Origin of the sequence: Phenylobacterium sp. J367 (genome assembly GCF_024699985.1) — a bacterium.
Classification (GTDB): Bacteria; Pseudomonadota; Alphaproteobacteria; order Caulobacterales; family Caulobacteraceae; genus Phenylobacterium.
In genome coordinates this window covers 3,059,918-3,288,444 of sequence record NZ_JAJONA010000001.1, presented here as the reverse complement: position 1 = coordinate 3,288,444, position 228,527 = coordinate 3,059,918, and the positions used below count along the sequence as shown (strand labels likewise).

Genomic DNA, 228,527 nt, shown 5'->3' with positions numbered 1-228,527 from the left:
GGCGAGCCTCAGGCCGAGCTCGGCCGCGAGTTGTTCCGTCTGCACGGAGGTCGCCACGCAGGTGACGTCCAGCTTGCGCTCGGCGAGCGCGCGGACGAACCAGGCGGCCGTGGAGCCGGTGCCCAGCCCCACCACCATGCCGCTATCGACGAGCTTCGCGGCCGCCTCGCCTGCGGCCCGCTTCTGGGCGTCGGCGTCGCTCACGTCTTCGCCTTCGCCTTCTCGGCGGACTTGCGGGCGCGGAACTCCGCCGCCCAGCCCGGCCGGTTGGTCTGGCCGCCGCGTTCCAGGGCCAGCGCGTCCGGCGGCACGTCCTGGGTGATCACCGAGCCCGAGCCGGTCATGCCGCCCGCGCCCACGGTCACGGGCGCCACCAGGGCAGTGTTCGAGCCGATGAAGGCGCCCTCGCCCACGTGCGTCTCGTATTTGAAGAAACCGTCGTAGTTGCAGAAAATCGTGCCCGCCCCGATGTTCGCGCCCGCGCCCACCGAGCCGTCGCCGAGATAGCTCAGGTGGTTGGCCTTGGCGCCCTCGCCCACCTTCACCTTCTTCACCTCGACGAAGTTGCCGATGTGGGCGTTCCGGCCGATGTCGGCGCCGGGCCTCAGGCGGGCATAGGGACCGATCAGCGCGCCTTCGCCCACCACCGCGCCCTCCAGATGGCTGAACGCCCGGATGACCGCGCCCTCGGCGACCTTCACGCCCACCCCGAACACCACGAACTGCTCGATGACGGCGCCGGGCGCGATCTCGGTGTCCCAGGAGAAGTGCACCGTCTCGGGCGCCAGCAGGGTCACGCCCTCGTCCAGGAACCGCTGTCGCTGGCGCTGCTGGAAGATGCCCTCGGCCTGGGCGAGCTGGGCGGGCGTGTCACAGCCCATCACCGCGGCCTCCGGCGCTGTGTGCGCCCGGACGAGCGCCTGCTCGTGCACGGCGATGCCGACGATGTCGGTCAGGTAGTACTCGCCCTTGACGTTCTGGTTGCCGACCTTCTCCAGCCAGCCGAACAGCCGCGCCCGGTCGGCGCACATCATGCCGGCGTTGCAGCTCTTCACCGCCTTCTCCTCGGGCGTCGCGTCGCGCGCCTCGACGATGCGGATTACATGGCCGTCGGCGCCCTTGATCACCCGGCCGTAGAGGAGCGGGTCCACCGGCTCGAAGGCCAGCATGGCGAGGTCGACGCCCTGTTCCCGCAGCGCGAACAGCGGCTCCAGGTCGCCAGCCGAGAGCAGCGGCGCGTCGGCGTAGGTGATCAGCACGTCGCCGTCGAAGTCCGCCAGCGCGTCCTTCGCCGCCAGCACCGCATGCGCGGTCCCCAGCGGCTCGGTCTGCACGGCCACGGCCGCCGCGCCCAGCCGCTTCTCGACAAGCTCGCGCACGGGCGGGCTGTGGGTCCCGACCACAACCACCACCCGCTCGCAGCCGGCGGCCTGCACGGTGTCGATCATCCGGTCGAGATGGCTTCTCCCGCCCACCTTGTGCAGCACCTTGGGGATCGGGGACTTCATGCGCGTGCCCTGGCCGGCGGCCAGGATCACAGCAGCGCGGGCAGTCATCTTCGGGCGTCTCCCAGACCGGACTCAAACGGGGCTTGCCGGCGAGCCTTAGCAAGCCTTGGCGCGAGGCGCGAGAAGCGGCTATGCCGGGCCGGCGCCAGCGGAGAGTCTCAAGCGTGAACACGTCCGGATCGTTCCCGGCTCGACGGCGCGACCATCGCCTTCGACCTCGACGGCACCCTCGTTGACACCGCTCCCGACCTGATTGGCACGCTCAACTGGCTGTTGGCCGAGGAGGGCTTGCGCCCCCTGCCCCTCGACGAGGCGCGGCCATTCATCGGCAAGGGCGCGCGCTGGCTGATCCAGCGTGGTTTCCAGGCCGCCGAGGCGGACCTCTCGGCCGACCGGCTGCCCGTCCTCTTCGACCGCTTCATCGACCGCTACAACGCCCACATCGCCGACGAGAGCCTGCCCTACCCCGGCCTGGTCCCGGCCCTGGAGGCCCTTCAGGACCGGGGGCACGCCTCGCGGTCTGCACGAACAAGCTCACCGGCCTGTCCATGTCGCTACTGGACGCGCTCGACCTCTCGAAGCATTTCGCCGCCGTGGTGGGCGCCGACGCGGCCCCCGCCGCCAAGCCCGATCCGCGCCACCTGACCGCCGCCGTGGACGCCGTCGGCGGCGACATCGGCCGCACCATCCTGGTGGGCGACGCCGCGACCGACGCCGGCGCGGCGCGCCGCCGGCGCGGGCCTGATCCTCGTCTCCTTCGGCTACACCGAAATCCCTGCCGCGGAGCTTTCCCCCGACATCCTTATCGATCACTTCGATGAGCTGCCGGCCGCCTGTTTGCGGCTTCTCGGCCCTTGCGGCGCGTAAGGCCTCGGGCTATACGCCCGCTCCTTCCCGGTTCGCCTACCCGGCGGCCGCTTCGGCGGATGCGTAGCTCAGCGGGAGAGCACCTCGTTCACACCGAGGGGGTCACAGGTTCAATCCCTGTCGCATCCACCATTTCTTTCAGGCACTTAGAATTTCAGCCAGCGGAGCCGCCCCAGTTTCCGCCCCAATAACCTGGCAGCGATGCGCCATCGGCTGCCGTCGGCTCCCTTCCAGTAAAGTCACTCGCAAGAGGTGCGCGCGGTGCGTTCGCTGCCCTTGAGCGCGCCCCCTACGTCCTCGGCATTGTCCCCTCAGATTGAAGTTGGCAGGCTGGCGCGGGGGAGCATGATGCCAAATAAGCTCTACAAATATCGCGCTTTCGGCGTTCGAGCGCTGCGTAGCTTGACCGAGGCCGAGGTCCACTATTCTCGGCCGAAGACGTTCAACGACCCGCTGGACTGCGACCCGACTTTTGCCGTGGACGTCGGTCGAGCGACCCTGGAGAAGCTCCTGTACCGGATGCTTCTGCGCCGGCTGGAGAAGAAGCAGGCTGCCGACCGAGTGGGCTACCTTCGCTATATGTCGACCGAGTACGGGGACTTCGAAACAGACAAGGATGTCGAGGCCTACCTCGTTCGGATGCTCGCGCGTGACATCAAGGACGAGCTCGACGACGAATTCTCGCAGCGCGGCGTCCTATCGTTGTCCGCCACCTGGTCCTCGGCGTTGATGTGGAGCCACTACGCCGACGAGCATCGCGGGATCTGCGTCGAGTACGACACGACTGACCAGGAGCATCCGAACCTCGGGCCCGTCAGCTATCGCGCGCCGCGGGCCGTTAAAGCGAGCGATCTTGCGCGGTGGAAAGGCTCCGACGACGCTGCGGCCAGGGATCGTGTTCTCCAGACTTATTTCTACGCGAAGTCCTCGGAGTGGAAATACGAGAAGGAGTGGCGCGACGTTCGTGACGACAATGGCGTCAAGGAGCTGCCGTTTCGGATCACCGCGATTCACTTCGGACTGCGCTGCGACCACGCGGTGATCAGCAGCATGGTGCGGCTGCTGAACGACCAGTCTCAGATCAAGCTCTACACCATTCGCCCCAAGGAAGAGACGTTCAAGCTCCGGCGATCGCGGCTGGGCGCCGAAGACATCGCGGAGATCAACGCGACTGCGATAAGCGAGCCGGGCTGGCTGATGTTTAAGGACGTGTTCTGGGAAGAGGAACTCGAGAACCTGCCAGAGACCGGCGGCGAGGCGTTGCCTGAAGTGCCGGACCCAGCCCCATGATTGCAAGGGTGCTTGCCGCTTGTGCGCCCCGGCGAGAGACTGCCGGTAGCGCCTGCCTGATTGGCTCGGCAGCGCCACGAGCCGAAGTTGGGACTCGGCCGACGAGCGGACATTCAGAGCGCTATAGCCCGTGGGCGAACAGCAGACGTTGGGAGCGCAAAGTCCTGCTGACCGCTTTTGACGCAGGACTGGATTACTCCTGTGTTCATGGTCATGTTTCCGGCTAAAGGCGAGCCGGAATTTCCACACCGGGCATTAACCAGGACTCGCGCTATCGTTGCGCGGGCATCAGAGAAAGGGAGCGCTCCGATGACGATCCGGCATATTCTCGCGCTTCTGGACTCCCATGCCGAAGGCGACGAAGAGCGCCTGATGTCGATCGCCCTGTCGATCGCTGCCACCGAAGCGCGGGCGGGCCACGCTGAGGACGCCGACGCCTTGAAGAAGGCCGTGCAGCGCCTGCGCGACGCTCGCCGTTCGACCCCGATGGCGGCTGCTCCGATACCGATGGCGCGCCCCCGCGGGGAACTGCAGACCATCGTCGAGAGCAGCTACCCCAAGACGCGCCTGTCGGCCATGGTCCTGGGGCCGGCGACGGCTGACAAGCTGTCGCGCGTCGTGCGCCAGCAGGAGGCCCGCGCCACCCTGCGCGAGCACGGCCAGACCCCAGCGAGCCATCTGCTGCTGATCGGCCCTCCCGGCACCGGTAAGACCATGACTTCGGCGGCCCTGGCCGCGGAACTGCGCCTGCCGCTCTTCACCATTAAAATGGAGAGCGTGTTTAGCCGCTATATGGGCGAAACGGCTGGCAAGCTGCGCCTTGTGTTCGATCAGGTCGCAAGCGTGCGCGGCGTCTATCTGCTCGACGAGTTCGACGCCGTCGGCGCGCGCCGCGGCGACCCGAACGACGTGGGCGAGATGCGCCGGATCCTCAATTCCGTGCTCTCCTTCATGGAAGAGCCCAACAGCACCGACAGCGTTGTCGTGGCTGCCACCAATCACGTCGAAGTCCTCGACCACGCCCTGGCGCGCCGCTTCGACGAGGTCATAGAGTACAGCCTGCCTACGGCCGACGAGGGCGTCGCGATCCTCAAGACCCGCCTGAGCAAGTTCAAGCTGGCGGCCAAGGCCCTGAGGGGCCTGCGTGAGGATCTGGGCGGCCTTAGCCAGGGCGAGATCGTGCGCGCCGCGGACTCGGCCGTGCGCGAGGCGATCTTGACGGACGGCCACACTGAGATTTCGGCCAACCATCTGGCCGCCATGCTGCGTGACCGCAAAGCGTTCCGAGAGCGCTTCCATACTGCGCCTTGAGCCAAGCTTCGCATCCGTCAATGATCGTTCCTCCCGAATCGTGCGGAACGCTCAATGGCTGGGCAAGACTTCGACGGTTACCAATCTCCACATCTGACGTTGGACGGCGTGCGCCGCGTGGCGGCATTCGCCGCTCCCAAGCGGAAGATGGATATCAAGCCGATCAAGGATAACGTTGCCCACGGTGCCGCGCTGCTCGAGCAACTGGCCGCCGCGCTGCCACACCTGCCCCTTGCCGGCGCCGACGCCCGGCTGCCCATCAGCGGACTGAAACCGGGCGTGCTGGTGAGCTTGGAGACTGAGGCGCCTAACACCGATCGCAAGGGGCCCAGCAAGATCCCACTCTCATTCGAAATGCCCGGCCAGGACGTGGTCATCCTCAGCTCGCGACGCACCGAGGGTCGCGCCGAGGAGTCGATCGTCTTCGTGCCCGATGATGCGCGGCAAGGCCTGACCCGACGGCTCGAAGAATACGGCGCGCGCGGCATGCGCAACACCCCGCCTAAGTACATTGCCGAATTTGAGAAGATCGAACGCATCGCCGCGGCCGAGACCTCAAAGCTGTTCAGCGCGGGCACGGACTTCGACGATCAAGCGCCGCGCTGGTGGGAGCTGTGGATTCGCAAGCTCGACGGCGTGCCTGGGGCGGTGATCCGCGCGGCTCAGAACGCCCGCATCGAAGTCCATCCCCAGCAGCTGTTCTTCCCCGACACGACGGTCGTGTTCATCTACGCCGCGGCCCGCCAGGTGCTGGCCTTCGCCTCGCGCGTCCCCGGCGCCATCGAGGAGGTCCGCCCCGGCCTCGGCACTATCGAGCCCTTCCTGACAATGGGCGAGGAGCGGGTCACGCAGTTCGACTTCGTCGATGAACTGGCAGGACGGATCATCCCAGCGCGCTCCGATGCGCCGACAGTCTGCGTCATGGACACCGGCGTCGCTAGCGCCCATCCCTTGCTGGTCGATGGTCTGGCCGCGGCAACCGCGGTGGACGCCGCTTGGGGCGTCGAAGACCACTACCGTCACGGCGGCCACGGCACGAGCGTGGCCAGCTTGGCGCTGCTGGGCGACCTCGAACATCCGATGAGCGATGGCCGGGTGATCGAGCTCACCCATACTGTCGAGTCGGTGAAACTGTTGCCGCCTCCGGGCTTTTCCCCGACGCCACCCCCCAGCTATGGCGTCGTTACCCAGTCCGCGGTGGGGATCATCGAGACCGAGCGGCCGAGTCCTGATCGGGCTTTCTGTTTGGCCAGCTGCCATCCCGACGCCGACTCCAGTCGGCCCAGTTCTTGAGCGGAGCAATCGACCAGATCGCCGCCGGCTCCATGGTCGGAGAGCGAGAGTTCGCTAAGGATGCCACCGAGACGCCCAAGCGCCTGGTGCTCGTCGCCGCCGGCAACGTCGTCGGTGGCTTGGCCAACGTGGTGGACGAAGGCGGGCCGATTACTGATCCGGCCCAGGCCTGGAACGCCCTGACAGTCGGCGGATATACGACCAAGATCGAACTCACCGACGAAGACCTGGCTCCGCTTCGTGGGGCCAACGAGGTCAGTCCCTACAGCACCTGCACCCGAGGCCTGCCCACCGATCTCCTACCCATCAAGCCCGAGGTGATGTTCGAAGCGGGCAATATGGCGGTCGACCCACTTGGCTTCTGCGACTGGCACCCGGCGCTTTCACTTCTGGCGGCCAGCAACGCCGTCGACACCGAACCGCTGGTCCCGTTCTGGGCGACGAGCGCGGCGGTAGGGGTCGCCGGCCACTTCGTGGGCCAGCTACAGGCTGCGCTTCCGGGTCTCTGGCCCGAGACCTACCGAGCCTTAGTCGTCCAGTCCGCCCGCTGGCCTGAACCCATCCGCCGTCGGCTGATCGGCAGGGGCAAAAGCTGGAAGACCGGATCAAAGGCCCTGGCCGATAGGCGTGCCGTCCTGCGCCAGGCGGGGTTCGGTGTCCCGCAACTCCACGCCGCGATCGCGTCGGCCAAAAACGACTTCACGATGATAGCCCAGGCCGAGATCCAGCCCTATGCAGCTGGTGCGAACGGCGGTTCGCCGGTCTACAACGCCATCCACTTCTACGACCTGCCTTGGCCCAAGACCGTCTTGGCCGACCTGAACGACAAGGCCGTGACCCTGCGGGTGACGCTCTCGTACTTTATCGAGCCGAACCTGACCGGCAAGGGCGCGACACGTCCGGAGACCTACCGCTCGTTTGGACTGCGCTTTACCCTGAAAAAGCGAGACGAGACCGAAGAGCATTTCCGCAGTCGCTTGAGCCAAATTGAGGCCGACGGCGAGCAGGAAGATGAAATGCTCGACGAAGACGAGGACGAGGATTTCCAAGGCGTCGCCGACGACGGCGAAGCCGAGGACAAGAAGAAGACCCAGACGTCAAAATGGCTCATCGGACCCGGCGCGGTCTCGGCCGGCTCGCTCCACTGTGACATCTGGCGTGGCAAGGCCTCGGACCTCATCGACCACGATGCCATCGCGGTTCATCCGGCACCGGGTTGGTGGAAGAGCCACGGCGGCAAACGCCGCTTCGGCGACAGCGGACGCTATGGCCTAGTGCTGTCGATTTCGGCCGACGGTTCCGAAGTTGACCTCTATGCCGAGGCCGCGAACGTGCTCACCACTAAGGCCGCGCTCATTGATCTGGAAACCTTGATCGGCTGAGCGCTTCACAGCGAGGACTGCGCGCGGTCCTTCGGACGGCCATCTACGGGTGTAAGCGGGCTGCCTTTACCGCAAAGCTGCCCGTAGTCAGACAGCGGACTTTCAAAGGTCAGAGAAGAGTCAGCTCCGGTCACCTTCACGGCGACCGGAACTTCCAACCTCTAAGCAGCGCGGCGGAGGCGCAGCAAATGACGCCCGCTCTCGTCGCTCTTGCGCGCGGCCGCGTTGAGGTCGAGGTGGCCGAAGAAGTGTAAGAGGGCGAGCGCACTCGTGACCTGCTCTTCGTCGACTTGAGCACCAGGATGGAAAACGAATCCGCCGGGCGCGACAGGCCTGAAGTCCATCACCTGCAGCTTGCCGAGATGAGGAAACGTTCGCCGGCTAATGGGCGCCCATGCCGAGTAGCGGCCGCTGAAGCTCTCGCAGATCAGGGCCACACCCTCCTGACGTTCAGGATGGCTGCTCGGCCGGATGCTGGGGTTCGTGGGCGCGCTCCAGGCTTCCATCGCCACCGCGACCCGATCCGCCTGCGTCACGATCGCGTACGACCTCACAAGGTTGGCGAAGACCACCTTGTCACCGTCGGACCGGATGAGCGGTGACTGAACAGTGATAACTGTGCCCTTCGTATGGATCTCGACGAACGGCGGGTCGATTGCTCCGTGGACGAGAAACGTCTGTGCGGCGGCCTGATAGATCTTGTTCAGGGCAACCTCGTCTTCGTGGTTGTTCTGCATGTTCACTCCTGTTGTGTGGCCATCATCGGCCTTGTAACAGGATCGCGAATCCACCCCCCAGAAGTCGAAATAGAAGTTTCTCTTTTCGCTCGCACATCTATTTTGGCCGTGGACCGCCCAATCCCTTATGATGGGCCTCTTCGGACGCCAAGTCTGAGCTAAATACTGCATATCGCTCAGGGGTGTGAGTTTACGGTGACCCCACCGGACAAGAGTGGCTGGGAACATGACCAGCACCTCGGGCAGAGCGGCCTAAGAGGCGGAGATAGGCGCACGCACGCTGAAGGACGGCCCCTCGGATTGCCCACGGGCAGAAGGCAAGCAAAAAGACGATGGCTCTGCTGTGATGACTTCAGCAACCATCGGCGCGCAGCGGTAGCTGAATGCCGACTGCGCGTGCTTCCGGGACTCGATCCCGGATAACCGTTTCAACTCTGAACGCATACCTCGACAGCATGCGGTTACGTTACGATCGCGGCGGCCCTTCAATGGGCGAGCGGACCACGAGTGCGTGGCGTGCCCGAGCTACCCCTGACCCTAACTGTCGCTCGACCTGGTGATGCGGAGTTGGGAGGAGGCAGCTACAGCAGGAGACAGGGAAACCGCCTGCGCCATGGAAGCATGGCTACGTTGCTCTTCAGAAGGCTGACCGATGCATGGTGAGCTGATCTTCCCCCTGCCTGGCTGCGCGAGAACTGCGTGGTCAGGCAGGGGGAAAGAAGGCGTTCACTCCTGCATGGTGCTGATCAGAAGAACCGTTTCGATGGCTTACACGAAGAGCGATGAGGTCTGGAGTACACATGCTGAGCTCGAGCAGAGCGAGCGGCAGCGAGCGGGCTGAGCGAAGCCGGTGAACCAAGCGTAGCGCAGGTTCGCCGCCGAAGGCATCTGATTGGCTGTGCAGCTGTGCATGGAGCCATGAGCACGCAAGCCCGTCACCGCCGTGGTGCATTGGTGCCAAGCGCGACAGCCACATTATCACCAGTCAGCCCTTGGCCGATTGCGACGGCGCCCGCCGGGCTTACGGATGGCAAACCTCGTTCGCCGAGAGATCGCGAACAGGCGGACCCCTTCAATCCGCCTCCTAAGCCTACCTCTTCTTCAGCCCATCAGCAGTTCTGAAGTAATCTGAAAATCTCAGCCTGAATTCCGTTGCCGCGTAGTGACTCTCAAAGCTGGCGATGCTCAGCGTGGTCGTGCCGTCGTACCGCTCCGCGCCTTGGATGAGTTGCACTGCGCCACGCTCATCCTGTTCAAAGCGACCGCAAATCTCGTCGAAAGGAACCGCCGCCCCGAAGCTCTCGAAGGTATACTCCAGCGGTGTTCTCCACATCCTTGCAGGACGAGCGAGATCTACCTGACAGACCCCCTTGGCCTGCAGCGCCGATGCGACCCTAAGCACCCCCGGGCGCCCCTTGGGCTTCCTTCTGGGCGCTAGGTGGGCGACCTCAGACCGCACTAGAGCATCGTGGATATCAACCGCTTCGCCGCGTCCGAGTTCGAAATCAAACACCGCGCCATAGAGGGCAGCCTCGACTTCATTGGTAATGACAACGATGTTTGACACGCAAATTCTCCTGAACGCGAGACTCTGTGATCTCGCGAGCCAATGTTTCAGGAGCTCTACTCGGCCAGATCTTCTGACCGGGTTCGCTATGGTCCGGCTCTGTGCCAGACAAGCTCTTGAACCCGGGTATGCCTCACCGCCGAAACGAGTCAAGCGAGGCAGATGATCTGCCCGGCGCACCACGGATGTGGCCACGCGAAGTCCGGCAATGGCGGGAATGTACGGACCACATGCCGACTCCGACAACGTCAGCGAAGCGGTTGAGCTCAAGCAGAGGGAGCGAGCTGAGCGAAGCCGGTGAACCAAGCGGAGCGCAGGTTCGCCGCCGAAGACATCCGGTGGGCTGGCGATTGGATGGCGTGCGAGGCCATCGGCAAGGAAGTGGCGATTTCGGTTCGAAATATATCGACTCGCGAATGCGGAATTCGGCACCCTGTGAGGACTGCAGAAAGCAGTTTCCAGAAAGGGAGCCAGAGAAATGGCATTCACGACCGCAATCCGCCCTCACGAAGACGCACACGACGTCATGCGAGAGGTCGAACAACATGCAGCTTTCATTGAATGGCCGAAGCGACTGATCTCTGAGGACGGGTGGACCGTTACATACAGACCACTAACTAACCCCGACACCGAAAGCCTGATCTACGATCCGTTCGAGGCTTCCGATGCAGCGGCACTGGAGGCCGCGGGCGAGAACCACATTTGGACGGAGATCGACTGGCCCGACGCATGGGGCGCCATCATGCCTGGTCGACACCGGTTCGACGCGATCGGCTACATCATCACTGAGCAGCCCTGGGCTGAGAGCGACCGCGACCTCCTCGTACTGGTGGAGGGCTGATGGGCAGTCACATCCGAGTCAGGCTGACTGATTGCATCTGGAGCCATCCGACAACCCGGGAAGACGACACGCCGGACGAACTAGAGCTCTGGTTCGGAGTGGGCGCTGGAGAAACACGCGACGACCTCGATCTGGATAACCTCATCGAGGCGTGGAGCGACGGATATGAACTCGAACGCGGGACTCGGCTGCTCCGCGCTTTTATCGCGGAGACACCGAGCCATTAAGGCGCTCCGAGATTTATCCAGCGATCTCGCGCGGTTCGGGAGAGGCGATAGCTCAGGCTGTTGCCTCTCCTTCTGGCGCGAGTAGCGCCAAGTCGGGGTGGCCACTGCTCAGTTCGCTCAGTCCCTCGTCGATCAACAGGCCCTTCGGCAATGCCTTGGTCGTCTTGGCGCCCAGCTCTTTCAGCTTCTCTGCCTGACCGACGAGATTACCCGGCCCGGTCTGAAGCTTGCCCATCGCGCCCGTGTAAGAGGCTTGGGCTTGGTTGAGGCGCCGCCCCAGCGATTGCATGTCCTCGACGAAGCCGACGAACTTCCCGTAGAGGTGGCCGGCTCGATCGGCGATCGCTTCCGCGTTCTGGTTGCGGCGCTCGACCTTCCAGACGTTCTCGATCGTCCGCAGGGCAATCATCAGGGTCGTGGGCGTGGCGATCGCGACGTTGTTCTGCACGGCGTAGCTGGTGATGTTCGGATCCTTCTGAAGCGCCGCAGCCAGGGCGCCTTCGATGGGCACGAACATGATCACGTAGTCCAGCCCTCCGGTCGTCGAGTGGTACTCCTTCGCAGCGAGCCCTTTGATGTGAGCGCGCATCGAGGCGAGGTGCCCCTCCAGGTGTAGGGCGCGCTCCTCCTCGGCCTCGGCATTGACATAGGCCTCGAAGGCCACGGTCGACACCTTGGAGTCGATAATGACGTGCTGACCGCCCGGGAGGTGGACGATCACGTCCGTCCGAAGCCGCGCCCCCTCCTCTGTGCTGTGACTGGCTTGGCGGACATACTCCTCGCCTTCCCGCAGCCCGGATTTCTCGAGGAGCGTCTCCAGGATCATCTCTCCCCACGCACCCTGCATCTGGGCGCTGCCCTTGAGGGCCCGGGTGAGATTGACCGTTTCAGTGCTCATGCGGGCGCTCTGCTCCGACAGTCCCCGGATCTGCTCAGCGAGTGTCGCGCGCTCCTTACCCGTATCCTCGTGCGCCTTCTGCAGCCCTTCCTGGAACTCCTTGAGCTTGTCGCGGAGCGGCGTGAGCAGCACGTCGAGCTGCTCCTTGTTCTGCTTGGTGAAGCTCTCGCCGTGCTTGCCCATCACGTCGTTGGCCAGCACCTGAAACTCCCTCGTCATCGTCTCTTTGGCCTCGAGAAGGATTTTCAGCTTGTCGTCGGCTTGGCGGCGTTCCTGCTGTAGGGTCTCCCGGAGCGCCGCGAGTTCAGCCTTCAGCGCACTCAGCTGGCCGGCTTCCTCGTCCAATGCCTTCCGAAGGCGCTCGATTTCAGCCGCCGATTTCACTTCATCGGCTTCCAGCCGCGACTTCGCCTCCCTAAGGGCGGAGACCTCCTGATCTGCCTTTTCCCGAGCGGCTCGTACCTCGCTGAGGTCTGCCTCCAAACTCTCTGCGCGAGCAGCCCGCTCCTTGAAGACGGCGAGCTCCGCCTCGACCCGCGCCTTTTCCGCGGCAAGCTCTGGCCCGAGGCCCGACCCCTTGCGCACCAGGAGCAACACCAAAGCCGCTGCTAGGCAAAGCGAGATTACGGCCCCCGCCGCCATCACCATCAAGACGTACGACTTATCCAACTAGAGATCTCCCGGTTTCCTCCGAGAGTAATCTGAGAACTCGGTTGAGCAACAAATACAGTTCCGCCGCCGCGCCTCGGGGCCCATTTTTCTCGACGGATTCACAAAATATGAGACGATCGGCCTCCCCCGTCAGGAGAGACCGCTGCATGAATGAGCTGAGCTCGCTATCCGGCCGACGTATTCGCGCACGAGCTTGGCAGTATGCAGATCAAGATCTTCTGGGATGGGCTACGGAGCGCCTTGTGGAACTGGACGGCCTGGCGTCGGGCGTTCTCCGCCGCCTGTTGCGTTCTTCACCTCTCGTCCGGCAGGCCATCTTCGCCGCGATTGCGCACACGATGGACCGGAATGAGCAGGAGGCGGAGCTTCTCGCGCAAGCGCTCTGCGTCGGACGGGCTCGTCATGTGCTCGACAGCGCGATCGGAGGCGTTCCTGACGGGCTGATGGGAGCCCTGGAGCGGATCGGTAGCACTCCCCTGCCCCGAGCCGACCACTACAAGGCGTTGGTGGCGCTTTTCGCGTCCCCAGAGAAGCGCGACCGGACACGTTGTCTCCAGCACTGTGGAGAGATCACGAGCCTCACCATCGATGCCGTGACTCACTTCGATCCGAAGTGGCTCCACCCCAACGTCCTCCGCGGCGCAACCAGCTTGCGCGATCTCAGTGATTTCTTGGAGGCGCTCCGCCTTCTGCAAAGTCTCCCGAATGGTCCATCAGATGAGGCTGTTCACCGCGCAATCGCGAACATGCACGGTCGCGCTCGGCTCCAGAATGTGATCGCGCGACTTATGCGCCGCTCCGCCGCCTATCCTGAACACCCGCTGGACGCGGACGCAGATTTCCGACCGCTTCGAACCGCCTCTGACCTCATCCGAGCAGGTCGCCGCTTTCGCAATTGCCTGCGCCATCATGTCCTGGGTGCGCTGACAGGCAGAACCGCCTACGCCGTCTTCAGGGAGCAGGCAGTGCTGGAGTTCCGGCGCCTTCAGACCGGCGGTTGGCTCCTCTTCGAAGTGCACGGGCCGGAGAATGACCGGGTGCCCAGAGACGTGCGAGCTGTGATCAGAGAGGCATGCGCAGCTCGGAGTCTTCCGATGATGACCGCGAGCCATGATCCCGACTGGGAGCCGCTTGTTAGGATGGCGACTGAGGGCGGAATCTACGACTGGGCCGCCTGAACGCAGCTTACCTGCGCTGACATAGAGCAACTGCTTAGAAGGCGGTTCTATCTCCTTGATATCACTATGCAGCGACTGACTATTCGCGCTGTGTTCCGGCCCTCGTTGCCCAGGGCCGCTCAGCCGCGTCTAACAGCTTCGGTTGGTGAGATCGGCGCTCGCGCGCGGCGCCGGCGAGGCGCACCGCCGACCCGGCCGGCCATCTCGGCGTGCCAGCCGGCCAGCGCCGTCTCGAGGTTGCTTTCGAATCGTAGCCCTTGTTGAGGCAGCCACCGCGGCGCGACCCGTCCGCCGCCGTCAGCGCCTGGTGAACAGACCGATCTCGCGGCAGGGCACGACGAGCTGAGCGCACGCGCCCTGGATCGCCAGACCATGGTCGTTTGAGGGCGGTTGTTCCCCGATAGGATGCAAGTCCGGGCTCACGGCCCGAAGCTGGGCCCAAGCATCGGACGGAGAACAACCATGGACGATCATGTTGGTCTAACGGGTTGGACGCCCCACTCGCGCAGCACGTCGCGTCCACCTTCTCCCGTCTTAACTGGCGGTCCCTGCACAGTCCCAGGCGTCGCCGAAAATCGGGGTGCCGGTGCAGGTTGCACGACGCCGGAGACCTCGACGAACGTCCCACGGCTCACATTGTGCGGATGCGCGACGGCCTCTTTGAGGTTCAGCACGGGCGCGAAGCATGCGTCCGACTGTTCCAGCAGCGCGCACCAGGCCGAACGAGGGCGAGTCCTGAAGAGCTTCGCAAGCTTCTCCCGAAGCTCCGGCCAAGCCTGGCGGTCGTGTTGGCGTGCGCGAAGGGCCTCGTCATGGATTTCGAGTCTTTCCAGAAGCAGCGCATAGAACTGCGGTTCGATGGCCGCGATCGAAATCCACTCGCCGTCCAGGCATTCGAACACGCCGTAGTAGTGGGCTCCGCCATCGAGACTGTTGCTGGCGCGTTCACCTTGCCAACGCCCCTCGGCCGCAAGTCCGTAGAAGACCGACATGAGCGAGGCCGCGCCGTCGCTGATGGCGGCGTCCACGACCTGCCCTTCCCCAGTGCGTTGCGCGTGATGCAGGGCTGCGAGCAAGCCCATCACGAGGTAGAGGGCGCCACCCCCGTAGTCGCCTACTAGGTTGAGCGGTGGCACTGGGTGGTCCTTGGGGCCGATCGCATGCAGAGCGCCCGAGATGGCTATGTAATTCAGATCATGACCTGCGCGTTGAGCGAGGGGTCCGCTCTGCCCCCAACCGGTCATGCGCCCATAGACCAGACGCGGGTTGAGCTTTAGCGCCACATCCGGGCCCAGCCCGACCCGTTCCATCACGCCCGGTCTGTAACCCTCCACGACCGCGTCGCACCGTTCGATGATGCGGCGGCACTGTTCGACCGCTGCGGGGTCCTTGAGATCGAGGCCCAGCGACCTCTTCCCGCGAGCCGCGATCTGCCACGGGTGCGGATCTGGCGCATCCGCCCGATCGATCCGCAAGACGTCGGCGCCGAGGTCCGACAGCAGCATGCAGGCGAAGGGACCGGGCCCCATCCCGGCGAATTCCACGATCCTGAGATCGGACAGGGGCCCATTGCGCGTCATGCTGAGCGATCCTGGACAGCGGTTCTCGCCGGTTCCGCTTGGGACAAGAGGACATGCTTCATCGACACCGTCGGGTCGGCGAGCTTCGAAGGGTCCACCCGCTCTCCGCGGAGGATGAGCCGCTTGCCAATCATGAACTCAGGGGCGGCGTTCACGGCCTCTACACAGCGCACGACGCCGCTCTTCAGGTGGAAGACGGCGAAGGACTTCGTCTCCGGCAGCCCGCGCACGATCGCCTCGTCGGCGTCGAAGTTGTAGCCAGCGATCTGGATCTTCAGGTCGTATTGGTCTGACCGCTGCCACGGACACTCCTCTGCCGGCCTGGAACTACCGAGAATGGCGGCGGTCGCCTGCTTGGCTTGTTCGAGCGCGTTGGGAACGCTCTCCAGCCGAAACCTGCGGTCATAGATGGGCATCGGTCGGCGCGTGACGTCGCCGATGGCGAAGATGTCAGGATCACTGGTGCGTGCGTCCAGGTCGACGATCACGCCGTCGTCAGTATCCAGGCCACATGCGGACGCCAACTCGTCGTTCGGCGTCGCGCCCACCCCAACCACGACCACATCGCACGGCATGCTCCGACCGTCGGCGAGCTCTAGCCCGCCTACGCGTCCAGCGGCGCCGACGAGGGCCACGACCGAGCAGCCAAACTCGAATGCAACGCCGCGAGACGTGTGTTGGGCGCGAAGAAAATGCGAGACGAGCGGACAGGCCACCCGCGCCAGCAGCCGGTCCTCCCGCTCGAAAACCGTCACATCCGCACCCAACGCGCGCGCCGAGGCGGCCACCTCAAGGCCGATGTAGCCGCCGCCGATCACGGCCACCCTCGTCCCCGGCGAGATCGCCTGCTTCAGGCCTTCCGCATCGGCCATGCTGCGCAGGCTCAACAGCCCCAGCAGATCAGCCCCCGGCGCGCGCAGCCGCCTGGCCCGAGCCCCGGTCGCCAGCACGAGGCGCTCGTAGGCCAGGGAGCCGCCGTCGGCGCACGTGATGGTCCTGGTTTCCCGATTGATCGCCTGGACCCGAGCCGACGGACGAAAGTCGATCCCGCACTCGGCGTAGAAGGTCAACGGCCTCAACGACAGGCTGTCAGCGTCGGCCTTCCCATGCAGCCACGCCTTGCTCAAGGCGGGGCGCTGATAAGGCGCTTCCGGCTCGTCCCCGAGGAGGACCACTTCTCCTGAGAACTTGAGCTGCCTCAACAACGCCGCTGCCGTGCCCCCAGCGTGGCCAGCGCCGACGATCACCACACGATCCATGTCGTTGCCTAGGAGAGTTTCGCCGAGTAGGTGCCTTGTCGGATTAGTCGCCGAGGTGCGTATTGATGGTCGCACGCAGCTGGTCCGCGACCTCGGCGTACTCCTCCACGAGCCGGCGCATGATCCGTGCGGCGGGCCGCCGCTCGTTCATGGTCCCAACGATCTGTCCCACGGCCGAACCGATAGGCTCGGCTACGCCGTGTTCCTCGATGCTTTGCATCTGCTCGTAGACAAGCGCCCGTTGATAGGGCGCCGGCAGTGGTTTGGGCGCGCCCTCAGCCTCCCACGCTTGGTTCCAAGCCGTCTTCAATTGGCGAAGCGGCTTGCCCGTCCGCGCGCGCGATCTGACGGTGTCGAAGGAGGAAGCGGCCAGCAGCTTTTCCACGGCGCGCGGATGCAAGCTGCTCTCGTTCGAGGTTAACCAGATAGACCCCGTCCAGACGCCTTCCGCGCCAAGCGCGAGCGCGGCCGCGAGTTGACGGCCAGTGCCGACCCCTCCGGCCGCGAGGACTGGAACCGGTCCCACGGCGTCGACCACCTGAGGCACGAGGACGAAAGTGGACACGTCGCCGGTGTGCCCACCGGCCTCCGTGCCCTGGGCGATCACGAATTCCGCGCCGCCGGCGACGTGGCGTCGGGCGTGCTCGGGCGCGCCGGACATGCCCCCGACGCGGATATTGTTGGCTCGCGCCGCCTCAACGATGGAAGGCGGGAGCGGGCCGAGCGCGCTGACAACCGCGGCCACCTTGTGGTTCAGTGCCACCTGCCATTGCTCGGCCGCGAGCTTCGGGCCCCACGTTCCCTTGCCGAATTCCCGACCGGCCCGGCCGCTGCGCCTCTCCGGGACACCAAACCTCTCGCCCAGCTGCGCGACGAAGCGCTTATGTGCCTCCGGAATCTCGGCCTTCAGGCTTTCCAGATCCTTCCCCTCGGACTCCGGGACGACAAGATCCACGCCATAGGGTCGGCCCTGGAGCTCTCTGTCGAGCCACGCCAGATCAGTTTCCAGGTCCTCAGGAAGCAGCGCGCTGACGCCGAAGACCCCCATGCCGCCGGCTTTCGAAACCGCGGCAACGACATCCCGACAATGGCTGAAGGCGAAGATCGGATACTCTATCCCGAACATCGACGTCATCTTGGTCTGCATTTCGGCTCACCTGAAGGGCTGGAGGGGATTCGCCCAGGCGGATCAAACAGCCTGGGTCACTTGGATCCGCGCGTGCCCAGGAGGCTGCGCGCGATCATCATCCGTTGGATCTCAGAGGTTCCCTCGCCGAGCCGTTTGACCCGAAGCTCGCGGAACCAGCGTTCAAGCGGCATCTCCTTGGACACGCCGAGCGCACCGAATATCTGGATGCAGCGGTCGACCACCCGGAACGCGGTCTCCGTCCCGAACACCTTCGCCATCGAGGCGTCCACACGGACGTCGCGCCCCAGGTCGGCATTCCAGGCGGCCTGGTAGATCAGCAGGCGCGCGGCCCGAAGCTCCATCTCGCTGTCGGCGACCATCCACTGGATCGCCTGTTTGTCGGCGAGGCGGGAACCGAACGCCTCGCGTTGCTTCGCCCATTCGATCGCCAGCTCAAGAGCGTACTGGGCGATCCCGACCGTGCCCGCCCCATAGGTGATACGCTGCTTCACGAGGAAGCTGTCGGCGAGCGCGAACCCCTGCCCTTCCTCCCCGACCAGATTCTCCGCAGGGATGACCGCATCCTCGAAGGTGAGCTCGAACGGCGAGTAGGAGGTCATCACGCCGATCGGACGTCGGGTGAAGCCCGGTGTGTCGGTGGGCACGATGAAGCAACTGATGCCGCCCCGCTCGCCCAGGTCGCCCGTGCGCGCGTAGACGATCCCCCCAGTCCGCGCGGCCCGCGTGCGTGATCCACATCTTCGAGCCGTTGAGCACGTACTGGTCGCCGCGCCTCTCGGCGCGGCACTGGATCGCTCGCGCTAGGTCCGAGCCCCCCGTCGCCTCACTCACGGCGTTGAACGGGCGAGTGTCGCTGCCCTCGACGATCGGCCGCCCATAGCGGGCCCACTGTTCGGCGGATGCTCTCAGGAGGACGCTGGGCGGGTTGCCGCCAAACGCCCCGAGCGCGGGGAAGTAAGCGCCCATGCGGCATTTGGCGGCTTCTTCGGCGACGAGGACTTGACCCAGGATACCAAGCCCCGCCCCGCCGAACTCGAGTGGCGTCTGAAGCGCCCAAAGGCCCAGGTCGCGGGCCTTCGCTTGGAGCGCCTGCAGCTGCTCCGGGGGAAGGCCGGCGGCGTCATGCTCCAGTGTGTCCTCAAGGGGACGCACTTCGGACGCCATGAAGCGGCGAACGAGGTCCTGAAGCATCCGCAGGTCTTCAGGCAGTTCCCAGGCGCCGGTCGAAAATCTAAGTTCCATGTCGCTTGGCTCCTGGAGAAGCGGCAGCTCGCCCGCCGCTTTCGGCCCGTTCAAACTAGGTCGCTCAGATTGGTCCGCTATTAAACTGTCGCGTACGCGGTGATTGAGTTTAGCTATGGAAGCGCCCGACCCTAATCAGACGAAACGGCAGCTGATTGCTCCGCAAGGCCCATAGTCGAAATGGAAGGTGTCGCCGGCGCGCGCTGCGACCGGTGCGATGAAAGAGCCGCCAAGAACGATCTCGCCCGCCTCAAGACGTTCGCCATGCAGATGAAGCCGGTTCGCCAGCCAGGCCGGACCATGGGCCGGATGGTTGAGGACCGCGGCAGCAACGCCAGACTCCTCCACGACGCCATTGCGGTAGCACACCGCCGCAATCCAGCGCAGGTCGAATTGCTCGGGCTTGAACGGCCGTCCTCCCAGGACCACGCCGGCGTTCGACGCGTTGTCGGAGATGGTGTCCATGACCTTCCGCGTGCGGCCCGTCTCAGGGTCGACGGGCTCAATGCGCTGATCGATGATTTCCACGGCGGGCGTGAGGTAGTCGGTGGCGTTCAGGACATCGAAGATCGTGCAGTTCGGACCCTCAAGCGGCGCCTTGAGCACGAACGCCAGTTCCATTTCCACCCGAGGCAGGATGAAGCAGTCGGTCGGGATGTCGCTTCCATCAGGGAAGAACATGTCATCCAAAAGCGCTCCATGATCGGGCTCATCGATGTTTGACGTCCGCTGCATCGCCTTGGACGTAAGCCCGATCTTGTGGCCTTTGAGGGTGCGACCTTCCGAGAGCTTCAGTCCGACCCATGCCCTCTGAATGCGGTAGGCATCCTCGATGGTGATGTCCGGATACTCGAGGCTGAACTGACGAATCTGCCGGCGTGAGGCCTCGGAGCCCTGCAGCTTCCGCGCCAGCTGCCCAACGACGCTTTCGTCCATCATGAGGATGCACCTGACTACACATTGAGCGGTCGGCGTGAGGCCGTTGCCCCACGCCCTAGGGAGGGATCAGAACCGCTTGGACAGCCCGACGCCGTAGGACCGAGGCCGCTCAAAAGCGCCCACGTCACCCTGCGCAGAGGTGAGGATCTGGCTGTAGACAACCTCATTGCCCAAGTTCCGCGCCCAGATGCTGAGGCGCAGGGCCTTCTCGTCAGACGACTGGGCCCACGAGACTTCACCGTTCACCATCGTGTAGGCTGGATTGGCGAGGCGGTTTTCGAAATCCCAGTAATACTTGGCGCTATAAAAGACGTTGCCCGCGATCGCAAACACACCCAGTTCGGTTTCGCGCGAGTAGTCGAAGCTCATACCCGCGGTGAACTTGGGAGACCGGAGCATGTCTTTGCCGGACGCGTCATAGTTGCTGTTCGTATTATTGCCGCAAAACGCGATTCCCGCGCGGCACGGATTCGCGGTGGTGGGCGTCCGGGGTTGAAAGATCTGCGCGCCCGGGAAACTCTGGTAGGTGGCATCCAGGTAGGTGGCGTAGCCTCTGACGCTCAACCCGTCGAGCGGCTGCGTCGTGACTTCGATCTCGGCCCCCTTGGTCTTCGACTTGGCGGCATTGAAGAGCACGACGAGACTCAGGTTCGGATCCCGCGCGGATTGTTGGATGTCGGTATAGTCGTACCAGAACACTGAGCCGTTGACCCGCAGCCAGGGCAGGGGGTCCGATTTCACGCCGAGTTCGATCGAGTCGAGCGTTTCGGGCCGCGTCATCCGCGCGGCGGGAAGCGTCGTCGCGAAGCCGTTAAACACGCCGCTTTTGAAGCCCCTGCTGTAGCTCGCGTAGACGTTGGTATCCTCGTTGAATGCATACTGCGCGACGAAGCGGTAGGTGATCTTGTCCTGAGAGCCCTTCTGCAGGGGCACCAGCACCGTCGTCGTGTTCCGCGAGCTGTACTCGCGATCCTCTTTCGTATAGCGAATACCGGCGATCAGCTTCACGTGATCGCCAAGGCGGTAGGTGCCTTCGCCAAACGCCGCCAAGGAGTCGACGTCCTGGCGCGTGTACACCGGCACGCCGCGCACGCCGTTCGTGTACGAGATCAGCGGGCGGAACTCACCACGGCCGCTGAATTGATAGCCCCCGAGGATCCATGAGAACGGCCCCTCGCTGGTCGAGAGCAGGCGCACCTCGTTGGAGATGTAGGCGTTTTCTTGGAACGTCTCGGAATTCTGGATGACCCGGCTGCTAGCGTCGTTGTCCGTTCTCGAATGCGACTCGCCTTTCTGCAAGCTTGAGGAGGTCTCGAGGGTCGCCGCAGAGAAGGCGTAGCGCGTCTGTAGCGAGAGGGACTTCGTGCGCGCACTTGCAAGAAGCAGGTTCTCCAGCCCCGTCTCCCACGGCTCGCGGCCGTATACGGGGATGGGGATGAAGGTGTTGGCGATCGTATTGCCATTCACAGGCTGATTCGAGAGCGACTGGTCGCTCACATCGAACACGCTCGCTGCCACAACCGCGCGGAACGTGTCGTTGGGCTGGAAGAGCAGCTTGCCCCTGAACGCCTCGGTTTCCCGGGCGCCCGCCCGTCCCCCGCGGACCAAATCCTTCAGATAGCCATCATCACCATATCGCTGGTAGTTGATGTCCCAGGCCAGTCCGTCCACGATTGGGCCCGTAAGATAAATACCAGCAGAATACTCCCCGAAGTTTCCCGCGCGCAGAACCGCACGCCCCGAGAAGGTCGGCTCCGGATCCGGGGTGATGATGTTCACCAGGCCGCCGGTGGCGTTCCGTCCGAACAGTGTGCCCTGGGGTCCCCGCAGGACCTCGACGCGCGAGATGTTCACGAGGTCAAAGCCAAGCGAGTTCATCGACGGCTGATAGATGCCGTCGACATAGACTGAGACGCTCGACTCATCGCCGATGTTAGCGTTCCGCGTCCCGACCCCGCGGATGTAGGGCTGGAATGCGCCGTTGGCGCGCGAGAACACCACCGATGGCATGCTCTGGGTGAGTTGCCGCGTCTCCGTTACCCCGGCCCGCTCCAGGGCGTTCCCGGTGACCGCGGAAACCGAAATTGGAACCTCCTGAAGGCTCTCTTCACGGCGTTGGGCGGTGACGACGATTTCCTCCACCGCAGCCTGTTGCTCTGCAGCCGACGCGGCGACGGGCGCGGCCGCGATCGTTGAGGTGGCCATGAGTGTCACCAGGACCTGGCGGCTCACTGTATTAAGCATTTCTCCCCCCGCGCGCGTTTGGTTTTGTCACCGGCGGACGATACCGCGATGCTGTGCGTGATTTGCAGACCTGCTCGCATGATGGACACCACCAATGCGCAATGTCTGCGATAGGCTCGCCGAATGGAGCGCCTATCCGTGCTTTTGAATGATGGTCTTGAGGGTGGAGAATTCGTAGAGCGCTTCGAAGCCCTTCTCCCTTCCATGTCCGGAGCGCTTTACACCTCCAAACGGCAGCTCCACGCCGCCGCCGGCTCCGAAGCCATTGATATAGACTTGACCGGCACGGATGCTCCGGGCGAGCCGCATCGCCCGCGCTCCGTCGCGAGTCCAGACACCCGCCAGTAGGCCGAATTCCCCAGCATTCGCGAGCCTCAGCGCGTCGGCTTCGTCCTCAAAGGGAAGGACGGCGAGAACGGGTCCAAACACCTCTTCGACGGCGAGGGGATGTTGCTCAGGAACAGGCGCAAAGAGATGCGGGGCAACGAAGTAGCCCCCTGGCGGCGCGCCGGGATGGATCTGACCCGTCGCGACCAAGGGAACGCCGCTTTCACGTGCATTGGCGATGTAGCGATCCACCCGAGCGCGCTGCTTCGCATTGATGACCGGGCCGAGCTCCAGGTCCATTTCCGGCGTGCCGGCTCGGGTCTGCGCGAACCGGTCGGCAAGCGCCTTCAGAACCCGGTCATAGGCGGCGCGCTCGATTAGCACGCGCGATCCCGCCGAGCACGTCTGTCCGGCGTTCTGGACGATGCCCGTGACGATAGCGGCCACGGCCGCTTCCAGATCGGCGTCGCCGAAGACGACGTGGGGCGACTTGCCGCCGAGTTCGAGGGTGCATCCAATGTGACGCTTGGCGGCCGCGATCTGGACAAGCTCGCCGACCTCTGGACTTCCGGTGAAGGCGATGAAGTCGATGCCCGGGTGGGCTGTCAGGGCCGCGCCCGTGGTCGCGCCTCGGCCCGGAAGCACCGCCAGGGCTCCGGTTGGGAAGCCTGCTTCCGCAGCCAGCTCGGCGATCCTCAGGATGCTGAGGCAGCCGTCTTCCGCGGGCTTCACCACCGCCGCATTGCCTGCCGCGAGCGCCGGAGCCACGGAGCGACCGAACATCTGGGCTGGGTAATTCCAGGGAATGATATGAGCCGTTACTCCGTGCGGCTCCCGTTGGGTCGCGACGAAGAAGTCGGCGAGGTAGGGGATCGTCTCGCCGTGCAGCTTGTCGGCGCCGCCCCCGTAGAACTCGAAATACCGCGCGGTGACGAGCACGTCGTTCCGCGCGAGCGAGATGGGCCTGCCAGTGTCGCGGGCCTCAATGAGCGCGAGCTCCTCCGCATGGTCCAGGATTAGAGCTGAAAGGCGCATCAGCAGGCGGCCGCGCTGGGTCGCGGTTGAACAACCCCAGGTGCCGTCCATCGCCTCCCGAGCCGTCGATACGGCTAGGTCCACGTCCTCCGACGACGCTTCAGCGATTTCCGCGAAGACGATCCCTTCCGCGGGAGCCACGACCGGCACCGTCTGTCCCGATGTCGAGGCGAACCAGCGGTTGCCGATAAACACCCCCTTCGCCGTAGGAGGCGCAGGGTTAGGCCCGGGGCTGGCTAAGCTCATTGACGTCGCCTATGTCGCATGGAGTTGAACGAGCATATTCAACTGCGGCACCCGACGTGCCAAACACGCGTGGCCGCTACCAGTCAGAAGCGGAGCCTATGGCCAAGGGAACCGGACAAGTTCGCGGCCGCCGGAGGAGACATGGACGCCTGGCAGCTCAGGAACTTCCTGATGATTGTGGAGTGCGGCTCGATAACCCGCGCCGCCGACCGACTTGGGATAGCGCAGCCGTCGCTCAGCCAACAGCTTCTACGGCTGGAGGACGAGGTCGGGGTCCCGCTCTTCCATCGAACGTCCCGCGGGGTCGCGGTCACGGATGCCGGGCGCATGTTCCAAGAGCACGCCCTCAATATACTGCACGCCATGCAGCGGGCCCGCGAAGAGGTTCGGCGCCACGAGACCGAGCCCAAGGGCGATGTCTCCTTCGCGCTCTCCGCATCCACGAGCAACCTGTTGGGCGTCCCGCTGCTCATCGCCGCCCGGCGGAAGTTCCCGCTCATCACCCTGCGACTCAGAGAGGCGATGTCGGGGGCGATACGCGGCTGGCTCGAACAACGCCGGATCGACCTGGCCATCCTCTACGATGCGGAGGTGGCGCGCCATCTCTCAGTGAAGCACATCGCCGATGAATCGCTCTTCTTCATCGGCCCGGCCGGCGAGTTCGGCCCGGTGGACGACCGAGGTGTCGCCCTTGAGCCGGTGTCACCCGACCAGGTGGCGGCCGCAACCGTCATCCTTCCCACAGTCGCACATGGCCTTCGTCGGCTCGTCGATCGTCAGACCGATGCCCAGGACTTCGACCTGAAGATCGATGTCGAGATCGATTCGCTGGTCCACATCCGCACGCTGGTGGCCCAGCGCCAGGGCCATTCCCTGCTCTCGCATGCGGCGGTGAGCGAAGACCTGACGGCGGGCCGGCTGTCGGCCGCCCGTATCCACGGGCTCGACCTGCGGCGCAGCGTGTCGCTGGTGCGCAATCCCACCCAGGAGATCTCGCAGGCTTCCGTCGAGATCGAGGATCTCGCGCTGGAGCTTATGCGCGAGATGATCGACGATGGCCGCTGGATCACCGAGGCTTCAACCCAATCGTCCTGGAATCGGATGTTCAGCGATCCTCCAGAAGAAAGCCCAGACTGACCGGATCGAACACCTCGGGCTTCTCGTAGTGGGCCCAGTGCTTGACGCCCGAGATCTCACACGTCCGCGCATTGGGAGCCAATTCGGCGATGCGGCGGCCCGTCACGAGATAGTCGGGATTGTCGTCTGGCGCGAGGATGATCAGCAGTGGCTGCTGCACGCTCCGCCAGTCGTCTTCGGAGAGGTTGTTCCGCAACCTCACCTCTTCGCGTTGAAGCACGAGGATGTTGTCCATCGCCCGCTTCATCTCGGGCTGCATATAGATCGTTTGCCGTAGTTGAATCAGATCGGGAATTCGGTCCCGCTCTTCGAATAGGATTGAGTTGAAGACCGGTTTGATGTGCTCCCATGTGGGATCGTCAACCGCCTTCGACCGCACGCCGATAGTCCGCCCCATCGTCTCCTTGTTGACGATCAGCCCAGATGACGCGAGCAACACGAGCTTCTCAACGCGCTCGGGATAGGTCACGACGAAGCGGCCGCTGATCCACGAGCCGAGCGACACGCCCATCATCGAGGCTTTTTGCACGCCCATGGCGTCCATGAACGCGCGAAGGTGCTCCACGTAGTAGGGAATTTCGTATGGCGTGTCGGGCTTGTCGCTGAAGCCGCTGCCCACAAGGTCGATGGCCAGGCAGTTGAAGTGCGCCGAATGGGACTGGAGGGTCGCGCAGAAGCATTCCCAGCTGCTTCCCGTGCCATGCAGCATGATCAGGACCGGCGCGTCGGAGGGACCTGCCTGCACGTAGCGGGTTCGGATCCCGCCCGCGTCGATCCAGTCCTGTTTGAACGCCAACTGGGTCAAATGACCCCAGATGCTGCGGTGCTCGTGATCGCTCATCGGTCGTCCTCGTTTCAGGCGGCCGAAGCGGTGATGCAGCCCATCCCGGTAATCCAGGTGGGCACCGCTTCGTAGCTCGTGTGTTGAATGGGTCCGCTCCAGGCCCCAAGCGCGGCCATCCACGCGCGGACCTCCTGGCCCCCCTACTCCGGCCTCTCGAAGCAGGTCCTCGCCGGCCAGGGCCAGGATCGGCTCCAGATCGCCGCTGCGGACATGTTCCAGAAACCAAGCGTCCCACCGCTCGTTGACCGGCCCCACGCCCCCCGCCTTGCGGCGTTCGATGGACTGTCGCTCTCGCGCGGCATTGAACTCAGCGGCTCGCGACCGCCCGTTGATCACATAATCGCGGTTGTCCGGCGATACCGACGGGTCGAAGGGCGAAACCGATGGGGGAGAATGCGAAAGCCCGCCCGATCCCACGAACACCACGCCGCCTTCACTCGTGAAGGCCCTCACGGCGGCGCCGACCGCCTTGCCGAAGTCGAAACACCGGCGAAGGCTCGGCATGGGGCCGCCTCCGCAATTGACCATGATCGGCAGGATCGACATCGGCGCTGCGCCCGCAAGGGCCGCAAACGGCTGAGTGACGCCGTGATCCACCCCCATGTTCAGGGACACGGCCGGATCGAAGCCGGAGTCCAAGACCCGCTCCGCGACAAACGCCGCAAGCTCCGGGTTCCCGGGAAGGGTGCCCTTAGGTGAGTCGTAGTCGCCGAAGCCTTGAACGGAACCTGCGCCGATGCAGAACGGCGGCATCACATCCCAGAAAAAGTTCCGAAAATGATCTGGGCCGAAGACCACGAGCGTGGTCGGCCGAAGCTCCGCGACGAGGTCGCGGGCGCGGCCCACGGCGCGGACGAAGCCGGCCCCAGGTCCCTCGTGGTCGAACAGAAGGTTCCAGGAGGGCGAGTGGGACATCGCCACGAGACCGCTCACTCTCATTGTTCCGTCTCTCCGACGATTTCGAACACCGGCGCGAAAGCGCCCGGACCCATCTCGACCGCCACAACCTTGACCCGGAGGCCTAGCTTCAGGGTCGCGGCATCCGCATTGATCAGGCCCAGCAGGCGTGGCCCCTCGTCCAGCTCGACTTGCGCGACGGCGTAAGGCGCCAGAGCGGCAAAGGCCGGACTGAATACGGCGTGCATCCATGTGAACGCATGGACACGGCCCCGGCCGCCAGAAGGCCGCCAAGCCAAATCTTCCGACCTGCACTTCCAGCAGAGCTCGCGACCCAGTTGCCAAGCGCCGCAGGTATTGCAGGCCTGCAGCTGGACCGTCCCGACGCAAAGCGCCTCGAAGAACGGGCGGCTGAGCTCGTCCGCAATCGGCAGGGGTTGGGTCACGCGGCCCTCCGCTGGCGGCTCAGGACAAGATTGGCGTGATGATCCAGTTGACCGCCTTCGTTCGTCACGAGCCCGATGTCCCGGCGGGGGCATGAGCGTTCGCCGGCGTCGCCGCGAAGCTGGATTACGGCCTCGGCCACCGGCGTCATGCCCTGAAGGTAGAACCCGGACAGGTGACCGCCTCCGGTGTTGACCGGTAGCGCGCCGCCAGGCGCGGTCGCCCCCGACCTGATGAACGCCCCCGCCTCTCCAGGATCGCAGAAGCCGTACGCTTCGAGAGCGGTCAGAGTCAGCAGGGTGAAGGCGTCGTAGAACTGGCAGAAATCGATGTCCGATAGATCGACGCCCGCCATGCGGAAGGCTGTTGCACGCGCCGCCGCGGCGCCGCTATGCAACCCCCGGTCGCCACCGGCCTGATCGAGTTCGCCTGGATGCCCTTGTCCCATCCCGAGGATGTGGATTGGCGGTCGCGCGAGGTGGGCGGCTCGGTCGGATCGCGTCACGATGACAGCGACGGCCCCGTTTACCGGCGCTGCGCAGTCATAGAGGCGCAGCGGCTCCGCGATGAACTTGGAGGCGAGGTACTGTTCCATCGTGAGAGGCTGACGGAAGGTCGCGAGCGGGTTCAGGCCGGCCCAGCCGCGCGTGGTCACCGCCACCGCGCCAAAGTCCTCAGGCGATGCGCCGTATCTGTCGATGTAGCGGCGCGTGGGCAGTGAGAAGAGCCCGGCGCCGCCGAAAAGGCCCGCTGCGTACCGGAGACTGTCGAGCCCCGCGGCGGCCTTACGCTGGGCGAACGCTTGTCGTCCAGTCCGGCCCGGGGTTAGCGGCGCATCCGCGAAGACGCAGGCGACGGCGCTCGCCATGCCATGTGACACGGCCATCGCCGCCAGCTGGATGTTCGCGATGGCGCTCGCACCTTCGGCGTAGCTCACCTGCAACAGGCGAAGGTCTCGCAGGGACAGCGTCCTCTGCAGCTCCAAGCCCAGGTCCGCCTCGGTTGCCCCTCCGCTCCTGCAGACAAGCAGCCCATCGATGGACTCGCACGGCAGCCCCGCATCCGCGGCGGCGGCGAGGACAGCTCGGGCCGCCAGGACACGTGCACTGGCGGTCGGTTCGCGCGTGATGCCCTCGAGGCCGAGACCAACGATCGTGGCGTCCAGCACGTCATCCTCTCCGGAATATGCCGGGCTTCAGATCAGGAAGGCCAGGTTGGTGATCGCTTCCGTGCTGTTCACGAGACGAACGGTCTTGGCGGCGATCTTGTACCCATCCCCCCACACGCACAAGCCGAAGTTGGGTGCGGCCAGCCCAGGTGATCATCGCGCCGCGCCGCGACTCTATCAGGATGAAGTTCGAGCGGACCGAGACATCGCCGCCGGCGCCGTCCTCCAGTTCGATATTCGAGATCACTCGGGCGAGACGCGACTGAGGCGCCTGGGAATGGCGACGCCCGGTCTTCAATTGGCGAATGCGGCTCGCCAGTCGAGACCGGTTATCGAAGATGTAGGACAGTCTTGTCGAAGGGTCCGGCTCGTCGCCGATCGGCACCCAATAGGTCGCTTCATCCGCCCACAAGGATTCCCACTCGTCATAGCGGTGTTCGTCCGCGAGCCGCGCCTCACGGTAGACAAACGCCTCGATCAGGGCGCGGCGCTCGTGGCCGCGCTCCTGTTCCTTAAGCTCTACCGACATCTCAGGCCCCTGCCCCCTCAGACATGACTTCTCGATAGTGACGCCAGAAGCCACGCTGGCTCGTTTCGTCCATCAAGCCGCCCACGCGCGTGCCGTCGGCGTTGACGTCCTCCGAGCTCAGGCCACGATTGAGGAGCAGCCACTCAGGGGCCAGATTGTTCACGCCGATCTGGGTGAGCTCCCCAATCTCCGCATCATCGGCGATCAGGAAGCCCGCTGGCCCAAGCGCGCCCTCGCAACGCCTGAGGGTGCGGGCGTTCAGCTCGTCCGCTCCCTTTAGAAAGACGGGCGTCGTGAACTGGACAGTCTCGGTGGGACTGATGGGCTGGATCACCATGATGTTCATCTCGGCGAGCGAGATGTTGGGGAAAAGCATGGCGTGCGGTGGACCCTCGAGCATCCGACGGTTGGCCTCCTCAGCGCCATAGGCTTGGCGCATCGCCGCCACGTAGTTGCCGAGCCGAGTCTCCGGGATGCCCCCCGTCCAGCGGAAGAGCTTGTCCCCGGCGACGCGGTAGTCCGTGGCGTGATCGATGTCGGTGTGTCCGTCGCCGAAATCCCGGACCCGGGTTGGCGAGGTGTCCTTCCGATCCCGGACGGTCGCAAAGGTCTCGTTGGCCGCGAGCAGGGATCCGTGGACCATTTGCGCGTGGTATCCATCCACCTGGTTCTCAACGACCATTTTCCAGTTGCAGTTGAGACGATGCTTCATCCACCCGGCGGTCAGCTGAATTTCCCCCTCGGGTGAAAGCCCGAGGAGCTGATCGAGCCACACCTTGGCTTTGCCGAGATGGGTCTCCAAGCTCACGCCGTCCGCGTAGAGGCTTCCGAAAATGAACCCGCCGTAGCGCGCCACGCGAGGAATGTGGGCCAGTCCGGCAGGCTGCAGCTGGCCGCCTTCGTAGGCCCCAGGCGAAGGCACGCCCATCAGCCTGCCATCCAAAGCGAAGGTCCAGCCATGATAGGGACAGGTGAGGCTCCGCCTGTGCCCCGCATCGCCCTGGCAGACGGCCGCGCCACGGTGCGGACACCGGTTGAACATGACCCGGTATTCTCCGGTCAGGTCATGCGAGACGATCACGGATTGTCGCCCGAGCTGCCGGACGACGAAATCGCCAGGACGTGGGATCTCGCTGTAGTGGGCCAGGAACACCCAACCGCGAGCGTAGATCTTGTCCATCTCGTCGACGAAGACGGCCTCGTCCGTATAGAGAGAACCGTGAACTCTCTCGCTCTCCACCAGCCGTCGGTAGTCGATGGAGCTGGCAGCGTTCTGGCGCGCGACACTCATGGATTTTCTTCCCGCTTATTGCGCCTGAACGGCAAGTTTCGCCGCCCAGGGCAGCCGCTCTGACCGCGCAAGCCTGGCTTGCACTTCACGCTTGTTGAGCTTGTCGGTGTTCCCCGTGGGGAGGCTCTCGAATATCTCGATGTGCTTGGGCACTTCGAACTTCGAGAGCCTGGGCCGGCAATGCTCGATCAGCTCCTCGGCGGACACCTTCGGGGTCGGATAGAGGGTGACGGCGGCGACGATCGCCTCGCCCCATTCCGGATGAGGAACCCCCACGACCACCGCCTCCCGGACGGCCGGGTGCTCCGCAAGCGCGTTCTCCACGACGATCGGATAGACGTTGAAGCCGCCCGACACGATCATGTGGTTCTTCCGATCGCCCAGGAAGATGAACCCGCGATCGTCCATGCGTCCAAAATCGCCGGTCCTGAGCCACGGGTGTCGGAGCGCCTGGGCCGTCTCGTCCGGCAGATTGAGGTAGCCCTGCATCACAGCATCGCTGCGAATCCAGACCGTACCCAACTCGCCGAAAGGCAGCACTGCGCCGTCGTCGTCGCGAACGGAAACCTCGGCGTGCGGCATGGACTTGCCCACCGATAGCAGCAGCTCGGGCTCGGCGCTCAGGGCGAGCTTGTGGCCATCGTCGTCCAAAGCTGCGATCGCGCCGGTGGATTCCGAAGCGCCATAGCGGTTGATAAACGTACATCCGAACGTGTTGTAGGCGTTTCGGATGAGCGCAGGCGTCGCCGGCATGGTGCCGTACGCGATCTGCCTGACCGAGGACACATCATGGTGTCCGCTGCGAACCTGATCGATCAGGCGGCCCAGCATGGTGGGCACCAGCGTAACTGTCGTGACGCGATGCTCTTCGACCTGGCCGAGAAAGCGGTCGGTGGAGTAATCGTCCACGACCGTCGTCATCCCGGTCACCAGGTTCATGCACATGCCGTTGATGTTGATCCCGGCAGGATTGGTCACGTAGATCCGGACGTCACTCTTCGTGTAGCCGTTGACCTGGGCGTTATGGACGACGGAGGTCAGGCAGTTCTTCTGGCTGAGGATGACCCCCTTGGGATTGCCGGTGGTACCGGATGTGTAGCCCAGCATCGCGATGTCGTCGTCGGCGAGCTCGGGGACGTGCGGCGCAGTGTCCGTGGAGGCGATCAGGGCGTCGAAATCGATCTGTTGCCGGTGGCCTGCGCCCAGGCCGACAATGATGCGCCCTTCCGCGATCAGTTCTTCGTAGTGGTCCTTCAGGGCCTCTTCGCAGGACGCTTCGACGATGATGACGCGCGCATTGCAGTCGCGAATGGTGTGGAGCTTTTCCCGGAGTGAGTAGCGCCAGTTGACGCCCGCGCGAATGAAGCCAGCCTTCAGGCACGCAAACCAATGCTCCGCGAGTTCGACGCGGTTGTGCGACAGGATCGCCGTCGTGTCGCCCTTCCGGATCCCAAGGGCCTGTAGGGCGGCCGCAAGGCGGTCGGAGCGGACATCCATCTCGCGCCAGGTGCGCGCCACGCGCGGATCCAAGAAGGCCAGGTCAGACCCAAAATTGCGCGAACAGCGCCAGATAAGATCTCGAAGAAGCATCACTCACCTAGGGCAGAGGTCCGGCTGGTCTGGAGATGGACGGCAATGCGCGCCGGCCCATCGCCCGTCCAACGAGACGACAGTTAGAACGACTTTCGAGACGACGTTAGGTTTAAGGCCTATTGCCAGCGATAGGCCGCGCCTATGCGGCTTCATCGCAACCAAGGCTGGCGAAACCTTGCGGCGATTGGTTGGCTCGTCGGCGTCCCATCCCAGGGTCTCGCCCCCGCGCAGAAAGGTGAAGTGCCGTGCAAGCCAACCCATTCAAGGCGGCCCTCAGGGCTGGACAGGCGCAAATCGGCCTGTGGCAAGCGTTGGCGTCCCCCTACACGGCTGAGATCTGCGCGGAGGCCGGCTTCGATTGGCTGCTCTTCGATGGCGAGCACGGCCCGAACGACGTCCCCTCACTGCTGTCTCAGCTGCAGGCGACATCCGGCGGGCGCGCGCATGCGGTCGCCCGCCCGCCAATTGGCGAAACCTGGATGATCAAGCAATACCTGGATCTCGGTTTCACAAGCCTTCTCATCCCGCTGGTCGAAACCGGCGCGCAAGCCGAATTGCTTGTGAGAGCCGTGCGGTATCCGCCCCAAGGTCTCCGCGGCGTTGGGACGGGGGGTGGCGCGCGCCGCCAGGTGGGGGCGTACGGCCGACTACCTCGATCATGCGGACGAAGAGATATGCCTGCTGGTTCAGGTCGAAACGACCGAGGGGCTCCGGAATCTGGACGACATCCTCGCGGTGGAGGGCGTGGATGGGGTGTTCATCGGTCCCGCGGACCTCTCCGCGGCCCTCGGCCATAGGGGCCGCCCTTCCGACCCGACCGTATTGGCCGCGATCGAGGAGGCCATCGGGCGGGTACGAGGCGCTGGCAAGGCGGCGGGCATACTGAACGCGGACAAGTCCCTGGCCCGACGGTACCTTGAGCTCGGCTGCACGTTTGTCGCGGTGGGAAGCGACGTCGGGCTGCTTGTACGGGGCTCCGATAGCCTCGCCGCCGACTTCAGGGACGAGATCGGATCCGGTTCCCCGTCCGCCTCGCCGTACTGAGCTTGGCGGCTAACGCGCCCCGGCGAGCAGCCGTTCAGCGCGCTTCGCGAGCGGCGCATCAATCATTCGGTCTCCGATCCGGACGACCGCTGCGCCCTCCGGTCGACTTCCCCACGCCTTCTGGATCAAGAGCGCGTCCGCGAGCTGCGCCTCGCTCGGCGCGAAGGTGCGGTTGACTTCCGCAACCTGGGCGGGGTGGATGCAAAGTACGCCCGTCATTCCCATGGCCTTAGCACGCTGCGCGGCGGCCATACGGCGATGGCGGATCGAAGGTTGCGATCGACGCGGGCGCACCGATCGAGGCCAGACCGCGCGCCGCCGCCGTGAGCGCGAGCATCCGACAGGGTAGGTCAAGGGCCTCGGGGCCGGGCTCCACCCCAAGCGCCAATGTGAAGTCCTCCACACCAAGCGCAAGCCCCACCACCCCCGGCACGTCCGCGATTCGTGAGATGTGCTCCAAGGCGCGGGGCGACTCAATCAGCGCAATCAAACCGATCGCGCCGCCTGGCAGGCCTCGCTCCGTCTCCTTGCACCTAATCGACGCCACGAGCCCCGCGACGCTGTCCGCGTTATCCACCTTGGGCGCGACTATGCTTGTCAATCCGGGCTGGACAGCGGCCGAGAGGTCCGCGTGAAGGTCCGAAGGCGAACCGTCGATCCTGACCGAAACGGTCTGCGCCTTGTTGGCCAGCTCGCCGATCAGGCGCGGCAAGGCGGCCCGCGCGGCCGCCTTGCCCTGCCGAGCCGCCCCATCTTCGAGATCCAAGATCAGACAGTCGGCGCCGCGCGTGTGGGCCTTCCGTACCCGCCCTTCCTCCGTCGCCGGGACGAAGAGATAGGATCGAATGTCTCTCATACGGCGCTGACCTGCGCGGTCATGCAGGCCGTGCCGGACGCGTCGAGCGCCGTCAGTCTGGCCATGCCTGCATCGCCCTGGACATCGAGGCGTACGGGGCGGTCGACATACAGAGGCCGCTGCGCCCGGAACGAGAATCGGGCTGGTTGGCCGGCCGTCCGCTGAAGCCAGGCGTCCATCAGCAAAGTCGCTGCAAGCGGTCCGTGGACCACGAGGTCCGGATAGCCCTCCCGCTCGATCGCGTAGCGACGGTCGTAATGAATCCTATGGGCGTTGAACGTGAGGGCGGAAAAGCGAAAGAGCATCACGGCGTCCGGCACGACGACCCGATCGCCGCCGGCAGATTCCACGCTCGGCCACTGAGGCGCCGCAGGGTGGACCGGCGATGTCGCGTTTATCGGTCGATACACAAGGTCCTGCTCCTCTTCCAGTGCAAGCGCGCCGTTGGAGAGGACCACATGCCTGAGGGTCACGAACACCAGGGGGCCAGACGCGCCGTCCTTACGAGCCACGTTAACGACCTCGGATCGGCGGGACATCTTCGCACCAAGTGGGATGTCCTCGTGGAAACGGACGCGGCTGCCAGCCCACATACGCCGGGGAAAGAGGCTGCTGGGGATCAGGCCGCCGGGCTTTGGATGGCCATCTTCCCCGAGTTCCGACTGGCGGGCCTGCGGGGGGAAATATAGCCAGTGCGCCAGCGGCGGCATGACGTTCGACCGCCAGGGCGCGCCGTCATGGTCCAACAGCGCCGCCAAGCCGCGAATTGCCGAGGCATTGGCGATGTCCTCGGCAGCTTCCGTGCGGCCAAGCCATGAGGCGGTCACATCCTCGGTCACTGGGAAAACTCAAGGCGAAGCGCGTCGCCGTGGGCGTTCAGGGCGGGAGAGGTCGCCGCCGGCGGAACAGGGTCTCCCTTCCAGCGTGCGGCCGAAGCCGGCAGGGCGACGGGACCGCTCGGCGATAGCGCCTCGGTACGGCGGAGTTGGGGATGACGCGAAAGTTCCGCGACGCCATTGACCGAGCCGAAAGCGATGTTCCCCTTCTTGAACCGCGCAATCAGCTCCTCAGCCGTCAGGCAGTTCAGCACCGCTGCGATCTCGGAATCCAGCGCCGTTCGATTGGCGCAGCGCGCACTGTTGGTCGCGAAACGGGGATCCTTCGCCAGATCGGCCTTCGCCAGAACATTGTCGCAGAAGGCCAGCCACTCCCGTTCATTCTGGACGGCGAGGACGACTTCCTTGCCGTCGCCCGCGCTGTAGGCGCCGTACGGCGCGATGCTAGGGTGGTGCATTCCCGAGCGGCCCGGTGCGCGGCCACCATAGTCATGGTGCAGGAGTGGAACGGTCATCCATTCGGTGAGCCCATCGAAGAGCGAGACCGACACCCCGCTGCCGCTGCCCGTTCTCTGCCGTTCGTACAGCGCTTGGAGAATGGCGGCGTGCGCATTCATTCCGCAGCAAATGTCGGCGACAGAGACGCCGACACGGGATGGGCCCTCGACAGTTCCCGTTATGGCGGCGAGGCCGGCTTCGCACTGGACGAGGAAATCGTAAGCCTTCATCTCGGTCCACGGGCCGTCTTCACCGTAGCCGGAGATGTCGCACGTGATGAGCCGAGGGTGACGCGCTCGTAGGTCGTCGGATCCGAACCCCGCGCGCGCCGCCGCTCCGGGCGCGAGGTTCTGCACGAAGACGTCCGCCGCGGCGATCATCCGGGAAAGCAGTTGGGCGTCCTCGTCGTTCTTGACGTCGAGCGCGATGGACTCCTTGCCGCGGTTCAGCCACACGAAGTAGGCGCTTTCGCCGTGCACGACGTGATCGTAGCTCCGGGCAAAGTCGCCCTCAGCCCGCTCGACCTTGATCACCCGGGCGCCGGCTTCAGCGAGTTTCGCCGTGCAGAGCGGCGCGGCCACGGCCTGCTCTAAAGCGACCACGAGCACACCATCGAGCGAGGCTGGCATCAGAAGGACTTCGGTTGGCCGAGCACGTGGGTGGCCACGTGGCTCAGGATGAGGTTCGTGGAGATGGGCGCCACTTGGTAGAGGCGGGTCTCGCGAAACTTGCGTTCGATGTCGTACTCCTCGGCGAAGCCGAAGCCGCCGTGGGTCTGCAGGGCGACGTCGGCGGCAAACCAGGAGGCTTCGGAGGCTGTGAGCTTGGCCATGTTGGCTTCGGTCCCGCAGGGCTCGCCGGCCTCGAAGAGGCTGGCGGCGTGGTCGACCATCAGGCTCGCCGAGGTCATCTGCACATGGGCGCGGGCCAGCGGGAACTGCACGCCTTGGTTCTCGCCGATAGGCCGGCCGAACACCCTCCGGTCCTTGGCGTACTGGCTGGCCCGATCGATGAAGAAGCGCGCATCGCCCACGCATTCGGCGGCGATCAGGATGCGCTCGGCGTTCATGCCGTCGAGGATATAGCGGAAGCCCTTCCCTTCCTCGCCGATCAGGTTGGCGGCGGGGACGACGAGGTCCTCGAAGAAGAGCTCTGTCGTGGCGTGGTTGAGCATGGTGCGGACCGGCCGGACGGTTAGACCGTTATCCACCGCTTCGCGCAGGTCGACCAGCAGCACGCTCATGCCCGCCGAGGTCTTGGCCTTATCGCGGGGCGAGGTCCGGCACAGCAGCACCATCAGGTCCGAATGCTCGGCCCGGCTGATCCAGATCTTTCGGCCCGAGACGACATAGGCATCCCCTACCTTCTTCGCGAAAGTCGTGATGCGGGTGGTGTCGGTGCCAGCGTCGGGCTCGGTGACCCCGAAGGCCTGGAGGCGCAGCTCGCCGCTGGCGACCTTCGGCAGATAGGCCTGCTTCTGGGCCTCGCTGCCATGCTTCAGGAGCGTGCCCATGGTGTACATCTGTGCATGGCAGGCCGCGCCGTTGCAGCCGGAGCGGTGGATCTCCTCCAGCACCGCTACCGCGGCGCGCAGCCCGAGGCCCGAGCCGCCGTACGCCTCCGGGATTAGTACCGACAGGAAGCCGCCCTCGGTCAGGGCGTCCACGAACGCCTTCGGATAGGCCCGCTCGCGGTCCAGCTCGCGCCAGTACGAGCCGGGGAAGCGGCCGCAAAGTTTCCGGACAGCGTCGCGGATGTCCTGGAATTCAGGCTCTGCATCGTACGCCATGGCGAGACCTCCTGCGCCGCCGCAAGAAAAGGCGCGGCCCCGTGGTGAGTAGGGATTTGGAGAGAGCCGGTCTAACGGGGAGTGCGACGATCAGCGATTGCCCAGGGCTATGACGTTCGGGCCTGCGCCGAGCTCACGTTCGGCGTGACGACAGCCGCTTCCCAGCGTCGGCGGCCGCGCTGGCCGGGGCGGCCTTCGCACCTGCCGCTTCATGCCTTGCATTCAACGAGAGCCAGAACCGCGGCTTGATGTTCCAGGCGAGGATCATCGCCACGACAGGAAGGACAGCGAACAAGACGTAGGCCGTCGTGTAGGCGTTGGTCATGTCGTAGAGCCGGCCCATCAGCCACGGCCCCGTCGCGAACCCCAGGCTGGAGGCGCCCGTAAACAGGCCCATAAGGGTGCCGAGATTCTGAGTGCTCCCGAAGACGTGCTTTGGCATCACCCCTGTATCCAGGAGGATGGCGGCATGGCCGACCGCTCGGAAGAGCACGAATGCGCCCAGGACGACGGGGCTGCCCAAGGCCAAGGACAGCAACGCGCCGATCGTCAACGTGGCGTAGAGGCCTGCCAGGCCCTTGTTCGATTTGCTGTCCAGAATGTTGCCGACGAGGACCCTAGCGCCCACTCCGATTAGGCCCATCGCACTGATCGCTATCGCGATGGTGGCGTTCGGAAGGTCAAGATCGCGCAGGATCAGGACTTGGTGTTGGGTGAACGCGGTATCCACCAGCGCGGCCAGGAATCCCGCTGACGCGATCAGCCAGAAGTTTCCATCCCGCACGATGTCACGCAGAGTTGCCTGGTCTTGGTTGATGGTCGGCGACGGGCTGCTGACGCTTTGCGCCGCAACTTGCGCGGAACGGCGGCGGTCGGAGCTGGCGGCCAGGAGCAGAAGGGGAATGGCAAGCAGCCAGACCGGCACCGACATCACCGCAAACCCCATTCGCCAACCAAAATGGGAGATGGCGAAAGTCGCGACAATTGGCACGATTGTAGCGCCGATCCCAGTGCCCAGCAGGGCCACACCCATGGCCGTGCCTTGCGAGCGGTGGAAGCTCTTTGCCACGAGGATCTTGACGGAGACCATGCCCCCGCCGGCTGCCAAGCCCAGCCCGATGCCTGACAGGTAATAAGCTGTCAAATCCACGGTCCAGAGGAAGCTCAATAGGGCCGCGCCAGCGATGAGCATGTAAGACAAAAGCGAACGCCAGATCCCGATGCGATCGACCATCATCCCGCCGAGCACGGCAGCCAGCGAGGTCGCTAGGTACTTGGCCGACGCCAAGATCGAGGCCTGCTCACGGGTCCAGCCGAATTCGTCGATCACCTCGGGATAGAGGAAAGGCAGCGCGAAGGCCCCGACGCTAAGGCCGAACAGCAGACAGCTGAACGCCGCCGCGAGCAGGACCCAATTCTCTTTCAGCTCTTCGCGGAAGGCCTTATCAAGCTTCAGCATCTTCGCTCCCGATCCTGTCGCGGAAGGCCCGACCCGAGCCACCCGCAGGCAGCATGAAGCAGAGCGTCGCCACCGCGCGTCGGGCAACCACTTTCGACCGTTGAGAGCAATCGGCTTCCCCTATCGCCGCAGCGCTCAAGCGTCGATGGGCGCCGTCCCGATGATGGCCTCGCGCTCCAGGGCCTCGATTTCGACGTCCGACAGTCCGAGGCTGCGCAGGATCTCCTCGTTATGTTCGCCCAGCAACGGACACGGCGCGCGATGCGACCGGGTTGGCCCCCCGCGAAAAGCGTACCGGCCAGCCGGGGTAGGTGTCGGGACCGACGACCGAATGGTCGACAACCTCGAAATATCCTCGCCCCGCGAGATAGCGGTTCGTCAGGAAATCCTCGGCTTGCTCCACTAATGCGCAGGGCACATCCGCGGCTTGGAAGATTTGCAGTTTCGAGGCGGCGGTATCGTCCGCAATCCAAGTCGCGAGATGCCTGTCAAGCTGATCGTGGGCGGCTTTGCGCGCCTCGAGGGTGTCGAGATGCGCCGCCCAGGCTGGCTCGCCCAAGGCCTTGACCAAATTTCGCCAGCCCTCGTCGTCAGTCACGGATAGTGCGATCCATCGGCCGTCTGCGGCGCAGTAAACGCCTTGTGGCGCCGCGTTCGCCGCTCGGTTCCCCGTGCGCAACATGATCTCTTCCGTGAGCGAGTTGCGGATGACCGGCTCCGGGGCGACGCAGACGCCAACTTCAATCTGGGGAACCTCTACCAGTTGCCCCATCCCGAAAAGCCGGCGGTGCTCCAGCGCGGCCATGGTGACCAGGGCGGCGTGGACGCCAACCGTCGGGTCGAGGAATCCGCCCGCGGTCTGGGGGGGCAAATCCGCGAAGCCGGTAAGGGTGGAATGGCCAGCGAACTGGGCGAACGACGGGCCAAAGCCTACCTGATCGCGTCTCGGACCATCGACTCCGAAGCCCGGCATTCTCACCATCACGAGCCGCGGGTTCACCTTGGAAACATGTTCCCAATCGAAGCCGAGGCGGCCGATCACCGAGGCGGCGAAGTTTTCCAGAAGGACATCGGCGGTACGTAGCAGTCCCTCGAGGATCTCGCGCCCGCGGCGCGAATCCAGGTTCAGGGTCAGCCCGCGCTGATTGAGGTTGGTGCCGCGATAGCGTCCGCGTTCGTACCACTGAGGCCCGAGGCTCGGTGCGACCATGTTGTAGCGCCATCCGTCCGGTCGCTGGATCGCCTCCACCTTAATGACGTCCGCCCCCCATCGCGCCAAGGTAGGACGCCAGGCTCGCGCCGGCCCAGTAGGTCCCAAGCGACACCACTCGGACACCTTCCAGCGGCAGACCTCCCGATACGTCCACATCGATGGGGGAACGGCGCCGATCCCAACCAAGACCGTCGAGTGAGGCGCTTGCGGAGCCACGTGCGGAGCAAGGCCGCGTTATTCGCGCCGGCGTCCGCGATAGCCGCCACGGGAAGCCAGGATGTTCGAACGCAGCGTCATGGCTGGCGTCCCTTGCGAAGAAGGGTCTCGCCTGCCAGTGCGGGTCCGTGCGGATCGATGCCCCGTCGTGCAGCGGTACGGCTGGCACCCGCAGGGCCTGGAGCGCCTCGACGACCTCGATGATCCCGCGCTCCGACGTCCACGCCGCCACGCGGTCCTCGAAGGTTTGCCGATCGGCGCCGCCCTGCCGCAGTTCCTCTCGGAGCTCAACGAACTCGTCCGCGCCGACAAGCCGACATAAGCGCCGCCATTGTTCAGAATTGACCACGTTTATCCCGACCCAGCCGTCACGACACGGCTTGGTGCCCAGTAGCGTCGCTCTGGAAGTGCCTCGCCCAAGCTGAGCGAGCACGGACGCGGTCAAGGTCGGGAAGCACAAGGCCCCGTGCGCACACTCCAGAAGCGAGACATCGGCATCGACGCCCCTTCCGATGCGGCGCGCGGTGAGCAAGGCGGTGAGCGCGGCGGCGGCGACCCAACCGCCGGCGATGTATTCGTGCAGCCGCCCGCCCACCTGGGCGGGCGTCGGAACGCCCTCCCGCGCTTCGATCCAACCTGCAATCGCCTGCAAGAGGAAACCGTTCGGTGGATCCTCGGCGAACATCTGACCGAAGGCCGACAACCGGGCCACCACGAGCGCGGGATTGGCCGCTCTGAGCGTGTCCGGCGCCAGTCCCAGACGCTCCAACGTTCCCGCGCCAAGGTCTTCGATCAGGATGTCGACGCCGGCGACGAGCTCCAGCAGGCTCGACCTGAGCGCCTCCTCCCCTATGCACACCACTCGCTTATTGGCGTTCAGATGCACGAACAGCGCGCCGACCTCTTCACCGTCCGTCGCCGTGACAAGCGGCGCTTCCTTGCGTAACGGGTCCCCTGGGCTGATTTCGACCTTGACGACATCGGCACCCAGATCGGCGAGGAGACGGGATGCGTACGGAGCGGCGATGCCGCTTCCGAGCTCAAGAACCCGAACGTGCGCAAGCGCCCCGGCGGTTGGTTTAGCTTCCGCGTCCAAGTCAGGCGTCCAACAATGCGTTCGTGTCGGCCCGCGCCCGAACGGCCAGCAAACTGCCCAGACGGGCAAGGTGCCATTGGCTCGCGCCATTCGCGATCGCCTGATGCCGGGCGGCGGTCATGTAGCGGGCCAGCGGGTAATCCAGCAGCAATCCCATCCCACCATGCAGGTGGTTGGCCACCGCGAGGACGCGGGTGATGGCCTCCGACGCCCAGAACTTCGCGATCGATGCCTCGCGCTGCGCCGTCAGTCCGGCGCCCTGTCGCCAGGCCGCCTGAAGGGTCGCCAGCTTGGCTCCCTCGACATCGATGAACGCATCCGCGGCATGCATCGCCACAGCCTGGAAGGACGATAACGGTCGGCCGAACTGGAGGCGCTGGCTAGTGTAGGAGGCAGTCAGCCGCAGGGCGGCGTCGCCCAGGCCGACAAGAGTCGCGGCGCCGCCAACGAGCACCCGTTCCCACAGCCAAGCTCGGGCGTCTGGCGCCCCGGCGCCCGCTATTACCACGTCGGTGTGCGGGACGACCATGTCCCGCACCTCCAGCCGCGCTTCTGGAGCGCCGCTTGTGGTCGCCAGCGGTTGAACTGTGCAGCCGGCGGCCCTCGGTGACATCACGAAGAGAAGTCCGCCGCCTTCGGTCTCCGCGAACGCCAGCACGTCTTCCGCTTCGGCGCCAAAGGGCACGAAACTAAGCGCGCCGTCCAAGACCCAGTCGTTCCCTCGGCGCGCGGCCGCCAGTCCCGTCGGTCCGTCACCGCCATGACCATCGCCGACGCAAACGGTGACGATGCGTTGACCGGCGAGCCAGGATTGCAGACGCTCGGAGTTGATATGTGACCCCGCGTAGCGGTCGACGGCAGCGGCGGCCAGCATCGACTGCATGATCGGGGCGCGGGCGGCGGCCCGTCCCGCCGCTTCGAGCACCAGGCAGACCTCGACCATCCCGCCCCCTGACCGCCCGCCTCGGGTGAGACGCCGCAGGCGAGAAGTCCGGTCGATCCAAGGTCAGCCAACAGGGCGCGGTCGGGCCACTCACCACCCATCGATCCTGGCGTCGGGGCGCGCGAAGCCAGCACCTTCTCGGCGAGGTCGCGAATGGCGACTTGCAGTTCGGTCAGTTCAAAATCCACTGTCCTCGCCCCTTGCGCTCATTGCTCTCTGTGAATTCACCTCGACGCGCGTGCCATCCCAAGCGCCCGCGTCGCGATCATCTCTCGTTGGATGTCGTTGTTGCCGCCCCCGAAGGTGCCAACTACCACGGCGCGATAGGCATGTTCGAGCCGCCCGCTCAGCACCGCTCCGGGCGATCCCTCCACCAGGCAACCCGCACATCCGACCACCTCAAGCATCAACTTGCAGACCTCGATGAGGGTCTCAGTCCCGAACACGTTCGCGGCCGAAGCGTCGCCAGGCGCCGGTTCCTGGCCGGGTCCAGACCGGGAAACCATGCGCCAGTTGAAAAGGGTCATGACCTGCAGGCGCGCGTCCACCCTTGCTAAGGTCAATTGAACCCAAGGCAGATCGATGAGGACGCCGCCGCCGGGCGCGGGGGCCTGCGCACACCATCGCCTGACGTCCGCAGCCAGTTCGACGGCCCAGCCGCCTGCGGCCGCCAGCACGACACGTTCCTGGTTCAGCTGTCTGGTGATGAGCTCCCAGCCTGCGTTTTCCGGCCCAATGCGGTTCGCAGCCGGAACCACGACGTCGTCAAAGAACGTCGCCACCGTGCCGCGCGTAGTGTTGGTGCGCGTACCCCCTTCGGCAGCTGTCGGGAAAGGCGACCAGGTGAACCCCGGCGTCGTGGTGGGGACAATGAAGATGGACAGGCCCCTGTGCTTCGGCGCCATAGGGTCGGTTCGCGCCGCGAGCCATATGAAGTCGGCGGCATCGCCTCCCGATGTGAAGATCTTGCGCCCGTTGATCACGTAGGTCTCGCCGTCGCGGACGGCCGCAGTCTTTAGTGACGCGAGATCGGTGCCGGCGTCCGGTTCGGTATAGCCGACGGCATAGTCGGCATCACCGGAGAGGATCGGCGGCAGGTGCCGCTGCTTCTGCTCCGGCGTGCCATAGCGCATGATCGTGGGCCCGACCGTGTTCAGCGCCAGCATTGGCAGGGGAACGCCGGCTCGCTTGGCCTCATCGAAGAACACGAACTGTTCGGCCGCCGATCGCCCCTGACCGCCGAATTCCTCGGGCCAACCTATGCCGAGCCAACCGTCGGTGCCGATCCGCCTGACGATTTCGCGCGCGCGCCCCGCACGCAGCGACTCCACGTCGCCGGTTGGCAGCTCTGCGAGAAGATCTCGGAAGTAGGCCTTGAGCTCAGAACTGAGCGCTTCAAGCTCCGGTGTGTAGGCGATATGCACCAAGCGCCTCCGAGCAGACCTATTCGTCCGATGACCCGTCGGCGGGTGGCGACCGACGACCACTCTGCGACTAGGCGCCTTTGGACGCGCACGCCAGCTTCAATGGGATATGGCCGGGATAGGACGCCGCAATGGCGGCGAGCCGGAATCGGGCATGCCGCGCGGGTGGTGCCGAGCGATATTGCGGTCGCCCAGAAGCAACGGTACCCATGTCTGATCCTGCCCAATTCCCCGGTGCCTCAAGCTGCGACACCTTCGAAAGCGTCCTCAACAGTCGATACAGTTGCCGCGCATTTCGGCCCGAGCCGCTCGAGCGCGCCCTGATTGAACGCATTCTTTCGCTCGCGCAGCGCACGCCGTCTTGGTGCAATGCGCAGCCCTGGCAGGTCGCGATTACCTCAGGCGCTGGCACGGAACGCTTGAGAGAAGGCTTCCTTGAAGGCGCAGGGGGCGCGCGACGAAGCGACCTACCCTTTCCGGAGACGTACGTCGGGGTCTACAAGGAACGCCGACGCGCCTGCGGCCTCCAGCTGTACGAAAGCGTGGGGGTAGGCGGCGATCGGCAAGCTTCCGCTAAGCAGTCCCTCGAGAACTACCGCCTGTTCGGCGCGCCGCACCTGGCTGTGGTGACGACTGACCGCAGTCTCGGCGTCTACGGCGTTTTGGATTGCGGCGCCTACGTGACGACCTTCTTGCTGGCGGCGCGCAGCCTGGGCGTGGCCGCCATCGCTCAGGCCGCCCTCGTTTCCCAAAGCGACTTCCTGCGCAGGGCGCTTCGATTGCAGGATGATCGTGTTCTCGTCTGCGGCATCTCCTTCGGTCTCGAGGAAGAGACGCATCCGGCGAATGCCTTCCGGACTCCCCGCGAAGAGATCGCGAATGTCGTCCAATGGATGGACGCCTGAAGCTTCGCGTCACCATGACTTGGACACACGAAGTCGCCGTGACGACGGCCTACAAATCTGCCGCCGCTGACGACGTGTCGCACAAATCCTAAGTTCTGCGACAGCAGGGCACACATTATATACTAGACGGCATCGGTCGTCGCAAAAGTCGGTCGCGATAACGCGTGACAACGCGACAACTTATGCGACTCTATTCTGATGTTGATCGGTTACGCGAGGGTCTCGACGGAAGACCAGCACCTTCACATGCAGCGCTCCATCCTGACGGCCGCCGGCTGCACGCGGATTTTCGAGGAGAAGATCTCCGGAGCTTCGCGAGCCCGACCGGAGCTTGAACGGATGCTCGATCATCTCAGACCCGAAGACGTTGTTGTCGTCGGCCGACTGGACAGACTCGCCCGCTCGACTCGCGACCTGCTCGACATTGCGGATCGGCTGCAGCGTGCGAGCGCTGGGCTGAGGTCACTGGCCGAACCTTGGGCCGACACCACCTCCCCCGCAGGCCGGATGATCCTGACCGTCTTTGCGGGGATCGCGGAGTTCGAGCGCAGCTTGATCCTGGAAAGAACCAGCAGCGGCCGGCGGGCGGCTCGGGATCGCGGTGTTCAGTTTGGACGGCCTAAGGCGATCGGCGACGCGCAATGGGCACACTTCGAGCAGCAGATCCGAAGCGGCGCCATGTCCGCCAAGGACGCTGCTGCTCTTCTTGGTGTGAACCGTGCGACGGTGTATCGCCGGCTCGGAGCGGGTTGATCGCTAGGGCAACGAGGCGAGTTGAGCGGCCGACTCCAGATGTTCCTCGTCCAGGAGCACGGAGAGTTCCTGAACGTCCGGCGCAGGGCCGTTCCGGAGCGAGTACGGACCGGTGACGATCGCGAGTTCGCCCAGTTGAGGCGGAGTGCGGTGGAGCGAGCTGCGAAGTGCGGCGAGTCCCCGCAAGAGCGCATCATTCACGCTCAAATGTGAACTCGGGTCACTGTAGACGATCTCCTCGGCCCGATCACGAAGCTCAACCCGGTAGAAATATTGGCCCGCGAGGCTCTTCCGCGGTCGCTGAAGCCAAAGCGGCATCCCGAACACTTGATCCCAGGCCTTTTCGTACGTGGCCCCCGCATCAGCAGGGAGAGACATCAAGCCGTCCCGCCTCGTCCAGCGCCCAGCTTGTCGTATGGCCGGCGCCACGAAGTGGAGCTCCGCATGGCCGAAGCAGGAAAACTCGCGATTGAGCGACTCCATGAACTGTTGAGCCGGCGCACCTCGCGTGTCGAAGACCACTTTGTTCTGGCCGGACAGGAACCGCAGGCTCGTGATGCCCCAACGACGACGCCAATCGCCGGCCATCATGTGGCTGAGCGGCTGGCTTGGGACGACGAACTGCTCAAAGGAGCCGAGATCCTGCGCTTTCTTAGGGGCTGCGAGGCTCGCGAACTGCTCGTAGGTAAGCCGTTTGGTCCATTCGGAGGGCTGGCTGATGACCTCTGAGCCAACACTCGAGGATGACACTCCCCTGCCTTTGACCCAAGCTGTTCGGCGGTTGAGGACAAAGTACCCGCTGACCATCTCCATGCTCCGAACGGAGATCCGCAAGGGCCGATTGACGCCGGCAGAGGTCGCCGGGAAGTTCTTCGTCACGCCCGCTCAGATCCGAGAGCTGTTCAACCCATGCCCCGCCGCGCCAAAGGCCCCCCGCCTCTACCTCAAGCAGCGCGAGGGCCGCGAAGCCGTCTGGATCATCCGAGACGGTCAATATGAGCGTAGCACAAGCTGCGGCGCTGACTGCGCTGGACAGGCTGAGGTCGAGCTCGCGAACTACATCCTCAGCAAGACCACCCGAGCCGCCGTCGAGGACGCGCGCCGCAACAGTGACCCCTCTAAGGTCGGCCTCGCGGAAGTCATAGCGCTGTACCTGGACGAGCGCGCCCCAAAGCGCGCGACCGACAAGGCGACAACCGCGGGCTTCTTCTCCCACCTGCTGGCCTGGTGGGGCGACAAGACTATTGCCGACGTGAAGCGCTCCACCTGCCACGCCTACATCAACCACCGAACGTCCATGCCGGACGCGCGCTACAAGGACCCTGCGACGGCGCCCCGCGTCTCGGAGCAGACCGCCGCGCGCGAGCTGGACGACCTGTCGGCCGCGATCGGCTACTGGAACGGCGAGGACACCCTCATCAGCCGGCCGAAGATCAGCAAGCCCGAGAAGCCGGAAAGCCCGCGTGAGGCGCTGACGCGCTCCGAGGCTGCTGCGCTACTTAAGGCGGCGCTGGGCTATCGGAAGACTGACAAGGGTTGGGTGAAACTCAGCGGGTCCGCCAGGGCCAACCGCGCGCACCTGCGCCGCTTCATCCTAATCGGCCTCTACACCGGCACCCGGCATAGCGCGATCCGCGCCCTGCTGTGGGAGGAGAGCCTACATCAGGCCTGGGTCGATCTGGACAAGGGGATGATCTACCGGCGCGGGCGCGGCGAGCGCGAGACGACGAAGCGTCGGCCGGTCGTTAAGCTGCCGCCTCGCCTGCTGGCCCATATGCGGCGCTGGCGCGAGATGGACGCGGCGGATGAGCCGCGGCCGGTCACCGTGCTGCATCATGGCGGGCGACCGCTGGCCGGGAAAATACGCACGGGCTTCGAGGGCTGCGTGCGCGATGCGGGCCTCTCGCCAGAGGTCACGCCCCACTGGATGCGCCACTCGGCGGCGACGTGGCTCATGGAAGGCGGGGCCGATATGTGGACGGCGGCGGCCTACCTCGGGATGACCGTCGCGACGCTTGAGAAGCATTACGGCCATCACAGGCCGGATCACCAGGCCGGGGCTGTGCGGGCGATTGGAGGGAAGCGGTGACCTACGCGGTGTTCTGTGACGACCGGAAGCGCACGGTCACGTTCCACTCGACCATCATTTGTCGCGGGCTCGGGCGCGCTGAGCCGCATCAGGCAGGAGGTCCCCGGGGAGTGCGCCGTTTCGAGCGGGAGGAGGAAGCTGAGGCATTCGCCGAACGGTCGCGGGCAGCCTACCGCATCTCCGCTATTCGGCGCTGCAAGGTGTGCTGCTGACGCGCCCCAGAAATGCCCCAGGAACGGTCGGAATCCGCGTGAACAAAAGGTGCCAATCTGGGGCGGGATGACCCCGCTCCCCGAGGGAAGGACCGTGAATGCTCTTCGTTCACACCGAGGGGGTCACAGGTTCAATCCCTGTCGCATCCACCATTCCTCCCCCACCAACGCCGGCGCCTCCCGTGCGCCTCGCGGCCCTAGCTCAGCCGGGGCGGTGAAACCGATGCCGGATCCTTTCCAGGAAGCTCTGGCCCGCCACCGCGCCGGCGATCTGGTCGGCGCCGAACGGGCCTATCGCGCCGCGCTCGCCGCCGGGCCGAACGTCAACGCCCTCGGCAACCTCGGCCTCCTGCTGTGGCGCACCGGCCGCCTCGAGGAGGCGGAGGCGACGCTGCGCGCGGCCGCCGAGGCCGCGCCCGAGATGGCGGCGCTGCACTACAACCTGGGGCGCTTCCTCCACAGCGTCGAGCGTTTCCCGGAGGCCGAAGCCCGGCTGCGCGAGGCGATCCGTCTCGACCCCGGCCTGCCAAACGCGCGGCTGGATCTGGGCAACCTCCAGCTCGCGATGGGCCAGCTCTCCGAAGGCTGGGCGCTGTTCGAGGAGCGGCCGGAACGGCGGAACAGCCCCGCCCGGCAGCTCCCCTTCCCGGAATGGCGGGGCGAGGACCTGGCCGGCAAGCGGCTCCTCGTCTGGCGGGAACAGGGTCTGGGGGATCAGATCTTCGCCGCCCGGTTCCTCCAGGGCACCGGCGCCGCCTCGGTCACGCTCGCCACCCTGCCGTCATTGAGCAGACTCCTGGCGCCGCTGGTCGACGACGTCATGCTCGCCGTGGGCGATGTCTTCTTCGGCCAGCATGACTACTGGGCGCTGCCCCTGTCGCTGCCGCGCTGGGCCGCCGCCGCCCAGGCCCCCTACCTCCACGGCTCGCCCCGCCGGTCCGGGCGCATCGGCGTCGTGTGGCGCGGAAATCCGCGTCCCGATCCCGGCCGATCCCTCGACCCGGCGCAGGCCGCGCGTCTGCTGGCGCTCCCCGGGGCGATCTGCCTTCACCCGGAGGATACCGGCGCCCGGGATCTGCAGGACACCGCCGACCTGATCGCCGGACTGGATGTCGTCGTGACCATCGACACCTCGGTCGCCCACCTGGCCGGCGCCATGGGCAAGCGGACGATCGTCCTCCTGCAGCGCTACTGCTCCGACTGGCGGTGGACGCTGGACTGGTATCCGTCGGTCGAGATCATCAAGCAGCCGACGCCGGGGGACTGGGCGGCCGTCGTGGACGCGGTGGCCGCCCGGCTCGGCTGAGCGCCGACGGGCGGCCACCGCGTCCGTCTACATCCTCCAGACCAGCGTGACGCCGTACGTCTTCGGCGGCGCATAGGGGACCAGCACCTGACGGTAGGGCGCGAACGCCGTCACGTAGGTCGCCACGAGCTCGTCCGTCAGGTTCTTGCCCCAGGCCGCCACCTGCCAGCGCTTGTCGGGCGAAGTCAGCGAAACGCGCGCGTCCACATTGATGTATCCCTCCTGTTTCTGCGTCGGGATGTTCGAGGCCTCGAAGTACATGTGCGCCTGGTTGGTGTAATCGACGCGCCCCAGGACGCCCCACTCCGCGATGTCGAAGCTATACTGGGCGCCGAGGTGAAGCTTGTCCTTGGGCGAGCGCGGCAGGTCGTTCCCCGTGAAGTTGGCCGTGGCGCCATTGGCGAAGCTGGTGAACTTGGCGTCCAGATAGCCGTAGGCGGCCTCCAGTTGCAGGCCGGCGAGCGGGCGGGCGATCAATTCCACCTCGACCCCGTCGATCTCCGCGGTCGCAGCATTGCCGACGACCACACAGCACAGGGGCACCAGTTGCGAGACCTGCAGGTCCTCGTAATCAGTATGGAAGACCGATAGGTTCACCTGCAGGCGCTTGTCCAGCCATTGCGTCTTGGCGCCGCCCTCATAGCTCCAGGCGTACTCGGGATCGTACGGCGTTGACTGGCTGGAGGCCGTGCCGGCGATGCCCTGGAAGCCGCCGCTCTTGAAGCCGCGCGTGGCCGACGCATAGATCAGCGCGTCCGGCGTCACCTGCCAATCCACCGCGAACCGCGGTGTCAGGGCGCTCCAGTCCTCCTTCGCCCGCACGTCGTAGTCGCCGCCGAGCGGCGGCGGCATGCCGGGGCCGGACACCTTGCGGCCGATGAAGTGGCCTGACTTCTCCTCCCAGGTCTGGCGCAGGCCGGCGGTCACCGTCAGTTCGTCGGTCACGCTGAAGCTCGCCTGTCCGAACAGCGCGAAGCTCTTGGCCAGCACGTCCTGCGGATAGGTGGCGACGCCCGTCTGGGCCGGCGCCGGGAAGTCCTGGCGCAGATCCTCGATCCGGAAGTTGTCCTCGCGGAGATAATAGGCTCCGACCTGTCCCCGCAGGCGCCCGTCCATGGCGTCGAAGGCCAGCCGCAGCTCCTGACTGAACTGGTCGTTCTTCTCGTGGTCCGTCTGGGTGGACTCGATCTGATTCGGCGGATTCACCGGGTTGGAGAAGAAGGGAATGCGGACGTTGGTCGTCACCGCGCGATAGCCTGTGATGGACGTCAACGTCCCCAGCGCCGTCGTCCAGTTCACCTCGCCCCGGTAGGTCTGCAGCCAGCGGCGCGTGTAGCCGTCGGTGTAGGCGTTCATGATGCGAGGGTCGGGGTTGACGCCGACACAATGGACGCCGCCCCGGAGGGTGGGGTCGCAGATGTTGTCACGCGGGTTGCCGCGCTGGTCCTGCTCGGTGAAATCAGCCGCCAGGACGATGTCGAGATCGTCGCTCGGCAGGAAGCGCAGCGCCAGGGCCGCGGTGCGCAGATCCTGGTCGTTCACATCGTGACCGGTGGTCTCGTTGAACTCGTAGCCGTCGCGGAACTTCAGCGAACCACCGGCCGAAAGATAGACACTGTCACTCAGCGGCACGTTGCCCCGGACGCTGAGGGTGCGGCGGTCGAAATTGCCCAGTCCGCCCTCAACCCGCAGGCGGGTGTCATTCGACGGCTTTCGGCTGACGTACTGGATCAGGCCGCCCACGGCGTTCTTGCCGAACAGCGTGCCCTGGGGACCGCGCAGGACTTCCACGCGCTCGAGGTCCATCGCATCGACGTCGGGCGTGCCGCCGCGGCCGGCGTAGACGCCGTCGACGAAGACGACCACCGAGGCGTCGCCGCCCGCGTTCTGACTGATGCCGTAGGCCGAGCCGATGCCGCGGATCGCGAAGTTCGGCTGGATCGGATCCACCTGGCCGGCGCTGAAGCCCGGGGTGCGGATGGCGATGTCCTGCAGGGTCTCGATCGACTGCCGTTCGAGGGCGGCGCTGCCGAAGGCCGTCACCGCGATCGGAACCTGCTGAATATTCTCCTCGACCCGCTGGGCGGTGACGACGAGTTCGGAAACCTCCGCATCCTGAGCTGCGGACGGGCTGGCCAGAGCCATGGCCAGGGCCGCCCATGAGACGCCGCCAATGAGATGTCGCACCATTCAAGCCTCCCCTTGCTCCCCGTCTCGCTCGCGGGGCGTTCCGGATAGGCTACACGATATTCCATAGATTGCTAAGCATTCTGCTCGGCCGCCTCCACGGCGCGGGCGAAGGGTTTGAGGCCGGCGCTCAGGATGATCGCCGAGATCGGCAGGGCGACCGCGGTGACGATGGCCAGTCCATAGCGGAGGGCCTCCGGGCGGCCGAAGATGAGCTCGGTCACCAGGGCGATCGCGGTCGGACCAAGGCCCAGGCCAATGAGGTTGGCGACGAGGAAGTAGAGCGCGACCATCCGGGCCCTCAGGCGGTTCGGCGTGATCATCTGAAGGGCGGGCGCCTGCGACGCCGCCGTGGATCGTGCCGACCAGCATCGCCACGACCATCATCCACAGCGCCAGCCCCGCCGTGGGCGCGAGCGCCATTCCAACGAAGAGCGGCAGGAGCAGGATGGCGTTGAGGCGGATCACCCGAAGGTGGGCGTCCTTGAACCCGCGGCGGTAGAGGCGGTCGGCCAGCCAGCCGCCGATCAGCAGGCCCGCCGCGCCGCAGGTGGCGGTCGCCACGCCGAACCAGAGCCCCGCTTCAGGCACCGGCATCGCGTAGGTGCGATGCAGGAACTGCGGGATCCAGGCCATGGCGCCGTACATCACGAGCGCGATCAGTGACATGCCGCCGAAATGCGACGCGATCGCCGCGGGATGGGACCGGAGGAACGCCACGAACTCACCGCGGGCGGTCTTCGATGCGTCGCCCTGGCGCGGCGGCTCGCGCACCGTCAGCGCCACCAGAAGGGCGACGAGCAGGCCCGGCAGGCCGACCCATAGGAACGTCAGCCGCCAGGGCGCGAGCTCGCCGACGATCGGCAACGCCACCGGCGGCCCTTCGGTGACGATCTTCACGACGAGCGAGCCCGCCATCAGCGCAATGCCCGAGCCGAGCGGCACGCCGATCGAATAGACCGCCATGGCCCGCCCCAGCTTCTCCCGCGGGAAGTAGTCGCCCAGCATGGAGTACACGGCCGGGGACAGCGTCGCCTCGCCGACGCCCACGCCGATCCGGGCCAGGAAGAGGCCCACATAGCCGCGCGCCAGGGCGCATGCGGCGGTCATGAGGCTCCAGGCCGCGATGCCGGCCACGATCAGGCCGCGGCGAGGACGACGGTCGGCGACCCAACCCAGCGGTATCCCGAGCGCGCTGTAGAAGATCGCGAACGCGAACCCCATCAGGAGGCTCATCTGGGTGTCGCTGATGCCCAGGTCGGCCTTGATCGGGCCCACGAGCAGGCTGAGGATCATCCTGTCGATGAACGACAGCGTGTAAGCCAGCAGCATGACGCCCACGACATACCAGGCGTAGGCCGGAGAGGCGGGCCGCGCCGCGCTACTCAAGGCCGAAGATCCTGTAGCGGACGCCCTTGGCGGTCCGTCGGCCGGTTCCGACCGCCACCAGGGCGTTCAGCCAGCCATACCGCTCATCGGCGGTCTCGAAGGTCGGCTGGATCCGGAAGTAGTAGCTGTCTTCCGGAAGGCCTTCGACCTGCGCCGGATCGCGGAAGGCGGGCAGCACCTCCGCCGGGATCACCAGCCGCCCGCCGTATGTCACGTAGATTTGCGCGCCGTCGTGGGTCTCCCAGATCGAGCGGACGTCGATCAGCGTCAGGGCCGACCCGTCTGGGCCCGCTCCAAGTTCCGACCAGTCGCCGCCGCCCGGCAACACCTCACCTCGCAGGCGTTCGCCATCGACGGCGCCGCCGGCGATGTAGCTAACCCGACGGTTGCGGAACGGCGAGCGGCCGAGCGCCAGCGGCGCGCCGTCCTCGAGCCGGATATCGACCGTGCACAGCGGCCGCGCTCTGAGCGCACCTGTTTCCACGACTGCCTCCCGAATTTGCTTAGAACTCTACATATTCGGGGCCCCTGGGAAGCTGTCGCGTCGCCCGTTGTCCGCGTGCTCCCGCGCGACGGGCGCTTCAGCGGACCCGGATGGGCGGTTTCGGGAGCGAGGTCTCCTGGCGCGACTGAATGCTGCGGAGGTAGTGGATCATCGAGATCACCTCGTCCGGGGCGAAGCGGAATTCGGGCATCGCGGGATGGCCTGTGAGGATGCCCTCGGCCAGCGCCTCGCCGAGCGCCTCCACGTCATAGCGGAGGTGCAGGTCGCGGAAGGCGGGCGCGCCTCTGTACTTGCTCGCGTCGGTCCGACCTGTGGCGTGGCACATGCCGCAGTTGCGCTCGGCGAGCGCACGGCCCCGCTCGACTTCCTGCGCGGCGTCCGAAAGGGCCGCCGCCGGGTAGGCGACCAAGGCCAGGAGGACTCCCATCGCGAACGCGGTCCTTCGAACGGTCATCTCGGGTCTGCTCCGATACGATCGACTTGAACTGTGCCACGCCCGTCGACGGAGCCCTTGATCCAGCGCAATCGCGCCTGGCTGGCGCCCCAGGCCGATCAGGGTGCTATGCTGTCCTGATGGCTGACGACCTTCCGCTCGCGTCCCTCGCCGCCCCGGCGGTAGCGGTCGCCCTGACCGGACGCGAATGGCGGACCGACGGCTCGCGGGCCGCCGTCGAGCGCGCCGCGCCCGAGGAGACGGCGGTCGCCATCTCCTACGACGGCCGGCCCCATACCGTGCTCATGGCGACGCCCGCCGACCTGGACGACCTCGCACGGGGCTTCACCGTCACGGAGGCCATCGCCAGCGCCGACCAGATCGAGAATGTCGCCCTGGAGGTCGTCGCCGACGGCGTCCTGGCCGACGTCCGGCTGTCGCCCGGCGCCCGGCGCAAGCCCGCCCGGCCCCGCACCCTGGAAGGCCGGTCGAGCTGTGGCCTTTGCGGGGTCCAGCGGCTACAGGACGCGATCCGTCCCCTGCCCGCCGCCCCGGAAGGCTGCACGTTCCGCCCTGAAGCCGTGCAGGCCGCCACGGCCGCGCTGAGCGCAGAGCAGACGCTGGGCCGCCTCACCAGGGCCACCCATGCCGCCGCCTTCGCCGACGCCGAGGGCCGTCTCCGCCTCGTGCGCGAGGACGTCGGCCGCCACAACGCCCTCGACAAGCTGGCCGGCGGCCTCTTGGCCCGGCGGATCGACGCCGCCCAGGGGTTCGTGGTGGTCACCAGCCGCTGTTCCTTCGAGATGGTCGAGAAGGCCGTCCGCCTGGGCGCGCCGATGATCGTCGCCGTCTCCGCGCCCACGGCCCTGGCCATCAGCCGCGCCGAAGCCTCGGGCCTCACCCTCGTGGCCCTGGCCCGCGACGACGGCCATACGGTGTTCAGCCGCCCGGATCGGCTCGCGTCATGAGCCGCAAGCCGATCAAGGGCCTGCGCCCCTACGACCTGCCGGCCGGCGGCTGGGGGGCCCTCAAGGCGGTCGGCGTCGCGCTAGAGGACCAGCATGTGGTCGTCGAGGGCGCCAAGACCCTGCTGCGCGCCAACCAGCCCGAGGGCTTCGACTGCCCCCGGCTGCGCCTGGCCCGATCCCAAGCACACCTCGTCCTTCGAGTTCTGCGAGAACGGCGCGAAGGCGGTCGCCTGGGAGGCCACCCGCAACCGCGCCACGCCGGAGCTTTTCGCCGCCCACACCCTCGCCGAGCTCCGGACCTGGACCGATCACGCGCTCGAGGACGCCGGCCGCCTCACCCATCCGATGGCCTACGATCCGGCCAGCGACCGCTACCTGCCGGTGACCTGGGACGAGGCCTTCGCCCGCGCCGCCGACGGCCTGCGCCGCCTCGACCACCCGGACCAGGCCGCCTTCTACGCCTCCGGCCGGGCCTCCAACGAGGCGGCCTTCCTCTACCAGCTGCTCGGCCGCCGGTTCGGGACCAACAACTTCCCCGACTGCTCGAACATGTGCCACGAGCCGACGAGCGTTGCGCTGCCCCTGTCCATCGGCGTCGGCAAGGGCACGGTCACGCTCGACGACTTCGACGAAGCCGACCTGATCCTCAGTTTCGGCCACAACCCCGGCACCAACCATCCGCGGATGATGGCGACGCTCCGGTCCGCCGCCCGCCGCGGCGCGCCGATCCTGGTGTTCAATCCGCTGAAGGAGCGAGCCCTCGAACGCTTCGCCTCGCCGCAGGACCCGGTGGAGATGGCGACCCTGTCATCCACCCCAATCGCCTCGCGCTACTACCAGCTCCGCATCGGGGGCGACGCCGCCTTCGTCCAGGGGATGATGAAGGCGCTGGTGGCCCGCGACGACGCCGGCGAACCGGTGCTCGACCACGACTTCCTCGCCGAACACACCGCAGGCTTCGACGCGCTGGCCGCCCAGCTGCGCGCCGCCGACTGGGCCGAGCTGGAGACCGAGGCCGGCGCCGCCCGCGCCGAGATGGAGGACGCCGCCCGCCGCTATGCGGGCGCCAGCCGCGTCATCCTCTGCTACGGCATGGGGATCACCCAGCACCTGGGGTCGTCATCCACCGTCCAGCAGCTCGCCAACCTCCTCCTGCTGCGCGGCAACATCGGGCGGCCGGGCGCCGGCATCTGCCCGCTGCGCGGCCATTCCAACGTCCAGGGCGATCGCACCGTCGGCCTCTGGGAGAAGCCGTCGGAGGCCTTCCTCGCCGCCATGGACCGGGTGTTCGGCTTCGCCTCCCCGCGCGCCCACGGCCACACGGTCGTGGACTCCATCGCCGCCCTCGAGCGCGGCGAGGTGCGGTTCTTCATGGGCCTCGGCGGCAACTTCGCGGTCGCCGCGCCGGACCCCGGCCGGACGTTCGGCGCGCTGGCCCGCGCCGACATGACGGTCCATGTGGCGACCAAGCTCAACCGCACGCACCTGTTGCCGGGCCGCGAGAGCCTGCTGCTCCCTTGCCTCGGCCGCACCGAGGTGGACGTACAGGCCGGTGGCCGCCAGGCGGTGACGGTCGAGGACTCCATGTCCATGGTCCACGCCTCGAGGGGCCTGAACGCGCCGGCCTCATCCGAACTGCGCTCGGAGGTGGCCATCGTCGCCGGCATCGGCGCGGCGCTGTTCGGCGAGAAGGACCCCGTGGACTGGGCGGCGCTGACCGCCGACTACGACCGCATCCGCGACCTGATCGAGGCCGTGCTGCCCGACCTCTTCGCCGGCTACAACGAACGCATCCGCGTCCCCGGCGGCTTCCGCCTGCCGATCCCCGCCTCCGAGCGGACGTGGAAGACCGCCAGCGGCCGGGCGAACCTGATCCCGCGCACCAGCGAGAACGCCAACCCGGCCCTGCCACCCGGCGTCCTGCTGCTGACCACCGTCCGCAGCCACGACCAGTACAACACCACCATCTACGGCCAGGACGACCGCTACCGCGGCGTGTTCGGCCGCCGGGACGTGATCTTCGCCAATCCCGAGGACCTGGCCGCCCTGGGCCTTGCCGAGGGCGACCGCGTCGACGTGGAGGCCGCCTCGGGCGGCCGGTCCATACATGGCTTCATCGTCGCGCCCCGGGACATGCCGCGCGGCTGCGCGGCCGCCTACTATCCCGAGGCGAACGCCCTCGTCGGCCTCGACGACCACGACCGGGCGAGTGGCACGCCGGCCTACAAGTCGATCCCCGTCCGGCTCAGGCCCGCCCCTGGCTAGGCGGCAGGTTACCGCCGATGCGACGGTTCGCGTATTACTGACTCGCAGTTGTTGCGGTGTGGGGGGCGAGCGCGTGTCGGGTCGATCTGTGAAGTCCGGCGTGAAGCACGAGGCCGCCGAGCCCCGCGCGCCCGCGCGTCAGGCCAAGGAGAAGACGCGGACCAACGACCCCGACCGCACCAAGGCCAACATCCTCGAGGTCGCCACCCACGAGTTCTCCGAGAAGGGCCTCTCCGGCGCCCGCATCGACGAGATCGCCGAGCGCACCCGCACCTCGAAGCGGATGATCTACTACTACTTCGAGAGCAAGGAGGGCCTCTACCGGGCGGTTCTTGAGGACAGCTACCGTCGCATCCGCAACATCGAGTCGACCCTCGACCTGGAGAGCAAGCCGCCCCTGGAGGCGCTGGCCCAGCACGTGCGCTTTACCTTCGACCACCAGCTCGCCAACACCGACTTCATCCGCCTGGTGATGGTGGAGAACATCCACCACGGGGAGCACATCGCCCAGCTCTCCAAGACCCAGCAGGAGAGCATGGGGGCCATCGACACCCTGCGTGGCATCGTCGAGCGCGGCATCAAGGACGGGGTGATGCGCAAGGACCTCGATCCCATCGACCTGCACATGTCGATCAGCGCGCTCTGCTTCTTCAACGTCGCCAACCGGCACACCTTCTCAACCATCTTCAAGGTCGACATGGAGTCCCCCGCCGCGACCGCCGCGCGCCGGGAGTCGGTGACCGAGATGATCCTCCGGTTCGTGGCCGCCTAGGCGGCCCGGCCGCCGACCTCCGACCCGTGCGCTTCCAGGCGGCGGATCACCTGGGCGAAGAGGCTGGCGGGCTCCACGCCGATCGCGCGGGCGATGTGATAGAACTCCAGGGTGTCCACCCGACGCTGTCCGCATTCGATCCGCGCCACATGCGAATGGCTCTTGCCCAGCCGCTCGGCGAGATCGCGCTGGCTGACGCCGGACTTACGACGCGCCTCCAGCAGGGCCTCGCGCAACAGCCGGTACTCGTCGCTGAAAACGGGGTTGGGCCGGCGGCAGCTTAACGTCATGATCGCCTCCCAGCGGACGCCTGTTAGACGCCTGTTGGACGCCTGCGTAAAACGGACTATCCAGTTTGTCCATTCTTGCGTAACACGCCGGCGGACGTTCGGTGACTCTGAGGGAGATGCGCCTGTGAAAGTGGTGATGGCCGGCCAAGGTGCGTTTGGAATCAAGCACCTGGAAGCAATGCAGAAGATCGACGGCATCGAGGTCGTTAGCCTCGCCGGCGGCAGCCCGGACTCCACCAAGGACGTCGCCGAGCGCTTCAAGATTCCCCACTGGACGACCGATCTCGGAGAGGCGCTCGCCCAGCCCGGCGTCGACGCCGCCATCCTCGCGACCCCGACCCAGATGCACGCCGCCCAGGCGATCCAATGCCTGGAGGCCGGCAAGCACGTGCAGGTCGAGATCCCCATGGCCGACAGCCTGGCCGACGCCGAGCGCCTGGCCGCCGTCGCCGCCAAGAGCAACAAGGTGGCAATGGCCGGCCACACCCGGCGTTTCAACCCGTCCCATCAGTGGATCCACAAGAAGATCCAGGCCGGCGAGCTGAAGCTCCAGCAGATGGACGTCCAGACCTACTTTTTCCGCCGCAAGAACCTGAATGCGCTGGGCCAGCCGCGCTCCTGGACCGACCATCTGCTCTGGCACCACGCCGCCCACACGGTGGATCTCTTCGCTTACCAGGCCGGCGAGCCGATCATCGCCGCCCGCGGCATGCAGGGCCCGATGCACCCCGAGCTCGGCATCGCCATGGACATGTCGATCCAGATGAAGGTGGCCTCCGGCGCCATCTGCACCCTGTCGCTCTCCTTCAACAACGACGGGCCGCTCGGCACCTTCTTCCGCTACATCTGCGACAACGGCACCTACATCGCCCGCTACGACGACCTGGTGGACGGCAAGGAACAGCCGATCGACGTGTCGAAGGTGGACGTCTCCATGAACGGCATCGAGCTCCAGGACCGGGAGTTCTTCGCCGCGATCCGTGAGGGCCGCGAGCCCAACGCCTCGGTCGCCCAGGTGCTGCCCGCCTACCAGACCCTCGACGTCATCGAGAAGAGCCTGATCTGATGCCCCTCGTCGTCCGCAACATCCCGCGCGCCGACTCCGGCGTCATCGACGCCCTGGCCGGCTATGGCGTGGCCACGGTCCACGAGGCCCAGGGCCGCATCGGTCTCCTGGCCGCCTACATGCGCCCGATCTACCAGCCGGCGGCCATCGCCGGCTCGGCGGTGACCTGCTCGGTGGCCCCCGGCGACAACTGGACGATCCATGTGGCGGTGGAGCAGTGCAAGGCCGGCGACATCCTCGTCGTCGCCCCCACCTCCCCCTGCGAGGACGGATACTTCGGCGACCTGCTCGCCACCTCGCTGAAGGCGCGCGGCGTCCGCGGCCTGATCATCGACGCCGGCGTCCGCGACGTGGCCGTGCTCACCGAGATGGGCTTCCCCGTCTGGTCGAAGGCGATCTACGCCCAGGGGACCGTCAAGGAGACGCTCGGCGACGTGAACCTGCCGATGGTCTGCGCAAACGCCCTGATCAACCCGGGCGACGTGATCGTCGCCGACGACGACGGGGTCTGCGTGGTCCGCCGCGCCGACGCCGCCAAGGTCGCCGAGGCGGCCGCCAAGCGCGAGGCCAACGAGGGCGACAAGCGCGCCCGCTTCGAGGCCGGCGAGCTCGGCCTCGATATCTACGGCATGCGCGAGCGCCTGGCCGAGAGAGGCCTGAAGTACGTCGACGAGCCGCCGAAAGGCTGAGGCCCATGACCCAGACGGCGATCCCCTGCACGGTGATGCGCGGCGGCACCTCCAAGGGCCTCTACTTCAAGCTCTCGGACCTGCCCGAGGACATTGCGACCCGCGACGCCGTCCTGCTGGCCGCCATGGGCTCCCCCGACCCGCGCCAGATCGACGGCATGGGCGGCGCCCACCCCCTGACCAGCAAGATCGCCGTAGTCGGGCCGTCGACCCATCCCGACGCCGACGTGGACTATCTGTTCCTGCAGGCCGTGGTGGACGAGGCGCGGATCGACGCCGGCCAGAACTGCGGCAACCTGCTGGCTGGGGTCGGCCCCTTCGCCATCGAGGAGGGCCTGCTCACCCCGAAGGACGGGGTGACGAACGTCCGCATCAACATGCTGAACACCGACAGCCTGGCGGTGGCCGCGATCCAGACCCCGGGCGGCCAGGTCCGTTACGACGGCGAGGCGCGGATCGACGGCGTGCCGGGAACCGCCGCCCCCATCCCCATCGACTTCCTGGACGTGGCCGGCTCGTCGTGCGGGGCCCTGCTTCCGACCGGCGCCGCCCGCGACGTGGTCGACGGGATCGAGCTCACCGCCATCGACAACGGCATGCCCGTGGTCGTCATGCGCGCAAGCGACTTCGGCAAGACCGGCTACGAGACGCCCGAGGAGCTTGAGGCCGACGCCGAACTCAAGGCCCGCGTCGAGGCCATCCGGCTGCAGATCGGCCCGCGCATGAACCTCGGCGACGTGACCAAGAAGACGGTGCCCAAGATGTGCCTCATCGCGCCCGCCCAGCACGGCGGCGCGGTCTGCACCCGCAACTTCATCCCGCACCGGGTCCATGAGGCGATCGGCGTGTTCGGCGCCGTCAGCGTCGCCACCGCCTGCGTCCTGCCGGGCTCGGTGGCCGACGGCGTCGCGAAGATCGCCGATCCAAGCTCCATCGATGTCGAACATCCCACCGGCTTCTTCACCGTCGCCATGGAGACGGCGCTGGAAGGCGGCGAACTCAAGGTCCGCCGCGCCGCCCTGCTGCGCACCGCGCGCCGCCTGATGCGCGGTGAGGTCTATGTGCCAGCGTCGGTGTGGGACGGCTCGCGGTGATGGCGGCGGTGACCCTTGCCTTCCCCGTTCACGGGGAAGGGGGACCATCGGCCGCAGAGCCGATGGTGGAAGGGGCGACCGTGCGCGCGCCGCTTGATCTCGCCCCCTCCACCATCGTCTCTTCGCTGCGCTCGGCCGATGGTCCCCCTCCCCCGTCGTCTTCGCGACGGTGGAGGAAGGCATGAGCAACCTCACCCCCCATCGCCCTGATCGGCTTTGGCGAGGTGGGCCAGACGCTGGCTGAGGACCTCGCCGGCAAAGCGGATCTCGTGGCCTGGGACATCGCCTTCGCCGATCCGGATTCGATCCCCTCCCGCGCCCTCCCCCGCTTCCAGCTCCGCGCGGCCGAAAGCGCACTCGACGCGGTCCGCGGCGCCCATCTGGTGATCAGCGCGGTGACCGCCGCCCGCGATCTGGACGCCGCCCAGTCGGTCGCCGACGGCCTCGAGGGCGGCGCCTTCTTCCTCGACCTCAACTCCTGCTCGCCGGGCCAGAAGACGGCCTCGGCCAAGGTCATTCACGCCGGCGGCGGTCGCTACGTCGAGGCCGCGGTGATGAGCCCGATCGGGCCGAAGCGGATCGCCTCGCCCATGCTGCTCGGCGGCACGCACGCCCGGGCCTTCCTGCAGGCCGCCGACGGCCTCGGCTTCGCCGGCGCCACGGCCTATTCCGAGGTGATCGGCCAGGCCGCGGCGACCAAGCTCTGCCGCTCGGTGATGATCAAAGGCATCGAGGCCCTGCTAACCGAGTCCATGCTGGCCGCGCGCCACTACGGCGTCGAGCAGGTGGTGCTGGACAGCCTTTCCGACCTCCTGCCCCTCCCCCGACTGGAACCGCACGGCGGCCTACATGATGAGCCGCTCCCTGGAACACGGGACCCGCCGGGCGGAGGAGATGCGCGAGGCCGCCCGCACCGTCGCCGAAGCCGGCGTGCCCCCCCACCCTCAGCGACGCCATCGCAGTCCGCCAGGACTGGGCCGCCCACTACAAGGGCGCGATGTCCGACGACCTCGCCGCCATGCTCGACGCCATCAGTAAGGATCTCGCCAGGTGATCATCGACTGCCACGGCCACTACACCACCGCGCCCGCTCCCCATGACGCCTGGCGCGACGCCCAGAAGGCCGCCTTCAAGGCCGGCGGCGACATCGATCCCGCATATCCGGAGATCTCCGACGATGAGATCCGCGAGACCATCGAGAAGAACCAGCTGCGCCTGATCCGCGAGCGCGGCGCCGACTTCACCATCTTCTCCCCGCGCGCCTCCACCATGGCCCACCATGTGGGCGACGAGGCGGTCAGCCAGGCCTGGACGCGGCGCTGCAACGACCTGATCAAGCGGGTCGTCGACCTCTTCCCCGAGACCTTCGCCGGGGTCTGTCAGCTTCCCCAATCGCCGGGCGTAAGCATCGAGAACTCCATCGCCGAGCTCGAGCGCTGCGTGAACGAGTTGGGCTTCGTCGGCTGCAACCTGAACCCCGACCCGTCGGGCGGCCACTGGACTTCCGACCCGCTCACCGCGCGCTCCTGGTATCCCTTCTTCGAGAAGATGGTCGAGCTGGACGTGCCGGCCATGGTCCACGTCTCGGGCTCCTGCAACCACAACTTCCACGCCACGGGCGCGCACTACATCAACGCCGACACCACGGCCTTCATGCAGTTCCTGGAAGGCGACCTCTTCAAGGACTTCCCGACGCTGCGCTTTATCATCCCGCACGGCGGCGGCGCGGTCCCCTACCACTGGGGCCGCTACCGGGGCCTTGCCGACATGCTGAAGAAGCCGCCGCTGCGCGAGCACGTGATGAAGAACGTCTTCTTCGACACCTGCGTCTATCACCAGCCGGGCATCGACCTGCTGTTCCGGGTGATCGACCTCGACAACATCCTGTTCGGCTCTGAGATGGTCGGCGCCGTCCGCGGCATCGACCCGGAGACCGGCCACTATTTCGACGACACCAAGCGCTACGTCGACGCCTTGCCGATCTCCGACGACGACAAGCTGAAGGTCTTCGAAAAGAACGCCCGGCGCGTCTATCCGCGCCTGGACGCGATCCTGAAGGGCCAGGGCCGATGAGCGACAAGCCACAGGTCATGGATGCCGACTGGCTGGTTTGGCACCAAAGCCCGAAGAAGCCGGCCTACGTCCCGCCGCCCGGCGCGGTGGACGCCCACTGCCACGTGTTCGGTCCCGGCGCCGAGTTCCCGTTCGCGCCGGAGCGCAAGTACACGCCCTGCGACGCCTCGAAGGCCCAGCTCTTCGCTTTGCGCGACTATCTCGGCTTCAGCCGCAACGTGATCGTCCAGGCCACCTGCCACGGCAAGGACAACCGGGCCACCGTCGACGCCGTGAAGGCCTCGAACGGTCTTGCCCGCGGCGTCGCCACGGTCGGCGAGGACATCACCGAGGCCGAGCTCGCCGAACTGGACGCCGCCGGCATCCGCGGCGTGCGCTTCAACTTCCCTGCGCCGGCTGGCCGACTTCACGCCGCATGACGTGCTGCAGCGGATCGGCGCCAAGGTCGCCCCCTTTGGCTGGCACATCGTCGTCTATTTCGAGGCGCCGGACCTCGCCGAGCTGAAGCCGCTCTTCTCCTCCCTCCCGACCAAGGTGGTGGTCGACCACATGGGCCGGCCGGACGTGAAGCTCGGGACCGACCACCCGCAATGGCGCGCCTTCGTGGACTGGATGGCCGAGGACGAGGACGTCTGGTCGAAGGTCTCCTGCCCGGAGCGCCTCTCCGTCGCCGGCCCGCCCTACGACGACGTGGTCCCCTTCCAGCGCGAGATTGTCGAGACCTTCCCCGACCGCGTGCTCTGGGGCACCGACTGGCCGCACCCCAACCTGAAGGGCCATATGGTCGACGACGGCGTGCTCGTGGACCAGATCCCCAAGTTCGCCGTCACCGAGGAGCTCCGGCAGAAGCTGCTCGTGGACAACCCCATGCGTCTCTACTGGGACCGCTGAGATGACCGAGAAGCCGTATCACGACATCCCCGGCACGGTGCTGTTCGACGCCGAGCAGTCGCGCCAGGGCTTCCACCTGAACCAGTTCTGCATGTCCTTGATGAAGGCCGACAACCGCGCCGCCTTCAAGGCGGACGAGCGCGCCTACCTCGACAAGTGGCCGATGACCGAGGGCCAGAAGCAGGCCGTCCTCGACCGTGACTGGAACGGCATGATCGCCCAGGGCGGCAACATCTACTTTACGTCGAAGATAGCCGCCACCGACGGCCTCTCCTTCCAGCAGATCGCCGCGATCATGAGCGGCGTCACCCAGCCGGAATATGCCGAGATGATGCTCAAGGGCGGCCGCTCCATCGAGGGCAACCGCTCGAAGAAGGACCCGAAGTAATGGCGCGTATCACCGCCGGCGTCGCCACCAGCCATGTCCCCGCCATCGGCGCCGCCCTCGACAACGGCAAGGCGGCCGAACCCTACTGGCAGCCCGTTTTCGCCGGCTACGACGCCTCCAAGAAATGGATCGCCGAGGAGAAGCCGGACGTCGTCATCCTGGTCTACAACGACCACGCCTCGGCCTTCTCGCTGTCGCTGATCCCGACCTTCGCCATCGGCTGCGCCGAGGAGTTCAAACCGGCCGACGAAGGGTGGGGACCGCGCCCTGTGCCCACCGTGAAGGGCCATCCGGAGCTCGCCTGGCACCTGGCCGAGAGCCTGATCCTCGACGAGTTCGACATGACCATCGTCAACGAGATGGACGTCGACCACGGGCTCACCGTCCCGCTGTCGCTGATGTTCGGCCAGCCCGCGGAATGGCCGGTGAAGGTGATCCCGCTGGCGGTGAACGTGGTCCAGTACCCGCCGCCGACCGGCAACCGCTGCTACAACCTCGGCAAGGCGATCCGGAAGGCCGTCGAGAGCTTCCCGGAAGACCTGAACGTCCAGGTCTGGGGCACCGGCGGCATGAGCCACCAGCTCCAGGGCCCCCCGCGCCGGGCTGATCAACCGCGAGTTCGACAACGCCTTCCTCGACCGGCTGATCGAGGATCCCGCCGCCCAGGCGAAGGTCCCCCCACCTCGACTACGTCCGCGAGGCCGGCAGCGAGGGCATCGAGCTCGTCATGTGGCTGATCATGCGCGGCGCGCTCGCCGACAAGGTCGAGGTCGCCCACCGCTTCTACCACGTGCCGGCGTCCAACACGGCCGTCGGACACCTGGTGCTGGAGAACGCGGACTAGCTCACGTCCAGCCGGGCGAGCCGCGCCCGGCGCTCGGCGTACCGGTCCCCCAGGGCGGCGGTGCTCAGGAACGCCGCCAGGATCTGTTCGGCCGCCTCCCCGTCCGTCAGGTCGGCGCCCAGCACCAGGACGTTGGCGTCGCCGTGCTCCCGGGCGCCCCCGCCTCCTCGACGCCGTGCAGCAGGGTCGCCCGGACAAAGGGGAAGCGGTTGGCCGTGATCGCCATCATCTGCCCGCTGCCGCAGATCCCGACGGCGAAATCCGACCGGCCGGCGCGGATCTCCTCGGCCAAACGCACGGCATAATCCATGGCGTCCACCCGCTCCGCCGCTGTGTCCGTCCCGCAGTCGGTGACGCCGTAGCCGTTGGCGGCCAGCCACTCCGCCAGCCGCGCCTTGAGGGCCACGCCGCGATGGTCAGTCGCGATGGCGATCGGCTTGTCGGTCAGCTTCCGGCTCATGCCGACACCCTAATCCGCCCCTTGCACCATGCAATCGAGGTGACGCTTGGTTGCGGCTTGACCGTACCTATCTATCTGAAGACACAAAAGGAGTTCCAACATATGGCCACCGGATGGGCGCACGAAGGCGCAGTCCTGGACCAGATTCACGACACCATCACCGACGGCGTGGCGGGCGCCCGCGCACGCCTGCCGCAAGGCGAGGGCACGCTTGAGTGCGTCGAGTGCGGCGAGGACATCCCCGAGCGCCGCCGCAAGGCCCTGCCCGGCGTGACCACCTGCATCGCCTGCCAGTCCGGCCGCGACCAGCGGATCGTGCACTCCATGATCAACCGCCGCGGCAGCAAGGACAGCCAGCTGAAGTGACGGCCAGCGGAAGGCAGCCGTAGCCTTGAGGCTGGGTCTCTTGGACGCACTGGCCCAGCGACAAGCGCCGGAAACACTGCGTGGGTCGCGGTTCTGGGCTACGTCACCCGGAGAGCGCCGCAATCACCAAGTTGGGTCGCTCCATCGGTAGAAAGTGGGTGGTCTCGGGCACGACCTCCTGGCCAAGGCCGGGCTTGATCGCCTGCAATTCCTGCGGCGTCGCCCCGACGGTCGAGCCCTTCTCCGCCCGGAAGATCCGCACCGGCGCCTGGATGGCCGAAAGGGCGCCCCCGCACGTCGTGCGCCTGGGCGATGTAGTTGGAATGCTCCCCACGCCGGGACGGCGGCGAGCGTCACCGACCCGTCCGCCACGTCGCGGAAGCCGTCGGCGGCGTAGTCGGCGAGCATCTGCGGCGTCCAGGACCGGAAGGCCCCTCGCCCGGTATAGGCCTGGATCGCCTCCTCGCGGCTGCCGAAGTCGGCGCGGCGCTTCAGCGTGCCCAGGACCATCGGCGAGTCGGCCGGCTCCCCCCGTCGCCCCGGCCGGCATGATCACCGGCTCGAACAGCACGAGGTCGCGCACCCGCGCCGGCGCCTCGGCCGCCGCCAGCAGGCTGACGGTCGCGCCCATCGAATGGCCGGCGAGGGTCACGTCCCCCAGGTCGAGGACGTCCAGGAGAGCCAAGAGATCGTCCCGGGCGTCGGTCCAGTCGGCGCGTCCGGCGGGATCCGCCGGCAGCGCGGTCCTGCCGTGGCCGCGGATATCCGGCAGCAGGATCCGCCGCGTCGCCGCGACCGGGGCCAGGATGCTCAGGTAGGTGCGCGCGTTGAAGCCGTTGGCGTGGCTGAACACCAGGTCGATCGGCCGGTCCGCCGGGCCGATCTCGTAGGCTGCGATGGCGCCGCCCCGGGCGGGCAGCTCGATCCGGCGGGTGAGAACCTCAGCCAAAGGACAGCCCCACATAGTTCTCGGCCACCGTGGTCTGCCCCGCGGTCGAGCCCTTGATGTACTCGATCTCGGCGGTCTGCATGCGCCGCGCGAACGCATCCGTGTCCGGGAAGCGGTGGGTCAGGCCCGTGAACCACCACGAGAACCGTTCGGCCTTCCAGACCCGGGCCAGCGCCTTGGCCGAATAGCCGTCGACGCCCTCGCTCGAACCGGTCTTGTAGAAGTCGATCAGCGCTTCCGAGAGATAGTGCACGTCCGAGGCCGCGAGGTTCAGGCCCTTGGCGCCAGTCGGCGGCACGATGTGCGCCGCGTCGCCGGCCAGGAACAGCCGGCCCCACCGCATCGGCTCGGCCACGAAGCTGCGCAGCGGCGCGATGCTCTTTCGATGGACGGGCCGCGGGTCATGTTGGCCGCCGCCTTGGGGCCGAGCCGGATCGCCAACTCGTCCCAGATCCTGTCGTCCGGCCAGTCGTCCAGGTTCGTGTCGAGCGGCGCCTGAATGTAGTAGCGGCTCCGCGTGTTCGACCGCATCGAGGCCAGGGCGAAGCCGCGCTCGTGGTTCGAGTAGATCAGCTCGTGGTCGCAGGGCGGCACGTCGGCCAGGATGCCCAGCCAGCCGAACGGATAGACCTTCTCGTAGGTCTTCAGCACGTCCCCCGGGATCGAGGGCCGGCTCACCCCATGATAGCCGTCGCAGCCGGCGACGAAGTCGCAGTCGAGACGCTGGCCCACGCCGTCCTTGCGGTAGGTGACGAACGGCCGGTCGGTGTCGACCCCGTGCAGGGCGACGCCCTCGGCCTCGAAGACGACGGGGCAGCCACGTTCGCCGGCGGCGTCCATCAGGTCCTTGGTGACCTCGGTCTGGCCATAGACCATCACGGTCTTGCCGCCCGTCAGGCCCTTCAGGTCGATGCGGAAGGTCTCGCCGTCCACGGCCAGCGCGAAGCCGTCATGCACGAGGCCTTCCCGCCGCATCCGCTCGGCTACGCCCACCTTCTCCAGAAGATCGACGGTCACCTGCTCCAGCACGCCGGCCCGGATGCGGCCCTCGACATAGGCCCGGCTGCGCTGCTCGAGGACCACGCTCTCGATCCCGGCCACGTGCAGCAGCTGCTGCAGCAGCAGTCCTGCCGGTCCACCGCCGACAATCGCCACCTGGGTGCGCATGCTCCCGGCCTCCCTCGTTGCGCAACCTGTATGTGACACATACAATTGGCGCAAGAGGTCCATCGCTCCGCATTGCGCCGGATCAAAGCCGGTTGTATGTGTCGCATACAATTCGCCGCGGCCCTGGCGGCGACAACGAAAAGACGGTGGGAAACGTGGCCGATCGGGATTCGGACTACGGCTGGCTGGCGAGGGACGTGGTGGCGCGGCAGGCGGCCATCCGTCCGAATCGCCTGGCCGTCCACGAGCTGGCCAGCGGCCGGAAGCTCACCTTCCGCGCCCTGGAAGACACCCTGCGCCGCGCTGACGCCGTGCTGCGCGAACAGGTGTCGCCCGGCGCCCGTGTTTCCCTGCTAGCCCGCAACTCCCTGAACCACCTGGTCCTGTTCTACGGCTGCACCCGGGCCGGCGCGATCTTCCAGCCGCTGAACTGGCGCCTGACCGGCCCGGAGCTCGCGGTCCTGCTGGAGGACGCCCAGCCCGAACTGGTGATCTACGAGGCCGAGTTCGCCCGCGAGGCCGAGGTCGCGTTGAAGGCCGTCCCGGACGCCCGCACGCTCCGCATCGAGCCCGGCGCCGATCCCTTCGCCGAACTGCTGGCCGCCGCCACGCCCCGCGCACCTTCCCCGATCGCCCCGTTCGAGCCGGCGATGCTGCTCTACACCTCGGGCACCACCGGCCGGCCCAAGGGCGTGATCGTCACGCCGAAGACCGCCTTTTACGCGGCCATGAACTTCACCTACGTCGGCGAACTCACCGCCGACCACGCTCAGCTCTGCGACGTGCCGCTGTTCCACGTGGTCGGCCTATTGGCGATCCTGCACGCCACCATGCTGGCCGGCGGGACCCTGCACCTCTCCGACCGCTTCGCGCCAGCCACGACGCTGCAGCGCCTCACCGACCCGGAGCTTAGGGTCAGCCACTTCTTCTGCGTGCCGCAGATGGCCCAGGCCCTGCTGGAGGATCCCGCCTCGTCCTCCCACGACCTGACGGGCCTGCGCCTGTTCACCGGCGGCGCGCCCATGCCGCCGGAGCTGACCCTGGCCCTGATCGAGCGGGGCGTGCGGCCCTCGAACGGCTACGGCATGAGCGAGAACGGGACGATCCTCGGCGTGCCGCTCGATCCCGAGGTGGCGCGCGCCAAGGTCGGCTCCGCCGGCGTCGCCGCGCCCGCCGCCGAGATTCTGGCTGGTCGGCCCGGATGGCCGTGACGTGCCCGAAGGCGAGGTGGGCGAGGTCTGGCTGCGCGGTCCCTCGGTGACGTCGGCCTACTGGAACCAGCCCGAGGCGACCGCCAAGGCCTTCAAGGACGGCTGGTTCCGCACCGGCGACGCGGCCCGGAGGGACGCCGACGGCTTCTACTTCATCGTCGACCGCTGGAAGGACATGTACATCACCGGCGGCGAGAACGTTTACCCGGCCGAGGTCGAGCAGGTGATCGCCGCCATGGACGGCGTCGCCGACGCCGCGGTGGTCGGCGTGCCCGACCCCCGCTGGGGCGAGAGCGGCTGCGCCTATGTGGTGCTCCGACCGGGCGCGGAGCCCGACCCCGCCAAGGTGGCCGACTGGTGCGACGAGCGGCTCGCCCGTTACAAGCGCCCCAGCCACGTGCGCTTCGTCGAGGCCCTGCCCCGCACCGCCTCCGGCAAGATCCAGAAAGACATCCTCAGGCGGCAGTTCGCCGCCCAGCAGAACGAGACGGAGTCCCAGACGTGAGCTTCGACAAGGTCGAGATCCCCCTACGGCGCCTACTGGTCCACGCCCTTCGCCAAGTGGCAGGGCAGCCTGCAGCACCTGCACGCCATGAAGTTCGCCGCCTGGGTGGCCAAGAACGAGCTGGCGCGGCGCAACATCGACCCCAAGACGTTCGACACCGGCGTCTTCGGCATGACCAACAACCAGTACCAGTCGTTCTACGGCGCGCCGTGGCCGCTGTACGAGATCGGCGCAACCCACACGCCCGGCCACATGATCACCCAGGTCTGCGCCACGGGCGCGCGGGTGGTGTTCGCCGGCGCCTCCGAGATCCAGCTCGGCCTCGCCTCCCAGGCCATCGTCATCGCCGCCGACCGCTGCTCCAACGGCCCGCACATCTACTACCCGGCGCCCAAGGGCCCCGGCGGCTACGGCCAGTCCGAGGACCAGGTCACCTACAACATGATGAACGACGCCATCGGCGGGCACTCCATGCTCAAGACCGCCGAGAACGTGGCGCGCAAGTTCCAGATCTCGAAGGAAGAGAACGACGAGGTCACCCTGCGCCGGTACGAGCAGTATCAGGACGCCCTCGCCGACGATCACGCTTTCCAGAAGCGCTACATGACGCTGCCCTTCAATGTGCCCAAGCATAACTTCAAGGGCGAGGATGGCGTGATGCAGGGCGACGAGGGCGTCTTCGAGACCACCAAGGAGGGCCTCGCCAGGCTGGAAGCCGGTGATGCCGGAAGGCACCGTCACCTTCGGCAGCCAGACCCACCCGGCCGACGGCAATGTGGGCATCATCCTGACCACGCCGGAGAAGGCCCGCGAGCTTTCCAGAGATCCGTCTATCCGGGTCACGATCCGCGGCGTCGGCCAGTCGCGCGCCGACCTCGAGTACATGCCTGAGGCCCCGATCGCCGCCAGCCAGAAGGCGCTCGACCACGCCGGCGTGAAGATCGCCGACCTCGCCGCCATCAAGTCGCACAACCCCTTCGCGGTGAACGACATCGCCTTCGCCCGGGCCACCGGCGCGGACGTGATGGGTATGAACAACTACGGCTGCTCGCTGATCTGGGGCCACCCGCAGGGCCCCACGGGCCTGCGGGCGGTGGTCGAGCTGATCGAGGAGCTGGCCCTAAAGGGCGGCGGCCTCGGCCTCTTCCAAGGCTGCGCGGCCGGCGACAGCTCCATGGCGCTGGTCGTGGAAGTCTCGAGCCGCTGAGGCCTGTCAGGCGGCGGGTCGAGGCCCGCCGCCGCTCACACCTGCTGGTGGATTCTGCTGAGCGCGTTGGTCAGGGCCTTCAGCTCGGCGGCGGTGAACCGCGAGGTGAAGTGCCGCTCGTGCTCGGCGATCGCGTGGCGGGCGCGGGTCAGCATGGCCTCCCCGTCGTCCGTGAGGTTCAGCTCCTGGCGGCGGCGGTCGGCCAGCGACCGGCGGCGCACCAGCAGGTTCCGCTGCTCCAGCCGGTCGACCATGGCCATCATGGTCGCCCGGTCGGTGCCCAAAGTGCCCGCCAGGTCCACCTGGGAGACGCCCGGATTGGCCCCGATGAGCTGCAGCGTCGCGCACTGCTTCTGGGTCAGGTCGAGGTCGGCCAGGGCCGTCGTGAAGTCCCGGTACATGGCCACATGCGCCAGGCGCAGATGGAAGCCCAGCAGGTCCGGCAGGCCGTCCAGGTGAAGCTTCGGGTCCAACAGCTTGGTGTCGGGGCCGGCGTCCGGCGCGCTCACGGTCTTTGAGTCCATCTTGCGCACAGGATACCGGCCAAGGGACGCAACACAAACAGTTGTTTGCGTTGCAGCATCCGCCGGCCCCTAGGCCCGCGAGGCGTCATAACCCTCGAACGTGCCGCCCTCGTTCGCCAGCCGGACCAGCAGCGGCGACGGTTTCCAGTAGTAGTCCGACTGCTTCTGGTAGTGCTCGATCCGCGCCAGCACGGTCTTCAGGCCGAGCGTATCGGCGTAGAACATCGGCCCGCCGAGGTGACGGGGGAAGCCGTAGCCGGCGGTCCAGACCACATCGATGTCCTTGGCGCGGTAGGCGATGCCGTCCTCCAGGAGCTGGGCGCCGATGTTGATCAGCGGCAGGACGCAGCGCTCCTCGATCTCCGCGTCGGAGATTTCGCGGCGCTCGATCCCGCGGTCGGCCGCGAGCTTCCGGATCAGATCCTCGGTGGCGGGGTTCGGATAGGCGGTCCGGTCGCCCGGCTTGTAGGAATAGACCCCCTCGCCCGACTTCTGACCGAGCTTGCCCTGGGCGGTCAGGGCGTCCGAGACCACGAAGTACGGATCCGGACGGCTCTCCTTCTTGTAGAGCTCCTCGCGGACCTTAGTGCCCACGTCGACGCCGGCCATGTCGTTGACCTTGTTGGGGCCCATGGCGAAGCCGAAGGCCTCCATCACCTTGTCGATCTGCTCGGCGCTCGCGCCTTCCAGCAGGAGCTGCTCGGCTTCGCGGAAGTAGCCGTCCTGCATCATCTTGTTGCCGATGAAACCGAAGGCGTCGCCCGAGACCACGCCGATCTTCCGGAGCTTCCGGGCGATCTCCAGGCTGGTCACCAGGGTCTCGTTCGAGGTCTCGGCCCCGCGCACGATCTCCAGCAGCCGCATGATGTGGGCCGGCGAGAAGAAGTGCAGGCCGACCACCTGGGCCGGGCGCTTGGTCTCGGCGGCCAGCTCGGTGATCGATAGCGTCGAGGTGTTGGACGCCAGGATGGTGTGCGCCGGCGTCACCTGGTCCAGCTCGCGGATGATCCGCTTCTTCAGCTCGAAGTCCTCGAACACCGCCTCGATGACCACGTCGGCGTCACCGGCTGCGGAAAGCGAGGTGGCGCCCTCGATCAGGCCCATGCGCTGCTCCAGCTCGTCGGCGGTCATCCGGCCGCGCTTCACCGTCACCTCGTAGTTGGCGCGCACGACGCCGAGCCCGCGCTCCAGCGCCGCGTCGCTCACGTCGATCAGGGTGGTGGGGACGCCGGAGTTGGCCAGCGCCATGGCGATGCCGCCGCCCATGGTGCCGGCGCCGATCACGGCGGCCTTGCGGATCGGGGCGGCTTCCATCGGCGGCAGGCCCGGGATCTTGCCCACCTCCCGCTCGGCGAAGAACACGTGACGCAGGGCTTCGGACTCGCGGTCCTTCAGCGAGGCGCGGGAGAGCTCGTCCTCGCGCTTCAGGCCCTCGGCCAGCGGCAGGTCGACGGCCGCCTTGATGGCGGCGATGGTCTTTTCCTGGGTGGTCCGGCCCTTCAGCGCGCGGGCCTGGCTCTTCAGGTATTCTGCGACCTCGGCGTCGGAGAAGCCGGCGGTGTCGGTGTTGCGGTCGCCCGTCCGGCGGACCGGCGCGCCCTCGTCGGCCAGCTTCTGGGCGTAGGCCACGCCGCCGTCGCGGGGCGAGCCCTGCACCACCTCGTCGATGACGCCGAGCTCCCTGGCCCGGGCCGCGTCGATCGGGGCGCCCTGGATCATCATCTCCAGCGCCGCGCGGGCGCTCGATCAGGCGCGGCAGCCGCTGGGTGCCGCCGGCGCCCGGCACGATGCCCAGGGTGATCTCCGGCATGCCCATCCGGGCGTCGGCCACCGCGGCGCGGTAGTGGCAGGCGAGCGCGGTCTCGAGGCCGCCGCCCAGCGCCGTGCCATGCAGCACGGCGACCACCGGCTTCTTCGAGGCCTCGAGGCGGTCGAGGGTGTCGTAGTAGTTGGGCTCGGCAATGGTCCCGCCCAGCTCGTTGAGGTCCGCGCCCGACAGGAACGTCCGGCCGGCGCAGGTGAGCAGGATGACCTTGGCGTCGGCGTCGGACTCAGCCTGGTCGAGGGCCTTCCAGAGGCCCTGGCGGACGGAGACGTCGATGGCGTTCACCGGCGGCCGGTCGATGGTGACGATCCCCACATCGCCCTGGCGCTCGTAGCTCACCGTCCCAGCCATCTCGTCGCTCCCGTCGCATATTGTAAGTGATACGTATGGTTGGGTTTTCGTACCACTCGAACGTGCGGGTGTGAAGCGCGACAAACAGTTGTTTGCGCGGCGACCGGCCAGGGGCGGGGAAGCGGCCCGTCTAGCGGGTGATGTCGGAGAAGCAGGCCCCGTAGATCTTGTCGAGCAGGGCGAAGAGCTGCTGCTGTTCGTCGGGGCTCAGGGCCGCGTGGATCGCCTTCTCGTTGGCGTGCGCCTCGTCGAGCATCTTCTGCAGCGCCTTCTCGCCCGAGCGGGTCACGTAGAGCGCGTGGCGTCGCCGGTCGGCGATGGAGCGCTTGCGCTCGGCCCAGCCCAGGTCCTCGAGCGCGTCGAGGATCGCCACCACCGTCGCCTTGTCGAAGCCGATCTCGCGCGAAAGCGTGGTCTGGGAAAGGCCGGGATTGGCGGCGATCAGGGCCAGGGCGCTGAAGGAGCCCGGCTTGATCTCCTTGCGCGCGATGCGGTCGGAGAAGCCACGGGACAGGTGGTTCTGGATGCGCCGCAGCCGGAAGCCGATCACGTCGTTCAGCACGCCCAGGTCGACGTCGACGATGTCTTCGTCAGGGTTGGTCGCGGGAGCGGGACGCGGCGGCATGGTCATCTTCCGGTGTTGCACCGCGGCAGCGGGCGTTCGTTCCTTCCGCAAACGGTGGGGGGCGTCAACCTTGCGTGGTCCCCGGATCGGGGTTCGCGCCCCGCCGAGCTCACTGGAACACCACCCGATCCCCGTCCCAGTCGAACTCGGTCCGGAGCCCCGCCTTGCGGCTGATCCCGATCACATAGTCGGCCACCGCCTCGCCCTCAGGCGTCCGGCCCAGCACTTCGGGCGCGCCGCCCGGACGGATCCAGCAGGGCAGGAAGCCCGGGGGAGATCGCCCCGCCCTCGATCCGGCAATCGGCGATCATCGCGTTGCGGCTCTCGGGGGTGGAACGGATAGACCGGCAGGTACTCCGGCAGGGGCTCGAAGCCGAACAGCTCCTTGCGCTTGATCGCCCAGGCCTTGCGCGCCGGGCTGTCGTTGCCCTCCGGGGTGAGCGCCCGGGTGACGGTCACGAAGTTGCCGAGACCGTGGAACACCGGCTTGCCCGCCACCGTCTCGACGCCGCGCAGGATGTGCGCGTGGTGGCCGACCACGATGTCGGCCCCCGCCTCCACCGCCGCCCTGGCCAGCGGCCGCTCGTACATGGCGATGTGCGCCGGCGTGTGGACCACGCCCTTGTGGAACGCCGCCACCACCACATCGACCTCGCTGCGCAGCGCCGCGATGTCGGCCTGCATGGCCTCGACCGTGTCCGGATCCGAGAAGGTGTAGACCTTGGCCGGCCCACCGGGGTTGGCGCCTTGCGTCTCGTAGTGGGTGATCACCTTCACATAGGCGCAACCGGCGTTCTTCGGCCCCGCCCAGCCCTCGCGCGGACCCACGCAGTTCCAGGCCAGCACGCCGACCTTCAGCCCCTTGCGCTCGGCCACTGCCGGCGTCCGGGCCTCGGCCAGGTCACGCCCTGCGCCGACCGGCGCCACGCCCTGGGCGCGCAGCAGGGCGATGGTGTCCTCGATCCCCTCCCCGCCCCGGTCGTGGATGTGGTTGCCGGCCAGGGTGGCGACGCCGAAGCCGGCGGAGCCGAGGGCGGCGATGTTCTCGGGCGGGCTGGCCGGGGCCGGCACGTCGCCCACCGACTCGGTCCCCCGGTCGGTATGCGGGGTCTCCACATGGCCGACCAACAGGTCGGCCTGTCTGAGGGTGGCGCGCGACAGGTCGAAGAAGCTGTCGGCGTCCGGCTCGTCGAGGACGAGGTCGCCCACCAGCATGAGGCGGAAGGTCATCAGGCGGCCCCTGCGGCCGCCCGCTCGATCATCTTGCGCGCATGCGCCCCGCCGGCGTCGATGGCCAGCGTCACCAGGCGCGCGCCCGGGCGGGCGTCGATGGCCTTCTGCTGGGCCTCCAGCACCACCACGTCCTCGGCGAAGACGCCGGCCTGGGCCTGGCGCATCTGCTCGGACAGGGCCGGGTCGCCGACGCCGAACTTCCGGGCCATGCCCCAGTAGTACCAGCAGCTCGTCTCGCTCTCCGGGCTCATGAATCCGACGACCACACCCTCGACGCCCTGCGAGCGGTCGCCCTCCGGCGCGCCCGTGCCGACCGGCGCCACGCCCACCTCGATGTTCACCGCCGCCGGCAGCTCCAAACCGGCAGACCTGCCAGCGGTCCACCAGGCCTTCCTTGCCCAGGAAGGTCTTCCAGAACGGCGGCGGCTCGATGTCGCGCATCCAGCGCTCGACAATCACCTCGTCGCCCTCCAGGCGCGTCTGGATCGGCGCCAGCGTGATCTCGTGCTGGCCGATCGAGGTGGGATGGACGTAGGTCTCGTGGCTGAGGTCCATGAGGTTGTCGACCAGCAGCCGGTAGTCGCACTTCACCGGATAGACATCGCCCTCGAAGGTCCAGTCCGGGTCCTCGCAGTACCACATGTTGGGCAGCACCGCCGGGTCCGCCAGGGCCGGATCGCCGATCCAGACCCAGACGAAGCGGTAGCGTTCGACGACCGGATAGGTCCTGGTCTTCAGCCGGGGCGGCGTCTCCTGGCCGGGCATGTCCACCGCCTGGCCGTCGCAGCCCACCTTCAGCCCATGGTAGCCGCAGCGGATGCCGTCGCCTTCGACGCAGCCCAGCGACAGCGGCAGCAGGCGGTGCGGACAGGCGTCCTCCAGCGCCACCGCCGAGCCGTCCTCGCGGCGATAGACCACCACCGGTTCGCCGCAGATCGTGCGGCCCAACGGCTTGCGGCCCACTTCCTTGTCCCAGGCCGCCACGTACCAGCGATTGCGGATGAACACGGTCGTCTCCTCGCCGGGCCTCGCCCCGACATTGTAAGTCTTACATCCTATCCCGCGATCTGGCCGTCCGCTCAAGCGGGCGGGCGCACGCAGGCGAAGTTCGCCGCCTCGTCCGTCGAGCCGGTCCCCTTGTAGCGGGCCAGCAGCGGATAGGGGCACAGCGGCCGGGTCCGCACGACGCGGCCCGCCTCGAGCTTCGAGGCCACGATCTCCCGCGGCGCCTGGCCCTTCTCGACCCAGGCCTCCAGCGCGCTCAGCAGGTCGTGCCGCGGATCGGGGATCGGGGCGTCGCCGCCCGAGCCGCCGATCTGGTCGGGACCCGGCCCGCCCGCGCAGTGGAAGACCCCGGGCAGCATGTAGAGCCTGGAGAACGTCGCCGCCTTCGCCTCGCCGCCCGCCTCGGCCACCAAGTCGTCGTAGTAGCCGGTGACCATCCGGGCCGCGACCGCCCCGTCCATCCAGCCGGTGTAGAGGATCGCCTTGCCGCCGCGCCGGGCGAACGCCGAAACGTCCGGGTCGTCGGCGCGCAGCTCCGGCATGACGCGGTCGATGGCCGCCAGGTCGTCGCGCAGGTGGAAGCCCTCGCCGTTCCAGTCGCTGCGCTTGCGGATGGCGCGGCCGAAGGTCCCCAGCGCCAGCTGCGAGCGGCCCGAGTCCACGAGCACGCCGGGCAGCAGGCCCTCGTCTATCCTGCGGCCGTCCTCGTCGCGGAGCGGCGCGTAGAAGCCCTTGGCGAAGCTCACTTGCTCCGGCGTCAGGCAGGCGTCGGTCTTCTCACCCTTGCAGGTCAGATCGGCCACGTCGAAGCGGCAGCGGCGCGGGTCCTCGGCGACGCCGTCGACCACGCCGTCGAGGCCGTCGCAGGCCTGCACCCCGGCCGTCGACACCAGCCGCCAGTCGGCAGGGCTCATCAGCCCCGGCCGGCTGTCGCGCTGCAGGATCTCCCACATGCGCCGGGCGGTCATCTCGGGCGTCTTGGGTCCGCCCGCGCCGGAGATGATCCCGTCGTAGTCGGTCGGGAAGCGCTGCATCTCCTTCAGGCCCTGCCGGCCGCCGCCGGAACAGCCGATGAAGTAGGACCAGCGCGGGCGCTGGCCGTAATAGGTCTGGACCAGCGCCTTCGCCTTGACGGCCAGCAGGTGGTTGGCACGCAGCTCGTAGTTGGTCAGACGCTGGGGATCGCCCAGCATCCAGTTCACGTCGGTGTTCTTGTGGCCGGTGTCGGTGGAGGCGGCCGCGTAGCCGCGGTTCACGCCGCGCGGAAGGTCCTGGAAGTTGAAGGTTCCGGCGTCGCCGCCGACCCCCGCCCCCAGGAACTTGCCGTTCCAGGCGCCCCTGGCCGGCAGCCAGAGCTCGAAACCGATCTCCGTCTCGATCACCCCCTGCACGCGGCAGAAGGCGGCCTTCACGGGGGTCGGCGGGCGGCGGGGGGCCGCCCCCGCCTCCCCGGCCCAGGCGGTCCCGGGGCCCACCACCTCCGCGCGGGTGATCCGCACGTCGGCGGGCGCCCGGCCCGCGAGCGCCTGGCAGGCGCCGGCGTCCGGACCCGGGGCTGCCGGGGCCGGCGCCGAACCGCCAGCGGCGAGCGCGCCGGCGATCGTCAGGCCCGCCAGGCCCGCCTTTGCGAGCCGGCCGGTCACCAGCGCTTGCTGACTTCCACCGCCAGCAGCCGGCCGATCGAGGACGCGGCCTGGCTGTCCCAGGAGAAGGTGCCGTTCAGGACGATCGGCGGGGTCTCGTCGAACAGGTTGGTGGCGCTGACGCTGATGGTCACGTCCCGCGCCCAGGAAGGCCCGGTCTCCACACGGTACGATGCCGAGGCGTCGACGGTCGTCCAGCTGTCCACGCCCACGTTGGGGGGTGACGGCGGTGTTCAGGTAGCCGTCGGCGTAGTTGACGAAGACATTGGCCGCCCAGGCGTCCTTGTTCCAGGTCACCGCGCCGCGGACCCGCAGGTCCACCGGGTTGCCGAAGGTGTCGACCACGTCGACTTCCGGAACGCCCACGGCGGTCTGCCGCTTCACGTGCAGGATCTTCGAGCCGTCCACCGCCGCCCGGAACCGGCCGACGCCGGTGTCGAAGCTGTAGGCCACCGTGAAGTCGAACCCGTCCTGCTTCAGGCTGCCGAGGTTCTGGCGGCGGCCGTCGATGATGGCGTTGATGTTGGTCACCGGCTCGACCGGGTTCTGCAGGTCGGGGCTGGCCATGATCTGGGCGACCCGGGCGTTGAACGCCGCGGTGGCCGCCGCGTCCGAGGCCGGCGGACGCCGGGCGATGAAGGCGCCATAGACCGCCGCGTTGGTAAGCGCGTTGGCGGCGACCACGTCGATCCGGTCGGTGTAGTCGATGTTGTAGTAGGTGGCCGACAGCTCCAGGCCGTCGAGCATGCCGCCCGAGGGACGGTAGTCGAAGCCCAGCGTCCAGGTCTCCGCCTCCTCGGGGCCGAGGGCCGAGTTGCCGCCGTTGTAGAAGATGCCCCGGGTGGTGCCGGTCGCCGACGTCGGGTCGGTCAGGTTCTGGATGAAGTAGTTGAGGATCTGGTCGGCGCTGTCGACGAGCGACGGCGCGCGGAACGAGGTCCCCCAGCTGCCGCGGAAGGTCAGGTCCTGCACCGGCTGGTAGACGAAGCTGACCTTCGGGTTGGTGGTCTCGCCGAAGTCCGAATACTTCTCGTGGCGCACCGCGGCGTTCAGGTCGAGGCGGTGGATCCCCGGCATGGCGGTGTCTCCGCCGACCAGGGGCACGAACACCTCGCCGAACACCGCGTGGATCTTGCGGTCGTTGCGCACCAGCTTGGTGGTCTCGGCGCCGGAGGCGATCACGTTGGTGGCGAACAGCGACTGCTTGAAGGTGTTGTCGTGGTACTCGGCGCCCACGGCCGCGCGGACCTCGCCGGCCGGCAGGCTCATCAGCGGACCGTCGGCCTTGATCGAGAAGTCCTGGTTCAGCCAGGTGCCGAAGGTGTCGCGCTCGCCGTCGATGATCTCCACCAGGGCGGCGTTGTTGGAGCGGTTGAACGTCCCGTTGCCGTAGGGGTTGAAGGCGGTGGCCGGGTTGGAGCTGGCCAGCGCCGCCGTCAGGGCGGCGTTGTTCAGCACGTTCTCCCGGGCCTGGAAGCCGCGGCTCATGGACATCTGGACGTAGCCGTCGAGCTGCCAGCCGCCGCCCACGTCGAAGCCGAAGCCCGCGGCGTTCTGGATGACGTTCTCGAAGCCGTAGGAGTTGGGGTTCGCGTCGTCGACGAAGCGGTACTCGACCGTCGTATTGCCCGTGGTCCCGGCCGGACGCACGAACCAGGGGTTCGTCGCGGGGACGTTGAGGGCGAACAGCGCCGGCGGCGCGGCGAGGTCGTAGTCCTTGCGGGTGTAGAAGCCCTCGTACCAGACGTTCAGCCGGTCATCGACGTCCTGGGTCACCTTCAGGAACACGCTGTCCCGGTCCATCCAGGGCATCAGGTCGGCATAGGCCGCCTCGTCGAAGCGGTTCGGGTTGCCGGCCACGAGTTGCGAGGGCTGGACGCCGACGCCGTTGGTGTTCGGCAGCGCGTAGCGCACGCCGCCCACCACGATGTTGCCGGGCGCGGCGGTGAAGGGCCGAGCGTCCGTGCCGCCGCGGTCGCGACGGTCCTGGCTGGCGAACGACCGCTTCGAGCCCGACAGATGGCTGTTGTCGGTGTGCTCGAAGGCGAAGAACAGGCCGCCGCCGCTCCAGGTCTTGCCGAAGGTCTGGCTGAACAGGCGCTGCTCATAGCTGTCGGCCGCGCCGTAGCGGATGGTGGTCTCCGCGCCGTCGAAGGGCGCGCGGGTGATCAGGTTCACCACGCCGGCCACGGCGTCCGAGCCGTAGATGGCGGACGCGCCGTCGGTGACCACCTCGATGCGGGTCAGAGCCGCGGTCGGGATCTGGTCCATGTCGGCGATGGCCTTGATCACCCCGCCGGGCGACATACGCCGGCCATTGACCAGCAGCAGGGTCGCCTCGGGCCCGATGCCGCGCAGGTTCACCGAGCGGATCGCCGTGGAGTTGGCGGCGGCGTCCTGCGCCCCGCCGTTGAAGCTGCCCCGCGAGGGGTCGGCGCCAAGATTCAGCACCTGCGGCAGGAGCTTGGTCACCTCGCTGGCGGTCGCGACGCCGCTGGCCTTCAGTTCCTCGATGTCGACGCCGACCGTGGGCGAGCCGACGGCTGCGACGCCGCGGATGCTGGTGCCCGTGACGACGATCTCGCCGACCTCGGTGTCGTCGGCGGCCTGGGCCGAGGCCCCGGTCGCCGCGGCGAGCGCGGCGGTGATGGCGATGGCGGACACGAGTCCGCGGCGATTCCTGGCGAAATGGGCCCGCATCGGCTTTCCCTCATCTCGGCCGATTGATGGCTCGGCCTATCTTATGATTTTCAAATCGTACGCTGCACAAACTAAATCCGCAACAGCGGAAATCAGTCTGGCCGCACCGTGTTCTGCGATTTTTCCAGTCCGTCCAGGAACTCGGTCACCTTGCCCTCGACCTCGCCGCTCTCGACGCTCATGTTGTTCAGCGCCAGCCGGCAGACGGGGATGCCCGCGGCCTCCAGCGCCTCCAGAACGAAGGGATCGGCGTCGTCGATGGCGACCGCGCCGGCGCAGCCGTGCAGCCTGGCTTCCTTCACGTGCCAGGCGCCCGCCCAGGTCGGCATCCTGAGCTCGTCGCCCATGGTCACGAAGCGGGCGGCGAGGGCCCGCATGGCGTCGTGCTCGCCCTCGAACTCGCGGATGTAGCCGTCGGCGGCGAGGCCCAGGTACATGGACCAGACGAACACCGCCCCGTGGCTCTCCTCCCACTTCTGGTAGAAGCCCATGTCGCTCCAGAGGCCGCGGCCGACCCAGAGCAGGCGGATCTTCTCGTTCGGGCAGGCCGCCTCCCCCGCCGCCGCGCGCGCCTGCACCTCCTCGAAGAGCTGCCTGGCGGCGTCCCGGCCCCACTCCGATCCGCGGTGCCACTGGGGCACCATGGTGGCGGGCATGGAATCGACGATGCCGATCGGCGCGGGATGGGTCCGGGCGATCAGGTCGCGGGTCCGGCGGTAGTAGTCCTCCTGCTCGTTCACGAGGCGCATGACCTCCACGAAACCCGCCCGGTCGAACGTGCGGCCGGTGATCGCCTCGAGGCGCACGACGGCCTCTTCCAGCTCGGCCTCGAAGAGGTCCAGCCGCTCGGGCTCCAGCACCCGGGCCCAGTCGTTCGGAAGGTCGTCCCACCACGCGAGCGGCAGGTCGAGCCTGGTCTCGGCCGTGCGGTCGAAGACGAGCGGCTCGGCGCCCGTCGCGGCCTGCCAGGCCTCGTAGATCTTCGCGCCGGCGTCGCTGCCGGCGACCAGCGCCAGGACGTCCGGGGATGGCAGGCCGCCCCAGGGGGCGTCCGGCGCCTCCCCCACCAGCGCCGCGGCCAGGCCCTGGGCGCTGTAGGTCTCCGCGTCCGCCGGATAGCCCGCGGCCCTCAGCGCGGCCGCATAGGCGCGGCCATGCTGCTTGGCCCCGACGATCGAGGCCCACCATTGGTTGATGACATAGGGAATTCCGAGGGTTCGGAGGATTTCCTGCGGCGCGTCGGCATTGACGACCGCGAACGGGCCGTCCCTGGCCTGCTCCCGGACGCCGGCGAACCAGTCCCGCTGCCAGGCGCCGAATTCGGCCGTCGAGGCCAGCGACTTGCGGCTGCGGCGGCCGACGGGAGCGTCGGCTTTCGGCGCCGGCTTCACGGCCAGAGGCCTGGAGGCCGTCGGCGGGGGTTCGGCGGCGGGCGGCGCAAGCTGAGCGGCGATCTTGGCGGCATCCACCGGAGCGCCGGCGGCGGGAACGGCCAGGCGGATGACCGGAAGGCCGGCAGCCGCTTCGATGTCCCGGGCGTCCCAGGCGGCGGCTTCGTCGCCCCGGGCGTGGAGGAAGACGATGGCCTCGGCGCCGGCGGCCCTGGCCCGGCGGGCCATCGCCGCGCCACGGGCGACGCTGGCGGCCCGCGGATCGTTGGCGACGGGCGTCTCCCAGCGCTTGAGGATCGCCTCGACGGGCGGCCGCGAGAGATCGAGGTCGAGCTCCGCCCAGGCCGCGCCCCAGTCATGGTCCTCGCCCACCACCTGCAGGCCGGCCGCCTCGAGGGCGGCGTAGAGCTCGGAGGTCTCGGGCGACGAGCCCGTGACCGCCACACGACGCCCGGCCGGCGCCGCGGCCGGCGTCAGTTCGTCCAGCAGGCGGAGCGCGGCGTCGGCCGGCATCCGGCCGACCGAACGGACGAGGTCGAGCGCATCGACGCCGGAGAGCCCGCCATCGCCGCGCAGGGCGAGCATCGCGCGCAGCTGCGCCCGGACCATCTGCCATTGCTGCGCGGCCTGGCGCAGGTCGTCACCGATCGGGGCCTTTCCACCGACGTCCGCCAGCCACGCCTGGAAGGCGCCCAGGCGGGCGGCGTTGTAGCGGGCGCGGGCCTCGCCGCCGCCGGTCAGCATGTCGAGGTTGGCGACCGGGCACGGCGCGCCGCGGCCAAGGCGGCGAAGCTCGCGCAGGACGGCGAAGAGCTGCAGGTTCTCCATCGGACCACGCCCGACGACGACGGCGTCGAAGCGCCCGGCGCCGCCGAGGATCTGACCCGCCAGGGACTGCACACGGGCCGACTGGTGGACGAGGTCCGGATGGGGTGTGGCCACCGGCTCGGCGGCCAGGCGGTACGGCAGGAAGCCCGCCGCGGCGACCAGCTCCACCGGCACGGACGCCCCCACATAGGCCAGCACCCTGCCGCCGGCGGCGCGCCAGGCGGCGAGCTCGGCGTCGACGCGCGGCTGGAGGTCCATCAGATGACGCCCTGGGCCTTGAGCTCGGCGATCCTGTCCGGCGCGTAGCCGACGATGCGGCCATAGACGTCGGCGTTGTGCTCGCCGATGTGCACCGGCAGCACCGCGTCGAAGCCCGGCTTGCCGCCGGAGAAGTTGATCGGCACGCCGGCCGTGGTCAGTTCCTTGCCGCCGTGCGTCGGGTGGCTGATCGGCACGGTCTCGCGCCTGGCCAGCACGCGCGGGTCCTTCAGGCCCTCGGCCGGATGGCGCACGGGCGCGGCGGGCACGCCTTCGGCTTCCAGCCGCGCGACCGCCTCGGCGGTGGGCAGGGTCGAGGTCCAGGCCTCGATCTCGGCCTCCAGGTCGACGGCGTTGGCGACGCGACGGCCGCGGTTGGCGAACCGGTCCTCCTCGATCATCTCCGGCCGGCCCATGGCGCGGAACAGGCCCTTCGCCAGGGGATCGTGGACCGCGACGATCGCCACATAGCCGTCGGCGCACTTGAAGACCCCGAACGGCGACAGCCGCTGGACGGTCAGGCCGGTGCGCGCGCCCATGCCGGCCAGGGCCATGGCTTCCCAGTTCTCGATCGCCACGAAGGAGGTCAGCGCCCCCAGCATGGAGACGTCGACCCGCTGGCCCTCGCCGGTCACGTGGCGGCGGTTGAGCGCGGCCAGGATGCCGATCACGCCGAACACCGGGGCCAGCATGTCGGCCATGGGGATGCCGATCCGCACCGGCGGCTCGCCCTCGGCGCCCGAGGTGTACATGGCCCCCGACAGCGCCTGGACGAGCACGTCCATGGCCTTGCTGCCCTCGTCGACGCCGGCGCCGAAGCCCGAGAGCGAGCAGTAGATGATCGCCGGGTTGGCCGCCTTCGCCGCCTCGTAACCCACGCCGAGGCGGTCGGCGGTGCCAGAGGTGAAGTTCTCCACCACCACGTCGGCCTTGCGGACCAGGTCGGCGAACACCTCGCGGGCCTGCGGGTGCTTGAGGTTGAGCGAGACGCCGTGCTTGCCGCGGGCGCGGGTCAGGTGGCTGACCGAGATGTCGTCGTCGTGCTTGCGCTCGATGGTCACCCCGTCGCGGCCGACGTAGGGGCTGTTCTCCCGGGCCAGGTCGCCGCCGCGGGGTTCCTCGACCTTGATGACGGTGGCGCCCAGGCCGGCCAGCAGCAGGGTGGCGTAGGGCCCGGCCAGCGCCCGGGTCAGGTCGACGACGACGACGCCGTCCAGTGGCTTGAAGCGGGAGTCGGAAGCGTCGGTCACGGATACCTCATCAGGCGGAACTCACCCGGAAAACCGGTCCGGTCCTTATATCGTAAACTCAATCGTTTGTTCACCAAACTATTGTCGATTCAGCCGGCAGCGCGCTGCTTGCGGAGCGCCAGGGCCGAGAGCACCAGGAACACCGTCGCCACCAGGAAGCCGCAGGCCACCACCAGGAGGGCGGTTTCCAGCCCGCCCGCCGAGGCGCTGGCGCAGGCGGAGGCCAGCGGCTCGCCGGCGCCCTTCGGCGCCCGGCCGCCCGGGCAGGCGGCCTCGAACGCGCCCAGCGCCGCCGGGAACATCCGGCTCGCCGCGGAGTCCGAGACGATCCCGGCCACCAGCGGCCCGGTGGTCGAGCCCAGCACGGTCGCGCCGAACATGAAGATCGCCGACGCGGTGGCCCGCATGTGGTCGGGGGCGACGTTCTGTACCGAGGCGTAGATCGGCCCGTTCTTCAGGTTGTAGGCGACCGCCGCCGCCAGCAGGGCCGCCATGGCCATCGGCCAGCTCGGCAGCTGGAAGGCGGCCATGTAGCAGGCCCAGGTCAGGACGCCGCCGACCGCCGGAGTGATCAGGTAGGACAGCCCCCGCTTGCCGGCGTAGCGGTCGGCCACGAAGCCGCCGATGAAGGTCCCGGCCAGGCCGAACAGGCCGGACAGCCCCAGCACCCCGCCGGCCTGCGACAGCGCCATGTCGTGGCTGCGCATCAGGAAGGAGACGGTGAAGGCCGTCAGCCCCGAATAGGCCACGCCGATGAACGCCCCGCCGATGAACAGGAAGGCGAAGGTCGGGTTGGAGAACAGCTGCTTCAGGTCGGCCCAGAAGTTGCTCTTCGGCCGCTCGGCGACGGTGCGCTCGGTGCGCGGCTCCCGGACCGTGAACCAGACCAGCACGGCCAGCAGCAGGCCCGGCAGGCCGACGACGATGAAGGCCGTCCGCCAGCCGTAATGCTCGGCCACCAGGCCGCCGATGATCGGCGCCAGGATCGTGGCGATCGACGGCGCGGCCGAGACGATCGACATCACCACCCCGCGCTGGCGCATGGAAAAGTTGTCGGCCAGCAGGGAGTGGGAAACCGGGATGCAGCCCCCTCCCCCCATGCCGACGCCCACCCGGCAGAGCAGCAGGACCACATAGTTGCGCGCCAGGCCGCAGGCCGCCGTCATGATCGACCAGACGGCGATGGCTACGGCCAGCACGCGCGCCCGGTTCGCCCGCTCGGCGAGCCGCGCCACCGGGATCCCGGCCACCGAATAGAACAGTGCGAACGCCGGCCCGCTCAGCAGGCCGAGCTGCTTGTCGCTCAGCCCCAGGTCGACCTTGATCGGCTCCTGCAGGACGCCGATGACGATCCGGTCGAGGTAGTTGGACACGGTGACCAGCAGCAGCAGGCCCACCAGATAGATCTGGTACTTGCTCCACTGCAGCTTCGCCGGGCGCTCCGCCCCGCCTCGAGCCTGGGCGACCTGAGCTTCCGCCATCCCGCTTCCTCCGCACGAACAGGTTTGTTTGTCACACAAACCATTTATCCGTCAAACGCTGTATCGCACCCCGTCGGACGGAGCCTAGCGGCTGGCCGTTACGATGGGCAGCGACACCGACGACGGCTGCTGCGCGGAGTTCAGGATCGTCACCGTCGCGTCCGGCCCGGGCGTCCGGTCGCGTTCGCGGTAGTCGGCGCCGGCGACCGACACCTGGATCCGGTGTCCGGCCTTGAAGACATACGACGTCGGCAGGAAGGCGAAGGTCATCCGCACCGGCTCGCCGGCCGTCAGCGGCTGGACGTCCTCGGCCCAGCTCCGGTGCCACGGCAGGCCGAAGTTCGCATAGCGGGGCTTGGAGACCTTCCGCAGCGACGCCTTCAGCCGCGCGTCGGTCACCGGTGTCACCGTGCCGTCGGGCGCCACGTCCTCCAGATAGACGAAGAGGTTGTTGTCGCTGGCCGTGGACGCGATCCAGAGGTCGGCCACCGCGTCGCCGGTGACCTCGGTGTCGGCCTTCAGGGGCGGCGTGGCGAAGTGCGGCCCGGCATGGGCAACCGGGCACGGCGGCCGCCCGGTGAGCAGGCCGCCCGGCCTGGGCTTCGCCGTCGGGCAGTCGACGTCGTAGCGCACCTTGAACGCCGTCCGCGTCCCCTTCCCCCTCGGCGCCGCGGCCCTCCAGCCCCTTGCCCAGGAAGTAGGGCCGCGCCGTCGCGCCCGCCACCGGCCAAGTCTTCGACGAGCGCCATTCCGTCCCCGGCGCGGCGTTCACCGTGAAGTAGTGGATCGGATCCTGCGCCCTCACGCCGACGTCGGCGTCCTTTAGGTAGGTGTCGAAGAACCGGTGCATCTCGGCCAGCAGGTCGAAGTCGTCGTTCTCGCAGTGGCCCCAGGGCCCGATCAGGATGTGCCGCGGCCCCGTCAGGTTGGCGAAGGTCACCAGCCCCTGGCCGCGCAGGTCGTCGCGCCATCCGCCCTGGACGTAGACTGCCGTGCCCGACCGGTTGATCTGGGCCATGTAGCTGGCCACCGAGCCCTCGTACCAGAACCGGGTCTGGGTCGAGGCGGAGAAGCTGTCGCGGTAGGGCATCGAGGCCCAGAGCTCGCGCAGCGGCGCGGCCTTCTGGTGCTCCTCGGCGGCCTGGCGCAGCAGCACCTTGTCCTCGTCGCCCTGGACCGGCGTGGACGTCATGTCCTCGGCCACCGTCCGCGTCGGCCCGGTGCCCCAGTTGGCGAAGATCCCGCCGCGCAGGAATCCGTCGTACTTCTCCCAGGAGAAGCAGCCGGCCCAGGCGGCTTTCAGGTGCGGATTGGCCGCGGTCACCGCGTGCATGGCCGCATCGCCGGTGTTGGAGCAGCCGTAGATCCCGACCTTGCCGTTCGACCACGCCTGCGCCGCCAGCCAGTCGATCACCTCATAGGCGTCATTGGCCTCGGAACGGTCGTTGTAGCCGCGGCGGATGCCGAACGACGGCCCGTTGCCGCGCCGGGCCACCTGCACCACCACATAGCCGTGCCGCGCCAGCGCCGGCAGCGCGCGGTAGCCCTTCGGCCCCTGCCCGACCGGCCCGCCGTCGGCGCCCGCGCCCGCGATGCCCAGGGTGTGCTGCCACAGCACCGGGAACTGCCCCTCGGCCGCCTTCCCGTCCCTCGCCGGCCGGGTCACCGACACCGCCAGCCGGACCCCGTCGCGCAGGGCGACATATTCGGAGGTGGTGACCGTCCCCTCGAACGCCGCGGCCGGGGCGTAATGCCCAAAGGAGCCAGTCGGCGCTGCCTGCGCAGGCCCCGCCGCCGCCAGCGACACCGTCATCGCGAGACTGCCCGCAAACCCCGCCAGCACCTGCCGCATGAACTGCCTCCCTCCACGCTCGGACCTCTCCGGGCCGCGAAAGCGGAGGGAACATCAAATCATTCGCGTTGCAAACGGATATTGCGGCCGTGGGAGGTGTGTCGCGGTCAGTGAGGCCGGGTCCTTGCGACCTCCGCCGCCTCTGAGTCCCGGAGCCGCAGGGCTTCGCGGGCGTCCGAGACGACGATCTGCACGAACTGCAGCTTGGCCACCGCGGGCTTGGCGAGGCTGAACGGGTAGAAGTCCGGCTGGCCCATGGACCGCGCCAGCTCGTTCAGCACCACGATGACCTCCCGCCAGCCGTTCACCACCCGCAAGAAAAGGTCGGCGCGCGGGTCGTCAGGCGCGTAGGCGCATCGCGGCCGAAGCACTCGACGTCGCCCTCGACGTCGTCGGCGCTCAGGCCGAACCCCATGGCGGTGTTCACACTGTCGCCGATGTGCATGTAGTGGGCCCAGGTCTCGGCCCAGTCCTCCCAGGGATGCATGGTGGCGTAGGCGCTGATGTAGGACTGGGCCCAGTCCTTCGGCGGCCCCTGCTCATAGTTCCGCTTCAGGGCTTCGGCGTAGCTCGCGCGCTCATCGCCGAACAGCTCCCGGAAGGGCTCGAGCCATTTCCGGTTCCAGATCAGGCGGTCCCAGTAGTAGTGGCCGATCTCGTGCCGGAAATGGCCCAGCAGCGTGCGGTAGGGCTCGCGCAGGGCATGGCGAACCTTCTCGCGCACGGCGTCGTCCGCCTCCTCCACATTGAGGGTGATCAGGCCGTTCGCATGGCCCGTGAGCACCTGCGGGCCATTCGGCGATGGACGGAGAAAGTCGAACATCATCCCGCTGTCCGGATCCTCGTCGATCTTCGAGCAGATCGGCGCGCCGAGTTCGATCAACTGGGAGATCAGCCGGCGCTTGGCGGCCTCGATCCGGACCAGGTAGCGCAGGTTGTCAGGGTCGCTCAGGTCCGGGATCGCCCGGGTCAGGCGGCAGGATGCGCACCGGCCCTGCGGGCTCGCGGCCTCGACCATCCAGTTGCAGCCCGTCGGCGGCTGGCTGGCGCAGAACCGCAGGTCCCCGCCACCCCCGGCGGCCCGCCAGGTCCCGGCCCCTGGCCCGGCTCCAGCGCCGCCAGCCGATGCTCCTGCGGCAGATAGCCGAGTGTCGCCCCGCAGGCCGGACACGATGCCTCTTCGAAGTGGATCTTGTGGCCGCAGCGGCACAGGTAGTGGCGCGACATGAGCGGACTGCGAAGCAGGCTCGTCCGTTCGGCGGCCAGCCGGTGGCTGAGATTGTCCAGCAGATCGGCCATGGTCTGGCCCTCCGATCTCGGCGGCCGCCGGCGCCCTTCGCCCCGGCGCATCCGCCCCTATGCCGGCGCGGGTGAACGCTCGGGTCCCTGCCTCGCCTCGCCGGGCGGCAGGTCGATCCGGTTGATGATCTCGCGGACGCCAGGGAGCCGCCAGGCGAGCCGGCCGCACGCGTCGCGCTCGGACCAGCTTCCGGCCTCGCCCGACAGCGTCACCACGCCATGCTCGGCCGTCATGCGCAAGCCCGGCGCCTCGAAGCCTTCGCGGGCGAGCGCGGCGCGCAGCCGGGCCTCCAGCCCCTCGTCCGGACAGCCGATATCGAGGTAGTTGTGGACATCGAGCACCCCCGGCAAGGCCAGGAGCCGTCCTTCGAGGCTGCGGCTCGCCGCCTGATCGGGCGCCGACCCGCAGAGCGTCACGATTCCGCTCGCCATCTTTGCGTGAACGCGCTCGGCGAAGCCGGAACCCTCCAGCACCGCCAGCGCCGCCGGGGTCAGGGTCGCATCGTCCATCGCGGCCTCCCATGCTGCCTTCGCGCGGTGAGCATGAGCCGGGCGGCCACCCGGGGCCTTGCGCTGGATCAAGGCGCGGCGGAGCCCGCCCGCCTCATCTCCGCTGCAGCTCGCGGACGCAGGCGCGAAGCAGCTGGGCGCGGGCCGGCGTCACGTCCGAGCCCTTCAGCTCGTCCAGGGCGCCTTCCAGCGGCCAGCCCCGGTGGCGGGTCCCCAGGCTCCAGATCTCCGCCCGGACCTCGGCCTCGCTCGGCAGCACGCCGCGCCACCAGGAGACCAGGCTCAACGGCCGGGGCCCTTCGAACCCGCGGCGACGGACCCCACGGTCTGGCCGCCCGCCCCGCCCGTGACGCGGATCACCTCGGCCGGTTTCGGCTTGGGCTGCTTGGGCTTGCGGGTCTCGCGATTGCTTCTCTTCTGGCCCTTGGCCATGGCTTGCTCCTTGGCGCCGGTGACGGCGGTGCGGGCCGGGACGGCCCGGTCGTGGGCCTACTGGCCGCTGCCCAGCGGGTTCGGAGGCCGCGCGCCCGTCTGGCGGCCGTGCAGCCGCTCGCGCTCCTGGCGTAGCCGATCGAGCTCCGCCGTCAGGTCGGCGACATCGGCCTGAAGCTGGGCGTTGCGGGTCTTGAGGTAGAGGTTCTCGCGCTCCAGCGCCGCGATGTCGGCGGTCATCCCGAGCGCCCGCCGCGGCGCAGGCGCATGACCACGGGGAGACCCAGCGCGCCGAGCACGCAGAGGCCGGAAGCCAGGAAAAGCAGGGACATGACGATCTCGAAGACGCCGCGTCGCTCGCGATCTCCCGCTTCGGTGGCGGGAACACGCACGACGGCGTCCCCCCTATATGGCCCGGCCCGTCCGCGATTGTAAGGCGGGCTGCGCGCCCGGCGCATCCCGCACGCCGCCGCCCGCCCGCGGCGCCCCTGTCGCCACGGCCAAGGCTGGAACCTCGCGGACCCTCGTTCCGTTAAGCCGCCCACGTTCCCGGGGGGGACCGATGCAGAGGGACTTGGACCGAAGCGAGGACCCGAGATGAAGACGAAGATGATGAAGACCCTGGCCGGCGTGGCCGCCCTGAGCCTTTCCGCCGCGGCCCTGGCGCCGGCGGCGGCGTCCGCGCAGCCGTGGCGCGGCGGCTACGACCAGGGCGAGCGGTTCACCGGCCGCTATGACGCCCTGGAATGGCAGCTCCGACAGGCCGCCGATCAGGGCCGCATTCCGCACCGTCAGGCCGACGTCCTGCTCCGGCAGTGGCGGGTGAACCAGCCGCTGGCCTGGCGCGTGGAGACCGGTCGGGCCAGCCCCCGCGAGCGCGACCGCGTGCTGCGGACCATGGACCGCATCGAGACGGCGCTGGACCATTCCGAGCGCTACAGCCGCTACGACGACCGCTACGACCGCTGGCGGCGCTAGCGGCCGCTTAGGCTGACCGAAGAGGGGCCGGAGAGCATGAGCTCTCCGGCCCTTTCCGTTCGGCCTCAGTACTTCTTGTCGACCTCGCGGTGCATGGCGTCGGACTTCGCGTCGGCGGCGTTCTCGACAGCGTCGGCCTGCTGATTGAGCGCCTTTTCCTGGGCCTCGTTCGAGGTGGCGGCGGCCTGCCGTTCCAGGGCGTCGGCCTGGGCTTCGCCGGCGGCGTCGACGGCGTCGGCTTCGCGATGCAGGGCGTCCTCCTCCGGACCGCTGCAGGCGGCGAGCGCGGCGGCGGCGGACAGGACGACGGCGGTGACGATGGCGCGCATGGGATCTCCTTGAGCTGAACCGTGGCGGGAACGCCCAAGGCAGCGCGAAGGGTCCCGCCTATGAGAAAAGGGTCCTGAGGGGAGCGGCGCGGGTTGAAGTCTGCAGCCGGCGAGCTGCTGGGACAGCGCCGGTTGGGCCAGCCCCGCCCTGGCGGCGGCCTAGTCGTCCCGTGACCGGGACAGGAATCCCAGGGCCACGGTGGCGACAGCGGCGGCGAACAGCACCGGTCCCATGAGCGCGAACACCTGGCCGGCGCTCCAGCCGATCTGGCGCAATTCCCCGGCGATCAGCGGCCCGGCGATGGAGCCCAGGCGGCCGATGCCCACCGCCGCCCCGGCTCCGGCGGCTCGGACGTGGGGCGGATAGAGGGCGGGGGCCACGGCGTAGAGCGAATACTGCGCCCCCAGCACCAGGAAACCGGCCAGGCCCGACAGGATCAGCACCGGCGCCAGCCCGGTCGCCTGGGCCAGAGTCAGCATCACGCCGGCCAGCAGCAGGTAGCAGATGGCCAGCGGCCAGCGGAAGCCGGCGCGGTCGACCACGAAGCCCAGCATCAGGGCGCCGGCGATGCTGGTCAGGTTGAAGGCCAGCGAGGCGGCCGAGCCGTCCTGCGGCGTCAGCCCCTTGGCGATGACCAGGGACGGCAGCCAGTTGAGCATCAGGTAGAGCACGACCAGCGTCAGCATGAAGACCAGCCACAGCAGCAGGGTGCCGGGCGCGCGGCCCTCGCCGAACAGGGTCTGGCCCATGCGGCGGTCGGCCTTGGGGTCGTGGGCGGGCTTGGTCTCGGGCAGCAGGAAATGGACGACCGGGACCAGCAGGATCGGCAGCAGGCCGCCGATCAGGAAGAGGGTCCGCCAGTCGAGCTCAGGCGCGAAGCGGGCGATGAGGGCGACGGTCGCGCCGCCGGCCGGCATGCCGCAGAACATGGTGGTGACAGTCGCCGCCCGGCGGTTCGGCGCGCTGATCTCCGTGGCGATGGCGATCAGGTTCGGCATGGCGCCGCCAAACCCCAGGCCGGTCAGGATGCGGGCGACCAGCAGCATCTCGTAGGTCTGGACGTAGGCCGTGACGATGGAGAACACACCGAACGCAGCCACCGAGATCACGAGCACCGGCCGGCGGCCGATCCGGTCGGCGAACCAGCCGCCGACGAAGGCGCCGATGACGAGGCCGATCATGGCCGCGCTGGCCGCCCAGCCGACCTGGCCCGGATTCAGGCCGAGCGCCGGAGCGAGCTTCGGCGCCGAGACGCCGAACGCCTGGATGTCGTAGCCCTCGAGGGCGGCGATGAAGAAGCAGATCAGGACGATCAGCCCGGCGCTCGCCCGGCCGCCCAGCTCACGTTGCAATATCCGCCCTCCCCTCAGGCTGCCGCGGCTCAGGCGGCAATATTGTTTGAACCTATACAGTTCGCCTAACTGACGGCAATGGAAGCACCGCCGCGCGCGGCCCGGACTGTGGGCAAGTCGGGCGCCGCTGTCGAGAAAGTCGGCTGCCCCGGCGACGCTCGTCATCAGGCTTCGCTTTTGATGGCAGGCCGGCGCGAGGTGTGGCCTGATCGGGACCACATCCGCGGAGGGACGCCGTGACCAAGACCATCATGCTGATCCATGGCGCGTGGCTGAACTCGCGTAGCTGGGAGGCTTTCAAGGCGCGCTACGAGGCCCAGGGCTTCACCGTCGTCGCGCCCGACTGGCCCTACGACGACCGTCCGCCCGCGGAGCTGCGCGCCAAGCCGGACCCGCGGCTCGCCAAGACCGGCCAGCGCGAGATCATCGCCCATTTCGCCGCCGAGATCGCCAAGCTGCCGGAGGCCCCGATCCTGATCGGCCACTCGGCCGGCGGCACCTTCACCCAGCATCTGCTGGACCAAGGCCTGGGTGTGGCCGGCGTGGCCATCGACCCGGCGCCGACGCCCGGCGTGCCGCTCGGCCTCCAGGCGATCATCTCCGCCCTGCCCGTGCTCGGCGATCCGTTCAGCAACGGCAAGCTGAAGACCATGAGCCGCCCGTTCTTCAAGACCCGGTTCGCCCAGACCGCGCCGAAGGACCAGGCCGACGCCCTCTACGACCGCTACATCGTGCCCACGGCGGCGAAGGTCTACTGGGACGGGATCATCAACCCCATCAAGATCAACTGGGCCAACCCGAACCGCGCGCCGCTCCTGCTGATCGGCGGCGAGATCGACCTGATCGCCGACGCCAGCATGACGCGCGCGATCTTCAACAAGCAGAAGCGCGCCGCCAGCAGGACCGAGCTGAAGATCTATCCCGGCCGGTCACACTGGACCTGCATGGACCCGGGCTGGGAGCAGGTAGCCGACGACGCGCTGGCCTGGGCGGTGGCGAACGCGCGCGCGCCGGCCGGCGCGCCCGCCGAGAGCTAGTCCAGGGGCGCCGAGCGCTCCGTGACGCGCGCCTGCACCTTCAGGCCCTTGGCGCCGGGGAGAAGCTGGAGATCGCCGCCGAGCTGGAGCATGCGGGCCTTCATTCCGCTGACCCCGACGCCCGCGAGGATCTCGTCTGCGCTCTGGCTGGAGAGGCCGATCCCATCGTCCTCGACCTCGAGGCTGATCTCCGGACCCTGACGCCGCAGGCGCACCCAGGCCTTCCGGGCGCCCGCATGCCGGACCACGTTCATCAGAGCTTCCTGCACCACCCGGAACAGGGCGACCTGCATCGGGAAATCGATCCGCCATTGCCCGCGCGAGACGGTCACCGAGATATCCAGGCCCGTCCGGCGTCCGAAGCCGGCCGCGAACGCCCGCACCGCCCGCTCCAGGCCCTGGTCCTGCAGCGGCGGCGGGTGAAGCATGTAGGAGAAGTTGCGGATCTCGTTCTGCGCCCCGGCCACCGCCTCGCGCGCGTCCTCCAGCGCGTGGCGCGCCGGCGAGCCGGGATCCAGGCGCCGCTCGAGGGCGGTGAGGCTGAGGCGTGCGCCGGCCAGCAGCTGGGCGGTGGAGTCGTGCAGCTCCCGGCCGATCCGCCGGCGCTCCTGCATCTCGGCTCGGGCGAGCGCCGTCGCCGCCTGGGTCAGGGCCTCGGCGTGGTTGTATTCGTCGGTCAGGTCGGTGGCGACGCCGATAACCCGCTGAACCTTGCCGTCGGCGTCGCGGGTGAAGGCCCGCGCGCGGATGTTGATCCAGAGCCAGTCGCCGTCGACGCCGCGCATGCGGAACGTGGCCTTTCCGACCCGATCGTCCTCGGCCGCAGCCCGTTCGATGGCGAACTGCCGCCAGCGCTCCGCATCGTCGGGGTGGACGAGGTCGCGCACGACCGCCAGAGCCACGGGGCACCTGGGCAGGCCCAGCCGGTTGACCAGGGGGTGGCGCCCGTACCGGAGCAGCCCGTTGCCGACGTCGTGGATGTAGAGCAGGCCCCGGCTGAGCGGTCCGACCTCGGCGATGACCCCGCTCTCGCCCAGTTCGGCCAGGCCGAGGGCCTCGCCCAGCGGCGTCAGGCTCAAGATCACCTGCGGCGGCGCGGCGTCTTCCACCCGGCGCAGGTCCACAAGCATGCGGACCAGCTGGGTCCCCTTGCCGATCGCGATCCGAATCCGGAACGCCGCCTGATCGCCGAGGCAGCGTTCCACGGCGGCGAGCATCTGGTCCCCGGCCAGGGCGGTGAAAACGGCTTCGATCCTGCGCCCCTCAACCCGGCTGCGCGGCCGGTCCAGCAGGCGCAGGAAAGCGTCATTGGCCTGGAGGATCACCGGTCCGCCTTCGGCAGGAACGGCAAGCGCCAGCGCGGCCGGCGCATGGCGGAACAGGCTCTCGTAGGCTTCCATAGGCAAGAGGTCGGCGAACTCGCGCTGCGCGCACGTCATGGTGCGCCTCCCATCCCGCCGGCCGGCGCGTCGACACGACTCTCGCGCGAAGCAGCGACCCCAGACACCCACGGTAGCAATCTACACTTAAGTCCGGATTGTGGGCTCAGGTTAAACCCTGAGAACCATGTCCGGGTCGGCGCGCCAGGCGCCTCCCGCCCCGCCGGCAGGGATTTCCGACCCCTGCCCCGGTCGGGCCCGCGCCGTGCCTGGGGCGCTGACCTGATCGTGGCCCCCACCCCTCCGTGTTGAGCTTCGCCACGGAGGAAAACGATGCCCGGGTCCCCGAAGACAGCGAGCGGACGCCCGGCGGGCCCGGTGGGCGTCGCCTAGCATGGGGGCGGTCCTCGCCTTTCCCGAGCCCCGCGGCGCGGCCGCCGTCCGGCGCGGCATGGTCTGGGTCGAGGGCGGCGCCTTCGGCATGGGCGCGGACCGCCGACGCTCAGGCGGACGGCCCGGACAGCAGGTCTCCGTGGCCGGGTTCTGGATCGACCTGCATCCGGTGACGAACCGCGAGTACGCCCGCTTCGTGGACGAGACCGGCTGGCTCACCTTCGCCGAGATCGCCGACGACCACCTGCCGCCGGCGCTCATGCTGCCGCCGCAGATTGGCGTGGCCGGCTCCTTCGTGTTCGGCGGGCCCGAGGGTCAGCCGGTGGACGGCTGGCGCTACGTCCCCGGCGCGAGCTGGCGCTCGCCCGAGGGGACGGGCAGTACGCTGGCCGGGCTCTGGGACCATCCGGTGGTCCATGTGGCGTGGCTGGACGTCCAGGCCTATGCGCTCTGGGTCGGCAAGGACCTCCCCACGGAGGCCGAGTGGGAATTCGCCGCCCACGGCGGCCTGGACGGCGCGGAGCTCGCCTGGGGGGACGGCCTTGGCCCCTGCGGTCGCGCCAGGGCCAATACCTGGCAGGACCAGCTTCCCAGGGCGCGGCCCACGACCGGGCGGGACGGCCGTACAACCCCTGTCGGCGTCTATCCCGCCAATGGCTACGGCCTGCGCGACATGATCGGCAACGTCTGGGAGTGGACCAAGGACTGGTGGCCCGACGCGGGTCGCCGCAACAGCCGCGCCCTCACCCGGTGCGATCCGGAACTGGCCGACGCCGGCATCCCGCGCAAGGTGCTGAAGGGCGGCTCGCACCTCTGCGGGCCGGACCACTGCCGCTGCTGCCGCCCGGCCGCGCGCCGCGCGCATCCCATCGACATCTCGACCTCGCACGTGGGCTTCCGCTGCGTGGTCCGCCAGCCGCCCAAAGGAGATTGAGCCCATGTCGAAGTTCCTCGCCGAACTGATCGGCGCCCTGATCCTCGTGCTCTTCGGCTGCGGCGCGGCCGTCCTGGCCGGCGACACGGTCGGCCAACTCGGCATCGCGCTGGCGTTCGGTTTCGCGATCGTCGCGCTCGCCTATGGCCTGGGGCCCATCTCCGGCGGGCACGTGAACCCCGCCGTCAGCCTGGGGGTGTTCCTGGCCGGGCGGATGACCTTCGCCGAGATGCTGCTCTACTGGGCGGCCCAGTTCCTGGGCGCGCTGGCGGGCGCGGGCATCCTGGCGGCCATCGCCGGCGACACGTCCAACCTCGGACAGAACGGCTGGGGCCCGGGGTATCTCGGCGAATACAGCCTGGGCTCCGCGGCCGGCTTCGAGGTGGTGATGACCGCGCTCTTCGTCGCCGTCATCCTGGGGTCCACCGGGCCCGGCGCGGCCGCCGGCTTCGCGGGCCTGTCGATCGGACTGACGCTGGCGGCGATCCATATCGTCGGCATCCAGGTGACCGGCGTCTCGGTGAACCCGGCGCGCAGCTTCGGCCCGGCGGTGCTCGCCGGCGGCGAGGCGCTCGGCGAGCTCTGGCTGTTCATCGTCGCCCCGCTGATCGGCGCGGCGCTGGGCGCGCTCCCGTTCCGCCTGGGACTGCTCAAGGCCGCGACGCCCCCCCGAGCCCGAGCGGATCGACACCACCCTGCGGAGCGCGACCTAGAGCGAAATCCGCTTCGATAGAATCAGATTTCGCTCAGGACACTTTGAATTTGGAGCATTTTCTACGCCGAACCGGCCTCCGCTTCGGCGGAAAATGCTCTCGGCTCAGGGCCGGATCGCGTCCACGGGCCCTGGCTGCGAGCGCGGGCCGCGGCCACCGGGGAAGCGGCCCCGGGCCGCGAGCTCGCCCACGCGGACTTCCAGCGGATGCACCCCCTCGCCGGCCAGTAGCACCCGATCGGCAGCGGCGTGGCGGCGAGTTGCGTCTTCAGGAGCGCCCGGGCGTAGGCGGCCCGGCAGGCGGGACGGTTGATCACCACGGCGGCGTCGCAGGCCAGCTCCTGGTCCAGCCGGACCATCGGCGCGGCCAGGTGGAACAGCGGGTTGAACCAGAAGAGGCAGCGGCTGAGCGCCAGGAAGGCCACGGCGCGGGTGTCCTTGCGGGCGATGTGCTGGCGCTCGTGGGCGCGGATCAGCTCGCGCTCATGGGCGCTGTATGCCCCATCGTCCGGCGGCATCACGATGCGCGGCGAGATCAATCCGACCACCGCCGGCCCGGTGAGGCCGCGGCGCAGCGCCAGGGCGAACCGCGCCTGGGCGCCGGCGAACAGCGCCGCCAGCGCCAGGGCGCCGGCCGCCCACACGGCGACGAGCGCCGGGCCCGGGGCGGGCGCCGCCATCCGCGTCTCCGGCGCCTGCACGAGGAAGGCGAAGAGGGCCAGACCGCCAGCCGCCGGCGGCAGGCCCCAGAGTCCGTAGGCGGCCTGCGGCCCGATCGCCCGACGGAGCGGCAGGCGCAGCGCCATCACCGCCAGGACCGCCGCGGCGCCGGCCAGGTTCACATAGACCGCCGCCGTGACCAGGCCGGCCAGCGGATCGGGACCGAGGATCACGGCGAGCGGGCTATTCATCGTCGTCCAGCTCGTCGATCAGGCGCTTGAGGCGGTTCACCTCATCCGGCGCCAGGGGGCGATGCTTGGCGTAGTGGGCGACGAGCGGCGCGAGCTCGCCGCCGAACAGGCGGTCGAGCAGGCCCTGGCTCTCGCCCATCACATAGTCGGCCCGGCTGATCAGCGGGCGATATCGGGTCCGGCCGCCCGCCCGCTCCGAGACCAGCGCCTTCTTCTTGAGCAGGCGGTTGATCAGGGTCTTCACCGTCGCCTCGCCCCAGCTCTGGGCGGGACCGACGGTGGCCACGATCTCGTCGGCGCTGAGCGGGTCGCCCGCCCAGAGCGCTTCCATGATGTGGCTTTCCGCGGCCGAGATTCTGGTCATGGGCGCAGTCTATGCCGTTGCGCGCGCCTGGCGAGGGAGAGTCTGCACGGGCTCGGCGGCGGCGTCCTCGGCCTCCAGGCCATATACCTTGGCCTTCAGGTGGCGGTGGGCGATCACCCCGATGGCGGCGGCCAGCAGGCCCAGCATGGCCGCCAGAAGGGCCTCGGCGAAGCCGGGCGCGAGGATCGATAGCGACGGCGCCGGGCGGACGTTGGCCATGCCGATGCAGGACGCCATCAGGGTGTAGCAGGCTCCGAAGAAGCCGATCAGCGGGCCGGCCGACCCCAGGCCGGAGAGGTAGGCCAGAGCGCCCGGGAGGCTGGCCGGCCGGAGCCGGGTCGCCTGCGCCACCCAGATCGCCGCGGCGGCGAGGGCCGAGATCGCCAGCCCGGCCATCACGAGCTTCATGACGATATCGGCATCGGCAAACACGGCGGGGAAAGTCAGGCGGTCCGCCTCTGCCACCAGGGCGAACGGCGGATCGGCCGGCGCCACGGCGGTCTGGGCGGCGGCACTGGCCCCGATCAGGAAGGCGAGCGCTCCGGCGCTCCAGCTCAGGCGGCGGATCATCGGCGTCATCTCCCGTTTTATGGTTGTAGTTTTGTGAGATTACATCCGTAACACGGCCTGTCAACCGGCCAGCATCTCCAGGAGGTCGAGCGCGTTCTCGGCCGCCGCGCCCGAGGTGGTGTTGTCGAACACGCACCAGGCCTCCTGCGCCGGCGAGGCGCGGAGCTGGGCGGCCAGGGCTTCGAGATGGGTGGGGTCGTAGGCCGAGTAGTACATGCGCGGGGAGCCATGCAGCCGCCAGTACGCCAGCCCCGGCCAGCCGCCGGGCCGGGCGTCGGCCGGATGGCGCGGCGGGTCGGCGGAGACCCGGGCGACCTGCGCCGCCACCAGCAGCGCCTCGGCCCCCGCCTCGAACCAGGTCGGATGCCGCGGCTCGAGGGCGACGGGACCGTCGTACCGGGCGCGGAGCGTCTCGAGGAAGCCGGCCGCCACGGCCAGGTCGAACGCCAGACTCGGCGGCAGTTGCACGAGGATCGGGCCAAGCTTCGGGCCCAGCAGCCGCGCCTCGGCGAGGAAGGCGTGGAGCAGCTCGGCGCTGTCGGCCAGGCGGCGCTCATGGGTGATCGTCTTCGGCGCCTTCACGGCGAAGCGGAAGCCGGCCGGCGTCTCGTCCGCCCAGCGCGCCCAGGTGGAGGCCCGGTGTGCGCGGTAGAAGCTGGAGTTGATCTCGGCGGCGTCGAAGCGGCCGGCGTACCGCTGCAGCCCGCTGGCGGCGTCGGGGAAGCGGTGACGGACGGTGCGCGGCGCGGCCCAGCCGGCGGTTGCGATCCGGATTCGGCTCACGCCAGCAGCCGGCGCCGCTTCAGAAGGACGAGGGCCAGGTCGTACGGGATGGCGAGGGCTTCCCTGAGCTGCATCTTCCACCAGTAGGCGCGTCGCGTGCCGCCGCGGCCGGGGGCCAGCGGACCGGGGTCCGCGGCTATGCCCAACGCGCGGAGCATCAGGCGGATGCGAGGCAGGTGATAGCGGTCGCTGCAGACGATGCAGCGGGCTGCGCCCCTCGCCTTCAGGAAGCGCGCGACGGCGACCACGCTGTCGAGGGTGTCGAGGCTCGCCTCGTCGAGCACCAGCCGGCGACGGGCCACGCCGGCCTCGGCCAGCGCCTCGGCCATCACCGAGGCCTCCGAGGGCCCGACCTCCCCCACGCCGCCGGAACAGAACACCAGCGCCTCGGGACGCACCCGTGCGGCTTCCAGCGCATAGCCGATCCGCCGAGCGAGCGCCGGCGACGGCGTCCCGTCGGCCCGCACGGCGGCTCCGAAGATGACGATGAGGGCCGGCGACTCCACGCCGGCAGCTTGGCGCTGTTCCGGGACCGGGACTAGGTCCGCTTCTCGGTGTTCATCGGCGGCTGGTGTTCCTCGATGAGGTCGGCCCGCTCGGCCTCGCGCACCGCGCGGGTGACGTTGAGGCGGGTCAGGAGCTGGGCCTGGCCGAACTTCTTCCGCGCCGCCTCCAGCGGCGGGCGCCACGAAAGGTTCGCCAGATTGTCGGTCTCGCCGGCGAAGACGACGCGCGCGCCCTCGCTGGACACTTCGGCGATGACGTAGTTGGCCCCGGCAGGCGCGATGAAGCGATCCTCTTCCATGGCGGTGTAACGGTAGCGGGCGCCGGACTTTCCGGCGATTTCGATCTGGCGGCTCAACGCAACTCTCCAGCCTTGCGTCACTCGGATTCGCGTCAGGGCGAATCCACACCGCGACGATTAGGGGGCGCAGTGGGGCGAAAATGGGCCCGAGCTTGACTTTAAGGCATCGGAACGCAGCTGCGCCATAAGGCGTTCGGACCCCAGCGTGGCGTCTGCTAGGGTCACATCGCGTTCGCCGGCGCGACTCGCGGGTCGCGGCCGCGTCAGGGGACGCTTGGGAGCTTTGGACCGTCCACGGATGGAGAAACCCGCCGATTTCAGCCTCGAACCCGCGACGGACCGCCCGACGGTCCGCCTGAGCGGCGACTGGACGGCGAACCACATCGGCGAGGCCGGGCGTGGGCTCGCGGCCACGCTCGACGGCCTGAGCAACGTTACGATCGACCTTGCGAAGGTCCGCCGCCTGGACACCGCCGGGGCCTATGCCGTGGTCCGTGCGGCCGGCGGGCAGTTCGACCTGGAGAAGGTGAAGGCCAGGCCGGAGACCAGTCGCCTGCTGGCCCTTGTCGCCGAAGCGGTCACCCGGGAGCCCGTCGTCCGCAACGAGCCCAAGGGCTTTCACGACCTGACCATCCGCATCGGCAAGGGCGTCGTCGACCTCGGGCACGAGTTCCTCGACACCATGGGTTTCCTCGGCCACCTGCTGGTGGTGGTGGGCCGGGCATGCGTCCACCTGTTCACGGCGCCGCAACGCATCCGCTGGCCGGCCATCGTCACCCTGATGGAGCGGGCGGGCCTCGACGCCATCCCGATCGTGGCGATCACCTCGTTCTTCATCGGCGCGGTCGTCGGCCTGCTGGGCGCCAACATGCTCCGCCAGTTCGGGGCCGAGGTGTTCGCCGTCGAACTCATCGGCATCGCCGTGCTGCGCGAGTTCAACATCATCATCACCGCCGTCCTGCTGGCCGGCCGCTCGGCCTCCTCGTTCGCCGCGGAACTGGGCTCGATGAAGATGAACCAGGAGGTCGACGCCATGCGGGTGCTGGGCGTCGATCCGTTCGAGGCGCTCGTCCTGCCCAGGTTCGTCGCCATGCTGGTGACCATCCCGCTGCTGACCTTCGTGGCGACGCTGGCGGGGCTCTCCGGCGGCCTGGCGGTCACATGGTCGGTGCTCGACCTGGGCCCCGCCTTCTTCCTGCAGCGGATCGTCGACAACGTCGGCATCACCCATTTCTGGATCGCGCTCTCCAAGGCGCCCGTCATGGCGGCGGTGATCGCCGGCATCGGCTGCCGCCAGGGCCTGGAGGTCGGCGGTGACGTGGAATCGCTCGGCCGGCGGGTGACCGCGGCCGTGGTGCACGCCATCTTCGCGATCATCATGATCGATGCCGCCTTCGCCCTGCTCTACATGGAGCTCGACCTGTGAGCGACGCGGTCGACGAACGGAACCTCACGGACGAGGAGATCGTCGGCGACAGCGGCCCGGCGATCGAGGTGCGCGGCCTGATCAACGCCTTCGACGACCACGTGGTGCATGACCGAGTGGACCTCACCGTGGAGCGCGGCGAGGTGATGGGCGTGGTCGGCGGCTCGGGTGCGGGCAAGTCGGTGCTGCTGAACTCGATCATCGGCCTGCGCGAGCCGCAGGGCGGCACGATCCGCGTCTTCGGCAACGACCTGAACACCGCATCGCGCCGGCGCTGGGAAGCCATCAACCGGAGTTGGGGGGTGCTCTTCCAGCAGGGCGCGCTGTTCTCGAACCTGACGGTCAAGGAGAACGTTGCGGCTCCGATGTTCGAGCACACGAACCTGAGCCGGGCGGAGATCTACGAACTGGCCGAGCTGAAGATCGCTTTGGTGGGTTTGCGCCCCGACGCCGGCGTGCTGAAGCCGGCGGAACTCTCGGGCGGCATGCGCAAGCGGGCTGGCCTGGCCCGGGCCCTGGCGCTCGATCCGGAGCTCTTGTTCCTCGACGAACCCACCGCCGGCCTGGATCCGATCGGAGCCGCGGCGTTCGACGAACTGATCAAGGATCTGTCGGAAAGCCTGGACCTGACCGTGTTCATGATCACCCACGATCTCGATACGCTGTATGAGATCACCGACCGGGTCGCGGTGCTGGCCGACAAGAAGGTCGTCGCCAGCGCCCCGGTGCGCGAGCTGGAGACCTCGGATCATCCGTGGATCCGGGAATATTTCCTCGGCCCCCGAGGGCGCGCGGCAAGGGCCGCGGCGGCCAAGTTGACGGGGAATGGGGCGAGGACGGAGGCCTGATGGAGAAGAACGCCAACTACGCCATGGTGGGACTGTCCGCCCTGATCCTTTCGATCGGGCTGGTGATCTTCGTCATCTGGCTGGCCCGCTGGCAGTTCCGGCAGGAGAACGACCTCTACGACATCCTCTTCCAGGGCCCGGTGCGCGGCCTGAACCAAGGGGGGCGAGGTGCACTTCAACGGCATCAAGGTGGGCGAGGTCACCCGCATCGCGCTGGATCGCACGAACCCCAGCCGGGTGATCGCGCGGGCCCGCGTCACCTCCGACGTGCCCATCCGCGTCGACAGCTACGCCACCCTGGAGCCGCAGGGCATCACCGGGGTGAACTACATCCAGATCACCGCCGGCACGCCGTCCAGGCCGCTGCTCAAGGACACCGTGCCCGACGACAAGATCCCGATCCTGCGCAGCCAGCGCAGCACCCTCTCCGACCTGCTGGAAGGCGGCGGCACCGTGCTGACCCGCACCATCGAGGCGCTGGACCGGGTGAACCGGGTGCTCTCCGACCAGAACATCAAGAACTTCTCCGCCGTGGTGTCCGACGCCCAGGCGGTCTCCGCCGAGCTGCGCGAACGCAAGGCCCTGATCGCCGATGCGCAAAGCGCGCTGCAGCGGATCGACGAGGCGTCCGGCGAGCTGACGCTGGCCATCCGGGACAGCCGGACGCTGATCAATGGCGATGGCAGGCGGACGCTGGCCAACGTCGCCGACGCCGCCGAGGAGGCCAAGCAGGCCGCGACGGACGCGCGGGCGATGATCAGCTCGTTGCAGGCCCCGACCGCGGACTTCGCCACCAACGGCCTGCCGCAGATCACCGCCGCGGTGATCCAGCTGCAGAGCGCGGCGGAGAGCCTGGAACGGCTCACCAACGAGGTGCAGCGCGGCGGGGCCGGCGCGGTGCTGAAACCCAAGTCCAAAGAGCTGGAGGTGCAGCCTTGATCCGTCCGACCGCCCTCCTTCGCTTCGCGGTCATCGCCGCCCTTGGTGTGAGCCTCTCGGGCTGCCTGGGCGGCCTCCTGGGCGGCGGCAAGCCCTCCCAGCTCTACCGCTTCGGCCAGGGCCCGGTGACGGAGGCGCAGGCCCCGCCGGCCGCCGGCGCGGTCGCCGTATTCCGCGCCAACGGCGTGTTCCAGGGCGAGACGGCGGGCGACCGGCTGCTGGCGATCACCGGCGGCGAGGCGCGCTACATCGCCGAGAGCCGCTGGGTGGCCCCGGCCTCGGTGCTGTGGGACCAGGCCGTGCTGGCCGCCTTCGACGCCACGCCGGGCAAGGTGCGGCTGGTCTCGCGCGGCGAACTCTCGCGGGCCCAGTACGTGTTCAGGATGGACGTGCGGAACTTCGAGACCCGTTACGACGACGGCGAGGATGCCGCGCCGACCGTGCTGGTGCGGGTGCGCGCCGTGCTGACCCGGCCTCGGGACCGGGACTATGCCCAGGAGCGGATCTTCGAGGCCCGCGTGCCGGCCGCCAGCAACCGGGTCAGCACCATCGTCAATGCCTACGACCGCGCCGTCGGCGACGTCCTCGGCCAGGTGGTCGGCTGGCTGGAAACCGAGGCCCGGCCGGTCGCCTAGTCCAGGCCGGCGATCCGCTTGGCGGCGGTGAGCGTGTTCTGCAGCAGGACCGCCACCGTCATCAGGCCGACCCCGCCGGGCGCGGGCGTGATCCAGCCGGCCACCTGGGCCGCTTCCTTGAAGTTCACGTCGCCCACGACCTTGGTGCGCCCCGCGGCCGCCTTCACCGGATCGTCGAACGGCACGCGGTTGATGCCCACGTCGATCACCGCCGCGCCCGGCTTGATCCAGTCGCCGCGGATCATCCGCGGCCGGCCCACGGCGGCGACCAGGATGTCGGCCTGACGGCAGACGGCCTGCAGGTCCCGCGTTCTCGAGTGGGCGATCGTCACGGTGCAGTCGGCCTGCAGCAGGAGCTGGGCCATCGGCCGGCCGACCAGCACCGAGCGGCCGACCACCACCGCATTGAGGCCGGTCAGGTCGCCCACCGTCTCCCGCAGCAGGATCATCGAGCCCAGCGGCGTGCAGGGGATCAGGGCGGGCACGCCGTTGGCCAGGCGCCCGGCGTTGACCACGTGCAGGCCGTCCACGTCCTTGTCCGGGCTGATGGCCGCGATCACCGCCTGCTCGTCCAGGTGCTTCGGCAACGGCAGCTGCACCAGGATGCCGTGGATCGCCGGATCGGCGTTCAGCTCGCCCACGAGGCGCAGCAGCTCGTGCTGGCTGGCGTCGGCCGGCAGCCGGTGGGTGACGGAGTGCATGCCGACCGCCAGGGAGTGCTCGCCCTTGGAGCGGACGTAGATCTGGCTGGCCGGGTCCTCGCCCACCAGCACCACCGCCAGGCCCGGTTGCAGGCCGTAGTCGGCGCGGAGCCTGGCCACCTCGTCGGCCACGCGGGAACGGACCCGCTCGGCATGGACCTTGCCGTCGATGATCTTGGCCGCTGTCTCGGACATGGACTCTCCCGGGGATCGGCTCCCGGTTAGCCGTTCGGACGCGCCCGCTCAAGCCGCCTGAGGAAGGCGGCCACCGCCCAGGCGTGCGCCTCACGGTCCAGCACCACCAGGGCGCGCTCCGGCGGCATCCAGACGAGGGTGTGATCGTCCTCCACCTTGAGCGCCGGCGCGTCGGCGATCACCCGTCCCTCGAGGAAGCGGCCGCGGGAATTGTGCGCCCAGCCGTCGTCGTTGACGAAGAACTGGTCGGCGAGCGCGAAGGGCTCGGCGTCGACGGCAACTTCCAGCCCCGCTTCCTCGCCGCACTCGCGGACCGCGGCCTCGGCCGGGCTCTCGCCAGGATCGATCCCGCCGCCCGGCAGGTCATAAACCCGCCCGCGCCGGCGACTATCCACCCGCATCACCGCCAGCACGTCGTGGCGCAGGATCACGGCGAAGGCGGCCGGCCGGTCGGGCGTGTCCTGGCCCGGCTCGGGCGTCCCGAACTGCGGGACCGCCGCCATCAGTCTATGCCGTAGAGGTTCGGATAGGGATCGACCTTGCCGGACTCCACGTCGGCGACGGCCACGGGACGCCAGCCGACCTTGCTGCCCGCACTCGCCCGCCAACTCTCGACGGTCAGGTCACGCAGCTCCGAGGCGCCGATCGCCAGTTGCCGGGTTGCGAACTCGGGCCCGCGCGGGTCGCCCTCGGCCAGGCCGCCGGCCTTCTCCATCTCGTAGAACGGGATCACCAGCTTACCGGTGGCGAGCAGATAGTCGGCGGTCCGCTGCTCCAGCGAGCAGTCGCAGACCCGCAGCGGAGCCACTCGGGCTTCCACATCCTTCGCGTTCACCCGCGCCTTGACCATCTCACTCTCGAAGGGGCCGTGCAGGCGCGCCGTCGAGTAGCCGTTGGGGTTCGGATAGTCGCCCCAGCCGTTGTAATGGATGCTCACGTGCAGCGGCTGGCTGCCGTCGCCGACGAAGTGCGCCAGCTCGCCCATGGTCTTCAGGATCAGGCCCTCGCGGCGGATACGGTCGGCCTTGAACCAGGCGCGGTTCTTCTTCCACTTCGGGTTGGCCTCGGCCGCCTTCAGGATCCGCCAGTAGGCGAAGTCCAAGGTGAGCTGCTGGCGCCGGTCGATGATCGAGAACTGGAGGTAGCCGGCCTTCCACATGTCGATGTTGTGGGCCCTGAGCGCGGTCTCGTAGTCGGCCTTGGTCGCCTGGAACGGCAGGAAATCGGGCCCGCCCAGCACCTTGCCGTCCTCGCCCAGGTCCACGAAGTGGGCGGCGTCGCGGTCGTGGTCGTGGATCCGGCCCGCGCCCTTCGACCGGTCCGGCTCGCGGGACAGCTCGCCGAGGTCGGCGATGGCGCCCTTGCTGCGCAGGAAGGCCGGGACCTCCGTGGGCAGGGCCTTGGCGGCCGCCTCGCCCACCATCCGGTGGCCGGCGTTGCCCCAGGCGAGCGCGTGGGACGGGAGCCCGATCAGGGCGGCGACGGCGAGAGCGGAGGCGAGGCGCTGCATGGCCTCCGTTTGCGGGGTCTCCCGCCGCAACGCAAGGCCTAGGCTGGCGAGAGGTCGGTGATGTTCAGATCCTGCTCCACCCGACCGACCCAGGCCTGCACCTTCGGATAGTCGGCGAGGTCGAATCCGCCCTCGTGGGCGACGCGCGTGTAGGCCACCAGGGCCACGTCGGCGAGGGTCAGGCTGTCGCCGACGAGATAAGGGGACTGCGCCAGGCCGTCCTCGAGCCGCTGGAGCGCCGCCCTGCCGCGGGTGACGATCCGCTCCTCCAGCTCGCCGACCGGCCGGCCGAGGTAGCGCACCTGGAAGCGCGCCACGGCGACGTAGGGCTCGTGGCTGTACTGCTCCCAGAACATCCACTCCAGCATCCGGGCGCGGTCGTAGGCCTCGGCGGGGATCAGGTCGGAGCCTTCGGCGAGATGCAGGATGATCGCGTTGGACTGGGCGAGCGGCCGGCCGTCGTCGAGGATCACGGCCGGGACCTGGCCGGCCGGGTTGATGGCCAGGAACGCCGCCGTGCGGCTCTCCCCGGCCATGATGTCGGTCTCAACCCATTGATACGGTTGATTTAGCTGATCGCAGACCCATTTGACCTTCAGGCAGTTGCCGGACTTCGAGTCGCCGAACACCTTCATCCCATCCCCCGGGCTTCACCCGCCGGAGAGGCAAGAAAATCTAAACGAAGGCAAGCGATCTTAGCTCGACGACACTGTTAGCCGTTCTCACAAGCCACGCGGCCGCACCCGCCGCGGGTTGCCCCTCGGGCGGAGTCCGGCTAGGAATCCCGCCACCAGTTCAACGACGAAGGAGACGCCGTCATGCGACGCCGCCTCGCCGCCCTGGCCGCTTTCACCTCGATCGCTGTGGCCTCTAACGCGCAAGCCGCCACCTCGGATCCGGTTGGCGATCTGATTATGTCGGTCATCACGGGCAGCCTGCCGAATGCGCCGGGCTGGAACGTGAAGGCCACGCTCTACCACGCGGGCGCGAAGGGCGTGGGCGCCCTCGACTCGCTCGGCTGCAAGGTCGTCGCCATGCGCACGGTGGCCACCGACAAGACGGTGATCCCCCGCCGCAGCGTGCTGTTCATCAAGGAAACGGTCGGCCTGAAGATGCCCGACGGCAAGCTGCACGACGGCTACTGGTACGCCTCAGACGTCGGCGGCGCGATCAAGGGCAAGCGCATCGATCTCTACACCGGCAAGGGCTCGTCCTCGATGAACCCCATCAAGTCGCTGAACCTGGCGACGCTGTCGGCCGTGAAGGTTGGCGAGTTCAAGGGCTGCCCTCCGGGCTAGCCTCGGTTTATTCCTCTGGAAGCATTCACCGCATTCGTGCAGCAGCCGGTCGTCACCGGCGTTCTTGCTGTCGTGGCCGCCGCCGGCCTCGCCGCCATCCTCTGGCAGTACCGTCAGCTCCGACGCGCAGAGGGCCCCGCCGTCGTTCAGATCGCCGTGCGCATGGCCATCGCCCATGGCGTCGGCGGTCTGGCCCTGGTTGCGCTGCTGATCGCCTACACCCTCTGACGTTCGCGCCGAGGAGGCGCATCTGATCCTAAAACCTGACCTTTTCGCGCTCACCGGCGGTCCGGGAGCGGGCAAGACGGCGCTCCTGCTCGCATTGCAGGCGCGCGGCCTCGTCTGCGTGGCCGAAAGCGCGCGCGCGATCATCCGCGAGCATGGCGGCCGCCCGCCCCTGCCCTTCTTCGCCAACATGATGCTGCAGCGCGACCTCGCCCACTTCCAGGTGATCGAGGGGCCGGCCCTGTTCGACCGCACGATCGTCGACGCCTGGGCGACCTTCCCGACGCCGGAGGGCTGGGCGGCGGTCAGCGAGCACCGGTACAATCCCACGGCCTTCATCGCCCCGCCGTGGCGCGAGATCTATGTCCAGGACGCCGAGCGCGACCAGACCTGGGACGAGGCGGTGGCGAGCTACGAGCTCTGCGCGAAGGCCTACGCCGACGCCGGCTACGTCCTGCTGGAGCTTCCGAAGACTGACGTGGAGACCCGGGCCGAGTTCGTGTTGGCCCACATCGCCGATCAGGTCTCGACGAACGCCTTCTCGAGCACGAAGTCGCCCGGCGAGGCGATCGAGCCTTCGACGTAGCCCCGGTCGAGAAGCTGCTGCTTCAGGTCCGCCAGGACCGAGGGGCCGCCGCAGAGCATCACGCGATCCATCGCCGGGTCGAACGGCGGGGTCCCGAGGTCCCGGAACATCTGTCCGCTCTCGATGAGGTCGGTGATCCGGCCCCGGGTGCGGAAGTCCTCGCGCGTGACGGTCGGATAGTACTTGAGCTTGCCCCCGATCACCTCGGAGAGGATCTCGTCCTGGGCCAGCTCCTCCTCGAAGAGCTCCCGGTAGTTGAGATCCTTCACCTCGCGCACCGTGTGCGTGACGATCACCTCGTCGAAGCGCTCATAGACCTCGGGGTCGCGGGCCAGCGACAGCCAGGGCGCGAGGCCCGTGCCGGTGCCCAGCATGTAGAGCCGCTTGCCGGGCTTCAGGCCGTCCAGGACCAGGGTCCCGGTCGGCTTGCGGCCGATCAGCACCTGGTCGCCGACCTTGATGTTCTGCAGGCGGGACGTGAGCGGACCGTCCGGCACCTTGATCGAGTAGAACTCCAGTTCCTCGTGCCAGGCCGGCGAGGCAATGGAATAGGCGCGGACGAGCGGCTTGCCGTCCTCCTTCATCAATCCGACCATGACGAACTGGCCGCTGGAGAACCGGAGGCCGGGATCGCGCGTCGTCCGGAACGAGAACAGGCTCTCGGTCCAGTGCCGAACCCAGGTCACGGTCTCGACGTAGAAGGCGCCGGAGGCCTTGAGGGCCGGCGCGGCCACGGTCACATCGTTCATCGACTGGTCTAGCTCTCTAGATATCGCCGCCCATGTCGGCGACGGCGCCGGGCGCACGGGCGACATGTATGCCGCATTCCGTCTTGTCCAACCCTTTCCACCGCCCGGCGCGCGCGTCCTCGCCCTCTTCCACCGGCTGGGTGCACGGCCAGCAGCCGATCGAGGGGAAGCCTTGCGCCACCAGCGGATGGGCGGGCAGGTCGTGCTCCGCCGCATAGGCGTCGAGCTCGGCCTTGGTCCAGTTGGCCAGAGGGTTGAACTTCAACGCACCCCCGGACTCCTCGACGACCTTGAGCCGGAGCCGATCGCCGCCCTGGAAGCGCTTGCGGCCGGTGATCCAGGCCCCGAAACCGCCAAGCGCCCGGTCCAGCGGGACCACCTTGCGCACATGGCAGCAGGCGTCGGTGTCCGTCTGCCACAGCTTCGACTGCGGGTCGGCGGTGGCGAGGTCGGCGTAGTGCGGGCGGATGTCCCGGACCTCGGTCAGGCCGAGCCGCGCGGCCAGGGGATTTCCGGTAGTCCAGCGTCTGGCCGAACAGCATGCCGGTGTCGAGGAAGAGGATCGGGGTGTCCGGCTTGATCTGCGCAATCAGGTGCAGCAGCACCGCCGACTCCGCGCCGAACGAGGAGACGAGCGCCAGCTTGTCGCCGAACAGCTCCACGGCGGTCTTCAGGATTTCGACCGGGTGCGCGTCGCGCAAGCTCGCGTCGAGCCGTTCCGCCAGCGTCGGCGTGTGCGCCGCGCGTTCCAGGTCGAAGGCCATGCTCACCGTTCCCGCTCCGCGAAGGCCGGAGCGCGGCCGTCGGCCGCGCGCTGGTAGACGTGGCGATAGCGGCGGAGGGCGGCGTCCCACTCCTGGGCGTTCGAACCGTCCGCCGGCTCGAAGGCGTCGAAGCCCACGCGCAGCATGAAGCCTGCCTGCTCGCGCAGGACGTCCCCTACCGCACGCACTTCGCCCTTGAAGCCCAGCCGTTCGCGCAGCAGCCGCGCGTTGGTGTAGGCGCGGCCGTCGCGGAACTTCGGGAAGTCCAGGGCCACCAGCGAGATCCTGGGCAGGTCGTAGGCCAGCGCCTCCACCTGCTCGTCGCTGGCGAGGCGCACGCCCACCCGGCGGCCTTCCGAGATCAGCCGGTCGCCTTCCGCCTCAAAGCGGGCCAGCGACAGGATCACGCCGCCCGTCTCCAGGTCGGCGATGTCGTCGGCCACGTGGCTGAAGGCGTCCTCGGCGAGGCGCGCCCGGCCGTCCTCGATCCTAATGTACGTCGGCATAGACGGCCTCCTTGAAGGGCGCCGTGCCCGTGCGCCGGAAGGTGTCGAGGAACCGCTCGTCGCCCTGGCGCTCGCGCAGGTAGACGTCCACGAGCGTGTCCACGGCGTCCGCCACCCGGTCGTAGGGCAGCGCCGGCCCCAGGATCTGGCCGACCGTCGCGTCCTCCGCCCCGGAGCCGCCGAGCGTGAGCTGATAGAACTCCTCGCCCTTCTTATCGACGCCCAGGATGCCGATGTGGCCCACGTGGTGGTGGCCGCAGGCGTTGATGCAGCCGCTGATCTTGATCTTCAGCTCGCCCACCCGCTCGGCGCGCTCCTGGTCGCGAAACTTCTCGGCGATGTGCTGGGCGATCGGGATCGCCCGGGCGTTGGCGAGCGCGCAGTAGTCCAGCCCCGGGCAGGCGATGATGTCGCTGATCAGGTTGATGTTCGGCGTGGCCAGTCCGGCCGCGGCCAGAGCCGCATGCACGACCGGCAGGTCGTCCAGCTTCACGTGCGGCAGGACGAGGTTCTGCTCGTGGGTCACGCGCACGTCGCCCTGGCCGTAGCGCTCGGCGAGGTCGGCGACGACCTCCATCTGCTCGGCCGACGCGTCGCCGGGCGTGTCGCCGATCGCCTTCAGGCTGACGTCGACGATGGCGTAGCCGGGCTTCTTGTGCGGCTTGACGTTGTTGCGCACGAACCGGGCGAAGGCCGGGTCGGCCGCCTTGGCGGTCTCGAAGGCTTCCGAGCGGGCCGGCAGGGTCTCGAAGCTCTTCGGCGCGAACGCGCCGCGGATGCGGGCGAGCTCGGTGTCCGGCAGGTCGGTCGAGTCGCCGATCTTGGCCCACTCGGCCTCGACCTGGCGGGCGAACTCCTCCTTGCCGAGGGCGGCGACCAGGATCTTGATCCGCGCCTTGAACGCGTTGTCCCGCCGACCGTGGCGGTTGTACACGCGCAGGATAGCCTCCAGGTACGAGAACAGCCGGTTGGCCGGCAGGAACTCGCGGATCGTCGGCCCGACATAGGGCGTGCGCCCCAGGCCGCCGCCGACCATCACCTCGAAGCCCAGCGCCCCGTCGCGGGCGCGGCGCAGGACGAGGCCGATGTCGTGCACCTTGGCCGCGGTCCGGTCCTTCGGCGCGGCGGTGATCGCGATCTTGAACTTGCGCGGCAGGAACGAAAATTCGGGGTGGAAAGTCGACCACTGGCGCATGGCCTCGGCCCAGACGCGCGGGTCGTCCAGCTCCTCGGCCGTGGCGCCCGCGTAGGGGTCGGAAGTGACGTTGCGGATGCAGTTGCCGCTGGTCTGGATGGCGTGCAGGTCGACGCTCGCCAGCTGGTCCAGGATCTCCGGCGTGTCGGCCAGCTTGATCCAGTGGAACTGCAGGTTGGTGCGCGTCGTGAAGTGGCCGTAGCCCTTGTCGTAGGTCCGCGCGATCCAGGCGAGCTTGCGGAGCTGCGTCGGATTCAGCGTGCCGTAGGGGATCGCCACCCGCAGCATGTAGGCGTGGAGCTGCAGGTAGAGGCCGTTCATCAGCCGGATCGGCTTGAACTGGTCCTCGGTGATCTCGCCGGCCAGCCGCCGCGCGACCTGGCCGCGGAACTCCGCCGCCCGGTCCTCCAGCATGGCCTTGTCGATGGTGTCGTACTGGTACATCGGAGCGCCCCCTACTTGCGCTTGATCAGATTGACCCGGCCCGAGGATCGGGCCGCGCCATGGGCGTGCTGCAGGGCCTGGATGGCCGCGCCGCCCTCCTCCTGCTTGCCGTGGTTCAGGTTGGTGGGCCCGAGCGCGCGGATACGCTCCCGGAACGACACCGGCGCCCACAGCCCCTCGCTTTCCACGAGGTCGATCAGATAGGCGTCCACCACGACGGTCGGCTGGTTCTTGCCGTGAGCCTCGGCCGCGATCGCCGCCTCGTCGTCGGCGAACACCTCGGCGTCGCCGAAGCGCTCGACCCACTGGCCGCCTTTCCAGAACACCACTTCGCCGTCGCTCAGACGATTGGCCGTCAGCGCCTTCATGCGCGCGCCTCCCGGATCAGAGCTTCGACTTCGCCGCCGCCGGCCTGAGCCAGAGCCATGGCCTCGCCGACGATCAGCAGGGCCGGGCCGGAGAGCGAGGCCGCGGCCTCGGCCAGGCCCGCCAGGGTCGTCACGACCCGGCGCTCGTCGCTCCGGCTGGCGTTCTCGACGATCAGGGCCGGCGTCGCCGCCGCCCGGCCGGCGGCCATCAGGCGCGCGGCGATCGGGGCGACCATGGAGAGGCCCATGTAGATGACGACCGTGTGGTTGGCCCGGGCGAGTCCTTCCCAGTCGAGGTCGGGCTCCGCGCCCTTGGCCGCATGGCCGGTGACGAAGGTGACCGCCTGGGCCGAGCCCCTGTGGGTCAGGGGCGCGCCGGCCGAAGCGCCGGCCGCCAGCGCCGCCGTGACGCCCGGGACCACATGGCATTCGACGCCGCCTTCCCGGCAGGCTTCCAGTTCCTCACCGCCGCGGCCGAAGATGAACGGATCGCCGCCCTTCAGGCGCACGACGTTCAGGCCCTCGAGCGCGAAGGCCACGAGCATCCGGTTGATCTCGTCCTGGCTGTAGGAATGGCGGGACTTGCGCTTGGCGACCGAGATCAGGCGCGCGCCCTCGGGGGCCAGCGCCAGGATCTCGTCCGAGACCAGGCCGTCGTGGACCACCACCTCGGCCCGCTGCAGCACCTTCAGCGCCTTGATCGTCAGGAGTTCGGGGTCGCCAGGACCGGCGCCCACCAGCCACACCTCGCCCGGCCGGCGGGCCGGCCTGCCGCCCAGCACGACCAGCCGGTCGGCGCGCTTGGACCGGGCTCTGATCTTGTCGGTGGGATGCGGCATGAATTAGCTTCTCTAAACGCGCTTCGCCCTGAGTCAGAGACGGGACCCCTGGCCCGTCCCGCCTCGAGCCCGCCGATGAAAAGGGCCAATACAGCGGCGGACGCTTGCAAATAGGTGTCGGGCGGTCCAATTCGCAACGGCAAGACTTCTGTCGGGGCTGTCAGAGAATCTTATGGAACGAACGCCCGAGCGCCGCCGCCTGCCGCCCCTGAACGCGCTGCGGGCATTCGAGGCGGCGGCGCGCCACCTGAACTTCAGCCGGGCGGCGGACGAGCTCTCCGTGACGCCCGGGGCGGTCTCCCAACAGATCCAGAATCTCGAGGACTATGTGGGCGCGGCGCTCTTCAAGCGCACCCCCAAGGGCCTGCTGCTGACCGACGCCGCCCAGACGGCTCTGCCGGCCCTTCGGGAGGCCTTCGACCGCCTTGCCGAGGCGGCCAGCCTGCTCACCGCCGCGGTGGACGGCCGGCGCCTGACGATCACCGCGCCCCCCTCCTTCGCCGCCAAATGGCTGGTGCCGAGGCTCGGCGCCTTCGAGCGCGCCCATCCGCAGGTGGACGTCTGGCTCTCCGCCGGCATGGAACTCGTCGACCTCACCGCCGGCGAGGTCGACCTGGCGATCCGCTATGGCGCCGGCCGCTATCCGGGCCTGGAGGTCAAGCGCCTCGTCAGCGAGACCGTCATCCCCGTGATCAGCCCGGAGCTCCTGAAGGAGGTCCCCCTCGATACGCCGGAAGACCTCAAGAACCACATCCTGCTGCACGACGGCTCGCCGGAGATCGACGACAGCTGCCCGGACTGGCCCATGTGGCTGGCCGCCCGCGGCCTGCGCGGTATCGACGGCCACCGCGGGCCGCGGTTCAACCAGTCGAGCCTGGTGATTGAGGCCGCCGCCAACGGCCGGGGCGTGGCGCTGGCCAAGCGGACCCTCGCCCAGGCCGACCTCGACGCCGGCCGCCTGATCGCGCCGCTGCAGATCGCCACCGCCGTCGACTTCGCCTACTACCTCGTCCATCCCAAGGCGAAGGGCCGCCTGCCCCAGGTGAAGGCCTTCATCAGCTGGATCGAGGCCGAGGCCGCCGCCCACGAAGCAGCGCTGGCCGCCATCGACCACGGCGCGGGAATCTAGCTCCGCTTCGCCCGGTAGAGGCGGATCTCGGCCACCGCGTCGTCGAGCGCCGCCTTCGCGGCGGGCAGGTCCTCGGTCGCGCCGAATTCCGCCGTCTCGCACGCGTCGCCGAGCGTCCGGGCGCCGATGCCCCTCGCGGCGCCCTTGATGGTGTGCGTCACGGCGCGCCAGTCCGGGTTCGAGGAGTCAAGGCCCTCCGCCCAGCTCTCGGCCTGCTGGCAAAAGAGCGCGAGGACGTCGAGAACCACCTCCATGTCGCCAGCGGCGAAACCTTCGAGGTAAGCAAAATCAATAATTTGCGTCTGATCGCTCGCCGTCACGCAACAACTCCGCCTACACGCCTTGCCAAGCCCGCGATTTCGCGTATTTTCCGCGCCCTCGCCGCCGGCCGACCCTTGGGTCTCCGGAGCCGGGACGGGTGTATAGCTCAGTTGGTAGAGCAGCTGACTCTTAATCAGCGGGTCCAAGGTTCGAATCCTTGTACACCCACCAAACTCTTCTCTCGCTTTTCGAGCCTTGCAGGGCCCAGGACGCGGAGCGCCTTCCCGCTCCCAGCGGAGGGACGCGTTCGGATTGGCTGCGATCACCTCATGAACCTGCGCAGCGCGACGTCGCCCACGCCCGGGGGCCGAGTGTGGATGAACTGCAGGGTGCAAGCCTCCATGCGTCAGACCGTCCACCAGGTGTGGGACGCCGACAGCGGACTGACGCGACCTCGTCTGCCGCCGCGCGGGTGCGGATCAGGGGGCCGGATCGGCCCGCAGCGTGACCACCAGCCCGGTTTCGGGCCACGCCAGGTTCACGCTGGCGCCCAGCTGCCGCGCCACCTGATGGATGAGCCGTGACCCGAGGCCGCCGTCCGCGGGCGGGGTGACGGGAGGGCCGCCGGTCTCGCGCCAGGTCAGGGACATGAGGCGACCGCCGGCCTGGCTCCAGCTGATCTCCAGCCTGCCGGCCGGTTCGGAGAGCGCCCCGTGCTTCGACGCGTTGGCGGCAAGTTCGTGCAGGATCATGCACATGGGCTGCACCTGCTCGACCTCCAGCATGAGGTCGTCGCCGGAGAGGCCCACGCGGTCCAGAGACGTGACGGCCTCGACCTCGGCCTGGATCAGATCCCTGAGCCGGGCGCCCTGCCAGTTGGTGCGGGCCAGCGACGACTGCGCGCGCGCCAGGACGTCGATCCGGTCGCCGACCGCCGCCTTGAGCTGCGTCGGATCGCTCCCCTTGCTCAGGCGGAGCACGGACTGGACAACCGCGAGCACGTTGCGGGACCGGTGATCGACCTCGCGCATGAGCAGTTCGCGCGCGGCGTCGGCCGCCTTGCGCTCGCTGAGGTCCTGAACCTCGAGGATCGTGCCGACCGCGCGGGACTCCTCGTCCAGGATCGGGCTCGCGGTGAAGGCGATCGGGTAGAAGCTGCCATCCCGCCGTACGAACATCTCCTCGCCCTGCATCCGGGCGCGGTCCGGAAACGCCCGGTCGATGGGACATTCCTCGAGCGGATACGGACTTCCGTCCGGGCGCGTGTGGTGCACCATCTCGTGCAGGGTCCGGCCGGCGGTCTCGGCGAAGGTATAGCCGGTCAGCGTCTCGGCAGCGGCGTTCATGTAGGCGCACCGCTGGCGTTCATCCATCAGGAAGACGGCAACCGTCGCGTTGTCGAGAATCGCGTTCAGCCGGCGATGCGCGTCCGCCAGTTCGCCCTCGCGGCGAAGCAAGGACTCCAGCAGATCCGGTCCTTCCTCGTCCGTCGCCGGCGGCGGGTCGCGGGACGCGCGGCGCTGATCGTCGAGCTGCTCGGCGAGCCAGATCCGTTCGAGGGCGCTCGCGGCGCAGCTGCCGAGGGCGCCGAGCAACTCGACGTCGGCCGGGCTGTGCTGACGGGTATGGTCCCAGTAGGCCCCGAAGGCCGCGTAGGCGCGGCCCTCGCCGATCGGCGTCATGATCAGGCTGCGCACGAAGGTGGACCGGTAGATTTCGTGCGGGATCCGATTGTCCAGGTAGATGTCGGAGATGACCGCCGGCGCCCCGTTCAGCATCGCCCATCCCGAGACACACTCTTCCATGGGGAAGCGCCGCTCCGGCCACAGTGCGCTCCCGGCGTCGTCGGCAAGGTAGTGGCACAGGCCCTCCGCCCGCGCGACCACCGCCACGCCGCGCGCCAGGGTCAGGGTGCGCACGGCGTGGCGCAGGACCTCCAGCACCTCGCTCGTGCGCGTCGCCGCCGTGAGCTCGTGCACGGCCAGGTACAGGCGGCTGAGGGAAACCGGAGCGGCTTCGGCCGCGGGCGGGGGGTCGGTCATGGCCAGCTTTCCGGCTATTCGGCCATGGCGACAGGCGCCCCGGCCGACGTTTCGACGCCGACCGGCATGCGGAAGGAGAAGCGGGTCCGGGTCTCGTCGCTCTCGACGCTGAGCTCACCGCCGTGGGCGGCCGCGATCTGCGCGCAGATCCACAGCCCGAGCCCGAGGCCCTCCTGGCGCGGACGCACGGACGAGCGGCTGAAGGGCTGGAACAGCTTCGCGCGTGCGACCTCCGGGATCGGCTCGCCGCCGTTGACGACGGAGATCTCCAGGCGTCCGTCGACGATCCCCGCCTGGACACGGATCGGCTCGGTCGGAGACCCGTGAGTGAGCGCGTTGGCCAGCAGGTTCGACAGAAGCTGCGCCAGGCGCCGGGCGTCCGCCTCGACGCTTGCGGGAAGCCGGATGTCCGTACGGATCTCGCGATCCTGATGGGCCAGTTGCAGCTCGCGGACCACCTGCGTGAGGGCGCCCTGAAGGTCCGCGTCCGCCCTGCGGTCCACGTGGAACCCGCCGCCGAGCCGTCCGCGGGCGAGGTCCAGCAGGTTGTCGATCAGGCCCGCGATACGATCGACGCTCTCGCCCATGCCCTGCACGATCGTGTGAGCCCGGGCGTCGAGCTCCGCCTTCCGCAGCAGGTGGAGCCCACCGGCGATCGAGGCCAGCGGGTTGCGAAGATCATGACCCAGGACGGCGATGAACTGCTCCCGCAGCTCCGCCGTCTCGTGCGCCGAGACGACGGCCTGCTGGCTGATCTCGAGCCGGCGTTGCGCGGCGAGCTGTGCGCCGATGAGCTCGGCGAAGAGTTCGAACGTCTTCAGCGCCGTCGAGGCCTTGAGCGCCCGGGGCTTGGGATCGATGGCGCAGAGCGTTCCGAAGAACTCGCCCTCGTAGCGGATCGGGACCGAGATGTAGCTCTGGAAGCCGTACTGCGCCGGCGTGGCGTGGCCGCGGAACGCGGCGTCCTCGTCGACGTGGTCGATCACCACGGCGTCACCGCTCGCCCGGATTTCGTCGCAAATGGTGGTGACCACATCGAGCTCGCTCCCGGGCTCGAGCCCGAAGGCGATCTCGTCCCGCACGGCGCAGGCCACCCAGCGGTCATCCGTCACCCGCGCGACGGCCGCAAAGCCCATCCCCGTCGAACGGCAGATCACTTCCAGGAGCTTGGGAACGGCGTCGATCGACGCGATGGCCGCGACGTCAGCCTGTACATCCAGCGGCATCCGTCGCCTCACGCACTCGTTGAGACGGCAATCTGCCCGGAATGGTTGCAAGGCGCCAGTGCCGATCGGTGGGGCCAATCCGCGCGCCAACGGCTTGCCGCCCTTGCGGAAGCTCACAGCGTAGAGCGTGACCTGTGTCCCCTCGTAGCCCCACCAAACGAGGCGCGAGCAGTCGCAGCCGACCCTGGGCGGATGGTCAGCGGTGGTCACTCAAGGGGTGCATGACGTCCGGTCCTTCCGGCAACGGTAGCTGATGCGTCCGGCCACGTATTCGACCCCGAACAGCGCCGGCACGTCCTTGTGAAACGCGGCGTCGATCGCGTGGCCACAGCCGAAGGCGCGGTAGCCGCCCGCCGTTCCAAGGTCGCGAACAGGGCCCTTGCCGCCGCAGGTCGAGAGCATCGCCGAGGTCCAGTTGGCCTTCTCGAAGTTCACGTAGTTCATCTGCAGCGGGCCCTCGCACCGCCAGTTCTTGAACTGCGCTTGCGGCCCCTTCAGCTCGCAAAGCGTGACGCCCTCAGGGCGCTGCACGTATTCCACGGCGGCGCCTGTTCGGGGCGGCTGTCCCGTCCCGGTCCGGGATGGCGGCGGGCCGGAGTTCCCGGCGCCGCTCTGGCCGCTGGCCCCGCCATTCGCAACGCCGCTGGCTTGGCGGCCGCCGGCGGGGCTCGCCTTCGGCGGCTCCTCGCAGCGGAGGTTGTGCGCCCCGATCACGCGGCCGTCGAGACAGACCTGGCCCCGGCCCGCTTCCTGCCGCGCAAGCTCAGTCCGATCGGCTTGGCCGGACGGTGCGGCCACCGGCGCGGGGAGCCCGGACACCGGCGTCTGCCCGAGCACGCCCGTTCCGGCCTTGGTTTGGGCATACTGCCTGACCTGTTCGGTTACCCCGAACTGGCCGGCCAGGGCATCGTTCTCGCGAAGCCTCTCGCGCCAGAGCTGGAGCTGCTGGGCATCGCCGCGGGTCGCCGCCTCGCGCAGCTTCTGTTCTATCCCCGCACGAGCGTTGCCAAAGGCGATGGTCGCAGCCTGGCGATCCTGCGCGACCTTCGCCGTCTGCTGCCGGGTTTTCGCCTCGGCGTCCGCCGCCGCCAGCGCGGCCTGCTCACGCCGCTGGATATCGGCCTGGGCCTGGGCCCGGGCGATCGTCGCGTTCAGGCGCGCGGCCCCCTCGGCGTTCTTCCGCTCGAGCGCGGCGTTGCCGGCATTGAGGGTCTCCAGCATGTTCGGCAGGGACCCGTCCTCGCGCATCGCCGGCATCTCGGCCCCGGAGAAGCCCACAACGAGGCCTTGGAGGGCCGCGCCCCACATCTGTCGCCGGTCCGCCGCGGCCTGTTCTTCCGCCCGGCGGCGCTGCTCGGCTGCGACCTGCCGCTGGCGGACCTGCTCACGCCAAGCCAGGGTCTCCTTGGCTGTCTGCTCACGGATCACGACGCGATAGGGCAGCGGGCTCGCGGGCCCGGAGACCATCAGGTAGGTCTTGGCGCCCGCCTGGGTCGCGAAGTTGATGCCGAAGTCCTTCTTGCCATCGGCGCCGGCTGCAGAGGTGGACGGCGCCCCGAAGGCGCACTGACCCTGCATGGCGTGGACGCGCATCGGCGCGCCGTTGGGCGTCACGACGGCGATGAGGTTCCGGGCCCCAGGGTCGGCGATCTCAAGGCAGTCCTCGCGCTTGCCCCAATCGGACGTGGCGTCGCTCTCCTCCAAGATCCCGGCAAAAGCCTCTCCGATGCGGATCCTGTCGAACGTAAGCCCGGCCCCGCTTAGGCCGTTGAGCTGCTTCATCAGCGAATAGCCGCGCGCCTCGGTTCGTTGCGCGTTGAGCTTCGGCGCGGCCTTCGGGGCCTCGGCGAGCTTCAGGCCGACATCCAGGATCTGTTCACCGCGCACCAGACGCAGGCGCACGGCCTGATGCACCCTGAGCGTCTGCGCGTGCTTGAGGAACGGCCCGACCTCGGAGAAGGGCTGCCCATCCACCGCAACGATGAGGTCGCCGGTGCGAACGCCCGCCGCGGCGGCGGGCCCGCGGGGATCCACGGCGAAGACGCGCACCGCCTTGGTCCCGTCGTCCGGCGCTCCCGCCATCACACCGCTCCACCCCACAGTCCCCGGCACGCCGGCCTTGTCGACCTCGGCCCGGAGCGCAGTGCAGGTCGCCACGCTGGCCGGCGCGTCGCCCGTGCAGAGACGCTCGTACGCTGCGCGGACCTTCACCGCATCCGGCGGCTGGGCGAGCGCCGCCGCGCTCCCCCTAAGGCCAGCGTGCTCAAGATGATGGCGGCTCGCATCAGCGGCTCCTGCGGGAGGGTGGGACGTCGATCTTCACGGCGGCGCAGGGCTCGGTCCTCGCCCGCGGCGAGCCGGCGGCGCGGAGGCGCCCTTCGCGGACGCCGATGAGAAATCCTTCGGGCTTAGCGCCGGCGCCGCCGCCAGCGTGCGCTCCGCCTCGGTGAGCATGGCGGCGCAGGTCTCCACGCTCAGCTTCCGGGCGTCCGGCGCGCACAGCCGCCGGTGGAGCGCCATCACCTCGGCCTCTCGGGCCTCGGCGGCTTCCCTGGCAAGGGCCGCGTCGAGGTCGCGCTTCATGCTGGCGCAGGTCGCTGCGCCGAGCTTCTCGTCGCCCTTTCCGCACATCTGCAGGTAGGCCTTCTGCGCGGTCTCCATGGGGCCCGGCGCGTGCCCCGCCCCCAGCGGGCCCGCCCCCGCGCCGGGCGCCGGAGCGAGCCGCACGGCATTGCGGAGCATCCGTCCATTGCGCAACGCCCAAGCCTGAACCTCAAGGCCCGGCGCCTGCGTCTCGAGCCAGGCCTCCAAGGCGCCCTGGTCGCGGGCGTGCACCTGGGGACGCTTGAGGTAGGCGTCCCGGGGCCCGTCCGTTCTCACCAGGTAGATCAACAGGTCGCCGGGCTGCAGGCCGCTGGCCTCGGCGGGGCTGCCCGGGACGACCTCCGTCACCAACAGGCCCTGCGCCCCCCTTCTGGACACCCGGGTCGCCGCGGGCCGAAGAACGCGCCCCTGGCGTCGGACGCAGCCGGCGCGCCGTCCTGGCTGGCGTGCGCCGCATGTGGCGCAAGGCCGCCCAGAAGGAAGAGGAGCAGCGACAGAGCTGCAAGGGGTCGCGACCTCACCGCGAGCTCCGAGGACGAGGCGGAGCGACGTCGGCCTTCAGGGCTGCGCATGTCTCGGCGCTGACCTGCGGCGGCCCCGAGTTGCAGAGCTCCTCGTAGGCGCTCGTCAATTCGGAAGCCGGCTGCGCCTGCGCGGCGGCCCTCCTAGGCCCGGCAGGAATCGCCGCGCCAGGCGCGGAGGTCGGAGCCGCCAGCGTCCGCTTGGCTTCCGCCAGCATGGAGGCGCACGTCTCCTCGCTCAGCTTGCGGCCGGCCCCGCCGCAGAGCTGGCGATAGACGCCCATGACCTCGGCTTCGCGGGCCGCCGCCGCCTGGGCCGCCGTCGCGGCATCGAGATCGCGCCGCATGGCCCCGCAGGTGGCGGCGCTCAGCCGCTCCTGCCCCTTGCCGCACATCTGCAGATAGGCGGTGCGCGCCTCCTCCACCCCATCAGCCTGGGCCTTGGCCGCTGCGGTCTGGGTCGCCGCCCCGCCCGCGGAGCCCGGCTGGAACGTCCGGGCGCGCACGGTCGGGTCCAGCTTCCGGACGCGCAGCACGAAGGAATCCTTCTCCGGCTCCCGCGCCAGGGTCATGACTCCGGACCGCATAGTCGCCGCCGCCGGAGAAGAAACGAACGCGGCCATTGTCGCCGAGCGCCAGGGGCGCGGCCGGATCGTAGGGGGATACGCGGATCAGCTTGAAGTCAGCGCAATTTCCCACGCCGATCTCCAGGATCAGGCTCAGGTTGATCAGGTTCGAGATCTTGTTGTCCGGAGTCTGACGAAGCGAGATGTCGAACCCTTCGCCGGAGGTGGACGGCAGCATGGCGCACCGGACCGCGACCTGGCGGGCGCCCACCAGCGTCCGATCCTCGGCGGTGAAGTCGCCGCGGTACTCGATCCCCGCTTCGATCCGCTCCGTCCACGGGACAGGTGTCGAGGCCGGCGGCGGCGGATCGCCGGGCGCCGCGAGCGCCGATCCACCCGTGCCGGCGCCGATGATGAGCGCCAGTGCTACCGCCCGCCCCTGCCCGCTGAACGACATGAATCCCCGCTCGTTGGCGCGATTGTGGCGGAGGGGATCGGGCCGCGCGTCCCCAAAATGGGCTACGCAGCTTGGCGAAATGTCCCAGCCTGCGCTTCTTCTCGGCCGGCCGCCGACCGCGCGAATGCGGAGACGCGTCGCCCGCGCGCAGCTGATCAGAATCGGCCAACGCTCCGGACGCATCCGGTGAACAGTGAGGCACGGACCAACGCCATGTCTTCCGGCTGCCATACTCCGATCGGCGTGGTCGTCGTGGGCTGGGGCGCGATCGCGCGCGCGCAGCACCTTCCGGCGCTGGAGGCGTCGGCCGACTTCCAGATCGCCGGGATCGTCGACACCACCGAGACCGACGCGCCCTTCCCCATCCATCGATCGCTCGCGGCGCTGCTCGACACGGGCGCGGCGGTCGACGCCGTCTCCATCTGCACGCCGCCAGGGCCGCGCTTCGCCTGCGCGCGCGATGCTCTGGCGCGCGGCCTCCACGTCATGCTGGAGAAGCCGCCTGCGGCCACGGTCCGCGAGGCGCGACTGCTGGAGACCCTGGCCGGGGCGGCCGGACGCACCCTGTTCGCCAGCTGGCATTCGCGCGAGGCCGCCGCGGTGGACCGGGCGCGCGAATGGCTCTCCGACCGGCGCATCCGGTCCTTCCGCATCGACTGGCGGGAGGACGTCGAGAAGTGGCATCCGGGCCAGGCCTGGATCTGGCGGGCGCCGGGGATGGGCGTGTTCGACCCGGGCATCAATGCCCTGTCGATCCTCACCCACATCCTGCCGAGCGAGGTCCATGTGCGCGACGCCCGCCTCCTCGTGCCCGACGGCAAGGGAGACGCCGATCGCCGCGAAGCTGATTCTCGGCACGGCGGACGACGCTGTGGGCGAGGCGCACTTCGACTGGCGCGAGGTCGGCGCAGAGGTGTGGACCATCACCGTCGAGACCGACGCCGGGCGGCTGGCGTTGCTCGACGGCGGTGCGCGCCTCGTTCTCCCCGAGACCGCCTCCGCCGGACGCCCGGCCGTCGCGCTCGGCGGCGAGTACCCGCGGCTCTATGCGCGGTTCGCCGAACTGATCCGGGCGCGCGCCACGGAGGCGGACCTTCGCCCCCTGGAACTGGTCGCCGACGCCTTCCTGCGGAGCCGCCGGATCACGGCCGGCGATCTGCAATAGGCCACTCTGGCGGCCGTCAGTGGTTGTCGCGGGGGAGCCCGCGGGTTTCGGCGATACGCTGGAACTTCGTGGCGTCGGCGAGCGTCGCGCCGTCCTCCAGCTGGTTGACCAGGGCCCGCTGGATCTCCTGCCAGGGCGTCTGGCTGGCCGGATACGGGTAGCCCCCGGCGGCTTCCAGCTCGGCCCTTCGCGCCGCGATCTCGTCGGCGGGAATAAGCACGTCCACCCGGGCCTTGCGCAGGTCGATCCGCACCCGGTCGCCGGACTTCAGCAGCGCGAGCCCGCCGCCGGCCGCGGCTTCCGGGGAGGCGTTCAGGATCGAGGGCGACCCCGAGGTGCCCGACTGCCGCCCGTCGCCCAGGCAGGGGAAGCTGGGTGACGCCGGCGCGGATCAGGTAGTCCGGCGGCCTCATGTTCACCACCTCGGCCGCGCCCGGATAGCCGATCGGCCCGGCGCCGCGCATGAACATGACGCTGTGCTCGGTGAGGGCCAGCGACGGATCGTCGATGCGGCGGTGGTAGTCCTCGGGCCCGTCGAAGACGATCGCCACGCCCTCGAAGGCGTCCGGATCGTCCGGGTTCGAGAGGTAGCGGTCGCGGAAGTCCCGCGAGATCACCGAGGTCTTCATGATCGCTGAGTTGAAGAGGTTGCCGCGCATGACGATGAAGCCGGCGCGCTCGGCCAGCGGCCGGTCGAAGGGCCGGATCACAGCCTCGTCCTCGATCACGGCCCCGCGGTAGAGCTCGCCGATCGTCCGGCCGGTGACGGTGATGGCCGCCTCGCGGATCAGGTCCTGTTCGATGAGCTGGCCATAGACCGCAGGCACCCCGCCGGCGCGGTAGTAGTCCTCGCCCAGGTACTCGCCGGCCGGCTGGAGGTTGACCAGCAGCGGCACGTTCTCGCCATAGGCCTGCCAGTCGTCGACGGTGAGCTCGACGCCCATGTGGGCGGCCAGCGCATTGAGGTGGATCGGCGCGTTGGTGGAGCCGCCGATCGCCGAGTTCAGCACCACCGCATTGAGGAAGGCCTCGCGCGTCAGGATGGCCGAGGGCTTCAGGTCCTCCCGCACCATGTCGACGATCCGCCGGCCCGTCTCGTAGGCCATCTCCTGCCGGTCGCGGTAGGGCGCCGGGATCGCCGCCGAGCCCGGCAGGCTCATGCCGAGCGCCTCGGTCAGCGAGTTCATGGTCGTGGCCGTGCCCATGGTGTTGCAGTAGCCCGTGGACGGGGCGGAGGACGCCACCAGGCGGATGAAGCCCGCCTTGTCGATCTCGCCGGCGGCCAGCATCTCCCGCGCCCGCCAGACGATGGTGCCGGACCCGGTCCGCTGGCCCTTGTGCCAGCCGTTCAGCATCGGACCGACCGACAGGGCGATGGCGGGGATGTCGACGGTCGCAGCCGCCATCAGGCAGGCGGGCGTCGTCTTGTCGCAGCCAATGGTCAGCACCACGCCATCGATCGGGTAGCCGTAGAGGGTCTCCACCAGGCCGAGGTAGGCGAGGTTGCGGTCGAGGCCGGCGGTGGGTCGCTTGCCGGTCTCCTGGATCGGGTGGACCGGGAACTCCAGCACCACCCCGCCCGCGCTGCGGATGCCCTCGCGCACGCGCTCGGCGAGCACCAGGTGGTGGCGGTTGCAGGGCGACAGGTCCGACCCCGTCTGGGCGATGCCGATGATCGGCATCCCGGACTGCAGCTCCTCGAGCGACAGGCCGAAGTTCAGGTAGCGCTCCAGGTAGAGCGCGGTCATGTCCACGTTGTCCGGATTGTCGAACCAGGCGCGCGAGCGGAGCTTGCGTTCGGGTGTCGGGGGCGAGGTCATGGGCGTCGGGGCTCGATGTGGCTGGGGGGCGCCGGGGAGCTTCAGCAAGCCCTTCTGGAGCGCGATGAAGGCGAACAGCAGCAGGCCGATGGCGATCTTCGTCCACCAGCTCGACAGCCGGCCGTCGAAGTTGATGAACGTCAGGATCAGGCCCTGGATCAGGACGCCGATCAGGGCGCCGGCCATGGTCCCGACCCCGCCGGCGAGCAGCGCCCCGCCGATCACCACGGCGGCGATGGCGTCCAGTTCGGCGCCCACGCCGGTCAGGGGATAGGCGGCGCCGGTGTAGATCGAGGTCGCCACGCCGGCGAGCGCCGCCATGCCGCCGCTGATGGCATAGACGGAGACCGTCGTGCGCCCGACCCGGACCCCGGCCAGTTCAGCCGCCCGGGCGTCGCCGCCCACGGCGAAGACGTCCGCGCCGAAGCGGGTCATGTGCAGCAGGACGCCGCCGGCGACGAACGCGGCCAGCAGGATGAGAGCGACGAAGCCGAGGCGTCCGCCGCCGGGCAGGCGGAGCGAGAGGTCCGACAGGGTGTCGTAGAACGGATGATGCACCGGCACGGCCTCGGTCGTGAGGAGGAAGCTCACGCCGCGCGCCAGGAACATGGCCGTCAGGGTGACGATGAAGGCCGGCGCCTTCAGGTGATGGATCAGCCAGCCTATCCCGGCCCCGCCCAGCGCACCCAGCAGGACCGCAAGGGTGAAGGCGGGCAGCGGATGGAGCCCCAGCCGGGTCACCGCCAGGGCCACAAGGACGGACGACAGTCCCATCACGGCGCCGACGGACAGGTCGATGCCGCCCGAGATGACCACGAACGCCATGCCGACCGCGAGGATGCCCAGCACCGCATTGTCGGTGAGCAGGTTCGCCCCGACCCGCAGGCTCAGCATCGCCGGGTACTGGGCGGCGCAGAGGGCGTAGCCCGCCACGAAGACGATCACCGTCGCCAGCAGGGGAAGATTGCGCCGGAGGTTCACGCCGAACGCCCTCCCCGTCCGGCCGTCCGTCGCCCCAGGCGCTCGGCGAGCCAGGGCGACTGCAGGCACAGCACCACGCCCACGACGAGCGCCATGACCACCAGGTTGAACTCCGGCGGCAGGCCGGCGCGCAGGATCCCCGTCTTGATGGCCTGCAGCGCCAGGGCGCCGAGCACGGCCCGCGAGAGCGAGAACCGCCCGCCGTACAGCGAGCCGCCGCCCAGCACGACCGCGAGGATCGCATCCAGCTCCAGCCACAGGCCGACATTGTTCGCGTCCGCCGCCCGGATGTCGGCGGTGGCGATGAGGCCGGCGGTCGCGGCCAGCAGGCCCGACAGGGCGTAGACCCAGACGAGGACGCCGGCCGTGCGGACGCCGGCGAGGCGGCTGGCGCGCGCGTTGACCCCCCACCGCCTCGACGAACAGCCCAAGCGCCGTGCTGCGCGTGAGCCACAGGAGGATGGCCAGGGCCGCGAGGGCGATGACGATGGGCGCCGGCAGTCCGAGCACCGCGCCGCCGCCGATCCAGGCGAAGGCGGGATCGACGAAGGTGACGATCCGCCCCTCGGTGATCAGTTGCGCCACGCCCCGCCCGGCGACCATCAGGATCAGGGTGGCGACGATCGGCTCGATGCCCAGCGCCGTGACCAGGGAGGCCGTTCCAGAGGCCGCAGGCGAGGCCGGCGGCCAGGCCGACGGCGATGGCCATGGCCCACCCCTGGCCGGCGTTGATCGAGACGGCCGCCGCCGTGCCGGCGATGGCCATAACGGCGCCGACGGAGAGGTCGACGCCCCGCGTGGCGATCACCAGCGCCATGCCGAGCGCCAGCAGGATCGTGGGCGCGCCGCGGATCAGGATGTCGACCATCCCACCGAACAGCCGACCGTCCGTTACGCCGAGGTGGAAGAAGGCCGGCGAGACGATGCCGTTGGCGGCGACGGCGACGAGCAGCACCGCGAGCTGTGGCCACGCCTCCACGCTCCAGCGCCTGATGCTGGCGAGGGTCATGCCGCGGCGCCCGCGATGGCGGTCATCAGGTTCACGGGGCTGATCTCGTCGCCTTCCAGCACCCGTTCGACGCGGCGCTCGCGCATCACCACGACGCGGTCGGAATAGGCCGCCACCTCCTCCAGCTCGGAGGAGATCACATAGAGGCCGAGCCCCCCCGGCGCAGAGCTCCTCGAGCAGCGTCACGATCTCGGCGTGCGCGCCGACGTCGACGCCGCGTGTTGGCTCGTCGACGATCAGCAGCCGGGGTTCGATGGCGAGCCAACGGGCGAGCACCACCTTCTGCTGGTTTCCGCCGGAGAGCTGTTCGATCGGCTTGTCGGCGTCGGGCGTGCGGATATCCAGCCGCCGGATGTAGAGGTCGGCCAGCTCCTGCTGCCGCCGGCGCGGCAGAGGGCGCATCCAGCCCTGCCGGGCCTGGAGGGCGATGGCGATGTTCTCGCGGATCGACAGCGCGCCCAGGATGCCGTCGTGCTTGCGGTTCTCCGGCGTGAAGCCGACGCCCGCGCGCACCGCCTCGGGCGGGCCCCGGAAGCGCCCCTGTCGGCCGGCCAGGGTCACCTCGCCGCTGTCAGCCTTCACCGCGCCGAACATCAGGAGCGCCGTCTCGCTGCGGCCTGAGCCCAGCAGGCCGGCGACTCCCACGATCTCGCCCTGGCGGATCTCCAGGCTGAACGGTTCGACGAGGCCGCGCCGGCCCAGGTTCTCGAAGCTGGCGATGGTCTCGCCCGGCGCCGCGCGCCGGCTGCGCTCGAGGTGGGACGCGGCGAGCGTCCTGCCCAGCATCAGGGAGACCACGTCCAGGCGGGTCACCTCGCCGACGGCGCGCGCCCCGACCGTGCGGCCGTTTCGAAGCACCGTCAGCCGGTCGCAGACGGCGAAGACCTGTTCGAGGAAGTGGGTGATGAAGATCACCGCCAGCCCCTGCCCGGCCAGGCTCCGCATCACGCCGAACAGGACCTCGGTCTCCGCGGCGTCGAGGCTGGCCGTGGGTTCGTCGAGGATGAGCACCTTGGCGGAGAGATCGACGGCGCGCGCGATGGCGACGAGTTGCTGGACCGCCGTGGAATAGTCGCCGAGTGTCCGACCCACATCGATCTCGAGGCCGTAGGGCGCGAGGAGCGCACGCGCCTGCCGGTGCATTTCGCCACGCCGCACCAGACCGAAACGGGTCGGCTGCCGGCCCAGGAAGAGCACCTCGGCCACCGTCAGGTTCGCCGGCAGGTTGGCCTCCTGATAGACGGCGGCGATTCCCAGCCGGGCGGCGTCCGCCGGCCCTGCGGGACGGAGCCGTTCCCCGTCCAGCCGCACCTCGCCGGCATCGGCGGCGACCACGCCGGTCAGGACCGAGATCAGTGTCGACTTGCCGGCCCCGTTCTCGCCGAGGATCGCGTGGATCTCCCCGGCCCGCACGGTCAGGCGGACACGGTCCAACGCCTGGACGCCGGGATAGGCCTTGTCGACGTCCGTGACCTCCAGGCGGTGCGGACCGCCGTCGGCCATCAGTAGAGGTCCTTGCGCCGCGCGTACTCGGCCGCCGCCGTGTCCGGCAGGAACAGCGTCGAGGGCGTCTGGATCAGCTTCGGCGGCGCCTGCCCCGTCTTCCGGTAGGCGAGCAGGGCGTCCAGCGCCTTGGCGCCCATGTCGGGATCGAGCTCGACGGTCGCATTGGCGTCGCCGTCGGCCATGGCCTTGAAGATGTCGGGAACCGCGTCGATCGAGACCGTCAGCACGTCCTGGCCGGGATCGAGCCCCGCCTCCTTCATCGCCTGGATGGCGCCGATCATCATGTCGTCGTTGTGGGCGTAGACGGCGCAGATGTTACGGGGGCCCACAGCTTTGATGAAGCCCTCCATCACCTCCTTGCCCTTGGCGCGGGTGAACTCGCCGGACTGGGTGCGGACGATCTTCACGTTAGGCGCCTTGGCGATGGCCTGTTCGAAGCCCCGCTTGCGGTCAGCGACCAGGGTCGAACCCACGGTGCCCTGCAGTTCGACCACCGGACAGGCCTTCGTCCCGACCGCGCCCACCAGCCAGTCGCCCGCCACTGCGCCTTCCTTGGCGTTGTCGGCGCTCACTGAGGTCAGGAAGAGTTCGGGTTCGCGGGTCTGGATCTGGCGGTCGAGCAGGATCACCGGGATATCGGCGTCCTTGGCCTCGCGCAGGACGTCGTCCCAACCCGTCGACACGACCGGAGCGAGGAAGATCGCGTCGACGCCCTGCGCCACGAAGTTCCGGATCGCCTTGATCTGGTTCTCCTGCCGCTGCTGGGCGTCGTCGATCTTGAGGGTCACACCCCGCGCCTCGGCCGCCTTCTGGGCCATCCGGGTCTCGGCCGTGCGCCAGCCGGATTCCGAGCCGATCTGCGAGAACCCGACGGTGAGCGCGGCCTCGCCGGCCGGCTTGCCGCCGCCCTCCCCGCAGCTTGCCAGCATCAGGCCGAGCGCGGCCGCCGCGGCGAGTTTCACACGTCGGTTCATTTCCACCCCGGCCGTTCAGGCGCTCTAATTCGTATGACTATTTCCAAGCGCACTTTTGTGGGCCAGAAGCGATCCCGTCAACCGCTGTGGGAGATGAGGCATGTCGGTAAGGTTCGTGCAGGTGCGGGACGCGGCCGGCGCCCGCCGGCTCGCGCGGCTGGAGGCGGAGGGACCCGGCCGGGTCGTGGCGGGCGTCGCCAGCCTCTACGACCTCGCCGCCCGCGCCATGGCCACGGGCCGCTCCCTGGACGGCGCCGCCCTGGCCGCGGGCCTGGCCGAGGACCTCGATGTCGCCGCCGCCCTGGCCGAAGGGCGGGTTCTGGCGCCCATCGACCATCCGGACCCCGCGCACCTCTACCTGACCGGCACCGGCCTCACCCACCTCGGCTCGGCGGAGGGCCGGGACAAGATGCACCGCGACGCCCAGGCCGCAGAGACGCCGACCGACTCGATGCGGATGTTTCTGATGGGGGTCGAGGGCGGAAAGCCCGCCGCGGGCGAGATCGGGGTTCAGCCGGAGTGGTTCTACAAGGGCGACGGGTCGAGCGTCGTCGGGCCCGGCCAGCCCCTCACCTCCCCCGGATTCGCCCTCGACGCGGGCGAGGAGCCCGAGATCGCCGGGATCTACATCATCGCCCCGGACGGCCGTCCCCGTCGGCTGGGCTTCTGCCTGGCGAACGAGTTCTCGGACCACGTCACCGAGCGCGGCAACTACCTCTGGCTCGCCCACTCGAAACTGCGGCCCGCCGCGCTCGGTCCGGAGCTGCTGACCGGCGACCTGCCGGCCGACGTGCGCGGCGTCAGCCGCATCCGCCGGGGCAATGAGGTGGTCTGGGAGAAGCCCTTCCTGACCGGCGAGGAGAACATGAGCCACGCGCTGGCCAACCTCGAGCATCACCACTTCAAGTACGGGCTGTTCCGCCGGCCGGGCGACGTCCACGTGCACTTCTTCGGCACGGCGACCCTGTCGTTCTCGGAGGGCGTGAAGGTCCAGCCCGGCGACACCTTCGAGATCGAGGCCGAGCCTTTCCGGTTTCCGGCCCGCAACGCCCTCGCCGTGGCGGCCGACCCGGAGATCCGCGTCGAAGCGCTCTGAACCGGATCAGGGCCGGCGCTCGCCCTCGGTCCCGTAGCGCTCGTCGCCCGCTGAAATGACCGCCAGCATGGCGGTCGCTGCCCCGGGACCGTCCTTCCGCGCGATGGCGTCGACGATCGCCCCGTGGGCGTCGGCCACCTGCGCCTGCAGTTCGGCGCTGTCGACCGGAGAGGTCCGGGAGAAGCTCGCCACGAGGACAGTCTCGATCACCGCCGCCAGGGACCGCATCAGCACATTGCCGCTGGCGGCCGCGACGGCGAGGTGGAACTCGAGATCGGCGACGGCGAAGCGCTCGGCCGTCTGCCCGGGGACCCGCATCTGCGCCACGCACTCGCGCAGCTCCTCGATCTCCGAGGGCGTGGCCCGCTGGGCGGCCAGCGCCGCGGCGCTGGGCTCCACCGCCCGGCGGATCTCGACAAGCGACTGCCGGAAGGGCTCGTCGATCCCGAGATCGGCCTTCCAGGACAGCACCTCGGCGTCGAACAGATTCCAGTTCACCGGGTCCAGCACGCGCGTGCCCACCCGGGTCTTTTGAACCACCAGTCCCTTGGCGGCGAGGGTCTTCAGCGCTTCGCGCAGGATCGGGCGCGAAATCTGGAAGCGGGTGAGGAGTTCCGGCTCCGATGGCAGGTTCGCGCCCGGCGGATATCGCCCCGAGATGATCTCCGACCCCAGCGCACGCACCACCTGGCCGTGGCTCGACAGGGTACGCCGCGGCGCGAGCGGACTGAAATGCAGCGGGTGGACCTTCGGCAGGGCGTGCTTCTCCGGAGTGGGCGGCGGCCGGCGCAGCCGTCCCGGCGCCGTCATATCACAGCCCCCCACCCCGCGAACCCGCGCCCCGCCGTTCAGAAGTCGAGCTTCACGACGGTCACCGACCTCGGCGGCAGGCGCAGGCTGAGGCGGCCGCCCCGGGCCTCGGCGGAGATCCGCCGCGGGACCACGACGTCCGGCGCCTGGAAGGTGTTGTGCGCGCTGACCTCAGCCGCCGTCAGCACCTCGCCGGCCGCGGCGCGGGCCCGCCGTCCGGCCACCTGGGGCTCGACCTCGGCCGCCTCCCGCGGATTCAGGTTGGTGAGGGCCAGCCAGACCGAACCGTCCTTGGCCCGCACCGCTGCGGCGTCGAGGCCCGGGAGGACCACGTCGCCCGACCGGTACTCGCCCTTCGCGAAGTCCACCGGCAGGAAGGTCGCGTCCTGGAACGGCGTGTACATCCGGAACACGTGATAGGTCGGCGTCAGCACCATCTTGTCGCCATCCGTCAGGATCATCGCCTGCAGGACGTTGACCATCTGGGCGATGTTGGCGACCCGCACCCGGTCGGCGTGCCGGGCGAAGATGTTGATGTTCAGCGCCGCCAGGATCGCGTCGCGCAGCGAGTTCTGCTGGATCAGGAAGCCGGGGTTCGTGCCGGGCGCGGGCGCGAGCCACACGCCCCACTCGTCGACCGCCAGGAACACCTTCTTCTCCGGGTCGTACCTGTCCATGATCGCGGTGTGCTTGGCGATCCGGCCATCCATGGTCAGGGTCTCCTTCAGGAGCCTGGCGTACTCGGGCTCCCCGAACCCGGTGGAGGCGTAGGACGGGGGCCAGCCGCCGGTGGTGTAGAAGTGCAGCGACAGGCCCTCGATGCTCCACGCCCAGGTCCGGTCCTTCCAGGCCTTCATCACCTCTTCTGTGTATTCGGTCTTGTCGCCGTCCGGCCCCACCGCGATCCGCTGCATCGCGGCCTCGCCGGTCTGTGCCGTGTCGAAGTTGCGGACGTAGCGGGCATACAGCTTGAGCTGGTCGACGTAGAACTCACCGCTCATCGAGCCGCCGCAGCCCCAGTTCTCGTTGCCGATGCCGAGGAACTTCACCTTGTAAGGCTGAGGATGGCCGTTGGCCGCGCGTTCCTTCCCGAGCGCCGTCGTGGTGGGCGCGGTCATGTAGCCCAGCCAGTCGGCGGCCTCTTTCACGGTTCCGGAGCCGACGTTCACCGACACATAGGCCTCGGCGCCGATCTGGTCGGCGAAGTCCATGAACTCGTGCGTGCCGAAGGTATTGGGCTCCAGCGCATTGCCCCAGTTGGCGTTGATGCCCACCGGGCGCTGGCTGGCCGGGCCGATGCCGTCGCGCCAGTGGTACTCGTCGGCGAAGCAGCCGCCGGGCCAGCGGACGTTGGGCACCTTCAGGGCCTTCAGCGCGCCCACCACGTCGCTGCGGATGCCGCGCACGTTCGGGATCTTGGAGTCGGGACCGACCCACACGCCGTCGTAGATGCCGTAGCCCAGGTGCTCGGCGAACTGGCCGAAGATGTGACGGTCCACCACCGGGCCCGGCTTCGCCGCGTCGATGGAGATGCGGGTGGCTTGGGCGTCTGCCGCCCGAGGCGCGGCGAGCGCGAAGGCCAGCAGGCCGGCCGCCGCGATCCATGATCTTCCGTTCAAGGCATCCTCCCGATCGAACTGTCTTGTGATTTGGGCCCGCGCCTCAGGCCTTCGGCTTGAGCCAGCCGTGCATGTCCATCCAGCGGACGAAGGCGTCGAACCAGCCGGTGCTGGTCGTCGCCTTCGGGTACATGCCGAACCCGTGTCCGCCCTGTTCGTAGAGGTGGAACTCCACCGGCCGCTTCGCCGCCCGCCAGCTGTCGACCAGGCCGTAGCCGCCGCTTCCGAACAGCGGATCGTCGGCGGCCAGGGCCACGAAGAGCGGCGGCGCGTCGGGCGGGACTGTCACGGCGGAAAGCGGGCCGTAGATGTCGCCGATGAAGGCGGGCCTGGCGTCCTCGCCGACCAGCGTCGTGGCCATGGTCAGCATCGCCCCGGCCGAGAAGCCGACCATGCCGATCCGGTCGGGGTCGACGTCCCACTCGGCCGAGCGGCGGCGGATCAGGGCGAAGGCCGCGCGGGCGTCGGCGATCTGCGGCGCGAGCTCTGTCGCCATGCGGTCCGGCGCAGGACGCGGCGGGCGGGTGGCGGCCGACGAAAACATCTCGGCCATGGCGCGCTCGAAGCCCGGCAGGTCGGCCGGCGTCGGATTCAGCCGGTACTTCAGGACGAAGGCCGCCACGCCGCGGTCGGCGAGCGCGCGGGCCACGTCCCAGCCCTCGTTCTCCATGGAGAGCGTCCGGAAGCCGCCGCCCGGCGCCACCACGACCGCGGTCCCGGTGGCCTTCTTCGGGTTGGGGAGAAAGGGCGTGAGGGTCGCGACCGTTACGTTCCGCGCGAACCGGCTGCCGTACTGCTGGTGCCAGGTTTCCGGCGCGGTCGCATTGGGCAGCGGCCCGGTGCCGAGCGTGATCGCGGCCGGCTGGTCCGGTACCCGGATCGGAGTCATCCGATCGCTCTGCGCGGCGGCAGGCCGGCCTGCGAAGGCCAGGAGCAGGGCCACAAGGCCCGCGGACAATGCCTTCCGTCGGCCGATCCGTCGCGCCATTCAACCCTCCCCCAGCCCACGGTTCTGACCCGCCCGCACAAATAGTCATATTATTTGGTTATCTGCGAGTCGCCAGGCTTGATGCGCGCCCGTTGACGGAGCCGCGGGGCGGCGCGCCGCCTCGGTACGTCGGCGGCTTCGTCAGAGGTTCGATCTGAGCCCGGGCGATCAGCTCCCCGACACGGCCTTGAAGACCGCCAGTTGCGCCGCGAAGGCTCGCTGGTAGGCCGGCCGCGCCTCGCCGCGGGCGATGTAGGCTCCGAGGCGAGGATATTCCGCCAGCAGGCCGGAGGTCCCGAGCCTCTGGAGCACATGCACCATCATCAGGTCGCCGGCGCTGAACGCCCCGTCCAGCCACGGGGCGTCGCCGAGGCGGGCGGAGAGGTCCTTGAGCCGCACCCGGATGCGGTCGTCGATCGCCGGCAAGCGCTCCACAGTCCACGGCCGGTCGCGCTCCAGCAGCATGGCGGTCTGGCGCTCCAGGATCGGCGGCTCGACAGTGTTCACCGCCGCGAACATCCAGCCGATCGCCCTCGCCCGGCCCCCCGGCGTCCTCCGGCAGCAGGCCCGGATGGCGCTCGGCGATGTGCAGGATGATCGCCCCGGACTCGAAGAGGACCAGGTCGCCCTCCTCATAGGTCGGGATCTGGCCGAAGGGATGGCGCGCCAGGTGCTCCGGCTGCTTCAGGGCGGCGAAGGCGAGCAGCCGCACGTCATAAGGCTGGCCGACCTCCTCCAGAGCCCAGCGGACCCGCGTGTCCCGCGCCAGTCACTGCCCCCTGTCCGGCGAGGCTTCGAAGGCGGTGATGGTCGGCGTCATCGGCGTCTCCTTTCCACGTCCGCCGAAGGACGCCCGGCCGGCGGCGTTTCCGACAAGGGGCGCGCGCCGGCGGAAGATGCTACCTCTCGCCCACGCGCGAATAGGAGGCGGCCCCGATGGCGACGAGCACCCCGCACCGGATCTACGCAATGAGCTTCGCCAGCGTCTATCCGCTCTACGTCGCCAAGGCGGAGAAGAAGGGCCGCACCCGGTCCGAGGTCGACGAGATCATCCGCTGGCTGACCGGCTTCAGCCAGGCGGAGCTGGAGAGCCACATCGCCGCGAAGACCGACTTCGAGGGGTTCTTCGCCGCGGCCCCGCTGAACCCGGCGCGCAACCTGATCACCGGCGTGGTCTGCGGCGTCCGCGTCGAGGCCATCGAGGAGCCGCTGATGCGCGAGATCCGCTATCTCGACAAGCTCATCGACGAACTCGCCAGGGGCAAGGCGATGGCGAAGATCCTCCGGACGCCCGTGGGGGCCTGAGCCGCCTCAGGCGGGCTGCAGCGCCGCCTCGTGGGCCTTCTGCAGGCGCTCGACCTCGGCGGCCGACCCCAGCATCACCGAGACCCGCTGGTGCAGGCCGGTGGGCTTTGCATCGAGCGTGGGCCCGAAGCCGTCGTAGGACGCGCCGCCGGCCTGCTCCATGACCATCGCCATGGGGTTGGCCTCGTACATCAGGCGAAGTTTCCCGGCCCGGTCCGGCTCGCGGGCGTCCCACGGGTAGAGGAAGACCCCGCCGCGCATGGCTATCCGGTGGACGTCGGCCACCATCGAGGCGATCCAGCGCATGTTGAAGTTCTTGCCCCGGCAGCCGGTCTCGCCCGCCAGGCAGTCCTCGATGTAGGCGCGCACCGGCGGGGCCCAGTGGCGCATGTTCGAGGCGTTGATGGCGAATTCCTTTGTTTCCGCCGGGACCTGGACCTTCTCGGCGGTCTGCAGCCACTCGCCGGTCACCGGGTCCAGGGTGAAGACTGTCGTCCCATCGCCGAGCGTGAAGACCAGCGTCGTCTGCGGGCCATAGACCACATAGCCGGCGGCGACCTGGTTGCGGCCAGGCTGCAGGAAATCGGCCTCGGTGGCCTCGCGGGCCGCGTCGGCGGTCACCGGCAGGACGGAGAAGATGGTGCCGATGGAGACGTTGACATCGATGTTGCTGGAGCCGTCCAGCGGATCGAACAGCAGGAGGTAACGGGCCTCGGCGGTCACCGGGCGCACCGGATGGATGCTGTCCATCTCCTCGGAGGCCATGGCCGCCAGCGCCGGCGCCTTGGCGCAGGATTCCAGCAGGATGTCGTTGGAGATGACGTCGAGCTTCTTCTGGACCTCGCCCTGGACGTTCTCGCTCTCCAGCGCGCCCATGATCTCGTCCACCGCGCCCCGGCGGACGAGGGTGCTGATCGCGGCGCAGGCGTCCACCATGGCGTTCAGCAGTCCGGCCAGCCCCGGCTCGGCCGCGTCGGCCAGATAGGTCTGAAGCGTCACCGCCATCGTCTTCCCCCAGTACGCACGCGCGTCCGGATCCGCGCCCCTGCGCGGTCCCCGGCGATGAGCGTCAACGAGGCTTGATCGTCAAGGTTCCTGGCGGACTTGCCGCATCCACCAGGCATGGAACAGCTCAGGCGTCCGGGCCGCCGGCTTGCCGGCCGCGCCGCGCATCCCGAACCCGTGGCCGCCCTTCTGGAACCAGTGGGCCTCGGTCGGCACGCCCGCCGCCCGCAGCGATCCATACATTCTGAGCGAATTGTCCATCGGCACGCTGGCGTCGTCCGCGGCGTGGACCAGGAAGGTCGGCGGGGTCTGCCCTCTCACGCGCGTCTCCATGGAATAGGCTCGCGTCAGCGCCTCGCCGGCGTTGGCGCCCACCAGCTTCTCGCGCGATCCCGCGTGCACGATGGCCGGGTCCATGCTGATCACCGGATAGATCAGCCCGCCCGCGTCCGGCCGCGCCGACAGCATGTCGGCGGCGTCCTGCGGCGGATAGCTGGCCTCGGCGAAGCGGTTGAGGAGCTGCGCGGTTACGTGGCCACCGGCCGAGAAGCCCAGGGCCGCGACGCTGCCCTGCGTCTGGGCGCGCACGAGCCGGAGCGCCCGCTGCACGTCCTGCAGTGGGGCGTCGCGGCCGCCCGTCCAGCCGTCGGCCGGCAGGCGGTAGTAGAGGACATAGGCGGTGATCCCGCGCGCGGCGAGGAACCTCGCGAACTCGAAGCCTTCCTTGTCGACCACCACCCGGACATAGCCGCCGCCCGGCGCGATCAGGCAGGCGTGGCCGTTCGGCCGCCCGGGCCGGAAGACCGTCAGCCGGGGGTGGGTGATCGCCGTGACCGCCCGGTCCGGGGGCTGCCCCGGCCTGGCCCGGTCGAAGAGGCTCTCCACCAGCCCCTGCCCGCCCCCGCCGGGCGGCCCCTTCGGCCAGAGCGGGATCACCTCCGTCGGATCGGATTGCGCCGCCGCCACTGCGGGCGCGGCGGACAGGGCTCCGGCAAGCAGACGGCGGCGGTCGAGGTCCATGCGATCTCCTTGGCCGAATGCTACCGGTGTCATAGCCTGTGCGCCAAGGGAGCGAGCGTGATGGACCGGCGGACTCTGATCACCACGGCCGCGGCGGGCCTGATCCTGCCGTCCGTCGCCGCCCGGGCGGCGGACCACCCTGTCGCCAGGACCACCGCCGGCCGCGTGCGCGGCTACACGGACGGCGGGATCAAGGTCTTCAAAGGAATCCGCTACGGCGCCGACACCGCCCCCCGCCGCTTCCAGCCCCCCGCCCCGCCCGCGCCCTGGACCGGCGTCGCCGACGCCCTGGCCTACGGCTCCGCCTCGCCCCAGCCCGGCGCCGAGCCCGCCCAGTCCGAGGACTGCCTCTTCCTGAACGTCTGGGCGCCCGGCCTGCGCGACGGCGCCAGGCGGCCGGTGATGGTCTACTTCCACGGCGGCGCCTATTCGACCGGCTCCGGCTCCAGCCCGCTCTACGATGGGACGCGGCTCGCCCGCCGCGGCGACGTGGTGGTGGTCACCGTCAACCACCGCCTGAACGCCTTCGGCTACGCCTACCTCGCACGGCTGGGCGTCCCCGACTGGGCCGACAGCGGCAACGCCGGCCAGCTCGACCTCGTGCTGGCGCTCAGATGGGTCCGGGACAACATCGCCGAGTTCGGGGGCGACGCCTCCCGCGTCATGGTCTTCGGCCAGTCGGGCGGCGGGGCGAAGATCGCCACGCTCATGGCCATGCCGGCAGCCCAGGGCCTCTTCCACCGCGCCGCCACCATGAGCGGCCAGCAGGTGACGGCGTCCGGCCCGCTGAACGCTCACCAGCGCACCCTGGCCTGGCTCGACGCCCTGAAGCTGAAGCCGGAACAGGCCGACGCGCTGCGCACCCTGCCCGCCCAGCGCCTCGTGGAGGCCATGGGGGCCCGGGACCCGATCCTGCCCTATGGCGCGATCTACTTCGGCCCGGTGCTCGACGAGCGGAGCCTGAGGCGGCACCCCTTCTGGCCGGACGCTCCGCCGCTCGCCGCCGGCGTGCCGATGATCATCGGCAACACCCACGACGAGACCCGCGCCTTCCTGGGAAACGACGAGAGCAACTTCACCTTGGACTGGGCCGGCCTGCCGGCCCGGCTCGCCCCCAACCTGCGCGTGGACATCCAGCCCGAACTGGTGATCGCCCGCTACCGGGAGCTCTATCCGCACTACAGCCCGTCCGACGTCCTGTTCTCGGCGACCACCGCCTCACGGTCCTGGCGTGGCGCGATCATCGAGGCCGAGGCCCGCGCCCGCCAGGGCGCGCCCACCTGGGCCTATCAGCTCGACTTCCCGTCGCCCTCGCAGGGCGGGCGGCTGAAGGCCTTCCACACCCTCGACATCCCGCTGGTGTTCGACAACACGGCCGCGAAGGGGGCGCAGACGGGCGACGGGCCGGAGGCTCGCAAGGTCGCGGGCCTGATGAGCGACGCCTTCATCGCCCTCGCCCGGACGGGCGACCCGAACCACGCCGCCCTGCCCCGCTGGGAGCCCTATGGCCTGCCGAGGCGGCAGACGATGGTCTTCGACGCCGAAACCCGGCTGGTGGACGACCCCCGCGGCGCGGAGCGCGAGCTCTTCGCCAAGGTGCCGTACGTCCAGCCTGGAACCTAGACGCCGTTCGGCTGGGCCAGGTCTGCGTCGGAACGGATCAGGTCGTCGAAATAGGCGATGGTCTTCTTCAGGCCCTCGCGGAGCGGCACCTTCGGCTCCCAGCCCAGGTGTTCCTTGGCCTTGTCGATGATCGGCTGGCGCTGCATCGGGTCATCCTGCGGCAGCGGCCGGAATTCGATCTTCGACTTCGAGCCGGTGAGGTCGATGACGATCTCGGCCAGCTCGCGGATCGTGAACTCGCCGGGATTGCCGAGGTTGATGGGCCCGGTCACCTCGTCGCCGGTCGCCATGAAGCGCAGGAAGCCCTCCACAAGGTCGTCGACGTAGCAGAACGAGCGGGTCTGGTTGCCCTCGCCGTAGAGGGTGATGGACTCGCCCTTCAGCGCCTGGACCACGAAGTTCGACACCACCCGGCCGTCGTTCGGGTGCATCCGCGGGCCGTAGGTGTTGAAGATCCGCGCCACCTTGATGCGCAGGTTGTGCTGGCGGCGGTAGTCGAAGAACAGCGTCTCGGCGCAGCGCTTGCCCTCGTCGTAGCAGGAGCGGTAGCCGATCGGGTTGACGTTGCCCCAGTATTCCTCCGGCTGGGGGTGCACCGTCGGGTCGCCGTAGACCTCGCTGGTGGAGGCCTGGAAGATCTTCGCGCGACGCCGCTTGGCCAGGCCCAGCATGTTGATCGCCCCGTGCACCGAGGTCTTCGTCGTCTGCACCGGGTCGTACTGGTAGTGGATCGGCGAGGCCGGGCAGGCCAGGTTGTAGATCTCGTCGACCTCCACGAAGAGCGGGAAGGTCACGTCGTGGCGCATCAGCTCGAACCGCGGATTGGTCAGCAGGTGGGCCACGTTGCGCCGGGCGCCCGTGTAGAAGTTGTCGATGCACAGCACCTCGTGCCCCTGGTCGAGGAGCCGCTCGCAGAGGTGCGAGCCGAGGAAACCGGCGCCGCCGGTGACGAGAACGCGCTTCATTCTTCCAGTCCCCGGTCGGCGATCAGATGCTGACGCCGTTCTTGCGCAGGACGCAGATCAGGTAGCCGTTGTGCCAGTCGGTTTCCTTGCCGCTGGTCGGCGGCGTGGTGTCGTCGTCGGTCGTGCGCACCTCGATCTGGGTGCGGATCTCGAGACCGAGGTCGCGGATCGCATCCCAGGTGCCGGCGCGCACCGCAGGCCAGTTCCAGTCGTCGCAGATGAACACGAATTCGTCGGTCAGCGCATCCCAGGCGTAGGCCAGGGCGTCGTATTGGTCCTGGTAGGCGTGCGGACCGTCGAAAAGGTAGACGTTGAACTTGCCGATCGCCTTGTAATCGACCTTCCGGAAGTCCTCGAACAGCACGCTGGTGCGCGCGTTCAGGCCGCCGCAGTTGGCGAGGTTGGCGAAGAAATGCTGCACCGGGCCGCCGAACAGCGACCAGTTGTCGATCGCCGTCGCCTTGACCGTGTTGCCGAAGATCGCCGAGCAGAAGGTCGAGCCCGCCCATGAGCCGATCTCCAGGTAGCGCGGGTTGTTCACCAGGCCGATGAGGTTGTTCAGGAAATACCGGAACTTCCGGCCCGACATGCCCTCGATGTCGAGGACGTAGGGGACGAGCTTGCCCTGCTCGTTGCGGCCCTGCTCGAAGGCGAGCTGCACCGCCTCGACGAGGCTCGGCTGGGTGGCCGTCGTGATGGTGGGCTCGGGGAAGGCGATCACTTCCGCGGTGGCGGTGGCTTTCTTCATGGGTCAGTTCCTCAGGCGGCGGCGGCGGGCGCGAACGCCTGACCGGATTGTTGTGCGAGACCAGCCATGTAGCGCATCAGGTTCATGCTTCCCGCGAAGTGCAGGAAGTAGCACTTGCCCAGTTCCTTGCGCATGTGGTCGACGATGGCCGCCAGCTCCTTCGGGTCGGCGGCGGTGGTCGTGTTCGGGAAGTGGAGCGTCAGGATCTCCTGGACGATCCAGTTGAAGCGGGCGGAGATCCGGTGGACCAGCCCGCGGCGGAAGAGCTCGTGGGAGAGGTGGGGCTGTTCGTAGAGCCTGGTCAGCCCTTCCATGGCGTAGGTGTCGAGGAAGACCTGGTTGTGCAGGCGCGGCGCGAGCACCAGCACGCCGGTGTTGAGCATGGGCACCCCGGCGGGGATGCCGTCCTCCGCCATGCGGTTGCTCTCGTGCATCTCCCAGGCGCGGCCGGCCTGGTTGGGATCCACCTGCATGTTGTAGAGGCGCTCGAAATAGATGTGCTTGTCGGCCTCGGACATCTGGTCGCCGGACACGCAGACGCCCACCAGCCTGGGATCGGGGCACGACTGGGTGATGTCGGGCGCGGCCGGGGACATGACGATGTCGGCGTCGACCCAGACGATCCGGTCGTACTGGCTGGACCAGGGCTCGTTGAGGATCAGCAGCTTCTGCCAGGCCGGCGAGCGCGCCCTGCCCCGCTCCGAGGTGTCCAGGGGCGCCGGTGACGACGATGAGGTCGAAGCCGTGGCGCGCGCAGTAGGCCTCCCAGTTGGCCTGGCAGAGGGTCTGCCAGATCGCCTGGTACTCGTCGCCGATCACCAGGGAGACGATGGCCTTGCGGTGGGTGGGCTTGAAGCTGGCGCCCGGCCCCTGGACCACGAACATCAGGCCGCGCCCTTCAGGCTCGCGAGCGCCTCGCCGAAGGTGTCCTTGACCATGGTCTGACGGACCAGGTCGCGGTAGGCCGACAGCAGCTGGGTATTGTCCGAGAAGCACTCGAGATAGGCCGCGAGCTCGTCCGGGATGGTGTTGAACAGCACCGCCATGCCGGACGGCGTACGGGTGAGCAGGCGGCTCTGCAGGCCGGAGACGGCCTGGTTCTGCTTCATGCCCTCGGTCATCTTCCAGTTCACGACGTCGTGGAAGAGGTAGAAGCAGTCGTCGGACGCCACCTCGCGGCAGCCCATGAAGTCGGTGACGATGGCCTCGTTGGTGTGGACGGCGTCGATCAGGACGAAGTCGACGGGCCCGTCGAGGTGCTCGGCGCAGGACGGCTTGATCGCCTGGGGCGAGAGGCCGACCACCGCCTTGATCTTCAGCTTGTTCTCGGCGGACAGCTTGTTGGTCAGCTCGATGCCCAGCTCATAGGGGTCGATGGCGACGATCTTGGCCTTCGGGAAGGTCAGGGCGAGGGCGATCGTGCTCCAGCCGTGGGCGTTGCCGATGACCAGGATGTTCTTCGGCTTCAGGTAGTCGCGCAGGTGCTCGAGGAACATGATCTCGAACAGCGACAGGCCGGCGCAGCCGACGATGGAATTGCCGTCGAAGAAGCGCGTGAACGGCGCGTCCATCCAGTCGAACATGTGCTGGGTGGAGTGGCCGGTCAGCGGCCTCAGCCCCGCCGAATTGTAGATCTCGTGGAGCTTCGGCAGGATGGTCATCGACGGGGGCTTTCAGCGGGTCGCAATGAGTGGTGAGGGCTAGGCCGCCGCGGCGCGTTTGCGCCGTGCCGGTTCCGCCGCGAGGGGTCGTCCGTCCGCCGCAGCGGCGTGGGCTTCGGTCCAGATGAGGTGGTCGGGCGCGTTCGGACGGCGGCGGTGGGCCTGCGCCAGGCGCTCCAGGTAGAGGCCGTGGTAGTCCTCCACGGACTGCATTTCGACCGCCTCGTGGTCGAGCGAGACACCGACCTCGAGGTAGGGCTGCAGGCCGGTCAGCTTGGGCACGGGCAGACGGCCCTCGACGTAGTCGGCGCACATCTCCGCATAGAGGCCTTCCAGCTCGGCGGTCAGGCGGTCCATGTCGAAGAGGACACAGGTGTCGCGGCCGGCCTCCAGCCGCACGCGGAGCGCCGCGAGCTGGGCCGGGTCGCCCGCGAGCTCGACGGCGCGCTCCACATACTCGGCCTGGCTGTTGCAGATCAGCTCGGGCAGACCCGCGGCCGTGACCAGGCTGCCGCAGACGCGCGAGGCGAAGCTGCGGCCGGGCGCGGTCAGCACCGGCACGCCCATCCACAGCGCGTCCGACGCCGTCGTGTGGGCGCCGTAGGGCGAGGTGTCGAGGAACAGGTCGGCCAGCGGATAGCGGGCCAGGTGCTGGAAGTTGTGCAGCTTCGGCGCGAAGACCAGGCGGGACGGGGCGACCCCGTGGGCCTCCACGAAGTCGCACAGGCGCTTCTGGGTGGCGGGGATCGACTCCAGCAGCCACAGCACGCTGTTGGGGACGCGCTTCAGGATCTCCACCCAGCGCAGGACCGTCGCCTTGTTGAACTTCTGGACGCCGTTGAAGCAGCAGAACACGAAGGCGTCGTCCGGCAGGCCGAAGTCGGCGCGGTGCGGCCGGTTCTCGTCCACCCGCCGCCGCCGGTCGTTGGACTGGTAGCAGGGCAGCCGCAGGACCTTCTCCGAGTAGTACATCTCGGATTCCGGCGGGACGATGAAGTCGTCGGCGATGATGTACTGGTGGTACGGCGAGCCGGCGGTGCCGGGGAATCCCAGCCAGTTGACGATGATCGGCGCCGGACGGCGGGCGAAGAGCGCGCTGCGGGCGTCGCGGGTGTGGCCGTTGACGTCCACCAGGATGTCGATGCCGTCGGCCGCGATCTGGGCGGCGGCCTCGTCGTCGGACATCTGGCGGATGTCGCGCCAGTGCTCGATGGCGCCCTTGATCCGCTCGTGCAGCGCGCCCTGCGGCGGCACCCCGCAGTAGTAGGCGAACACCTCGACCTTGGAGCGGTCGTGCAGTTCGAACAGCTCCGCCATCAGGTAGCCGATGGCGTGGTCGCGCAGGTCGGACGAGACGTAGCCGACCCGGATGCGCCGGTTGGAGAGGTCGATCTCCACGTTGCGGCGGTCGTGCTCGCCGCCTTCCACGTCGGCCACCGCCTTCTCGACGAAGCGGGCGGCGTTGGCGAGCTGGAACAGCGGGTCGTCGGTGTAGCAGCTCACCGACAGCGGGTTGATGTTGCCCATGAGCGTCTTGCGCTCGATGTTTTCCCAGGGCGCGATCACCGGCCATTCGAGCTGGCCCAGCCGCATGGCGAAATACTGCTCCAGCACGTCCCGCTGTTCGGGGAGGATCTCGAGCGCCGCACGGAGCGCCGCCTCGGCCAGGTCCGGCCGGTTGATGTCGGAGCTGACGCGGCCGATCTGCTTCAGGGCGGTGATGACGAAGCCGACCGCCTTGCCGGTGATCGGGCCCGGTCGCTGGGCCAGCGTCCGCCAGGCCTCGATCCCCTGCTCGGGCTGACCGCCGCGCTCGAGGACGCCGCCGAGGTTGATGTAGGCCGGGGCGAAGTCGGGGGCGATGCTGATGGCCGTCTGCAGCGACGCGCAGGCGCCCGGCAGGTCGCCCATGTCGCTCTGGATCACCGCGCAGTTGAAATAGGCGACCTGGACCTGCGGGTGCTCGGCGTTGAGCTTCGCCCAGACCTGATAGACCTGGATCGCCTCGGCCGGCAGGCCGGCCTGCGTCAGTCGCGCCGCCGCGTCGATGACATCACCGATCGTCGCCTGGCCGGCGGTGATCTTCTGCATCGCGACAAGGAAAGCGTTCTCGGACATCGAGTTCTCGGGATCCCCCCGCGCGACGCACCCCCGGGGGCGAATCCACGCGTCGATTCGGCTTGGGAAATCATCGCACGCCGTTCGGCCCGGACAATCGTTCGGGAGGGCGTTTCAGGCGGATAGCGCCATCAAGCCGCACCCCGGACGGGTCCCCTCCCCGCCTGGGGCGGGAGAGGGTCTCATCCGTGGGATCAGGTGGCCTGGAGGTAGGCGTCCACCTGGCCCTGTTCGCCGGAGCCGTCGGCGTTGTCGAAGCTCTGCACCTGGGCCAGCGTGAAGGCGGCCGCCTGGGTCGTCGTCATCGAGAGGATGTTCGTCGACGTCAGGTGGTCGAGCTGGGTGGTGGTCAGCGCCGCGACCTGCGAGGTGGTCAGGGAGTCGATCTGGGTCGTCGTCAGGGCGCCGATGATGTCGGTGGTGAGCGCCGCGACCTGGGTCCCGGTCAGCGCCGACATCTGGGTGCTCGTCAGTTCCCCGAACTCCGCCACATCCAGGGCCCTCACCTGGGTCGTGGTCAGGCCCTTGATCTGGGTCTCGAACAGCGCCTGCACCTGGGTGCTGGTCAGCTGGTTGAAGTTGGTCGACCCGAGCGCCCCCACCTGGGTCGCCGTCAGCGCCTGCAACTGGGTCGAGGTGATCTCGGCCATGTCGTCGGTGGTCAGACCGCCCAGCTGGGTGGCCGTCAGGGCCTTGAGCTGGGTCGTCGTCAGGGCGCGCATTTGGGTGGTGTCGAGGGCCGACAGGTTGGTGGCCCCCAGGCCCGCGACCTGCTGCGTGCTGAGCTGGCTGATCTGGGTCGAGGTGAAGTCGGCCATGTCGGCGGTGTCGATGCCGACCAGCTGCGTGGCCGTGAGGCCCTTCAGCTGGGTCGAGTCGAGCGCCCCCACCTCGGTCGAGGTCAGGGATCCCAGATTGGTGGTCGAGAGCGCCCCCAGTTGGGTGGAGGTCAGCGCCGTCACCTGGGTCGACGTCAGCTTGTCGAAGTCCGCGGAGTCGATGGTCCGCAGCTGGGTCGAGGTCAGGCCCTTCACCTGGGTCGTGCTGAGCGAGCTCAGCTCGGCGGTGTCGAGGGCCGCAAGCGCCGTGGTCGTGAGCGAGCCGACCTGGGTGGCCGTCAGGCCCTGCAGCTGGGTGGAGGTCAGCTCACCGATGTTCGTGCTGGAGATCTTCGAGAGCTGGACGGTGGTGAGCGCGCCAAGCTGGGTCGAGGTGATCTCGGACATGTCGTCGGTAGTCAGGCCCTCCAGCTGGGTCGTCGTCAGCCCCTTGATCTGGGTGGTCGTCATCGCCTGGACCTGCGTCGTGTCGAGCGCATTCAGGTTGGACGAGCCAAGGGCGGCGATCTGGCTGGAGGACAGGGCCGCGATCTGGGTCGACGTGAAGTCGGCCATGTCGTCGGTCGCCATCCCGCCCAGCTGACTGGTGGTCAGGCCCTTCACCTGGGTCTCGGTCAGCGACCGGACCTGGGTGGAGGTCAGCTGGGTGAAGTTGGTCGAGCCCATGCCGGCCAGTTGCGTGGCGCTGAGCGCCTGCAGCTGGGTGGTCGTCAGGTCGGCCACGTCGGCGGTGTCGAGGCCCACGAGCTGGGTCGTGGTGAGACCCTTCACCTGGGTCGCGGTCAGCGCCTGCTGCTGGGTCGTCGTCAGGGCCGCCAGGTTGGTGGAGCCCATGCCGGCGACCTGGGTCGAGGACAGCTGGCTGATCTGCGTCGAGGTGAACTCGTTGATGTCGGCGGTGTCGATGCCGGCCAGCTGGGTGGTCGTCAGACCCTTCAGCTGGGTCTCGGTCAGCGCCTGCGCCTCGGTGGTGGTCAGCGAGGCGAAGTTGGTCGCCGTCAGGGCCCCGAGCTGCGTCGAGGTCAGCGCCGTCACCTGGGTCGACGTCAGCTTGTCGAAGTCGGCCGAGTCGATGGTCCGCAGCTGGGTCGCCGTGAGGCCGGCCACCTGGGTGGTGTTCAGCGAGCTGAGCTCGGCGGTGTCGAAGGCCGACAGCGCCGTGGTCGTCAGCGAGCCGACCTGCGTCGCGGTCAGGCCCTGCAGCTGGGTCGTCGTCAGCTCACCGAGGTTGGTGGTCGAGACCTTGCCGAGCTGCTGGGTGGTCAGGGCGCCGATCTGGGTGGAGGTGAGCTCCGCCATGTCGTCGGTGGTCAGCCCCTCGACCTGGGCGGTGGTCAGCCCCTTGATCTGGGTCGTGGTCAGCGCGCCCATCTGGGTCGCGTCGAGCGCCGAGAGGTTGGCCGCCCCCCATCCCGGCCACCTGGGTCGCCGTCAGGGCGGCCACCTGGGTGGAGGTGAAGTCGGCCATGTCGGCGGTGTCGATGCCCGAGAGCTGAGCCGTCGAGAGGCCCTTCACCTGGGTCTCGGTCAGCGACCGGACCTGGGTCGAGGTCAGCTGGGCGAAGTTCGTCGAGCCCATGCCGGCCAGTTGCGTGGCCGAGAGGGCCTGCAGCTGGGTGGTCGTCAGGTCGGCCACGTCGGCGGTGTCCATGCCGGCGAGCTGGGTCGTCGTCAGGGCCTTCACCTGGGTGGTGGTCAGCGCCTGCTGCTGGGTCGTGGTCAGGGCCGCCAGGTTGGTGGAGCCCATGCCCGCGACCTGGGTCGAGGACAGCTGGCTGATCTGCGTCGAGGTGAACTCGTTGATGTCGGCCGTGTCGATGCCGGCCAGCTGGGTCGCCGTCAGGCCCTTCAGCTGGGTCTCGGTCAGCGCCTGGGCTTCCGTCGTCGTCAGCGAAGCGAAGTTGGTGGTGGTGAGCGCCCCGAGTTGCGTCGAGGTCAGCGCCGTCACCTGGGTCGACGTCAGCTTGTCGAAGTCCGCCGAGTCGATGGTCCGCAGCTGGGTCGCCGTCAGGCCGGCCACCTGGGTGGTGTTCAGCGAGCTGAGCTCGGCCGTGTCGAAGGCCGACAGCGCCGTGGTCGTCAGCGAGCCGAGCTGGGTCGCGGTCAGGCCCTGCAGCTGGGTGGTGGTCAGCTCACCGAGGTTGGTGGTCGTGAGCTGCCCGAGCTGTTGGGTGGTGAGCGCGCCGATCTGGGTCGAGGTGAGCTCGGCCACGTCGTCGGTGGTCAGGTTCCCGACCTGGGCGTTGGTCAGCCCCTTGATCTGGGTCGTGGTCAGCGCGCCCATCTGGGTCGCGTCGAGCGCGTTCAGGTTGGTCGAGCCGAGCGCCGCCACCTGGGTCGCCGTCAGGGCGGCCACCTGGGTGGAGGTGAAGTCGGCCATGTCGGCGGTGTCGATACCGCCGAGCTGAACCGTCGAGAGGCCCCTCACCTGCGTCTCGGTCAGCGACCGGACCTGGGTCGAGGTCAGCTGGGCGAAGTTCGTCGAGCCCATGCCGGCCAGTTGCGTGGCGCTGAGGGCCTGCAGCTGGGTGGTCGTCAGGTCGGCCACGTCGGCGGTGTCCATGCCGGCGAGCTGGGTCGTCGTCAGGGCCTTCACCTGGGTGGTCGTCAGCGCCTGCTGCTGGGTCGTCGTCAGGGCCGCCAGGTTGGTGGAGCCCATGCCGGCGACCTGGGTCGAGGACAGCTGGCTGATCTGCGTCGAGGTGAACTCGTTGATGTCGGCCGTGTCGATGCCGGCCAGCTGGGTGGCCGTCAGGCCCTTCAGCTGGGTCTCGGTCAGCGCCTGGGCTTCCGTCGTCGTCAGCGAGGCGAAGTTGGTGGTGGTCAGGGCCCCGAGTTGCGTCGAGGTCAGCGCCGTCACCTGGGTCGACGTCAGCTTGTCGAAGTCCGCCGAGTCGATGGTCCGCAGCTGGGTCGCCGTCAGGCCGGCCACCTGGGTGGTGTTCAGCGAGCTGAGCTCGGCGGTGTCGAAGGCCGACAGCGCCGTGGTCGTCAGCGAGCCGACCTGCGTCGCGGTCAGGCCCGTGAGCTGGGTCGTCGTCAGTTCACCAAGGTTGGTGGTCGTGAGCTTGCCGAGCTGCTGGGTGGTCAGGGGCGCCGAGCTGGGTCGAGGTGATCTCGGCCATGTCGTCGGTGGTCAGCCCTTCGAGCTGCGACGTGGTCAGCCCCTTGATCTGGGTCGTGGTCAGCGCGCCCATCTGGGTCGCGTCGAGCGCGTTCAGGTTGGTCGAGCCGAGGGCCGCCACCTGGGTCGCCGACAGCGCCTGGATCTGGGTGGAGGTGAAGTCGGCCATGTCGGTCGACGCCATGCCGCCCAGCTGGGCCGTCGTCAGGCCCTTGATCTGGGTGGTGGTCAGCGACTGGACCTGGGTGGAGGTCAGCTGGCTGAAGTTCGTCGAGCCCATGCCGGCCAGTTGCGTGGCCGAGAGGGCCTGCAGCTGGGTGGTCGTCAGGTCGGCCACGTCGGCGGTGTCGATGCCGGCCAGCTGGGTCGTGGTGAGACCCTTCACCTGGGTGGTCGTCAGGGCCTGCTGCTGGGTGGTCGTCAGGGCCGCCAGGTTGGTGGAGCCCATGCCCGCGACCTGAGTCGAGGACAGCTGGCTGATCTGCGTCGAGGTGAACTCGTTGATGTCGGCCGTGTCGATGCCGGCCAGCTGGGTCGCCGTCAGGCCCTTCAGCTGGGTGGAGTCGAGCGCCTGGGCCTCCGTTGTGGTCAGCGACGACAGGTTGGTGGTCGTCAGGGCCCCGAGCTGGGTCGAGGAGAACGCCGTCACCTGGGTCGAGGTCAGCTTGTCGAAGTCGGCCGAGTCGATGGTCCGCAGCTGGGTCGCCGTCAGGCCCTTCACCTGGGTGGTGTTCAGCGAGCTGAGCTCGGCGGTGTCGAAGGCCGACAGCGCCGTGGTCGTCAGCGAGCCGACCTGCGTCGCGGTCAGGCCCTGCAGCTGGGTGGTGGTCAGTTCGGCGAGGTTCGTGGTCGAGATCTTGCCGAGCTGCGCCGTGGTCAGGGGCGCCGAGCTGGGTCGAGGTGATCTCGGCCATGTCGTCGGTGGTCAGGCCCTCGAGCTGCGAGGTGGTCAGCGCCTTCACCTGGGTGGTGGTCAGCGCGCCCATCTGGGTCGAGTTCAGGGCGGACAGGTTGGTCGAGCCCATCCCGCCAATCTGCGTCGCCGTCAGCGCCGCCACCTGGGTGGAGGTGAAGTCGGCCATGTCGGCAGTGTCGATGCCCGAGAGCTGGGTCGACGAGAGACCCTTCACCTGGGTGGTCGTCAGCGACTGGACCTGGGTCGAGGTCAGCTGGGCGAAGTTCGTCGAGCCCATGGCCGACAGCTGGGTGCCCGAAAGCGCGCCAAGCTGGGTCGTCGTCAGGTCCGCCACGTCGGCGGTGTCAAGACCCGAAAGCTGGCTCGCCGTGAGCCCTTTCATCTGGGTCGTGGTCAGCGCCTGCTGCTGGGTCGTGGTCAGGGCCGCCAGGTTGGTGGAGCCCATGCCCGCGACCTGGGTCGAGGACAGCTGGCTGATCTGCGTCGAGGTCAGCTCGTTGATGTCCGCCGTGTCGATACCGGCGAGCTGGGTGGTCGTCAGGCCCTTGAGCTGGGTCTCGGTCAGCGCCTGGGCTTCCGTCGTCGTCAGCGAGGCCAGGTTGGTGGTGGTCAGCGCCCCGAGCTGGGTCGAGGAGAACGCGCCGAGCTGGGTCGAGGTCAGCTTGTCGAAGTCGGCCGAGTCGATGGTCCGCAGCTGGGTCGCCGTCAGGCCCTTCACCTGGGTGGTGCTGAGCGAACTGAGCTGGGCGGTGTCCAGGGCGGAGAGCGTGGTCGTGGTCAGGGCGCCGATCTGCGACGTCGTCAGGCCCTGGAGTTGGGTGGTCGTCAGCTCGGCCAGGTTGGTCGAGGAGACCTTGCCGATCTGGGCCGCGGAAAGGGCGCCGACCTGGGTCGACGTCAGTTCGGCCATGTCGTCGGTGGTCAGCCCTTCGAGCTGCGACGTGGTCAGCGCCTTCACCTGGGTGGTGGTCAGGGCGCCCATCTGGGTGGAGTTCAGGGCCGACAGGTTGGTCGAGCCCATGCCCGCGACCTGCGTCGCCGACAGCGCCGCCACCTGGGTCGAGGTGAAGTCGGCCATGTCGGCCGTGTCGATACCCGAGAGCTGGGCCGCGCTCAGGCCCTTCACCTGGGTGGTCGTCAGCGCCTGGACCTGGGTCGAGGTCAGCTGGGCGAAGTTCGTCGAGCCCATCGCCGACAGCTGGGTGGCCGAGAGACCCTGCAGCTGGGTCGTCGTCAGGTCGGCCACGTCGGCGGTGTCCATCCCCAGGAGCTGGGTGGCGGTCACGCCCTTCAGCTGGGTGGTGGTCAGGGCCTGCTGCTGGGTGGTGGTCAGGGCGGCGAAGTTGGTCGAGCCCATGCCCGCGACCTGGGTCGAGGACAGCTGGCTGATCTGCGTCGAGGTGAACTCGTTGATGTCGGCCGTGTCGATGCCGGCCAGCTGGGTCGCCGTCAGGCCCTTCAGCTGGGTGGAGTCGAGCGCCTGGGCTTCCGTCGTCGTCAGCGAGGACAGGTTCGTGGTGGTCAGGGCGCCGAGCTGCGTCGAGGTGAGCGCCGTCACCTGGGTCGAGGTCAGCTTGTCGAAGTCGGCCGCGTCGATCGCCTTCAACTGGGTGGTCGTGAGGCCCTTCACCTGGGTCGTGCTGAGCGAGCTCAGCTCGGCCGTGTCGATGGCCGACAGGGTCGTGGTGGTCAGCGAGCCGAGCTGGGTCGACGTCAGGCCGGTCAGCTGGGTCGTGGTCAGCTCGGCGATGTTCTCCGAAGCGATCTTGGTCAGCTGGGCCGTCGTCAGGGCGCCGAGCTGGGTCGAGGTCAGCTCCGCGATGTCGTCGGTCGTCAGGCCCTGGAGCTGGGTGGTGGTCAGCGCCTTGATCTGCGTGGTCGTCAGGGCGCCCATCTGGGTCGAGTTCAGGGCGTTGAGGTTGGTCGAGCCCATGGCCGCGACCTGCGCCGCGCTCAGCACGGTCAGCTGGGTCGAGGTGAAGTCGGCCATGTCGGCCGTGTCCATGCTCGACAGCTGGACGGTCGTGAGGCCCTTGATCTGGGTGGTGGTCAGCGCCTGGACCTGGGTCGAGGTCAGCTGGCTGAAGTTCGTCGAGCCCATGCCGGCCAGTTGGGTCGCGGAGAGACCCTGGAGCTGGGTCGTGGTGAAGTCCGCGACGTCGGCCGTATCCATGCCGACCAGCTGGCTCGCCGTGAGGTTCTTCAGCTGGGTGGTGGTCAGCGCCTGCTGTTGCGTCGTCGTCAGGGCGGCGAAGTTGGTCGCGCCGAGGCCGGCGACCTGGGTCGCCGAGAGCTGGCTGATCTGGGTGGCGGTGAACTCGCCGACGTCGGCGGTGTCGATGCCGGCCAGCTGGGTCGCCGTCAGGCCCTTCAGCTGGGTGGAGTCGAGGAGCTGGACCTCGGTGGTGGTCAGCGAGGCGAAGTTGGTCGAGGACAGCGCGCCCAGTTGGGTCGACGACAGCGAGGCGACCTGGGTCTCCGTCAGCTTGTCGAAGTTCGCCGGGTCCAGCGTCTTCAGCTGGCTGGCCGTCAGGCCCTTGAGCTGCGTGGTGCTCAGCGAGCCGAGCTGCGCCGTGTCGAGGCTGCCGAGGGCCGTGCTGGTCAGGGCGCCGATCTGCGTCGTCGTCAGGCCCTGGAGCTGGGTGGTGGTCAACTCGACAAGGTTCGTCGTCGAGACCGCGTTGAGCTGGGCCGCCGTCAGGGCTCCGAGATGGGTCGAGGTCAGCTCGGCGACGTCGTCCGTGGTCAGGTTCTGAAGCTGGTTGAGCGTCAGGCCCTTCACCTGGGTGGTCGTCAGCGCGCCCATCTGGGTCGAGTTCAGCGCGTTGAGGTTCGTGGAGCCCATGCCGCCGATCTGCGTCGCCGTCAGCGCCGCGACCTGGGTCGAGGTGAAGTCGGCGATGTCGGCGGAATCCATGCCCGACAGCTGGGCGACGGACAGGCCCTTCACCTGGGTGGTGGTCAGCGCCTGGACCTGGGTCGAGGTCAGGGCGCCGAAATTGGTCGAGCCAAGCGCGGCGAGCTGGGTCGAGGCGAGCGATTGCAGCTGGGTCGTCGTCAGCTCGCTCATGTCGTCCGTCGACAGATTGCTGAGCTGGCTGGAGGTCAGGCCCTTCACCTGGGTGGTGGTGAGGGCGTTCATCTGGGTCGTGTCGAGCGCCGAGAAGGCGGTCGTGGTCAGGGCGCCGAGCTGGGTGGCGCTGAACGACTGGATCTGGGTCGAGGTGAACTCGGCCATGTCCGTGTCGCTCAGCGACCTCAGCTGAGTCGGAGTCAGGGCTTTGATCTGGGTGGAGCCGAGCGCCCGGATCTGGGTGCTGTCCATCGCCTGCACGCCCGTCGTCGTCAGGGCGGCGAGCTGGGTGGAGGCCAGGCCGGCGATCTGGGTGGAGGTGAACTCCTGGACGTCGCCGTCGGCGAGGCCGGCCATCTGGCTGGTCGTCAGCCCCTTCAGCTGGGTCGTCGTCAGGGCCTGGAAGGTCGCGGTGTCGAGCGAATTCAGGTTCGTCGTCGAAAGCGCGCCAAGCTGGGTCGAGCTGAAGGCCTGGACCTGGGTCGAGGTCAGCTCGCCGAAGTCATCCGACGACAGCGTCTTGAGCTGGGTGGCCGTGAGGCCGCCGATCTGGGTCGTCGTCAGCGCCTGCACCTGGCCGGTGTCCAGCGCCGCCAGGTTGGTGGTCGAAAGCTGCGACAGCTGGCTCGTCGTCAGTCCGCCCAACTGGGTGGTCGTCAGCGCCGAGAACTGCGCGGAGTCGAGGACCTTGATCTGCGAGGTGTTGAGCGCGCCGATCTGGGTCGAGGTGAACTCGCCCATGTCGTCGGTGGTGAGGCCCTTGATCTGCGAGGTGGTGAGCGCCTTGACCTGGGTCGTGGTCAGGCCCTGGATCTGGGTCGTGTCGAGCGAGGCCAGGCTCGTGGAGGAGATCGCCGCCAGCTGAGTCGTCTTCAGCGCCGTCAGGTGGGTCGTGTCGAACGCCGTGACCTGGGTGGTGGTCAGTGCGCCCATCTGGGCGGCGTTGAACACCGCCAGTTGGGTGGTGTCGAAGACCACCGCGTTCTGGAAGTAGGGGGATCTGGTCGGCCTTGAGCCCCTTGACCGTCGCCGACGAGATCGCGCCCACCTGGGTGCTGGTCAGCGCAGTGATGCCGGTCGTGCTGATCGCCCCCAACTGGGCCGATGACAGCTGGCTCATGTCCGTCGTGGACAGGCTTTGGATTGTCGCTGCCGACAGCGCCGCAATCTGCTGCGTCGAGAGGCTGGAGATACCCATTAGTCCACCTTGTGCAGTGTAGGCGCCCGGATCGGTCGGTCAGCTAAGAAAAACGAAATGCTAAGAACACAACTGGTGCTTTTCGCACCCGTTACGCACATCAGGAGTCTCTTACCAACTCGTTACACCGAGTCGTTTCTTCCGCCTCCGGCCTACCCATAGTGAGGCAGGAAGACGCAGGGAGACCCCCCGTTCTTCATGCGAAGACTTGGTTAGACTGTGGCGGGTTGTCGCACTGACAAGGTTTAGCCACATTCACCAAGCGCCCGTGCGGGCGCCAAGGCCGTGATCCTGTGGCCAAACGCGAAGATCATCAGGCATCGATATTTGGCGCGATACAGCACAGCTTCAGTGCACCGTAGGCTGACGAGCTTCGGCTGATGTCCGTGTACCGACTGAGAATCAGCGGCTTGTGTCAGAGACATCTTGCGGGGGTCGCCCAGTTCGCCTCCCGGCACTGGTTGTGACCGCACGCACGCCGTGCGCGCCGGCCGAAGAATCCGGCGTTGTTCTTCTGCGAGTATCGGAAAGTCCCACGGTGGGGAGGTCCTCGGCGATTCTGCTGGGCGCGCCGGCGCGCGACCGGCGCCCGCCGCGGTGGAGCTGGCGCTGATTGCGCCGCTTCTGCTCCTGCTGCTCTGCGGCCTGGTCGACGCCTCGCGCCTGATCCTCCAGACCCTGCAGGTCAGTGCGAGAACCGGGACGATGAAGGCCGAGGAATAGGCTGCGCGCCCGCCGGCCACGCTCACCGTGCCGATGATCACCTTCATCCTGCCACCATTGTTCGTTGTACTGATCGGACCGGCGATCATGCAGGCGCTGGGCGCCATGGCGGCCGGATGAGGCCGTGCTAGCGTCGCGGCCAGGGAGGAACTGAATGGTCCGGGTCGCAGCCTGGGCGGCTGCAGCAACGGCCGCGATCGCCGCATGGCCCGCCTTGGCCCAGCCCTATGTCCGCGCCGATTGCGCGCTGGCGCGCCCGCGGCCTTCGACAGCCCCATCCACGCCCGCTGGAACCAGCGCTTCTGGACCGGCGAGTGCAAGAGCCTCCCGTGGACCTGCATGCCCGGTGAGCCGAACTGGAATTCCGTGGTCGACCGGCTCGTGGCGAAGGCCCAGGCCGCGCAGAAGGCGGCGGTGAAGGTTCAGGCGTGCCGCCTGGGCGGCCTGATCGGGCATGAATGGTCGCGGGCCAAGCCCGTCCGGCGGATCGACACCGCCGACCTGCAGGCCTTCCTGCGCGAGGTGAACGCCGCGCCGGACGTCGGCCAGGGCCTGACGCGGGTCGAGCATCGCGTCCGCAGCAAGCTTTCGGCTCCCAGGGACTGATCGGCAAAGAAAAACCCCGCCGACCGGCAGGTCGACGGGGCTTCCAAGGCAGTGACGGGCGAACCCGTCCCCGGCCGACCTACTTCAGGTGCTTGGCCAGGTGCTTGTTCATCTCGAACATGGAGACCTTGTCCTTGCCATCGAAGACCGGCTTCAGCTTGGCGTCGGCGACGATCTCGCGCTTGTTCGCAGGATTCTGCAGGTTGTTCTTCTTGATGTAGTCCCAGATCTTGGAGACCACTTCCCCACGCGACAGCTGACCAGAACCGACCACGGCGGCCAGTTCGGAAGACGGCGTAAGCGGCTTTTGCAGGGCGTTGGTTTTCTTGGTGTCGGCCATTGGGCTCCCCCAGCTAATATTCAGGCGCCCGCCCCGACGCACGTTCGAGGGCTGAGTCGCTTTCGCTATCCTAGGCACACGCAGCGAGGCGCGCCACTCCTAGAGCGCGCCAGAGCGTCGCGCCTCGGTTGAATCATCGCATATCACGCTCGGCGGAGCGGAAGGCGTCGCGCTCGAAGGGCTCTCGCGCCTCGGGCGAGCGGCTCGTCAGGTCGTCGCCGCCCTGACGCTCGACGATATCGTAGAGGGCATGCGTCGAGGCCTCGGTGACGGGGTCGAGGCCCCGGTCACGGCTCGCATACCGGTAGGCCCCCCAGGCCAGCGCGCCGCCCAGGATCACCAGTCCGCCGACCATGTTGATGGTCATCCATCCGATGCCGGCCACGCCAGCCTCGCCCGCATCAAGCCCGTCGGAGGGATGGCCCAGCGCCTGGACGATCCCGTAGGCGGTCGTCAGCAGGAACCCCCAGAACACGGCCGCCGCCGCCCAGGCGGCCCAGAGGAAGGCCGTGACGCCCACGTCGCGGCGCCCGGCATCCCGGGAATAGGTGTCGTAACGGTCGTTGTCGGCCAGATTGGCCATGGTCGCGCCTCCAGAGCGTCCGCCGCCCGCGCGGCGTCGGAAGGGAGCAACCGTGGGCCCGCCGCGGCGGTTCCCGCTCAGGTCTTCCCGTCGAGCCGCACGGTGACCTTGGCCGAGAGGCCTGGCCGCAGGCGCTCCAGCCCGGGCTGGCCCGGATCGAAGCGAAGCCTGACGGGCACCCGCTGGACGATCTTGGTGAAGTTGCCGGTCCCCGGCTCGAACGGCAGCAGCGCGAATTCCGAGCCCGTGCCCGGCGCAAAGCTCTCCACCTGCGCCGTCAGGGTCACGCCCGGCAGGGCGTCGACCTTCACCTCGGCCGGCTGCCCCTTCAGCATCTTCGCCGTCTGGGTCTCCTTGAAGTTCGCCGTGATGTAGAGGTCGTTCAGCGGCGTCAGCACCAACAGGCGCGAGCCGGGCTGGACATAGTCGCCGAGGTTGGCCTGCCGGTCGCCGACCACCCCGGCAACAGGCGCACGGATTTCCGCGTGGGCGCGATCCTGGCCGGCCAGGTCCAGCGCCGCGGCCGCCTTGGCCCGGGCCGCCTGCGCCTGGGCGAGCGCCGCCTCGAGCTCGCCGCGGCGGCGCAGGGTGACATCGGCCTGGCTCCGGCTGACCGCCAGCGCCGCACGGCTACGGTCGGCGGCGGCCTCCGCGGCCAGGGCGTCGGCCTCCACGCGGTCGGCGTCGCGCCGGGGCGCGTAGCCCGTCTTCACCAGTACCTCGTAGCGGCGCCAGTCGGCCCGGGCGCGGACCGCCTCGGCGTCCGAGGCGCGGATGCCGGTCTCCGCCTCGCGCACGGACGCGGCGGCCAGCGCCGCCTCCGAGCCAAGGCGGGCCAGCGCCGCCTCCGCCGCGCGCACCTGCGCCTCGGCCATGGCGAGGTCGCCCTGGGCGGCCGCCACCCGGGCGGCGTATTCCTCGGGATCGATGCGGACCAGCACCTGGCCGGCGGCCACCGGCTGGTTGTCCGCCACCAGCACCTCGGCGACATGGCCGCGGATCCGTGGCGCCACCACCGTGGTGTCGGTCTTCACATAGGCGTTGTCGGTCGTGGCCGACGGCTTCGAGACCTGCAGCCAGCCGACGCCGGCCGCGGCGACCAGCACCGCCACGCCCGCCACCAGCACGCCGCGCGGCAGGCGCCGCTTCGGCTTCAGGGCCTGGGCGGCCTCGATGTGCGGCTCTGGCTTCACTTTTCGAACACCAGCAGGGTCGAGGTGGCCGTCGCATAGACCTTGCCCGCGGCGTCGGTCAGCCTGCCCTCGGCGAAGGCAGCGCGGCGGCCGAGCTGGATCACCCTTCCCTCCGCCTGGACCGGCCCGGTGTCCTTCGTGAGGGGCCGATGGTAGGCGACCTTGAGTTCCAGGGGTCGTATAGCCCTGGCCGGCCTTCAGCATGGAATGGACGGCGCAGCCCACGGCGGAGTCCAGCAGGGTGGCGGCATAGCCGCCGTGCACGGTGCCGATGGGATTGTAGACCCGCTCGTCCGGCGTTCCGCCGAACACCACCCGGCCCTCCTCCAGCTCCACCACCGTGAAGCCCAGCGTCCTGCCGATGCCGGGACCGCGCTCGGGGTGGGCTGCGTCGAAGACCGCGCGGAGCTGCTCCAGGCCGGTCATCTGGTCCTTCGGGGTGACGGCGTTCATTGCGGGGTCTCCGTGAGGCCGACGCGGGCCTTGATGCGGTTGCGGCTCTCGGCCAGCAGATCGCCGGCCAGCTTGTCGTCGGAGACCGCGCGGGCCAGCGACACCGCGCCCGCCATCTCGGCCAGCATCGAGGTCGCCAGGCCCTTGCGCTCGGCCTCGCGCCCATTGGGCAGCCAGGCGGCCAGCCGCTCGATCATCCCGTTCACGCCGGAATCGAAGGCCTTGCGCACCATCGCGCCCTGCCGCGGGAGATCCGACGCCAGCGCCGCCACCGGACAGCCGCGCTGCGGGTTGGCGCGGTGCTCCTCGGAGACATAGGCGTCGATGAAGGTGTTGAGCGCCGACGGGCCATCGAGCGTCTCGGTCATGCGCACGAAGCGCCGCCGGCTCTGCTCGAAGGCCTCGGTGACCGCCGCGGCGACCAGCGCCTCCTTGTTGGCGAAGTGGGCGTAGAAGCCGCCGTGCGTCAGGCCGACCTCGGCCATCAGCTCGGCGACGCTCACGCCGTCCGGCCCCTTGGACCTGACCATCCCGGCCGCGGCCTTCAGCACCTTCTTCCGGGTCTCTTCCTTGTGGGTGTCGCTATAGCGCATGCCGCGGCTCCGCTTTATATGACGTACATAATCCTACGACCTGGCCGACACAAGGGGCGGACCTTGACTGCAGCATCGTTCCCCGCCGCCGCGGCGCGCCCGCCTCGCCGGCCGCCCTGCCGGAAGGCCGCAAGCTTCTCATCTTCGGCCTCATGGCCTTCGGCCAGTTCATGGCGTTGCTCGACATCCAGATCGTCGCCGGCAGCCTGAACTCCATCCAGGCCGGTCTGAACGCCGGGCCCGACGAGATCGCCTGGGTGCAGACCGCCTACCTGATGGCCGAGATCGTGATGATCCCGCTGGCCGCCTTCCTCTCCCAGGCGATCTCCACCCGCTGGCTGTTCACGCTCTCCGCCGGGCTCTTCACCCTCTCCAGCCTGCTGTGCGGCCTGGCCTGGGACATCGAGTCGATGATCTTCTTCCGGGTCATCCAGGGCTTCACCGGCGGCGCCATGGTGCCCACGGTGTTCGCCACCGGCTTCGCCATGTTCGAGGGGCCGAAACGGGCGATGATCCCGGCGATCCTCGGCATGGTCTCGACGCTCGCCCCCACCCTCGGCCCAAGCGTCGGCGGCTGGGTCACGGAGGTCGCCGACTGGCGCTGGCTGTTCTTCATGAACATCGTCCCGGGCATCGCCGTCACCCTCGCCCTGCCTTTCCTCGGCAAGGTGGACGACGCCAACCCGTCCATGCTGCGCCGGATCGACTGGCTGCACGTGGCCTCGCTCGCGGTCTTCCTGGGCGGGCTGCAGTACGTGCTCGAGGAAGGCCCGCGCCACGAGTGGTTCCTGGACGAGCGGGTCGCCGTGGCCGGCTGGCTGTCGTTCGTCGCGGCGGTGGTCTTCTTCGAGCGGACCTTCTTCTCGTCCATGCCGGTGCTGAAGCTGACGCCGTTCCGGCGTCCGACCTTCGTCATGGCCTGCGTGCTGAACCTGGTGATCGGCTTCGGCCTCTACGCCGCCACCTATCTGACGCCGGTCTTCCTCGGCCGTGTGCGCGACTACACCAGCCTGCAGATCGGGGTGACCGTCTTCGTCACGGGCCTCGCCATGACCATCACCGCGCCGATCGCCGCCCGGCTCTCCACCCGGGTGGACGGCCGCTATGTGATCGCGGTGGGCTTCGCCGGTTTCGCCCTGGCGCTCTGGATGTTCTCGGGCATCACCGCCGAGTGGGGCTTCGCCGAGCTGTTCTGGCCGCAGGTGATCCGCGGCCTGGCCATCCTCCTGTGCATCGTGCCGGCGGTCGGCATGGCGCTGAACGGGGTCGCGCCGTCCGAGCTGCGGTACGCCTCGGGCCTGTTCAACCTGATGCGGAACCTCGGCGGGGCGATCGGCATCGCGGTGGTGAACACCTGGCTGCAGGACTTCACCCGCGCCCACACCCTGGCGCTCTCGTCCGCGCTCGGCGAGGCGCCGGACAAGGCCGCCGCCATGGTCCAGGGCCTGACCCAGAACGCGCTCGCCTGGACGCCCGACGCCTCCCGCGCGCTGGCGATCGCCCAGGCGCAGATGGGCCATGTCGTCGGCCGCCAGGCCGCAACGCTGGCCTTCGAGGACACCTTCCGCCTGATGGCCTGGCTGTTCCTGGCGGCCCTGCTGATCGTGCCCTTCGCCAAGCCGGCGCCCCAGACCCCGCCGCCCGAGGCCGCCGGACACTGAGGTGACAGCGTCCCGCCGCCGCGCTCTAGTCGCAGGCGGAGGAGCCGCCATGCCAGAGACGCCCGTCGCCTACGAGACGCCCGCCGAGCACGTCGCCCGGATCGTCCTGAACCGCCCGGAGGCGCGCAACGCCCAGGACACCGGCCTGCTCTACGCGCTGAACGACGCCTTCGACCGTGCGGCGCGCGACGACGCCACCAAGGTGATCATCCTGGCCGCCGTGGGCCCGCACTTCTCCTCGGGCCACGACCTCCGGGAAGGCGGCGAGATCGCCGAGCAGATGGCGCCCTTCGAGCCGGTGGGGACCTGGTGCGGCTTCGGCTGCGCGGGTGCGGAGGGCCGCATGGCCCGTGAGAAGGAGATCTACCTCGGCCTCTCCGAGCGCTGGCGCAACATCCCCAAGCCGACCATCGCCGCGGTGCAGGGCAAGTGCATCTCGGGCGGGCTGATGCTGGCCTGGCCCTGCGACCTGATCGTCGCCGCCGAGGACGCGCTCTTCTGCGACAACACCGTAGGCCTGGGCGTGGGCGGCGTGGAGTACTTCGCCCATCCCTGGGAGGTCGGGCCCCGGAAGGCCAAGGAGCTCCTGTTCACCGCCGACTGGCTGACCGCGCACGAGGCCAGGGCGCTCGGCATGGTCAATCAGGTGGTCCCCGCGGAGGAGCTTCAGGACCGCGTGCTGGACCTCGCGAAACGGATCGCCACGAAGCCGATGTTCGCGCTGAAGCTCGCCAAGGAGGCGGTGAACGCCGCGGAGGACGCGCAAGGGCGCGTCGGCGCCATGGGCACGGCGTTCGCGCTCCACCAGCTCGCCCACAGCCACAACATGCAGGTCCACGGTCGCCCCGTGGACCCGAGCGGCATCGCGCTTCCGAAGCGAGGCTAGACGCCCAGGCCGTCGCCGACCCAGCCGGTGAGGTCGAGCGGCGCACGGCGGCTCGACATCCGGGCGTGCAGCGCCTTCACCTTGCGGCTGGCGTAGTCCTCGAACATCCAGGGGAAGATCGCGTGCGTCAGGCAGGCCAGGCCCGCCGTCACGAGCTCCAGCCCGAAGCCGCCCGCGTGCACGGCGTGCTCCGTGTAGGTTTCGCCCACGGCGGTCGGGTGGTCGGTGAAGCGGTCGAGCATCTGGCCCCTCAGGAATCGGTCAGCCCGGGAATCATGCCGCCGAGCGGTGAGGAGATCATTATCTGCTTCCGCTATCTCAGACGCCCACTGTAGAATTCTGTTCTCCTTTCTAGGTGAGCAAGATGGACTTTGTTCTCGACGCCATCGACCGGCGCATCCTGCGCGAGCTGCAGGCCGACGCCACCACGCCCATCGCCGAGCTGGCGGAGCGGGCCGGCCTCTCCCAGACGCCATGCTGGAAGCGGGTGAAGCGGCTGACCGACGCCGGGATCATCACCGGCCGCGTCGCCCTGCTGGATCCGGACAAGCTCGGCCTCGGCCTGGCGGTCTTCGTCTCGGTCCGCACGAACCGCCACGACCAGGAGTGGCTCGACCTGTTCGCCGACGCGGCCTCGTCCATGCCGGAGGTGGTGGAGTTCTATCGGCTCTCCGGCGACACCGATTACCTCCCTGAAGGTGCGCGTGAAGGACATCGCCGCCTACGACGCCTTCTATCGCAAGCTGATCGCCCGCGTGCCCCTGGCCGACGTCAGCTCGGCCTTCGCCATGGAGCAGATCAAGTCGACGACGGCGCTCCCCGTCTGACCCCGCCTCCGCGGCGTTGACATACCGTCACGGCAAGCCGCCAACTTCCCAGAACAACGACAAGCACATGGGAGAAGCGGCGGTGACAGCGTGGACCTTCGCCGACGTCTGGGAAGCCATCGCCGCGGCCCAGCCGGACCGGCCGGCGCAGATCCAGGGCCCCCGCGTCCTCACCTGGGCCGACTTCGACGCCCGCGCCGACGCGCTGGCCGCCGACCTGATCGCCGCGGGCCTGGGCCGACAGGCCAAGGTCGCCGCCTTCCTGTTCAACGGCCCGGAGTACCTCGAGACCTATTTCGCGGCCTTCAAGGGCGGCTTCGCCCCGGTGAACACCAACTACCGCTACGGCCCCGAGGAGCTGGTCTACCTCTTCGACAACGCCGACGCCGAGGCGATCGTCTTCCATGCCGGCTTCGCCGAGGTCCTGGAGAGCGTCCGGCCGCGGCTGCCCAAGGTGAAGCGCTGGATCGCGGTCGCCGAGCCGGGCCATGCGGCGCCGGATTGGGCGGCCGACTATGAGGCCATCGTCGGCAAGGTCCCCGCCCAGCGGCCAGTGAAGGCGCCCTGGGGCCGCAGCGTCGACGACCTCCTGCTGCTCTACACCGGCGGCACCACCGGCATGCCCAAGGGCGTGATGTGGCGCCAGGACGACCTCTTCAACGTCATCGGCGCCGGCGGCAACGCGGCGCTCGGCCTCCTGCCCTGCGTCTCGGTGGAGGAGCTGATCGGCCGGATCACGGCGCCGGACCACCTCTTCCCGGTCAGCCTGGTCGCCTGCCCCCTGATGCACGGCACGGGCCAGTTCTCCGCCTTCATCGCCCTCAACCAGGGGGGCGCGGTGGCCACCCTGCCCTCGCGCAAGTTCGACGCCGTGGAGCTGTGGAACGAGGCCGAGCGGCTGAAGGCGACCGCCATCGTCCTGGTGGGCCTCGCCTTCTCCACCCCGATGCTGGAGGCGCTGGAGGCCAATCCCGGCCGCTGGGACCTCTCCAACATCCGCGCAATGAGCTCGTCGGGCTCCATGTGGAGCCAGGAGAACAAGCGCGGCCTGCTCAGCCACGTCACCAACGCCATCATCTACGACAGCCTGGGCTCGTCCGAGGCCGTCGGCCTGGGGGCGTCGGCCTCCGCGCCGGGCATGGAGGCCCAGACGGCGGCCTTCATGCTGGGCCCCAACTGCGCGGTGTTCACCGAGGAGGGGCGCCGCGTGGAGGCCGGCTCCGGCGAGCGCGGCATGGTGGCGGTCACGGGCTTCCTGCCGGCCGGCTACTACAAGGACCCCGAGAAGTCGGCGAAGACCTTCCGGGAGATCGAAGGGCAGCGCTGGAGCGTGCCCGGCGACTGGGCCGAGGTGAACGCCGACGGCTCCCTGAAGCTGCTCGGCCGGGGCTCGGTCTGCATCAACACCGGCGGCGAGAAGGTCTTCCCCGAGGAGGTCGAGGAGGCGCTGAAGACCCATCCCGACGTCCGCGACGCCGTCGTGGTGGGCGTCGCGGACCCCCGCTTCGGCGAGCGGATCTGCGCCGTGGTCGAGCCCGAGGGCGCGGCCGTCCCCGGCCTGCAGGAGCTGTCCGACCACGTCCGGTCGCAACTGGCCGGCTACAAGGTGCCGCGCGAACTGGTGCTCGTCGAGACCATCGGCCGGGCTCCGAACGGCAAGGTCGACTACAAGGGCGTGAAGGACCGCGCGCTCAAGGCCCTGGGCCAGCCGGTTTAGGCTCACTCGACCCGGGAAGCACCCCCCGCTGGCCTCGGGTCTTCACCCGATGCCCGCCCGCGACCCTCTTCTGAATACTTGGTTCCAAGGGGCGTGGCGGCGGCAGCCGCCGACACGCCATGGCCCCATAGCCTCGGGACGCGGAAGGCCGGCGCGCCTTCCCCGTAAAGGTGGGGTGAGAACCATGGATAGGATGATCGAAGACGTCGACGTCGTGACGGTTCCGGAGCTCGACGACCGCGAGCCGCCGCCGGGATCCGACCGCCGAGCCTTCATGGTGCGCAGCGCCATGGCGGTGGCCATCGGCGCGCTGACCGGCTGTGCGCCCCGGGACGTGTCCCAGATCTCGACGCCCGCGCCCGGCGGCAACGCGGGTCTGACGAAGCTCGACCCCAGCCTCGACGTGGTGAAGAAGTCCAAGGGTCCGGTGATGACCCTGATCGACGAGTTCTACAAGGTCGGCCCCGGCCCCTCCTCGTCCCACACCATCGGGCCGATGCGGATCACCTACGACTTCTACCAGCGGGCCGCCAAGCTGCCGGCCGAGCAGCAGAACCAGGCCGACAACCTGAAAGTCCACCTGTTCGGCAGCCTCAGCGCCACGGGCAAGGGTCACGGCACCGAGCGTGCGTGCCTGGCCGGCCTGATCGGCATGGAGCCGGCGACGACCGACCCCGCCTTCCTCGACGGGCTGGCGGCCAACCCGAACCAGACCTTCAAGGTGAAGGTGGGCAATAAGGAGATCCCGGTCTCCCTGAAGGACATCATCTACGACGCGCCGAAGGGCGACTTCCCGCACGCCAACACCATGACCTGCAAGCTGATGGCCGGCGACAAGGTGCTGCTGGAGCAGGAGTACTATTCGGTCGGCGGCGGCTTCATCGAGTGGAAGGGCTACCAGCCGCCGAAGAAGAACCCGCCCAAATATCCCTACGAGCGGATCAGCCAGGTCATCGAGTACTGCAAGAAGGACAACCTCTCCCTCGCCCAGTTCGCCCGCGCCAACGAGACGGCGATCTCCGGCAAGACCGATGCCGAGATCGACGCCTTCCTCGACAAGATCCTGGGCGCCATGGACGCGACGGTGAAGACCGGACTCGGCGCGCCGACCTCCACCCTGCCGGGACCGATCAAGCTCAAGACCAAGGCGCACGATGTCTATGAGAACGCCCAGAAGCAGGAAGGCACGGCGCGGCGCGCCATCGGCCTGGTCTCCGCCTACGCCCTGGCCGGCTCGGAGGAGAACGCCCGCGGCCACCTGGTGATCACGGCGCCGACCGGCGGCTCGGCCGGCGTCCTGCCGGCGGTGATCTACTCCCTCGGCCCAGAGGGCGCGAAGATGTCGAAGGACAAGCTCCGCGACGCCCTGCTGGCCGGAGCGATCGTCGGCTATCTCTGCAAGCACAACGCCACGCTGTCGGCCGCCGAGGGCGGCTGCCAGGCGGAGATCGGCGTGGCCTCCGCCATGGGCGCGGCGGCCATCGCCCAGGCCTATGGCGACAGCCCGCAGGTCGCGGCCAATGCGGCGGAGGGCGCCCTGGAGCACCACCTCGGCATGACTTGCGATCCAGTCGCCGGCTTCGTGCAGATCCCCTGCATCGAGCGCTGCGCCTTCGGGGCGGTCAAGGCCTGGACCGGCTACCTGATCGCCAAGAACGAGGTCCCGCTGAACCGGCGGGTGGACTTCGACTCGACGGTGGACGCCCTGGCGCTCACCGCCAAGGAGATGAACTCCAAGTACAAGGAGACGTCGGAAGGCGGCCTGGCCGTCTCCCTGACGCTCTGCTGAGGCCTCGCCGGTGTCGCGGACCGGCGAACAGCTCAGGCCCGGCACGCGCGACCGCCGTCGCGCGCGCCCCGGGCTCGGCCTCACGCTCGGCGCGTTCGGCACGCTGCTGGCGACCGGCGCCCACGCCCAGCCTGCGCCAGCCACGCCCGCCGAGCTGCAGGCCCAGGTGACGGCCCTGCAGGCGCAGCTCCGCGCCATGCAGGACCAGCAGAAGGCGCTGACCGAGAGCCTCGAGCGGCTGCAGCAGCAGATGGCCGCTCAGCCCGTGCCCACCGCGCCGCCCCCGGAGGCGCCGGCGCCGCCGCTGGTGGTCGCCACCGCGCCCGTGGCGCCGCCGCCCGACAGCTCGGTCGCCCAGCACTTGGCCGACCGCTACCAGGACGGCATCGTCATCTGGCAGACCGCCGGCGACGCCCAGGTCCCGTTCCTGTTGAAGTACAACATCAACAGCCAGGTCCGGTACCTCAACACCACCTCGGGCGACGAGACCTTCACCGACCACCTCGGCGCCGAGCGCGCGGTCAACCTGCGCAACGACATCACCGTCAACCGCACCATGTTTATCCTGGGCGGCTACATCTTCGATCCCAGGCTGCGCTACAGCACCACGGTGTGGACGTCGGCGGGGTCGAACTCCATCGTCATCGCCGGCACCATCGGCTGGAAGTTCAGCGACGCCTTCACCCTGACCGGCGGCTATACCGGCGTGCCCGGCAGCCGGTCGCTGGTGGACACCTTCCCGTTCTTCCAGTCCACCGACCGGACGATGGCCGACAACTTCTTCCGGCCGGGCTTTACCCAGGGGATCTGGGCCAAGGGCGATCTGCCCCACGACCTCCACTACCTGGCTTTCATCGGCAACGGGCTGAACACGCTCAACATCTCGGCGGCGAAGATCGACGAGAACCTGATGGCGGCCGGCAGCCTTTGGTGGGAGCCGCTCGGCGATTACGGCCCGCCCGGCAAGTCCCGCAACATGTACGATGACTACTACGCCACACCGGACCTCCGCATCCGCCTGGGCACGTCGTACACCTGGGCCCGGGAAGACCGCTTCTCTGACCTCGACCAGTCGAGCCCCGAGAACACCTCGATGCACAATTCGGACGGCGTGCTGACCTTCGCCACCGGGGCCTTCGCGCCGGGGGTGACCGTGGACAACGCCACCTACCGGATGTGGGCGATCGACGGGGGCCTGAAGAAGGCCGGGTGGTCGGTCAACGGGCAGTACTATTTCCGCTGGGTGGACGACTTCAAGGCGGACGGCCCCATCCCCATCCAGGAGATGTTCGACCACGGCTTCGAGCTGTCGGCGGCGGCCTTCATCATGCCGAAGACGCTGATGGCCTATGGCCGCGGCTCGCGGGTGTTCGGGGAGTTCCGGGACTCCTGGGAGGCGGCCGTCGGCCTGAAATGGTACGTCGTCCCCACCGAGCGCATGTGGCTGCAAGCCGAACTGATGCGGGTGGTCAACTCGCCCTACGGCGGGGTCTTCACGCCCTATACCGCGGGCCTGTCCGCGTGGGTGCCGATGGTTCAGGGCATCATCGCGTTCTGAGGCCGTGGCGGCCTAGCGCTTGCCGCGCGGCTCCTTGGAGAGCCGCGTCATCAGCAGCGCCGCGCGCTGGGCCTGGATGTCGAGGCTCTTCAGGTCCGCTGTCTCGCCCGGCGCGTGGCTGCCCTCCCCGGCCATGCCCAGGCCCACCAGGCCGTCGATGAACGCCACGAACGAGATGTCCCCCGCCCCGCGCCGCGCCGGGTCGCCCTGAGGCATCTCCGGCAGGCCGAGCGTCGCGTTGACCTCGTTGAGCTTGCGCAGGAGGGCCTTGTTGCCCTCGCTGGGCGCCATGGGCGGATAGCCGCCCTCGTCGAACCCCAGGGTGGCCTCGGCGTGCGGCAGCGGCCGGGCCACGATGGCCTTCATCTTGGCCCGGACCCGCGCCTCCTGTTCGTTGGAAAGGGTGCGGATGTCGCCCAGCGCGATCGCCTCGCCGGAGACGATGTTGGTCTTGCCGATGGCGGAGACGCCGCTGTCACCCTCGCTGGCCTTCGTCACGGCGCCGCCGGCGATCATGCCCACGTTCACCGTGGCGTTGGGCTCGGGCAGCTCCTTGCGGAACGCCTCAATGATCCGGCCAAGCTCGTAGTTCGCCCCGCAGCCCATGGTCTCGGTGCAGACGCCGGACGAGTGGCCGGACTTCGCCTTCACCCGGATCTTCCATGAGTTGGACGAGCGTCGCGCGATGGAGCCGATGTCCCGGCCGTTCTCCCGGGACAGTCCCTCGAAGTCGAGCGCCACGTCGCTGGCCCGCGCGGCGTCGATCAGGTCGCGCCGGGAGACCGAGATCGGGCTGCCGGCGTTCTCCTCGTCCCCGGTCAGGACGACGGTGATGTCGGCGTCCTTCAGCGTGCCGGCGGCCTTCATGGCCCGAAGCGCCGCCACGATGATCACGTCGCCGCCCTTCATGTCGCCGACGCCAGGCCCCTCGGCGGTGTCGCCGTCGCGCTTCCAGCCCTGGAACGGGCTGTCGGGCTCGAAGACCGTGTCCAGGTGGCCGATCAGCAGCATCCGCTTGCCGCGGCCGTTGCCCTTGTGGGTGGCGATCAGGTGGCCGGCGCGGCCGGTCTCCGCCATCGGGATCCAGCGCACCTCGAAGCCAAGTTGTTCGAACTCGGGCCGCAGCATGCGGCCCACCTCCTCGACGCCCTTCAGGTTCATCGTCCCGGAGTTGACCCGCACGAGCCGCTCCAGCAGCGCGACGTTCCGTTCATGCTCGGCCTTCACCGTGGCGATCATCTTCGCCTCGGCAGGCGTCGGCGGCGCGGCCACTGCGGGCGCAGCCGTCAGCAGCCCCGCGGCCAGGAAGAGGACGCGAAGGAACGGACGCATGGACGACTCCTGAGGGGGATCAGCTCGGCTGCTTGTCGCCGAGCGTGCGCACGAAGTCCACGAGGGCCGAGCGCGGCGGCCCCTTCGGCAGATGCGCATAGGCCTTGAGCAGTTCCAGCGCGCCCGGCTCCGCCAGCAGGGCCGCGACCTCGTCGATGGCGCCGCTCGCCGGACCGACCTCGCCGAACATCTCGGAGACCGGCGCGCCGAGCGTACGGGCGATCCGGGACAGCATCGAGGCGCTGACGCGGTTGGCGCCGCGCTCGTACTTCTGGATCTGCTGGAAGGTCACGCCGGCGGCCTCCGCCAGCGCCTGCTGCGACAGGCCACGGACCTTGCGCAGGAGACGGATGCGCGCGCCGACGGCGATATCGACAGGATCGGCAAGAGCCTCGGACTTACGGGCCATGGTTACGCTATCGTCCTCTCGTCTAGTGCGGCGGGGCGCCGTCCGAGATCAGATAGACTGCCTCGGCCACCGCCATACCCACTGCGCGACGCAACGGCCCAAGCGCCGGCGTCTCACGCTCGAGGGCGATCAGTTCCTCTTCGTAGGCCGCGAGGACATCGACGAGTTCCTGAGCGAGTTCCCTCGCACGCTCAATGTCGGTCCGGACCATAACTGGAACCACGCCCCTTCAAGCTTACAGTCGCGCTTACACGTTTCGCGGGCTGTCGCGAAGCCATAACCGCCCACAGGTAGAAACCTTACTCTCGCCCAGGTGGCGCCGTCGACCGTTACGCTTGCAACTAGACGGCCGGACTGGGCTTGGCCGCGCCGCGGCCGGCTCGGACGCCGGCGCCGTAGGCGGGGCGGGACTCCCACCGGAGCGCGTCGGCCACGATCTGGTCCAGGCTCGAGCACACCGGGCGCCAGCCCAGCAACGCTGCGGCTCTCGCCGAATCGGCCACCAGGCTCGGCGGATCGCCGGCCCGCCTCGGGCCGATGCTGTGCGGCACCGGGCGGCCCGCCGCCCGGCCGACCGCCTCGACCACCTCGCGGACGGAAGCGCCGACGCCCGTGCCGACGTTCACCGCCTCGTAGCCGCCGTCCGGCAGCGCGACCTTCAGCGCCGCCACGTGCGCGGCGGCCAGGTCGGTCACGTGGATGTAGTCGCGCAGACAGGTGCCGTCCGGCGTGTCGAAGTCGTCGCCGAAGATGGTCAGCGGCTTGCCGTCGCCCAGCGCCGCGGCGATGGCCAGCGGGATCAGATGGGTTTCCGGCTCGTGCGCCTCCCCGATCAGGCCCGAGGAGTCGGCGCCGGCGGCGTTGAAGTACCGCAGCGCCACGGCGCTCAGGCCATAGGCGCGGCACTGCGCCTGGATCAGCCATTCGCAGGCGAGCTTAGTGTCCCCGTAAGGACTGGCCGGAGCCTTGGGCGCATCCTCGGGAATGGTCTCGAGGGCGCCGCGCCCCCTGACCGTAGACCGCCGCGGACGATGAGAAGACCAGCCGCTCGACGCCCATGTCCCGCATGACCGTCAGCAAGGTGACCGTGCCGGCGACGTTGTGCTCCCAGAAGAGGTCCGGCTTCTGCACCGAGCGTCCCACTTCGATGAGGCCCGCGAAGTGGATCGCCGAGCGGATGCCGTAGGTCTCGATCGCGTCCGCCAAGCCGCTGGCGTCGCGGATGTCGCCGTGCACGAAAGCGCCCCAGCGCACCGCCTCGCGGAAGCCGGAACTCAGGCTGTCGAAGACGACCGGGAAGTACCCCTCCTCCGCCAGCGCCTTGGCCGTGTGAGCGCCGATGTAGCCGGCCCCGCCCGTCACCAGGACGGCTGGTTTCGATCCCCGATCCATGCGGTCACAATCCCCCGTCCGGTCATCCGTTCCGTCAGCTTCAGCCGGCAAACACCGGAAGCGCCAGACCTTTCACGCCCGCATCGAACGCGAAGAGGCTTCCGGCCAGCGGCTGCCGCGCCCGCGCGGCCTCGGGCAGCTCGTCCCAGGCGCTGGTGATGTAGAGCGTCGAGAGGTCCGGCCCGCCGAAGGCGCAGCTCGTCGGCTGGCTGACCGGGACCTCGATCATCCGGTTGACCCGCCCGAAGGGGTCGTAGCGCACGATCCGGCCGCCGCCCCACAGCGCGGTCCAGAGATAGCCCTCCGCATCGACGGCCGAGCCGTCCGGCGAGGCGGCCTGGCCACGGGTGTGGGCGAACTCGCGGACCTTCGACAGGTCGTCGGTCTGGTGGACGAAGATCGTCTGCAGCTTGGAATCCGCCATGTAGAGCAGCTTGCCGTCGGGACTGAACGACACGGTGTTCGGGATGTGGATGCCGGAGAGCACCTTCTTCGTCGCGAGGCCCGCGTCGGTGCGATAGACGGCGCCCGGCCGTTCGCCGCCGTTGTCGTCCATGGTGCTCCACCAGAAGCGCCCCTGCGGATCGATCTTGCCGTCGTTGGTCCGGAAGCCTTCGCCCAGGTCGTAGGCCTGCAGCATCTCCATGGTCCCGGCCCGCGGGTCGCACAGCACCAGGCCGGCGTCGCTGGCGACCAGCAGGCCGCCTTTGGCCCGGGGACGCCGGCGCTGGCCCTGACCGGCAGCTCGAACGTGCCGCGGTCGTCGGTGGCGGGCTCGAACCAGTTCAGCCGCCTGCCCTTGATGTCGAACCAGTAGAGCCGCTCCTCGGCGGCGGCCCACACGGGGCCTTCACCAAGCTGGTCCTGGGCCTGGACGACGCAACGCACGCTCAAGGAAGCTCTCCGCGACTGGCTGGCGCAGGCCTTCTAGTTCCGGCCAGGGGTTGCGGTCTACTCTGCCGCGGACGCCTCCGCGAGAGCCCGCCCGTGACCGCAACACCTTCGGACCTTCAGATCGGCGGCGCGCCGGTCGTCACGATCACCGCGGCCGACGCGCCGCCGGCCGGCCCGGCGATCCTAGACGCCACCGTCCTGCCGGGGCGCGGGATGATGCTTCTGCAGGCGAGCCTCCGCCTGCCGTCCGGCGAGATCGTCGATGCGATCCACGCTCCGGCGCCGGCCGAGGCCGCGAAGGCGCTCTCCGGTGGCGAGGACGACTTCGCGGGCAATCGGAGCTTCACCTTCGGCGGTTGCCTGCTCGCGCCGTTCGCCAATCGCATCCGCGGCCGGGCCCTGCCGGGCGCCCGCGAGATCGAATCCCTGATCGACGGCCGCCCTGTACGCCTGCTCCGCAACTGGGGCGGCAAGGCCGCTGGCGCCGAGCAGTACGCGATGCACGGCTTCCTGCTGGACGCGGAGGTTCCGTTCGAGGCGGAACCCGATCGCATCCGTGGCCACCTCGCCGCGGGCGATTTCGGCGGCCGCTGGCCCGGCCGGGTGGATCTGGACTTCGAATACCGGCTGGAGCGCGGCGGGCTCGTGCTCCGGATCGACGCCCGCAACGCCGGCGAAGGCCCCCTGCCCCTGGGCCTCGGCTGGCATCCCCTACCTGCGCCTGCCCAGCGGCCGACGCGCCCAGGCCCGCCTGCGGCTGCCGGCCGACCTGCGCGCCGAGGTTAACGACTACGACGAGGTGCTTCCCACCGGACGCCTGGCGCCCACCCGCGGGCGGCGCCTACGACTTCGGCGGCCCGGACGGCGCCGCCCTGGGCGAGCTCTACATGGACGACTGCTTCACCGGCCTGCGCCGCGAGGCGGACGAGGTCGTGACGGAAGTCCTCGATCCCGCGGCCGCGGTCGGCCTGCGGCTGCGCACCTCGTCGCCCGAGGTGAAGGCCGTTCAGGTCTTCGCGCCGGCCGACCAGGCGTTCGTCGTCGTGGAGCCGCAGTTCAATCTCGCCGAGCCCTATGCCGACATCTGGCCGCCAGGGACGGACACGGGGATGGCCCGTCTGCCGCCCGGCGGACGCCTGACGTACGAGGTCCGACTGGAGGCCTTCGCTGTAGGAACCTGAACCTCATTGGTGGATTACCGGGCCAAGCGAGGGCCCATGGAACGTGCGACCAGACGGGCCGACCCTCCGGGAACGGCCGAGATCATAAGCTTCGACAAGGCGCTGCTGGCGGCCTGTCCGCCCGACGTGCGCGACGACCTCATCACGGAAGCGTCGATGCTGGCCGACGCCTTCGCCCCCGAGGGGCGGGCCGAACAGCTCGACGCCATGGCCGATGCTCTGGAGGCGGGCGAACGCGACGCCGAGATGAGCCGGCAGCGGGCGCGCCGGCTGTCGGCCGCGCTCCGGTCGCTGGCGAAGGACTGAGCCCTACTCGGCCGCCGCGGCGCGGGACTTCTTGCGCCGGCCAGCCGCCGGCGGCTTGTCGAGAAGCTTCCGCAGCTTCGCAGCCAGCAGCGCCGTCTCGTAGGGCTTGTCGAGCAGCGGAAACTCCGCGTCCTCGATGACCGCGCCCTCTCCCACGAAGCCGGACGTGAGCAGGACGCGCAGGTCCGGGCGGATTTCGCGCGCCGTGCGCGCCAGGCTCACGCCGCTGACGCCGCCCGGCATCACCACGTCGGTGAACAACAGGTCGATCGGCGCGTCGGTGTGGATCACCTCCAGCGCTTCGGCGGCGTTGGTGGCCGAGGTCACGTGGTAGCCAAGCGCCGCCAGCATGTCCGTCGTCAGGGCCAGCACCGTGGCGTCGTCCTCGACGACCAGGATGCGCTCGTTCCCGCCCTCGATGGTCTTGACCCGCTCGGCCGGCTTCACCGGCTCCGCAGGGTTCGAGGAGGCGGGCAGCAGGAGCTGGAAGGTTGTCCCCCTGGCCGGGCGCGCTTTCCAGCCTGACCTCGCCCTCGGACTGCTGGACGAAGCCGTAGACCTGGCTGAGGCCGAGGCCCGAGCCCTTGCCGACCTCCTTGGTGGTGAAGAAGGGCTCGAAGACCCGCTCGCGGACCTCAGGCGTCATGCCGACACCGGTATCGGAGACATCGATGCCGATCTGCCCGTCCTGTCGCTGGGTGCGGATGGAGAGCGTTCCGCCGCCCGGCATGGCGTCGCGGGCGTTGACCGCGAGGTTGAGCAGCGCGGTCTCGAGCTGGGTGGGATCGACGTGGGCGCAGAGCTGCTCGCCGGCGAACGCGAGGTCCACGGTGACCGCCTCGCCCACCGCCTGGCGCAGGAGCGGCGCGAAGTCGTTGATCAGCACGTTCACGTCGACGGTCACGGGGGTCAGATGCTGGCGGCGTGAGAAGGCCAGGAGCTGCCGAGTGAGGTCTCGGCCGCGCTCGGCGGCCTGGCGGATCGCGTCGATCCGGCGCATGCGCCGGGCATCGTCCTCGACCTTGCGGGCCATCATGTCGATGTTGCCCAGCACGACGGTCAGCAGGTTGTTGAAGTCGTGGGCCACGCCGCCGGTGAGCTGGCCGACCGCCTCCATCTTGCGGGCCTGGGTGAGCTGCTCTTCCAGGCTGTGACGGTCGGTCGCGTCGAGAATGACGCCGAAGATCTCGCGCGGCTCGCCGTCGACGCTGGGGGCGATCACGCCCTGGTCGTGCAGCACCTTGTACTGGCCGTCCGCGCACAGCCACCGGAACTGGCAGGAATAGCGGCCGGTCTGGGCTGCCCGGGCGAAGGAGTCGATCACGCGGTCCAGGTCCTCGGGGTGGATCCGGCTGGTGCCGAACTCCGCCTCGTTGAGGAACCGGCGGGCCGGGAAGCCGGTGATGTCCTTCACCGACTCCGAGACGAACTGCGGCGCGTAGGGTGGCTCGATGCTGCGCGAGGTGAAGACGATCGGCATGGACTGCAGGATCGCCTCCTGCCGGGCCTCGGTGCGGCGGAGCGCGCGTTCGGTCTGGTCCTTCTCGGCCTTGACCCGCGCGTGCTCGTCCAGCAGCCACTGCTGGTAGGCCGACTGCCGCTTCACCTCCTCGGTCTTCAGGTAGAGGTCGGTGAGCACCGTCACCTTGGACTTCAGGATGAAGGGATCCACCGGCTTGAAGACCACGTCCACGGCCCCGGCCGAATACGCCTGGAAGACATGGGCCTCGTCGCGGAAGATCGCCGTCAGGAAGACGATCGGCGTGTCCTTGGTCCGCTTGCGCGACCGGATCAGCGCCGCCGTCTCGTAGCCGTCCATGCCCGGCATGTGCAGGTCGAGCAGGATGAGGGCGAACTCCTCGGTGAGCAGGCGCCTGAGCGCCTCCTCGCCCGACTTGGCGACCACCAGCTCATGACCCAGCTCCTCCAGCGCCTGGACGGCCGCGAACGCGTTCCGCTCGTCGTCGTCGACGATCAGGATGCGCGCCTTGAGCGGCTGCTCCAGGTCGGGCGGGGCCTGGGGCTCCGCCCGCCAGGTCCGGTTCAGGGCGCTGGCGGGTGAGGCTCGTGTCACGTCAGCTCGCTTGCGGCATCAGCGAAATGACCGTGTCGCTGGCCAGCTTCATGGCGTCGGCGCGCTGGATGGAGACGCGCAGCACCGACACCAGGTGGTCGATGTCCACCGGCTTCGACACGTAGTCCGAGGCGCCAGCCTGAATGCACTTCTGACGGTCTCCCTTCATCGCCTTGGCCGTCACCGCGACGATCGGCAGGTCGCTGAGGCCCGGCCGCGAGCGAATCTCGCGGATGGTCTCGTAGCCGTCCATATCGGGCATCATGATGTCCACCAGCACAACGTCCACGTCCGGCTTGGCGTCGAGCACCTCGAGCCCGGCCCGGCCGCTTTCGGCGTAGCTCAACTCGATACCGTACTCCTCGAGGGCCGAGGCCAGCGAGAAGATGTTGCGGATGTCGTCATCGATCACAACCACCTTGCGGCCGGTCAGCACCGCATCGTCGTGCTTCGACTGGCTGAGCTTCGCCTTGGCCGGAGCCGAGAGACGGTCCACCGGCTCGTGCAGCATCAGGCTGGCCTGGTCGATGAGCTGGTCGCTGGTCCGCGCGAGGCGAACGAGGCCGCCGAACACCGCGAGCCGCAGCCGGCGGTCGTCCTCGGATTCCAGCTCGGCGGGCGCATAGACCACCGCCGGGACCATCCGGCCATCCGACTGCTTGAGCTGTTCCACCAGCGCCTGGATCGGCATGGCCGCCGCCTCGATCATCAGGCCATCGGGACGGTCGGCTTCCTTCCGGGCCAGCACCTCGCCGAGGTCGGCGACGACCTCCACGTCGGTGAAGCACTGGCGGAGCGTCTCGGCCGCCTCGCCCTCCGAGCCGACCAGCACGATCCGGCGCTCCGCCTTCTCGACGAAGGTCTTCACGCCCTGCAGCGTCGACACCACGACCTCGCGCTCCACCGGCTTGTGGGTGAAGCCGAAGGCGCCCATGGAGAGGCCGAGGCCCTTCTGGTCGTCCGCCGAGATCACATGCACGGGGATGTGCCGGGTCTCAGGCGTGCGCTTCAGGAGGTCGAGCAGCGCCAGGCCGTCCATGTCGGGCAGGCCGATGTCGAGCATGATGGCGTCGGGCCCGAAGCGGCGGGCCAGCGACGGCGCCGCGGCCCCCTCGCCCGTAACCACACCCTTGAATCCGCTCTCGTGCACGAGGCTGAGCAGGATCGAGGCGAAGCGCGGATCGTCCTCGACGATCAGCACCACCGAGTCGCCCGAACGGACGCTGTCGCGGTCGTCGGCCACGGCTTCCACCGGCTCGTCCGAGAACGCCGAAGACATCAGCATCGGGCGCGGCAGCGGCATGCCCATGGAGCGCGTCGGCAGCGGCTGCTGAGCCGCCGGGCTGAAGTTCAGCGGCAGGAAGAGCGTGAAGGTCGAGCCCTTGCCGGGCTTGGATTCGACCTTCAGTTCGCCGCCGAGCAGGCGGGTGATCTCGCGGCTGATCGAGAGCCCCAGGCCCGTGCCGCCGTACTTGCGGCTGGTCGTGCCGTCGGCCTGCTGGAAGGCCTCGAAGATGATCCGCTGCTTGTCCTCGGGGATGCCGATGCCGGTGTCCTCGACCTGGAAGGCGAGCACCTGGCCGGCGGTGTTGAGGTGATCGTTGGTGGCGTTCCAGCCGCCGTTGGCGCGGCCGACCTTCAGCTTCACATGGCCCTTCTCGGTGAACTTGAAGGCGTTCGAGAGCAGGTTCTTGATGATCTGCTGCAGGCGCTTGTCGTCGGTGTACATCGAGCGCGCCAGCGCCGGGTCCAGCTCGACCTGGAAGTCGAGCTTCTTGTCCGCCGCGAGCTGCGAGAAGGTCCGGTCGACCTGGTCGCGCAGGCTGGCGAAGGACATCTCGCCGATGTCGAGCGTGACCGTGCCGGACTCGATCTTCGACAGGTCGAGGATGTCGTTGATCAGGCCGAGCAGGTCGGTGCCCGCGTCGTGGATGTTGCGGGCGAACTCCACCTGCTTGTCGGTCAGGTTGCCCTGGCCGTTGTCGGCCAGCAGCTTCGACAGGATCAGCAGCGAGTTCAGCGGCGTCCGAAGCTCGTGGCTCATATTGGCCAGGAACTCCGACTTGTACTTCGAGGTCAGAGCGAGCTGCTCGGCCTTCTCCTCGAGGGCCAGCTTCGCCTGCTCCACCTCCCGGTTCTTGGCTTCCACCTGCTGGTTCTGGACGGACAGCAGGTGCGCCTTCTCCTGCAGCTCGGCGTTGGTCTGCTGCAGTTCCTCCTGCTTGGTGCGCAGCAGCTCCTCCGACTGGCGGAGGGACGCGGCCTGCTGTTCCAGCCGGTCGTTGGTCTTCTTCAGCTCTTCCTGCTGGGCCTGCAGCTCGGAGGTCAGGAGCTGCGACTGCTTCAGCAGGCCCTCGGTCCGCATGTTGGCGGCGATGGTGTTCAGCACGATGCCGATGGATTCCATCAGCTGGTCGAGGAACTGCTGCTGGGTCTCGTTGAACTCGCCGAACGTGGCGAGCTCGATCACCGCCTTTACCTCGCCTTCGAAGAGCGCCGGCAGGACGATGATGTTGGCCGGCGGCGCTTCGCCGAGGCCCGACGAGACCTGGACGTAGTCCTTCGGAACGTTGGTCAGCAGGATGCGCGACTTCTCGTACGCGCACTGGCCGATCAGCCCCTCGCGCAGCTTGAACTGGCTGGCCAGGTGCTTGCGGTTGTTGAAGGCGTAGGAGGCCGCGAGGTTCAGGACCATCTGGCCGTCGTCGTCGCGGTCGGTGACGTAGAACACGGCGTGCTGGGCGTTGATCAGCGGCGCCAGCTCCGACAGCACCAGGTTCGACACGGTCGAGAGGTCCCGCTCGCCCTGCAGCATCCGGGTGAACCGGGCGAGGTTGGTCTTCAGCCAGTCCTGCTCGGTGTTCTTCAACGTCTGATCCTTCAGGTTCCGGATCATCTCGTTGATGTTGTTCTTCAGCTCTTCCACCTCGCCCGACGCTTCCACGGTGATCGACCGCGTCAGGTCGCCCTTGGTCACGGCGGTGGACACCTCGGCGATGGCGCGCACCTGGGTGGTCAGGTTGGCGGCCAGTTCGTTCACGTTGTCGGTCAGGTCGCGCCACAGGCCGGCCGCGCCGGGCACCCGGGCCTGGCCGCCGAGCTTGCCTTCCGAACCCACCTCGCGGGCCACGTTGGTCACCTGGTCGGCGAAGGTGGCCAGGGTTTCGATCATCCCGTTGATGGTGTCGGCGAGCGCCGCGATCTCGCCCTTGGCGTCCAGCGTCAGCTTCCGCTTCAGGTCGCCCATGGCCACCGCGGTCACGACGTCGGCGATGTTCCGCACCTGACCGGTCAGGTTGTTGGCCATCATGTTCACGTTGTCGGTGAGGTCCTTCCAGGTGCCGGCGACGCCGGGCACCTGCGCCTGACCGCCGAGCTTGCCTTCGGTACCCACTTCACGCGCCACCCGGGTCACTTCCGAGGCGAAGGAGTTCAGCTGGTCCACCATGGTGTTGATGGTGTTCTTCAGTTCGAGGATCTCGCCGCGCACGTCCACGGTGATCTTCTTGGAAAGGTCGCCCTTCGCCACCGCGGTCGTCACGTCGGCGATGTTGCGGACCTGGCCGGTCAGGTTGGCGGCCATCAGGTTCACGTTGTCGGTGAGGTCCTTCCAGGTGCCGGCGACGCCCTTCACCTGGGCCTGACCGCCCAGCTTGCCTTCCGTACCCACTTCCCGCGCCACCCGGGTCACTTCCGAGGCGAAGGAGTTCAGCTGGTCCACCATGGTGTTGATGGTGTTCTTCAGCTCGAGGATCTCGCCGCGCACGTCCACGGTGATCTTCTTGGACAGGTCGCCCATGGCCACCGCGGTGGTCACTTCGGCGATGTTCCGCACCTGGCCGGTCAGGTTGGCGGCCATGAAGTTCACGTTGTCGGTGAGGTCCTTCCAGGTGCCGGCGACGCCCTTCACCTGGGCCTGGCCGCCGAGCTTGCCTTCCGTACCCACTTCGCGCGCCACGCGGGTCACTTCCGAGGCGAAGGCGTTCAGCTGGTCCACCATGGTGTTGATGGTGTTCTTCAGCTCGAGGATCTCGCCCTTCACGTCCACGGTGATCTTCTTCGACAGGTCGCCGTTGGCCACGGCGGTCGTCACCTCGGCGATGTTCCGCACCTGGCCGGTGAGGTTGTTCGCCATCATGTTCACGTTGTCGGTGAGGTCCTTCCAGGTGCCGGCGACGCCCTTCACCTGGGCCTGGCCGCCCAGCTTGCCCTCGGTGCCCACTTCGCGGGCCACCCGGGTCACTTCCGACGAGAACGAGTTGAGCTGGTCCACCATGGTGTTGATGGTGTTCTTCAGCTCGAGGATCTCGCCGCGCACGTCCACGGTGATCTTCTTGGACAGGTCGCCCATGGCCACCGCGGTCGTCACCTCGGCGATGTTCCGCACCTGACCCGTCAGGTTGGCGGCCATCAGGTTCACGTTGTCGGTGAGGTCCTTCCAGGTGCCGCCGACGCCCTTCACGTTCGCCTGGCCGCCCAGCTTGCCTTCCGTACCCACTTCCCGCGCCACGCGGGTCACTTCGCTCGCGAAGGCGTTCAGCTGGTCCACCATGGTGTTGATGGTGTTCTTCAGCTCCAGGATCTCGCCCTTCACGTCCACGGTGATCTTCTTGGACAGGTCGCCGTTGGCCACGGCGGTCGTCACCTCGGCGATGTTCCGCACCTGACCCGTCAGGTTGGCGGCCATGAAGTTCACGTTGTCGGTCAGGTCCTTCCAGGGCGCCGGTCACGCCCTCCACTCGAGCCTGGCCGCCCAGCTTGCCCTCGGTGCCGACTTCGCGCGCCACGCGCGTCACTTCCGACGAGAAGGCGTTCAGCTGGTCCACCATGGTGTTGATGGTGTTCTTCAGCTCGAGGATCTCGCCGCGCACGTCCACGGTGATCTTCTTGAAAGGTCGCCGCGCGCCACGGCGGTGGTCACCTCGGCGATGTTACGGACCTGGCCGGTCAGGTTGGCGGCCATCAGGTTCACGTTGTCGGTGAGGTCCTTCCAGGTGCCGGCGACGCCCTTCACCTGGGCCTGGCCGCCCAGCTTGCCTTCCGTACCCACTTCGCGGGCCACCCGGGTCACTTCCGAGGCGAAGGCGTTCAGCTGGTCCACCATCGTGTTGATGGTGTTCTTCAGCTCCAGCACCTCGCCCTTCACGTCCACGGTGATCTTGCGCGAGAGGTCGCCGTTGGCCACGGCGGTGGTCACCTCGGCGATGTTCCGCACCTGGCCGGTCAGGTTCGCGGCCATGAAGTTCACGTTGTCGGTGAGGTCCTTCCAGGTGCCGGCCACGCCGCGCACCTGCGCCTGGCCGCCCAGCTTGCCCTCGGTGCCCACTTCCCGGGCCACGCGGGTCACTTCCGAGGCGAAGGAGCCGAGCTGGCCCACCATGGTGTTCACGACCTTGCCGATGCGCAGGAACTCGCCGCGCAGCGGCCGCTCCTCGTTCTCGAGGTCCATGGTCTGGGAAAGGTCGCCCTTGGCCACCGCGCCGATCACGCGGGCCATTTCGGCGGTCGGGTGGACCATGTCGGCGATCAGGGTGTTCACCGCGTCCACCGAGGCGGCCCACGACCCCTGGGCGGCCGGCAGCTTGGCCCGGTGGTTGATCTTGCCCTGGCGGCCCACGGTCTCGCCGAGCCGCTCGAATTCCTTGGTCATGCGGTCGTTGAGCTCGACCACGTCGTTGAACGCCTCGGCGATCTCGCCGGCGACGCCCGTCAGGCCGCGCGGCAGCCGGACCGAGAAGTCGCCGCGCCGGAACGCCCGGAGCGCCGAAACGAGCTCGCCCGTGTCGAAGGGCGCCTCGCTGGATTTGACGGACGACTTCGCCGATTTCGGCTTGGTGGAGACGGACGCGGCCATGGATCCCCCGGAGGCGCTGACAGTGCTCGCGAGGGACATGCTTTGCGCCCGGCCCAGCGCGAACGCGCTGGGACCGGAAGCAAGACACACCCCCGCCCTTTGGGCCGAACGAGCAAACGCCTGGGGAGGTTCCAGCTTGACTGAAAATAATTTGGGGACCGTCCGGCTACGTCATGTCGGCGAGGCGGCCAAACGGCGGGACAGCAGCGAGGATGACCCAAAACCCTTTTGACTTCAACTGCTAAGCTGGAACGCGCCGGAGACCCCGCGAACTGTTCAACCTTGCCGCGAGAGTTGCAGACGATCGTGGCGGGAACGGGTCTCAGCGGCGCCGTGGGCCGGCGGCGCGGCATGACCGGAACCGCCGGCAGAGGCTGCCGTTTGGGGCAGGGGCGCCCGCGCCCCGCCCATCCATCCGACCCCAGGGACGCATGTCGCAAGCCTATGACGCCTCGGCCTTCGAGCCCCCGCCCGAGGCGGAAGCCTTCTACGCCGAGAGCCTCAGGCTCCTGACGGAGTCCGGGATTCCGTTCCTGCTGTCCGGCACCTATGCGGTGACCGCCTACACCGGGATCGTTCGCCCGACGAAGGACCTCGATGTCTTCTGCAAGGCCGGCGACTATCCGAAGATCCTCGCCTACTTCCAGGAGCGCGGTTACCGCACCGACGTCGAGGACGAGCGCTGGATAGCCAAGGTCTGGCAGGACAACCACTTCTTCGACGTGATCTTCGCCATGTCGAACGGCACGGCCCCGATCACCGACGAGTGGTTCCGGGAGAACGACACGATCGTCGTCTACGGCGCCGAGGCGATGATCACGCCGCCCACCGAGCTCGTGGTCTCGAAGATGTTCATCCAGGACCGCTACCGCTACGACGGGGCGGACGTGGCCCATGTGATCCTCCGGGCCGGCGAGCGGATCGATTGGATCCGGCTGCTCCGCTACATGGAGCCCTACTGGGAGGTCCTGCTCACCCACCTCCTGAACTTCCGCTTCATCTACCCCACCGAGCGCGACGCCATCCCCACCTGGGTCATGGAAGAGCTGACCAGCCGGCTGAAAGCCCAGGTCGGCCTGCCGCCGGCGCGGGTGAAGGTGTGCCGGGGCCGGTTGTTCAGCCCCCGCGACTACGTCACCGACATCACCGAGTGGGGCTTCGCCGACGTGGTCGGCAAGGGACTGGAGGAGCGCCATGAGCCTATCGCCTGACGCCCCGCCGCTTCCGGGAACGCCCTCGAACGGCAAGCTCAGGGTGGCCGCCATCGGCGACCTGCACGTGGGGGAGAACCACCAGGCGCCTTACCGTGAGCTGTTCGCCAGGATCAGCGACGCCGCCGACGTCCTGGTGCTCTGCGGCGACCTGACCAACTACGGCAAGACCCCCGAGGTGGAGATTCTCGCCGAAGACCTGCAGGCCTGCACGATCCCGGTGGTCGGCGTCCTGGGCAACCACGACTACGAATGCGGCCAGCCGCAGGAGGTCGCCCGCATCCTGCACGACGCCGGCATGCGGATCCTCGACGGCGAGGCCTATGAAATCGAGGGCGTCGGCTTCGCCGGCTGCAAGGGCTTCATCGGCGGATTCGGCCGCTACATGCTGAGCGCCTTCGGCGAGCCCGAGATCAAGACCTTCGTCCAGGCCTCGGTGGACGAGAATCTGAAGCTCGAGAGCTCCATCCGGATGCTCCGGACCGAGCGGATCGTCGTGGTCACCCACTATTCGCCGGTGCAGGACACGGTCGAGGGTGAGCCGCCGGAGATCTTCCCCTTCCTGGGCTCGGCGCGGATGGGCGAGACCATCGACCGGTTCGACGGCGTGAAGCTGGCGCTCCACGGCCACGCCCACCGCGGCGCCTATCAAGGCCGCACCGCCCGCGGCGTGCCGGTCTATAACGTCGCCCGCCCGGTGCTGAACCGCGACGTTGGCGTCGAGTTCGCCCTCTACGAGGTGTAGGAATCGCCCGACTGTAGCGGCGTGAGGTTCGCGCTCTACAAGGGCCAGGGGCAGTACGGCTCCCTACGGCTGCACATCGACCAGCTGGCGCAGGCGCTAACCGGTCTCGGCCACGACGTGCGCATCCTCGACCTGATGGCGCCCGACGCCAACGAGCCGATCCGCGCGGCCATCGCCGACCCGCCGGACGCCTTCTTCGGCATCTCCGGCGTCGGCTCCGACATCAGGCTGGGCGACCGTTCCGCCTACGACCACCTGGGCAAGCCCTACGCCTCGCTCTACGTGGATCATCCGACCTACCATCTGCAGCGGCTGTCGAACCCGATCGCCAAGCACCTGGTCTTCTTCCTCGACCGCACCCACGTGCAGTTCATGACCGCCTGGGCCAGGCGCGGCGCCTTCGCGCACCTGGGCTTCCTGCCGCCGGGCGCCAACGAGCTGCCGGATCCGGTCGACCTGTCGGACGAGGCCTACGCCCGGCGCGACATCGGCGTGCTTTTCACGGGCACCTATCGTGGCGCTGCGCCGACGCCCTGGACGGAATGGCCGCAGGGTCCCGCCCCCACCATCATGGCCGGGGTGGCCGAACGGATGGCCGCCGACGCCCGCCTGCCGCTCATGGACGCGCTCAAGTCCGCCCTGCACGCGCTGGGCGGCGAGCTGACGGCCGAATACCTGCAGAGCCTCGCCCCCATCCTCCACGCCGGCCAGGCCTTCGCCGAGGCCTATCACCGTGACCGGCTGCTGCAGACGCTGGGCAAGGCGGGCGTGCCGATCGACGTCCGAGGCCACGGCTGGGAGCCGCTGGCGGAGCGCTATCCCTCGTTCCGCTACGGCGGCGTGGGCTCGTTCGAGGAGACGCTGGGGCTGCTCCGCCGGACGAAGGTCGTCCTCAACATCAACAACGGCTTCCTGGCCGGCGGCCATGAGCGGGTGTTCACGGCCATGTGCGCCGGAGCAGCGGTTTTCTCAGATTCCACAAAGTATTATGCGGACGCCTTCAAGGAAGGTCGCGAGCTGGAGACCTTCGCCTGGCCTAAGATGGACGAGGCGCCGGCGAAGCTCGCCGCCCTCGCCGCCGACGAGCCCCGCGCCGCCGGCATCGCCCGGGCCGGCGCGAAGAAGGCCACGGCCGAGCACCGCTGGACCGACCGCGCGGCCAAGCTCGTGAAGGCGATCAGGCAGGCCTAGCGCGGCAGCCGCGTGGCCCCCATCAGGTATTCGTCGACCGCCCGGGCGCACTGACGGCCCTCACGGATCGCCCAGACCACCAGGGACTGGCCGCGGCGCATGTCGCCGCAGGTGAAGATGTTCTGCGCCGAGGTCCGGTAGTCGACGACGTTCGCCCGCACGTTGCCTCGCGGGTCGAGCTCGACCCCGGCCTGCTCGATCAGGCCCGGGTGGCGCGGGCCCACGAAGCCCATGGCCAGCAGGACGAGGTCGGCCTGCAGTTCGAACGTCGAGCCCTCGATCTCCCGCATCTGCAGCCGGCCATCCGGCCCCGGGACCCACTCTATCCTGGCGCACTCGATGGCGGTGACGCGGCCATCCTCGCCGATCAGCCGCTTCGTCGTGACGGCGAAGTCGCGCTCGCAGCCCTCCAGGTGGCTGGACGAGGTGCGGAGCTTCAGCGGCCAGTCCGGCCAGGTGAGCGCCTTGTCCTCCTTCTCGGGCGGCATCGGCATGATCTCGAGCTGGACCACCGAGGCCGCGCCGTGCCGGTTGGACGTGCCTATGCAGTCCGAGCCGGTGTCGCCGCCGCCGATGACGACGACGTGCTTGCCCTTGGCGCTGATCGTCCCGCCCGGCGCCGCGATCTCCTCCTCGTCGCCGGCGTTGCGCTTGTTCTGCTGGACCAGGAACTCCATGGCGAAGTGGACGCCGTCCAGGTCCCGGCCGGGCACGGGCAGGTCGCGCGGATTCTCTGCGCCGCCGGCGAAGACCATCACGTCGTAGTCGTCGAGCAGGCGCTCCACGGTGACGTCGCGGCCGACCTCGAAGTTGGTGCGGAAGATCACGCCCTCCACCTCCATCTGCCGGACCCGCCGGTCGATGAGGTGCTTCTCCATCTTGAAGTCGGGGATGCCGTAGCGCAGCAGGCCGCCGATCCGGTCGCTCTTCTCGAAGACGGTCGGGGCGTGGCCGGCGCGGGCCAGCTGCTGGGCGCAGGCGAGGCCGGCGGGCCCGGAGCCCACCACCGCCACGCGCTTGCCGGTGCCGCGCGGCGACGGCTCAGGCTTCACCCAGCCTTCGTCCCAGCCGCGGTCGATGATCTGGCACTCGATGGTCTTGATGGTGACGGGCGTGTCCGGGATGTTCAGGGTGCAGGACGCCTCGCAGGGCGCCGGGCACACACGGCCGGTGAACTCAGGGAAGTTGTTGGTCGACTGGAGGTTCTCCAGCGCCGCCTTCCAGTGGTCGCGGTGGACCAGCTCGTTGAAGTCGGGGATCTGGTTGTTGACCGGACAGCCCTGGTGACAGAACGGGATCCCGCAATCCATGCAGCGCGAGGCCTGCCTGCGCAGCTCGCCTTCGGGCAGCGGGTTCACGAACTCGCGCCAGTGCTTCAGGCGCTCCTTCGGCGCTTCGTAGCCGCGGTCGCTGCGGTCGATCTCGAGGAAGCCGGTGGGCTTGCCCATGGGTATTCTCCGGACTTTCTCGGTTACTCGGCGGCCACGACGGGGACGGCCTCGCGCTCGGCCGCCAGGTCGAGCAGCGCACGGCGATAGTCGGTCGGCATGACCTTCACGAAGGCCCGGACGGCGTCGTCCCAGTTTTCCAGGATCTCAGCCGCCCGCTTGCTGCCGGTGTGCAGCCGGTGGCGCTCGATCAGGATGCGCAGCCGTTCGGCGTCGAACCGCAGCATGTCGCCCATGCCGTTGTTCTCCACCGACAGCGACCGCTGGCTGGGCCGGAACGGCTCGTCCGCGGCGGAGACCGGTCCGGCCGGCTCCACGCGCTCCAGCGCCACCATGGCGGTGTTGCAAAGCTCCGAGAACCGGCCCTCGGGGTCGTAGACATAGGCCACGCCGCCGCTCATCCCGGCCGCGAAGTTGCGGCCGGTGTCGCCCAGCACCACGACCACGCCGCCGGTCATGTACTCACAGCCGTGGTCGCCCACGCCCTCCACGACGGCCACCGCGCCGGAGTTCCGGACCGCGAAGCGCTCGCCGGCCACGCCCTCGAAATAGGCCTCGCCCGCGATCGCCCCGTAGAGCACCGTGTTGCCGACGATGATGTTGCGGGTCGGCTCGCGCGTCGCCTCGGCGGGCTGGCGCACGACCACCCGGCCGCCGGAGAGGCCCTTGCCCACATAGTCGTTGGCGTCGCCGACCAGCTCCAGCGTCACCCCGCGGGCCAGGAAGGCGCCGAAGCTCTGCCCCGCCACGCCCGTCAGCTTCAGGGAGATGGTGTCCTCGGGCAGGCCGGCATGGCCGTAGCGCTTCGCCACCTCGCCCGACAGCATCGCGCCGGCGGTCCGGTTGATATTGCGGATCTGGTACTCGCCCCGAACCGGCTCCCCCGTCTCCAGCGCCGCCTGCGCATCGCGGATGAAGGTGTGATCCAGGGCCTTGCCAAGGCCGTGGTCCTGGCGGTCCTGGTTCCACAGGCCCGGCTGCCCCTGGGCCGGCGCGGCGTAGAGGATCCGCGACAGGTCCACGCCGTGGGCTTTCCAGTGGTCGAGCGCCGGGCTCATGTCGAGGCGGTCGACGCGGCCGATCATCTCGTTGAGCGTGCGGAAGCCCAGCTCGGCCATGATCTCCCGCAGCTCCTCGGCCACGAAGAAGAAGTAGTTGATCACGTGCTCGGGCTGGCCGGTGAAGCGCGCGCGCAGCACCGGGTCCTGGGTGGCCACGCCCACCGGGCAGGTGTTCAGGTGGCACTTGCGCATCATGATGCAGCCGGACGCGATCAGCGGCGCAGTGGCGAAGCCGAACTCGTCGGCCCCCAGCAGCGCCCCGATCGCCACGTCGCGGCCGGTGCGCAGGCCGCCGTCCACCTGCACGGCGATGCGCGTCCGAAGGCCGTTCAGCAGCAGGGTCTGCTGGGTCTCGGCCAGGCCGATCTCCCAGGGCGAGCCCGCGTGGGTCAGGGAGGTCAGCGGCGAGGCGCCCGTGCCGCCCTCGAAGCCGGAGATGGTCACATGGTCGGCGCGCGCCTTGGCGACGCCCGCCGCGACGGTGCCGACGCCCACTTCCGAGACCAGCTTCACCGAGATGCGCGCACCCGGGTTCACGTTCTTCAGGTCGTGGATGAGCTGGGCCAGGTCCTCGATCGAATAGATGTCGTGGTGCGGCGGAGGGCTGATCAGGCCGACGCCCGGCGTCGAGTGCCGGACCCGGGCGATGTTCTTGTCCACCTTGTGGCCGGGCAGCTGGCCGCCCTCCCCGGGCTTTGCGCCCTGGGCCATCTTGATCTGGATGTCGTCGGCGTTGACCAGGTACTCGGCGGTCACCCCGAAGCGGCCGGACGCCACCTGCTTGATCGCCGAACGCATGCTGTCGCCGTTCGGCAGGGGCCGGAAGCGGTCGGACTCCTCCCCGCCTTCGCCGGTGTTCGACCGCGCGCCCATCCGGTTCATGGCGATGGCGAGGTTGGTGTGCGCCTCGCGGCTGATCGAACCGAACGACATGGCCCCGGTAGCGAAGCGCTTGACGATCTCGGACGCGGGCTCGACCTCGTCCAGCGGGATCGGCCGGTCGGCCGGCTTGAACCGCATGAGGCCGCGGATGGTCAGCAGGCGTTCGGACTGCTCGTTGATCGAAGCGGCGAAGGCCCGGTATTCGTCCGGCAGGTTGCCGCGCACCGCGTGCTGCAGCTTCGAGACCGACTCCGGTGTCCAGGCGTGCGCCTCGCCGCGCAGGCGCCAGGCGTACTGGCCGCCGACATCGAGCATCGACTTCAGCACCGGATCGTCGCTGTAGGCGTCCCTGTGCCGCCGCACGCTCTCCTCGGCGATCTCGGCCAGGCCGATGCCCTCGATCGTCGTGGCGGTGCCGGTGAAGTACTTGTCCACCAGCTTCGACGAGAGGCCGACGGCGTCGAAGATCTGGGCGCCGCAGTAGGACTGGTAGGTGGAGATGCCCATCTTGGACATCACCTTCAGCACGCCCTTGCCGATGGCCTTGATGTAGTTCTTCCGCGCCTCGTAGGCCGAGACCGGCAGGTCGTGGCGCTGGCGGATCTGCTCCAGGGTCTGGAAGGCGAGATAGGGGTTCACCGCCTCCGCGCCGTAGCCGGCCAGGACGCAGAAGTGGTGCACCTCGCGCGCCTCGCCGGTCTCGATGACGAGGCCGGTCTGCATCCGCAGGCCGCGGCTGATCAGGTGGTGGTGGACGGCGGCGGTGGCCAGCGCCGCCGGGATCGGGATGCGGTCGGCCGAGGCCGCCCGGTCCGAGATCACCAGGATGTTGTGATCCAGCAGGACCGCGTCCACCGCGTCCCAGCAGAGCTTGGTCAGGGGGCGCCCTCGAGGCCCTCCGCGCCCTCCTCCGCCGGCCAGGTGGCGTCCAGCGTGGCGGTGCGGAACGAGCCGTCCAGCAATTCCTCCACCGAGCGGATCTTGGCGAGGTCCTCGTCGGTGAGGATCGGCTGGGAGACCTCGAGGCGCTTGTGGGTGCCGGCCTGGCGGCCCAGCAGGTTCGGCCGCGGCCCGATCATCGAGACCAGGCTCATCACCAGCTCCTCGCGGATCGGGTCGATCGGCGGATTGGTGACCTGGGCGAAGTTCTGCTTGAAGTACTCGTAGAGCAGCTTCGGCCGCTTCGAGAGCACGGCGATCGGGGTGTCCGAGCCCATGGAGCCCACGGGATCGTCTCCGGCCCGCGCCATCGGCTCCAGGAAGAACTTCAGATCCTCCTCGGTGTAGCCGAACGCCTGCTGGCGATCGAGAAGCGCGTCGGGATCGTTCGGGACCGCGGCCGGCGGCGGCTCGGGCAGCGACAGTTCCTCCAGCTTGAACTGGGTCTCGGTGAGCCACTCCTCGTAGGGCGCGGCCTCGGCGAGGGCTGCGCTTCAGCTCCTCGTCCTCGACGATGCGGCCCTCTTCCATATCGATGAGCAGCATCTTGCCGGGCTGCAGGCGCCACTTGCGGACGATGCGCGCCTCGGGGACCTCCAGCACGCCGGATTCCGAGGCCATGATCACATGGTCCTGGTCGGTGATCATGATCCGGGCGGGACGCAGGCCGTTGCGGTCGAGCGTCGCGCCGATCTGGCGGCCGTCGGTGAAGGCCACGGCGGCGGGCCCGTCCCAGGGCTCCATCAGGGCGGCGTGGTACTCGTAGAACGCGCGACGCTCCTTGCTCATCAGCGGATTGCCGGCCCAGGCCTCCGGAATCAGCATCATCATGGCGTGGGCCAGCGGATAGCCTCCGGCGACCAGCAGCTCGAGCGCATTGTCGAGGCAGGCGGTGTCCGACTGGCCGTGCGGGATCAGCGGCCACATCTTGTTGAGGTCGGGCCCGAGGAGATCGCTCTCCAGCGTCCGCCGGCGCGAGTTCATCCAGTTCACGTTGCCGCGGACCGTGTTGATCTCGCCGTTGTGGGCGATGAACCGGTAGGGGTGCGCGAGGCGCCAGGACGGGAAGGTGTTGGTCGAGAACCGCTGGTGCACGAGCGCCAGCGCGCTCTCGGTGCGCTCGTCCTGCAGGTCCTGGTAGAACGTTCCCACCTGGTCGGCGAGCAGCAGGCCCTTGTAGACTACCGTCCGGGTGGACAGGGACGGCATGTAGAATTCGGTGACGCCCGGCAGGCCGCGCTTCTCCGCGAGCTCGCGCAGCGGGTTCTGCGTCTGCTTGCGGACGGCGAGCAGCTTCCGCTCGTGGGCGTCCTGATCCTTCACCTTGGGCCCCCGCCCGATGAAGGCCTGGCGGATCACCGGCATGGAGGCCAGCACCGCCTCGCCCAGGCCCTCGGTGTTGGTCGGGACGTCGCGCCAGCCGATCAGCGGCTGCTTTTCCACGCGCAGGAAGTGCTCGAACTGCTCGACCGCGGCGTTCCGCGCGGCGTCGTCCCCGGGCAGGAAGCACATGGCGACGGCGTACTCGCCGGCCGGCGGCAGGTTGATCCCTTCCCCGGCGGCCCAGGCGCGGTAGAGGGCGTCCGGAATCTGGATCAGGATGCCGGCGCCGTCGCCGACCAGCGGGTCGGCGCCCACGGCGCCGCGGTGGTCGAGGTTGACCAGGATCTGCAGCCCGGCCTCGATCACCTCGTGAGACTTGCGGCCCTTGATGTTGGCCACGAACCCCACGCCACACGCATCGTGCTCGTTCGCCGGATCGTACAATCCTTGCCGTTCAGGCAACGCCATCTTCTTCCCCACCACGCACGCCGAAACGCGGCCGGACCTCCACCCTTGAGGGGGGCCGTGACGTGCTCTTCCCGCGATTTACCCGGCAAGATCAGCCCCTGTCGATGGGCGAAAACCTGCAACGGTGGAAGATTTTTCTAACAAGTCCGTGTCCAGGCGAGTTTCGCCTTCGGATCACGCAAAGCCGGCAAGAACCGTTCCCGGAGACGTGAGCCCGCCCTGTTGCCGCCGCCTTCGAAGGATCAGATGGCGGCCTTGCGGAAGCCCCGCCGGGTCATGGTTCCCCAGCCATGCTGCTTGGTCAGGTACTGCCACGTCCCGCGCAGCCGCCAGACGTTGTTGAGCTGCCGGTAGCCGAAGTTCTCGACCATCCCGGCCGCCATCAGCAGGGCCAGGCTTCTCACGTCCGGGGAAGCGTCGGATCTCCATCTCCTCCAGGGCCAGGGCGCCGATGCTGAGTACGACGCCGAATCCGAAGCTCATGGCCAGGAAGGCGTAGAGGTAGTCGGTGTTCAGGACGCCCAACAGCCAGAAGGCCGGGATCAGCACATAGCCGGCCAGCTCGATGAAGGGCCCGAGCACGTCGACCAGGAGGATGTAGCCGAAGCCCAGCCCGCCGACCCGGCCGTAGCGGGGATTGAACAGCATGTCGCGGTGCCGCTCGAAGGTCTCCAGGGCGCCGCGGTGCCAGCGCGCCCTCTGCCGCCCGAGCACGCCCAGGTCCTCGGGGCATTCCGTCCAGCAGACAGGCTCGGGCAGGAAGACCACCCGATAGGGCCGCTTCTGTTCGCGGAAATGGCGGTGGAGCTTGACCACCAGCTCCATGTCCTCGCCGACCGTCCCCAGGCTGTATCCGCCGACCGCCAGCACCGCGTCGCGCCGGAAGAGGCCGAAGGCGCCGGAGATGATCAGGAGGGTCCCGAGCTCGCTCCAGGCGATCCGGGCCATCAGGAAGGCGCGCAGATATTCGATGGTCTGCAGAAGGGCCAGGAAGTTCCTCGGCACGCCGACCCGGGCGACCCGCCCGTGGCTGATCTCGCAGCCGTTGGCGATGCGGATCGAGCCGCCGGCGGCGACCACCCGCTCCGGGTCCTCCACGAACGGGCGCACGGCGCGCAGCAGGGCGTCGGGCTCGAGGAGGCTGTCGGCGTCCATCGAGCAGACAACGGAGGCGCGGGAGAGGTTCAGGGCGGCGTTCAGCGCGTCCGCCTTTCCGCCGTTCTCCTTGTCGACCACCAGCAGCTTCGGCTGGCGGGAGGTAGCGTAGAGGCCGCGGATCCGGGCGCAGGGCGCGATCAACTCGTAGTCGCGCTCGACGGGCTCCAGCTCGAACGCCTCGATCAGGGCCTCCAGCGTGCGGTCCTTCGAGCCGTCGTTGACGACCACCACCTCGAAGGCGGGGTACTGCAGCGAGAGCAGAGAGCGCACGCTCTCGACGATCGTCAGCTCTTCGCCATAGGCCGGCACCAGCAGGGCGATGGGCGGCGCGGTCTCGGCATAGCGTCGCCAGAGCTGCCGGCCCTCGGCGATCCCGCGGTCGCGGCGAAGCGCCCGGCCGGCGAGGACGAGCTGCCAGACGTGGAAGGCGTTCTGGAACAGACCGGCCGCAATCACGAACCAGGCGATGGACTGGGCGAAGCGCGTCAGCCAGGCGGCAAGGATCGTGGGGTCGAAGTCCATCAGGCGACGCCCTCCAGCACGAGGGCGGCGGCGCGCCGGGCGAGATCGTCGGCCGAGCGTGCGGTCTCTTCCAGGCGGGCGATCCCCGGGGCCCCGAGCTTGACGAGCGCGGCGGCGGCCTGATGGCGGACCTGCCAGACCGGGTCCGCCAGCCGGCCGGCCAGGGGGTCGACGAGGCTGGCCAGCCGGGCGTCTCCCACCGCGTTGGCGGCCGCGGACCGCACTTCCCAGGCCTCGTCGCCGAGCGCGTCGCGGAGGATCGGCTCGGCCGCCGGATGCATCAGGCGGCCCAGGGCCTCGACGGCGGCGGTCCGCACATCCGGCTCGCGGGCGCCGGCCTGCCGCGTGAGCGCCGGGATCGCGGCGTAGGCGCCGGCCGCGCCGAGGGCCTGGGACAGAAGCACGCGCGCAACGGCGCTACGGCCGGGCGCCTCCAGGGCCGCGATGGCGGCGGCCGGGTCGGCCTCGGTGACCAGCCGCAGGAGATCGGCGAGCGCGCCGGAGGGCGGAAGGGCGCCGCGCTCCAACTCGCCGACGAGCTGGTCGACGCCGACCTCGCCGCCGGCCTGCCAGAGGGAACGCAGGGCGGCGAGCCGCACCGCCGGCGAGCCCCGGGCGGCGGCGCGGATTAGGGCGAACTGGGTCTCCGGCCCCGGGAACGCGCCGAGCGCCTCCACGGCCGCGAGGCGGCCGGCCACCGAGCCGCGGTTCAGCCGCGCTCGGAGCGTGCGGTCGGCCCCATGTGCTCCAGCGCGCTGACCACGATGTGCCGGTCCTCGCCGCGGACCAGGCTCATGAAGTCCAGGAGCGTCTCGGCGAGCAGGCGCGCCCGGCCACGGTAAGGCGCGAAGGCCGCCCCAATGTCGCTTCGTCCCTGGATCACCCCGATCAAGGCGGCCTCGACCTGGCGGCGGTCATGAAGCCTGCGCGCGGCTCGGCTCGCGTGGACGATCCGCATGAGGATCAGGCCGGTCATCCAGGCCAGGGCAATCGCCGACAGGACGATGACCGCGGACCAGATGACGGTGAGCAGGTCCACGACGGACTCAGAAGCGCCGGGTGACGCCGACGGCGAACTCGGTCCGGTCGTAGGCCCGGCGCATCTCGTACACCCCGTCAAGGCGGACGGTGGTGGCGGCGTCCAGGTCGATCGCCACGCCCGTGCTGACCGAACGCACGTCGGCAGTGAACCCCTGGTTCGATTCCGGCGCGTCGGCGAACCCGCCCGAGACCCGTAGCCGGGGGGTGGCGGCGAAAACGCCGTAGAGGCTGTAGCCGGACCGGTAGTCGTCTCGCTCGTCGAGGGTGTTGATCCAGCGGACGAGGACGTAGCTGTCGCCCTTGGCGACCGTCACGGCGGGCTGCACCGAGCGCACGTCGCCGCTGAAGTACTGGGCCCAGGAGCCGTCGACGGACAGCGTCGCGTTCCAGCCGTTCCCGACGGAGCGCGACGGCCCATAGACGCCGGCGCGCACCTGCCACTCGGGCCGGAAGTCCGCGTCGACCGCGCCGCCGAAGGCGACGTAGCCGCGCCGTCCGGCGACCGTGGCCTCGAGGTAGGTGTCCTCGAGGCCGAACTGGCGGGACTGCTCCAGGTACCCGGTGACGGTCGCCTCGTCGCCGAGGCGGCGGGAAACGCCGATCGAGCCGCGGAGCCAGTCTTCGAGCCCGGACGCGCTGAGATCCGAGCGGGCGAAGGACATGTCGAGCCGCCAGGCCGCCGGCGCGGCGGCGCGCGCCTGGGCGATCTGCGCCGCCAGCGCGCTCGCCTCGTCGTTCGGGCCGCCGCCCGCGAGCAGCGGCGCGAGCCGCGACTGGGCCTGGCCGAGGTCGCCCTGGTAGTAGGCGAGCCGGGCCTGGGCGACCTGGACGTCCGCATAGTCCGGCGCGAGGCGCCGCGCCTCGGCGAGCGCCCGCTCCGCGTCGGGATGGCGCTGGGCGGCCATATAGGCCAGGCCGAGGTTCAGCCAGATGTCCGCGTCCGCAGCGCTCGCGCGGCTGGCGGCCTCCAGGTGTGGGATGGCCTCGGCCGGCCGGCCGGCCAGCCGGAGCTCGCGGCCCCGGGCGAAGTCGTCGGCTGGCTGGGCCAGGGCGACCATGGGGACGGCGGCCAGCAAGGACGCCGCGAGGACGGCCTTCACGAAGGGCTCCGCTGAGCGGCCAGACGGTCCAGCCGAGCGACCAGCTCATCGGGATTGAAGGGCTTGGCGAGATAGTCGGCGGCGCCCAGCTTGAGTGCCCCGACGACGTCCTGCTCACGCTTGAGCGCCGTGAGCATCACCACGGTCAGGTCGCGAAGCGCCGGATTCTCCTTGAGCCGACGCAGCGCCTCGAAGCCATCCATGACCGGCATCATGGCGTCCAGCACGATGAACTGCGGGTGGCTCGATTGGGCCTTCTCGAGCGCGGCCTGCCCGTCCTCGACGCTGGTCACCAGATAGCCGGCGGCCGCCAGCTTGTGCTCGAGGATGGCCCGCAGGAGCGGATCGTCGTCAGCGATGAGGACGTGCGACTGGGACATGCGCGTCGTCTTCCAGACCAAAACAAACCGGAGCGCGCCGATATCACAGTTGCAGCCTGGACCGCACGGGGACTGTTGGTCGCGGTCAGGGCGGCGCGGCCTGGCCCGGGGCTCCCGCCGCCGCCTGCACCGCACCGGCCGGATCGGCCTCGACGGCCCCCAGGCCGCTGCCGGCCGGGGCGGCCGCCACCGCGACCTGGTGGATGATGAATCGCCCACCTGCATTGGCCTCCAGGTCGAGCCGGAACTGGTCGATGGTCGAGTTGGCCCAGTCCGGCGCGCCCTGAAGCTGGCGGCCCATGTCGTAAATGAAGGTGACCGTCTCGCCGACCTTCGGGTCGGTGTTGTCGAGCGGCAGGCCGAACCAGTCCGCAGCCTCGGGATGCGATGGGGTCGTGTAATAGAGATTGCCGCTCCAGCCGTTGGCCGCCGCCGCCTGCGTGCGGGTCAGCCGGACCAGGACGAGCTGGAACTCCTTGCCGGGAACCGCCAGGCCGCTGGGCGAACGCAGGGTCGGATCAGCAAGGCTGACGGCCAGGCCCTGCGGCGCGGCGGGAATGATCTGGCTCCCCTGCCCAGTGAAGCCGTCCGTCGAGCCGTCGAAGGTCCAGAGCCTGGCGGTGCGCAGCCGCTGGCCGCCGATCTCGAAGGCGCCCGCAGCCGCGTCCCAGCGCGCGAGCCCAGGCCGTTCCACGGTGGTCGCCGGCGCCGCCGGCGCCGGGGGCGGATCCGGCATGCGGTCGCAGCCCGCCAGCAGAGCGGCGGCCAGGCCGAGGATGAGGAATCCTGACTTCACGGAAGACGCCTGCGGCATGAGCGGAACGGACGGTCTGGCACTTGCTCCCAGTTAGGAACGGCGAAGCTCCGTTCCAAGCCGCCGTCAAGCTACCCAGTCACGGCGAAGGCGCCGGGCGGCGAGGCTGAGGAGGCCGGCGCTCAGCACGTAGAAGCCCAGCCCGGAGTAGATCGCATAGCGCAGCGCTTCGGCCCCGAAGCGCGGTGTCAGCGCATCCGAGACCGCCCCGAAGAACCAGGTGCCGAGCCCCAGGCCGATCAGGTTGTTGACGAACAGGAAGCAGGCCGAAGCCGTGGTGCGCTGGGCGGGCGCCACGAGGTGCTGGACCGCGGTCACCACCGGGCCCAGCCAGGCGAGGTTCAGGCCGGTCGGGATCAACAGCAGCAGGAAGACGGCGGTCAGGTTCGAGGACTGCACGGCCAGGTAGAAGCACGGCAGGGCCACGAGGAAACAGGCGGCAGGGACCAGGAGATAGGCCTGGGGCCGTGAGCGGCCGAGCTTGTCGCCGAGCCAGCCGCCCAGCCACACGCCGGCGACGCCGCCCACAAGCGTCATCGAGCCCAGGAACAGCGAGCGGTCCACGAGACCCATGCCCAGGCTGCGCTCGAAGAAGGAGGGCAGCCAGAACGCCACGCCGTAGCCGCAGACCGACGACGAGGCGGCGCCCAGCGAGATCAGCCAGAAGCTCGGCTTGGCGAGGAGCTCACGGATGCCGCCCGTGGGGATCGGCGCCGCGCCGGGCGCCGGCTCGTCCATGGCCCCGCGGACCGGCTCCTTGACGATCAGCTTGAACACCGGGGCGACCAGCACGCCCGCGACGCCGACGATCACGAAGGCGGCGCGCCAGTCGATGGAGGCGGCGATCAGACCGCCGAACAGGATGCCGAGCGCCGAGCCGATCGGGATGCCGAAGGAATAGGCCGCCAGGGCCCGCGCCCGCTGGTGCTTGGGGAAGTAGTCGGCGATCAGCGAATAGGCCGGAGCGACGCCGCCCGCCTCGCCCACGCCGACCCCCATGCGGCAGAGGAAGAGCTGCCAGAAGCCGCCGGCCATGCCGCAGAGCGCCGTGAAGCCGCTCCAGAGCGCGAGCGCGCCGGTCATGATCCAGGTGCGGTTGCCGCGGTCCGCCCACCAGGCGATCGGGATGCCGAGACCGGTGTAGAACAGCGCGAACGCCAGCCCGCCCATCAGGCCGAGCTGGCTGTCGGTGAGGCCCAGGTCCTTCTTGATGGGCCCTGCAAGGATCCCGAGGATCTGCCGGTCCAGGAAATTGAAGGTGTAGGCCAGGATCAGGATGGCCAGCACGAGGATGCGGTAGCGGCCGGACACGGGCGGGGCCGGCTGGACGGTCGTCGTCATGGATATCCCTGAAAAAGGAAACGCCCGGCTCTCGCGGGAGAGCCGGGCGTCTAGCCTAGAACTTCGCTTCGAGCGACAGCGTCACCGTCCGCGGCGGGCCGTAGAAGGCGTTCACCGAGTTGCCGAACAGGACGCCCGCGCTTTGCGGGAAGTTGTAGCCGCCGACGCGATAGGTCTCGTCGGTCAGGTTCCGGCCGTGCAGGCCGATCCGGTACTTCTCGTCCGCCGTGGTCCAGGTCAGGCTGGCGTCGACCAGCCAGTAGTCGTCCTGGTCGAGGATCGAGGGGATCTCGAACATCGAGAACGACGAGCGGTAGGAGGCCATCGGGATGAAGCTGATCTTCCCGTGGTCGCCCATGTCGCGAACGTAGGTGAAGCCGAAGTTGCCCGTCCATTCCGGCGTGTTCTGGAACACCCGGCTGTCGGAGAAGTCGCGGATCGCCGGCGGGGTCGTGGTCAGGTCCAGCGCCCGGTACTCGTCGAACTCGGCCTTGATGTAGCCCACGGCGAAGTTGAACGAGAGCGCGTCCGTCAGCGTCGCCAGGCCTTCGACCTCAAAGCCGGTCATGTGGCTCTCGCCGACGTTCAGCACCTGGGAGGCGATGGACGCGCCGACCGGAGTCTGCAGGGTGACCTGCTGGTCCTTGTACTGGGCGTAGAACACCGCGGTGTTCAGCGACAGGCGGCGATCGAAGAAGTAGCCCTTCAGGCCGCCTTCATAGGAGTCCACCGTCTCCGGCTGGTAGCCGTCGCGCGAGCTGGGCGTCAGGATCGCGTCGGCCCGCATGTCGAAGCCGCCCGACTTGAAGCCCTGGCTGTAGGAGACGTAGCCGGTCAGGTCGTCGCTGACGTCGTAGCTGGCCGAGACGCGCGGGGTGAACTTCTCGTAGGTGTCCTCGCTGACGAAGTCCGAACGCACCAGGCCGGGGACGGCCGTGGCGTTGCCGAACAGCGGGCTGCGCAGGCCGGTGAAGTTCTGGCGATAGACGTCGCCGGTCTTCTCGTCGCGGGTGTAGCGGCCGCCCACCGAGAGCGAGAGCCGGTCGGTGACATCGACGCTGACGTCGGCGAAGGCCGACCAGCTCTCGGTGTCCACGTGGCCGGCGGTGGCGATGGTCAGGTTGGCCTGGGACACGATGGTGTCGAAGGCGCCGGCCGCCGTGGCGTTCAGGTAGAAGAGGCCGGCCACCGCCTGCACCCGGTCGCCCGTGTAGAGGAGCTGCAGCTCCTGGGTGAACTGGTGGTCGTTGTAGCGGGCCGGGATGTCGAGGATCGCCGCCGGTAGGGTGTCGAAGTCGATGGTGCCCTCGGTCTCGCCGGCGCGGTAGGCGGTGATCGACTTCAGCGTGATGGCGTCCGAGACATTCCACTCGCCCAGCAGCGACACGCCTCGGGCTTCCACCAGGTTGTGGTCGCCGGAGCCGGCCTTGGTGTCATAGACGTCGGACAGCACCTCGCCGCCCGGGATCGGCTGGCCGAGCACGTTCAGGGCCGGCGTTTCGCGGTGGCCATGGCGCGGGTTGGAGCGGTCGGTGACGATGTCGCCGGCCAGACGGAAGAAGAGCGCGTCGGAGGGCGTGAACTCCACGGTCGCGCGGGCCGCCGAGACGTCCTTGTCGTAGTGTTCGGCGCCGGTGGTGAGGTTCGTGCCGTAGCCGTCGCGGTCGAACTTGGCCCAGGTGAGGCCGACGCCGAGCTGGTCGGTGATCATGCCCTTGGCCGCGGCGACCACGTCGCGCTGGTTGTACGAGCCGAGCTGGCCCTTGAGCTTCAGCTCCGGGTCGCCGTCGATCTTGGCCGTCACGTACTTGATGGCGCCGCCGATGGTGTTGCGGCCGTAGAGCGTGCCCCTGCGGCCCGCGCAGCACTTCCATCCGCTCGACGTCGAAGATGTCCAGCACCGCGCCCTGCGGCCGGGCCACGTACACGTCATCGATGTAGAGGCCGACGCCCGGCTCGAAACCCCACAGCGGGTCCTGCTGGCCGACGCCGCGGATGAAGGAGATCAGGGTCGAGTTGGAGCCGCGCGCGACCTGCAGGGTCAGGTTCGGCGTCTGCTGCTGAAGGGTGGTGATGTCGACGGCGCCGGTCTGTTCCAGGCGCTCGGCGGTGACGGCGGTGACGGCGACGGGAACGTCCTTCAGGCTCTCCTCGCGGCGGCGCGCGGTGACCACCAGTTCCTCGACCACGGCGTTCTCGTCGGCGGCCACCTGGGCCACGGCGAGCGTCGGAACGACCGACCACGCGGCGCCCGCCAGGAGCGCCGCCTTCATGAGAGCTTTCATAAGATCCTCCCAGCGCCTCCGTCCGTCCCCCATGGAGCGGCGGTCGGCGCTGAATTCATCGCTATGCGAATTAATGGGAGTTGTGCCGCACTTCGCCGCCGACGCGCCAGCGCCGCCGGCGGGTGCGCGCACGGTTTTTAATCAGGTGATGAATTTACGCCACAGTGGCGCTGATCAGGCCTTGCGGGAGCTCAGCGCGGCGTAAACGGCGTTGGCGGAGCTGGTCCGCACTTCCGGGGTGCCGGCGCCCGGGATCGAGCCGCGGACGTTCTGGATCATGCCCACGAAGACGACCTCGTTGGTCGGATCGATCCAGAACCAGGTGCCGAACGCCCCGCCCCACCAGTAGCTGTCGAGGCCGTGCGGCAGACCACTCTCGGCTGGGCGCTTGTGGACCGCGAAGTCCATGCCGAAGCCCAGGCCTTCCTGGTTGGGACCGTAGAGATCGACCTTCACGCCGGGGCGCAGCACATCCTGGCGCATCAGGCGGACCGTCTCGGGCTTCAGGATGCGCGCGCCGTCGAGCTCGCCGCCGTTCAGCAGGGCCTGGCAGAAGCGGAAGTAGTCCTCCGCCGTCGAATAGAGCCCGCCGCTTCCGGACAGGAACCGCGGCTTCGTCGTCTGGACCCGGCTCTCGGTCGGGACGATCTTCCCGCCGGCGTCGTAGGTGTGGATCTTCGAGACCCGCGCCGCCTTCGCCGGCTCCACCCAGAACTGGGTGTCCGGCATCTTCAGCGGCGTGAAGATGTGGTCCTGGAAGTATCGGTCCAGCGACTTTCCGGAGAGCTTCTCGACCACATAGCCCTGGACGTTCACCACCGGCCCGTAGGCCCAGTCGGTCCCGGGCTGGCTGGCGAGCGGCAGCTTGGCGAGCTTCTCGATCATGCCCTGCAGGTCGGTCTCGCCGAGCTTGTCGTTCTCATAGAGGGCGCTGACCCCGAACCCGGCCGTGTGGCTCATGAGCTGGGCCATGGTCATCGGCTGGGCCTGGTCGACGAGGCTCCCGTCGGCGGACTTCACCTTCAGGCCGGCGAACTCGGGGATGTGCTTCGCCACCGGATCGTCCAGCCGCCACCGCCCCTGCTCGTAGAGCTGCATCATCGCCACGCCGGTGATCGGCTTGGTCATGGAAGCGATCCGGAAGATGCTGTCCGCGCGCACGGGGGTCTTCTCGGCGGCGTCCAGTGACCCGTAGGCGTCGAGGTTCACCACCCGGCCCTTGCGAGCCAACAGGGTGACGACGCCCGCCAGCTTCTGCTGGTCCACCAGGGCGTGCATCTGGCTGTTCAGCGCGGCGACACCGGCCGGATCGAAGCCCACGGCTTGCGGCGGCGAAAGGCTCGCGGCGCGCGCCGGCCCCGCGGCGATGAAGGCGGCCGCGCCGGCCAGCAGGCTGCGGCGCGAGGCATTGGCGATCATGGTGGCTCCTCCCCTCCATTTCATCTTGGTTGGGAGCACTCTGCCGTCAGAAACTCCGGTACGCCAGCCCTCAGGCCCCAGGTCGCCGACGCACGACCTCCTCGATCCCGGCGGCGCAGTAGGCGTAGAGCCGGGCGCGAACAGCCTCCAGGTCGGTGGAGCGGCAAAGTCCGTCCGAGAGCTGGTCGATCCGGCCAGTCTCGGACAGCGCCAGCATCATGGACCCGGTCAGGAACTGGTAGCACCAGTAGAGGTCGCGGATCTCGGCGTCCGGCATGGCGGACTTCAGCGTGTCGACCAGCCGGTGGACGACCGGGTCGAAGAACCGGTGCATGGTCTCGCCGCCCCAGGCCGGGGTGTTGTTCACCAGCGCCACCAGTCGGAAATAGTTCTTCCAGCCTTCGTCCTTGGTGTCCGAGAGCGCGATCAGCGGCCCGATGAAGGCCTCGATGATCCCTTCCACCGTCAGTCCGCCGGCGGCCTGGGCGACATAGGCCTCCATGGCGGTTTGGCGGGCGTCGTTGAGGATCTCGGCCCGCCTCGCGAACACGCTGTCGAACAGCTCGCGCTTGGCGCCGAAGTAGTAGTGGATCAGCGCGGTATCGACGCCGGCCTCCGCCGCCACCTGCCGGACGGTGACGCCGTAGAAGCCGTGCCGGGAGAACAGGGCCTCGGCCGCGTCGAGGATCGCCTCGCGCAGGTCGGGTCCCTGCCCTTTCGGCCGCCGCCCGCGCGGCGTCGTCCCCGGGTTCTCGTTCACCTGTCCCCTCGCTCGGCTGCCGCCGCCTTGCCGCCCTAGGATGGGCCGAAGCGGGGATCAAGCCTAGCGGGAAGCGAACGCCTGCGGACGATCAGTCCTCCACCAGGCGGCGGTAGAGATGCCAGGTGGCGTGGCCGAGCAGCGGCATGACGAAAATCAGCCCCGCCAGCGCAGGCAGGGAGCCGAGGATCAGGGCGCCGGCCACGATCGCGCCCCAGAGCGCCATGGTCCCAGGATTGGCGGCCACCGCCTTCAGCGAGGTCTGGATCGCCCGCGTCATCCCCACGTCCCGGTCGAGCAGGAGGGGGAAGGAAATCACGCTGATCGCCAGCACCACGACCGCGAAGACGAAGCCTACGCCGACGCCGACGACGGTCATGGTCCAGCCGGCCGGCGTCGTCAGCACGTCGCGCAAGAAGCTGGCGACGGACGTCGGCGCCTCGGGCCCGACGGTCACCGCATAGATGCCCCAGGCGGCGGCCATCCAGAAGGCGAACAGGGCGAGCAGCACCGAGCCCAGGCCGATGATCGAGCCCAGGGCCGGCGACCCCAGGACCTTGGCCGCCACGGTCCAGGAGACCGCCTCGCCCTGTTCCAGCCGGCGGCTGATCTCGTAAAGCCCGATCGCCGCCAGCGGCCCGAGGAGGGCGAAGCCGGAGACCAGCGGGAAGACCAGCGGCAGCATCTGGTACTGGAAGGCGAGCGCGGCCAGCACGAGGCCGGCCACCGGATAGATCAGGGCGAGGAAGACCACGTCGGCGCGGGCCACGCCAAGGTCGTGCAGCCCCTCGCGCAGCGCCGCCATCAGGTCGGCAGCCCCGATCCGCCGCACCGCGGGGGCGACGGCGTCGTGCCGCGCCGGCGGCGCGCGGAGCGCCCGCTCGGCGGCGGACGCGCTGCGGGTCAGGCCCTCGAGGACGAATTCGAACGGATTCTGGATATGCGGCTGCGCAGCCATGCTCGGGCTCCCTCGAGGCATGGCCGGGGAACTCGTCGCCACGAAACGGCTCATGGCGGGATCCGGACCACAAACCTCAGGCCCCAAGCCTAGCACAGTCCGAGGATGAGCGAACGCCGTTCGTCGCGATCAGGGCTCGAGCGCCCGCGGGCCGTCCCCCGACACCAGGATGGCGAAGGCCCGCGCGCGGATGCCGCGCTCGGTCTCGGAGGCGCCGGCGGGGGGCCTGCCGGATCGCGTCAGCCAGGCGCGCCCGCGTCTCGGGACCATCGGAGGCCAGCCTCAGCGCGAGCAGAAGCTCCAGCGCGAACACCTGCTGTTCAAGGTCGTCCATAGGCTCCCCAACGCTGCTCCGGCTCCGCGGCGCGGCTCGGGCGACAGTCGCTGCGCGAGAGATCACAGGCGCGGACAGGACGGAATCGGACTCGCCTCTGAGGCACCTCAATTTGGGTAACTTGCCCCTCGAAAGGGCGAAGGCGCGGCGGCCATAAGGCGCGATGGACTTAAGCGCCACCCGCATCCTCATTGTCGAGGATCACCGTCAGATGATCGAATTGATCCGTAGCGTTCTCGCCGGCTTCGGGGCGCGCGACATCGAAGTCGCCGCCAGCCCCACTGAGGCCTGGGCCCTTCTTGAGCGCCGCGCCTTCGACCTCCTCATCGTGGACCGCACCTTCCACAACGGCGACGGCCTCGACCTCGTGCGCCGCATCCGGCGGCCAGGCGAGACGACCGCCGCCTTCCTGCCGATACTGATGCTGACGGGGTCGGGCGAGGCCAGCGTCGTGGCCGCGGCCCGCGACGCCGGCGTCAGCGAATACCTGGTGAAGCCGTTCACGGTGACGGGCTTCCACGAGCGGATGATGGCGCTCATCTTTCGGCCGCGGCCCTTCGTGCAGACCCAAGGGTACTTCGGACCGGACCGGCGCCGACGTCAGGACCCTGCCTACCGAGGCCGCGAGCGTCGAGGCTAGGGGCTCCCGCGGCAGTTCCGGCCGGGAAATCTCTGCCGGAACCGGTAGAAGTTGCCGGGCGTCCGGCAAGTTTTACCGTTCGGTAGGCATGTTTTACCCCGGCAGTTCCTGCCGCTTAGCGTGATTATCGTTACAAATCAGAGGATTTGCTTCGCCGAACAACGGTGCAGGAATTGCCATGCCTTCGATGGGCAGAACGCCCCGACCGCCCAACCGACGGTCGCCATGCCTTGAAAGAAGGATCCGCTCTTCATGCCCATGAACAGCGTCAACACCAACGTGGGGGCGATGATCGCCCTCCAGAACCTGAACCAGACCAACGGGGACCTGCAGACGACGCAGGCCCGGATCAACACCGGCAAAAGGGTTGGCAGCGTGAAGGACAATGGCGCCATCTGGGCCATTGCCCAAAACCAGCGCGCCACCTCCAACTCGCTGAACGCCGTCAAGGAGTCGCTGCAACGCGGTCAATCGACCGTCGACGTGGCCGTCTCCGCCGGCGAGAGCATCTCCGAGCTCCTGATCCTGATGAAGGAGAAGGCGCTCGCAGCCTCGGACGTGACCCTCGACTCCAACAGCCGCACGGCTCTGAACGACGACTTCATCTCGCTCCGCGACCAGATCACCAAGGCCGTGGACAACGCCATCTTCAACGGCGCCAACATGATCGAGTCGAGCGGCACCACGGTACAGGCGCTCGCCAATGCCGACGGCACCTCGCACATCACCGTCTCGGCCCAGGACCTTTCCCTGGGCGGCGCGGCGATGGGCTCGCTGACGTCCACGTCCTCGATCAGCACGGCCTCGGCCGCGTCTTCGATGATCGCAACCCTCAACGCCGCGATCATCGCCACGTCCAGCGCGCTCTTCAAGCTGGGCACCGGGTCGAAGTCGCTGGAATCCCACCTCGGCTTCGTCGTGAAGCTGCAGGACACCCTGGACGCGGGGGTCGGCAACCTTGTCGACGCGGACCTCGCGAAGGAAAGCGCCAAGCTCCAGTCCCTGCAGACAAAGCAGCAGCTGGGCATCCAGGCCTTGTCGATCGCCAACCAGGCGTCGGCGACGCTGCTGGGCCTGTTCCGCTAGCGTTTGCGCGAGGGGGCGGGTCCGCCCGCCCCCGACCGCTCCGCCGGCCCGCGTCCTCTCGGGGACGCGGGTGCGGTGGGGCCGGATCGAGGGAAAGGTCGAGGGCGCGCAGGCGCCCTTCCTGCGTTCAGACGCGGCGGTCGAGGATGCGCAGAGGCTCGGCGGCGACGACGCGCGCCTGATCGGCGGTGCGGCTGTTGGACAGCACGCCGGCCTGGCCGTAGGCAGCCTGAAGGGTCGCCGGCAGAGCCGCCGGGCGCCAGATCCCTTCACCGATGTACCGCACTTCCACCCGGTACATGACCGCGCCTCCTTAGCTGGCTCATGGTCGCGCAATATGGTGAACGGGCGGTTAAGCATGTTCAGCCATTCGCGCGGGGGCGGCTTCCAGGCGGGACCGATGCAGGCTAGGCATCGCAGGTCCGCGTCCGAGAGTATGCGCCGTGCAACACGCCCAGTTCGACCTCTCCCACCTCCGCTGCTTCGTGGCCGTGGCCGAGGAGCTCCATTTCGGCCGCGCCGCGGCGCGGCTGAACATGACCCAGCCGCCGCTCAGCCGGCAGATCCAGGTTCTGGAGCGCATCCTCGACGTGGCGCTGCTGGAGCGGAACAGCCGCAGCGTACGCCTGACCGCGGCCGGCCGGAGTTTCCTGCCGGAGGCCCAGCGGATCCTGCGCCAGACCGACATCGCCGTGGCGGTCGCCAAGCGGGCGGACGCCGGCAAGATCGGCACCCTGCGGATCGGCTTCACCGCGGCGACGGCCTACAGCTACCTGCCATCCCTCGTCATGGCCTGCCAGGAGGCCCTGCCGGACATCGGCCTCGTGCTGAACGAGACCGTCACCCGCGACCAGATCGAGGCCCTGGTGTCGGGCCAGATCGACATCGGCCTGCTTCGGCCGCCGGTCAGCCGCTCGGAGCTGAGCGCCGTGCGGGTGACCGCCGAGCCCATGGTCGTGGCCCTGCCCGAGGGGCACCACCTGGCGAGCCACGAGGCCATCCGCCCGAAGGACCTGCAGGGCGAGAGCTTCATCATGTACTCGTCCCACGACGCCCGGTACTTCCACGACCTCGTGGTCTCGGTGCTGGAGGAGCACGGGGTCTTCCCAAGGCACGTGCAGCATATGGTGCAGATCCACTCCATCCTTGCCCTCGTCCGGGCCGGCGTCGGCCTGGCGGTCGTGCCGGCCTCGGCGGCGGCTCTGCGCTACGAGCGCGTCGTCTTCCGGCCGCTGGCCACCAAGCGCCCGAGGCAGGCCGAGCTCTATCTCGTGTGGCGCAAGGACACCGCCAACCAGCTCGTCGAGCACGTGGTCGAGCTGGCCCAGAGCCTCGTGAAGGAGGCCGCGGCGGAAGCCGCCTAGCGGACCAGAGCCGGCCGCCTGTTGTCGAAGGTCCAGCCGGGGATCAGGTGCTGCATCGCCGCCGCGTCGTCGCGGGCGCCGCCTCCGACGCACCTGTAGAGTTCGTGGGCCTTCTCCAGCTCGGCGAGGTCGACGTCGACCCCGAGGCCGGGACGGTCGGGCACGGCGACCTTTCCGCCCCCGGATCCGCGGCGGCTCCTGGGTCAGCCGCTGGCCGTCCTGCCAGATCCAGTGGGTGTCGACGGCCGTGATCTCGCCCGGCGCGGCGGCCGCGGCGTGGGTGAACATGGCTAGCGAGACATCGAAGTGGTTGTTGGAGTGAGAGCCCCAGGTGAGGCCCCAGTCGTGGCACATCTGGGCCACGCGGACCGCGCCGGCCATGGTCCAGAAGTGCGGATCGGCCAGCGGGATGTCGACCGACTGGAGCTGGATCGCGTGGCCCATCTCGCGCCAGTCGGTGGCGACCATGTTGGTGGCGGTCCGCAGGCCCGTGGCCCGGCGGAACTCGGCCATCACCTCGCGGCCGGAGAAGCCGCGCTCGGCGCCGCAGGGGTCCTCCGCATAGGCCAGCACGCCCCGGAGCGGCGACATCAGTCGGACGGCGTCGGCCAGCGACCAGGCACCGTTGGGGTCGATGGTGACGTTGGCGTCCGGGAACCGCTCGGCGAGCGCGACGACGGCGTCCACTTCGGCCTCGCCGGCCAGCACGCCGCCCTTCAGCTTGAAGTCCCGGAAGCCGTAGCGATCGCGGGCGGCCTCGGCGAGGCGGACCACGGCTTCAGGGTCGAGCGCCGTCTCGTTGCGTAGCCGGGTCCAGTGGTCGGTCGCGTCGGAGCCGTCGGGGTAGTCGAGGCCGGTGACGTTGCGGTCGCCGACGAAGAACAGGTAGCCCAGCATCGGCACGTCGTCGCGCTGCTGGCCGTCGCCCAGCAGGGCGCAGGCCGGCTGATCGAGCAGCTTGCCCAGCAGGTCGAGGAAGGCGGCCTCGAGCGCCGTGACCGCGTGGATGGTGACGCGCAGGTCGAAGGTCTGCAGGCCCCGCCCGCCGGCGTCGCGCTCGGCGAAGCGGCGGCGGACCTCGTTCAGCACGGTGCGGAAGCCCGCCACCGGCCGGCCGATCACCAGCTCGCGGGCGTCCTCTAGGGTCTGCTGGATCATCGGTCCGCCCGGGACCTCGCCGACGCCGACCGCGCCCGAGCTGTCGGTCAGGAGGACGATGTTGCGGGTGAAGTAGGGACCGTGCGCGCCCGAGAGGTTGAGGAGCATGCTGTCGCGGCCGGCCACCGGCACGACGCGCATCTCGGTGATGGTCGGCGAACCGTCGCGGGCCGGCATGGTCTCAGGGTCCTTCCAGAACGAGATGCGCCGGCCACGACGGCCGGCGCAAGCCTCGCGGGGCGGTCGTGAGCAGCCGACCGCCACACAAGCTCCTTGAACTCAGGCCGTCCTGCGGGCGCTCCCGGAAAGCCCCCCGGACGCCCGGGCGACCAGGGCGTCGAGCTCGCCCTGCTCGGCCGCGGTCAGGTCGGTGAGCGGCGTGCGCACCGGGCCGGCCGGGCGGCCGACCGAGCGCATGCCGGCCTTCACGATCGAGACGGCGTAGCCCTTCCCGCGGTTGCGGATGGCGATGTAGGGCAGGACGAAGTCCGACAGCATCTGGATGACGGTCGTCCGGTCCTGGGCCCGCACGGCGGCGTAGAAGCGGAGCGCCCACTCCGGCATGAAGTTGTAGATCGCCGAGGAGTAGGTGGTGACGCCCATCTCCAGGTATGGCAGCGCGAAGGTCTCGGCCGTCGGCAGGCCGCCGATATAGGTCAGCCGGTCGCCGAGGCGCGCGTAGATGCGCATCATCAGCTCCACGTCGCCGACGCCGTCCTTGTAGCCGACGAGGTTCGGGCAGCGCTCGCAGAGGCGCGCCAGGGCGTCCTCGCCAAGGATGGCGTTGTCGCGGTTGTAGACGATGACGCCCAGGCCCGTGGAGTTGCACACGGCCTCCACGTGCGCCGCGAGGCCGGCGTCGGTGGAGTTCACGAGGTAGGGCGGCAACAGAAGGATGCCGTCGGCGCCCGCGCGCTCGGCGCGCTGGGCCAGGTCGGTGGCGATGGCGGTGCCGTAGCCGGCGCCGGCGATCACCGGTTTGCGGCCGGCGGCGGCCTCGACAGCGGCGCGGACGACCTGCTCCACCTCTTCCGGCGCGAGGGAGAAGAACTCGCCCGTGCCGCCGGCGGCGAACAGCGCCGCCACGTCATGCTGCAGCATCCAGTCGCAATGCGCGCCATAGGCCGCCGCGTCGAACCGGCCCTCGGAATCGAAGTGCGTCACAGGGAACGACAGGAGGCCGGAGCCGACCTGGCGGATCATGGCGCTGGGCGAAAGGTCAGTCATGATTTCCCTAATTCGGATGCACGCTTGCTGGCCGGACCCTAGGCGCCGCGATCCGGGGGGTCCAAGCCAAAGAGCGGATCGGTCGATGCCGACCGCGCATCGCCGGCCCATCGGCAATGCACGTCCCCGCCGGGTCCGAGACCGCCCCGTCGATGCGCTTTCCGCATCATTCAATGCCCGAAGCGGCATGGACCTGTTCTCCGGCGGCGCCCTACCCTCCACCCCTGACCGTCCGTCGCGCCGACGGGCGCAGGCGGGCGCGAGACCCGCCGGGCAAGCATCGTTCGGGGAGACGCCAGGTGACCACGGCAACCGCAGGCAGGACGGCCAGGGGGAACGTCAGGTTCCTGATCCTCGGCCTGATCTTCTTCATCACCGTCATCAACTACGCCGACCGGGCGATCATCTCGATCGCGGGGCCCGCCCTCTCCGACGAGCTGAAGCTGTCGCCGGTGACCATGGGCTACATCTTCTCGGCCTTCGGCTGGTCCTATGTGATCGGCCAGCTCCCGGGCGGCTGGATCCTCGACCGCTTCGGATCGAAGTGGGTCTATGCGGCCTCGATCACGCTCTGGTCGACCTTCACCCTGCTGCAGGGGACGGTGGGCTTCCTGACCGGCGGCGCGGCGGTCGCCCTGCTGTTCGCCCTGCGCTTCGCGGTCGGCCTGGCCGAGAGCCCGTCCTTCCCGGCGAACGCCCGGATCGTGGCGGCCTGGTTCCCGACCAACGAGCGCGGCTTCGCCTCGGCGGTGTTCAACTCGGCCCAGTACTTCTCGACGGTGATCTTCGCGCCCTTCATGGCCTGGATCGTCCATGAGTTCGGCTGGCGCAACGTCTTCTGGGTGATGGGCGCCATCGGCATCGCGGTCGCCCTGCTGTGGATCAATATGATCCACCCGCCGCGCCGCCACCCGCTGATGAAGCAGCCGGAGATCGACTACCTGGTGGAGGGCGGCGCCCTCGTCGACATGGACGAGAAAAAGGCCGACGACGCCAAGGCCGGCCCGAGCTGGGGGGCGATCAAGCAGCTGCTCTCCACCCGCATGCTGATCGGCGTCTACGTGGCCCAGTACTGCATCACGGCCATGACCTACTTCTTCCTCACCTGGTTCCCCGTTTACCTGGTGAAGGAGCGGGGCCTGTCGATCCTGCAGGCCGGCTTCGCCGCCACCCTGCCGGCCCTGTGCGGCTTCTTCGGCGGCATCCTGGGCGGGATCATCTCGGACGGCATCCTGCGCCGCACCGGCTCGCTGACTCTGGCCCGCAAGATCCCGATCGTCGGCGGCATGCTGCTGTCGACCGCGATCATCGGCTGCAACTACGTCGACGCCCCGGCGGCCGTGATCGGGCTGATGACGCTGGCCTTCTTCGGCAAGGGCATCGGGTCGCTCGGCTGGGCGGTCGTCGCCGACACCTCGCCCAAGGAGATCCCCGGCCTGAACGCCGGCCTCTTCAACACCTTCGGCAACGTCGCCGGGATCACCACCCCGATCGCCATCGGCTATATCGTCGAGGCCAGCGGCGGCTCCTTCACCGGCGCCCTGGCCTTCGTGGCCCTTAATGCGCTCGTCGCCCTGGTCTCCTATCTCTTCGTCGTGGGCGAGATCCGGCGGGTCACGCTGAACAGGACCTAGATCCAAGAGAGCAGGCAGGCAGGCGTGACGATTACCGGCGAGATGCTGATCGGGGCCCGGGCGGTCCGGGGCCAGGGCGGAGAGATCCGCGGCGTGGAGGCGGCGACCGGCGCGGCCCTCGACCCGCCGTTCGCCGGCGCCACGCCCGCCGATGTGGACGCCGCCTGCCGCTTGGCCGACGCGGCCTTCGACACCTATCGCGAGACTCCGCCCGAGGTCCGCGCGCGCTTCCTGGACGCCATCGCCGACAACCTGCAGGCGGTGGGCGCCGAAATCGTCGAGCGCGCCATGGCCGAGAGCGGTCTGCCCCGCCCGCGGCTCGAAGGCGAACTCGGCCGGACCATGGGCCAGCTTCGGATGTTCGCCGCCGTGGTCCGCGACGGCCACTATCTCGACGCGCGGATCGACCCGGCGATGCCCGACCGCAAGCCGATGCCGAGGGTCGACCTGCGGCTGCGCAACGTGGCGCTGGGACCCGTGGCGGTGTTCGGGGCGAGCAACTTCCCCCTCGCCTTCTCCGTGGCCGGCGGCGACACCGCCTCGGCGCTCGCCGCCGGGTGCCCGGTGGTCGCCAAGGCGCACAACGCCCATCCCGGGACCTCCGAGCTGGCCGGCCGCGCGGTCCAGAAGGCGGTGGCCGACGCCGGCCTGCCGGAAGGCGTCTTCTCGCTGCTGTTCGACGCCGATATCGCCGTCGGCCAGGCGCTGGTGGCCCACCCGGCGATCAAGGCGGTGGGCTTCACCGGCTCGCGCCGCGGGGGGCTGGCGCTGCTGAAGATCGCCCAGGACCGCGAGGAGCCGATCCCGGTCTATGCGGAGATGAGCGCGATCAATCCGGTGGTCCTGATGCCGGCGGCGCTGGACGCCCGGGCGACCGAGATCGGCCGGGCCTATGTGGGCGCGCTGACGCTCGGCGCCGGCCAGTTCTGCACCAATCCCGGCATCGTCATCGGCGTGGAGGGCCCCGGGCTCGACACCTTCCTGGCGGCCGCCGGCGAGGCGGTGATGCAGGGCGCCGGCGGCGACCATGCTGACGCCCGGCATCCACCGGGCCTACTGCGAGGGCGTGGCGCAGCTTGCGTCGCACGCGGCGGTCGAGGTCGTGGGCCGCGGCGCCGAGGGCGGCGCGAACCAGGGCCAGGCGGGCGTCTTCGCCACGAGCGCCGAGGCCTTCACGTCGGACAGGGCGCTGCAGGCCGAGGTGTTCGGCGCGGCCTCGGTGGTCGTGCGCTGCCGGGACGCCGCGGAGGTGAAGGCGGCGCTGGAAGGTCTCGAGGGCCAGCTCACCATCGCCGTCCACGCCGACGCCGCCGACCACGAGGCGGTCCGGCCGCTGCTGCCGGTGCTGGAGCGCAAGGCCGGGCGGATCGTCTGGAACGGCTTCGGAACCGGCGTCGAGGTGGGCCACGCCATGGTCCACGGCGGCCCCTGGCCGGCGACCTCCGACGCCCGCTGGACCTCGGTGGGCTCGCTGGCGATCCGCAGGTTCCTGCGGCCGGTGAGCTACCAGGACGTGCCGGACGCCCTGCTCCCGGCGGCGCTGCGGGACGGCAATCCGGACGGCCTGCCGCGACGGGTCGACGGGGCCGGGCCGAGGGCCTAGGGGCAAGCGACCTCCCTCTTCGTGACATCCCGGTTTCGCGACGCGAAGACCGGGACGCATTTTGCGCGCTGCGGTGCTGAGAGGGTGCGGCGTGGACGCCGTGCGTCGCGGGCGGGCCTGGGTGCGGTCCGGGTTTTGGAACCACAGAAACACACAGAACCACACAGAAGGGGCGAGTCGGCCGAGGTCGGTGAGGGGCTGAATCGCGCGCCTGGAAGGCGCGCATGGTGATCGAGGCGCCAAGCCATCCGGTGGCCCGCCTTCTGTGTCCTTCTGTGTTTTCTGTGGTGCATTCCGCGCGCAGCGCGGCTGCGGACTCGGCTTGGATCCCGGCTTTCGCCGGGATGAGCGGAGGGGGGTTAGCTGGAGTCGGCGGTTGCGGGCTCGGGCTCGGCGGGTTCGCGGCCGCGGATGTCGTAGATGAGGGTGGGGTCGGCGCCGATGGCGTCGCAGGCCTCGATGACCAGGAGGTCGAAGTCGCGGGTGAGGAAGTCGGGCTTGGCTTCCTCGGCGTCGAGGAAGGCCTCGAGCCTGTCCCACATGGGGTCTTCGGGCGGCGGGCGGTCGGGTCTCTCGATCCCGTCGTCGGGGGAGGTTCCAGTCGGCGCCTTCGTGCTCGGTCCAGAAGCAGTCGCCGACCTGTTCCCAGACGTCCTTCCGGCGCTGGTCGACGGCGAGCTCGTGCAGATCAGCCTCGGCCTTCGCCCGGGCTTCGGCGAGGTCGACCTTGGCCTTGGCCTTCTCGGCCACCTCGTCCTTGTAGCGGACCAGCTTCAGTTCCAACGCCAGCGTCTGGCGCAGGCCGCGGCTGACCCGGTGAAAGGCGGTGGCGAGGCGGACGGCGTCCTCGGGGTTCTCGGCGTTCATGGCGCGGTGCTGCAGGTCGCGGCAGAGCTCCAGGCTCATCCCCGCGAGCGCGCGGAGAGTCACGGTGTGACGGTCTTCGGCGAAGTCTGCGGGGCTGGCGTCCATGAGAACGAAACGAGAACATGCGGAGCCGGCAGAGTCAAGGTTTTTCGGCTGCAGCCCTCACCCTACCCTCTCCCTCTCCGCTTCGCGGGGGGAGAGGAGGTGATAGCTTTGGACTCTAGCTCCATTCCTCTCCCCCGGGCGAAGCCCGAGAGGGAGAGGGTAGGGAGAGGGCCTGGAGCGGGTGCGGAGCCCAGTGGGTCTCGGGCTTCGGCCAAGCCGGGGCGCCAACAAGAAAGAGGGCGGCGGACCGTGGTCCGCCGCCCGAGGCGTTGAGGGGAGGATGCGCCCTTTCGGGCTAGTATTCGAACTTGATGCCGGCCCGGATGAAGCGGCCGACCGGGTCGTACTGGCCCGCCGTCGGCACGAGGTCCGGCGGCAGGTTGTCGAACAGGTTCTGGACGTTCACGTAGGCCTTCCACTCGCCGGCCCCGGTTTCCCAGGTGTAGCTGGCGCTGGCGTTCCAGATGGTCTCGTCGTCGATCCGGATCTGCCGCAGGTCGGTGGGGGGCGGTGTAGAGGTCGTACCAGCCGGGACCGGTGTAGCGGGCCTGCACGAAGAGGCCGAGCGGGCCGCGTTCGTAGTTGGCCTGGAACACCGCGCGCCACTCCGGCGCCGTGCCGCTTTCGCCGGCCCGGTCCTCGGGGACCCCGCCCTGCGGCACGGTGATGTAGCTGCCCGTGTAGTTCGCGATCGCCCGAAGCGAGAGTTCCCCGCCGACCGCCGGCGCCCAGTCGTCGAGCGACATCCGGTAACTGGCCTCGATGTCGAAGCCGTCGGTCTCGAACTTCTGCAGGTTCAGCGGCACCAGGTTGATGGTCAGGAGGTTCCCGGCCGCGTCGCGGATGATGTACTGGCAGAGGCTCTGGACGCCCGCCGCGCACTGCTCCAGCAGGAAGTTGTTGTTGGGCGTGGAGATCGCGTCGTCGATCTTGATCTTGTAGTAGTCGAGCGACAGGTCGAGCCGCGGCGCGAAGGACGGCGACCAGACGACGCCGAGCACAGTGGTGTCGGCCTTCTCCGGCTTCAGGTCGAGGTTGCCGAGCGTGATCGAGCGGGCGTTGGTCACCTGCACCTGGCGGACCGCGTCGAACACCGACGGGATGAAGTTGGTGACGCCGGCCTGGAAGAGCTCGTTCAGGGTCGGCGCGCGGATGTCCTTGGAGCGCGTGCCGCGGAAGCGCAGGCCGTCGAACGGCGTCCAGGGAGGCCCCGACCTTCCAGGTGCCGACGGTGCCGCTGGTGGAGTAGTCGGTGATCCGGCCGGCGGCGTTCAGCTCCAGGCTCTGGGCGAAGGCGGCGTCGCGCAGCAGCGGGATGGCCGTTTCGACGAAGGCTTCCTTCACATTGTATTCGCCCTCCTGCGGGCGGGCGTTGCCGACCCGGTAGACGCCCTGGCCGTTGGTCACGAAGTTCGGCGCGGTCGACCTGTCGTCGACCACCTGGCTGAAGCCCAGCTCGCGGATCTCGCCGCCAAGGGCGACCGAGACGGGGCCGGCCGGCAGGTCGAAGACGTCGTTGGCGAGGCTGAAGGCCGCCACATATTCGTGGCTGTCGATGCCGTTGTAGTTGGTGCCGACAATGTAGCGCCGCTGGTCCTGGGTCAGCTCCGGCTTGCCGAACGGATTGACCGGCACGCAGCCCGGATCGGCGCCGACGTTGCTGCGGCAGACGATGCGGCCGCTCACCGGATCGACGATGGCGTCGGTGGCGCGGACGTAGTTCGGCAGGATCAGGTCGTTGCCGATCTGCAGCTTGCGGTCGCTCTGGGCGAGCTCGAAGTACAGCTTGGCGTCCCAGCCGGCGATCGAGCCGTCGGCCCCGCCGGCGAAGCGGACCACGTTGTCCATGGTCATGACCTGGCTCTTGGGGAGCTCGTTCAGGTACTTGCCCAGCTGGAAGTTGGAGATGTTGTTGGCCACCATGATCGCCCGCACCGACGCCGGCAGGAAGGCGTTGTCCCGCTGGATCCGCAGGGCGGTGTTGCCGAGCATGTTGGAGAACGAGCCGACCTGGTAACCGACCCGGTTCTGGGCCACCAGCAGTTCGCCGTAGGCCGTCCAGGTGTCGTCGATCTCGTAGCTGAGCCGGCCGAAGCCGACGCGGCGGTCGATGCCGGCCGACAGCGGGGCGAACTGCGGGATGACGCCGTCGCCGCCGACCATGGTCGAGCCGGTGACCAGCGTGCCGTAGTTGAACGGCACCGGATTGCCGGCGTCGTCGAACGTCGTGCCGCGCAGCGGGCCGTTGGTGGTGATCAGGCCGTTGAAGTTGGCGTTGGAGACCCGGACATTGCACTGGTAGTCGCGCAGCGTCGGGCTGCCGGCCGGCAGGGTGATGATCTGGCAACTGCGCTGGGCCACCTCGCGCGACAGCCGCTCGGGGATCTCGTTGGCCTTGAAATACTCGAGGCTGCCGATGAAGTGGGCGCGGCCGTCCAGGAGGTCCGTGCCGTAGGCCAGGCTGTAGCGCTGCTCATGACCGTCGCCGCGGTCCGAGGAGCCGAGCTGGGCCTCGCCCTTGAAGCCGTCGTAGTTGCGGTCGAGGATGAAGTTGACCACGCCGGCCACGGCGTCCGAACCGTAGGCCGCCGAGGCGCCGCCCGTCACCACCTCCACCCGGCTGACCAGGGCCTGCGGGAAGAGGTTGGAGTCCACCAGGCCCGACCCGGCCTGCGAGATGAAGCGGTGGCCGTCGAACAGGGTGAGGGTGCGGATGGCGCCGAGGTTGCGGAGCGCCAGGAAGGCCCCCCCTGCCCACCCGAGGTCTGTGCGCCGCGCGGCCCCACCGAGGCGTTCAGCGCCGGAAGCTGGCGGAGCGCGTCGCCGATGGTGGTGGGCGTGGCGTTGGTGAGCTGTTCGCTGGACGCCACGGTGACCGGGGTCGGGGCCTCGAAGCCGGCCCGCGCGATGTGCGAGCCGGTGACCACAACCTCGCCCACTTCGGTGTCGGCGGGTTCGGCGGAGGTCTGGGCGGCGGCGGTGGAAGCCGCGGCCATGAGGACGAGCGCGGACGCCGTCCGCAGCAGCAGAGTGTTCATCGTCTTGCCTTGGTGCTGGAGTTCGGGACGGCGGCTTAGGCGTCGAGCGCCTGGAGCAGGCCGCGAATGTGCCCGTAGGCGAACGCGAAGCCTTCCTGGCTGCCGTTCGGCTTGCCCGGCACGCGCGGCACGTGGTCGGGCATCAGCATCCCGTCGTAGCCCACTTCCTGGTAGGTCTTGATGGCCCGCACGAAGTCGACGTCGCCGTCGTCCGGATAGGTCTCGACGAACTCGCCGCGGCGGCCGCGGATGTTGCGGAAGTGGACGTTGAAGATCTTCTTGCGCGAGCCGAAGTAGCGGATCACGTCGAAGATCTCCTCCGACGGGTTGGCCAGGTTTTCGGACGTCGTGCCCTGGCAGAAGTTGAAGCCGTGGTAGGGGCTGTCCTTGTAGGCGACGAAGGCCTTCATGCCGTCGATGGTGCCCAGCACGTTGTGGACGCTCTGCCAGCCCTCGGGCGGCGTGCCCGGATCCTGCGGGTGGCAGGCGATGCGCACCTTGTACTCGTTAGCCACGGGCACCACGCGGTCCAGGAAGTAGTGGATGCGCTCCCAGAAGCGCTCCGGATCGACCGGCCCGGCGCGGGTCAGGGCGGCCGCGGGCTTCGGGCCCGTCGCCTTCCAGCCGCCGTACTCGGCGTCCCCGGGCCCCTTGATCGTGTGGTTCCGGAGCACGCCCAGGATGCTCATATTGTACTTCACGGCGGGGACGCCGGCCTGGGCGCAGTTGCGGATCAGGGTCTGGAACGATTCGATGTCGCGGTCGCGCTGCGGGCTCTGGCCCAGCATGATCGCGGGGTTCTTCTCCCGATCGATGTGCGAGGAGCGCAGCATCACGCTGTCAGCGATGTCGAGGGAGATGTCGTACTTGCCGGCGAGGTCCTGGAGGGCGCGGAGCTCGTCCACCGTGGGATAGAGCCGGTTGGGATCGGCGATCTGCGGATTGGCGCAGATGTTCTTGACGCCGAAGCGCGCGAAGAACGCGAAGTGTTCGTCGGTGGCGGGGCCGCTCTGGCAGCCCAGCTTCATCTTCCCCTTGGCCTTGGCGGCCTTGGCGCGGGCGCTCTCCTGGGCGAGCGCGGCCGTGCCGGAGGTGGTGAGCGCGGCGGCCGCAAGACCGGTCGCGCCAAGGAACTGTCGCCTGTGCATCCCGATGTTTCTCCCCGTGGGCGGCTGAGGCGCCGCGATTGCCGGCTTTGCCGGTCGATTTCCCTGACGAGGAGACTATGTGCGGCCCCTGGCGATAACCAATGCCAAGGGTGGATTGAGGGATGCGCGCAAGGCATCGCCAGCCAGGCTCCGACGGCCGTTTCGGCATGGCCGCGAGACGTCCCTGGACGGACGAAAGCCGGAGGCGGAGGGGCCGCCTCCGGCTTCCCTGAGGGTCGGGGGGCCTGATCAGCCGCCGTTGGTCGCCGCGTCGAGCGCCATCGCCCGCTCGTCCGAGATCCGCCCGCCCGGCAGGCCGCCGACGGTGGCGGCGACCGGCGTGCCGAAGCTTTCGGCGGACAGGACGCCGGAGGCCGGGGCCGGGGCGAAGGCCGGGTTGCGGGCCTCGATCTGGGCGAGGCGGCGGGCCGACTCCGTCGGCGATATTGAAGCGCCGGACCGGCACGTTGCGGTTGTCCATCGGCCGGTTGCTGTAGGCGTAGGTGAACTGGCCGTCGCGGACCAGTTCCCGGTAGAGGGCGGCGGCCTGGGCCTCGCGGCCGGTCACCAGATAGGCGCCGGCCAGGTTGAAGCGCTTGCCGACGCTCGCCCGGTCGTCGGTGGCCCGTTCGAACAGGTTGGCCGCCATTCGGTGGCCGCGGAAGAAGGTGTCGATGGCCCAGCCGACGACCGGCACGCCCGAGAAGGCGGTGTCGGCGGCGAGCCAGGCGGCCATCCTGCCGAGCGTCGCCCTGGACGCGCCGCACTGGCTGGCCTCGTAGAGCAGCAGCCCGCCCGCGCCGAGCGAATAGACGGTGCCGACGCCGGGCGCCCAGGCCAGCACGCCGTCGAGGCCGAGGCCCCAGGGACCGACCTTGATCAGGTCGTCGGACAGCTTGCGGATGCGGTCTGCGGCGCGCCAGGCGCGGTGCGCGCGCTCACGGTCAGGGTGTTCCATGCCTCTCGAACGTCCTTCGCCGGGCGACGGGTTCCGCCGGCCGGCGAAACAAGGTAAGGCTCAGCCGTCACTTCAAGGGCCGCCATGACCAAACCGGTCGCCATCGCCGCCAAAGCCGCCGGGCAGACGCCCGTCGCGGCCGTGTGCGCGCTCGGCATGCCCATGATGACGATTATTACCACCCGCACGGGGCGACGGCGCGCATCCGCCTAGACGGACAGCCGCCACGATCGAACGATCGAAGCCCCGCCTCCCACCGGACGCGGGGCTTCTTGCTGTTCAGCCCTACCCAACGACCAGCCAAGGAGCCCAGCCATGATGATCCAGATCCGCAAAGCCGCCGCCCCGACCGCCATCCGCATCGTGGCCGGCGCCCGCGCCGCCGCACGCCTGGAGAGACCGTCCCATGTCTGAGCCCCTGGATCCGGTGAGCGTCTTCACCTTCGCAAGTCCCCATCCCCAGGCGGCCCTGAAGGCCGTCGAGGATCTTCTCGACCGATCGGGCGGCGAGCTGGCCGGGCTCCGGCTGCGGCCGACGGGACAACTCGTCGAGACGACCCTGCGGGTCGCCGGCCTGGCCGACCGGGCGGCCGATGCGCTGGGCGAGCGGCTGGCGAGCCGCGCGGGGGGTCTCGGCGCTGCGCGTCGAGCACGTGAGGCCGCTCGCATGACCTGGCCGAGCAACGAGCCCGATCGAAAACCGTGGCTGTTCCTGATCGAGATGGACCGCGGAACCGACGCCCTGCTCAGGACGCTGGGAGCGTTCCCGGCGCGCAGCGCCGAGGTCACGCGGCTCGCCCTCTCGGACGGCGGGGCGACGACCCGGCTCGAGGTGGAGGTGATGGGCCTCGACGACCACCGCGCCGATCACCTGCGAAGACGGCTGATGGAGAGCGTCGTCGTCCGGTCGGTGGCGACCGGCTGGCGGGGCTAGGCCTTACGCGCGCGGACCTTGCCGGGCGGGTCGGACAGGAACTGGCCGGCCTTGCCGAGGTTCGCGTTGCACGACGGGCAGCGGACGACGGCCTCGGGGTCGCTGTCCTCCGGCACGTCGAGGCGCGTGCCGCAGGGCTTGCACTTCCACGCCCCGGCCGGCGGCTCGGGCGCAGGTGCGGGCGCCGGCGGCGGCACGGGCAGCGGCGGCGGGTTCTTCAGCGACAGGATCTTGCGGCGCGGCGGCTCTGACATGACCGGCGGGGCCATGCCACCCCAGGCCGCTCCGCGCAAGCTGCGTCTCAGCCGGCCTCGTAGGCGGACCAGTCGGTGCGCTGGACCGCGGCGCCGAGCCGCTCGATCATGAAGGCCGGGGGACCGGTCTCGTCCACAGCCTCGACGATGGTCTGGAGCCCGAAGTGGTCGGCCAGCCCCCGCAGGCGGTGGCGCTGGGCGTCGAAGCGCGGCGTGTCGTTGCTGGCGAGCGCCGCGGCAAGCTCGGCGACCTCGCGTTCCACCGAGGGCCGGACCTCGGCGAAGAGCTCCGCGGCCCCCGCCCCGAGCTGCACCCGTAGCTCCGCGGCCCGGGAGATCGAGGGTCGGATCCGGCCGGGCGACAGCGCCCGCAGATGGGCCAGGGTCACGGGCTTCTGGAGAATGATGTCGACGCCGGCGGCGCGGGCCGTCCGCTCCAGCGCCGGGTCGGAGCTGGCGGTCATCAGGACGCACATGGGCCGGGCGTCGCCCTTGGGCAGCCGCTGGGCGACCTGCAGGCCGAGCAGCCTCGGCATGCGCTGGTCGAGCAGCGCGAGATCGAAGCCGCCTCCGTCCAGGCAGGCGAGCGCGGCGGCCCCGTCCTCCACCTCGACCACCTCGCAGCCCTCCCGCCGCAGGAGCGCGGCGAGCACCGCGCGGCTCAGATCGGTGTCTTCCGCGAGCAGGACCCTGACGCCCGCCAGGCCGGCGGCGCGGGCGGCGGTCTCGCCGGCCTCCGCGGCCGGGGCGGCGATCTCCAGCACGAAGGCCTTGCCGCCGTCCGGCAGGGCCCGGACCACGAGGTCGCCGCCCATGGCCCGGGCGAGGTTGCGTCCGAGGAACAGGCCGACGCCCAGGCCGCCGTCGTCCGCCTCGCGGCCGGCCCGGTCGAAGGGCTCGAAGATGCGCATCAACTCGGCGTCGGAGAGCTGGGGGCCCTCGTCGCTGACGGCGCAGACGAGACGCTCGCCCGGCGAGGCCTCGAGCTTGAGCCGCACCTCGCCGTGGCCGTGGCGCAGGGCGTTGGCCACCAGGTTGCCGAGCACCTGGCGCACCCGGCCCTCGTCGCCCCAGACCCAGAGCGGCGCGCCCACGCCCTCGAACACGATCTCGCGGCCCGCGGCGCGGGCGGCCGGCTGGTGCAGGGCGGCCACCGAAGCGGCGGCCGCCTCGGCGTCGTAGCGCTCGCGCCCGACCGGCAGGAGACCGCCTTCCAGGGCGCCGAGGTCGGTCAGGTCGCCCACCACCCCCGCCAGATGCAGGAGGGCGCGGCGCAGGCTGTCGGCGTCCAGCGGCGCGCCCGGGGCGTCGGCGAGTTCGATCAGGCCGAGCGCGCCCTGCAGCGGCGTGCGCAACTCATGGCCGACGGTGGCGAGCAGCCGGGACTTGGCGCGACTGGCGCGCTCGGCGGCCTCGCGGGCCGAGGTCAGCTCCAGCTCGCGCTCCGCATGCTGGACCTGGAGATCGCTCATCAGGGCCTGCAGGGTCTCGGCGGCGCCGGCGTCGGCGGGCAGGCCGAACCGTGCGGCCAGCAGGCCGTCGGCGCCCAGCGTCCGCCAGGCCGCCACGGCCGTCTCGCGCCAGGCGTCGGCCGCCTCGGTGGCGCCGAGCATCTCCGCCCCCTCGGCCGCGGCGGCGGCGACGAGGCCGCACTCGAGCAGGCAGCGGGAGGCCTTGGCGGCCGCCACAGCCTGGCCATAGGCGACAAGCGCCTGCCCGCCGCGGCCGCGCACGCGCAGGCCCTCCGCGTCCAGGAGGCGGGCGCGGTGGGCGTAGTCGTTGGGGTTGAGCTTTGCGAGCCGTCGCAGGTTCCAGAGCTGCATCGCCGGCGGCCGGCGGCCGGTGCGGTAGAGGGCGAGGCCCGTGGCGAAGGCCCAGATCTGGGTCTGGGACTGGAAGGGCGCCGGACCGAACCTGGGCCAGGGCCGGTCGACCATGGCCGCCACCTTGGCGTAGCGGCCGTAGAGCACGCCCAGCAGGGCCTCCAGCGCCGCGACCGCCCTGCCGGTGTTGGCGAGGCCCTCGGCTTGCAGCGCGGCGAACGCGGCGGCGTTGTCGAAGTGGGCGCCGTGGAGACGCCAGGCGTCCTCGCCCCCGGCCTGCAGGTTGGCGATCACCTGACGCAGCGCCCGGCAATGCGGGATGGTCGGCGGGTCGCTCAGCCGCTCAGCCACGCGGATCGCCTCGTCAGCCAGGCGGACGGTGTCGGCCAGGGCGTCGTCGCTGAACAGGGCGTCGAGGACGCGGTCGCGGTTGCCATAGACCGCCACGGCCAGGTCGCCGCCGGCATAGGCGAGCGCCTCCTCCTCCTCGCCGCGGCTGCGGGTCACGGGCCGGGGCCTGGCGAACACATGGCCGAAGCTGGCGGAATACTGCTTGGCGACGGCGCGGAGCGGTTGCTCGGGCCCCTGCAGGCGGTCGGCCGCCTCGGCCCAAGCGGCGGCGCGGCGATAGGCGCCGAAGGAACAGCAGAGCAGCGCCAGCGTCGCCGCCCCGGCGGCTGTCCCATACACCACGCGGGCCGGCAGCGAGCGGGTGACCAGCACGACGACGAGCAGGGGGTCGCGCTCGAAGAGCAGGGGAGCCGATGCCGTTCATCGCCCGCATCATCGGCGCCTCGACGGCCAGTTCCTCGGGGCTGAGCGGCGTGTGGGCATGGCGCGGATCGAGGCGGAACACCCAGGCGAGCGCGCGGGCGAGGTTCGCCGGGGTCGGACGGCGCGGCAGCTTGATCTTCACATGCGCCAGCACCTCACGGGCCACCTCGAGGGCCGCGTCGAGGTCGCCCGACACCCGGCGGGCGAAGACCCGCATCTCGTCGGCGCAGGCGCGCTCGGCCGGGGTCGTGGCATGCGCGCCCATGGTGTCGGCGAGGCGGCAGGCCTCGGCGTGGTCGCCCCGGCTGATCGCCGCCGACGTCGCTTCGGAGAGAAGCGCGTAGGTGAAGCCGCCGCTGCGGCCGCAGAGCTCCAGACCGGCGCGCACGAAGGTCTCGGCCGCGGCCCGGTCGCCCACCTGCCGCGCCGCATGGGCCCCGGCGGCGAAGGCGTCGCGCCAGAAGGCCGGATCGCCGCCGTCGAGCCCGCCCTCCAGCCGGCGCCAGAGCATGGCCATGCCGCGCTCGCCCTCCCCCGGCTGGGCACCGGCCTCGCGCAGCGCCTCGGCGAGCGCGGCGGCCATGCCCGCCCGGACCCGGGGCGGGATGTCGAGCAGCACCTCGGCGCGCAGCCGGTCGTGGGCGTAGCGGACCTTGGCCCCGGCCAGGCGGACCAGGCCGGCGGCCACCAGCATCTCGGCGGCGGCCCGGGCGGCGGACCCATCCTGGCGCGCGGCGCTGGCGAGGTCGGCGAGCTCGGCGTCGTCGCCGTAGACCGCCAGCATGCGGGCCAGGGTCAGCGCGCCGGCATCGAGATCGGCCACGCGGCGCACCACCGAGCGCGCGGCGGCGCCGGCCAGCGCCGAAACGGCCCGGCGGGGATCCAGCCGCCAGCGTCCGCCGCTCCGGCTGAGCGCGGCGCGATCGAGGATGCGGACGGATTCGATCAGGTCGAACGGGGTCTCGGCGGCGGGCGCCGAGGAAGGCCACCACTTCGGCCGCAGCACCGGACCTCGGCCCGAGGATCTCGGCGGCGAGGTCGAGCTGGGCGTCGGCGGCCAGCGGCCCCACCGGCACCACGACAGCGCCGGGCGGCGCGTCCTCGAACCGCTCCTCGTCCCGCTCGGTGGCCAGGAGACGGAACAGGGTGAGCGAGGGCTCGGCCGCCAGCCGGGCGAACAGGCGCCGGACCTGGGGTCCGGCCCGGCCCCAGTCGTCGATCAGCAGCAGGACCGGGGGCGCCGAACCCCTCCATCCAGCGCAGCACCTGCAGCACCGCCTGGGCCAGCCGCTCGTCGGCGCGCTCGGCGGTCACCGGGCCGGCGTCGCGCGTCCCGGCCAGCGTCCGGAGCACCCCGGAGCCGACGCCGGCCAGGATCGGCGCGTTGTCGCCCAGCGCCCGCCTCAGGTCGCGCAGGCCGGCGGCGGGATCGAACAGCTGGTCCAGGCCTGCCGCGAGCGCCGCCTCGATCGCCTGGACGAGCGGCTCGATGTCCCGGCTCGCCTGGCCCTGGGCGTACTTGCCGGCGCCCGTCAGAGCCCCGGCCGCCCGGGCGTCGTCGAGAGCCGCCCGCATCAGGGCGGTCTTGCCCGCGCCGCCCGGGCCGCGGGCGACGACCAAGCGCGCAGCGGGCGCGGCGAGCGCCTCGCGGACAGCGGCCAGCTCCGTCCCACGGCCGTGCAGCCGCACCGACGGCTCCGGCGCAGGGATGGATGGGGACACGCTCATGATCGCGGCGACTTTGGTCCTCGATCCGGATGCTCCGCATCCCCCGTTTTGGGTACGCGGAGCCGCATCAGGCGGCGCGGACGGGCACGCCCAGCCGGTAGCCGAACCCGGGCGCCGTGACGATCAGCTGGCCCTCCTCCGGCGCCGGCAGCTTCCGGCGCAGACGGCTGACCAGGGCGTCGACCGAGCGCAGGTCGCCCTCGCCTCGCGCCACCGCCTCGCTGAGCATCTCACGCGAGACGATCTTGCCGCCCGCTTCGGCGAGCGTGCGCAGGAGGTCGAACTCGCCGCGGGTGAGGATCACCTCCGCGCCCTCGGTCTCCACGCGGCGCCCGGCGAGGTCCATGGTCAGCGGACCGATGCGGATGACGTCGCCCACACCCTCCGCCGGGCGACGCTGCGGACGCGGGCGGCCAGCTCCTCGAGGTGCACCGGCTTGATCAGGTAATCGTCGGCGCCCTCGTCCAGGGCGGCGATCCGCGTCGCCACCTCGCTGCGTTCACTGACGATGATGACGCCCGCCTCGCCCTCGGCGCGCAGCTCCCGCGCGTAGCCCAGGCCGTCTTCGCCCGGAAGGCCGATGTCCAGCAGGATGACGTCCGCCTTCTCCGCGCGCAGCGCCGCGCGGCAGGCCTCCACGCAGCTCGCCGGCCGGACCTCGTGGCCCTGGCGGACGAGGAAACTCACGAGGGTCGCCCGCGTCAGGGGCTCGTCCTCGACCACGACGATACGCAACCCACCCGGCACCCGACACGCCCCCCAACGCGTGGACAGTCCGGCCTTAGCCACCACCGAACCTGTGAAGACTACAGGCCCTGTATCCCTCCCCTGTCAACACGCCGTTCATGTTCCCGCGCGGCCGGCGGCGCGACCCTTGTCTCAAGGATGGAGGGTCAGATGCCGGTTCACGTTCCGCCGCCCGTCAGGGCCGAAAGGGACGACTGGGGCGCGGTCCGCGCGGCCCTGGAGGCCGCGCCGCATCGCCCCGACGGCTGGACCGAGGCCCTGGCCCGGATCGCCGCCCACGTGGGGGCCCGCGGCGCACGACTGGAGGGCGCTCACGGCCTCGACCGCTGGACGGCGGCCAGCGCCGGCCCGGCGGCGGATGGCCCGATCCAGGAGAAGCTGGCCGCCCGCATCGCCTGCGCCGACCTGCTGGAGTTCCGCCTGATCCTGGTCGGCGACGGCGGACCGATCGCCGACCTTTGCCCGCCGGCCGTAGGCCCGGCCCTGGCGCTGGCCGTCCGCACCCAGCTCACCATAGAGGCCGAGGCCGTCCGCATGGCCACCGGCCTGCTCCGCCGGGCCGGCCTGCAGCCCATCGTCTGCACGCCCGACGGCGACGTGCTGGACGGACCGGACGGCGAAGCCCAGGCGCGCCTCCCGCTGCGGCTCGCGGGCGGCCGGATCTCGGCGGCCTGCCGGTCCGAGGACGCCCTGCTGCGCGCCGCGGTGCGCGCCGCCGCCGAGCACGGCCGCGAACAGGTGCTGGTGCTGGGCCGCGACACCGACTCCCCGGCCGTGGCCGACGTGCTGCCGCCGCTGACCGGCCCGCCCTGTTTCCGCCGCCACGCGCTGATCCTGCTGCGGGGGCGCTCCGGCGGCAGCCAGGGGCGCGCGCCGATCCTGCAGCAGCTCTACGGGCTGACCTCGGCCGAGGCGATGATCGCGGTCGCCGTGGCCGAGGGCGCGCCGGTCGCCGACATCGCGGCGCGGCGTGGCGTGGCGGCGTCCACGGTCCGCGCACAGGTGAAGACCGTGCTGGCCAAGGTCGGCGTCGGCCGCCAGGTGGAGCTCGTGCAGCGCCTCGCGGCGGTCTGCTAGCTTCTGGGACTGCCGCAGATCTGCAGGAAGCCCGCGGCCATGAAGCGGGCCATGCGCTGCTTCACGGCCAGGAAGTCCTCGGACTTGCACACGCCGCCGGAGAGCTTGTCGATCCGGCCCGTGCGGCCGAGCGTGACCATCAGGGCGCCGGTCACGAAGTGGTAGCCCCAGAAGATGTCCTCCTCGGCGCAGTCCGGCAGGGCCTTCTTGAGGATCTCGATCAGGCGCAGCACGACGGGATCGAAGTGCTTGTCCATCAGCTCGGCGCCCTCGGTGGTGTTGGCCGCCTGGGCGCCCAGGGCCCCGTAGTTCTTCCAGCCCTCGCCGCCCTGGATGTAGAGGTCGAGGTCGGTGTCGAGGAAGGCGTGCAGGGCGCCCTCCACCGTCGGCTTGCCGCCGCTGGCGCGGTCGTACTCGTCGAGGGCCTTCATCCGCAGCTCGCTGGTCACCGCCGCACGGCGCGCGAAGACCGCGTCGAAGAGCTTCTTCTTGTCCTCGAAATAGTAGTTGAGCAGCGTGTGGTGGACGCCGACCCGCTGGGCCACGTCCTTGAGGGTGACGCCATAGAGGCCATGCCGGGCGAACAGGTGCTCCGCAGCGTCGAGGATCTGCTCCATCGAGGCGGCGCGCTGCTCGGCCTTCTTGGAGACTCGCCGGGGTTGGGGGCTCTCGGGCACGCGGTACTCTTTCGGGCGAGGCGCTACGACCGTCAAGTCGCGGCCGGGGGCGCGGCGGCGCCATACTCGGCGCGGAGCCTCAGCTTGTCGATCTTGCCGGTGGCGGCGAGCGGCATGCTCTCCAGGCGGACGACCGCGTCGGGGATCCACCAGCTCGCCACGCGCCCTTCCAGGGGCGAGAGGAGCGCCTCGTCGGTGAGGGCTCCGGCGTCCCTGAGTTCGACCAGCAGGATCGGGCGCTCGCCCCACTTCGGATGCGACCGGCCGATGACCGCCGCCAGGGACACTTCCGGCAGGGCCCCGACCACCGCCTCGATCTCGGCCGGATTGATCCATTCGCCGCCGGACTTGATCAGGTCCTTGGCGCGTCCGGTGATGGCGAGGTTGCCCTCGTCGTCGAGGCGGGCGAGGTCGCCGGTGGCGAACCAGCCGTCGGCGTCGGTCGCCGGCTCGGTCTCGCCGAAGTAGCGCTGGACGACGGCGGCGCCGCGGACCCGCAGGTGGCCTTCCACCCCGCGCTGTTCGGGAAGCGGCCGGCCGTCGGCGTCGGTGATCCGGAGGTCGACCCCGATCCCCGGACGGCCGGAGAGGCTCGCGTCGCGCGGATCGCTGGCGGCGGCCACGGTGCCGGAGGGCGACAGCTCGGTCATGCCCCAGCTCGTCTGGACGATGACGCCGAGGCGGTCCTCCAGGCGGGCCATGAGGGCCGGCGGCATGGGCGCGCCGCCGACGATGATCCGCTGCAGGCTGGGAACCTCGCCGCCTTCCGCCTCGACGTGCTCGAGCACGCCCAGCCAGACGGTCGGCACGCCCACGCCGACGGTGACGTTCTCGCTCCGGATCAGCCGCGTGAGGCTGGCCCCATCGTTGTTGCGCCCGGGCAGCACCAGCTTCGCGCCGGCGGCCGGACAGGCGAAGGGCAGGCCCCAGGCGTTGGCATGGAACATCGGCACCACCGCCAGGACGGCATCGGCCCCGGAGACGGCCATCGCGTCGACCTGCAGCAGGCGGAGCGCGTGCAGGTAGCTCGAACGATGGGTGTAGGTGACGCCCTTCGGGGCGCCCGTGGTGCCGGACGTGAAACAGAGGCCGCAGGGGGCGTTCTCGTCGAAGCCGCCCCAGGCCAGGCGCTCCGCCGTGGCCTCGATCCGGGGGCGAGGACCGTGGCCGGCGGCCCGTCGGCCAGGCTCGGCTCACCGTCGATGACCAGGAGCTGGACAATGCTGGGCGCGCGCGCGGCGATCCGGCGGGCCAGGGGAACGAGGTCGGCGCTGACGATCACCACCCGGGCCTCGGAGCGCACCACCATGGCGGCGAGCTGTTCGGCGGTCAGGCGGGGGTTCAGGGTGTGGCAGACCGCGCCCATCCCCATGATCGCGTACCAGGCCTCCACGTGGGCCTGGGTGTTCCAGGCCAGGGTGGCGACGCGTTCGCCGGCGCGGACGCCCAACGTGTCGAGGACCGCCGAGACGCGCTGGCTCCGATCCATCAGGTCCGCGTAGCCGACGCGGTCCACCCGGCCGTCATCGCGGGCGGTGACCACCTCGGACCTCGGGCGCCACTTGGCGGCGTGTTCCAGGAACCTGTCGAGCGTCAGCGGAAAGGGCTGCATGGCGCCGTCGATCATCGGGACTCCGGCGCTCCAGGCAGCACCGGGGAGACGATGCCGATATTCCAGTTCCAGGCGGTGCGGCCCTCGGCCCGGCGACGGGCGACGACCTCCTCATGCAGCTCGTACATCCCGGGCATGAGGTGCGATTTCGCGACGGGCGCGTCCTCGAAGGCCATGTAGGCCCTGCCCTTGGCATAGGGCGGCCAGGCGGGCTGGCCCTGGGGAGCGGGGACGCCGGTCTTGATGAAGCTCGCCCAGTAGCCCTGGATCGCCTTTCCGAAGCGAGTCTCAGGCTGGAATTGGGCGGCTTCGGCCAGCCGGCCGGCGTGCGGTCGGGATTGCCGAAGACGTAGGGCAACTCCGCGGCGTGGAAGGCGTGTAGCCCGCGCTCGTTGGCGGCCGGATAGCCGTGGTCGAAGAGATAGAGGAACGACGGCTGGCCCAGCGCCGCCTGCTTCGCCGCCAGCCGCTCGGCGGTCCAGCCGTAGATGGCGTCACGCGGCGCGGCCAGCAGGCTCCCGGCCATGTCGGAGGATGGGTAGAGGCGCAGGAACTCGGGGGCCAGGTGGCGGTAGCGGTCGCGGATGAGGGTCTCGTAGGTCGCCGCATCCTTCGGCTTCGGGGCCGCCAGGAAGCGGAGCGAGCGGATCTCGCCGCTGTTGAAGCCGGCCAGCAGGGGCACGGGCGCCTGCTCGCCGCGGTCGAAGGTGTCGACGAGCTGGCGCGGCAGCACCTTGCCGTCGACGGCCGCGAACGGGAGGTAGCCGATGGTCGGCGCCTTGCTGAGGATCGCCATGGCGTCGAGCGCGCGGAGGTCGGCGAGGCTGGCCGCGCCGAGCGCCTTGGCCAGGCGCTGACCATTGGCCTCGGCCGCCATCTCCCCGAAGCGGGCTTCGGACAGCTCCGGCGTCGAGATCATGTAGGCGCTCTGGGCGATGGCCTTGTGGAAGAGGCCGCGGGCCAGCGGCGAGGCCATCAGGTACATGACGCTGAGCCCGCCGGCGGACTCGCCGGCGATGGTGACGTCGGCCGGATCGCCCCCGAAGGCCGCCACGTTGCGCTTCACCCAGGTCAGCGCGGCGATCTGGTCGAGCAGGCCGTAGTTGCCGGACACCCTGTCCGGGCTCTCGGCGGTGAGCTCGGGGTGGGCGAACCAGCCGAGCGCGCCCAGGCGGTAGTTGATCGAGACGACGACGATGCCCTGACGCGCCAGCGACGCGCCGTCGTACATGCTCTCCCGGCTGGAGCCGGCGGCGAGCGAGCCGCCGTGGATCCACACCATGACCGGGGCCTTCTTCGCGCCGGCCGGGGCCCACACGTTGAGGGTCAGGCAGTCCTCGGAAAGCTGCGGCAGGTCCGAGGCATAGATGCCGCCGGGCGCCGCGCGCGGCTGGAGGCAGGCCGGGCCGAAGTCGGAGGCGTCGCGGACGCCGGGCCAGGGAGCGATCGGCGCCGGCGGCCGCCAGCGGCGCTGGCCGGTGGGCGGGGCGGCGTAGGGGAGGCCCTTGAAGGCCGTCACGCCGGAAGACGCCACGCCCTGCACGGCGCCGGCCGGCGCACGGACCACGGGCCCAGCAGCCTGAACCGCGCCGCCGAAGCCGGCGGCGAGCGCCAGGACGGCGGCGAAGAGCGCCGCGCGCATCACCGGGCCTGCTCCCGCGCCTCGCGCCGGAGCACGAGCGTCAGAGCCACGAAGAGCGCGATGGCCAGGCCATAGACCGGGGTCAGGGCGTAGAAGGCCATCTGCAGCGAGTTCTCGGGGTGGGAAACCCTGAGCGCATCGCTGACCATGCCCACGAAGGTCGGGCCCACGCCCATGCCGACGAGGTTCATGACGAGCAGCAGGAGCGCGCCGGAGAGCACCCGTTGGGACGGCGCGACCTCCTCCTGGACGAGGGCCACGGCGGAGGAGAGGTAGAAGTAGTTGAGGAAGGTGGGGCCCAGCAGGAAGGCCAGCGCCACCGGCCAGGTCGGCGCGGCCACGAAGCCGAGGTACGGCAGGATGGCGAGCGTCAGGGACACGGCGGGGACGAAGGCGTAGGCGGTCCGCGTCTTGCGTGTGAAGCGGTCGATCACCCGGCCCGAGACGAAGATCCCGCCGCCCATGCCGACGATGACCACCAGCGCATACCAGAGGGACACGTCGGGCAGGGTCATGCCCTTCTCGCGCATCAAGAACAGCGTGGTGAAGTTGCCGGCGCCGTAAGTGACGATCTGGGTCGCGGCGCTGGCCAGCGCCACGAGCAGCAGGGCGGGCGTCGTGAAGAAGTTTCGCACCGTCGGCCAGAAGCCGGCCTGGACGACCTTGGCCTCCTTGGCGCCGCGGTCGAGGCCGCCGCGCACCGGCTCCTTGACCGCGAACAGAACGACGAAGGCGGTGACGATGCCGACCGCGCCCAGCACGATGAAGGCGGTCCGCCAGCTGTAGGCCGCCGCGATCGCCGCCCCGAAGGCGACGCCCAGCGCCTGGCCGATCGGCGGGCCGAGGTTGAAGAGACCGAGCGCCGTGCCGCGGCGGCCGGGCGGGAAGTAGTCGGTGATGATGGCGTAGGACGGCGGCACCCCGCCCGCCTCGCCGACGCCCACGGTCATGCGGGCCAGGACGAGCTGCGGATAGGTGGCGGAGAGCCCGCAGGCGACGGTCGCCGCGCTCCACAGGCCGCAGGCGAAGGCCAGGACCCGCGTGCGGTTGGTCCGGTCGGCCAGCCAGCCCACCGGGATCGAGATCAGGCAGTAGAACAGCGCGAAGTAGAGGCCGCTGATCAGGCCGAGCTGGCCGTCGGTGACGCCGAGGTCGTCCTGGATCGGCTTGGCCAGGATCGACAGCAACTGCCGGTCCAGGAAGTTCAGGACGTAGACGAAGCAGAGGATGGCCAGGACCACCCAGGCGCCCTTCCCCGGCCGCATCTCTGCGGC

Annotated in this window: 199 protein-coding genes, 2 tRNA genes and 30 pseudogenes (2 of these 231 running past the window's edge); 74 read left to right on the top strand and 157 right to left on the bottom strand. The window is 69.1% G+C overall.

Going from position 1 to position 228,527, the window contains the following annotated elements:
* On the bottom strand, positions 1-138 hold the start of the coding sequence (gene rpiA / locus LRS04_RS17595; RefSeq protein WP_374577246.1) for a ribose-5-phosphate isomerase RpiA. Its footprint begins 483 nt before the window's first position; only the first 138 of its 621 coding nucleotides appear in the window; it begins with the start codon at positions 136-138; its stop codon lies beyond the left edge, outside the window.
* A 62-nt stretch (positions 139-200) separates the two neighbouring features.
* Complete coding sequence (gene glmU, locus LRS04_RS17590; protein ID WP_257817453.1) at positions 201-1,556, bottom strand: bifunctional UDP-N-acetylglucosamine diphosphorylase/glucosamine-1-phosphate N-acetyltransferase GlmU; 1,356 nt, start codon at positions 1,554-1,556, stop codon at positions 201-203.
* A 156-nt stretch (positions 1,557-1,712) separates the two neighbouring features.
* Here glmU and gph point away from each other — a divergent pair.
* The 6 genes and pseudogenes from gph (at position 1,713) to LRS04_RS17560 (ending at position 7,651) form a co-directional block, all read left to right on the top strand.
* Positions 1,713-2,375: pseudogene (gene gph, locus LRS04_RS17585) on the top strand (phosphoglycolate phosphatase).
* A 57-nt stretch (positions 2,376-2,432) separates the two neighbouring features.
* Positions 2,433-2,507 (top strand) — tRNA-Val (locus LRS04_RS17580).
* Between the two features lie 216 nt (positions 2,508-2,723).
* On the top strand, positions 2,724-3,665 hold the full coding sequence (locus LRS04_RS17575) for a DUF2971 domain-containing protein (protein ID WP_257817452.1): 942 nt from the start codon (positions 2,724-2,726) through the stop codon (positions 3,663-3,665).
* A gap of 309 nt (positions 3,666-3,974) precedes the next feature.
* Complete coding sequence (locus tag LRS04_RS17570) at positions 3,975-4,976, top strand: ATP-binding protein (RefSeq protein ID WP_257817451.1); 1,002 nt, start codon at positions 3,975-3,977, stop codon at positions 4,974-4,976.
* A gap of 54 nt (positions 4,977-5,030) precedes the next feature.
* Entirely contained in the window at positions 5,031-6,269 is a 1,239-nt protein-coding gene (locus LRS04_RS17565) for a S8 family serine peptidase (protein WP_257817450.1), read from the top strand.
* Positions 6,266-7,651, top strand: coding sequence for a S8 family serine peptidase (locus LRS04_RS17560; protein WP_257817449.1), 1,386 nt, complete (start codon positions 6,266-6,268; stop codon positions 7,649-7,651). Before LRS04_RS17565 ends, LRS04_RS17560 begins: the two co-directional genes overlap by 4 nt.
* 161 nt (positions 7,652-7,812) lie before the next feature.
* On the opposite strand, the gene LRS04_RS17555 is transcribed toward LRS04_RS17560, so the two are convergent.
* Positions 7,813-8,388 carry a hypothetical protein gene (locus tag LRS04_RS17555; RefSeq protein ID WP_257817448.1) on the bottom strand — a complete coding sequence of 192 codons (576 nt, stop codon included), beginning with the start codon at positions 8,386-8,388 and terminating at the stop codon, positions 7,813-7,815.
* Positions 8,389-9,478: 1,090 nt separating this feature from the next.
* On the bottom strand, positions 9,479-9,955 hold the full coding sequence (locus LRS04_RS17550; RefSeq protein ID WP_257817447.1) for a hypothetical protein: 477 nt from the start codon (positions 9,953-9,955) through the stop codon (positions 9,479-9,481).
* Positions 9,956-10,481: 526 nt separating this feature from the next.
* On the opposite strand from LRS04_RS17550, the gene LRS04_RS17545 reads away from it, so the two are divergent.
* Complete coding sequence (locus LRS04_RS17545) at positions 10,482-10,796, top strand: hypothetical protein (protein WP_257817446.1); 315 nt, start codon at positions 10,482-10,484, stop codon at positions 10,794-10,796.
* A 279-nt stretch (positions 10,797-11,075) separates the two neighbouring features.
* On the opposite strand, the gene rmuC is transcribed toward LRS04_RS17545, so the two are convergent.
* Positions 11,076-12,590: a DNA recombination protein RmuC gene (gene rmuC / locus LRS04_RS17540; RefSeq protein ID WP_257817445.1), complete on the bottom strand. Its 1,515-nt coding sequence runs from the start codon at positions 12,588-12,590 to the stop codon at positions 11,076-11,078.
* A 245-nt stretch (positions 12,591-12,835) separates the two neighbouring features.
* On the opposite strand from rmuC, the gene LRS04_RS17535 reads away from it, so the two are divergent.
* Positions 12,836-13,771: a hypothetical protein gene (locus LRS04_RS17535; RefSeq protein ID WP_257817444.1), complete on the top strand. Its 936-nt coding sequence runs from the start codon at positions 12,836-12,838 to the stop codon at positions 13,769-13,771.
* A gap of 470 nt (positions 13,772-14,241) precedes the next feature.
* On the opposite strand, the gene LRS04_RS17530 is transcribed toward LRS04_RS17535, so the two are convergent.
* The 8 genes and pseudogenes from LRS04_RS17530 to LRS04_RS17500 form a co-directional block, all read right to left on the bottom strand.
* Complete coding sequence (locus LRS04_RS17530) at positions 14,242-15,351, bottom strand: CaiB/BaiF CoA-transferase family protein (RefSeq protein WP_257817443.1); 1,110 nt, start codon at positions 15,349-15,351, stop codon at positions 14,242-14,244.
* A complete protein-coding gene (locus LRS04_RS17525) occupies positions 15,348-16,610 on the bottom strand; it encodes an NAD(P)/FAD-dependent oxidoreductase (RefSeq protein WP_257817442.1) in 1,263 nt (420 codons plus the stop codon). Before LRS04_RS17525 ends, LRS04_RS17530 begins: the two co-directional genes overlap by 4 nt.
* 43 nt (positions 16,611-16,653) lie before the next feature.
* Positions 16,654-17,757 (bottom strand): nitronate monooxygenase, encoded by a 1,104-nt coding sequence (locus LRS04_RS17520; RefSeq protein WP_257817441.1) that lies wholly within the window; start codon positions 17,755-17,757, stop codon positions 16,654-16,656.
* Between the two features lie 56 nt (positions 17,758-17,813).
* Positions 17,814-18,404 carry an acyl-CoA dehydrogenase family protein gene (locus LRS04_RS17515; RefSeq protein ID WP_257817440.1) on the bottom strand — a complete coding sequence of 197 codons (591 nt, stop codon included), beginning with the start codon at positions 18,402-18,404 and terminating at the stop codon, positions 17,814-17,816.
* A gap of 73 nt (positions 18,405-18,477) precedes the next feature.
* Positions 18,478-18,951 (bottom strand): annotated as a pseudogene (locus LRS04_RS28230) (acyl-CoA dehydrogenase family protein); the annotation flags it as partial.
* 186 nt (positions 18,952-19,137) lie between these two features.
* The gene (hpaH, locus tag LRS04_RS17510) at positions 19,138-19,938 is read right to left on the bottom strand and encodes a 2-oxo-hept-4-ene-1,7-dioate hydratase (protein WP_257817439.1); all 801 of its coding nucleotides are present in this window, start codon (positions 19,936-19,938) and stop codon (positions 19,138-19,140) included.
* Between the two features lie 69 nt (positions 19,939-20,007).
* Complete coding sequence (locus LRS04_RS17505; protein ID WP_257817438.1) at positions 20,008-22,173, bottom strand: TonB-dependent receptor; 2,166 nt, start codon at positions 22,171-22,173, stop codon at positions 20,008-20,010.
* Between the two features lie 144 nt (positions 22,174-22,317).
* Positions 22,318-23,742: an aldehyde dehydrogenase family protein gene (locus tag LRS04_RS17500; RefSeq protein ID WP_257817437.1), complete on the bottom strand. Its 1,425-nt coding sequence runs from the start codon at positions 23,740-23,742 to the stop codon at positions 22,318-22,320.
* A 192-nt stretch (positions 23,743-23,934) separates the two neighbouring features.
* Between LRS04_RS17500 and LRS04_RS17495 the strand changes: the two genes are divergently transcribed.
* Entirely contained in the window at positions 23,935-24,930 is a 996-nt protein-coding gene (locus tag LRS04_RS17495) for a LysR family transcriptional regulator (RefSeq protein ID WP_257817436.1), read from the top strand.
* Here LRS04_RS17495 and LRS04_RS17490 read toward each other — a convergent pair.
* Genes LRS04_RS17490 through LRS04_RS17465 form a run of 6 tightly spaced genes read right to left on the bottom strand, consistent with a single transcriptional unit; the run spans position 24,899 to position 31,693 of the window.
* Complete coding sequence (locus LRS04_RS17490) at positions 24,899-26,707, bottom strand: alpha/beta fold hydrolase (protein WP_257817435.1); 1,809 nt, start codon at positions 26,705-26,707, stop codon at positions 24,899-24,901. The genes LRS04_RS17495 and LRS04_RS17490 overlap by 32 nt on opposite strands.
* A gap of 2 nt (positions 26,708-26,709) precedes the next feature.
* Positions 26,710-27,117 carry a Zn-ribbon domain-containing OB-fold protein gene (locus LRS04_RS17485; protein ID WP_257817434.1) on the bottom strand — a complete coding sequence of 136 codons (408 nt, stop codon included), beginning with the start codon at positions 27,115-27,117 and terminating at the stop codon, positions 26,710-26,712.
* Complete coding sequence (locus tag LRS04_RS17480) at positions 27,114-28,283, bottom strand: thiolase family protein (protein ID WP_257817433.1); 1,170 nt, start codon at positions 28,281-28,283, stop codon at positions 27,114-27,116. Before LRS04_RS17480 ends, LRS04_RS17485 begins: the two co-directional genes overlap by 4 nt.
* Position 28,284: 1 nt before the next feature.
* Positions 28,285-28,812 carry an aromatic-ring-hydroxylating dioxygenase subunit beta gene (locus LRS04_RS17475; protein WP_257817432.1) on the bottom strand — a complete coding sequence of 176 codons (528 nt, stop codon included), beginning with the start codon at positions 28,810-28,812 and terminating at the stop codon, positions 28,285-28,287.
* 1 nt (position 28,813) lies between these two features.
* Entirely contained in the window at positions 28,814-30,103 is a 1,290-nt protein-coding gene (locus tag LRS04_RS17470) for a Rieske 2Fe-2S domain-containing protein (protein WP_257817431.1), read from the bottom strand.
* Between the two features lie 15 nt (positions 30,104-30,118).
* Positions 30,119-31,693, bottom strand: coding sequence for a class I adenylate-forming enzyme family protein (locus tag LRS04_RS17465; protein ID WP_257817430.1), 1,575 nt, complete (start codon positions 31,691-31,693; stop codon positions 30,119-30,121).
* 248 nt (positions 31,694-31,941) lie between these two features.
* Between LRS04_RS17465 and LRS04_RS28225 the strand changes: the two are divergent.
* Together LRS04_RS28225 and LRS04_RS17455 are read left to right on the top strand one after the other, a co-directional pair.
* A pseudogene (locus tag LRS04_RS28225) lies at positions 31,942-32,235 on the top strand (aldolase/citrate lyase family protein); the annotation flags it as partial.
* A 73-nt stretch (positions 32,236-32,308) separates the two neighbouring features.
* Positions 32,309-32,740 (top strand): aldolase/citrate lyase family protein, encoded by a 432-nt coding sequence (locus LRS04_RS17455; protein ID WP_257817429.1) that lies wholly within the window; start codon positions 32,309-32,311, stop codon positions 32,738-32,740.
* 9 nt (positions 32,741-32,749) lie between these two features.
* On the opposite strand, the gene LRS04_RS17450 is transcribed toward LRS04_RS17455, so the two are convergent.
* The 10 genes from LRS04_RS17450 to LRS04_RS17405 form a co-directional block, all read right to left on the bottom strand.
* Entirely contained in the window at positions 32,750-32,965 is a 216-nt protein-coding gene (locus LRS04_RS17450) for a hypothetical protein (protein WP_257817428.1), read from the bottom strand.
* A 4-nt stretch (positions 32,966-32,969) separates the two neighbouring features.
* Positions 32,970-33,596 carry a CoA ester lyase gene (locus tag LRS04_RS17445; RefSeq protein WP_257817427.1) on the bottom strand — a complete coding sequence of 209 codons (627 nt, stop codon included), beginning with the start codon at positions 33,594-33,596 and terminating at the stop codon, positions 32,970-32,972.
* Positions 33,593-34,435 carry a hypothetical protein gene (locus LRS04_RS17440; RefSeq protein WP_257817426.1) on the bottom strand — a complete coding sequence of 281 codons (843 nt, stop codon included), beginning with the start codon at positions 34,433-34,435 and terminating at the stop codon, positions 33,593-33,595. Before LRS04_RS17440 ends, LRS04_RS17445 begins: the two co-directional genes overlap by 4 nt.
* A complete protein-coding gene (locus tag LRS04_RS17435) occupies positions 34,432-35,559 on the bottom strand; it encodes a CaiB/BaiF CoA-transferase family protein (RefSeq protein ID WP_257817425.1) in 1,128 nt (375 codons plus the stop codon). The genes LRS04_RS17440 and LRS04_RS17435 overlap by 4 nt, the downstream gene beginning before the upstream one ends.
* Positions 35,559-36,719, bottom strand: coding sequence for an acyl-CoA dehydrogenase family protein (locus LRS04_RS17430; RefSeq protein WP_257817424.1), 1,161 nt, complete (start codon positions 36,717-36,719; stop codon positions 35,559-35,561). The genes LRS04_RS17435 and LRS04_RS17430 overlap by 1 nt, the downstream gene beginning before the upstream one ends.
* Positions 36,720-36,852: 133 nt before the next feature.
* Complete coding sequence (locus LRS04_RS17425) at positions 36,853-38,178, bottom strand: MFS transporter (protein WP_257817423.1); 1,326 nt, start codon at positions 38,176-38,178, stop codon at positions 36,853-36,855.
* A 229-nt stretch (positions 38,179-38,407) separates the two neighbouring features.
* Complete coding sequence (locus LRS04_RS17420) at positions 38,408-39,427, bottom strand: CaiB/BaiF CoA-transferase family protein (protein ID WP_257817422.1); 1,020 nt, start codon at positions 39,425-39,427, stop codon at positions 38,408-38,410.
* A gap of 1 nt (position 39,428) precedes the next feature.
* Positions 39,429-40,703, bottom strand: a complete 1,275-nt coding sequence (locus LRS04_RS17415; protein ID WP_257817421.1) for a CoA transferase — start codon at positions 40,701-40,703, stop codon at positions 39,429-39,431.
* A gap of 1 nt (position 40,704) precedes the next feature.
* Positions 40,705-41,646, bottom strand: a complete 942-nt coding sequence (locus tag LRS04_RS17410; RefSeq protein WP_257817420.1) for an acyl-CoA dehydrogenase family protein — start codon at positions 41,644-41,646, stop codon at positions 40,705-40,707.
* Between the two features lie 224 nt (positions 41,647-41,870).
* Positions 41,871-43,070 (bottom strand): acyl-CoA dehydrogenase family protein, encoded by a 1,200-nt coding sequence (locus LRS04_RS17405; protein ID WP_257817419.1) that lies wholly within the window; start codon positions 43,068-43,070, stop codon positions 41,871-41,873.
* Between the two features lie 209 nt (positions 43,071-43,279).
* Here LRS04_RS17405 and LRS04_RS17400 point away from each other — a divergent pair, with 209 nt between their 5' ends.
* Together LRS04_RS17400 and LRS04_RS17395 are read left to right on the top strand one after the other, a co-directional pair.
* The gene (locus LRS04_RS17400) at positions 43,280-43,975 is read left to right on the top strand and encodes a nitroreductase (protein ID WP_257817418.1); all 696 of its coding nucleotides are present in this window, start codon (positions 43,280-43,282) and stop codon (positions 43,973-43,975) included.
* A 246-nt stretch (positions 43,976-44,221) separates the two neighbouring features.
* The gene (locus LRS04_RS17395; RefSeq protein ID WP_374576599.1) at positions 44,222-44,728 is read left to right on the top strand and encodes a recombinase family protein; all 507 of its coding nucleotides are present in this window, start codon (positions 44,222-44,224) and stop codon (positions 44,726-44,728) included.
* A 3-nt stretch (positions 44,729-44,731) separates the two neighbouring features.
* Here LRS04_RS17395 and LRS04_RS17390 read toward each other — a convergent pair whose 3' ends face one another.
* Positions 44,732-45,541 carry a hypothetical protein gene (locus tag LRS04_RS17390; RefSeq protein WP_257817416.1) on the bottom strand — a complete coding sequence of 270 codons (810 nt, stop codon included), beginning with the start codon at positions 45,539-45,541 and terminating at the stop codon, positions 44,732-44,734.
* Here LRS04_RS17390 and LRS04_RS17385 point away from each other — a divergent pair.
* On the top strand, positions 45,540-46,817 hold the full coding sequence (locus LRS04_RS17385) for a tyrosine-type recombinase/integrase (protein ID WP_257817415.1): 1,278 nt from the start codon (positions 45,540-45,542) through the stop codon (positions 46,815-46,817). The two genes, LRS04_RS17390 and LRS04_RS17385, sit on opposite strands and share 2 nt — an antisense overlap.
* Positions 46,818-47,252: 435 nt before the next feature.
* Positions 47,253-48,335, top strand: coding sequence for a tetratricopeptide repeat protein (locus LRS04_RS17380; RefSeq protein WP_257817414.1), 1,083 nt, complete (start codon positions 47,253-47,255; stop codon positions 48,333-48,335).
* A 27-nt stretch (positions 48,336-48,362) separates the two neighbouring features.
* On the opposite strand, the gene LRS04_RS17375 is transcribed toward LRS04_RS17380, so the two are convergent.
* The 4 genes from LRS04_RS17375 to LRS04_RS17360 form a co-directional block, all read right to left on the bottom strand.
* Positions 48,363-50,522 (bottom strand): TonB-dependent receptor, encoded by a 2,160-nt coding sequence (locus tag LRS04_RS17375; RefSeq protein WP_257817413.1) that lies wholly within the window; start codon positions 50,520-50,522, stop codon positions 48,363-48,365.
* Positions 50,523-50,525: 3 nt separating this feature from the next.
* Complete coding sequence (locus LRS04_RS17370) at positions 50,526-51,911, bottom strand: MFS transporter (RefSeq protein WP_257817412.1); 1,386 nt, start codon at positions 51,909-51,911, stop codon at positions 50,526-50,528.
* A complete protein-coding gene (locus LRS04_RS17365) occupies positions 51,904-52,395 on the bottom strand; it encodes a DUF3237 domain-containing protein (protein ID WP_257817411.1) in 492 nt (163 codons plus the stop codon). The genes LRS04_RS17370 and LRS04_RS17365 overlap by 8 nt, the downstream gene beginning before the upstream one ends.
* Positions 52,396-52,492: 97 nt before the next feature.
* Positions 52,493-52,843 (bottom strand): cytochrome c, encoded by a 351-nt coding sequence (locus LRS04_RS17360; protein WP_257817410.1) that lies wholly within the window; start codon positions 52,841-52,843, stop codon positions 52,493-52,495.
* Between the two features lie 146 nt (positions 52,844-52,989).
* On the opposite strand from LRS04_RS17360, the gene fdhD reads away from it, so the two are divergent.
* The 3 genes and pseudogenes from fdhD to LRS04_RS17345 all read left to right on the top strand — a co-directional run bounded on the left by fdhD (position 52,990) and on the right by LRS04_RS17345 (position 56,854).
* Entirely contained in the window at positions 52,990-53,817 is an 828-nt protein-coding gene (gene fdhD, locus LRS04_RS17355; RefSeq protein ID WP_257817409.1) for a formate dehydrogenase accessory sulfurtransferase FdhD, read from the top strand.
* A pseudogene (locus LRS04_RS17350) lies at positions 53,814-56,082 on the top strand (FdhF/YdeP family oxidoreductase). Before fdhD ends, LRS04_RS17350 begins: the two are co-directional and overlap by 4 nt.
* Before the next feature lie 100 nt (positions 56,083-56,182).
* Positions 56,183-56,854 (top strand): TetR/AcrR family transcriptional regulator, encoded by a 672-nt coding sequence (locus LRS04_RS17345; protein WP_257817408.1) that lies wholly within the window; start codon positions 56,183-56,185, stop codon positions 56,852-56,854.
* Here the strand turns inward: LRS04_RS17345 and LRS04_RS17340 are convergent.
* Positions 56,851-57,144 carry a helix-turn-helix domain-containing protein gene (locus tag LRS04_RS17340; protein WP_257817407.1) on the bottom strand — a complete coding sequence of 98 codons (294 nt, stop codon included), beginning with the start codon at positions 57,142-57,144 and terminating at the stop codon, positions 56,851-56,853. The genes LRS04_RS17345 and LRS04_RS17340 overlap by 4 nt on opposite strands.
* A 136-nt stretch (positions 57,145-57,280) precedes the next feature.
* On the opposite strand from LRS04_RS17340, the gene LRS04_RS17335 reads away from it, so the two are divergent.
* The 11 genes and pseudogenes from LRS04_RS17335 (at position 57,281) to LRS04_RS17290 (ending at position 64,189) form a co-directional block, all read left to right on the top strand.
* Positions 57,281-58,210 (top strand): Gfo/Idh/MocA family oxidoreductase, encoded by a 930-nt coding sequence (locus LRS04_RS17335; protein WP_257819172.1) that lies wholly within the window; start codon positions 57,281-57,283, stop codon positions 58,208-58,210.
* The gene (locus LRS04_RS17330) at positions 58,210-58,899 is read left to right on the top strand and encodes a 4-carboxy-4-hydroxy-2-oxoadipate aldolase/oxaloacetate decarboxylase (RefSeq protein WP_257817406.1); all 690 of its coding nucleotides are present in this window, start codon (positions 58,210-58,212) and stop codon (positions 58,897-58,899) included. The genes LRS04_RS17335 and LRS04_RS17330 overlap by 1 nt, the downstream gene beginning before the upstream one ends.
* Before the next feature lie 5 nt (positions 58,900-58,904).
* Positions 58,905-59,993: a 4-oxalomesaconate tautomerase gene (locus tag LRS04_RS17325; protein WP_257817405.1), complete on the top strand. Its 1,089-nt coding sequence runs from the start codon at positions 58,905-58,907 to the stop codon at positions 59,991-59,993.
* 224 nt (positions 59,994-60,217) lie between these two features.
* A pseudogene (locus tag LRS04_RS28220) lies at positions 60,218-60,493 on the top strand (NAD(P)-dependent oxidoreductase); the annotation flags it as partial.
* 349 nt (positions 60,494-60,842) lie between these two features.
* Positions 60,843-61,031, top strand: coding sequence for a DUF1932 domain-containing protein (locus tag LRS04_RS28215; RefSeq protein WP_374577243.1), 189 nt, complete (start codon positions 60,843-60,845; stop codon positions 61,029-61,031).
* 12 nt (positions 61,032-61,043) lie between these two features.
* On the top strand, positions 61,044-62,066 hold the full coding sequence (locus LRS04_RS17315; RefSeq protein ID WP_257817403.1) for an amidohydrolase family protein: 1,023 nt from the start codon (positions 61,044-61,046) through the stop codon (positions 62,064-62,066).
* Positions 62,063-62,485, top strand: coding sequence for an amidohydrolase family protein (locus LRS04_RS17310; RefSeq protein WP_257817402.1), 423 nt, complete (start codon positions 62,063-62,065; stop codon positions 62,483-62,485). The genes LRS04_RS17315 and LRS04_RS17310 overlap by 4 nt, the downstream gene beginning before the upstream one ends.
* A gap of 1 nt (position 62,486) precedes the next feature.
* On the top strand, positions 62,487-62,957 hold the full coding sequence (locus LRS04_RS17305) for an amidohydrolase family protein (RefSeq protein WP_257817401.1): 471 nt from the start codon (positions 62,487-62,489) through the stop codon (positions 62,955-62,957).
* A gap of 1 nt (position 62,958) precedes the next feature.
* A complete protein-coding gene (ligA, locus tag LRS04_RS17300) occupies positions 62,959-63,345 on the top strand; it encodes a protocatechuate 4,5-dioxygenase subunit alpha (RefSeq protein ID WP_257817400.1) in 387 nt (128 codons plus the stop codon).
* Positions 63,345-64,082 (top strand): class III extradiol dioxygenase subunit beta, encoded by a 738-nt coding sequence (locus tag LRS04_RS17295; RefSeq protein ID WP_257817399.1) that lies wholly within the window; start codon positions 63,345-63,347, stop codon positions 64,080-64,082. The genes ligA and LRS04_RS17295 overlap by 1 nt, the downstream gene beginning before the upstream one ends.
* On the top strand, positions 64,073-64,189 hold the full coding sequence (locus LRS04_RS17290) for a hypothetical protein (protein WP_257817398.1): 117 nt from the start codon (positions 64,073-64,075) through the stop codon (positions 64,187-64,189). The genes LRS04_RS17295 and LRS04_RS17290 overlap by 10 nt, the downstream gene beginning before the upstream one ends.
* Here LRS04_RS17290 and LRS04_RS17285 read toward each other — a convergent pair.
* Together LRS04_RS17285 and LRS04_RS17280 are read right to left on the bottom strand one after the other, a co-directional pair.
* Positions 64,186-64,314, bottom strand: coding sequence for a hypothetical protein (locus tag LRS04_RS17285; RefSeq protein WP_257817397.1), 129 nt, complete (start codon positions 64,312-64,314; stop codon positions 64,186-64,188). The genes LRS04_RS17290 and LRS04_RS17285 overlap by 4 nt on opposite strands.
* On the bottom strand, positions 64,296-64,649 hold the full coding sequence (locus LRS04_RS17280; protein WP_257817396.1) for an RpiB/LacA/LacB family sugar-phosphate isomerase: 354 nt from the start codon (positions 64,647-64,649) through the stop codon (positions 64,296-64,298). The genes LRS04_RS17285 and LRS04_RS17280 overlap by 19 nt, the downstream gene beginning before the upstream one ends.
* Positions 64,650-64,751: 102 nt before the next feature.
* Between LRS04_RS17280 and LRS04_RS17275 the strand changes: the two genes are divergently transcribed.
* Positions 64,752-65,015: a DksA/TraR family C4-type zinc finger protein gene (locus tag LRS04_RS17275; protein WP_257817395.1), complete on the top strand. Its 264-nt coding sequence runs from the start codon at positions 64,752-64,754 to the stop codon at positions 65,013-65,015.
* A gap of 103 nt (positions 65,016-65,118) precedes the next feature.
* Here the strand turns inward: LRS04_RS17275 and LRS04_RS17270 are convergent, their stop codons facing one another.
* Positions 65,119-65,964, bottom strand: coding sequence for an alpha/beta fold hydrolase (locus LRS04_RS17270; protein ID WP_257817394.1), 846 nt, complete (start codon positions 65,962-65,964; stop codon positions 65,119-65,121).
* A pseudogene (gene pobA, locus LRS04_RS17265) lies at positions 65,957-67,131 on the bottom strand (4-hydroxybenzoate 3-monooxygenase). The gene LRS04_RS17270 and the pseudogene pobA overlap by 8 nt, the downstream one beginning before the upstream one ends.
* Before the next feature lie 155 nt (positions 67,132-67,286).
* Between pobA and LRS04_RS17260 the strand changes: the two are divergent.
* From LRS04_RS17260 to LRS04_RS17245, 4 genes and pseudogenes are all read left to right on the top strand, one after another.
* Complete coding sequence (locus tag LRS04_RS17260; protein ID WP_257817393.1) at positions 67,287-68,342, top strand: AMP-binding protein; 1,056 nt, start codon at positions 67,287-67,289, stop codon at positions 68,340-68,342.
* 1 nt (position 68,343) lies between these two features.
* Positions 68,344-68,847, top strand: coding sequence for a class I adenylate-forming enzyme family protein (locus LRS04_RS17255; protein WP_257817392.1), 504 nt, complete (start codon positions 68,344-68,346; stop codon positions 68,845-68,847).
* Between the two features lie 54 nt (positions 68,848-68,901).
* Positions 68,902-69,738, top strand: a pseudogene (locus tag LRS04_RS17250) (hypothetical protein); the annotation flags it as partial.
* Complete coding sequence (locus LRS04_RS17245; protein ID WP_257817391.1) at positions 69,731-70,054, top strand: hypothetical protein; 324 nt, start codon at positions 69,731-69,733, stop codon at positions 70,052-70,054. The pseudogene LRS04_RS17250 and the gene LRS04_RS17245, both read left to right, overlap by 8 nt.
* Positions 70,055-70,089: 35 nt before the next feature.
* Here the strand turns inward: LRS04_RS17245 and LRS04_RS17240 are convergent, their stop codons facing one another.
* From LRS04_RS17240 to LRS04_RS17140, 21 genes and pseudogenes are all read right to left on the bottom strand, one after another.
* Positions 70,090-70,563 (bottom strand): MarR family winged helix-turn-helix transcriptional regulator, encoded by a 474-nt coding sequence (locus LRS04_RS17240; RefSeq protein ID WP_257817390.1) that lies wholly within the window; start codon positions 70,561-70,563, stop codon positions 70,090-70,092.
* A gap of 84 nt (positions 70,564-70,647) precedes the next feature.
* Positions 70,648-72,297 (bottom strand): 3-hydroxyacyl-CoA dehydrogenase NAD-binding domain-containing protein, encoded by a 1,650-nt coding sequence (locus LRS04_RS17235; protein WP_257817389.1) that lies wholly within the window; start codon positions 72,295-72,297, stop codon positions 70,648-70,650.
* An 85-nt stretch (positions 72,298-72,382) separates the two neighbouring features.
* Positions 72,383-72,754, bottom strand: a pseudogene (locus LRS04_RS28210) (enoyl-CoA hydratase/isomerase family protein); the annotation flags it as partial.
* A gap of 130 nt (positions 72,755-72,884) precedes the next feature.
* On the bottom strand, positions 72,885-73,379 hold the full coding sequence (locus LRS04_RS17225) for a MarR family winged helix-turn-helix transcriptional regulator (protein ID WP_257817387.1): 495 nt from the start codon (positions 73,377-73,379) through the stop codon (positions 72,885-72,887).
* Positions 73,380-73,559: 180 nt separating this feature from the next.
* Positions 73,560-74,537, bottom strand: a pseudogene (locus tag LRS04_RS17220) (CapA family protein); the annotation flags it as partial.
* Positions 74,538-74,608: 71 nt separating this feature from the next.
* Entirely contained in the window at positions 74,609-74,935 is a 327-nt protein-coding gene (locus tag LRS04_RS27035) for a hypothetical protein (RefSeq protein ID WP_308238378.1), read from the bottom strand.
* A 100-nt stretch (positions 74,936-75,035) separates the two neighbouring features.
* Positions 75,036-75,575, bottom strand: a pseudogene (locus LRS04_RS27030) (Rieske 2Fe-2S domain-containing protein); the annotation flags it as partial.
* Positions 75,576-75,691: 116 nt separating this feature from the next.
* A complete protein-coding gene (locus tag LRS04_RS28205; protein WP_374576598.1) occupies positions 75,692-79,924 on the bottom strand; it encodes a TonB-dependent receptor domain-containing protein in 4,233 nt (1,410 codons plus the stop codon).
* A 128-nt stretch (positions 79,925-80,052) separates the two neighbouring features.
* Positions 80,053-82,437, bottom strand: a complete 2,385-nt coding sequence (locus LRS04_RS17195; RefSeq protein ID WP_257817386.1) for a 2-hydroxyacyl-CoA dehydratase family protein — start codon at positions 82,435-82,437, stop codon at positions 80,053-80,055.
* Positions 82,437-83,687, bottom strand: a complete 1,251-nt coding sequence (locus LRS04_RS17190) for a CaiB/BaiF CoA-transferase family protein (RefSeq protein ID WP_257817385.1) — start codon at positions 83,685-83,687, stop codon at positions 82,437-82,439. The genes LRS04_RS17195 and LRS04_RS17190 overlap by 1 nt, the downstream gene beginning before the upstream one ends.
* 89 nt (positions 83,688-83,776) lie before the next feature.
* A complete protein-coding gene (locus LRS04_RS17185) occupies positions 83,777-85,168 on the bottom strand; it encodes an MFS transporter (RefSeq protein WP_257817384.1) in 1,392 nt (463 codons plus the stop codon).
* An 84-nt stretch (positions 85,169-85,252) separates the two neighbouring features.
* Entirely contained in the window at positions 85,253-85,657 is a 405-nt protein-coding gene (locus LRS04_RS17180) for a CocE/NonD family hydrolase (protein WP_257819168.1), read from the bottom strand.
* A gap of 241 nt (positions 85,658-85,898) precedes the next feature.
* Positions 85,899-86,981: pseudogene (locus LRS04_RS17175) on the bottom strand (CocE/NonD family hydrolase); the annotation flags it as partial.
* Positions 86,982-87,127: 146 nt separating this feature from the next.
* On the bottom strand, positions 87,128-87,331 hold the full coding sequence (locus LRS04_RS17170) for a putative zinc-binding metallopeptidase (RefSeq protein ID WP_257819167.1): 204 nt from the start codon (positions 87,329-87,331) through the stop codon (positions 87,128-87,130).
* Entirely contained in the window at positions 87,325-88,191 is an 867-nt protein-coding gene (locus tag LRS04_RS17165) for a putative zinc-binding metallopeptidase (RefSeq protein WP_257817383.1), read from the bottom strand. Before LRS04_RS17165 ends, LRS04_RS17170 begins: the two co-directional genes overlap by 7 nt.
* Positions 88,173-88,247: pseudogene (locus tag LRS04_RS28200) on the bottom strand (hypothetical protein); the annotation flags it as partial. The gene LRS04_RS17165 and the pseudogene LRS04_RS28200, both read right to left, overlap by 19 nt.
* Positions 88,248-88,376: 129 nt before the next feature.
* A complete protein-coding gene (locus LRS04_RS17160; RefSeq protein WP_257817382.1) occupies positions 88,377-88,901 on the bottom strand; it encodes a BON domain-containing protein in 525 nt (174 codons plus the stop codon).
* Positions 88,902-88,923: 22 nt separating this feature from the next.
* The gene (locus LRS04_RS17155; protein ID WP_257817381.1) at positions 88,924-89,115 is read right to left on the bottom strand and encodes a hypothetical protein; all 192 of its coding nucleotides are present in this window, start codon (positions 89,113-89,115) and stop codon (positions 88,924-88,926) included.
* Positions 89,112-89,261 (bottom strand): hypothetical protein, encoded by a 150-nt coding sequence (locus LRS04_RS17150; protein WP_257817380.1) that lies wholly within the window; start codon positions 89,259-89,261, stop codon positions 89,112-89,114. The genes LRS04_RS17155 and LRS04_RS17150 overlap by 4 nt, the downstream gene beginning before the upstream one ends.
* Before the next feature lie 57 nt (positions 89,262-89,318).
* The gene (locus LRS04_RS17145) at positions 89,319-89,501 is read right to left on the bottom strand and encodes a hypothetical protein (protein WP_257817379.1); all 183 of its coding nucleotides are present in this window, start codon (positions 89,499-89,501) and stop codon (positions 89,319-89,321) included.
* Positions 89,498-89,653, bottom strand: coding sequence for a hypothetical protein (locus tag LRS04_RS17140; RefSeq protein WP_257817378.1), 156 nt, complete (start codon positions 89,651-89,653; stop codon positions 89,498-89,500). Before LRS04_RS17140 ends, LRS04_RS17145 begins: the two co-directional genes overlap by 4 nt.
* Before the next feature lie 205 nt (positions 89,654-89,858).
* Here LRS04_RS17140 and LRS04_RS17135 point away from each other — a divergent pair, with 205 nt between their 5' ends.
* Positions 89,859-90,239: a hypothetical protein gene (locus tag LRS04_RS17135; RefSeq protein WP_257817377.1), complete on the top strand. Its 381-nt coding sequence runs from the start codon at positions 89,859-89,861 to the stop codon at positions 90,237-90,239.
* A gap of 65 nt (positions 90,240-90,304) precedes the next feature.
* Here the strand turns inward: LRS04_RS17135 and LRS04_RS17130 are convergent, their stop codons facing one another.
* Both LRS04_RS17130 and LRS04_RS17125 read right to left on the bottom strand, forming a co-directional pair.
* On the bottom strand, positions 90,305-90,568 hold the full coding sequence (locus tag LRS04_RS17130) for a hypothetical protein (protein WP_257817376.1): 264 nt from the start codon (positions 90,566-90,568) through the stop codon (positions 90,305-90,307).
* A gap of 159 nt (positions 90,569-90,727) precedes the next feature.
* Positions 90,728-91,921, bottom strand: coding sequence for an MFS transporter (locus LRS04_RS17125; RefSeq protein ID WP_257817375.1), 1,194 nt, complete (start codon positions 91,919-91,921; stop codon positions 90,728-90,730).
* Positions 91,922-92,157: 236 nt separating this feature from the next.
* Here LRS04_RS17125 and LRS04_RS17120 point away from each other — a divergent pair, with 236 nt between their 5' ends.
* Positions 92,158-92,958 carry an alpha/beta hydrolase gene (locus LRS04_RS17120; protein ID WP_257817374.1) on the top strand — a complete coding sequence of 267 codons (801 nt, stop codon included), beginning with the start codon at positions 92,158-92,160 and terminating at the stop codon, positions 92,956-92,958.
* On the opposite strand, the gene LRS04_RS17115 is transcribed toward LRS04_RS17120, so the two are convergent.
* Positions 92,955-94,397 carry a histidine kinase gene (locus LRS04_RS17115; RefSeq protein WP_257817373.1) on the bottom strand — a complete coding sequence of 481 codons (1,443 nt, stop codon included), beginning with the start codon at positions 94,395-94,397 and terminating at the stop codon, positions 92,955-92,957. The genes LRS04_RS17120 and LRS04_RS17115 overlap by 4 nt on opposite strands.
* Before the next feature lie 334 nt (positions 94,398-94,731).
* Between LRS04_RS17115 and LRS04_RS17110 the strand changes: the two genes are divergently transcribed.
* Both LRS04_RS17110 and LRS04_RS17105 read left to right on the top strand, forming a co-directional pair.
* Positions 94,732-95,664 (top strand): formylglycine-generating enzyme family protein, encoded by a 933-nt coding sequence (locus tag LRS04_RS17110; protein WP_257817372.1) that lies wholly within the window; start codon positions 94,732-94,734, stop codon positions 95,662-95,664.
* Between the two features lie 4 nt (positions 95,665-95,668).
* Positions 95,669-96,397 carry an aquaporin gene (locus LRS04_RS17105; protein WP_374576597.1) on the top strand — a complete coding sequence of 243 codons (729 nt, stop codon included), beginning with the start codon at positions 95,669-95,671 and terminating at the stop codon, positions 96,395-96,397.
* A 41-nt stretch (positions 96,398-96,438) separates the two neighbouring features.
* On the opposite strand, the gene LRS04_RS17100 is transcribed toward LRS04_RS17105, so the two are convergent.
* From LRS04_RS17100 to LRS04_RS17075, 6 genes are read right to left on the bottom strand one after another with little or no spacing between them, the layout of a single operon-like run.
* Complete coding sequence (locus LRS04_RS17100) at positions 96,439-97,287, bottom strand: M56 family metallopeptidase (RefSeq protein WP_257817371.1); 849 nt, start codon at positions 97,285-97,287, stop codon at positions 96,439-96,441.
* Entirely contained in the window at positions 97,280-97,651 is a 372-nt protein-coding gene (locus LRS04_RS17095) for a BlaI/MecI/CopY family transcriptional regulator (RefSeq protein ID WP_257817370.1), read from the bottom strand. The genes LRS04_RS17100 and LRS04_RS17095 overlap by 8 nt, the downstream gene beginning before the upstream one ends.
* A gap of 9 nt (positions 97,652-97,660) precedes the next feature.
* On the bottom strand, positions 97,661-98,221 hold the full coding sequence (locus LRS04_RS17090; protein ID WP_257817369.1) for a MotA/TolQ/ExbB proton channel family protein: 561 nt from the start codon (positions 98,219-98,221) through the stop codon (positions 97,661-97,663).
* A gap of 60 nt (positions 98,222-98,281) precedes the next feature.
* Entirely contained in the window at positions 98,282-99,004 is a 723-nt protein-coding gene (locus LRS04_RS17085) for a DUF72 domain-containing protein (protein WP_257817368.1), read from the bottom strand.
* A complete protein-coding gene (locus tag LRS04_RS17080; RefSeq protein WP_257817367.1) occupies positions 99,001-99,510 on the bottom strand; it encodes a YdcF family protein in 510 nt (169 codons plus the stop codon). Before LRS04_RS17080 ends, LRS04_RS17085 begins: the two co-directional genes overlap by 4 nt.
* Before the next feature lie 32 nt (positions 99,511-99,542).
* Complete coding sequence (locus LRS04_RS17075) at positions 99,543-99,866, bottom strand: hypothetical protein (RefSeq protein ID WP_257817366.1); 324 nt, start codon at positions 99,864-99,866, stop codon at positions 99,543-99,545.
* Between the two features lie 241 nt (positions 99,867-100,107).
* Here LRS04_RS17075 and LRS04_RS17070 point away from each other — a divergent pair, with 241 nt between their 5' ends.
* The 4 genes from LRS04_RS17070 (at position 100,108) to LRS04_RS17055 (ending at position 103,657) form a co-directional block, all read left to right on the top strand.
* Positions 100,108-101,235 carry an ABC transporter permease gene (locus LRS04_RS17070; protein WP_257817365.1) on the top strand — a complete coding sequence of 376 codons (1,128 nt, stop codon included), beginning with the start codon at positions 100,108-100,110 and terminating at the stop codon, positions 101,233-101,235.
* A gap of 38 nt (positions 101,236-101,273) precedes the next feature.
* Positions 101,274-102,083: an ABC transporter ATP-binding protein gene (locus LRS04_RS17065; RefSeq protein ID WP_257819166.1), complete on the top strand. Its 810-nt coding sequence runs from the start codon at positions 101,274-101,276 to the stop codon at positions 102,081-102,083.
* 168 nt (positions 102,084-102,251) lie between these two features.
* Positions 102,252-103,022, top strand: a complete 771-nt coding sequence (locus LRS04_RS17060) for an MlaD family protein (RefSeq protein WP_257817364.1) — start codon at positions 102,252-102,254, stop codon at positions 103,020-103,022.
* A complete protein-coding gene (locus LRS04_RS17055) occupies positions 103,019-103,657 on the top strand; it encodes an ABC-type transport auxiliary lipoprotein family protein (protein ID WP_257817363.1) in 639 nt (212 codons plus the stop codon). Before LRS04_RS17060 ends, LRS04_RS17055 begins: the two co-directional genes overlap by 4 nt.
* On the opposite strand, the gene folD is transcribed toward LRS04_RS17055, so the two are convergent.
* Genes folD through LRS04_RS17035 form a run of 4 tightly spaced genes read right to left on the bottom strand, consistent with a single transcriptional unit; the run spans position 103,654 to position 106,698 of the window.
* Positions 103,654-104,553 (bottom strand): bifunctional methylenetetrahydrofolate dehydrogenase/methenyltetrahydrofolate cyclohydrolase FolD, encoded by a 900-nt coding sequence (folD, locus tag LRS04_RS17050; protein ID WP_257817362.1) that lies wholly within the window; start codon positions 104,551-104,553, stop codon positions 103,654-103,656. The two genes, LRS04_RS17055 and folD, sit on opposite strands and share 4 nt — an antisense overlap.
* Before the next feature lie 26 nt (positions 104,554-104,579).
* The gene (locus tag LRS04_RS17045) at positions 104,580-105,056 is read right to left on the bottom strand and encodes an NUDIX domain-containing protein (RefSeq protein ID WP_257817361.1); all 477 of its coding nucleotides are present in this window, start codon (positions 105,054-105,056) and stop codon (positions 104,580-104,582) included.
* Entirely contained in the window at positions 105,056-106,063 is a 1,008-nt protein-coding gene (locus tag LRS04_RS17040) for a S1/P1 Nuclease (protein ID WP_257817360.1), read from the bottom strand. The genes LRS04_RS17045 and LRS04_RS17040 overlap by 1 nt, the downstream gene beginning before the upstream one ends.
* A 38-nt stretch (positions 106,064-106,101) precedes the next feature.
* Positions 106,102-106,698: a glutathione S-transferase family protein gene (locus LRS04_RS17035; RefSeq protein WP_257817359.1), complete on the bottom strand. Its 597-nt coding sequence runs from the start codon at positions 106,696-106,698 to the stop codon at positions 106,102-106,104.
* Positions 106,699-106,881: 183 nt separating this feature from the next.
* On the opposite strand from LRS04_RS17035, the gene LRS04_RS17030 reads away from it, so the two are divergent.
* From LRS04_RS17030 to LRS04_RS17020, 3 genes are read left to right on the top strand one after another with little or no spacing between them, the layout of a single operon-like run.
* Entirely contained in the window at positions 106,882-107,361 is a 480-nt protein-coding gene (locus LRS04_RS17030) for a 3D domain-containing protein (RefSeq protein WP_257817358.1), read from the top strand.
* A gap of 36 nt (positions 107,362-107,397) precedes the next feature.
* Positions 107,398-107,589 carry a hypothetical protein gene (locus tag LRS04_RS17025; RefSeq protein ID WP_257817357.1) on the top strand — a complete coding sequence of 64 codons (192 nt, stop codon included), beginning with the start codon at positions 107,398-107,400 and terminating at the stop codon, positions 107,587-107,589.
* Positions 107,590-107,611: 22 nt separating this feature from the next.
* Entirely contained in the window at positions 107,612-108,172 is a 561-nt protein-coding gene (locus tag LRS04_RS17020) for an AAA family ATPase (protein ID WP_308238373.1), read from the top strand.
* Here LRS04_RS17020 and LRS04_RS17015 read toward each other — a convergent pair.
* The 6 genes and pseudogenes from LRS04_RS17015 to cobA form a co-directional block, all read right to left on the bottom strand.
* The gene (locus tag LRS04_RS17015; protein WP_257817356.1) at positions 108,106-108,921 is read right to left on the bottom strand and encodes a ferredoxin--NADP reductase; all 816 of its coding nucleotides are present in this window, start codon (positions 108,919-108,921) and stop codon (positions 108,106-108,108) included. The genes LRS04_RS17020 and LRS04_RS17015 overlap by 67 nt on opposite strands.
* Before the next feature lie 16 nt (positions 108,922-108,937).
* Positions 108,938-109,685 (bottom strand): annotated as a pseudogene (locus LRS04_RS17010) (phosphoadenylyl-sulfate reductase).
* A gap of 2 nt (positions 109,686-109,687) precedes the next feature.
* Positions 109,688-110,191 carry a DUF934 domain-containing protein gene (locus LRS04_RS17000; protein WP_257817354.1) on the bottom strand — a complete coding sequence of 168 codons (504 nt, stop codon included), beginning with the start codon at positions 110,189-110,191 and terminating at the stop codon, positions 109,688-109,690.
* Complete coding sequence (locus tag LRS04_RS16995; protein WP_257817353.1) at positions 110,175-111,830, bottom strand: nitrite/sulfite reductase; 1,656 nt, start codon at positions 111,828-111,830, stop codon at positions 110,175-110,177. Before LRS04_RS16995 ends, LRS04_RS17000 begins: the two co-directional genes overlap by 17 nt.
* Before the next feature lie 11 nt (positions 111,831-111,841).
* The gene (locus LRS04_RS16990; protein WP_257817352.1) at positions 111,842-112,198 is read right to left on the bottom strand and encodes a DUF2849 domain-containing protein; all 357 of its coding nucleotides are present in this window, start codon (positions 112,196-112,198) and stop codon (positions 111,842-111,844) included.
* Positions 112,195-113,037, bottom strand: coding sequence for a uroporphyrinogen-III C-methyltransferase (cobA, locus tag LRS04_RS16985; protein WP_308238169.1), 843 nt, complete (start codon positions 113,035-113,037; stop codon positions 112,195-112,197). Before cobA ends, LRS04_RS16990 begins: the two co-directional genes overlap by 4 nt.
* Before the next feature lie 172 nt (positions 113,038-113,209).
* On the opposite strand from cobA, the gene gcvA reads away from it, so the two are divergent.
* Complete coding sequence (gcvA, locus tag LRS04_RS16980) at positions 113,210-114,166, top strand: transcriptional regulator GcvA (RefSeq protein ID WP_257817351.1); 957 nt, start codon at positions 113,210-113,212, stop codon at positions 114,164-114,166.
* Here gcvA and LRS04_RS16975 read toward each other — a convergent pair.
* Positions 114,163-114,486: an Hpt domain-containing protein gene (locus LRS04_RS16975; protein WP_257817350.1), complete on the bottom strand. Its 324-nt coding sequence runs from the start codon at positions 114,484-114,486 to the stop codon at positions 114,163-114,165. The genes gcvA and LRS04_RS16975 overlap by 4 nt on opposite strands.
* Positions 114,487-114,582: 96 nt before the next feature.
* On the opposite strand from LRS04_RS16975, the gene LRS04_RS16970 reads away from it, so the two are divergent.
* A tRNA-Lys gene (locus tag LRS04_RS16970) sits at positions 114,583-114,658 on the top strand.
* A gap of 248 nt (positions 114,659-114,906) precedes the next feature.
* Here LRS04_RS16970 and LRS04_RS16965 read toward each other — a convergent pair.
* From LRS04_RS16965 to LRS04_RS16940, 5 genes are all read right to left on the bottom strand, one after another.
* Positions 114,907-116,469, bottom strand: coding sequence for an HWE histidine kinase domain-containing protein (locus LRS04_RS16965; protein WP_257817349.1), 1,563 nt, complete (start codon positions 116,467-116,469; stop codon positions 114,907-114,909).
* Positions 116,470-116,483: 14 nt separating this feature from the next.
* Positions 116,484-117,695, bottom strand: a complete 1,212-nt coding sequence (locus LRS04_RS16960) for a GAF domain-containing sensor histidine kinase (RefSeq protein ID WP_257817348.1) — start codon at positions 117,693-117,695, stop codon at positions 116,484-116,486.
* 210 nt (positions 117,696-117,905) lie between these two features.
* Positions 117,906-119,906: a PDZ domain-containing protein gene (locus LRS04_RS27025; RefSeq protein ID WP_308238168.1), complete on the bottom strand. Its 2,001-nt coding sequence runs from the start codon at positions 119,904-119,906 to the stop codon at positions 117,906-117,908.
* A gap of 108 nt (positions 119,907-120,014) precedes the next feature.
* A complete protein-coding gene (locus tag LRS04_RS16945; protein WP_257817347.1) occupies positions 120,015-120,677 on the bottom strand; it encodes a PDZ domain-containing protein in 663 nt (220 codons plus the stop codon).
* A gap of 139 nt (positions 120,678-120,816) precedes the next feature.
* On the bottom strand, positions 120,817-121,392 hold the full coding sequence (locus LRS04_RS16940; protein ID WP_308238167.1) for a hypothetical protein: 576 nt from the start codon (positions 121,390-121,392) through the stop codon (positions 120,817-120,819).
* Between LRS04_RS16940 and LRS04_RS27020 the strand changes: the two are divergent.
* Together LRS04_RS27020 and LRS04_RS16925 are read left to right on the top strand one after the other, a co-directional pair.
* Positions 121,391-122,353: pseudogene (locus LRS04_RS27020) on the top strand (Gfo/Idh/MocA family protein); the annotation flags it as partial. The gene LRS04_RS16940 and the pseudogene LRS04_RS27020 sit on opposite strands and share 2 nt — an antisense overlap.
* Before the next feature lie 274 nt (positions 122,354-122,627).
* On the top strand, positions 122,628-123,008 hold the full coding sequence (locus LRS04_RS16925) for a hypothetical protein (protein ID WP_257819269.1): 381 nt from the start codon (positions 122,628-122,630) through the stop codon (positions 123,006-123,008).
* 16 nt (positions 123,009-123,024) lie between these two features.
* Here LRS04_RS16925 and LRS04_RS16920 read toward each other — a convergent pair.
* From LRS04_RS16920 to LRS04_RS16890, 5 genes and pseudogenes are all read right to left on the bottom strand, one after another.
* A pseudogene (locus tag LRS04_RS16920) lies at positions 123,025-124,828 on the bottom strand (IlvD/Edd family dehydratase).
* Between the two features lie 48 nt (positions 124,829-124,876).
* A pseudogene (yjfF, locus tag LRS04_RS16915) lies at positions 124,877-125,809 on the bottom strand (galactofuranose ABC transporter, permease protein YjfF); the annotation flags it as partial.
* Complete coding sequence (locus tag LRS04_RS16910) at positions 125,806-126,240, bottom strand: ABC transporter permease (RefSeq protein ID WP_257817344.1); 435 nt, start codon at positions 126,238-126,240, stop codon at positions 125,806-125,808. The pseudogene yjfF and the gene LRS04_RS16910, both read right to left, overlap by 4 nt.
* A 281-nt stretch (positions 126,241-126,521) precedes the next feature.
* A pseudogene (locus LRS04_RS28195) lies at positions 126,522-128,321 on the bottom strand (ATP-binding cassette domain-containing protein); the annotation flags it as partial.
* Positions 128,321-129,286, bottom strand: coding sequence for an ABC transporter substrate-binding protein (locus LRS04_RS16890; protein WP_308238166.1), 966 nt, complete (start codon positions 129,284-129,286; stop codon positions 128,321-128,323). The pseudogene LRS04_RS28195 and the gene LRS04_RS16890, both read right to left, overlap by 1 nt.
* 112 nt (positions 129,287-129,398) lie before the next feature.
* Between LRS04_RS16890 and araD1 the strand changes: the two genes are divergently transcribed.
* Positions 129,399-130,394: an AraD1 family protein gene (gene araD1 / locus LRS04_RS16885; RefSeq protein WP_257817340.1), complete on the top strand. Its 996-nt coding sequence runs from the start codon at positions 129,399-129,401 to the stop codon at positions 130,392-130,394.
* A gap of 6 nt (positions 130,395-130,400) precedes the next feature.
* Here the strand turns inward: araD1 and LRS04_RS16880 are convergent, their stop codons facing one another.
* From LRS04_RS16880 to LRS04_RS16860, 5 genes and pseudogenes are all read right to left on the bottom strand, one after another.
* Entirely contained in the window at positions 130,401-131,204 is an 804-nt protein-coding gene (locus LRS04_RS16880; RefSeq protein ID WP_257817339.1) for a FadR/GntR family transcriptional regulator, read from the bottom strand.
* Positions 131,205-131,242: 38 nt separating this feature from the next.
* Entirely contained in the window at positions 131,243-132,823 is a 1,581-nt protein-coding gene (locus tag LRS04_RS16875) for an alpha-N-arabinofuranosidase (RefSeq protein ID WP_257817338.1), read from the bottom strand.
* Between the two features lie 43 nt (positions 132,824-132,866).
* Positions 132,867-133,712 (bottom strand): alpha/beta hydrolase, encoded by an 846-nt coding sequence (locus tag LRS04_RS16870; RefSeq protein ID WP_257817337.1) that lies wholly within the window; start codon positions 133,710-133,712, stop codon positions 132,867-132,869.
* 267 nt (positions 133,713-133,979) lie between these two features.
* Complete coding sequence (locus LRS04_RS16865) at positions 133,980-134,330, bottom strand: hypothetical protein (RefSeq protein WP_257819268.1); 351 nt, start codon at positions 134,328-134,330, stop codon at positions 133,980-133,982.
* Positions 134,331-134,436: 106 nt separating this feature from the next.
* Positions 134,437-134,523 (bottom strand): annotated as a pseudogene (locus LRS04_RS16860) (glutathione S-transferase family protein); the annotation flags it as partial.
* Positions 134,524-134,747: 224 nt separating this feature from the next.
* On the opposite strand from LRS04_RS16860, the gene LRS04_RS16855 reads away from it, so the two are divergent.
* Positions 134,748-135,116, top strand: coding sequence for a DUF2200 domain-containing protein (locus tag LRS04_RS16855; protein ID WP_257817336.1), 369 nt, complete (start codon positions 134,748-134,750; stop codon positions 135,114-135,116).
* 6 nt (positions 135,117-135,122) lie between these two features.
* Here the strand turns inward: LRS04_RS16855 and LRS04_RS16850 are convergent, their stop codons facing one another.
* Together LRS04_RS16850 and LRS04_RS16845 are read right to left on the bottom strand one after the other, a co-directional pair.
* Positions 135,123-136,121: a class 1 fructose-bisphosphatase gene (locus LRS04_RS16850; protein WP_308238165.1), complete on the bottom strand. Its 999-nt coding sequence runs from the start codon at positions 136,119-136,121 to the stop codon at positions 135,123-135,125.
* An 81-nt stretch (positions 136,122-136,202) separates the two neighbouring features.
* Positions 136,203-137,141, bottom strand: a complete 939-nt coding sequence (locus tag LRS04_RS16845) for an alpha/beta hydrolase (RefSeq protein WP_257817335.1) — start codon at positions 137,139-137,141, stop codon at positions 136,203-136,205.
* 60 nt (positions 137,142-137,201) lie between these two features.
* Here LRS04_RS16845 and LRS04_RS16840 point away from each other — a divergent pair, with 60 nt between their 5' ends.
* Positions 137,202-138,764: a carboxylesterase/lipase family protein gene (locus LRS04_RS16840; protein ID WP_257817334.1), complete on the top strand. Its 1,563-nt coding sequence runs from the start codon at positions 137,202-137,204 to the stop codon at positions 138,762-138,764.
* On the opposite strand, the gene LRS04_RS16835 is transcribed toward LRS04_RS16840, so the two are convergent.
* The 9 genes and pseudogenes from LRS04_RS16835 to LRS04_RS16800 all read right to left on the bottom strand — a co-directional run.
* A complete protein-coding gene (locus tag LRS04_RS16835; RefSeq protein ID WP_257817333.1) occupies positions 138,761-139,729 on the bottom strand; it encodes a UDP-glucuronic acid decarboxylase family protein in 969 nt (322 codons plus the stop codon). The genes LRS04_RS16840 and LRS04_RS16835 overlap by 4 nt on opposite strands.
* A gap of 22 nt (positions 139,730-139,751) precedes the next feature.
* Positions 139,752-140,477 (bottom strand): class I SAM-dependent methyltransferase, encoded by a 726-nt coding sequence (locus LRS04_RS16830; protein ID WP_257817332.1) that lies wholly within the window; start codon positions 140,475-140,477, stop codon positions 139,752-139,754.
* An 11-nt stretch (positions 140,478-140,488) separates the two neighbouring features.
* Positions 140,489-141,073, bottom strand: a complete 585-nt coding sequence (locus tag LRS04_RS16825) for a hypothetical protein (RefSeq protein WP_257817331.1) — start codon at positions 141,071-141,073, stop codon at positions 140,489-140,491.
* Positions 141,074-141,361: 288 nt separating this feature from the next.
* Positions 141,362-142,138 (bottom strand): class I SAM-dependent methyltransferase, encoded by a 777-nt coding sequence (locus LRS04_RS16820; RefSeq protein WP_257817330.1) that lies wholly within the window; start codon positions 142,136-142,138, stop codon positions 141,362-141,364.
* Between the two features lie 39 nt (positions 142,139-142,177).
* On the bottom strand, positions 142,178-144,256 hold the full coding sequence (locus tag LRS04_RS16815; RefSeq protein ID WP_257817329.1) for an N-acetylglucosamine transferase: 2,079 nt from the start codon (positions 144,254-144,256) through the stop codon (positions 142,178-142,180).
* A gap of 194 nt (positions 144,257-144,450) precedes the next feature.
* The gene (locus LRS04_RS16810) at positions 144,451-146,409 is read right to left on the bottom strand and encodes an ice nucleation protein (RefSeq protein ID WP_257819164.1); all 1,959 of its coding nucleotides are present in this window, start codon (positions 146,407-146,409) and stop codon (positions 144,451-144,453) included.
* Positions 146,315-148,027, bottom strand: coding sequence for an ice nucleation protein (locus LRS04_RS16805; protein ID WP_257817328.1), 1,713 nt, complete (start codon positions 148,025-148,027; stop codon positions 146,315-146,317). Before LRS04_RS16805 ends, LRS04_RS16810 begins: the two co-directional genes overlap by 95 nt.
* A 112-nt stretch (positions 148,028-148,139) precedes the next feature.
* The gene (locus tag LRS04_RS28190; protein WP_374577238.1) at positions 148,140-148,868 is read right to left on the bottom strand and encodes a hypothetical protein; all 729 of its coding nucleotides are present in this window, start codon (positions 148,866-148,868) and stop codon (positions 148,140-148,142) included.
* 262 nt (positions 148,869-149,130) lie between these two features.
* Positions 149,131-153,141 (bottom strand): annotated as a pseudogene (locus LRS04_RS16800) (beta strand repeat-containing protein); the annotation flags it as partial.
* A gap of 86 nt (positions 153,142-153,227) precedes the next feature.
* Between LRS04_RS16800 and LRS04_RS16795 the strand changes: the two are divergent.
* The 3 genes from LRS04_RS16795 (at position 153,228) to LRS04_RS16780 (ending at position 154,735) form a co-directional block, all read left to right on the top strand.
* Positions 153,228-153,428, top strand: a complete 201-nt coding sequence (locus LRS04_RS16795) for a hypothetical protein (RefSeq protein ID WP_257817326.1) — start codon at positions 153,228-153,230, stop codon at positions 153,426-153,428.
* Positions 153,429-154,003: 575 nt separating this feature from the next.
* Positions 154,004-154,129 carry a TadE/TadG family type IV pilus assembly protein gene (locus LRS04_RS27015; protein ID WP_308238164.1) on the top strand — a complete coding sequence of 42 codons (126 nt, stop codon included), beginning with the start codon at positions 154,004-154,006 and terminating at the stop codon, positions 154,127-154,129.
* 204 nt (positions 154,130-154,333) lie between these two features.
* Positions 154,334-154,735, top strand: a complete 402-nt coding sequence (locus tag LRS04_RS16780; protein ID WP_257817325.1) for a hypothetical protein — start codon at positions 154,334-154,336, stop codon at positions 154,733-154,735.
* A 79-nt stretch (positions 154,736-154,814) separates the two neighbouring features.
* On the opposite strand, the gene LRS04_RS16775 is transcribed toward LRS04_RS16780, so the two are convergent.
* The 5 genes from LRS04_RS16775 to LRS04_RS16755 all read right to left on the bottom strand — a co-directional run bounded on the left by LRS04_RS16775 (position 154,815) and on the right by LRS04_RS16755 (position 157,897).
* Positions 154,815-155,075, bottom strand: coding sequence for an SWIB/MDM2 domain-containing protein (locus LRS04_RS16775; RefSeq protein WP_257817324.1), 261 nt, complete (start codon positions 155,073-155,075; stop codon positions 154,815-154,817).
* A 133-nt stretch (positions 155,076-155,208) separates the two neighbouring features.
* Positions 155,209-155,658 (bottom strand): hypothetical protein, encoded by a 450-nt coding sequence (locus tag LRS04_RS16770; RefSeq protein WP_257817323.1) that lies wholly within the window; start codon positions 155,656-155,658, stop codon positions 155,209-155,211.
* A gap of 77 nt (positions 155,659-155,735) precedes the next feature.
* Entirely contained in the window at positions 155,736-156,764 is a 1,029-nt protein-coding gene (locus tag LRS04_RS16765; RefSeq protein WP_257819163.1) for an HlyD family secretion protein, read from the bottom strand.
* Between the two features lie 83 nt (positions 156,765-156,847).
* Positions 156,848-157,024, bottom strand: coding sequence for a PaaI family thioesterase (locus tag LRS04_RS16760; protein ID WP_257819162.1), 177 nt, complete (start codon positions 157,022-157,024; stop codon positions 156,848-156,850).
* Positions 157,025-157,300: 276 nt separating this feature from the next.
* Positions 157,301-157,897, bottom strand: a complete 597-nt coding sequence (locus LRS04_RS16755) for a TetR/AcrR family transcriptional regulator (RefSeq protein ID WP_257817322.1) — start codon at positions 157,895-157,897, stop codon at positions 157,301-157,303.
* A 74-nt stretch (positions 157,898-157,971) separates the two neighbouring features.
* Here LRS04_RS16755 and LRS04_RS16750 point away from each other — a divergent pair, with 74 nt between their 5' ends.
* Together LRS04_RS16750 and LRS04_RS16745 are read left to right on the top strand one after the other, a co-directional pair.
* On the top strand, positions 157,972-159,558 hold the full coding sequence (locus LRS04_RS16750) for a DHA2 family efflux MFS transporter permease subunit (RefSeq protein ID WP_257819161.1): 1,587 nt from the start codon (positions 157,972-157,974) through the stop codon (positions 159,556-159,558).
* Positions 159,559-159,607: 49 nt separating this feature from the next.
* On the top strand, positions 159,608-160,444 hold the full coding sequence (locus LRS04_RS16745) for an enoyl-CoA hydratase (protein WP_257817321.1): 837 nt from the start codon (positions 159,608-159,610) through the stop codon (positions 160,442-160,444).
* On the opposite strand, the gene LRS04_RS16740 is transcribed toward LRS04_RS16745, so the two are convergent.
* On the bottom strand, positions 160,441-160,686 hold the full coding sequence (locus LRS04_RS16740; RefSeq protein ID WP_257817320.1) for a DUF6356 family protein: 246 nt from the start codon (positions 160,684-160,686) through the stop codon (positions 160,441-160,443). The genes LRS04_RS16745 and LRS04_RS16740 overlap by 4 nt on opposite strands.
* Positions 160,687-160,808: 122 nt before the next feature.
* Between LRS04_RS16740 and LRS04_RS16735 the strand changes: the two are divergent.
* The 4 genes and pseudogenes from LRS04_RS16735 to LRS04_RS16720 all read left to right on the top strand — a co-directional run bounded on the left by LRS04_RS16735 (position 160,809) and on the right by LRS04_RS16720 (position 166,335).
* A pseudogene (locus LRS04_RS16735) lies at positions 160,809-161,271 on the top strand (Lrp/AsnC family transcriptional regulator).
* Between the two features lie 82 nt (positions 161,272-161,353).
* Positions 161,354-162,988 carry an AMP-binding protein gene (locus LRS04_RS16730; protein ID WP_257817319.1) on the top strand — a complete coding sequence of 545 codons (1,635 nt, stop codon included), beginning with the start codon at positions 161,354-161,356 and terminating at the stop codon, positions 162,986-162,988.
* A 193-nt stretch (positions 162,989-163,181) separates the two neighbouring features.
* On the top strand, positions 163,182-164,777 hold the full coding sequence (locus LRS04_RS16725; protein WP_257817318.1) for an L-serine ammonia-lyase: 1,596 nt from the start codon (positions 163,182-163,184) through the stop codon (positions 164,775-164,777).
* A 10-nt stretch (positions 164,778-164,787) separates the two neighbouring features.
* On the top strand, positions 164,788-166,335 hold the full coding sequence (locus LRS04_RS16720) for a hypothetical protein (RefSeq protein ID WP_257817317.1): 1,548 nt from the start codon (positions 164,788-164,790) through the stop codon (positions 166,333-166,335).
* Between the two features lie 12 nt (positions 166,336-166,347).
* On the opposite strand, the gene LRS04_RS16715 is transcribed toward LRS04_RS16720, so the two are convergent.
* From LRS04_RS16715 to LRS04_RS16690, 6 genes and pseudogenes are all read right to left on the bottom strand, one after another.
* Positions 166,348-167,667, bottom strand: coding sequence for a M20/M25/M40 family metallo-hydrolase (locus tag LRS04_RS16715; RefSeq protein WP_257817316.1), 1,320 nt, complete (start codon positions 167,665-167,667; stop codon positions 166,348-166,350).
* A 19-nt stretch (positions 167,668-167,686) separates the two neighbouring features.
* The gene (locus tag LRS04_RS16710) at positions 167,687-168,076 is read right to left on the bottom strand and encodes a helix-turn-helix domain-containing protein (protein ID WP_257817315.1); all 390 of its coding nucleotides are present in this window, start codon (positions 168,074-168,076) and stop codon (positions 167,687-167,689) included.
* A 22-nt stretch (positions 168,077-168,098) separates the two neighbouring features.
* Complete coding sequence (locus tag LRS04_RS16705) at positions 168,099-168,287, bottom strand: hypothetical protein (RefSeq protein WP_257817314.1); 189 nt, start codon at positions 168,285-168,287, stop codon at positions 168,099-168,101.
* 130 nt (positions 168,288-168,417) lie between these two features.
* A complete protein-coding gene (locus LRS04_RS16700; RefSeq protein ID WP_257819160.1) occupies positions 168,418-169,062 on the bottom strand; it encodes an NAD-dependent epimerase/dehydratase family protein in 645 nt (214 codons plus the stop codon).
* A complete protein-coding gene (locus LRS04_RS16695) occupies positions 169,013-169,468 on the bottom strand; it encodes an NAD-dependent epimerase/dehydratase family protein (protein WP_257817313.1) in 456 nt (151 codons plus the stop codon). The genes LRS04_RS16700 and LRS04_RS16695 overlap by 50 nt, the downstream gene beginning before the upstream one ends.
* Before the next feature lie 40 nt (positions 169,469-169,508).
* Positions 169,509-170,311, bottom strand: a pseudogene (locus LRS04_RS16690) (SMP-30/gluconolactonase/LRE family protein).
* Between the two features lie 144 nt (positions 170,312-170,455).
* On the opposite strand from LRS04_RS16690, the gene LRS04_RS16685 reads away from it, so the two are divergent.
* Together LRS04_RS16685 and LRS04_RS16680 are read left to right on the top strand one after the other, a co-directional pair.
* Complete coding sequence (locus tag LRS04_RS16685; protein ID WP_257817311.1) at positions 170,456-171,148, top strand: hypothetical protein; 693 nt, start codon at positions 170,456-170,458, stop codon at positions 171,146-171,148.
* A gap of 101 nt (positions 171,149-171,249) precedes the next feature.
* Positions 171,250-171,543 (top strand): hypothetical protein, encoded by a 294-nt coding sequence (locus LRS04_RS16680; RefSeq protein WP_257817310.1) that lies wholly within the window; start codon positions 171,250-171,252, stop codon positions 171,541-171,543.
* Between the two features lie 309 nt (positions 171,544-171,852).
* On the opposite strand, the gene LRS04_RS16675 is transcribed toward LRS04_RS16680, so the two are convergent.
* The 4 genes and pseudogenes from LRS04_RS16675 to LRS04_RS16660 all read right to left on the bottom strand — a co-directional run bounded on the left by LRS04_RS16675 (position 171,853) and on the right by LRS04_RS16660 (position 179,777).
* The gene (locus tag LRS04_RS16675; RefSeq protein WP_257819159.1) at positions 171,853-172,200 is read right to left on the bottom strand and encodes a response regulator; all 348 of its coding nucleotides are present in this window, start codon (positions 172,198-172,200) and stop codon (positions 171,853-171,855) included.
* A 205-nt stretch (positions 172,201-172,405) separates the two neighbouring features.
* Positions 172,406-173,923, bottom strand: a pseudogene (locus LRS04_RS16670) (response regulator); the annotation flags it as partial.
* Position 173,924: 1 nt separating this feature from the next.
* Positions 173,925-178,610, bottom strand: coding sequence for a HAMP domain-containing protein (locus LRS04_RS16665; RefSeq protein ID WP_374576595.1), 4,686 nt, complete (start codon positions 178,608-178,610; stop codon positions 173,925-173,927).
* 159 nt (positions 178,611-178,769) lie between these two features.
* Positions 178,770-179,777, bottom strand: coding sequence for a HAMP domain-containing protein (locus LRS04_RS16660; RefSeq protein ID WP_257817309.1), 1,008 nt, complete (start codon positions 179,775-179,777; stop codon positions 178,770-178,772).
* A 431-nt stretch (positions 179,778-180,208) separates the two neighbouring features.
* On the opposite strand from LRS04_RS16660, the gene LRS04_RS16655 reads away from it, so the two are divergent.
* The 3 genes from LRS04_RS16655 to LRS04_RS16645 are packed head-to-tail and all read left to right on the top strand — an operon-like array spanning position 180,209 to position 182,924.
* Positions 180,209-180,988 (top strand): nucleotidyltransferase family protein, encoded by a 780-nt coding sequence (locus LRS04_RS16655; RefSeq protein WP_257817308.1) that lies wholly within the window; start codon positions 180,209-180,211, stop codon positions 180,986-180,988.
* Entirely contained in the window at positions 180,972-181,733 is a 762-nt protein-coding gene (locus LRS04_RS16650; RefSeq protein WP_257817307.1) for a metallophosphoesterase, read from the top strand. The genes LRS04_RS16655 and LRS04_RS16650 overlap by 17 nt, the downstream gene beginning before the upstream one ends.
* A gap of 21 nt (positions 181,734-181,754) precedes the next feature.
* A complete protein-coding gene (locus LRS04_RS16645) occupies positions 181,755-182,924 on the top strand; it encodes a glycosyltransferase (RefSeq protein ID WP_257817306.1) in 1,170 nt (389 codons plus the stop codon).
* Here the strand turns inward: LRS04_RS16645 and LRS04_RS16640 are convergent.
* The 16 genes and pseudogenes from LRS04_RS16640 to LRS04_RS16580 form a co-directional block, all read right to left on the bottom strand.
* Complete coding sequence (locus LRS04_RS16640; RefSeq protein WP_257817305.1) at positions 182,921-184,372, bottom strand: glutamate synthase subunit beta; 1,452 nt, start codon at positions 184,370-184,372, stop codon at positions 182,921-182,923. The two genes, LRS04_RS16645 and LRS04_RS16640, sit on opposite strands and share 4 nt — an antisense overlap.
* Positions 184,373-184,395: 23 nt before the next feature.
* A pseudogene (gene gltB, locus LRS04_RS28185) lies at positions 184,396-187,182 on the bottom strand (glutamate synthase large subunit); the annotation flags it as partial.
* An 8-nt stretch (positions 187,183-187,190) separates the two neighbouring features.
* A complete protein-coding gene (locus LRS04_RS28180; RefSeq protein ID WP_374577232.1) occupies positions 187,191-187,565 on the bottom strand; it encodes a glutamate synthase central domain-containing protein in 375 nt (124 codons plus the stop codon).
* A gap of 187 nt (positions 187,566-187,752) precedes the next feature.
* Positions 187,753-189,045, bottom strand: a pseudogene (locus LRS04_RS28175) (glutamate synthase subunit alpha); the annotation flags it as partial.
* Between the two features lie 174 nt (positions 189,046-189,219).
* Positions 189,220-190,725: a glycosyltransferase family 2 protein gene (locus LRS04_RS16630; RefSeq protein WP_257817303.1), complete on the bottom strand. Its 1,506-nt coding sequence runs from the start codon at positions 190,723-190,725 to the stop codon at positions 189,220-189,222.
* Positions 190,725-191,423 (bottom strand): HEAT repeat domain-containing protein, encoded by a 699-nt coding sequence (locus LRS04_RS16625; protein ID WP_257817302.1) that lies wholly within the window; start codon positions 191,421-191,423, stop codon positions 190,725-190,727. The genes LRS04_RS16630 and LRS04_RS16625 overlap by 1 nt, the downstream gene beginning before the upstream one ends.
* Positions 191,424-191,434: 11 nt before the next feature.
* Positions 191,435-191,764 carry a hypothetical protein gene (locus LRS04_RS16620; RefSeq protein WP_257817301.1) on the bottom strand — a complete coding sequence of 110 codons (330 nt, stop codon included), beginning with the start codon at positions 191,762-191,764 and terminating at the stop codon, positions 191,435-191,437.
* Positions 191,765-191,771: 7 nt separating this feature from the next.
* The gene (locus tag LRS04_RS16615) at positions 191,772-192,866 is read right to left on the bottom strand and encodes a YaiO family outer membrane beta-barrel protein (RefSeq protein ID WP_257817300.1); all 1,095 of its coding nucleotides are present in this window, start codon (positions 192,864-192,866) and stop codon (positions 191,772-191,774) included.
* Positions 192,863-193,246: a PleD family two-component system response regulator gene (locus tag LRS04_RS16610; RefSeq protein WP_257817299.1), complete on the bottom strand. Its 384-nt coding sequence runs from the start codon at positions 193,244-193,246 to the stop codon at positions 192,863-192,865. Before LRS04_RS16610 ends, LRS04_RS16615 begins: the two co-directional genes overlap by 4 nt.
* A gap of 85 nt (positions 193,247-193,331) precedes the next feature.
* Complete coding sequence (locus tag LRS04_RS16605; RefSeq protein ID WP_257817298.1) at positions 193,332-194,042, bottom strand: hypothetical protein; 711 nt, start codon at positions 194,040-194,042, stop codon at positions 193,332-193,334.
* Positions 194,043-194,126: 84 nt separating this feature from the next.
* Positions 194,127-195,401: an MFS transporter gene (locus LRS04_RS16600; RefSeq protein ID WP_257817297.1), complete on the bottom strand. Its 1,275-nt coding sequence runs from the start codon at positions 195,399-195,401 to the stop codon at positions 194,127-194,129.
* Between the two features lie 55 nt (positions 195,402-195,456).
* Positions 195,457-197,205: a TonB-dependent receptor domain-containing protein gene (locus tag LRS04_RS16595; RefSeq protein WP_308238163.1), complete on the bottom strand. Its 1,749-nt coding sequence runs from the start codon at positions 197,203-197,205 to the stop codon at positions 195,457-195,459.
* A 103-nt stretch (positions 197,206-197,308) separates the two neighbouring features.
* Positions 197,309-197,674: pseudogene (locus LRS04_RS27010) on the bottom strand (TonB-dependent receptor plug domain-containing protein); the annotation flags it as partial.
* Between the two features lie 186 nt (positions 197,675-197,860).
* Positions 197,861-199,105 (bottom strand): serine hydrolase, encoded by a 1,245-nt coding sequence (locus LRS04_RS16590; protein WP_257817296.1) that lies wholly within the window; start codon positions 199,103-199,105, stop codon positions 197,861-197,863.
* 70 nt (positions 199,106-199,175) lie between these two features.
* On the bottom strand, positions 199,176-199,865 hold the full coding sequence (locus LRS04_RS16585; protein WP_257817295.1) for a TetR/AcrR family transcriptional regulator: 690 nt from the start codon (positions 199,863-199,865) through the stop codon (positions 199,176-199,178).
* A gap of 91 nt (positions 199,866-199,956) precedes the next feature.
* Complete coding sequence (locus LRS04_RS16580; RefSeq protein ID WP_257817294.1) at positions 199,957-200,823, bottom strand: DUF2189 domain-containing protein; 867 nt, start codon at positions 200,821-200,823, stop codon at positions 199,957-199,959.
* A gap of 497 nt (positions 200,824-201,320) precedes the next feature.
* Between LRS04_RS16580 and LRS04_RS16575 the strand changes: the two genes are divergently transcribed.
* Positions 201,321-201,797, top strand: coding sequence for a response regulator (locus LRS04_RS16575; protein WP_257817293.1), 477 nt, complete (start codon positions 201,321-201,323; stop codon positions 201,795-201,797).
* Positions 201,798-202,049: 252 nt separating this feature from the next.
* Positions 202,050-202,883, top strand: a complete 834-nt coding sequence (locus tag LRS04_RS16570) for a flagellin (protein WP_257817292.1) — start codon at positions 202,050-202,052, stop codon at positions 202,881-202,883.
* A gap of 127 nt (positions 202,884-203,010) precedes the next feature.
* On the opposite strand, the gene LRS04_RS16565 is transcribed toward LRS04_RS16570, so the two are convergent.
* Entirely contained in the window at positions 203,011-203,184 is a 174-nt protein-coding gene (locus LRS04_RS16565; protein WP_257817291.1) for a hypothetical protein, read from the bottom strand.
* A gap of 142 nt (positions 203,185-203,326) precedes the next feature.
* Here LRS04_RS16565 and LRS04_RS28170 point away from each other — a divergent pair, with 142 nt between their 5' ends.
* Complete coding sequence (locus tag LRS04_RS28170) at positions 203,327-204,247, top strand: LysR family transcriptional regulator (RefSeq protein WP_374577230.1); 921 nt, start codon at positions 203,327-203,329, stop codon at positions 204,245-204,247.
* 189 nt (positions 204,248-204,436) lie between these two features.
* Here LRS04_RS28170 and LRS04_RS28165 read toward each other — a convergent pair.
* Together LRS04_RS28165 and kdgD are read right to left on the bottom strand one after the other, a co-directional pair.
* A pseudogene (locus tag LRS04_RS28165) lies at positions 204,437-205,144 on the bottom strand (enolase C-terminal domain-like protein); the annotation flags it as partial.
* Positions 205,145-205,684: 540 nt separating this feature from the next.
* Positions 205,685-206,632 carry a 5-dehydro-4-deoxyglucarate dehydratase gene (kdgD, locus tag LRS04_RS16555; protein WP_257817289.1) on the bottom strand — a complete coding sequence of 316 codons (948 nt, stop codon included), beginning with the start codon at positions 206,630-206,632 and terminating at the stop codon, positions 205,685-205,687.
* 299 nt (positions 206,633-206,931) lie between these two features.
* Here kdgD and LRS04_RS16550 point away from each other — a divergent pair, with 299 nt between their 5' ends.
* Together LRS04_RS16550 and LRS04_RS16545 are read left to right on the top strand one after the other, a co-directional pair.
* Positions 206,932-208,266: an MFS transporter gene (locus tag LRS04_RS16550; protein WP_257817288.1), complete on the top strand. Its 1,335-nt coding sequence runs from the start codon at positions 206,932-206,934 to the stop codon at positions 208,264-208,266.
* A 24-nt stretch (positions 208,267-208,290) separates the two neighbouring features.
* Complete coding sequence (locus LRS04_RS16545; protein ID WP_308238162.1) at positions 208,291-209,949, top strand: aldehyde dehydrogenase family protein; 1,659 nt, start codon at positions 208,291-208,293, stop codon at positions 209,947-209,949.
* Positions 209,950-210,228: 279 nt separating this feature from the next.
* On the opposite strand, the gene LRS04_RS16540 is transcribed toward LRS04_RS16545, so the two are convergent.
* From LRS04_RS16540 to LRS04_RS16520, 5 genes and pseudogenes are all read right to left on the bottom strand, one after another.
* Complete coding sequence (locus LRS04_RS16540) at positions 210,229-210,411, bottom strand: hypothetical protein (protein ID WP_257817287.1); 183 nt, start codon at positions 210,409-210,411, stop codon at positions 210,229-210,231.
* A 1,002-nt stretch (positions 210,412-211,413) separates the two neighbouring features.
* Positions 211,414-211,995: pseudogene (locus tag LRS04_RS16535) on the bottom strand (TonB-dependent receptor domain-containing protein); the annotation flags it as partial.
* 1,462 nt (positions 211,996-213,457) lie between these two features.
* A pseudogene (locus LRS04_RS16530) lies at positions 213,458-213,541 on the bottom strand (hypothetical protein); the annotation flags it as partial.
* A 373-nt stretch (positions 213,542-213,914) separates the two neighbouring features.
* Positions 213,915-215,027 (bottom strand): mannonate dehydratase, encoded by a 1,113-nt coding sequence (locus LRS04_RS16525; protein ID WP_257817286.1) that lies wholly within the window; start codon positions 215,025-215,027, stop codon positions 213,915-213,917.
* Positions 215,028-215,712: 685 nt separating this feature from the next.
* Positions 215,713-215,985: pseudogene (locus tag LRS04_RS16520) on the bottom strand (DUF4112 domain-containing protein); the annotation flags it as partial.
* A gap of 84 nt (positions 215,986-216,069) precedes the next feature.
* Here LRS04_RS16520 and LRS04_RS16515 point away from each other — a divergent pair.
* Positions 216,070-216,198, top strand: coding sequence for a hypothetical protein (locus LRS04_RS16515; RefSeq protein WP_257817285.1), 129 nt, complete (start codon positions 216,070-216,072; stop codon positions 216,196-216,198).
* 193 nt (positions 216,199-216,391) lie between these two features.
* A complete protein-coding gene (locus LRS04_RS16510) occupies positions 216,392-216,919 on the top strand; it encodes a hypothetical protein (RefSeq protein ID WP_257817284.1) in 528 nt (175 codons plus the stop codon).
* On the opposite strand, the gene LRS04_RS16505 is transcribed toward LRS04_RS16510, so the two are convergent.
* From LRS04_RS16505 to LRS04_RS16480, 6 genes are all read right to left on the bottom strand, one after another.
* The gene (locus LRS04_RS16505) at positions 216,916-217,173 is read right to left on the bottom strand and encodes a hypothetical protein (protein ID WP_257817283.1); all 258 of its coding nucleotides are present in this window, start codon (positions 217,171-217,173) and stop codon (positions 216,916-216,918) included. The two genes, LRS04_RS16510 and LRS04_RS16505, sit on opposite strands and share 4 nt — an antisense overlap.
* 47 nt (positions 217,174-217,220) lie before the next feature.
* Positions 217,221-218,645: an ATP-binding protein gene (locus tag LRS04_RS16500; protein WP_257819157.1), complete on the bottom strand. Its 1,425-nt coding sequence runs from the start codon at positions 218,643-218,645 to the stop codon at positions 217,221-217,223.
* Positions 218,646-219,360: 715 nt separating this feature from the next.
* Positions 219,361-220,776 carry a hypothetical protein gene (locus LRS04_RS16495; RefSeq protein ID WP_257817282.1) on the bottom strand — a complete coding sequence of 472 codons (1,416 nt, stop codon included), beginning with the start codon at positions 220,774-220,776 and terminating at the stop codon, positions 219,361-219,363.
* Positions 220,716-221,492, bottom strand: a complete 777-nt coding sequence (locus tag LRS04_RS16490; protein WP_257817281.1) for an AAA family ATPase — start codon at positions 221,490-221,492, stop codon at positions 220,716-220,718. Before LRS04_RS16490 ends, LRS04_RS16495 begins: the two co-directional genes overlap by 61 nt.
* A 73-nt stretch (positions 221,493-221,565) precedes the next feature.
* Positions 221,566-221,877 carry a winged helix-turn-helix domain-containing protein gene (locus LRS04_RS16485; protein WP_257817280.1) on the bottom strand — a complete coding sequence of 104 codons (312 nt, stop codon included), beginning with the start codon at positions 221,875-221,877 and terminating at the stop codon, positions 221,566-221,568.
* Positions 221,847-222,233 carry a response regulator transcription factor gene (locus LRS04_RS16480; RefSeq protein WP_257817279.1) on the bottom strand — a complete coding sequence of 129 codons (387 nt, stop codon included), beginning with the start codon at positions 222,231-222,233 and terminating at the stop codon, positions 221,847-221,849. Before LRS04_RS16480 ends, LRS04_RS16485 begins: the two co-directional genes overlap by 31 nt.
* 162 nt (positions 222,234-222,395) lie before the next feature.
* On the opposite strand from LRS04_RS16480, the gene LRS04_RS16475 reads away from it, so the two are divergent.
* The gene (locus LRS04_RS16475; RefSeq protein ID WP_257817278.1) at positions 222,396-223,322 is read left to right on the top strand and encodes a hypothetical protein; all 927 of its coding nucleotides are present in this window, start codon (positions 222,396-222,398) and stop codon (positions 223,320-223,322) included.
* Here LRS04_RS16475 and LRS04_RS16470 read toward each other — a convergent pair.
* The 5 genes and pseudogenes from LRS04_RS16470 to LRS04_RS16445 all read right to left on the bottom strand — a co-directional run.
* Entirely contained in the window at positions 223,319-223,999 is a 681-nt protein-coding gene (locus LRS04_RS16470) for a TetR/AcrR family transcriptional regulator (RefSeq protein WP_257817277.1), read from the bottom strand. The two genes, LRS04_RS16475 and LRS04_RS16470, sit on opposite strands and share 4 nt — an antisense overlap.
* 32 nt (positions 224,000-224,031) lie before the next feature.
* Entirely contained in the window at positions 224,032-225,126 is a 1,095-nt protein-coding gene (locus tag LRS04_RS16465; RefSeq protein ID WP_257819156.1) for an AMP-binding protein, read from the bottom strand.
* Between the two features lie 110 nt (positions 225,127-225,236).
* Positions 225,237-225,611, bottom strand: a pseudogene (locus tag LRS04_RS16460) (AMP-binding protein); the annotation flags it as partial.
* Entirely contained in the window at positions 225,523-227,253 is a 1,731-nt protein-coding gene (locus tag LRS04_RS16450; protein WP_308238161.1) for a carboxylesterase family protein, read from the bottom strand. The pseudogene LRS04_RS16460 and the gene LRS04_RS16450, both read right to left, overlap by 89 nt.
* Positions 227,253-228,527, bottom strand: the 3' portion of a protein-coding gene (locus LRS04_RS16445; RefSeq protein WP_257817276.1) for an MFS transporter. The gene runs 42 nt beyond the window's last position; 1,275 of the gene's 1,317 nt are visible here — the last part of the coding sequence; its start codon lies off the right edge, out of view; it ends in the stop codon at positions 227,253-227,255. Before LRS04_RS16445 ends, LRS04_RS16450 begins: the two co-directional genes overlap by 1 nt.

Coding starts and splice junctions, on each gene's coding strand:
- LRS04_RS17035 (WP_257817359.1), bottom strand. CDS start 106,698: ATGAAGGTGTTCGGCGACTCGAAGTCCGGCAACTGCCTGAAGGTCAAA.
- LRS04_RS16510 (WP_257817284.1), top strand. CDS start 216,392: ATGTCTGAGCCCCTGGATCCGGTGAGCGTCTTCACCTTCGCAAGTCCC.
- LRS04_RS16590 (WP_257817296.1), bottom strand. CDS start 199,105: ATGATCGCCAATGCCTCGCGCCGCAGCCTGCTGGCCGGCGCGGCCGCC.
- LRS04_RS16680 (WP_257817310.1), top strand. CDS start 171,250: ATGGACGACTGCTTCACCGGCCTGCGCCGCGAGGCGGACGAGGTCGTG.
- LRS04_RS16855 (WP_257817336.1), top strand. CDS start 134,748: ATGGCGACGAGCACCCCGCACCGGATCTACGCAATGAGCTTCGCCAGC.
- LRS04_RS16840 (WP_257817334.1), top strand. CDS start 137,202: ATGGACCGGCGGACTCTGATCACCACGGCCGCGGCGGGCCTGATCCTG.
- LRS04_RS17115 (WP_257817373.1), bottom strand. CDS start 94,397: ATGACGTGCGCGCAGCGCGAGTTCGCCGACCTCTTGCCTATGGAAGCC.
- LRS04_RS17495 (WP_257817436.1), top strand. CDS start 23,935: ATGGACGCCTGGCAGCTCAGGAACTTCCTGATGATTGTGGAGTGCGGC.
- LRS04_RS17570 (WP_257817451.1), top strand. CDS start 3,975: ATGACGATCCGGCATATTCTCGCGCTTCTGGACTCCCATGCCGAAGGC.
- LRS04_RS16740 (WP_257817320.1), bottom strand. CDS start 160,686: ATGCTCGACCGCTTCACCGACCACCCGACCGCCGTGGGCGAAACCTAC.
- LRS04_RS17295 (WP_257817399.1), top strand. CDS start 63,345: ATGGCGCGTATCACCGCCGGCGTCGCCACCAGCCATGTCCCCGCCATC.
- LRS04_RS17310 (WP_257817402.1), top strand. CDS start 62,063: ATGAGCGACAAGCCACAGGTCATGGATGCCGACTGGCTGGTTTGGCAC.
- LRS04_RS16710 (WP_257817315.1), bottom strand. CDS start 168,076: ATGGCCCGTAAGTCCGAGGCTCTTGCCGATCCTGTCGATATCGCCGTC.
- LRS04_RS17340 (WP_257817407.1), bottom strand. CDS start 57,144: ATGACGTTAAGCTGCCGCCGGCCCAACCCCGTTTTCAGCGACGAGTAC.
- LRS04_RS16830 (WP_257817332.1), bottom strand. CDS start 140,477: ATGAAGAAAGCCACCGCCACCGCGGAAGTGATCGCCTTCCCCGAGCCC.
- LRS04_RS17395 (WP_374576599.1), top strand. CDS start 44,222: ATGCAGCGCTCCATCCTGACGGCCGCCGGCTGCACGCGGATTTTCGAG.
- LRS04_RS17095 (WP_257817370.1), bottom strand. CDS start 97,651: ATGACCAGAATCTCGGCCGCGGAAAGCCACATCATGGAAGCGCTCTGG.
- LRS04_RS17110 (WP_257817372.1), top strand. CDS start 94,732: ATGGGGGCGGTCCTCGCCTTTCCCGAGCCCCGCGGCGCGGCCGCCGTC.
- LRS04_RS17380 (WP_257817414.1), top strand. CDS start 47,253: ATGCCGGATCCTTTCCAGGAAGCTCTGGCCCGCCACCGCGCCGGCGAT.
- LRS04_RS16815 (WP_257817329.1), bottom strand. CDS start 144,256: ATGTCCGAGAACGCTTTCCTTGTCGCGATGCAGAAGATCACCGCCGGC.
- LRS04_RS17045 (WP_257817361.1), bottom strand. CDS start 105,056: ATGGCGGCGGTCCCGCAGTTCGGGACGCCCGAGCCGGGCCAGGACACG.
- LRS04_RS16835 (WP_257817333.1), bottom strand. CDS start 139,729: ATGAAGCGCGTTCTCGTCACCGGCGGCGCCGGTTTCCTCGGCTCGCAC.
- LRS04_RS17150 (WP_257817380.1), bottom strand. CDS start 89,261: ATGGCCAAGGGCCAGAAGAGAAGCAATCGCGAGACCCGCAAGCCCAAG.
- LRS04_RS16925 (WP_257819269.1), top strand. CDS start 122,628: ATGTGCGCGACGCCCGCCTCCTCGTGCCCGACGGCAAGGGAGACGCCG.
- LRS04_RS16475 (WP_257817278.1), top strand. CDS start 222,396: ATGCCGGTTCACGTTCCGCCGCCCGTCAGGGCCGAAAGGGACGACTGG.
- LRS04_RS16745 (WP_257817321.1), top strand. CDS start 159,608: ATGCCAGAGACGCCCGTCGCCTACGAGACGCCCGCCGAGCACGTCGCC.
- LRS04_RS17090 (WP_257817369.1), bottom strand. CDS start 98,221: ATGATCCGCCGCCTGAGCTGGAGCGCCGGAGCGCTCGCCTTCCTGATC.
- LRS04_RS16850 (WP_308238165.1), bottom strand. CDS start 136,121: ATGGCGGTGACGCTTCAGACCTATCTGGCCGACGCGGCCGAGCCGGGG.
- LRS04_RS17465 (WP_257817430.1), bottom strand. CDS start 31,693: ATGCTTCTTCGAGATCTTATCTGGCGCTGTTCGCGCAATTTTGGGTCT.
- LRS04_RS28215 (WP_374577243.1), top strand. CDS start 60,843: ATGATGAGCCGCTCCCTGGAACACGGGACCCGCCGGGCGGAGGAGATG.
- LRS04_RS16650 (WP_257817307.1), top strand. CDS start 180,972: ATGAGCCTATCGCCTGACGCCCCGCCGCTTCCGGGAACGCCCTCGAAC.
- LRS04_RS17335 (WP_257819172.1), top strand. CDS start 57,281: ATGGCCGGCCAAGGTGCGTTTGGAATCAAGCACCTGGAAGCAATGCAG.
- LRS04_RS16880 (WP_257817339.1), bottom strand. CDS start 131,204: ATGACGGCGCCGGGACGGCTGCGCCGGCCGCCGCCCACTCCGGAGAAG.
- LRS04_RS16665 (WP_374576595.1), bottom strand. CDS start 178,610: ATGGCCGCCAACCTGACGGGTCAGGTGCGGAACATCGCCGAGGTGACG.
- LRS04_RS17330 (WP_257817406.1), top strand. CDS start 58,210: ATGCCCCTCGTCGTCCGCAACATCCCGCGCGCCGACTCCGGCGTCATC.
- LRS04_RS16780 (WP_257817325.1), top strand. CDS start 154,334: ATGGCCCGCCTTGGCCCAGCCCTATGTCCGCGCCGATTGCGCGCTGGC.
- LRS04_RS17445 (WP_257817427.1), bottom strand. CDS start 33,596: ATGAGAGACATTCGATCCTATCTCTTCGTCCCGGCGACGGAGGAAGGG.
- LRS04_RS16705 (WP_257817314.1), bottom strand. CDS start 168,287: ATGGTCCGGACCGACATTGAGCGTGCGAGGGAACTCGCTCAGGAACTC.
- LRS04_RS17100 (WP_257817371.1), bottom strand. CDS start 97,287: ATGAATAGCCCGCTCGCCGTGATCCTCGGTCCCGATCCGCTGGCCGGC.
- LRS04_RS16655 (WP_257817308.1), top strand. CDS start 180,209: ATGTCGCAAGCCTATGACGCCTCGGCCTTCGAGCCCCCGCCCGAGGCG.
- LRS04_RS17325 (WP_257817405.1), top strand. CDS start 58,905: ATGACCCAGACGGCGATCCCCTGCACGGTGATGCGCGGCGGCACCTCC.
- LRS04_RS17545 (WP_257817446.1), top strand. CDS start 10,482: ATGCGAGAGGTCGAACAACATGCAGCTTTCATTGAATGGCCGAAGCGA.
- LRS04_RS17070 (WP_257817365.1), top strand. CDS start 100,108: ATGGAGAAACCCGCCGATTTCAGCCTCGAACCCGCGACGGACCGCCCG.
- LRS04_RS17475 (WP_257817432.1), bottom strand. CDS start 28,812: ATGTCGGTAGAGCTTAAGGAACAGGAGCGCGGCCACGAGCGCCGCGCC.
- LRS04_RS17000 (WP_257817354.1), bottom strand. CDS start 110,191: ATGCCGACGTACATTAGGATCGAGGACGGCCGGGCGCGCCTCGCCGAG.
- LRS04_RS16500 (WP_257819157.1), bottom strand. CDS start 218,645: ATGAGCGATCTCCAGGTCCAGCATGCGGAGCGCGAGCTGGAGCTGACC.
- LRS04_RS17130 (WP_257817376.1), bottom strand. CDS start 90,568: ATGCGCGCCATCGTCACCGCCGTCGTCCTGTCCGCCGCCGCCGCGCTC.
- LRS04_RS17430 (WP_257817424.1), bottom strand. CDS start 36,719: ATGGCGTACGATGCAGAGCCTGAATTCCAGGACATCCGCGACGCTGTC.
- glmU (WP_257817453.1), bottom strand. CDS start 1,556: ATGACTGCCCGCGCTGCTGTGATCCTGGCCGCCGGCCAGGGCACGCGC.
- LRS04_RS16995 (WP_257817353.1), bottom strand. CDS start 111,830: ATGTACCAGTACGACACCATCGACAAGGCCATGCTGGAGGACCGGGCG.
- LRS04_RS16525 (WP_257817286.1), bottom strand. CDS start 215,027: ATGCACAGGCGACAGTTCCTTGGCGCGACCGGTCTTGCGGCCGCCGCG.
- LRS04_RS16660 (WP_257817309.1), bottom strand. CDS start 179,777: ATGGCCGCGTCCGTCTCCACCAAGCCGAAATCGGCGAAGTCGTCCGTC.
- gcvA (WP_257817351.1), top strand. CDS start 113,210: ATGGAACGAACGCCCGAGCGCCGCCGCCTGCCGCCCCTGAACGCGCTG.
- LRS04_RS16505 (WP_257817283.1), bottom strand. CDS start 217,173: ATGTCAGAGCCGCCGCGCCGCAAGATCCTGTCGCTGAAGAACCCGCCG.
- LRS04_RS17235 (WP_257817389.1), bottom strand. CDS start 72,297: ATGATCCAGGGCGCCCCGATCGACGCGGCCCGGGCCAGGGAGCTCGGC.
- ligA (WP_257817400.1), top strand. CDS start 62,959: ATGACCGAGAAGCCGTATCACGACATCCCCGGCACGGTGCTGTTCGAC.
- LRS04_RS16845 (WP_257817335.1), bottom strand. CDS start 137,141: ATGGACCTCGACCGCCGCCGTCTGCTTGCCGGAGCCCTGTCCGCCGCG.
- LRS04_RS16565 (WP_257817291.1), bottom strand. CDS start 203,184: ATGTACCGGGTGGAAGTGCGGTACATCGGTGAAGGGATCTGGCGCCCG.
- LRS04_RS16715 (WP_257817316.1), bottom strand. CDS start 167,667: ATGCGTCCGTTCCTTCGCGTCCTCTTCCTGGCCGCGGGGCTGCTGACG.
- LRS04_RS16960 (WP_257817348.1), bottom strand. CDS start 117,695: ATGCCGCTGGATGTACAGGCTGACGTCGCGGCCATCGCGTCGATCGAC.
- LRS04_RS17030 (WP_257817358.1), top strand. CDS start 106,882: ATGCGACGCCGCCTCGCCGCCCTGGCCGCTTTCACCTCGATCGCTGTG.
- LRS04_RS16725 (WP_257817318.1), top strand. CDS start 163,182: ATGATCGAAGACGTCGACGTCGTGACGGTTCCGGAGCTCGACGACCGC.
- LRS04_RS16695 (WP_257817313.1), bottom strand. CDS start 169,468: ATGGATCGGGGATCGAAACCAGCCGTCCTGGTGACGGGCGGGGCCGGC.
- LRS04_RS16940 (WP_308238167.1), bottom strand. CDS start 121,392: ATGACCCTGGCGCGGGAGCCGGAGAAGGATTCCTTCGTGCTGCGCGTC.
- fdhD (WP_257817409.1), top strand. CDS start 52,990: ATGGCTGACGACCTTCCGCTCGCGTCCCTCGCCGCCCCGGCGGTAGCG.
- LRS04_RS16570 (WP_257817292.1), top strand. CDS start 202,050: ATGCCCATGAACAGCGTCAACACCAACGTGGGGGCGATGATCGCCCTC.
- LRS04_RS17530 (WP_257817443.1), bottom strand. CDS start 15,351: ATGACGCGCAATGGGCCCCTGTCCGATCTCAGGATCGTGGAATTCGCC.
- LRS04_RS16450 (WP_308238161.1), bottom strand. CDS start 227,253: ATGCGCGCGGCGCTCTTCGCCGCCGTCCTGGCGCTCGCCGCCGGCTTC.
- LRS04_RS17385 (WP_257817415.1), top strand. CDS start 45,540: ATGCTCCGAACGGAGATCCGCAAGGGCCGATTGACGCCGGCAGAGGTC.
- LRS04_RS17525 (WP_257817442.1), bottom strand. CDS start 16,610: ATGGATCGTGTGGTGATCGTCGGCGCTGGCCACGCTGGGGGCACGGCA.
- LRS04_RS16515 (WP_257817285.1), top strand. CDS start 216,070: ATGACCAAACCGGTCGCCATCGCCGCCAAAGCCGCCGGGCAGACGCCC.
- LRS04_RS17040 (WP_257817360.1), bottom strand. CDS start 106,063: ATGCAGCGCCTCGCCTCCGCTCTCGCCGTCGCCGCCCTGATCGGGCTC.
- LRS04_RS16825 (WP_257817331.1), bottom strand. CDS start 141,073: ATGTCCCCGGCCGCGCCCGACATCACCCAGTCGTGCCCCGATCCCAGG.
- hpaH (WP_257817439.1), bottom strand. CDS start 19,938: ATGGACGAAAGCGTCGTTGGGCAGCTGGCGCGGAAGCTGCAGGGCTCC.
- LRS04_RS17185 (WP_257817384.1), bottom strand. CDS start 85,168: ATGGCGGAAGCTCAGGTCGCCCAGGCTCGAGGCGGGGCGGAGCGCCCG.
- LRS04_RS16540 (WP_257817287.1), bottom strand. CDS start 210,411: ATGTGGGACAGGCTCGAGGCCTTCCTCGACGCCGAGGAAGCCAAGCCC.
- LRS04_RS17015 (WP_257817356.1), bottom strand. CDS start 108,921: ATGAACGATGTGACCGTGGCCGCGCCGGCCCTCAAGGCCTCCGGCGCC.
- LRS04_RS17145 (WP_257817379.1), bottom strand. CDS start 89,501: ATGACCGCCGACATCGCGGCGCTGGAGCGCGAGAACCTCTACCTCAAG.
- folD (WP_257817362.1), bottom strand. CDS start 104,553: ATGTCCGAGACAGCGGCCAAGATCATCGACGGCAAGGTCCATGCCGAG.
- LRS04_RS16770 (WP_257817323.1), bottom strand. CDS start 155,658: ATGGCCAATCTGGCCGACAACGACCGTTACGACACCTATTCCCGGGAT.
- LRS04_RS16600 (WP_257817297.1), bottom strand. CDS start 195,401: ATGACGACGACCGTCCAGCCGGCCCCGCCCGTGTCCGGCCGCTACCGC.
- LRS04_RS16580 (WP_257817294.1), bottom strand. CDS start 200,823: ATGGCTGCGCAGCCGCATATCCAGAATCCGTTCGAATTCGTCCTCGAG.
- kdgD (WP_257817289.1), bottom strand. CDS start 206,632: ATGACTGACCTTTCGCCCAGCGCCATGATCCGCCAGGTCGGCTCCGGC.
- LRS04_RS16820 (WP_257817330.1), bottom strand. CDS start 142,138: ATGACCATCCTGCCGAAGCTCCACGAGATCTACAATTCGGCGGGGCTG.
- LRS04_RS16640 (WP_257817305.1), bottom strand. CDS start 184,372: ATGGGCAAGCCCACCGGCTTCCTCGAGATCGACCGCAGCGACCGCGGC.
- LRS04_RS17390 (WP_257817416.1), bottom strand. CDS start 45,541: ATGGAGATGGTCAGCGGGTACTTTGTCCTCAACCGCCGAACAGCTTGG.
- LRS04_RS17290 (WP_257817398.1), top strand. CDS start 64,073: ATGTGGCTGATCATGCGCGGCGCGCTCGCCGACAAGGTCGAGGTCGCC.
- LRS04_RS17225 (WP_257817387.1), bottom strand. CDS start 73,379: ATGCCGCCGCGTCCCGCTCCCGCGACCAACCCTGACGAAGACATCGTC.
- LRS04_RS16675 (WP_257819159.1), bottom strand. CDS start 172,200: ATGCTGGCGGCGCTTGGCTACCACGTGACCTCGGCCACCAACGCCGCC.
- LRS04_RS17400 (WP_257817418.1), top strand. CDS start 43,280: ATGTCTGATCCTGCCCAATTCCCCGGTGCCTCAAGCTGCGACACCTTC.
- LRS04_RS17410 (WP_257817420.1), bottom strand. CDS start 41,646: ATGGTCGAGGTCTGCCTGGTGCTCGAAGCGGCGGGACGGGCCGCCGCC.
- cobA (WP_308238169.1), bottom strand. CDS start 113,037: ATGCCGCATCCCACCGACAAGATCAGAGCCCGGTCCAAGCGCGCCGAC.
- LRS04_RS17520 (WP_257817441.1), bottom strand. CDS start 17,757: ATGCAGACCAAGATGACGTCGATGTTCGGGATAGAGTATCCGATCTTC.
- LRS04_RS16575 (WP_257817293.1), top strand. CDS start 201,321: ATGGACTTAAGCGCCACCCGCATCCTCATTGTCGAGGATCACCGTCAG.
- LRS04_RS17425 (WP_257817423.1), bottom strand. CDS start 38,178: ATGCTGAAGCTTGATAAGGCCTTCCGCGAAGAGCTGAAAGAGAATTGG.
- LRS04_RS17245 (WP_257817391.1), top strand. CDS start 69,731: ATGCCTGAGGCCCCGATCGCCGCCAGCCAGAAGGCGCTCGACCACGCC.
- LRS04_RS17450 (WP_257817428.1), bottom strand. CDS start 32,965: ATGGGAATGACGGGCGTACTTTGCATCCACCCCGCCCAGGTTGCGGAA.
- LRS04_RS17565 (WP_257817450.1), top strand. CDS start 5,031: ATGGCTGGGCAAGACTTCGACGGTTACCAATCTCCACATCTGACGTTG.
- LRS04_RS16755 (WP_257817322.1), bottom strand. CDS start 157,897: ATGCGCTATAGCGACACCCACAAGGAAGAGACCCGGAAGAAGGTGCTG.
- LRS04_RS16990 (WP_257817352.1), bottom strand. CDS start 112,198: ATGAAGGCGCTGACGGCCAATCGTCTGAGCGACGGCGAAGTGGTGTTC.
- LRS04_RS17135 (WP_257817377.1), top strand. CDS start 89,859: ATGAAGACGAAGATGATGAAGACCCTGGCCGGCGTGGCCGCCCTGAGC.
- LRS04_RS16775 (WP_257817324.1), bottom strand. CDS start 155,075: ATGGCCGACACCAAGAAAACCAACGCCCTGCAAAAGCCGCTTACGCCG.
- LRS04_RS17575 (WP_257817452.1), top strand. CDS start 2,724: ATGCCAAATAAGCTCTACAAATATCGCGCTTTCGGCGTTCGAGCGCTG.
- LRS04_RS17195 (WP_257817386.1), bottom strand. CDS start 82,437: ATGGACCTCCAGCCGCGCGTCGACGCCGAGCTCGCCGCCTGGCGCGCC.
- LRS04_RS16965 (WP_257817349.1), bottom strand. CDS start 116,469: ATGACCGACCCCCCGCCCGCGGCCGAAGCCGCTCCGGTTTCCCTCAGC.
- LRS04_RS16630 (WP_257817303.1), bottom strand. CDS start 190,725: ATGGACTTCGACCCCACGATCCTTGCCGCCTGGCTGACGCGCTTCGCC.
- LRS04_RS17105 (WP_374576597.1), top strand. CDS start 95,669: ATGTCGAAGTTCCTCGCCGAACTGATCGGCGCCCTGATCCTCGTGCTC.
- LRS04_RS17360 (WP_257817410.1), bottom strand. CDS start 52,843: ATGGGAGTCCTCCTGGCCTTGGTCGCCTACCCGGCGGCGGCCCTTTCG.
- LRS04_RS16865 (WP_257819268.1), bottom strand. CDS start 134,330: ATGTTCGCGGCGGTGAACACTGTCGAGCCGCCGATCCTGGAGCGCCAG.
- LRS04_RS16610 (WP_257817299.1), bottom strand. CDS start 193,246: ATGTCCCAGTCGCACGTCCTCATCGCTGACGACGATCCGCTCCTGCGG.
- araD1 (WP_257817340.1), top strand. CDS start 129,399: ATGTCGGTAAGGTTCGTGCAGGTGCGGGACGCGGCCGGCGCCCGCCGG.
- LRS04_RS17275 (WP_257817395.1), top strand. CDS start 64,752: ATGGCCACCGGATGGGCGCACGAAGGCGCAGTCCTGGACCAGATTCAC.
- LRS04_RS17280 (WP_257817396.1), bottom strand. CDS start 64,649: ATGAGCCGGAAGCTGACCGACAAGCCGATCGCCATCGCGACTGACCAT.
- LRS04_RS16870 (WP_257817337.1), bottom strand. CDS start 133,712: ATGACTCCGATCCGGGTACCGGACCAGCCGGCCGCGATCACGCTCGGC.
- LRS04_RS17435 (WP_257817425.1), bottom strand. CDS start 35,559: ATGCCAGCCTCGCTCGATGGTGTGCTCGTGGTCGCTTTAGAGCAGGCC.
- LRS04_RS17470 (WP_257817431.1), bottom strand. CDS start 30,103: ATGAGTGTCGCGCGCCAGAACGCTGCCAGCTCCATCGACTACCGACGG.
- LRS04_RS17555 (WP_257817448.1), bottom strand. CDS start 8,388: ATGCAGAACAACCACGAAGACGAGGTTGCCCTGAACAAGATCTATCAG.
- LRS04_RS28180 (WP_374577232.1), bottom strand. CDS start 187,565: ATGGCGCGGGCCGGAGACGATCCCGTGGGCTCCATGGGCTCGGACACC.